General features: G+C 73.4%; 161 protein-coding genes and 2 riboswitches (1 of these 163 only partly in view). Of the genes, 72 read left to right on the forward strand and 89 right to left on the reverse strand.

Annotation, left to right across the window (positions count from 1 at the left end):
- Positions 1-673: the 5' portion of a threonine ammonia-lyase gene (gene ilvA / locus CHF15_RS15160; RefSeq protein ID WP_245938858.1), read on the reverse strand. It extends 488 nt beyond the left edge of the window; 673 of the gene's 1,161 nt are visible here — the first part of the coding sequence; it begins with the start codon at positions 671-673; its stop codon lies off the left edge, out of view.
- 232 nt (positions 674-905) lie between these two features.
- On the opposite strand from ilvA, the gene CHF15_RS15165 reads away from it, so the two are divergent.
- Genes CHF15_RS15165 through CHF15_RS45700 form a run of 3 tightly spaced genes read left to right on the forward strand, consistent with a single transcriptional unit; the run spans position 906 to position 2,136 of the window.
- A complete protein-coding gene (locus CHF15_RS15165; RefSeq protein ID WP_089224297.1) occupies positions 906-1,400 on the forward strand; it encodes a MarR family winged helix-turn-helix transcriptional regulator in 495 nt (164 codons plus the stop codon).
- A 32-nt stretch (positions 1,401-1,432) separates the two neighbouring features.
- On the forward strand, positions 1,433-1,897 hold the full coding sequence (locus CHF15_RS45695) for a sigma factor-like helix-turn-helix DNA-binding protein (RefSeq protein WP_245938833.1): 465 nt from the start codon (positions 1,433-1,435) through the stop codon (positions 1,895-1,897).
- On the forward strand, positions 1,894-2,136 hold the full coding sequence (locus CHF15_RS45700) for a hypothetical protein (RefSeq protein ID WP_245938834.1): 243 nt from the start codon (positions 1,894-1,896) through the stop codon (positions 2,134-2,136). Before CHF15_RS45695 ends, CHF15_RS45700 begins: the two co-directional genes overlap by 4 nt.
- A 1,075-nt stretch (positions 2,137-3,211) precedes the next feature.
- Here CHF15_RS45700 and CHF15_RS15175 read toward each other — a convergent pair.
- On the reverse strand, positions 3,212-4,366 hold the full coding sequence (locus CHF15_RS15175) for a cystathionine gamma-synthase (protein ID WP_089224298.1): 1,155 nt from the start codon (positions 4,364-4,366) through the stop codon (positions 3,212-3,214).
- Between the two features lie 66 nt (positions 4,367-4,432).
- Between CHF15_RS15175 and CHF15_RS15180 the strand changes: the two genes are divergently transcribed.
- From CHF15_RS15180 to CHF15_RS15190, 3 genes are all read left to right on the forward strand, one after another.
- Complete coding sequence (locus CHF15_RS15180) at positions 4,433-5,473, forward strand: hypothetical protein (protein WP_089224299.1); 1,041 nt, start codon at positions 4,433-4,435, stop codon at positions 5,471-5,473.
- Positions 5,470-6,114 carry a peptide-methionine (S)-S-oxide reductase MsrA gene (gene msrA, locus CHF15_RS15185; protein WP_179279798.1) on the forward strand — a complete coding sequence of 215 codons (645 nt, stop codon included), beginning with the start codon at positions 5,470-5,472 and terminating at the stop codon, positions 6,112-6,114. Before CHF15_RS15180 ends, msrA begins: the two co-directional genes overlap by 4 nt.
- A 370-nt stretch (positions 6,115-6,484) precedes the next feature.
- A complete protein-coding gene (locus CHF15_RS15190; protein ID WP_089224301.1) occupies positions 6,485-7,600 on the forward strand; it encodes a serine hydrolase domain-containing protein in 1,116 nt (371 codons plus the stop codon).
- A gap of 7 nt (positions 7,601-7,607) precedes the next feature.
- Here CHF15_RS15190 and CHF15_RS15195 read toward each other — a convergent pair whose 3' ends face one another.
- Entirely contained in the window at positions 7,608-8,618 is a 1,011-nt protein-coding gene (locus CHF15_RS15195) for a LacI family DNA-binding transcriptional regulator (protein WP_089224453.1), read from the reverse strand.
- Between the two features lie 160 nt (positions 8,619-8,778).
- Between CHF15_RS15195 and CHF15_RS15200 the strand changes: the two genes are divergently transcribed.
- Positions 8,779-9,291: a hypothetical protein gene (locus CHF15_RS15200; protein WP_089224302.1), complete on the forward strand. Its 513-nt coding sequence runs from the start codon at positions 8,779-8,781 to the stop codon at positions 9,289-9,291.
- 58 nt (positions 9,292-9,349) lie between these two features.
- Here the strand turns inward: CHF15_RS15200 and CHF15_RS15205 are convergent, their stop codons facing one another.
- Complete coding sequence (locus CHF15_RS15205; protein ID WP_089224303.1) at positions 9,350-10,036, reverse strand: ABC transporter ATP-binding protein; 687 nt, start codon at positions 10,034-10,036, stop codon at positions 9,350-9,352.
- 106 nt (positions 10,037-10,142) lie between these two features.
- Complete coding sequence (locus tag CHF15_RS15210; protein WP_089224304.1) at positions 10,143-11,591, reverse strand: ABC transporter permease; 1,449 nt, start codon at positions 11,589-11,591, stop codon at positions 10,143-10,145.
- 325 nt (positions 11,592-11,916) lie between these two features.
- Here CHF15_RS15210 and CHF15_RS15215 point away from each other — a divergent pair, with 325 nt between their 5' ends.
- Together CHF15_RS15215 and CHF15_RS15220 are read left to right on the forward strand one after the other, a co-directional pair.
- Positions 11,917-13,257 (forward strand): hypothetical protein, encoded by a 1,341-nt coding sequence (locus tag CHF15_RS15215; protein ID WP_089224305.1) that lies wholly within the window; start codon positions 11,917-11,919, stop codon positions 13,255-13,257.
- A 315-nt stretch (positions 13,258-13,572) separates the two neighbouring features.
- Entirely contained in the window at positions 13,573-14,445 is an 873-nt protein-coding gene (locus CHF15_RS15220; protein WP_089224306.1) for a hypothetical protein, read from the forward strand.
- A 113-nt stretch (positions 14,446-14,558) separates the two neighbouring features.
- Here the strand turns inward: CHF15_RS15220 and CHF15_RS15225 are convergent, their stop codons facing one another.
- Positions 14,559-15,056 (reverse strand): GNAT family N-acetyltransferase, encoded by a 498-nt coding sequence (locus CHF15_RS15225; protein WP_089224307.1) that lies wholly within the window; start codon positions 15,054-15,056, stop codon positions 14,559-14,561.
- 53 nt (positions 15,057-15,109) lie between these two features.
- Entirely contained in the window at positions 15,110-16,279 is a 1,170-nt protein-coding gene (gene xylA / locus CHF15_RS15230; RefSeq protein WP_089224308.1) for a xylose isomerase, read from the reverse strand.
- A 73-nt stretch (positions 16,280-16,352) separates the two neighbouring features.
- Between xylA and xylB the strand changes: the two genes are divergently transcribed.
- The 3 genes from xylB to CHF15_RS15245 all read left to right on the forward strand — a co-directional run bounded on the left by xylB (position 16,353) and on the right by CHF15_RS15245 (position 20,121).
- Positions 16,353-17,765, forward strand: coding sequence for a xylulokinase (xylB, locus tag CHF15_RS15235; protein ID WP_089224309.1), 1,413 nt, complete (start codon positions 16,353-16,355; stop codon positions 17,763-17,765).
- Between the two features lie 169 nt (positions 17,766-17,934).
- Complete coding sequence (locus CHF15_RS15240) at positions 17,935-19,086, forward strand: ROK family transcriptional regulator (protein ID WP_179279813.1); 1,152 nt, start codon at positions 17,935-17,937, stop codon at positions 19,084-19,086.
- 147 nt (positions 19,087-19,233) lie between these two features.
- Positions 19,234-20,121 carry a prohibitin family protein gene (locus CHF15_RS15245; RefSeq protein ID WP_089224311.1) on the forward strand — a complete coding sequence of 296 codons (888 nt, stop codon included), beginning with the start codon at positions 19,234-19,236 and terminating at the stop codon, positions 20,119-20,121.
- A 100-nt stretch (positions 20,122-20,221) separates the two neighbouring features.
- Here CHF15_RS15245 and CHF15_RS15250 read toward each other — a convergent pair whose 3' ends face one another.
- A complete protein-coding gene (locus tag CHF15_RS15250; RefSeq protein ID WP_089224312.1) occupies positions 20,222-21,511 on the reverse strand; it encodes a L,D-transpeptidase in 1,290 nt (429 codons plus the stop codon).
- 249 nt (positions 21,512-21,760) lie between these two features.
- Entirely contained in the window at positions 21,761-22,159 is a 399-nt protein-coding gene (locus CHF15_RS15255; RefSeq protein WP_089224313.1) for a hypothetical protein, read from the reverse strand.
- 189 nt (positions 22,160-22,348) lie between these two features.
- On the opposite strand from CHF15_RS15255, the gene CHF15_RS15260 reads away from it, so the two are divergent.
- Positions 22,349-22,639, forward strand: coding sequence for a hypothetical protein (locus tag CHF15_RS15260; protein WP_245938835.1), 291 nt, complete (start codon positions 22,349-22,351; stop codon positions 22,637-22,639).
- A 42-nt stretch (positions 22,640-22,681) separates the two neighbouring features.
- Here the strand turns inward: CHF15_RS15260 and hutH are convergent, their stop codons facing one another.
- The 5 genes from hutH to CHF15_RS15285 all read right to left on the reverse strand — a co-directional run bounded on the left by hutH (position 22,682) and on the right by CHF15_RS15285 (position 28,585).
- Positions 22,682-24,244 carry a histidine ammonia-lyase gene (hutH, locus tag CHF15_RS15265; RefSeq protein WP_089224314.1) on the reverse strand — a complete coding sequence of 521 codons (1,563 nt, stop codon included), beginning with the start codon at positions 24,242-24,244 and terminating at the stop codon, positions 22,682-22,684.
- A 135-nt stretch (positions 24,245-24,379) separates the two neighbouring features.
- A complete protein-coding gene (locus CHF15_RS15270; protein ID WP_089224315.1) occupies positions 24,380-25,531 on the reverse strand; it encodes a sensor domain-containing diguanylate cyclase in 1,152 nt (383 codons plus the stop codon).
- A 97-nt stretch (positions 25,532-25,628) separates the two neighbouring features.
- Positions 25,629-26,432, reverse strand: a complete 804-nt coding sequence (locus CHF15_RS15275; RefSeq protein ID WP_089224316.1) for an enoyl-CoA hydratase/isomerase family protein — start codon at positions 26,430-26,432, stop codon at positions 25,629-25,631.
- Between the two features lie 70 nt (positions 26,433-26,502).
- A complete protein-coding gene (locus CHF15_RS15280) occupies positions 26,503-27,651 on the reverse strand; it encodes an adenylate/guanylate cyclase domain-containing protein (RefSeq protein ID WP_089224317.1) in 1,149 nt (382 codons plus the stop codon).
- A gap of 91 nt (positions 27,652-27,742) precedes the next feature.
- Positions 27,743-28,585 (reverse strand): biotin--[acetyl-CoA-carboxylase] ligase, encoded by an 843-nt coding sequence (locus CHF15_RS15285; RefSeq protein WP_089224318.1) that lies wholly within the window; start codon positions 28,583-28,585, stop codon positions 27,743-27,745.
- A 217-nt stretch (positions 28,586-28,802) separates the two neighbouring features.
- Between CHF15_RS15285 and CHF15_RS15290 the strand changes: the two genes are divergently transcribed.
- From CHF15_RS15290 to CHF15_RS15300, 4 genes are all read left to right on the forward strand, one after another.
- On the forward strand, positions 28,803-30,392 hold the full coding sequence (locus CHF15_RS15290; RefSeq protein WP_089224319.1) for an acyl-CoA carboxylase subunit beta: 1,590 nt from the start codon (positions 28,803-28,805) through the stop codon (positions 30,390-30,392).
- A gap of 14 nt (positions 30,393-30,406) precedes the next feature.
- Positions 30,407-30,613 carry an acyl-CoA carboxylase subunit epsilon gene (locus CHF15_RS15295; RefSeq protein ID WP_179279799.1) on the forward strand — a complete coding sequence of 69 codons (207 nt, stop codon included), beginning with the start codon at positions 30,407-30,409 and terminating at the stop codon, positions 30,611-30,613.
- 90 nt (positions 30,614-30,703) lie between these two features.
- Positions 30,704-30,835 carry a morphogenic membrane protein MmpB gene (gene mmpB / locus CHF15_RS46395; protein WP_018561319.1) on the forward strand — a complete coding sequence of 44 codons (132 nt, stop codon included), beginning with the start codon at positions 30,704-30,706 and terminating at the stop codon, positions 30,833-30,835.
- Positions 30,836-30,849: 14 nt separating this feature from the next.
- Entirely contained in the window at positions 30,850-31,461 is a 612-nt protein-coding gene (locus tag CHF15_RS15300; protein ID WP_089224456.1) for a nucleoside triphosphate pyrophosphatase, read from the forward strand.
- A 22-nt stretch (positions 31,462-31,483) separates the two neighbouring features.
- Here the strand turns inward: CHF15_RS15300 and CHF15_RS15305 are convergent, their stop codons facing one another.
- Positions 31,484-31,945 (reverse strand): hypothetical protein, encoded by a 462-nt coding sequence (locus CHF15_RS15305; RefSeq protein WP_245938836.1) that lies wholly within the window; start codon positions 31,943-31,945, stop codon positions 31,484-31,486.
- 376 nt (positions 31,946-32,321) lie between these two features.
- Here CHF15_RS15305 and CHF15_RS15310 point away from each other — a divergent pair, with 376 nt between their 5' ends.
- The gene (locus CHF15_RS15310) at positions 32,322-34,094 is read left to right on the forward strand and encodes an acetyl/propionyl/methylcrotonyl-CoA carboxylase subunit alpha (RefSeq protein WP_089224321.1); all 1,773 of its coding nucleotides are present in this window, start codon (positions 32,322-32,324) and stop codon (positions 34,092-34,094) included.
- 83 nt (positions 34,095-34,177) lie between these two features.
- On the opposite strand, the gene CHF15_RS15315 is transcribed toward CHF15_RS15310, so the two are convergent.
- Both CHF15_RS15315 and CHF15_RS15320 read right to left on the reverse strand, forming a co-directional pair.
- The gene (locus CHF15_RS15315) at positions 34,178-35,167 is read right to left on the reverse strand and encodes a DeoR/GlpR family DNA-binding transcription regulator (protein WP_245938859.1); all 990 of its coding nucleotides are present in this window, start codon (positions 35,165-35,167) and stop codon (positions 34,178-34,180) included.
- A 180-nt stretch (positions 35,168-35,347) separates the two neighbouring features.
- A complete protein-coding gene (locus tag CHF15_RS15320; RefSeq protein ID WP_089224323.1) occupies positions 35,348-36,796 on the reverse strand; it encodes an NAD(P)H-quinone dehydrogenase in 1,449 nt (482 codons plus the stop codon).
- Positions 36,797-36,859: 63 nt separating this feature from the next.
- On the opposite strand from CHF15_RS15320, the gene CHF15_RS15325 reads away from it, so the two are divergent.
- The 3 genes from CHF15_RS15325 (at position 36,860) to CHF15_RS15335 (ending at position 40,277) form a co-directional block, all read left to right on the forward strand.
- Positions 36,860-37,297: a gamma-glutamylcyclotransferase gene (locus tag CHF15_RS15325; RefSeq protein WP_089224457.1), complete on the forward strand. Its 438-nt coding sequence runs from the start codon at positions 36,860-36,862 to the stop codon at positions 37,295-37,297.
- 134 nt (positions 37,298-37,431) lie between these two features.
- Positions 37,432-38,265 carry a purine-nucleoside phosphorylase gene (locus CHF15_RS15330; RefSeq protein ID WP_018561312.1) on the forward strand — a complete coding sequence of 278 codons (834 nt, stop codon included), beginning with the start codon at positions 37,432-37,434 and terminating at the stop codon, positions 38,263-38,265.
- A 281-nt stretch (positions 38,266-38,546) separates the two neighbouring features.
- Positions 38,547-40,277 carry a phospho-sugar mutase gene (locus CHF15_RS15335; protein ID WP_089224324.1) on the forward strand — a complete coding sequence of 577 codons (1,731 nt, stop codon included), beginning with the start codon at positions 38,547-38,549 and terminating at the stop codon, positions 40,275-40,277.
- Positions 40,278-40,370: 93 nt separating this feature from the next.
- Here CHF15_RS15335 and CHF15_RS15340 read toward each other — a convergent pair whose 3' ends face one another.
- The 3 genes from CHF15_RS15340 to CHF15_RS15350 all read right to left on the reverse strand — a co-directional run bounded on the left by CHF15_RS15340 (position 40,371) and on the right by CHF15_RS15350 (position 42,665).
- Entirely contained in the window at positions 40,371-41,024 is a 654-nt protein-coding gene (locus tag CHF15_RS15340; RefSeq protein ID WP_089224325.1) for a PH domain-containing protein, read from the reverse strand.
- 88 nt (positions 41,025-41,112) lie between these two features.
- Positions 41,113-42,087: a hypothetical protein gene (locus tag CHF15_RS15345; protein ID WP_089224326.1), complete on the reverse strand. Its 975-nt coding sequence runs from the start codon at positions 42,085-42,087 to the stop codon at positions 41,113-41,115.
- On the reverse strand, positions 42,084-42,665 hold the full coding sequence (locus tag CHF15_RS15350; RefSeq protein WP_089224327.1) for a SigE family RNA polymerase sigma factor: 582 nt from the start codon (positions 42,663-42,665) through the stop codon (positions 42,084-42,086). Before CHF15_RS15350 ends, CHF15_RS15345 begins: the two co-directional genes overlap by 4 nt.
- A gap of 130 nt (positions 42,666-42,795) precedes the next feature.
- On the opposite strand from CHF15_RS15350, the gene deoC reads away from it, so the two are divergent.
- Genes deoC through CHF15_RS15365 form a run of 3 tightly spaced genes read left to right on the forward strand, consistent with a single transcriptional unit; the run spans position 42,796 to position 46,194 of the window.
- Entirely contained in the window at positions 42,796-43,791 is a 996-nt protein-coding gene (deoC, locus tag CHF15_RS15355; RefSeq protein WP_179279814.1) for a deoxyribose-phosphate aldolase, read from the forward strand.
- Between the two features lie 8 nt (positions 43,792-43,799).
- Entirely contained in the window at positions 43,800-45,287 is a 1,488-nt protein-coding gene (locus tag CHF15_RS15360) for an aldehyde dehydrogenase family protein (protein ID WP_089224328.1), read from the forward strand.
- Positions 45,280-46,194 carry an aldehyde dehydrogenase family protein gene (locus CHF15_RS15365; RefSeq protein WP_089224329.1) on the forward strand — a complete coding sequence of 305 codons (915 nt, stop codon included), beginning with the start codon at positions 45,280-45,282 and terminating at the stop codon, positions 46,192-46,194. The genes CHF15_RS15360 and CHF15_RS15365 overlap by 8 nt, the downstream gene beginning before the upstream one ends.
- A 122-nt stretch (positions 46,195-46,316) precedes the next feature.
- On the opposite strand, the gene CHF15_RS15370 is transcribed toward CHF15_RS15365, so the two are convergent.
- Positions 46,317-46,667: a hypothetical protein gene (locus CHF15_RS15370; RefSeq protein ID WP_089224330.1), complete on the reverse strand. Its 351-nt coding sequence runs from the start codon at positions 46,665-46,667 to the stop codon at positions 46,317-46,319.
- A gap of 173 nt (positions 46,668-46,840) precedes the next feature.
- On the opposite strand from CHF15_RS15370, the gene CHF15_RS15375 reads away from it, so the two are divergent.
- Positions 46,841-47,464, forward strand: a complete 624-nt coding sequence (locus CHF15_RS15375) for a uridine kinase family protein (protein WP_245938837.1) — start codon at positions 46,841-46,843, stop codon at positions 47,462-47,464.
- Positions 47,465-47,613: 149 nt separating this feature from the next.
- Here the strand turns inward: CHF15_RS15375 and CHF15_RS15380 are convergent, their stop codons facing one another.
- Positions 47,614-48,390, reverse strand: a complete 777-nt coding sequence (locus CHF15_RS15380) for a SigE family RNA polymerase sigma factor (RefSeq protein ID WP_089224332.1) — start codon at positions 48,388-48,390, stop codon at positions 47,614-47,616.
- Positions 48,391-48,577: 187 nt separating this feature from the next.
- Here CHF15_RS15380 and CHF15_RS15385 point away from each other — a divergent pair, with 187 nt between their 5' ends.
- The 5 genes from CHF15_RS15385 (at position 48,578) to CHF15_RS15405 (ending at position 52,288) form a co-directional block, all read left to right on the forward strand.
- On the forward strand, positions 48,578-49,255 hold the full coding sequence (locus CHF15_RS15385) for a response regulator transcription factor (RefSeq protein WP_179279800.1): 678 nt from the start codon (positions 48,578-48,580) through the stop codon (positions 49,253-49,255).
- Complete coding sequence (locus CHF15_RS15390; RefSeq protein ID WP_375822085.1) at positions 49,252-50,805, forward strand: sensor histidine kinase; 1,554 nt, start codon at positions 49,252-49,254, stop codon at positions 50,803-50,805. Before CHF15_RS15385 ends, CHF15_RS15390 begins: the two co-directional genes overlap by 4 nt.
- The gene (locus CHF15_RS15395; protein ID WP_179279801.1) at positions 50,802-51,461 is read left to right on the forward strand and encodes a hypothetical protein; all 660 of its coding nucleotides are present in this window, start codon (positions 50,802-50,804) and stop codon (positions 51,459-51,461) included. The genes CHF15_RS15390 and CHF15_RS15395 overlap by 4 nt, the downstream gene beginning before the upstream one ends.
- Before the next feature lie 53 nt (positions 51,462-51,514).
- Entirely contained in the window at positions 51,515-52,003 is a 489-nt protein-coding gene (locus tag CHF15_RS15400) for a VanZ family protein (protein ID WP_089224334.1), read from the forward strand.
- Between the two features lie 84 nt (positions 52,004-52,087).
- Positions 52,088-52,288: a PspC domain-containing protein gene (locus CHF15_RS15405; RefSeq protein ID WP_089224335.1), complete on the forward strand. Its 201-nt coding sequence runs from the start codon at positions 52,088-52,090 to the stop codon at positions 52,286-52,288.
- Positions 52,289-52,366: 78 nt separating this feature from the next.
- On the opposite strand, the gene CHF15_RS15410 is transcribed toward CHF15_RS15405, so the two are convergent.
- Together CHF15_RS15410 and CHF15_RS15415 are read right to left on the reverse strand one after the other, a co-directional pair.
- Positions 52,367-52,696, reverse strand: coding sequence for a hypothetical protein (locus CHF15_RS15410; protein ID WP_089224336.1), 330 nt, complete (start codon positions 52,694-52,696; stop codon positions 52,367-52,369).
- Between the two features lie 165 nt (positions 52,697-52,861).
- On the reverse strand, positions 52,862-54,055 hold the full coding sequence (locus tag CHF15_RS15415; protein ID WP_089224337.1) for an adenosine deaminase: 1,194 nt from the start codon (positions 54,053-54,055) through the stop codon (positions 52,862-52,864).
- A gap of 101 nt (positions 54,056-54,156) precedes the next feature.
- Between CHF15_RS15415 and CHF15_RS15420 the strand changes: the two genes are divergently transcribed.
- Positions 54,157-54,942 (forward strand): alpha/beta hydrolase, encoded by a 786-nt coding sequence (locus CHF15_RS15420; protein ID WP_089224338.1) that lies wholly within the window; start codon positions 54,157-54,159, stop codon positions 54,940-54,942.
- A 20-nt stretch (positions 54,943-54,962) separates the two neighbouring features.
- Here CHF15_RS15420 and CHF15_RS15425 read toward each other — a convergent pair whose 3' ends face one another.
- Positions 54,963-55,799, reverse strand: a complete 837-nt coding sequence (locus CHF15_RS15425) for an aminoglycoside phosphotransferase (protein ID WP_181449810.1) — start codon at positions 55,797-55,799, stop codon at positions 54,963-54,965.
- Between the two features lie 71 nt (positions 55,800-55,870).
- Positions 55,871-56,851: a LysR family transcriptional regulator gene (locus CHF15_RS15430; protein ID WP_378357161.1), complete on the reverse strand. Its 981-nt coding sequence runs from the start codon at positions 56,849-56,851 to the stop codon at positions 55,871-55,873.
- Between the two features lie 63 nt (positions 56,852-56,914).
- Here CHF15_RS15430 and CHF15_RS15435 point away from each other — a divergent pair, with 63 nt between their 5' ends.
- Positions 56,915-58,201, forward strand: coding sequence for an MFS transporter (locus CHF15_RS15435; RefSeq protein ID WP_089224340.1), 1,287 nt, complete (start codon positions 56,915-56,917; stop codon positions 58,199-58,201).
- Positions 58,202-58,281: 80 nt separating this feature from the next.
- Here CHF15_RS15435 and CHF15_RS15440 read toward each other — a convergent pair whose 3' ends face one another.
- From CHF15_RS15440 to CHF15_RS15475, 8 genes are all read right to left on the reverse strand, one after another.
- Positions 58,282-59,559, reverse strand: coding sequence for a thymidine phosphorylase (locus CHF15_RS15440; protein ID WP_089224341.1), 1,278 nt, complete (start codon positions 59,557-59,559; stop codon positions 58,282-58,284).
- A gap of 15 nt (positions 59,560-59,574) precedes the next feature.
- On the reverse strand, positions 59,575-59,997 hold the full coding sequence (locus CHF15_RS15445) for a cytidine deaminase (protein WP_089224342.1): 423 nt from the start codon (positions 59,995-59,997) through the stop codon (positions 59,575-59,577).
- On the reverse strand, positions 59,994-61,283 hold the full coding sequence (locus CHF15_RS15450; RefSeq protein ID WP_179279802.1) for an ABC transporter permease: 1,290 nt from the start codon (positions 61,281-61,283) through the stop codon (positions 59,994-59,996). Before CHF15_RS15450 ends, CHF15_RS15445 begins: the two co-directional genes overlap by 4 nt.
- Positions 61,280-62,395, reverse strand: coding sequence for an ABC transporter permease (locus CHF15_RS15455; protein ID WP_089224343.1), 1,116 nt, complete (start codon positions 62,393-62,395; stop codon positions 61,280-61,282). Before CHF15_RS15455 ends, CHF15_RS15450 begins: the two co-directional genes overlap by 4 nt.
- Positions 62,392-63,942 (reverse strand): ABC transporter ATP-binding protein, encoded by a 1,551-nt coding sequence (locus tag CHF15_RS15460; protein ID WP_179279803.1) that lies wholly within the window; start codon positions 63,940-63,942, stop codon positions 62,392-62,394. Before CHF15_RS15460 ends, CHF15_RS15455 begins: the two co-directional genes overlap by 4 nt.
- 257 nt (positions 63,943-64,199) lie before the next feature.
- Complete coding sequence (locus tag CHF15_RS15465; RefSeq protein ID WP_089224345.1) at positions 64,200-65,255, reverse strand: BMP family lipoprotein; 1,056 nt, start codon at positions 65,253-65,255, stop codon at positions 64,200-64,202.
- A 154-nt stretch (positions 65,256-65,409) separates the two neighbouring features.
- A complete protein-coding gene (locus CHF15_RS15470; RefSeq protein WP_089224346.1) occupies positions 65,410-66,612 on the reverse strand; it encodes a M20 family metallopeptidase in 1,203 nt (400 codons plus the stop codon).
- Positions 66,613-66,901: 289 nt separating this feature from the next.
- Positions 66,902-68,464: a glycosyltransferase gene (locus tag CHF15_RS15475; protein WP_089224347.1), complete on the reverse strand. Its 1,563-nt coding sequence runs from the start codon at positions 68,462-68,464 to the stop codon at positions 66,902-66,904.
- A 206-nt stretch (positions 68,465-68,670) separates the two neighbouring features.
- On the opposite strand from CHF15_RS15475, the gene CHF15_RS15480 reads away from it, so the two are divergent.
- The 3 genes from CHF15_RS15480 to CHF15_RS15490 are packed head-to-tail and all read left to right on the forward strand — an operon-like array spanning position 68,671 to position 71,814.
- On the forward strand, positions 68,671-70,521 hold the full coding sequence (locus CHF15_RS15480) for a hypothetical protein (protein ID WP_089224348.1): 1,851 nt from the start codon (positions 68,671-68,673) through the stop codon (positions 70,519-70,521).
- Positions 70,521-70,907, forward strand: a complete 387-nt coding sequence (locus CHF15_RS15485) for a hypothetical protein (RefSeq protein ID WP_089224349.1) — start codon at positions 70,521-70,523, stop codon at positions 70,905-70,907. The genes CHF15_RS15480 and CHF15_RS15485 overlap by 1 nt, the downstream gene beginning before the upstream one ends.
- Complete coding sequence (locus CHF15_RS15490) at positions 70,900-71,814, forward strand: SecDF P1 head subdomain-containing protein (protein ID WP_089224350.1); 915 nt, start codon at positions 70,900-70,902, stop codon at positions 71,812-71,814. Before CHF15_RS15485 ends, CHF15_RS15490 begins: the two co-directional genes overlap by 8 nt.
- A gap of 30 nt (positions 71,815-71,844) precedes the next feature.
- Here CHF15_RS15490 and CHF15_RS15495 read toward each other — a convergent pair whose 3' ends face one another.
- Genes CHF15_RS15495 through CHF15_RS15510 form a run of 4 tightly spaced genes read right to left on the reverse strand, consistent with a single transcriptional unit; the run spans position 71,845 to position 76,540 of the window.
- Positions 71,845-72,960 (reverse strand): hypothetical protein, encoded by a 1,116-nt coding sequence (locus CHF15_RS15495; protein WP_089224351.1) that lies wholly within the window; start codon positions 72,958-72,960, stop codon positions 71,845-71,847.
- 3 nt (positions 72,961-72,963) lie between these two features.
- Positions 72,964-73,920: an N-acetylneuraminate synthase family protein gene (locus tag CHF15_RS15500; RefSeq protein WP_089224352.1), complete on the reverse strand. Its 957-nt coding sequence runs from the start codon at positions 73,918-73,920 to the stop codon at positions 72,964-72,966.
- The gene (locus CHF15_RS15505; RefSeq protein WP_089224353.1) at positions 73,917-75,203 is read right to left on the reverse strand and encodes an acylneuraminate cytidylyltransferase; all 1,287 of its coding nucleotides are present in this window, start codon (positions 75,201-75,203) and stop codon (positions 73,917-73,919) included. The genes CHF15_RS15500 and CHF15_RS15505 overlap by 4 nt, the downstream gene beginning before the upstream one ends.
- Positions 75,204-75,232: 29 nt before the next feature.
- Positions 75,233-76,540 (reverse strand): DUF6716 putative glycosyltransferase, encoded by a 1,308-nt coding sequence (locus CHF15_RS15510; RefSeq protein ID WP_089224354.1) that lies wholly within the window; start codon positions 76,538-76,540, stop codon positions 75,233-75,235.
- Positions 76,541-76,727: 187 nt separating this feature from the next.
- Here CHF15_RS15510 and CHF15_RS15515 point away from each other — a divergent pair, with 187 nt between their 5' ends.
- Positions 76,728-77,708 (forward strand): glycosyltransferase family 2 protein, encoded by a 981-nt coding sequence (locus CHF15_RS15515; protein ID WP_089224462.1) that lies wholly within the window; start codon positions 76,728-76,730, stop codon positions 77,706-77,708.
- Positions 77,708-79,051, forward strand: coding sequence for a polysialyltransferase family glycosyltransferase (locus tag CHF15_RS15520; protein WP_089224355.1), 1,344 nt, complete (start codon positions 77,708-77,710; stop codon positions 79,049-79,051). Before CHF15_RS15515 ends, CHF15_RS15520 begins: the two co-directional genes overlap by 1 nt.
- A gap of 94 nt (positions 79,052-79,145) precedes the next feature.
- On the opposite strand, the gene CHF15_RS15525 is transcribed toward CHF15_RS15520, so the two are convergent.
- Entirely contained in the window at positions 79,146-79,805 is a 660-nt protein-coding gene (locus CHF15_RS15525; protein WP_089224356.1) for a TetR/AcrR family transcriptional regulator C-terminal domain-containing protein, read from the reverse strand.
- Between the two features lie 66 nt (positions 79,806-79,871).
- On the opposite strand from CHF15_RS15525, the gene CHF15_RS15530 reads away from it, so the two are divergent.
- Positions 79,872-81,332: an FAD-dependent monooxygenase gene (locus CHF15_RS15530; RefSeq protein ID WP_089224357.1), complete on the forward strand. Its 1,461-nt coding sequence runs from the start codon at positions 79,872-79,874 to the stop codon at positions 81,330-81,332.
- A gap of 1 nt (position 81,333) precedes the next feature.
- Here CHF15_RS15530 and CHF15_RS15535 read toward each other — a convergent pair whose 3' ends face one another.
- Positions 81,334-82,914 carry an acyl-CoA mutase large subunit family protein gene (locus tag CHF15_RS15535; RefSeq protein WP_089224358.1) on the reverse strand — a complete coding sequence of 527 codons (1,581 nt, stop codon included), beginning with the start codon at positions 82,912-82,914 and terminating at the stop codon, positions 81,334-81,336.
- Between the two features lie 123 nt (positions 82,915-83,037).
- Between CHF15_RS15535 and CHF15_RS15540 the strand changes: the two genes are divergently transcribed.
- On the forward strand, positions 83,038-83,931 hold the full coding sequence (locus tag CHF15_RS15540) for a L,D-transpeptidase family protein (RefSeq protein WP_089224359.1): 894 nt from the start codon (positions 83,038-83,040) through the stop codon (positions 83,929-83,931).
- On the opposite strand, the gene CHF15_RS15545 is transcribed toward CHF15_RS15540, so the two are convergent.
- The 5 genes from CHF15_RS15545 to CHF15_RS15565 form a co-directional block, all read right to left on the reverse strand.
- The gene (locus CHF15_RS15545) at positions 83,922-84,347 is read right to left on the reverse strand and encodes an SRPBCC family protein (protein WP_089224463.1); all 426 of its coding nucleotides are present in this window, start codon (positions 84,345-84,347) and stop codon (positions 83,922-83,924) included. The genes CHF15_RS15540 and CHF15_RS15545 overlap by 10 nt on opposite strands.
- Positions 84,348-84,544: 197 nt before the next feature.
- On the reverse strand, positions 84,545-85,654 hold the full coding sequence (locus CHF15_RS15550; protein ID WP_089224360.1) for a hypothetical protein: 1,110 nt from the start codon (positions 85,652-85,654) through the stop codon (positions 84,545-84,547).
- The gene (locus tag CHF15_RS15555; protein WP_245938838.1) at positions 85,651-86,283 is read right to left on the reverse strand and encodes an RNA polymerase sigma factor; all 633 of its coding nucleotides are present in this window, start codon (positions 86,281-86,283) and stop codon (positions 85,651-85,653) included. Before CHF15_RS15555 ends, CHF15_RS15550 begins: the two co-directional genes overlap by 4 nt.
- Positions 86,284-86,334: 51 nt before the next feature.
- Positions 86,335-86,862 (reverse strand): RNA polymerase sigma factor, encoded by a 528-nt coding sequence (locus CHF15_RS15560; RefSeq protein WP_089224464.1) that lies wholly within the window; start codon positions 86,860-86,862, stop codon positions 86,335-86,337.
- 239 nt (positions 86,863-87,101) lie between these two features.
- Positions 87,102-88,655 (reverse strand): family 20 glycosylhydrolase, encoded by a 1,554-nt coding sequence (locus tag CHF15_RS15565; protein WP_089224465.1) that lies wholly within the window; start codon positions 88,653-88,655, stop codon positions 87,102-87,104.
- A gap of 310 nt (positions 88,656-88,965) precedes the next feature.
- Between CHF15_RS15565 and CHF15_RS15570 the strand changes: the two genes are divergently transcribed.
- The 5 genes from CHF15_RS15570 to CHF15_RS15590 all read left to right on the forward strand — a co-directional run bounded on the left by CHF15_RS15570 (position 88,966) and on the right by CHF15_RS15590 (position 93,044).
- Positions 88,966-89,517 carry a 2-oxo-4-hydroxy-4-carboxy-5-ureidoimidazoline decarboxylase gene (locus tag CHF15_RS15570; RefSeq protein WP_245938839.1) on the forward strand — a complete coding sequence of 184 codons (552 nt, stop codon included), beginning with the start codon at positions 88,966-88,968 and terminating at the stop codon, positions 89,515-89,517.
- 126 nt (positions 89,518-89,643) lie between these two features.
- Complete coding sequence (sdhC, locus tag CHF15_RS15575) at positions 89,644-90,024, forward strand: succinate dehydrogenase, cytochrome b556 subunit (protein WP_089224363.1); 381 nt, start codon at positions 89,644-89,646, stop codon at positions 90,022-90,024.
- 8 nt (positions 90,025-90,032) lie between these two features.
- Complete coding sequence (locus CHF15_RS15580; protein WP_089224364.1) at positions 90,033-90,503, forward strand: succinate dehydrogenase hydrophobic membrane anchor subunit; 471 nt, start codon at positions 90,033-90,035, stop codon at positions 90,501-90,503.
- Positions 90,504-90,531: 28 nt separating this feature from the next.
- Positions 90,532-92,286 (forward strand): succinate dehydrogenase flavoprotein subunit, encoded by a 1,755-nt coding sequence (sdhA, locus tag CHF15_RS15585; protein ID WP_089224365.1) that lies wholly within the window; start codon positions 90,532-90,534, stop codon positions 92,284-92,286.
- On the forward strand, positions 92,286-93,044 hold the full coding sequence (locus CHF15_RS15590; RefSeq protein ID WP_018561261.1) for a succinate dehydrogenase iron-sulfur subunit: 759 nt from the start codon (positions 92,286-92,288) through the stop codon (positions 93,042-93,044). The genes sdhA and CHF15_RS15590 overlap by 1 nt, the downstream gene beginning before the upstream one ends.
- Before the next feature lie 68 nt (positions 93,045-93,112).
- On the opposite strand, the gene CHF15_RS15595 is transcribed toward CHF15_RS15590, so the two are convergent.
- Positions 93,113-94,108: a hypothetical protein gene (locus tag CHF15_RS15595; RefSeq protein ID WP_143681572.1), complete on the reverse strand. Its 996-nt coding sequence runs from the start codon at positions 94,106-94,108 to the stop codon at positions 93,113-93,115.
- On the reverse strand, positions 94,105-95,451 hold the full coding sequence (locus CHF15_RS46400; RefSeq protein WP_265737397.1) for a DUF4132 domain-containing protein: 1,347 nt from the start codon (positions 95,449-95,451) through the stop codon (positions 94,105-94,107). The genes CHF15_RS15595 and CHF15_RS46400 overlap by 4 nt, the downstream gene beginning before the upstream one ends.
- 179 nt (positions 95,452-95,630) lie before the next feature.
- On the opposite strand from CHF15_RS46400, the gene CHF15_RS15605 reads away from it, so the two are divergent.
- Together CHF15_RS15605 and CHF15_RS15610 are read left to right on the forward strand one after the other, a co-directional pair.
- Positions 95,631-96,806 (forward strand): D-alanyl-D-alanine carboxypeptidase family protein, encoded by a 1,176-nt coding sequence (locus tag CHF15_RS15605; protein ID WP_245938841.1) that lies wholly within the window; start codon positions 95,631-95,633, stop codon positions 96,804-96,806.
- Positions 96,807-97,067: 261 nt separating this feature from the next.
- Positions 97,068-97,484 (forward strand): DUF3592 domain-containing protein, encoded by a 417-nt coding sequence (locus CHF15_RS15610; RefSeq protein WP_143681573.1) that lies wholly within the window; start codon positions 97,068-97,070, stop codon positions 97,482-97,484.
- 57 nt (positions 97,485-97,541) lie between these two features.
- Here the strand turns inward: CHF15_RS15610 and CHF15_RS15615 are convergent, their stop codons facing one another.
- Positions 97,542-97,985, reverse strand: a complete 444-nt coding sequence (locus CHF15_RS15615; RefSeq protein WP_089224369.1) for a DUF4234 domain-containing protein — start codon at positions 97,983-97,985, stop codon at positions 97,542-97,544.
- 143 nt (positions 97,986-98,128) lie between these two features.
- Positions 98,129-98,656 carry a MarR family winged helix-turn-helix transcriptional regulator gene (locus CHF15_RS15620; protein WP_089224370.1) on the reverse strand — a complete coding sequence of 176 codons (528 nt, stop codon included), beginning with the start codon at positions 98,654-98,656 and terminating at the stop codon, positions 98,129-98,131.
- A gap of 68 nt (positions 98,657-98,724) precedes the next feature.
- Here CHF15_RS15620 and CHF15_RS15625 point away from each other — a divergent pair, with 68 nt between their 5' ends.
- The 4 genes from CHF15_RS15625 (at position 98,725) to CHF15_RS15640 (ending at position 101,799) form a co-directional block, all read left to right on the forward strand.
- Entirely contained in the window at positions 98,725-99,975 is a 1,251-nt protein-coding gene (locus tag CHF15_RS15625) for an MFS transporter (RefSeq protein ID WP_089224371.1), read from the forward strand.
- A gap of 129 nt (positions 99,976-100,104) precedes the next feature.
- Positions 100,105-100,515 carry a hypothetical protein gene (locus tag CHF15_RS15630; RefSeq protein ID WP_089224372.1) on the forward strand — a complete coding sequence of 137 codons (411 nt, stop codon included), beginning with the start codon at positions 100,105-100,107 and terminating at the stop codon, positions 100,513-100,515.
- A gap of 5 nt (positions 100,516-100,520) precedes the next feature.
- A complete protein-coding gene (locus CHF15_RS15635) occupies positions 100,521-101,069 on the forward strand; it encodes a thiol-disulfide oxidoreductase DCC family protein (protein ID WP_089224373.1) in 549 nt (182 codons plus the stop codon).
- A gap of 10 nt (positions 101,070-101,079) precedes the next feature.
- Positions 101,080-101,799 carry a TetR/AcrR family transcriptional regulator gene (locus CHF15_RS15640; protein WP_245938842.1) on the forward strand — a complete coding sequence of 240 codons (720 nt, stop codon included), beginning with the start codon at positions 101,080-101,082 and terminating at the stop codon, positions 101,797-101,799.
- Between the two features lie 43 nt (positions 101,800-101,842).
- Here the strand turns inward: CHF15_RS15640 and CHF15_RS15645 are convergent, their stop codons facing one another.
- The 3 genes from CHF15_RS15645 to CHF15_RS45455 form a co-directional block, all read right to left on the reverse strand.
- Positions 101,843-102,247 (reverse strand): ATP-binding protein, encoded by a 405-nt coding sequence (locus CHF15_RS15645; protein ID WP_089224374.1) that lies wholly within the window; start codon positions 102,245-102,247, stop codon positions 101,843-101,845.
- 133 nt (positions 102,248-102,380) lie between these two features.
- The gene (locus CHF15_RS15650; RefSeq protein ID WP_089224375.1) at positions 102,381-103,676 is read right to left on the reverse strand and encodes a metallophosphoesterase; all 1,296 of its coding nucleotides are present in this window, start codon (positions 103,674-103,676) and stop codon (positions 102,381-102,383) included.
- Complete coding sequence (locus CHF15_RS45455) at positions 103,673-103,921, reverse strand: SCO4848 family membrane protein (RefSeq protein ID WP_089224376.1); 249 nt, start codon at positions 103,919-103,921, stop codon at positions 103,673-103,675. The genes CHF15_RS15650 and CHF15_RS45455 overlap by 4 nt, the downstream gene beginning before the upstream one ends.
- Before the next feature lie 224 nt (positions 103,922-104,145).
- On the opposite strand from CHF15_RS45455, the gene CHF15_RS15660 reads away from it, so the two are divergent.
- The 4 genes from CHF15_RS15660 to CHF15_RS15670 all read left to right on the forward strand — a co-directional run bounded on the left by CHF15_RS15660 (position 104,146) and on the right by CHF15_RS15670 (position 107,261).
- Positions 104,146-105,564 carry a D-alanyl-D-alanine carboxypeptidase family protein gene (locus tag CHF15_RS15660; RefSeq protein ID WP_245938861.1) on the forward strand — a complete coding sequence of 473 codons (1,419 nt, stop codon included), beginning with the start codon at positions 104,146-104,148 and terminating at the stop codon, positions 105,562-105,564.
- A gap of 257 nt (positions 105,565-105,821) precedes the next feature.
- A complete protein-coding gene (locus tag CHF15_RS15665) occupies positions 105,822-106,040 on the forward strand; it encodes a hypothetical protein (protein ID WP_089224378.1) in 219 nt (72 codons plus the stop codon).
- A 100-nt stretch (positions 106,041-106,140) separates the two neighbouring features.
- Positions 106,141-106,713, forward strand: a complete 573-nt coding sequence (locus CHF15_RS44395; protein WP_143681574.1) for a hypothetical protein — start codon at positions 106,141-106,143, stop codon at positions 106,711-106,713.
- Complete coding sequence (locus CHF15_RS15670) at positions 106,689-107,261, forward strand: 3'-5' exonuclease (protein WP_089224379.1); 573 nt, start codon at positions 106,689-106,691, stop codon at positions 107,259-107,261. Before CHF15_RS44395 ends, CHF15_RS15670 begins: the two co-directional genes overlap by 25 nt.
- A gap of 24 nt (positions 107,262-107,285) precedes the next feature.
- Here CHF15_RS15670 and CHF15_RS15675 read toward each other — a convergent pair whose 3' ends face one another.
- From CHF15_RS15675 to trpS, 4 genes are all read right to left on the reverse strand, one after another.
- Positions 107,286-108,233: a YihY/virulence factor BrkB family protein gene (locus CHF15_RS15675; RefSeq protein WP_245938843.1), complete on the reverse strand. Its 948-nt coding sequence runs from the start codon at positions 108,231-108,233 to the stop codon at positions 107,286-107,288.
- Positions 108,234-108,266: 33 nt separating this feature from the next.
- Positions 108,267-109,673, reverse strand: coding sequence for a pyridoxal phosphate-dependent decarboxylase family protein (locus tag CHF15_RS15680; protein ID WP_089224468.1), 1,407 nt, complete (start codon positions 109,671-109,673; stop codon positions 108,267-108,269).
- 46 nt (positions 109,674-109,719) lie between these two features.
- Positions 109,720-110,322, reverse strand: coding sequence for a 2'-5' RNA ligase family protein (locus tag CHF15_RS15685; RefSeq protein ID WP_245938844.1), 603 nt, complete (start codon positions 110,320-110,322; stop codon positions 109,720-109,722).
- A gap of 170 nt (positions 110,323-110,492) precedes the next feature.
- On the reverse strand, positions 110,493-111,506 hold the full coding sequence (trpS, locus tag CHF15_RS15690; RefSeq protein ID WP_089224382.1) for a tryptophan--tRNA ligase: 1,014 nt from the start codon (positions 111,504-111,506) through the stop codon (positions 110,493-110,495).
- A gap of 145 nt (positions 111,507-111,651) precedes the next feature.
- On the opposite strand from trpS, the gene CHF15_RS15695 reads away from it, so the two are divergent.
- From CHF15_RS15695 to CHF15_RS15705, 3 genes are all read left to right on the forward strand, one after another.
- Positions 111,652-112,212 carry an RNA polymerase sigma factor gene (locus tag CHF15_RS15695; protein ID WP_089224383.1) on the forward strand — a complete coding sequence of 187 codons (561 nt, stop codon included), beginning with the start codon at positions 111,652-111,654 and terminating at the stop codon, positions 112,210-112,212.
- Positions 112,209-112,949, forward strand: coding sequence for a hypothetical protein (locus CHF15_RS15700; RefSeq protein ID WP_089224384.1), 741 nt, complete (start codon positions 112,209-112,211; stop codon positions 112,947-112,949). Before CHF15_RS15695 ends, CHF15_RS15700 begins: the two co-directional genes overlap by 4 nt.
- 97 nt (positions 112,950-113,046) lie before the next feature.
- Positions 113,047-113,769 (forward strand): hypothetical protein, encoded by a 723-nt coding sequence (locus CHF15_RS15705; RefSeq protein WP_089224385.1) that lies wholly within the window; start codon positions 113,047-113,049, stop codon positions 113,767-113,769.
- A gap of 50 nt (positions 113,770-113,819) precedes the next feature.
- Here CHF15_RS15705 and CHF15_RS15710 read toward each other — a convergent pair whose 3' ends face one another.
- Positions 113,820-115,262 carry a glycine hydroxymethyltransferase gene (locus CHF15_RS15710; RefSeq protein WP_089224386.1) on the reverse strand — a complete coding sequence of 481 codons (1,443 nt, stop codon included), beginning with the start codon at positions 115,260-115,262 and terminating at the stop codon, positions 113,820-113,822.
- 30 nt (positions 115,263-115,292) lie between these two features.
- A riboswitch (ZMP/ZTP riboswitch) is annotated at positions 115,293-115,379 on the reverse strand.
- A gap of 131 nt (positions 115,380-115,510) precedes the next feature.
- On the opposite strand from CHF15_RS15710, the gene rocD reads away from it, so the two are divergent.
- Complete coding sequence (gene rocD / locus CHF15_RS15715; protein WP_089224387.1) at positions 115,511-116,716, forward strand: ornithine--oxo-acid transaminase; 1,206 nt, start codon at positions 115,511-115,513, stop codon at positions 116,714-116,716.
- Between the two features lie 66 nt (positions 116,717-116,782).
- On the opposite strand, the gene CHF15_RS15720 is transcribed toward rocD, so the two are convergent.
- Positions 116,783-117,331 (reverse strand): carboxymuconolactone decarboxylase family protein, encoded by a 549-nt coding sequence (locus tag CHF15_RS15720; RefSeq protein WP_410169639.1) that lies wholly within the window; start codon positions 117,329-117,331, stop codon positions 116,783-116,785.
- A 49-nt stretch (positions 117,332-117,380) separates the two neighbouring features.
- Here CHF15_RS15720 and pdxR point away from each other — a divergent pair, with 49 nt between their 5' ends.
- A complete protein-coding gene (gene pdxR / locus CHF15_RS15725; protein ID WP_089224388.1) occupies positions 117,381-118,856 on the forward strand; it encodes a MocR-like pyridoxine biosynthesis transcription factor PdxR in 1,476 nt (491 codons plus the stop codon).
- Between the two features lie 78 nt (positions 118,857-118,934).
- Here pdxR and CHF15_RS15730 read toward each other — a convergent pair whose 3' ends face one another.
- The 8 genes from CHF15_RS15730 to CHF15_RS15765 form a co-directional block, all read right to left on the reverse strand.
- Complete coding sequence (locus CHF15_RS15730; RefSeq protein WP_089224389.1) at positions 118,935-119,924, reverse strand: malate dehydrogenase; 990 nt, start codon at positions 119,922-119,924, stop codon at positions 118,935-118,937.
- Positions 119,925-120,111: 187 nt separating this feature from the next.
- Complete coding sequence (locus tag CHF15_RS15735; protein ID WP_089224390.1) at positions 120,112-120,999, reverse strand: helix-turn-helix domain-containing protein; 888 nt, start codon at positions 120,997-120,999, stop codon at positions 120,112-120,114.
- Positions 121,000-121,084: 85 nt separating this feature from the next.
- Positions 121,085-121,942 carry a helix-turn-helix domain-containing protein gene (locus CHF15_RS15740; RefSeq protein ID WP_179279804.1) on the reverse strand — a complete coding sequence of 286 codons (858 nt, stop codon included), beginning with the start codon at positions 121,940-121,942 and terminating at the stop codon, positions 121,085-121,087.
- Positions 121,943-122,036: 94 nt separating this feature from the next.
- Positions 122,037-122,735, reverse strand: coding sequence for a response regulator (locus tag CHF15_RS15745; protein WP_089224392.1), 699 nt, complete (start codon positions 122,733-122,735; stop codon positions 122,037-122,039).
- Complete coding sequence (locus CHF15_RS15750) at positions 122,732-123,967, reverse strand: sensor histidine kinase (RefSeq protein ID WP_322975682.1); 1,236 nt, start codon at positions 123,965-123,967, stop codon at positions 122,732-122,734. Before CHF15_RS15750 ends, CHF15_RS15745 begins: the two co-directional genes overlap by 4 nt.
- A 240-nt stretch (positions 123,968-124,207) precedes the next feature.
- Positions 124,208-125,425, reverse strand: coding sequence for an NADP-dependent isocitrate dehydrogenase (locus tag CHF15_RS15755; protein ID WP_089224393.1), 1,218 nt, complete (start codon positions 125,423-125,425; stop codon positions 124,208-124,210).
- Positions 125,426-125,509: 84 nt separating this feature from the next.
- The gene (locus CHF15_RS15760) at positions 125,510-125,953 is read right to left on the reverse strand and encodes a DUF3017 domain-containing protein (RefSeq protein WP_089224394.1); all 444 of its coding nucleotides are present in this window, start codon (positions 125,951-125,953) and stop codon (positions 125,510-125,512) included.
- Positions 125,950-126,804: a bifunctional methylenetetrahydrofolate dehydrogenase/methenyltetrahydrofolate cyclohydrolase gene (locus tag CHF15_RS15765; protein ID WP_089224395.1), complete on the reverse strand. Its 855-nt coding sequence runs from the start codon at positions 126,802-126,804 to the stop codon at positions 125,950-125,952. The genes CHF15_RS15760 and CHF15_RS15765 overlap by 4 nt, the downstream gene beginning before the upstream one ends.
- A gap of 101 nt (positions 126,805-126,905) precedes the next feature.
- Between CHF15_RS15765 and CHF15_RS15770 the strand changes: the two genes are divergently transcribed.
- Together CHF15_RS15770 and CHF15_RS15775 are read left to right on the forward strand one after the other, a co-directional pair.
- Positions 126,906-127,592, forward strand: coding sequence for an RDD family protein (locus CHF15_RS15770; protein WP_089224396.1), 687 nt, complete (start codon positions 126,906-126,908; stop codon positions 127,590-127,592).
- Between the two features lie 57 nt (positions 127,593-127,649).
- Positions 127,650-128,246, forward strand: a complete 597-nt coding sequence (locus CHF15_RS15775; protein WP_089224397.1) for a hypothetical protein — start codon at positions 127,650-127,652, stop codon at positions 128,244-128,246.
- Positions 128,247-128,315: 69 nt separating this feature from the next.
- Here CHF15_RS15775 and purH read toward each other — a convergent pair whose 3' ends face one another.
- The gene (purH, locus tag CHF15_RS15780; RefSeq protein WP_089224398.1) at positions 128,316-129,869 is read right to left on the reverse strand and encodes a bifunctional phosphoribosylaminoimidazolecarboxamide formyltransferase/IMP cyclohydrolase; all 1,554 of its coding nucleotides are present in this window, start codon (positions 129,867-129,869) and stop codon (positions 128,316-128,318) included.
- Complete coding sequence (gene purN / locus CHF15_RS15785; RefSeq protein WP_089224399.1) at positions 129,866-130,480, reverse strand: phosphoribosylglycinamide formyltransferase; 615 nt, start codon at positions 130,478-130,480, stop codon at positions 129,866-129,868. Before purN ends, purH begins: the two co-directional genes overlap by 4 nt.
- A gap of 229 nt (positions 130,481-130,709) precedes the next feature.
- Between purN and CHF15_RS15790 the strand changes: the two genes are divergently transcribed.
- Complete coding sequence (locus CHF15_RS15790; RefSeq protein WP_143681575.1) at positions 130,710-131,414, forward strand: hypothetical protein; 705 nt, start codon at positions 130,710-130,712, stop codon at positions 131,412-131,414.
- Between the two features lie 30 nt (positions 131,415-131,444).
- Here the strand turns inward: CHF15_RS15790 and CHF15_RS15795 are convergent, their stop codons facing one another.
- A complete protein-coding gene (locus tag CHF15_RS15795) occupies positions 131,445-132,833 on the reverse strand; it encodes a cell division protein PerM (protein WP_143681576.1) in 1,389 nt (462 codons plus the stop codon).
- Positions 132,834-132,945: 112 nt separating this feature from the next.
- On the opposite strand from CHF15_RS15795, the gene CHF15_RS15800 reads away from it, so the two are divergent.
- Positions 132,946-133,860, forward strand: a complete 915-nt coding sequence (locus tag CHF15_RS15800; RefSeq protein ID WP_143681577.1) for an RNA polymerase sigma factor — start codon at positions 132,946-132,948, stop codon at positions 133,858-133,860.
- Positions 133,861-133,978: 118 nt separating this feature from the next.
- Here the strand turns inward: CHF15_RS15800 and sucD are convergent, their stop codons facing one another.
- The 5 genes from sucD to CHF15_RS15825 all read right to left on the reverse strand — a co-directional run bounded on the left by sucD (position 133,979) and on the right by CHF15_RS15825 (position 141,030).
- The gene (gene sucD, locus CHF15_RS15805; RefSeq protein WP_089224403.1) at positions 133,979-134,863 is read right to left on the reverse strand and encodes a succinate--CoA ligase subunit alpha; all 885 of its coding nucleotides are present in this window, start codon (positions 134,861-134,863) and stop codon (positions 133,979-133,981) included.
- An 18-nt stretch (positions 134,864-134,881) separates the two neighbouring features.
- Complete coding sequence (gene sucC, locus CHF15_RS15810; RefSeq protein WP_089224404.1) at positions 134,882-136,057, reverse strand: ADP-forming succinate--CoA ligase subunit beta; 1,176 nt, start codon at positions 136,055-136,057, stop codon at positions 134,882-134,884.
- Between the two features lie 343 nt (positions 136,058-136,400).
- Positions 136,401-137,522, reverse strand: a complete 1,122-nt coding sequence (locus CHF15_RS15815; protein WP_089224471.1) for a VWA domain-containing protein — start codon at positions 137,520-137,522, stop codon at positions 136,401-136,403.
- 80 nt (positions 137,523-137,602) lie between these two features.
- Entirely contained in the window at positions 137,603-139,945 is a 2,343-nt protein-coding gene (locus tag CHF15_RS15820; RefSeq protein ID WP_089224405.1) for a DUF5682 family protein, read from the reverse strand.
- Positions 139,942-141,030 carry an ATP-binding protein gene (locus CHF15_RS15825; RefSeq protein ID WP_179279805.1) on the reverse strand — a complete coding sequence of 363 codons (1,089 nt, stop codon included), beginning with the start codon at positions 141,028-141,030 and terminating at the stop codon, positions 139,942-139,944. The genes CHF15_RS15820 and CHF15_RS15825 overlap by 4 nt, the downstream gene beginning before the upstream one ends.
- Before the next feature lie 164 nt (positions 141,031-141,194).
- Between CHF15_RS15825 and CHF15_RS15830 the strand changes: the two genes are divergently transcribed.
- The gene (locus CHF15_RS15830; protein ID WP_410169640.1) at positions 141,195-142,562 is read left to right on the forward strand and encodes an SWIM zinc finger family protein; all 1,368 of its coding nucleotides are present in this window, start codon (positions 141,195-141,197) and stop codon (positions 142,560-142,562) included.
- A 55-nt stretch (positions 142,563-142,617) separates the two neighbouring features.
- Positions 142,618-144,159 carry a DUF5691 domain-containing protein gene (locus tag CHF15_RS15835; protein WP_089224408.1) on the forward strand — a complete coding sequence of 514 codons (1,542 nt, stop codon included), beginning with the start codon at positions 142,618-142,620 and terminating at the stop codon, positions 144,157-144,159.
- 89 nt (positions 144,160-144,248) lie between these two features.
- Here the strand turns inward: CHF15_RS15835 and CHF15_RS15840 are convergent, their stop codons facing one another.
- Entirely contained in the window at positions 144,249-144,662 is a 414-nt protein-coding gene (locus CHF15_RS15840; protein ID WP_018561210.1) for a cobalamin B12-binding domain-containing protein, read from the reverse strand.
- A gap of 241 nt (positions 144,663-144,903) precedes the next feature.
- Here CHF15_RS15840 and CHF15_RS15845 point away from each other — a divergent pair, with 241 nt between their 5' ends.
- A complete protein-coding gene (locus CHF15_RS15845) occupies positions 144,904-145,722 on the forward strand; it encodes an esterase/lipase family protein (protein ID WP_089224409.1) in 819 nt (272 codons plus the stop codon).
- A gap of 141 nt (positions 145,723-145,863) precedes the next feature.
- Positions 145,864-147,207, forward strand: a complete 1,344-nt coding sequence (locus CHF15_RS15850; RefSeq protein ID WP_089224410.1) for a M23 family metallopeptidase — start codon at positions 145,864-145,866, stop codon at positions 147,205-147,207.
- A 63-nt stretch (positions 147,208-147,270) separates the two neighbouring features.
- Here CHF15_RS15850 and pcrA read toward each other — a convergent pair whose 3' ends face one another.
- On the reverse strand, positions 147,271-149,709 hold the full coding sequence (gene pcrA / locus CHF15_RS15855) for a DNA helicase PcrA (protein WP_089224411.1): 2,439 nt from the start codon (positions 149,707-149,709) through the stop codon (positions 147,271-147,273).
- 227 nt (positions 149,710-149,936) lie between these two features.
- A riboswitch (cyclic di-AMP (ydaO/yuaA leader) is annotated at positions 149,937-150,094 on the forward strand.
- Between the two features lie 8 nt (positions 150,095-150,102).
- Between pcrA and CHF15_RS15860 the strand changes: the two genes are divergently transcribed.
- Positions 150,103-151,239 (forward strand): C40 family peptidase, encoded by a 1,137-nt coding sequence (locus tag CHF15_RS15860; protein WP_089224412.1) that lies wholly within the window; start codon positions 150,103-150,105, stop codon positions 151,237-151,239.
- 52 nt (positions 151,240-151,291) lie between these two features.
- Here the strand turns inward: CHF15_RS15860 and CHF15_RS15865 are convergent, their stop codons facing one another.
- Entirely contained in the window at positions 151,292-151,645 is a 354-nt protein-coding gene (locus tag CHF15_RS15865; protein ID WP_089224413.1) for a hypothetical protein, read from the reverse strand.
- A 339-nt stretch (positions 151,646-151,984) separates the two neighbouring features.
- Between CHF15_RS15865 and CHF15_RS15870 the strand changes: the two genes are divergently transcribed.
- Entirely contained in the window at positions 151,985-153,052 is a 1,068-nt protein-coding gene (locus CHF15_RS15870) for a C40 family peptidase (protein ID WP_089224414.1), read from the forward strand.
- Between the two features lie 18 nt (positions 153,053-153,070).
- Here CHF15_RS15870 and CHF15_RS15875 read toward each other — a convergent pair whose 3' ends face one another.
- Together CHF15_RS15875 and CHF15_RS15880 are read right to left on the reverse strand one after the other, a co-directional pair.
- The gene (locus tag CHF15_RS15875) at positions 153,071-153,742 is read right to left on the reverse strand and encodes a LuxR C-terminal-related transcriptional regulator (protein WP_089224415.1); all 672 of its coding nucleotides are present in this window, start codon (positions 153,740-153,742) and stop codon (positions 153,071-153,073) included.
- Positions 153,739-155,040, reverse strand: coding sequence for an ATP-binding protein (locus CHF15_RS15880; RefSeq protein WP_089224416.1), 1,302 nt, complete (start codon positions 155,038-155,040; stop codon positions 153,739-153,741). Before CHF15_RS15880 ends, CHF15_RS15875 begins: the two co-directional genes overlap by 4 nt.
- 109 nt (positions 155,041-155,149) lie before the next feature.
- On the opposite strand from CHF15_RS15880, the gene CHF15_RS15885 reads away from it, so the two are divergent.
- A complete protein-coding gene (locus CHF15_RS15885; protein WP_089224417.1) occupies positions 155,150-156,403 on the forward strand; it encodes a PspC domain-containing protein in 1,254 nt (417 codons plus the stop codon).
- Positions 156,400-156,663, forward strand: coding sequence for a hypothetical protein (locus CHF15_RS15890; protein ID WP_089224418.1), 264 nt, complete (start codon positions 156,400-156,402; stop codon positions 156,661-156,663). Before CHF15_RS15885 ends, CHF15_RS15890 begins: the two co-directional genes overlap by 4 nt.
- Here CHF15_RS15890 and CHF15_RS15895 read toward each other — a convergent pair.
- The 3 genes from CHF15_RS15895 to guaA all read right to left on the reverse strand — a co-directional run bounded on the left by CHF15_RS15895 (position 156,601) and on the right by guaA (position 159,703).
- The gene (locus CHF15_RS15895; RefSeq protein WP_089224419.1) at positions 156,601-157,119 is read right to left on the reverse strand and encodes a DoxX family protein; all 519 of its coding nucleotides are present in this window, start codon (positions 157,117-157,119) and stop codon (positions 156,601-156,603) included. The genes CHF15_RS15890 and CHF15_RS15895 overlap by 63 nt on opposite strands.
- 119 nt (positions 157,120-157,238) lie before the next feature.
- The gene (locus CHF15_RS15900) at positions 157,239-158,030 is read right to left on the reverse strand and encodes a class II aldolase/adducin family protein (RefSeq protein WP_089224420.1); all 792 of its coding nucleotides are present in this window, start codon (positions 158,028-158,030) and stop codon (positions 157,239-157,241) included.
- 89 nt (positions 158,031-158,119) lie between these two features.
- Positions 158,120-159,703 carry a glutamine-hydrolyzing GMP synthase gene (gene guaA / locus CHF15_RS15905; RefSeq protein ID WP_089224421.1) on the reverse strand — a complete coding sequence of 528 codons (1,584 nt, stop codon included), beginning with the start codon at positions 159,701-159,703 and terminating at the stop codon, positions 158,120-158,122.
- A gap of 278 nt (positions 159,704-159,981) precedes the next feature.
- Between guaA and CHF15_RS15910 the strand changes: the two genes are divergently transcribed.
- Complete coding sequence (locus CHF15_RS15910) at positions 159,982-160,260, forward strand: chorismate mutase (RefSeq protein ID WP_089224422.1); 279 nt, start codon at positions 159,982-159,984, stop codon at positions 160,258-160,260.
- A gap of 523 nt (positions 160,261-160,783) precedes the next feature.
- On the opposite strand, the gene CHF15_RS15915 is transcribed toward CHF15_RS15910, so the two are convergent.
- The 7 genes from CHF15_RS15915 to CHF15_RS45715 all read right to left on the reverse strand — a co-directional run.
- Complete coding sequence (locus tag CHF15_RS15915) at positions 160,784-162,568, reverse strand: GMC family oxidoreductase N-terminal domain-containing protein (RefSeq protein ID WP_089224423.1); 1,785 nt, start codon at positions 162,566-162,568, stop codon at positions 160,784-160,786.
- Complete coding sequence (locus tag CHF15_RS15920) at positions 162,568-164,169, reverse strand: succinic semialdehyde dehydrogenase (protein ID WP_089224424.1); 1,602 nt, start codon at positions 164,167-164,169, stop codon at positions 162,568-162,570. Before CHF15_RS15920 ends, CHF15_RS15915 begins: the two co-directional genes overlap by 1 nt.
- Before the next feature lie 122 nt (positions 164,170-164,291).
- Entirely contained in the window at positions 164,292-165,806 is a 1,515-nt protein-coding gene (locus CHF15_RS15925) for a serine/threonine-protein kinase (RefSeq protein ID WP_089224425.1), read from the reverse strand.
- A 24-nt stretch (positions 165,807-165,830) separates the two neighbouring features.
- Positions 165,831-166,325, reverse strand: a complete 495-nt coding sequence (locus tag CHF15_RS15930; RefSeq protein WP_089224426.1) for a hypothetical protein — start codon at positions 166,323-166,325, stop codon at positions 165,831-165,833.
- A 67-nt stretch (positions 166,326-166,392) separates the two neighbouring features.
- Positions 166,393-168,288 carry a serine/threonine protein kinase gene (locus tag CHF15_RS15935; RefSeq protein ID WP_089224427.1) on the reverse strand — a complete coding sequence of 632 codons (1,896 nt, stop codon included), beginning with the start codon at positions 168,286-168,288 and terminating at the stop codon, positions 166,393-166,395.
- Between the two features lie 81 nt (positions 168,289-168,369).
- Positions 168,370-170,232: a serine/threonine-protein kinase gene (locus CHF15_RS15940; RefSeq protein WP_089224428.1), complete on the reverse strand. Its 1,863-nt coding sequence runs from the start codon at positions 170,230-170,232 to the stop codon at positions 168,370-168,372.
- Between the two features lie 121 nt (positions 170,233-170,353).
- Positions 170,354-171,617, reverse strand: a 1,264-nt coding sequence (locus tag CHF15_RS45715) for a protein kinase domain-containing protein (RefSeq protein ID WP_089224472.1), incomplete at its 5' end; no start/stop codon positions are given.

Raw genomic sequence — 171,617 nt, forward strand, 5'->3', positions numbered from 1 at the left:
CCGGGCAGCCCACCTTGATCCCGTCCGCCATGGTCGCCACCGAGCCCAGCGCCACCGGCCGCCCCGCCGCCAGCGACGGCGGGTACGCGGCCGCGCCCGCCGCCTGCACCCCGACGACCCGCACCTCCGGACGCACCGACTTCACCGCCACCGCCACACCGGCCGCGAGCCCGCCGCCGCCCATCCCCACGACGATCGTGCGCACCTCCGGGCACTGGTCCAGGATCTCCAGACCCACCGTGCCCTGCCCGGCGACGATGTCCGCGTGGTCGAAGGGGTGGATGAAGACCGCGCCCGTCTCCCGGGCGTACTCCTCGGCGGCGCGCAGCGTCTCGTCGAAGACGTGCCCGTGCAACCGCACCTCGGCCCCGTAGTCGCGGGTCGCCGCGACCTTCGGCAGCGGGGCGCCGGACGGCATGAAGACGGTGGAGCGCACCCCGAGCAGCGAGGCGGCCAGCGCCACGCCCTGCGCGTGGTTGCCGGCACTCGCCGCGACCACGCCCGCCGCGCGCTCCTCCTGCCGCAGACCGGCGATCCGCACATAGGCGCCGCGCACCTTGAACGAGCCCGTGCGCTGCAGGTTCTCGCACTTCAGGTGCACCGGCGTGGCCACCAGACGGGACAGCTGCCGGCTGCCCTCCATGGGCGTCACACGGGCCACGCCGGACAGCATCTTGTGCGCGCCGCGCACATCGTCGATGGTGACCGGACACGGCCGCGCGGCCACCGCCGCGCGGGTCGTGCGACGGGCCTGACTTGCGGGGCTTTCCATGGTCCCCAGTCTTGCAGCAGCGGCAGGCGCCCGGACCGACCGAGGAGTTTTCCGCGGCGGGGTCCCGGGATGACGCTCTCCGCGTACTCTTCTCCCAACCTTCGCAGGACCGACAGAACGCGAGCTTCCGGCCATGCCCATTCCCCCCTCGGAGATCACGACCGACCTCCTGGAGCGCCTGCAGCACGAGGTGGCGCTCTTCGCCCGCCGCGCGGAACAGACGCGCCTCGGTGGCGTCGGCAAGGCCCGCAACTCCATGGACCGGGCCGCGTACCTGCTGCTCCACCGCCTGGACAACGAGGGCCCGATGGGCGTGAAGGCGCTCGCGGAGGGCATGGGCATCGACTCCTCCACCGTCACACGCCAGGTCGCCCCGCTCGTCGACAGCGGACTCGTCAAGCGCACCTCCCACCCCGAGGACGGGCGGGCGGTCGTGCTCGCACTCTCCCCGCGCGGTCGTTCGCGCCTGGAGGAGGTCCGCAGCTCGCGGCAGCGACTCATGGAGGTCGTGACCGAGGACTGGACACCCGAGGAGCGCGAGTCCTTCACCGACCTCCTCGGCCGGTTCAACTCCGCGCTGGCGCAGTACCACTCGTCCGTCACACAGGGAGACGAGCAGAACTCTTGACCTGAGGTCGCCGTCTGCCGTCCCATGGCGCTGTGGGAGAGCGCCGGGAGGCAGCGGAGCGCCTGCGCGAAGCCGAGTTCGAGGCCTTCGCGGCAGGCGCGGCAGGGCGGTTGCTGCACGTCGCCGCCCTGCTCACGGGGGACAGGACCGAGGGCACCGAGCTGCTCTGCGCCGCCCTGTCGCGCACCTACGCCGACTGGTTCCGGATGCGCGGCGAGGACCCGTACGCCTTCACCCGCGCCGAGATCGTCCGCCGCTTCGCCCAGCGGCCCTGGTGGCGGCGCCCCCGCGGCGGGGTGCTCGGGACGCTCAACGTGCGCGAGCGGCTGGTGATCGTGCTGCGGCTGTACGAGGGCATCGCCGAGGAACAGGCCGCCGCGCAGCTCGGCATGCCCTCGGAACGCGTACGGACGATCACCCTGCGGGCCACCGCGGTCCTGCGCAGCCGGCCCGCGCGCAGCGGGACGGCGGCCCGGGTGCGGGAGGCCGCGTCGTGAGCCCGTACGACCGCAAGGAGGACGAGGTCCGCCGGCTGCTCGACGGGCCGCACCCCGGCGTCCCCGTGGACCTCGCCCCGCGCGCCGCGGAACGCGGCCGCCGCGTCCTGGCCCGGCGCCGCGTGCTGCACGCCGTGCTGTGGACGCTGCTCGTCGTGGGGGTCGTCGTCGCGCTCGTCCTCGCGGTGGTGTGGTGGCCGGGGGCGGAACCGCTCGACACGACCCCTGGCGGGTGGTGACCGGGTCCGGGGTACGTCGTGGTTGCGGTCCGTTGTCGTGTACGGGTGCGGGCGGCTGCGCCGGGCCGCCCGGTGGGTGTGTGCGGGTGCGTTGCGCCTGCGGCGGGGTGCCCCGGGCTGCCCGGTTGTTGGGTGCGGGTTGTTTGCGCCTGCGATCCGGGTGCCCCAGGCCGCCCGGTTGTCGTGTGCGGGTTGTTTGCGCCTGCGGCGGGCTGTCTCCCGCCCTCCCGCCCGTTTGCCCGGCGCGGTCAGTGCGGGCCTGCGCTCAGTTGTGTTGGGGTCGGGGCCGCGCCGGCGCACGTCCTCAACGCTCGCGGTTTACCCCAACATCATTCCGCGCCGGGTCCGCCGCTCGTCGTTTCCGGGCGCACCCCGCCACACCCCCTCCGGTCGTATGGGCGCATGACGGCCGGAGAGGGGTGAGAAGGCGGTCCGGGGTTGCCGCACGTGCCTTGCTGAACCTCTACCGGCTGTCAGGTGCCTCGTGGGGGAACCTGCCAGCTGATCACGGAGGCGGGCCCGAGCGCCCCGAAAGCCCCCGGTCCGATCCCTGAGCGGGTGCCGGGAGTCCTCTCAGCGGTCCGTTGCTGCGGGAGTCGTACTTGTCGGTGCGGGGGGACTGAACCTCGTTGCAGGGTCGGCCTCGGCGCTCGTCGCGACGCAGGCAAGCCCAGCAGGCCACCAACTGCCCGCAGGAGGTGCCCCCGGCCACCGGTGCGTGCACCCTTGCTCGGCCTGCGGCCGGGGGACCCCCCGCTGGGGCAGTTCCCAGCGGTGCGGGGAGGGGCGCCCCCCATCACCCCCCTCCGGCCGTCATGCGCTCACACGACGGGAGGGGGTGTGGCGGGGTGCGCCCGGAAGCGACGAGCGGTGATACCGGTACCGAACGATGTCCGGGTAAACCGCGAGCGCTGAGGACGTGCGCCGGCGCGGCCCCGACCCCAACCCAACGTGCGGGACCCGCACTGACCGCGCCGGGCAATCGGGCGGGAGGGCGGGGACAGCCCGCCGCAGGCGCAAACAACCCGCACACAACATCCGGGCCGCAACCACGACGCACACGGGGAACCGGGCGCTACGCGCCAAGCGCCTGGCGGAGGTCCTCCAAAAGGTCGTCGACGGACTCAATGCCCACCGACAGCCGCACCAGATCGGCCGGCACCTCGAGCGCGGAGCCCGCGACCGAGGCATGCGTCATGCGGCCCGGGTGCTCGATGAGGGACTCGACGCCGCCCAGGGACTCGCCCAGCGTGAACAGCCGCGCCCGGTTGCAGACCTCGACGGCCGCCTCCTCGCCGCCCGCGACGCGGAAGGAGACCATGCCGCCGAACCGCTTCATCTGCTTGGCCGCGATGTCGTGCCCCGCGTGCTCGGGCAGCCCCGGGTAGAAGACCTGGGTGACCTTCGGGTGCAGCGACAGCAATTCCGCGACCCGGGCCGCGTTGTCGCTGTGCCGGTCCATGCGGACCGCGAGCGTCTTGATGCCCCGCATCACCAGCCACGCGTCGAAGGGGCCGGCGACGGCGCCCATCGCGTTCTGGTGGTACGCCAGTTCCTCGCCGAGGCCCGCTTCGGCAGCGACCAGCGCGCCGCCGACGACGTCCGAGTGCCCGCCCATGTACTTGGTGGTGGAGTGCACGACGACGTCGGCGCCCAGCGCCAGCGGCTGCTGCAGGTAGGGGCTGGCGAAGGTGTTGTCCACGACGAGCCGCGCGTCCGCGCCGCGCGCGATGTCCGCGAGGGCCGCGATGTCGGTGATCCCGAGCAGCGGGTTGCTGGGCGTCTCGACCCAGATCATCCGGGTCTCGGGCCGCAGCGCGGCCCGGACGGCCGCCGGGTCGGAGGTGTCGGCGACCGACCACCGCACGCCCCAGCGCTCGACGACCTTCGCGAAGAGCCGGAAGGTGCCGCCGTAGGCGTCGTTGGGGATGACGACGTGGTCGCCGGGCTTCAGGACCGTGCGCAGCAGGCAGTCCTCGGCGGCCAGGCCGGACGCGAACGCCAGGCCGCGGCGGCCGCCCTCGAGCGCCGCGAGGTTCTCCTCCAGCGCGGTGCGGGTCGGGTTGGCGGAGCGGCTGTACTCGTAGCCGCCGCGCAGGCCGCCGACCCCGTCCTGCTTGTACGTGGAAACCTGGTAGATCGGCGTGACCACGGCCCCGGTCTGGGCGTCGGCCGGCTGACCCGCGTGGATCGCGAGGGTCTCGAAGTTCTGGTGCTGCTGCTCGCTCATACCGCCGAGCGTAGTGCGCGCCGCGGGCCGGGACGTGCCTGCCGGGCCCGCGTAGGCTTGTCCATCATGGAATTCCTGTGGGTGCTGTACGGCGTTCTGCTGATCTCCGCGATCGTGCTGGTGCCCCGCATGCTGCGCGGTCGCGGCGTGCGGGCCGTCGCCGCGGTCGATCCCGCCCGGTACGGCTTCGTGCCCCGGGAGGAGATCGACATCCGGCTGCCGGGGCCCGACGAGGAGCTGACGCAGGCGCTGACCGTGACCCAGCGCACGCAGGACTGGCGCGCGGTCGCCGCCCTCCTCAAGGGCACCCCGGCCGAGGGCGAGCTCCGCTGGCAGCGGGTGCAGACCCTGGCGGGCGCCGCGGCGGTCGAGCTGGCCCAGTCCCCCGGCACGGGCGGCGCGTGGCTGCGCACCTGGCGGGTCGAGGACGCCAAGGACGCCGGCGGGGCGGCCGTCCACGCGGCGTTCCTGGTGCAGCGGGCCCGGCGCGAGCCGGCCGGCTCCCCGGACGTGCGGATGATCCTGGAGGAGGCCCGCACGGTCGCCGACGAGGCCGCGCTGCTCGCGCCGGGCGACCCCGTGCCGTACATCGTGGCGCTCGCCGCCGACGGGGACTTCGCCGCCGCCTGGGAGAAGATCACCGCCCGCGCCCCGCACCACATGGGCGCCCACCTGACGGCCCTCGCCCGGCTCCCGGAGGACGCCGCACGCGACTTCGCCGAGCGGGCGGCCTCCTCCGCACCCGAGGGAAGCCTGCTGCCGGCGCTGCCGCTCTTCGAGGTCTTCGCGCATCTGCCGGACGTCATCCTGGTGCGCAGCTTCTACGAGAGCGAGGTCGTCTCCCGCGCCATCGGCGGCGCCCTCTACGCCACCGAGCACGCCTCCCCCTCCGACTCGGTGCTGCCCGTGGTGCGGCACCTGCTGGCGGCGTTCCTGCTGCGCGCGGAGCGCTTCACGGAGGCGGTCGAGCAGTTCCGCGCCGTCGACGGCTACGCGGGCGCGGCCCCGTGGGCGTACGACGCCGACCCCGCCGCCTCGTACACCGCACACCGGGCGCAGGCGCTCGCGGGGCTGGAGTGGGACTCCGTGCGGGGGCGCGCCCGTTGACGCCGCGCCTGCCCTCCCGTGAGGAGGCGATACCGGGCCGGCCCGCACCCCTGTACTCGGTGCCCGTCCGGCACACCGTGCTCGGCCGGCCCCTCACCGGCCCCTACCCGGCCGACCTGGAGGTCGCCGACTTCGCACTGGGCTGCTTCTGGGGCGCCGAGCGGGTCTTCTGGCGGACGCCGGGCGTGTGGACGACGCTGGTCGGCTACGAGGGCGGGTACACGGAGAACCCGACGTACGAGGAGGTCTGCAGCGGCCTCACCGGCCACGCCGAGGCCGTGCGCGTCGTCTTCGACCCGGCGCTGATCACGTACGCGGAACTGCTGAAGGTGTTCTGGGAGGCCCACGACCCCACCCAGGGCCACCGCCAGGGCAACGACATCGGCACGCAGTACCGCTCCGCGGTCTACACCCACTCCCCCGAGCAGCACGCCACCGCCCTCGCCTCCCGCGAGGCCTACCAGTCCGCCCTGCGCGCCACCGGCCACGGCACCATCACCACGGCGGTCGTCCCCGCGGGCCCCTTCCACCCCGCCGAGGCGTACCACCAGCAGTACCTGGACAAGAACCCCGGCGGCTACTGCGGCATCGAGGGCACGGGCGTCTCCTGCCCGGTCGGCATCCCGAAGCCCGATGCCTGACCCCCTCCCGCAGGCCGCGACGGCGACGCTGAACGCGCTGCTCGCCGGTCCCGATCCGGTGCGCAGCGCCCTGCGCGCCCAGATACCCCACGCTCGAGTGACGGGCCGGTGCGGTGGAACCCGGCTGCAGACGCCTGGTACGCCGTACCGGACGATGCCGGGGTGACGGCGTTCACCGACGGTGGCCATCTCTCACGTCTGGAGATCCACTCGGCATCCGAGCCGGTCACCGCGTGGCCGGAGCCTCACTTCCTGAAGCGCTGACGCGGCACGGCTGTTCAACGCTCCGCTCCCTTGCCGCATGGGATCCGTGCGGGGGGCCGGGAAAATTCGATTGCCTCCGGCAGGCCGATACGCGCTAATACGGCGCATGGCCGATATCCAGGGGACGTACGACGAGCTGTTCTCCGCGGTGCCGAACGCGCTGGCGGGGCTGCTGGACGAGGGGGACGCGGGCGGTTCCGTCGCGGTCTTCGTGGACGGCGAGCCGGTGGTGGACGTCTGGGGCGGGTTCGCCGACGCGGGCCGGACGGTGCCGTGGGAGCGGGACACGATCACCGGGGTCTGGTCCGTCACCAAGACGATGACCGCGCTGTGCGCGCTGGTCCTGGCCGACCGCGGCGATCTCGATCCGGACGCGCCGGTCGCCCGCTACTGGCCGGAGTTCGCCGCGTCGGGCAAGGAGAAGGTGCTGGTGCGGCACCTGCTCTCGCACACCGCGGGCCTGCCCGACTGGGACGGGCCGATCGACGAGCTCTACGACTGGCAGGCCGCCACGGCGCGTCTGGCCGCGCCGGCCCCGCAGTGGGAACCGGGGAGTGCGGCCGGGTACCACTCGCTCACCCAGGGGTATCTCGTGGGCGAGGTCGTACGGCGCATCACCGGGCGGAGCGTGGGCGAGTTCTTCGCCGGGGAGGTGGCCGGGCCGCTGGGCGCCGACTTCCACATCGGGCTGCCGGCCGAGCACGACCACCGCGTGGCGCTCGCCGTCCCCCCGCCGTCCCGGGACGAGGACTACGCCGCGAGCGCGCCCGGGGCCGACGCGTCCTCCACGTCCGGCACCGCCGTGCGGCTACGGGACGGGAACAGCGTGGCCTGGCGTCGCGCGCAGATCCCCGCGGCGAGCGGCTTCGGCAACGCGCGCTCGGTCGCCCTCGTGCAGTCCGCGGTGGCCTGCGGCGGAACGGTGCGCGGGGTGCGGCTGCTGTCGCGGGCGGGCTGCGACCGGGCGCGCGAGGAGCAGTTCAGCGGTGAGGACCGCCGCCTGGGCATGCCGGTCCGCTGGGGGCTGGGCTACGGGCTGTTCGGCGACTCCCTCGGGTGGGGCGGTTGGGGCGGCTCGCTCGTCATGGCCGACCCCGAGGCCCGCATGGCGGTGGCGTACGTGACCAACCAGATGCGCGAGCCCGCGGAGGACACCCGGGGCCTGGAACTCGTGATGGCCGCCTACGACGGGCTCCCGGGACTGCGGGCGGTCGAGGGCTGACAGGCCGTCAGGCGGACGGCGCCGGGCCGCTGCTCGCGCGCACCGTGAGTTCGGGGCCGAGGAGGCGGACCTCCTCCGTCGGGCTGCCGCCCAGCTTGGCGATGACGAGTTCGACCGCGTGCCGGCCCATCTGCTGCGCGGGTATGGCGACCGAGGTGAGCTGGGGGGTGGCCTGGGTGGCCACCTGGTCGGGGCAGACGGCGACGACGGAGACGTCCTCGGGCACCGCGCGCCCCTGCTGGCGCAGGAGCGCGAGCAGGGGGACGATGGCCGACTCGTTCTGGACGACGAGCGCGGTGGTGTCCGGCCGTTCCTCGAAGATGCGGGCGAGGGTGCCCGCGGTGGACTCGTAACCGCCCTCGCAGGGGCGGTGGATGAGCCGGAGGCCGCGGGCGGCGGCGCGGGAGCGCAGACCCTGGAGGGTGCGTTCGGCGAAGCCGGTGTGGCGCTGGTAGACCGCGGCGGCCTCGCCGACGACGGCGACGGAGCGGTGGCCGAGGTCGGCGAGGTGGTCGGCGCAGAGCGCGCCGGTGGCGGCGAAGTCGAGGTCGACGCAGGTGAGTCCGGCGGTGTCGGCGGGCAGTCCGACGAGCACGGCGGGCCGGTCCCCGGCGCGCAGCAGCGGGATGCGCTCGTCCTCCAGCTCGACGTCCATGAGGATCATCGCGTCGGCGAGCCCGCTGGCCGCGACCCGGCGGACCGCGGTGGGGCCCTCCTCGCCGGTGAGCAGGAGTACGTCGTGGCCGTGCTGACGGGCCGTCGTGGCGACGGCCATCGCGATCTCCATCATGACGGGCACGTACATGTCTGTACGGAGCGGCACCATGAGGGCGATGATGTTCGAGCGGCTGCTCGCCAGCGCCCGCGCACCGGCGTGCGGGTGGTAGCCGAGTTCCTGGATGCTCCGTTCGACCCGCCGGCGCGTGCCCTCGGAGATCGACCGCTTGCCGCTCAGGACGTACGAGACGGTGCTGGCGGAGACCCCGGCGTGGCGGGCTACCTCGGCGAGTGTGGCCATCCGGATCTCGTCTCCCCCGAAAGTGTCGAAGCGCTTCGACACTGAAGCTACCGGGACCTCGATATCCCTGTCCAGACATGTGTCGAAGCGCTTCGACAAACACCGCCCGGGGACCGTCCGTCTCTTGCGCCGTCCCGCCGGGCGGGATAGGAAGCGGACCATGAATGCCACGCTCGGCGCGATGATCACCGCCGTCGTCGGTGTGCTCGGCACCCTGTTCGCGCCCGTGCTCGCCCAGCGCGGCGACGACCGGCGGCGCCTGGCGGAGGCCGCCGAGGCGGACCGGCTGCGCCGGTTCGGGGAACGGCGGACGGCGTACACGGCGATGAACCGGGCCTCGCGGCAGTTCCACACGCTGCTCAAGGACGCCCTGCACCGGATCAGGGACGGGGTCTACACCGCCGAGGAGCGGGACCTGGTCGAGGAGTCCCGCCGCGACTACCGGGACCGGTACGCCGAGGCGCAGATGATCGTCCCGGAACGCGTCCTGGCCGCCTCGCGGGACGTCAACCGGGTCCTGGCGGCGGCGGACGCCGCGGCCAAGCGCCTCGACCGCGGCCTCGCCGCGGACGGCGAGAGCGCGCGGACCGCGCTGGAGGCCCTGAGGGACGCCGAGCCGCTGCTGCGGACGATGCAGCGCCTGATGCGCGAGGACCTGGGCGTCACGGACTGAACGCCGGGCGGCCCCCGGCGACATGCGCCGGGGGCCGCGATCCGCGGGCGCAGCGCTCTCAGGCCGCGGGGGTCCGCTCGGTGACGGTGACCCGGCCCTTCTTGATGGTGGCGACCCGGGTCGCACGCCGGGCGATGGCCGAGTCGTGGGTGACCATGACGAAGGTCAGCCCGTACTCCTTCCACAGCCCGTCCAGCAGGGCGAGGATCTCGTCGCGGGTGCCCTCGTCGAGGGCTCCGGTGGGCTCGTCCGCGAGCAGCACCTTGGGGCGCTTCACCAGTGCCCGGGCGATCGCCACGCGCTGCTGCTGACCGCCCGACAACTCACCCGGCAGGTGGTGCAGTCGGTCGCCGAGGCCGACGGAGGCGAGGGCCTCGGCGGCGCGGGTACGGCGTTCGGAGGCCCTGACGCCCAGCGGGACGAGGGCGGTCTCGACGTTCTCCTGGGCGGTCAGGGTCGGGATCAGGTTGAAGCTCTGGAAGATGATGCCGATGTTCTGCGATCTGACCTTGGTCAGCCGTGCCTCGCTCAGCCGGGCCAGGTCGGTGCCGTCCAGCTCCACCGAGCCCTCGGTCGGGCGGTCCAGGCCCCCGAGCATCTGCAGCAGCGTCGACTTGCCGCCGCCGGTCGGGCCCTGGATGACGAGCTGGTCGCCGTCCTCGATCACGAGGTCGACGCCGCGCAGCGCGTCCACGGTGTCCTTGCCGCGCGAGTAGCGCTTGGTCACGCCGCTCAGCTTGTACATGAGGTGACTCCTGAAGTCCTGAAGGGAAGGGCGGGGGCCGCGCCACGCCGGGGGAAGGTGCGGAACGCGGCGGAACGCGGCCCCGGTCTCTGGGGGCGGGTGCGGGCTACTCGACGCGGCGCAGCGCGTCCGCGGGACGCAGCCGCGAGGCCCGCCAGCCGCCGAAGGTCCCGGCGACCAGGCCGCCGGCGACCGCCAGGACCACCGCCAGGACGATGGTGTTGACGCTGACCGGCGCCTGGAGGGCGATCTCGACGGCGTCACCGGCCGCGCGCCGGGCGGGACCGCCGAAGCCACCGGGGCCGCCGAGGCCGCCCGCCCCGCCGCCACCGCTCCCGCCGCCACCGACGGTGGCGTCCAGCGTGGGGCTGATCGTCGTGATGAGGTAGGCGCAGCCGAGGCCCAGGGCGATGCCCAGGGCACCGCCGATCAGACCGTTGACGACCGCCTCGCCCATGACCTGGCGGGTCACCCGGCCGCTCTTCCAGCCCAGCGCCTTGAGGGTGCCGAACTCACGCACCCGGCGGGAGACCGCGGAGGAGGTCAGCAACCCCGCGACGAGGAAGGCGGCGATCAGGACGGCGATGGACAGCCACTTGCCGACGTTGGTCGCCAGGTTCGAGGCCGTGGACAGCGAACCGGAGACGGTCGAGGCCAGGTCGGAGGAGGTGGTGACCGTCGTGCCGGAGACGTTCTTCTGGATAGCGGACTTGACGGAGCCGATCTTCTGGGAGTCGCTCGCCTGGACGTAGATCGTGGTGACCTTGTCCTTGGCGTCCGCGAGCGTCTGCGCCCGCTGGAGCGGGATGTAGACGTTGGCGGAGGAGGAGCCGCTGTCGGCGGTCGCGATGCCGATGATCTCGAACTTGGTGCCGGAGATCGTGAGCGTCTTGCCGACGGTCAGCTTCTTCTGCTTCGCGTACGCGCTGTCGAGCACGGCGACCTTGGCGTTGTCCTGCGCGCTGGTGAAGGTCTTCCCCGAGGTGATCTTCGACGAGGTCAGCGGGCCGAGGCCGGGGTGCGCGACGTCCGTGCCGAAGACGGTGAAGTTGTTGATGTCGAAGTTGGCACCGCCGCCCCGCACCGAGCCCTGCGGCTGGCCGCCGCCGCGCTGCCGGTTGCCGCCGCCCGGCGCCTGCTGGAACTCGCCGCGCTGGAACTGGCCGTTGACCTTGATGACGACCAGGCTGAGCCCGCCGACCGCGTCCTTGACCCCGCTCTGCTCGGAGACCTGGTCGACGACCGAGGACTTCAGCGACTGGAAGCCCTGCACCATGACGCGGTCGCTGCTCTGCTCCTTCTCGTCTCCGCGCGCGTCGAACTGGAAGCGCGGCCGGTCCGCGGAGGACGAGTCGGGGTCGGCGGCCTTGGTGACGGTCATGTCGGTGCCCAGGCCGTACAGCGACTCCAGCACCTTGCCCTGGGCCTGCGTCATGCCGGCCGACACCGAGTTGACGGTGATCACCAGGGCGATGCCCAGTGCGAGGCCCATCGCGATGACGAGCGCCGCTTTTCTGCGGCGTCGGAGTTCGCGCCGGAGGTATGTGAAGAACATGCGATTCCTCGCCGAGTAAGGAAAACGGGAAGCGGGAGGGAGGCGGTGCCTGTCTCTCCACTGCGGCGACCGTAGGAACGAGCCGTGATGGGAGCCTGAGCGGCCGATGAGAGCCGCATGAGAAACCCCTCCGCCGGGACCCCGCGGCCGCTGCAGTACCTTGCCCTGGACCGGCCGTACGCCCGACGGGCCGGGCCTGCCGAGGATGTGCGGAAGGCCGGGGCGGGGCCGCGGGCCGGATCAGAGGGTCGGCGCCTGACGCGGAACGTCCTGACGGGGACATCGGCGGGGCACGAGTGGCCGCACGAGGTGGGGAGACGCGCATATGACGGACGGAACGCCGTGGGGCGGCGGCGGTTGGGGCCCCGGTCACGGAACCGGCGGCGGCACGGGGGGCGGCGGCTTCGGACCTCCGCCCCCGCCGGCGCCGCCGTACCCCCCGCAGCCTCAGGCCCACCAGGGAGCGCCCTGGTACCCGCCGCACCACGGCTACCCCACTCCGCCGCCCCGCCGGCGCGGCCCGCTGCTGGCCGTGGCCGGGCTCGCCACCGCGGCCCTGGTCGCCGGCCTCCTCATATGGGCGCCCTGGGGCGGTGACGGCTCCGGCGACGGCGACGGCCCCTCGGCGACCGCGCCCAAGGACCCGGCCGCGGAGGCCGAGCGCATGCTGCGAGAGGCCGCGGAGACCATGAGCGACACCCAGGTCGTCGCCTACCGGGGCGACTTCGCCCTCGACAGCGGGGCGAGCACGCCCTTCGACCTGCAGACCACGCCCGGCGGCTGGGGCCGCGGCTCGCTGCAGGACCAGGGCGCCACGGTGCGGCTGCTCACCACCGACGACCACCGTCTGACCAAGGCCGGCAAGGCGTACTGGAAGGACCGCGGCTACGCGGGCGACCTCCTCGACCGGATCGACGGCCGCTGGATGGACTCCTCCGCCGACCTGCCCGAGATCGACGACCTGACGACCCCTCTGGACCCGGCCAACGTCTCCGACCTGCTGCGGGACGCCGCCGACCGCGGCCGCCCGGACGCCATCACGTCCTCCACCGTCTCCGGACGGCCCGTCAAGGTGCTGACCACGGCCAACGGCCGCTTCTGGATCAGCGACTCCGTCCCCCGCACCCTGCTGCGCCTCGCCGCCGACGACTCCCCCGCCGCCTCGGGCCCGCTGCCCCTTCCCGACGGCCTGGACACCACGGTCGGCGCGCTCACCGGCGCCGACCGCGAGACCTTCACGACCGCCTACGACCGCGACCTCTCCGCCCTGAAGTCCGCCGTCGACCCGGCGGTCAACTTCAGCACCACGGGCAAGGCCCGTTTCTCCCCCTGCGGCAACAGCAGTTGCACGGCCCGGTTCACCCTCCAGAACTCGGTCTACGAAGGCCTGGGCGACGTGGAGGCCTCCGACGAGCCCGTCTACGCGGAGATCAGCATCGCCATCACCCTCGACGGCCGCAAGGTGAAGACCTGCACCTTCCAGCGGAAGATGGAGCCCTCCGGCACCGTGTCGCTCACCTGCACGGCCACCTACAGTGCCGCGACCACCAAGAACCACACCGTCCGCGGGCTTCCCGACGCCTGGGCGCGCGCGGTACCGGACCCCGAACTGGCCCGGCTGCGGGCGGACTTCGCCAAGGGCGTCGTGGACGGTCAGGCGGCCTGAGCGACGCGGCGGGGCACCTCCCCCGCCGCGCGGCCGGGGCGGACCGCACCGGACGCCGGAGCACCGGGGGCCGGTGGTCCGGTACGGGACGGCGGCGGCCGGGGGCCGGTGGCGCAGCGGACCCCTCAAGGACCGTCTTGAGAAGGACTGGGACTTCCCCCCTGCCCCAACCCATCACCTGATCAGGTGATTTGGGACGAGGACGCGGGGAGGGGGCGGTATGGTCGCCGCAGACGACACCGCATACACGACGGCCCCGGCGGGGACGGCAATCCCGGCCGGGGCCTGACCAGTTAAGGAAGACGCAACTTCCCCATGGCTGACACGCAGTCTAGTGCGCCCTCACGCGCCCGCGCCGGGACTCCGGCGGCCGGCGTGGTCCACGTACGCCGCCGCCTCACGGCGAACTTCACGATCCTCTCCAACCGCCTCGCCCAGCGCCCCGGCAGCGCGGTCACGGTCGGCGTCGGCGCCTATCTCCTCTCCGTCCCGGACGGCGTGCCCGTCAGCATCGACGCGCTGCGCGCGCACTTCACCGAGAGCAGGGAGCGACTCGCCCGGGCGCTGAACGAGCTGGAGGCCGAGGGGTTCCTGGAGCGGGTCGTGGTCCGCGAGGAGAACGGGCGGATCCGTACCCGTACCTATGTCCACGACGTGCCGCGGGCGGACACACCGCCGGCGCCGGACGGCCCCGCACCCGCACCCGGACCCGGACCCGGACCCGCCCCGGCCGAAGCCTGCGAGGAAGCCCCGGACGCCGCGTCCGGCGCAGCCCACGAGGCGGTGCCGTACGCGGCTCCCGGCGCGCACGCCCCCGGTGAGGAAGCCCTCGGCGAGGAAGCCGTCGGCAAAGCCGCCGAGGCCGTCCTCGCATCCCTCCGCGTACGCGACCCCCGCCTGCTGCTCTCCCGGCGCGACATCGCCCGTCTGTCCCCCGGTGTCGCCGCGTGGCTCCGCCTCGGAGCCGAGCCCCGGCGCATCGCCGAGGCCCTCGCCGCGGACCTGCCCTCCGCCCTGACCCACCGTCCGGCCGGCCTGCTCGCCTACCGTCTGCGCGCATGGGACCCGCCCGCCGCCGCGCCGCCGCCCCGAGCGGCCGTCCCCTGGCAGGCCTGCGACTCCTGCGAGCGCCCCTTCCGCGGGCACGCCCCGGCCACCTGCCGGGAGTGCCTGGCCGAAGCGGCATGACGCCGTCACGTCCGAACCCCGGGACTTCGCCGGGGAACGCCCTTGCCGTGAGCCGCATCGTCCTGGGGGGCGGGCCTCGGCGAGATCATCCCCGGACCGGACCCCGCGGGACGCTACGCCGCCGCGAGCCGCTTCGTCATGACGCGCTCCGGCCGGCCGTCCGGCATGACCCCGCCGGGCCCCCCGTCGTCCGCGAAGCCGTTGCGCACATAGAGCGCGGTCGCCACCGCGTTGCCCTCCGCGACGGCGAGGTGGAGCAGGGCGGCGCCCGCCGTGGTCGCGGCCCACTCCTCGACGGCCCGGATCAGCACGTCGGCGACGCCGCGGCCGCGGGCGTCGCCCGCCACCCACATGGAGATCAGCTCGGCGCTGTCCGGCAGTTCGCCGGGGACACCGCTGGCCATGCCGCCGGGCCTGCCGTCGACGAGGGCGACCAGGTTGTACGAGCCGGGCAGGGCGAGCCGGTCGCGCCAGCGTTCCTCGCGGTCGCCGTCGCCCTGCCAGTCGGCGAGCCGGGCGCCGAAGGCGTGCGGCGCGTCGGCGAGCGCGGCGAGCCGCAGCTCGCGCCAGAGCGGCCAGTCGTCGGGGGTGAGCACCCGCAGTTCGATCACCCCCGCAGGGTGCCGCCGGGACGGGCCCGGCGGCAACCCTGTTTTCCCCGGTCTCAGCGGGTGCCGAGCAGGTGGTCCATGGCGAGCTGGTCCAGCTGCTCGAAGGCGGACCCGCGGGTCGCGACGGCGTCGGCGTCGAACTCCTCGTAGGCGCCGCGGTCGGCGAGCAGGCCGGCCAGGGTCTCGCCCTCGCCGAGGGTCGGCTGCGCCAGCTCGTCCAGGCGGGAGGCCTTCAGCGCCTCCTGCACGGCCGGGTCGGCGCGGAACGCGGCGGCGCGCTCCTTGAGGATGAGGTAGTTGCGCATGCCGCCGGCGGCGGACGCCCACACGCCGTCCATGTCCTCGGTCCGCGGGGGCTTGAAGTCGAAGTGGCGCGGGCCCTCGTAGCCGGCCGTCTCCAGCAGGTCGACCAGCCAGAACGCGGAGCGCAGGTCGCCGGCGCCGAAGCGCAGGTCCTGGTCGTACTTGATGCCGGTCTGGCCGTTGAGGTCGATGTGGAAGAGCTTGCCGTGCCACAGCGCCTGGGCGATGCCGTGCGGGAAGTTCAGCCCGGCCATCTGCTCGTGGCCGACCTCGGGGTTGAGGCCGACGAGCTCGGGGTGGGCCAGCTCGTTGATGAACGCCAGCGCGTGGCCGATGGTCGGCAGCAGGATGTCGCCGCGCGGCTCGTTCGGCTTGGGCTCGATGGCGAAGCGGATGTCGTAGCCCTGCTCGATCACGTACTCGCCGAGGAGGTCGAAGGCCTCCTTGAAGCGGTCGAGGGCGACCCGCACGTCCTTGGCGGCGCCGGACTCGGCACCCTCGCGGCCGCCCCAGGCGACGTAGACCTTGGCGCCCAGCTCGGCGGCGAGGTCGATGTTGCGGATGGTCTTGCGGAGTGCGAAGCGCCGCACCTCGCGGTCGTTGGCGGTGAAGCCGCCGTCCTTGAAGACCGGGTGCGTGAAGAGGTTGGTGGTGGCCATCGGCACCTTCAGGCCGGTGGCGTCCAGGGCCTGGCGGAACCGCTTGATGTGGCCCTCGCGCGCGGTGTCGTCCGAGCCGAAGGGGATCAGGTCGTCGTCGTGGAAGGTGACGCCGTACGCACCGAGCTCGGCCAGCCGGTTGACGCTCTCGACGGGGTCGAGGGCGGGGCGGGTCGCCTCGCCGAAGGGGTCGCGGCCCTGCCAGCCGACGGTCCAGAGACCGAAGGTGAACTTGTCCTCGGGGGTGGGGGTGAAACTCATCGCGGCGGCTCCTATTCGTAAGACCACTGAACAAATTAATATGCCATCGCCGCTTTGTGAAGGGAGCCGCAGGATGGGTAACGGACCGATCGCGCTGGGTGTGGACAGCTCCACCCAGTCGACCAAGGTGCTCGCAGTCGACGTGGAGACGGGCGAGGTACTGGCCAGAGGACAAGCCCGGCACACGGTCAGCGAGGGCGCGGGCCGCGAGACCGACCCCGAGGTGTGGTGGCGCGCGCTCGGCACCGCCCTCGCCCAGATCGGGCCGTACGCGGAGCGGGCCGACGCCATCTCCGTGGGCGGCCAGCAGCACGGCCTGGTCGTCCTCGACCCGGTCGGCCGGCCCCTGCGGCCGGCCCTGCTCTGGAACGACGTGCGGTCCGCCCCGCAGGCCGACGCCCTGGTGGAGCGGCACGGTGCCGCGCACTGGGCGCGGCGCTTCGGCAGCGTGCCCGGCACGAGCTTCACCGTGACCAAGTGGGCCTGGCTCACCGAGCACGAGCCCGAGACGGCCAAGGCCGCCGCGGCCGTCCGCCTCCCGCACGACTTCCTCACCGAGCGGCTCGGCGGCGCCGGCGTCACCGACCGGGGCGACGCCTCCGGCACCGGCTGGTGGGCCACGGACACCGAGACGTACGACGAGGCGCTGCTCGCGGAGATCGGCCTCGACCCGGCGCTGCTGCCCCGGGTCCTGGGCCCCGGCGAGGCCGCCGGCGTCACCCTGCCCGGGCTGCCGCTGCGCGAGGGCGTCCTGGTCGGCGCGGGCACCGGCGACAACGCCGCCGCCGCCCTGGGCCTGGGGCTCGTCCCCGGCCAGCCCGCGCTCAGCCTCGGCACCTCCGGCACCGTCTACACCCCGGCCACCACCCGGCCCACCGACCCCACCGGCATCGTGGCCGGCTTCGCGGGCGGCCACGGCGACTGGCTGCCGCTGGCCTGCACCCTCAACTGCACGCTGGCCGTCGACAAGATCGCGGGCCTGCTCTCCCTGGACCGCGAGGCGGTCGAGGCGGGCGGCAGCACGGTGCTGCTCCCGTTCCTCGACGGCGAGCGCACCCCGAACCTGCCGTACGCCTCCGGCCTGCTCACCGGGCTGCGGCACGACACCACCCCGGGGCAGATCCTCCAGGCCGCCTACGACGGCGCGGCGTACGCCCTGCTCACCGCGCTCGACCAGGTGCTCGCGGTCGACGGCACGGGCTCGGACGAGCCGCTGCTGCTGATCGGCGGCGGCGCCCGCGGCACCGCGTGGCGCGAGACCGTGCGACGCCTGTCGGGGCGGGCCGTGCGGATCCCCGTCGCGGAGGAGCTGGTCGCGCTGGGCGCGGCCGCGCAGGCCGCCGGGCTGCTCACCGGGGAGACCCCGCAGGCCGTCGCCCGCCGCTGGGACACCACGGCCGGTCCCTCGTTCGACCCCGTCCCGCGCGACGACGCCGCGCTCGACCGCCTCGCGACGGCGCTGGCCGACGCCTTCGACGTGCGGTGAGCCGCTCGCCCCGCCCGGGGCCCGTGGCCCGTCCGGCGGGCGGGGCGTGCGAGGGTGGGGGCAGGACGTTGACCAGGACGGATGACGGACGAGAGCGGAAGGGGACCGGAGCGTGGCGGAACGGCCGGGGTCGCAGGCGGGGTTGCGGCGGCGGAATCTGGCGCTGGTGATGCGAGCCGTGGCGGACCACGGCGAGGTCTCGCGCGCGGCCGTCGCCGCCGAAGTCGGCCTGACCCGGGCCACCGTGTCGACCCTCGTCGACGAGCTGCTGGCGACCGGCCTGCTCGTGGAGCTGGGCACCCAGCGCCCCGGCACGGTCGGCCGCCCCGGCACCGCCCTGGCGCTGAACGACACCGGTCCCGCCGGCCTCGGCGCGGAGGTCGGGGTGGACCACCTCGCCGCCGTCGCGGTCGACCTGCGCGGCACCGTGCGCGCCCGGGCCCGCGTCGAGGCGGACAACCGCGGCCGCCCGGCACCGGAGGTGCTGCGCGAACTCGCGGCGCTCGTCGCCGAGGTGCGGCAGGAGGCCCGGGCCGCCGGCCTGGGCCCGGCCGGGCTGACGCTCGCCGTACCGGGCCTGGTCGGCCGGGACCGGCAGGTCGTGATGCGGGCGCCGAACCTCGGCTGGGAGGACGTCGACGCCGCGGGCTGGTTCGAGCGGTCCGGGGGCGGCGGCCTCGCCGCCTCCCCCGTCCCGGTCACCGTCGAGAACGAGGCCAACCTCGGTGCCCTGGCCGAACTCTGGCTGGGCGGCCACGAGGGCGTCACCGACTTCGTGCACGTCTCGGCGGAGATCGGCATCGGCGCGGCGCTGGTCGTCGACGGCCGGCTGTTCCGCGGGGCGCGCGGCTTCGCCGGGGAGCTCGGCCATGTGCCCGTGCACCCGACGGGCCCGCGCTGCTCCTGCGGGGCGCGCGGCTGCCTGGAGCAGTACGCGGGCGAGGAGGCCGTACTGCGCGCCGCGGGCATCGCCCCGGAGCGGCCGGACGCGCTCAAGGCCCTCCAGGCCGCCGCCGCGCAGGAGGACCCGGCGGCGCTGAAGGCGCTGGCGGCCGCCGGAGCGGCCTTCGGGATCGCGCTGAGCGGCGCGGTGAACCTGCTGGACCCGCAGGCCGTCGTGCTGGGCGGCACGCTGGCCGCACTGGCGCCGTGGCTGCGCTCGGCCGTCGAGCGCGAGCTGGGCCGTCGCGTGACGGACCGTCAATGGCGGGCGGACGCCGTACGGGTGTCCCGGCTGGGCCGCGAGGGCGTGCTGCTCGGCGCCGCGTACAGCGTGGTGCGCGCCGTCCTGGACGACCCCCAGGCGCTGCGCCCGCGGTAACCCCCCGGACAGCCCGGCGACACCCTCGCAACAGCCTCGCAACAGCTCGTCACGCAGCGCACGGAGCCGTCACCCCCGGCGGTTACGATGCGCTGCGCGGCGCGGCCGGGGGGCGGCGCCCGGTCCGTGTTCCGAGGGGGGATCCCTGTGTTCGTGCTGTCCATCCTGCTGCTCGTGGCGGCGGTCGTGCTGTTCTTCGTCGCCCGGGGCCAGAGCTCCGGCGGCTGGAAGCTGGGAGCGGCGCTCAGCGCCCTGGCGGGCGTGCTGGCGGGCGTCTTCGCCTGCGTCCACGTCGTCAGCGCCTACGAGGTCGGCGTCCCGGTGACCTTCGGCAAGGTCGGCTCGCCGCTGACCTCCGGCATCCACTTCAGATCGCCGTTCACCGACGTCACGTCGTTCTCCACGCGCCCGGTCGACCTCGACCTGCACGACAAGGACGTGGTCGAGGTCCGCTCCTCGCAGGGCGGCGTGCTCTACGCCGACGTCACCATCAAGTGGGCCGTGGTGCCCGCCAACGCCGTCGAGCTCTACCGGCTGGCGGGCAACGAGGAGGCCATCCAGTCGCGGCTGGTGATGCCGGACAGCCGCGAGATCATCCGCAACGTCTTCGCCAAGCACACCAGCGAGGAGGGGTACGCCTCCGCCCGTGAGCGGATCGGCTCGGAGATCGACTCCCTGATCAAGCAGCGCCTCGCCCCGCGCGGCATCGACGTCGCCGCGGTGAACCTGCGCAACGTGCGGCCCTCCGAGCAGTTGCAGGAGCAGATCGACAAGAAGATCCAGCAGCAGCAGGCCACCGAGCGGGCCGTCGAGGCGGCCAGGACGGCCAAGGCGGAGGCGGAGCGCAAGCGGATCGAGGCGGAGGGCATCGCGAGCGCCAACCGGATCATCGCCAAGTCGCTGAGCGACAAGGTGCTCTACAACCAGTGCCTGGACGCCTACCGCGAGGCCGCGAAGTCCCACCCCGTGTACGCGGTGCCCTGCGGTACGAACGCGAACGGCTCCCCGGTCATCGTGGACGGCACGAAGAACTGACGGCCCGCCCGTACAGGGCGCCCAAGGCGCCGGGAACGCCGCAGGGGCCCGGAACCGTGAGGTTCCGGGCCCCTGCCGCCGTTCGGGGCGGGAGAGCGGCTCAGACCGCGCTGCCGGCCTTCCAGGCGCTCCAGCCCATGTTCCAGCCGTTGAGGCCGTTCGCCGGGTCGACGGTCTTGTCCTTGGAGTTCTTCACGATCACGACGTCGCCGACGATCGAGTTGGTGTAGAACCAGTAGGCGTCGGTGGAGGTGTCCTTGGCGCCCTTGGTGTCGTTCAGGCCGACACAGCCGTGGCTGGTGTTGACGCTGCCGAACACCGAGTCGGCACCCCAGTAGTTGCCGTGGATGAAGGTGCCGGACGTGGTCAGGCGGATGGCGTGCGGCACGTCCTTGATGTCGTACTCGCCCTTGCCGTCGTCGTCGGTGAAGCCGACGGTGGCGCCGTTCATCCGGGTCTCGGTGAACTTCTCCGACATCACCATCTGGCCGTTGTAGGTGGTGTTCTCGTCGGAGCCGGCGGAGATCGGGATGTCACGGACGACCTTGCCGTCGCGGACGACCTTCATCCGGTGGGTCGAGGCGTCGACCGTGGAGACCTGGCTGCGGCCGATCTTGAAGCTGACGGTCTTCTCCTGGACGCCGTAGACGCCGGCGGCGCCCTCGACACCGTCCAGGTTCAGCTTCAGGGTGACGGTGGAGCCGGCCTGCCAGTAGGCCTCGGGGCGGAAGTCGAGCCGGGTGGAGTTGAACCAGTGGCCGACGACCTCCTGGCCGCTGCTGGAGCTCACCGAGATCGCCGACTGCACGGCCTTCTTGTCCTCGATCGCCTTGGTGAAGTTGATCGAGACCGGCATGCCCACGCCGACGGTCTGGCCGTTCTCGGGCGTGTAGTAGCCGATGAAGCTGTGCTCGGGGCTGACGGTGGTGAAGGTGGAGTTCTCGGCGGCCTTGCGGCCCTTGCCGTCCTCCGCCTTGGCGGCGATCTTGTACTTCGTGGCCCGCTCGAGCGGGGCGTCGGGGGCCCAGCTGGAGCCGTCCTCGGAGATCGTGCCCTCGACGTCGGAGCCGTCGGCGACCGAGGTCATGGTGACGCTGGTCAGCTCGCCTTCGGCGACCTGCACCTTGGCGCCGCTGTTGATGCTGACGTTGTCGGCACCGGTCTTGGGGGTGATCGATATTCGGGCGTCCGACGCGTCCTTGGCCGCCTGCTCGTCGACCGAGGCCTGCGACTTTGCATTGTTGTCGGAACCGGCAGTGCCCGCCTTGTCGCCCCCGCAGGCGGTCAGAGTGATCGCCCCGACGGCGAGCAGCGCCAGAGCTGCCAGCCCGGCTCGCCGCTTGCGAGAGGGCTTCGTGTCGGTGGCTGTGCCGGTCTCGGCGCGCTTCACACAGATCTCCAATGTCGTCCGGTACGCGTTTCCCCCGGCCCGCTTGCGTCGCGGGCCACGGCCCTCGATCGAGCCTCACTCGTACGTCCAGGAACTGCCAGGGTCTTTGGTCCGTTCCCCCACATCGGGAAGTGTGGGGAAAAACACGTGCGTGACGCACGTGACATGGGCGCGGTCTCGCGGCCCGTGCGAAACCCCGGACCCGTGAGGGGCCCGGGGCAGGTGAGTCACGCATGGGCGAAGACGCGTTCAGCGCCCCCGCGGTTCCTCCTCGTCGATGTCGGCTTCCTCGTCGGCTTCCTCGTCCGCCTCGTCATCGGCCTCGTCGTCGTAGAGGTCCCACTCGTCGGAGTCGGGGTCGTACTCGGTGTGGGCGCAGGACCAGGACGCCTGCACCAGCTCGATCCCCGGCACGCTGGTGACCAGGTCGAAGGGATCGACCAGGTACGCCAGCGCCTCCGACTCGTCCTGCCGCACCGACGCCTCGGCGTGCTGCCGCTCGTCGTCCGGCATGTACTCGTCGCCGCCGATCTGGTCCAGCGCGGCGTCGGTCAGCTCGCCGGACCCGGTGATCTCCAGGACCAGCTCCACCTGGAGCCGCACGTAGCGCGGCCCGCTCTCCCCGGTGGGGATGTCAGTAGTGCTCATGTGACGGAGCGTATGCGGGGGAACGGCCCCCGTTGCGCAGGCAGTCCGCTTCCGGCGCCGAAGGATACCCGCGGCGGCCCTCCGGGAACCCGTGGAAGCTCCGGTTCCGGGGTCGAACTTCCCTCCGCGGCGGTTGTCTCACTACCATCTGCTTTCACGGTCAAGTCGCCGCAACCGCTGGGGGATCCGTTGACCTCGCACCGTCCGCCCGCCTTCGTCGCCATCACGGCGGCCGCCGTCCTCGGCGCCCTGTACTTCGTGCCCAACGCGTCCGCCAGTGCCGAGCACACGGCGAACACGGGCACGCAGTCGTCCGTTTCCACCGCCACCACCACCGGGTCGGGCACCGGTGGGGGGCAGCACCTCGCCGACACGGGAAGCGTGGACACCACGCCGTACCTGGTCGGCGGAACCGCCTTCCTCGGCCTGGGCGCGGCACTCGTGATCAACGCGAGCCGCCGCACCCGCGACGTGTACTAGGCCCCACCCCGTCCCGGCCCGAGGGCCGGGACGGGGTGGGGATCAGGCGAGCGGGCCGGTCACCGACTCGGCCGCCGCCACCAGACCGCCGCCGCGCACGAAGTCGTACGCCGCCGCCAGGTCCGGGGACAGGAAGCGGTCAGGACCGGGGCCGCCCACACCCGCCTCGCGCGCGGCCTTCAGCACCGCCTGGCTCGCCGGGGCGGCCACCAGCACCTCGCTGCCCTGCACGCGCAGCTCCACGGCGCGCGACGCCGCCATCAGCTCGACCGCGATGATCCGGGCCAGGTTGTCCACCGACTGCCGCAGCTTGCGGGCGGCCGACCAGCCCATCGAGACGTGGTCCTCCTGCATCGCCGAGGACGGGATGGAGTCCACCGACGCGGGCACCGCGAGCCGCTTGTTCTCGCTGACCAGCGCGGCCTGCGTGTACTGGGCGATCATCAGGCCGGAGTCCACGCCCGGGTCGTCGGCCAGGAAGGCCGGCAGGCCGTGCGAACGGCTCTTGTCCAGCAGCCGGTCGGTGCGCCGCTCCGCTATCGAGCCGAGGTCGGCCGCGGCGATGGCCAGGAAGTCCAGCACGTAGGCGACGGGCGCGCCGTGGAAGTTGCCGTTGGACTCGACCCTGCCTCCCCCGGAGCCCTCGGCGAAGACGACCGGGTTGTCGACGGCGGAGACCAGCTCGCGGTCGGCCACCGTCATGGCGTGCGTCACGGTGTCCCGGCCGGCGCCGGCCACCTGCGGGGCGCAGCGGATCGAGTACGCGTCCTGCACCCGCGGCGCGTCGTCCTGGTGGTGCCCGGTGAGCCCGGAGCCGGCGAGCACACGGCGCATGTTCTCGGCGCTGGCCGCCTGGCCGGGGTGCGGGCGGATCGCGTGCAGCTCGGGCGCGAGCACCTTGTCGGTGCCCAGCAGCGCCTCCATCGAGAGCGCGGCGGTGACGTCGGCGGCGGTGAACAGCCGGCGCAGGTCGTCGATGGCCATGACGAGCATGCCGAGCATGCCGTCGGTGCCGTTGATGAGGGCAAGGCCCTCCTTCTCGCGCAGCTCGACGGGCTCGATGCCGTGCTCGGCCAGCAGCTCCGGGACGGGGCGCACGACGCCGTCGGGGCCCTCGGCCTCGCCCTCGCCCATCAGGACCAGCGCGCAGTGCGACAGCGGCGCCAGGTCGCCCGAGCAGCCCAGGGAGCCGTACTCGTGGACGACGGGCGTGATGCCGGCGTTGAGCAGCGCGGCCATCGTCTCGGCGACGACCGGGCGGACCCCGGTACGGCCGGAGGCCAGCGTCTTCAGCCGCAGGAACATCAGTGCGCGCACCACCTCGCGCTCCACCCGCGGGCCCATGCCGGCGGCGTGCGAGCGCACCAGGCTGCGCTGGAGCTGCGCGCGCAGCTCGGGGCTGATGTGCCGCACCGCGAGCGCGCCGAAGCCCGTCGACACGCCGTACACCGGCTCCGGCTTCGCCGCCAGGGCCTCCACGACCTCGCGCGCCGCGGCGATCCCGGCCAGCGCCTCCGCAGACAGTTCGACCCGGGCACCGCCGCGGGCCACCGCCAGCACGTCCTCCGCCGCGGCCCCGTGGGCCCCGATCACCACGTTATGCATACTCATATTCACGAACCCTACGGACTGAATCGCTACCTGTCACGTGCCGGACGGGCCTCTTCCGCGCGGCCGCTCCGCACCCGCCGGGCCCGGTCCCGCGGCCCGCTCCCCGGCCGCCCGCCGCCCGGCCGGCGCTCAGTCCCGCCCCCGGAAGCGGCGGCGCTCCACGTCGTGGCCCGCGGGCTGGTCGGCGAGCCGGACCACCGGGTCCTCGGGCGCCCCGCGCCCGGCGACCACCGGCTCCACCGAGTGCAGGGCCTTCGCCCGGTACTGGGCCGCGTCCGCCAGCCGGAACAGCCGGCGCCCCGAGGTCACCACGCCGATCTCGGCGTCCGTGGACGCCACCCCGACCGCGACCCCGTCGCCCAACCCCAGCCACTTGGTGCGCACGCACAGCTCCTCGGCGACCGCCACGACCTCCTCCGCCCGGTGCCCGACCGACAGCAGGCAGAACTCGTCGCCGCCCAGCCGCGCCACCAGGCTGCCCTCCAGGGCGGCCCCGCACAGCGACAGCACGGAGCCGAAGCCGACCAGCAGCCGGTCGCCGACCGCGTGCCCGAGCTGGTCGTTGACCCGCTTGAGCCCGTTGAGGTCGCAGACCACCAGGCTCACCGGGGTCCCGTCGGCCCGGTGCCGCTCCACCGCCTCCTCCAGCCGCTGGTCGACGGCCCGCCGGTTGGCCAGCCCGGTCAGCGGGTCGCTGAAGGCCAGCCGGCGCACCTCGGCCAGCCGCTCGGTCTGGGCGATCCCGGCCGCGGTGAGCGTCGCGAGCACGGTCGCGAACTCGGCGTCGTCCCGGTCGAAGACCGGCCGCCCCGCCCCCCGGGCCACGTACAGCTCGCCCCAGGCGAGCCCGTGCAGCAGGATCGGGGCGACGACGCAGGAGGTGCGGCCGCGCCGCCGCAGCGTGGCCACCCGCTGGTGGCAGTAGGCGCCGCCGCGCGCCTGCGCGGGGCCCTCGGCGGTCTCGATCCAGGCGTGCGGCTCGCCGCCCTCGGTCCACTTGGCGTGCAGGAACTCCACGATCTCCGGGAAGTCGGCGACCGAGTACACCTCCTCGGCCGGCTGCGGCTCCTCGCCGGGCGCCAGGTCCCCGTCGTTGACCAGGACCCGCAGCCGTCCCCGGTCGCGCTCCCAGCGGGAGATCGCCGACATGGAACCGCCGAGCGCGACCCGCGCCGAGGACGCGGCGGCGACGGCCGCCTCCATGGGCGACTTCGCCGCCGCCACCGCCCGCGCGAGTTCGGCGACGGCGCGCAGTCGAGCGTCCCCGCCGGTGCCGTTCATGCGCCCGTCTCCTGTCGCAGCAGAACTTTTACCAGTTTGCGACGTTCGCACGGCCCCGCACGTTACACACCGGCGGCACGGTCGTTTTCCCCCTCAATCACTCACCCGGCCACACCGGGTCGCGCTTCTCGTTGAACGCCGCGACGCCCTCGGCGCGGTCCCCAGAGAAGGCGACCGTGCGCCAGGCGGCGTCCTCGACGTCCAGCCCGGTCCGCAGGTCGGTGCCCTGGCCCAGCCGCATCGCCCGCTTGGCCGCCCGCAGGCCCACCGGCGAGTTCGCGGCGATCCGCGCGGCCAGCGCGAGCGCCTCCATGCGGTCCTGGCCCTCCTCCGCGAGCACGTCCACCAGCCCCAGCGCCAGCGCCTCGGCGGCGGGCACCCGGCGCCCGGTGAAGATCAGCTGCGCCGCCCGAGCCGCGCCCACCCGGCGCGGCAGCAGCTGCGTACCGCCACCGCCGGGGATCACGCCCACCGTGACCTCCGGCAGCCCCACGACCGCCGTCGGGTCCGCGACGATCACGTCGCACGCCAGCGCCAGTTCGTAGCCGCCGCCGAGGGCGAAGCCGTGCACCGAGGCCACCGACGGCATCGCCAGCTCCAGCACGGCCGTGTAGGCGGCCCGTGTGTACGGACGCTGCCTTCCGAGGTCGGCGTCGGTGAAGGAGTTGCGCTCCTTGAGGTCGGCGCCCACGCAGAACGCCCGCTCGTGCGTCGAGGTGAGCACGACGCAGCTCACCGACCGGTCGCCGGACAGCGCCTCGCACGCCTCGGTGACCGCCCGGGCCATGTCCGTCGAGATGGCGTTCATCGCCTTGGGCCGGTCCAGCACGAGTTCCGCCACCCGCCCGGCGTCACCGTGCCTGCGTACCGCCACCCACTCGCCAAACCGCTGCTCGGCCATCGCGCCGCCACCTCCGGGTCGCCGTTAACGATCGTGAACCGTCGACGGCCAGCGTAGTGGGCGCGTCCGCTCAGCCGCCCCGGCGGCTCAGCAGCCAGGGCTCGACCACGCCGAGACCGCGCACCGGCCGCCGCCACATGGGCTGCAGCCCGAAGCGGTACTTCTCCTCCGACCCGGGCGCGATCTCCGCCTCCGACTCGGGTGCCTCGCCCGCCGCGACGAGCGCCTGCGCCAGCTCGCCGTCGACGAGCACCGCGTCCCGGGGCGCTATCGAGGTCAGCCGGCTCGCCAGGTTCACCGTGGTGCCGAAGACGTCGCCCATGCGGGTCGTGACGGTGCCGAAGGCCATGCCGACGCGCAGCGCCGGCATCGTCTCGTCGCCGTTCATCGTCTCGATGAGCCGTATGCCGATCTCGGCGGCCGTGCCGGCGTCGTCCGCGACGAACAGCACTTCGTCGCCGAGGGTCTTGATGAGCCGTCCGCCGTGCGCGGCCACCTGGTCGGCGGCCGTGGTCTCGAACGCCTCGACCAGCTCGCCGAGTTCCTCCTCCTCCAGCCGGCGGGTGAGCCGGGTGAAGCCGACGAGGTCCGCGAAGCCGACCGCGAGCCGGCGGTCCACGGCCTCCTCGTCGTCGGAGCGGACGACCCGGCTGGTGGCCGCGGCGAGCTGCCGGCGCCACACGTACGTCAGGAACTCCTCCAGCTCCGGCAGCAGCAGCTCGACCAGCGGATAGGCCACCTCGCCCCGGGTCATGCCGGGTTCGGGCGGCTCGGTGAGCTCCTCCAGGAAGGAGTCGGTCTGCCACTCGGCCAGCCGGGCCGTGGTCTGACCGGTGGACCGGGCGACCTGGATCGCCGTGCTCTCGCTGATCAGCCCGGCCTCGACCATGCCGGCCAGGCGCCGCAGCGCCAGGACGTCGGCTTCGGTCAGCGCGCGTGCCTGGCCGATGTCGGCGAAGCCCATCGCGCGCCAGAACCGGGCGGCGAGGTCCATGGAGACGCCGGCGCTGCGGGCCGCCTGAAAGGGCGTGTAGTGCCGTCCGGAGCCGAGGATCAAGTGCTCCAGGCGGAGCGCGATCGGGTCTTCCTCGACGGCGTGCGCGCGGGCGGATCCGCCCCGTTCCTCGGGCTCTTCGCGCTCCTCGGGTTCCGGCTGCCCGCCGTGCCGGCCGCCCGGCTCCTCGTGCGGCGGGAGGTCGCTCGCGTCGTCCACGGTCACCGCCCGCCCCCTCCTGAGTCCCTGCGCACCGGCCCTTCCGATCACCGCGTCGGAGGCTGCCGCCTCAACAATACGGCAGGTGTGTCCTGGCTCACTCTCCCGCCGGGCGTACATGGACGACGTCTCCGGCGCCGACCGCCCGCTCGCCCCCGGCGGTCGCGACGACCAGCCGCCCGTCGTCGTCGACGGCCACCGCGCGCCCGCTGACCTCGCCCCCGCCCGGGAGTTCGGCGCGCACGGTACGGCCGAGCGTCACGCAGCCGGCGGCGTATGCCTGCTGCAGCCGGGAGGCGGCCGGGTCGCCGTCGGCGCGCAGCCACTCGCCGTACCAGTCGGCGAGCGAACGCAGCACCGCGCGCAGAAGCGGATCGCGGTCGGTGCCCTTGGCCCCGGCGAGCGCGAGCGAGCCCGCGGCGGGGACCGGCAGCTCCTCCTCGCGGAGCGTGACGTTGAGGCCGATGCCGATCACCACGGCGTCGTCGCCGACGCGCTCGGCGAGGATGCCGCCGGTCTTGCGCTCCTCGCCATCGACGGTGACGAGCACGTCGTTGGGCCACTTCAGCCCGGTGTCGACGCCCGCCGTCCGCGCCACGGCGGTGGCGGTCGCCACGCCGGCCAGCAGCGGCAGCCAGCCCCAGCGCCGGGGCGGGACGGCGGTCGGCCGCAGCAGCACGGAGAAGAAGAGCCCGGAGCGGGCGGGGGCCTGCCACTGGCGGTCCAGGCGGCCGCGCCCCGCGGACTGCTCCTCGGCGACCAGGACCGCGCCCTCGGCGGCGCCCTCCCGGGCCCGGGCGCCCAGGTCGCTGTTGGTGGAGCCGGTGGAGCCGACCACGTCCAGGTCGGTCCACAGGCTGTCGGGGGTGACGATCGCGCGGCGCAGGGCGGCCGCGTTGAGCGGCGGTCGCTCCAGGTCGGACCAGCGGTTCGAGGTCATGTTCCCAGCCTAGGGTCTGCCCTCCGGATCGCCGTGGACGCGGCCCCTCCGGGTCCGGGACGACGCGGCGGCCGGGAAGGCGGACCCTGGGAGTGGAGTGTGGCCAACGCCGCACTGACCGGGCAGCATCCGCGCGGTTACGCTACGAAAACAGTATTACTCGCCAGTCACGTCACACCCTCAGCAGGACCCGACGAGAGCAGGAGAGCCGCCTCCCATGGCCGAGCCGGAGATCGACATCCACACCACCGCGGGCAAGCTGGCGGACCTGCGCCGCCGTATCGACGAGGCGACCCACGCCGGCTCGGCGCGTGCGGTGGAGAAACAGCACGCCAAGGGCAAGCTGACCGCGCGTGAGCGCATCGAACTGCTGCTGGACGAGGGCTCCTTCGTCGAACTGGACGAGCTGGCCCGGCACCGCTCGACCAATTTCGGCCTGGAGCGGAACCGCCCCTACGGCGACGGCGTCGTCACCGGCCACGGCACCGTGGACGGCCGCCCGGTGGCCGTGTTCTCGCAGGACTTCACCGTGTTCGGCGGCGCACTCGGCGAGGTCTTCGGCGAGAAGATCGTCAAGGTCATGGACTGGGCGCTGAAGACCGGCTGCCCGGTCATCGGCATCAACGACTCCGGCGGCGCGCGCATCCAGGAGGGCGTCACCTCGCTCGGCCTGTACGGGGAGATCTTCCGGCGCAACACCCACGCCTCCGGCGTCATCCCGCAGATCTCCCTCGTCCTCGGCCCCTGCGCGGGCGGCGCGGTCTACTCCCCCGCCATCACCGACTTCGTGGTGATGGTCGACCAGACCTCGCACATGTTCATCACCGGCCCGGACGTCATCAAGACCGTCACCGGTGAGGACGTCGGCTTCGAGGAACTGGGCGGCGCCCGCTCGCACAACACCGTCTCCGGCAACGCGCACCACATGGCCGGCGACGAGAAGGACGCCATCGAGTACGTCAAGGCGCTGCTGTCCTACCTGCCGTCCAACAACCTCCAGGAGGCCCCCTCCTTCCCGCAGGAGGCGGAGTCCGAGGTGTCCGCGGAGGACCTCGAGCTCGACACCCTGATCCCGGACTCGGCGAACCAGCCGTACGACATGCACCAGGTCATCGAGCACGTCCTGGACGACGGCGAGTTCCTGGAGACCCAGGCGCTGTTCGCGCCCAACATCCTCACCGGCTTCGGCCGGATCGAGGGCCACCCGGTCGGCGTCGTCGCCAACCAGCCGATGCAGTTCGCCGGCTGCCTGGACATCGACGCCAGCGAGAAGGCGGCGCGCTTCGTCCGCACCTGCGACAGCTTCAACGTCCCGGTCGTCACCTTCGTCGACGTGCCCGGCTTCCTGCCCGGCACCGACCAGGAGTGGAACGGCATCATCCGGCGCGGCGCCAAGCTGATCTACGCGTACGCCGAGGCCACCGTCCCGCTGATCACCGTCATCACGCGCAAGGCCTTCGGCGGCGCCTACGACGTCATGGGCTCCAAGCACCTCGGCGCGGACCTCAACCTGGCCTGGCCGACCGCCCAGATCGCCGTCATGGGCGCCCAGGGGGCCGTCAACATCCTGCACCGCCGCACCCTGGCCGAGGCCGGCTCCCCCGAGGAGGCGGAGGCGCTGCGCGCCCAGCTGATGCGGGAGTACGAGGACACCCTGCTCAACCCCTACGTCGCCGCGGAGCGCGGCTACGTCGACGCGGTCGTCCTGCCGTCGGAGACCCGCATGCACCTGGTGAAGGCGCTGCGGACGCTGCGCAACAAGCGCGAGAGCCTGCCCCCCAAGAAGCACGGCAACATCCCCCTGTAAGGAGCCGCCCACCCATGGTGATCAAGGTCGAACGGGGCAACCCGACCCCCGAGGAGCTGGCGGCCGTCGTGGCTCTCGTCCAGGCCCGGGCCGCGGCGGCCGCGGGGCCCGCCGACGGCCCGCGCGCGGCCGACGAGTGGGCCTCCCCCGCGCGCAACGTCCCCGGCCGGATACCGCGCCCGGCGCCGGCGTCCTGGCGCAGCACCTACTGGCCGCACTGACCCGGGCTGACGGAAATGGTCCGCTTGCCCGCCCGCGCCTGAGTACCCGTACTCAGGCGCGGGCGTTCTCCACGGCGCAACCTGGACGGCATGCTGTGGTCAGACCCGTCCGACGAACCCCCCGAGGAGATGCGGCAGGCGCAGGCGATGCTGCGCCGCGCGATGCTCGTGATCGCGGTCGCCGTCCCCCTGATCACCGCCCTGGTGGCCTGGCGCTGCTGACTACGATGACGGTCATGACCGACAGCAGCCGCAGCCCCCGCCCGCTCGTCCTCGCCTCCGCCTCCCCCGCGCGCCTGGGACTGCTGAAGCAGGCCGGGCTCGACCCGCGGGTCGTCGTCAGCGGTGTCGACGAGGACGCGATCAGCGCCGGCAGCCCCGCCGAGCTGGCCCGGGTGCTGGCCGAGGCCAAGGCCTCCGCGGTCGCCGCGGGGCTCTCCGACGGCGAGGTCGTCGTCGGCTGCGACTCCGTCCTGGACCTGGACGGCGTGGCGCTGGGCAAGCCGGCCGACGCCGAGGACGCCACGGCCCGCTGGAAGTCCATGCGCGGCCGCTCCGGTGTGCTGCGGACCGGGCACTGCGTCATCGACCTCGCCACCGGCCGCCGCGTCTCGGCGACCGCCTCCACCACGGTGCGGTTCGGCACCCCGGACGACGCCGAGATCGCCGCCTACGTCGCCTCGGGCGAGCCGATGCACGTGGCCGGCGCGTTCACCCTCGACGGCCGCTCGGCGCCGTTCGTCGAGGGCATCGAGGGCGACCACGGCAACGTCATCGGCATCTCGCTGCCGCTGCTGCGCCGGCTCTTCGCCGAGCTGGACCTGCGCATCACCGACTTCTGGGTCTGACCGGCCGGCGGGTTCTGGCCCGTCAGACGGCGGCGGGGGCGACGGGCGGCGGGGGCGTGCTCCCGCCGGGCTCGCCGTCCGGGCCGGAGGCCGGCGCCTCTCCCGCGTAGAGCACCAGGGTGAGCACCACGAACCCCAGGATCACCATCATCCCCACGAACGCGGCCCAGCCCACCGGGGCGGCCAGCCCCGCGCCCAGGACCCCGTGGGTCACCGCGCACACGATGAGCAGGATCCGGCCGAAGCGGCCCGGGGACCGGTCGCGCTGCGCCATACGGACGAGGACGACCGCGCAGCCGATGAGGAAGAGCGCCATCAGCACGCCCGCCGCCCACGCGCCCACCGCCATCGCGCCCGGATCGAGCCCGGCCAGGGACATCTGCTGATGCCGTACGACGATACCCATGATCCAGTTGACGAAGGCGAAGCCGAACGCCTCCAGGATCAGCAATACGGCCGCCGCCACGGCGACACTTCTGCGCACTGCGCGCCCCCTGTCCCAGACCCCTATTACCGGCGGTATTTCGTTGGCCGAACGCTACTAACGGGTAGGAGTTGCGGCAAGAGTCCGCGCGGCACCACCCGTATGGGGCGCCGGTCCGGCAAAGATTTACCCGGGCCTTCGTGGAGTTCCCACAAAAAAAGCGCCACGTCGGTCACGGTGGAGGACGGTGACCCGGCCCACACCCCAGGGCCACAAGCACCGGGATAAATGGGGCTTTACCGTAGGAAGCCTAGGCATCCGGGTCCTGATTGGGGGCCCGTATCACCCTCCGTGTGGGCAAGCTCACCCCCAGGGGTGCCTCGGCACGAAGTGTCGCCAGTACCTAAACTCTGCTTGTTTCAAGGAGGGAGCCATCGTGCGCAAGGTGCTCATCGCCAACCGCGGTGAAATCGCAGTCCGCGTCGCCCGTGCCTGCCGGGATGCCGGGATCGCCAGCGTGGCCGTCTACGCGGAGCCGGACCGGGACGCGCTGCACGTGCGCGTGGCCGACGAGGCATACGCGCTGGGCGGTGACACCCCGGCCACCAGTTACCTGGACATCTCCAAGGTGCTGGCGGCCGCAGCCGAGTCCGGGGCCGACGCCGTCCACCCCGGCTACGGCTTCCTGTCGGAGAACGCCGACTTCGCCCAGGCCGTCCTGGACGCCGGGCTCACCTGGATCGGCCCCCCGCCGCAGGCGATCCGCGACCTCGGCGACAAGGTCGCCGCGCGGCACATCGCCCAGCGCGCCGGAGCCCCCCTCGTCGCGGGCACCCCGGACCCCGTCTCGGGCGCCGACGAGGTCGTCGCCTTCGCGCGGGAGAACGGCCTGCCGATCGCGATCAAGGCCGCCTTCGGCGGCGGCGGCCGCGGCCTGAAGGTCGCCCGCAGCCTGGACGAGGTCCCCGAGCTGTACGAGTCGGCCGTCCGCGAGGCCGTCGCCGCCTTCGGCCGCGGCGAGTGCTTCGTCGAGCGCTACCTCGACAAGCCGCGGCACGTGGAGACCCAGTGCCTGGCGGACACCCACGGCAACGTCGTGGTCGTCTCCACCCGTGACTGCTCCCTGCAGCGCCGCCACCAGAAGCTGGTGGAGGAGGCCCCCGCGCCGTTCCTGACCCCGGAGCAGAACGCCCAGCTCTACGCGGCGTCCAAGGCCATCCTCAAGGAGGCCGGCTACGTCGGTGCCGGCACCTGCGAGTTCCTGGTCGGCACGGACGGCACCATCTCCTTCCTGGAGGTGAACACCCGTCTGCAGGTCGAGCACCCGGTCACCGAAGAGGTCACCGGTATCGACCTGGTCCGCGAGATGTTCCGCATCGCCGACGGCGAGGAACTGGGCTACGACGACCCGCCGCTGCGCGGCCACTCCTTCGAGTTCCGCATCAACGGCGAGGACCCGGGCCGGGGCTTCCTGCCCGCCCCGGGCACCGTCACCCGCTTCGACCCGCCGACCGGCCCCGGTGTCCGCCTGGACGCGGGCGTCGAGTCCGGCAGCGTCATCGGCCCGGCGTGGGACTCCCTGCTCGCCAAGCTCGTCGTCACCGGCGCCACCCGGCAGCAGGCCCTGCAGCGCGCGGCGCGCGCCCTGGCCGAGTTCCAGGTCGAGGGCATGGCCACCGCCGTCCCGTTCCACCGCGCGGTCGTCACCGACCCGGCGTTCGCCCCCGAGGTCAACGGCAAGACCGGTCCGTTCACCGTCCACACCCGGTGGATCGAGACCGAGTTCGTCAACGACATCAAGCCCTTCGCCGCCCCAGCCGACGCCGAGGAGGACACCGAGCCCGGCCGCGAGACCGTGGTGGTCGAGGTCGGTGGCAAGCGGCTGGAGGTCTCCCTGCCCGCCTCACTGGGCATGACCCTGGCCCGCACCGCCGCCGCCGGCGGTGCCCGCCCCAAGCGCCGCGCCACCAAGAAGGCCGGCTCCGCGGCCTCCGGCGACTCCCTGACCTCCCCCATGCAGGGCACGATCGTCAAGATCGCCGTCGAGGAGGGCCAGCACGTCGAAGAGGGCGACCTCGTGGTGGTGCTGGAGGCGATGAAGATGGAACAGCCCATCAACGCCCACCGCGCCGGCACCATCAAGGGCCTCACCGCCGACGTCGGTTCCTCCGTCTCCTCGGGCGCCCTCCTCTGCGAGATCAAGGACTGACGCCCCGTCGCGTACGGCAGCACGAACGCCGCGGGCCCCGGCCGATCACTCGGCCGGGGCCCGCGGCGTTCCGCCGTCACCGTCTAGCGCCGGCGCGGCGCCAGATCGGCGATCCGGGCGGCCTGCTGTTCTCCGGCCAGTTGGGCGGTGCGCAGCGGGGACATCCCCGACACGCCGCCGGCCGACTGGCCGGCGGCCCTGGCGCGCGGCTCGCCGGGAGCCGAACCGCCCGGGTAGTTGCCGGAGGGGTGCTGGTGGCGGCGGGGTCCCGGCACGGGCGGCATCTCCCGTCGCTGCCGCCCGTGGGACATCCCGCTGTCCGCCCCGTCCGTCGACGCGACGGCCACCTGCACACCGCGGTCGGCCAGCGCCTGGAGCTCCGTGGCGGCGCGGTCGTCGCCCGCCGGTGGCTCGTCCGTGACCAGATGGGTGATCAGGTCCGTGGGCACGGTCTGGAACATGGTGTCCGTGCCCAGCTTGGTGTGGTCGGCCAGGACCACGACCTCCGCCGCCGCCTGGACCAGGGCCCGGTCGACGCTGGCGGAGAGCATGTTGGACGTGGACAGCCCGCGTTCGGCGCTCAGCCCCGCCCCGGACAGGAAGGCCCGCGACACCCGCAGCCCCTGCAGGGACTGTTCGGCGCCGCTGCCCACCAGCGCGTAGTTGGAGCCGCGGAGCGTGCCACCGGTCATGACCACCTCGACCCGGTTCGCATGCGCCAGGGCCTGCGCCACCAGCAGGGAGTTGGTGACGACGGTCAGCCCCGGCACCCGGGCGAGCCGGCGTGCCAGCTCCTGGGTGGTCGTGCCGGCGCCGACGACGATGGCCTCGCCCTCCTCGACGAGACCGGCGGCGAGATCGGCGATCGCCGTCTTCTCCGCGGTCGATAGATGGGATTTCTGCGGGAAGCCGGACTCCCTGGTGAAGCCCCCCGGCAGCACCGCACCGCCGTGCCGGCGGTCGAGCAGTCCTTCTGCCTCCAGCGCCCGCACGTCACGCCGTACGGTCACTTCCGAGGTCTGGACGACACGGGCGAGCTCACGGAGCGAAACCGCTCCGTTGGCACGCACCATTTCGAGGATCAGTTGGCGACGTTCTGCTGCGAACACGAAACTGACAGTAACGCCAATGACCTTCCGCTATCAGCAGTTTGCACCGATTAACAGAAGTTGTTCGCGGGGTCGGACGCCCCGTGCTATATAGGCGAAGGCTTCCGCTCGGGTGACGACCCGGAGCCGGCGCCGAAGGTGCTGCTAGAGCTCTCCGGCCGCCTTGCGGGTCGCCAACTGCCGTGCCGCTTCGGCGATCGAACCCGACAGCGACGGGTAGACCGTGTACGTGTTCGCCATCTGTTCGACGGTCAGGTTGTTGTCGACCGCGATCGAGATGGGATGGATGAGTTCGCTGGCGCGCGGCGAGACGACCACTCCGCCGACCACGATGCCGGTGCCCGGACGGCAGAACAGCTTCACGAAGCCGTCCCTGATGCCCTGCATCTTGGCGCGCGGGTTGCGCAGCAGCGGGAGTTTGACGACCCGTGCGTCCATCAGGCCCGAGTCGACGTCCGCCTGGGTGTAGCCGACGGTCGCGATCTCGGGGTCGGTGAAGACGTTCGAGGAGACCGTCTTGAGGTTGAGCGGGCCGACCGTCTCGCCCAGGAAGTGGTACATCGCGATCCGGCCCTGCATGGCCGCGACCGAGGCGAGCGCGAAGACGCCCGTGACGTCACCGGCCGCGTAGACGCCGGGGGCCGAGGTGCGCGAGACCTTGTCGGTCCAGATGTGCCCGGACTCCTTGAGCTTGACGCCCGCGCCCTCCAGGCCCATGGCGGAGGTGTTCGGTATCGCGCCGACCGCCATGAGGCAGTGGCTGCCGGTGATGACCCGGCCGTCGGAGAGGGTGACCTCGACGCGGTCGCCGACCCGCTTGACGGCCTCGGCGCGGGAGCGGGCCATGACGTTCATGCCGCGGCGGCGGAAGACGTCCTCCAGGACGGCGGCGGCGTCCGGGTCCTCGCCGGGCAGGACGCGGTCGCGGGAGGAGACCAGGGTCACCTTCGAGCCGAGCGCCTGGTACGCGCCGGCGAACTCGGCGCCGGTCACGCCGGAGCCGACCACGATGAGCTCCTCGGGGAGCTCGTCCAGGTCGTACACCTGCGTCCAGTTGAGGATCCGCTCGCCGTCCGGCTTCGCGTCGGGCAGCTCGCGGGGGCGGCCGCCGGTGGCGATCAGGACGGCGTCGGCGGTGAGGGTCTCGGATGTGCCGTCGGCCGCCTCGACGATGACGGTGCGGGAGCCGTCGATCGCCTGCATGCCCTCCAGCCGTCCGCGGCCGCGCATCACCCGTGCGCCCGCACGGGTGACGGAGGCGGTGATGTCGTGGGACTGGGCGAGCGCCAGGCGCTTCACCCGCCGGTTGACCTTGCCGAGGTCGACGCCGACGACCCGGGCGGCCTGCTCGATGTGCGGTGTGTCGTCCGCCACGATGATGCCCAGTTCCTCGTACGACGAGTCGAAGGTGGTCATCACCTCGGCCGTCGCGATCAGGGTCTTCGACGGCACGCAGTCGGTGAGAACCGAAGCCCCGCCCAGGCCGTCGCAGTCGACGACGGTCACTTCCGCGCCCAGCTGGCTGGCCACCAGGGCCGCTTCGTATCCGCCGGGTCCGCCACCAATGATCACGATCCGATTCACGTACCCCATTGTCCCGCACGCGCCAAGTGATCACTTACGGGGGCGGTGTCCCGCTGTCGTACTCTCATGACCATGTCGCTCTACGCCGCCTACGCCGGCAACCTCGACGCCCGGCTGATGACGCGCCGCGCTCCGCACTCGCCCCTGCGCGGCACCGGCTGGCTCAGCGGCTGGCGCCTGACCTTCGGCGGCGAGCAGATGGGCTGGGAGGGCGCGCTCGCCACCCTCGTGGAGGACCCGCTGCACCAGGTCTTCGTCGGGCTGTACGACATCGCCCCGGTCGACGAGGAGCCGATGGACCGCTGGGAGGGCGTCCCGCTGGGCATCTACCGGCGCCACATGGTGCGGGTGCACACCCTCGACGGCGACCTGCCCGCGTGGATCTACGTCCTCAACGACTACGAGGGCGGTCTGCCGTCCGCGCGCTACCTCGGCGAGATCGCGGACGCGGCGGAGTCGGCGGGCGCTCCGCACGACTACGTAATGGAACTGCGCAAGCGCCCCTGCTGACCCGGCGGCAGGCCGGGCGCGGCGGCCTCCCCACGGCCCCGCGGGCCCCGTCAATCGGCGGATCCTCCGAAATTCCGCAGACCGTGACCTGGGACGTCTACGCGCGTAGGAGATAACCGGCTACTCTCATCGGCGTGAACTCTTCCGCAACTCCCCACGCCGCCCGCACCCCGCTCGGCGACCCGTACGCCGCCGCCACGGCCGCCGCCGCCCGCCTGCGCGAGCTGACCGGCGGCGAGACCCACGACGTCGCCCTGGTCATGGGCTCCGGCTGGGTGCCTGCCGCCGACGCCCTCGGCGAGGCCGATCACGAGTTCGCGGTGACAGAGCTGCCGGGCTTCCCGCCGCCCGCCGTGGCCGGGCACTCCGGCAAGGTGCGCTCCGTGCGGATCGGCGACAAGCGGGCGCTGGTCTTCCTGGGCCGCAACCACTTCTACGAGGGCCACGGCGTCGCCACCGTCGCGCACGGCGTGCGCACCGCCGTCGCCGCCGGCTGCAAGACCGTCGTCCTGACCAACGGCTGCGGCGGGCTGCGCCCCACCTACCGCCCCGGCCAGGCGGTGCTGATCGGCGACCACATCAACATGACGGCCGCCTCGCCGATCGTCGGCGCCAACTTCGTCGACCTCACCGACCTGTACTCGCCGCGGCTGCGCGCCCTGTGCAAGGAGGTCGACCCCTCCCTGGAGGAGGGCGTCTACGTCCAGCTCCCCGGCCCGCACTACGAGACCCCGGCCGAGATCAACATGGTCCGGGTCATCGGCGGCGACCTCGTGGGCATGTCCACCGCGCTGGAGGCCATCGCGGCCCGCGAGGCGGGCGCCGAGGTGCTCGGCATCTCCCTGGTGACCAACCTCGCCGCCGGCATGACGGGCGAGCCGCTGAACCACGAGGAGGTCCTGGAGGCCGGCCGCGACTCCGCCGCGCGGATGGGCAGCCTGCTCGCCCAGGTGCTCGAGCGCATCTGACCGCCCCACGCCCCCGGGTGGGACGGACCGGCGCCCCCGCGCCGGCACACCGCGCGCGATCCCAGGGGTGCCCGCACCCTGGTTAGGGAAGGCGACCTACGGGGAGGTAACCGGGCGGCGCTCGTCGCGGCGGCCCGCTCCGCCGCCGCCCGGCCGGACGGGATCCCGCCGCACGGCCTCCCGCCGTGGCACCGGTCGCGGGCATGACGGGCCGAAGGCCCCAGGCCGACCCGCGCGCGGCACGGGCGGCACCGAAGACCGAGACATCGCAGGAGCATCACGTGGCAAGCGCAAGCGAGAACGCGGAGCTGATCCCCCAGGCGCGCACCTGGCTGGCAGAGGACCCGGACCCCGACACCCGTGCCGAGCTCGAGGCCCTGCTCGCGGCCGTCGAGTCCGGTGACACGGCGGCTGCCGGCGACCTCACGGACCGGTTCGCCGGCACCCTGCAGTTCGGGACGGCGGGGCTGCGCGGGGAGGTCGGCGCGGGCCCGATGCGCATGAACCGCTCCGTGGTCATCCGGGCCGCCGCCGGTCTCGCCGCGTACCTCAGGGCGCAGGGCAAGGGCGACGGGCTGGTCGTCGTGGGTCACGACGCCCGCCACAAGTCGCTGGACTTCGCCCGCGACACCGCCGCCGTCATGGTCGGCGCCGGCCTGCGGGCGGCCGTGCTGCCCGGACCGCTGCCGACGCCGGTGCTGGCCTTCGCGATCCGCCACCTCGGCGCCGTCGCGGGCATCGCGGTGACCGCGAGCCACAACCCCCCGCGGGACAACGGCTACAAGGTCTACCTGGGCGACGGCTCGCAGATCGTCCCGCCCGCCGACGCCGGGATCGCCGACGAGATCGCCGCGATCGGCCCGCTGGCCGACGTGCCGCTGGCGGACGGCGGCTGGCAGGTCCTCGGCGAGGAGGTCGTCGAGGCCTACCTGGACCGCGCCGCCTCGGTCGTGGACCGGCACACCCCGCGCGACCTCTCGGTCGTCTACACCCCGCTGCACGGGGTCGGCCGCGACGTGCTGACCGCCGCCTTCGAGCGCGCCGGGTTCGCCGCGCCGCACGTCGTCGCCGAACAGGGCGAGCCGGACCCGGACTTCCCGACCGTCGCCTTCCCCAACCCGGAGGAGCCGGGGGCGATGGACCTGGCCTTCGCCGCGGCCCGGGCGCTCGGCCCCGACGTCGACATCGTCGTCGCCAACGACCCCGACGCCGACCGCTGCGCCGTGGCCGTGCCGGACCGCGCCGCCGCGGGCGGCTGGCGGATGCTGCGCGGCGACGAGGTCGGCGCGCTGCTCGCCACCCACCTGGTGCACCGGCGGGCCGGCGGCACCTTCGCGGCGAGCATCGTCTCCTCCTCCCTGCTCTCCCGCATCGCGGCCCGCGCCGGGCTGCCCTACGCCGACACCCTGACCGGCTTCAAGTGGATCTCCCGGGTGGAGGGCCTGCGCTACGGCTACGAGGAGGCGCTGGGCTACTGCGTCGACCCCGCGGGCGTGCGCGACAAGGACGGCGTCACCGCCGCCCTGGCCGTGGCGGAACTGACCGCCGAGCTGAAGGCCAAGGGCCGTACGCTCGCCGACCTGCTGGACGACATCGCCCTCGAGTACGGGCTGCACGCCACCGACCAGCTCTCGGTGCGGGTCGCCGACCTGTCGGTCATCGACGACGCGATGAGCCGGCTGCGGGAGCGGCCGCCCAGCTCGCTGGCCGGTCTCGCCGTCGTCACCGCCGAGGACCTCTCCAAGGGCAGCGCCGAGCTGCCGCCCACCGACGGCCTGCGCTACCGGCTGGCCGGTTCCCCGGGCGCCGGTGTGGAGTCGGCCCGGGTGATCGTGCGCCCGAGCGGCACCGAGCCCAAGCTGAAGTGCTACCTGGAGGCCGTCCTGCCCGTACCGGGCGCCGACCGGCTGGCAGCCGTCCGCGCCCAGGCCGCCGAGGTGCTGGCGGCCGTCAAGGCCGACCTCGCGACCGCCGCCGGACTCCCCCGGGACGAGGCCGCGGCCCAGGCCTGACGCCGCGCTGACGACGCCGCCCCGGCCGTGCCCACCCGGGCCCGACCGGGGCGGCGTCGTTGGCGCCCCGGTCGTCGGCGCCCCGCCTCCGGCTCAGCCGATGGCGAGCAGGACGATCATCACGACCGCTCCCGCCACCGCCGGGGCGATCACCTCGTACGCCCAGCGGACCGTGACCTCGCTCCGCGCGCCCTCCCGGCCGCCGTGCCGCTCCGCGAGCTCGCGCAACTCGTCCACCACGCGGTCGGACCAGGCCCGGGTCGTCTCCGGCGCACCGGGGCGGGACGCCAGCGTCGCACCCGGGTCGCCCGCCGCGGCGGCGCGCGTCTTGGCCCGCGCGGCCCGCTTGCGGGCGCGCATCGACACCGGGACGGCCCACACCTGGTACTTCTTGCCCTCCACGAACAGCTCGGTCGAGTAGCCGGAGCGCAGCCCCTCCACGGCGGCCCAGGACGCGGTGACGGTGCGGAAGGGATTGCGGACCAGCAGACGGTCGTCCCCGGCCCGGACGACCGGACGCAGGGTGAACGCGACAACCAGCGGCACGATCAGCAGCATCAGCGCGAGGGCCAGCCAGGGGGTGTTCCCCGTGCCGCGGACGATCGCGTCGACGCCGAGCCACAGCGTGATGGCGAGCATGATCACGCCGCCGGCGACACCGGCCGACGAGCGGTAGGAACGCTCGGCGTACTTCGGCTGCCCGGGGTCGGGCTGCGGTTCGGGGGCGGGGTTCTCTGAGCTCGTCATGAGATCAGATTGTGCCCGACCCCGGACCCGCGCCCGGCGGGGCGGAGGTTGCGTTAGTGCATCGGCGTCAGCGCCGGCCGGTCGCCGCCTACTCGTACGCCTTGTCCTGCGTGGAGTCGTAGACCAGCTTGCCCGCCGCGTCGTAGCCCTTGATGTGCGGCAGGGAATCCTCCGCCGCGGCGAGGACCCCGGTCGCGGCGAAGTAGCCGTGGTCGAGAGCGGCCTGCTGCGTGACGCCGCCCCAGGAGACGGTGACCTTGGCGACCCCGGGCTCGACCGTGCCGACGCTGCCCCAGCGGAAGGGGAACCGGTACGGCAGCCCCGGACCGGTGGCGGTGTCCTGCTTGTAGAGCCGGTAGGCGTTGTCGTCCGGCACGACGGGCCCGCGGCCCGGGGCGCCGTCCGCTCCGACGCTGCTGTTGATGCCGCCCGCCTTCCCGTCCTTGTCCGTGCAGATCAGGCGGGCGGGGGCGCCGTCCACGGTGCCGACCGCCACGACACGGATGCCGTCACCCGGGGAGTTCTCGTCACCGGTGGCGTTGAGCGCGAGGATCACCCGGTAGTCCTCGGCCTTCCCGTATTCGCTTGCGAAGGCGGACGCCTTTGGCTGGTGTTGCCCGCTGTACGCCAGGCACCTCTCCAGCACCTCACCCGCCCGCTCCATCGTGATCCCGTCCGCCAGTTGCCCCGGTGTCACCGGACCCGCCGGCCCGCTCGGCGACGCGCTCGTGCGCACCGGAGCGGAGGGTTGCACCTGGGTGGCGCTCGCCGTCACGGACGGGCGGGCGTCGTGCGCCGGCAGGGCGGCCTGGCCGCCGACGCCCGGCTGGTAGTGCATCGCGACGGCCGTGCCGGGCACCGCGACCAGCGCCGCCAGCCCGGCCCCCGCGGCGAACACCCGGCGCCTTCGGCTTGTTCTGCCCTGACGCAGGATCGTGGCGTAGGGCGCCTCGCTCGTGCGCAGCCCGTCCGTCTGCTCCTCGAGGAGCTCGCGCAGCCGCGCCTCGAACTCCGTGTCGCCGTCGGCGGGGCCGTACCCCGTCGTGTCTCCGCTGTCCCTCATCGGGCCCCTCCTTCTGTCTTCGTGTGCTTCGCCGTGCCCCACGGCCCTGTCCGCGTCCCCGCACCGGCCCCGACGGGCTCGGCGGCCATCACGGCGGTGCCCAGCCGGGCCCGCAACTTCGCCAGGCCGCGGGCCGCCTGGCTCTTGACCGTCCCCGCCGAGCAGCCCAGCGCGTGGGCGACCTCGGTCTCCGACAGGTCGTCCCAGTACCGCAGCACGACCACGGCCCGCTGCCGCGCGGGCAGCTCGCCGAGCGCCGCCAGCAGCTCCTCGCGCTGCGCCACCCGCGCCGTGGGATCGGCGCCGGCGCCCTCGGGCGGTACGTCCGTGAGCCGTTCGGCCACGCGTTTCTTGCGGAACCGGTCCTTGTTGCAGGTGATCAGGATCCGCCGCACATACGCGTCCGGGTTGTCGCTGCGCTGCACCCGCCGCCAGGACCGGTAGGCCTTGGCCAGCGCGGTCTGCGCGAGGTCCTCGGCGTGATGCCCGTCACCTGTGAGCAGATAGGCGGTCCTGACCAGATGGGTCCATCTGGCACGGACGTAGCCTTGGAACTCCGCCTCGTCGTCTGGATTCATCGATGACCCCCTTCACCCACCAGACCACCGGTTCCGCCGATTCGGTTGCCGGGCCACCCGTAAGGGGACGGACGGATCCGCCCCTACCGGTGACATTCGCTACGCGCGTAGATATGCTGGGCTGGTGACCATGCCCACCACTGTTCCCGCTCACGGCCCCGACGCCGCGGCCCGGCTGGCGTCCATGGCCGACGTCACGGCCTCCGACGCCGCGCTGCGCCGCTTCCTGCACGGGCTGCCCGGCGTCGACGCGGTCGGCCTCGAAGCCCGCGCCGCAAGCCTCGGCACCCGTTCGATCAAGACCACGGCGAAGGCCTACGCCATCGACCTGGCGATCTCGATGATCGACCTCACCACGCTCGAAGGCGCGGACACCCCGGGCAAGGTCCGGGCGCTGTCCGCCAAGGGCGTCAACCCGGACCCGACCGACCGCACGACCCCCAGGGTCGCCGCGATCTGCGTATACCCGGACATGGTCGCGACCGCCAAGGAGGCCCTGGGCGACTCCGGCGTGCACGTCGCGTCCGTCGCCACCGCCTTCCCGGCCGGCCGCGCCGCACTGCCGGTGAAGCTCGCCGACACCGCCGACGCGGTGGCCGCGGGCGCCGACGAAGTGGACATGGTCATCGACCGCGGCGCCTTCCTGGCCGGCCGCTACCTGAAGGTCTTCGAGGAGATCAAGGCGGTCAGGGAGGCCTGCCGCCGCCCCGACGGCAGCTCCGCCCACCTCAAGGTCATCTTCGAGAACGGCGAACTGGCGACGTACGACAACATCCGCCGCGCCTCCTGGCTCGGCATGCTCGCCGGCGCCGACTTCATCAAGACCTCCACCGGCAAGGTGGCGGTCAACGCCACCCCCGCCAACACCCTGCTGATGCTCGAGGCCGTGCGCGACTTCCGCGCCGCCACGGGCGTCCAGGTCGGCGTGAAGCCCGCCGGCGGCATCCGCACCTCCAAGGACGCCATCAAGTTCCTGGTCCTCGTCAACGAGACCGTGGGCGACGAGTGGCTGAGCAACGAGTGGTTCCGTTTCGGCGCGTCCAGCCTGCTGAACGATCTGCTCATGCAGCGCCAGAAGCTGAGCACCGGCCGCTACTCCGGTCCCGACTACGTGACGGTGGACTGAGAACTCCGATGACACAGACCAAGAAGAACCAGCAGCCCCAGCCGGCCGCGCAGCCGAAGCCGGGCTCCGCCTTCGCGTACGCCCCGGCGCCGGAGTCCCGCTCCGTCGTCGACATCGCCCCCTCCTACGGCCTGTTCATCGACGGCGAGTTCAGCGACGCCGCCGACGGCCGGGTCTTCAAGACCGTGAGCCCCTCCTCCGAGGAGGTCCTCTCCGAGGTCGCCCAGGCCGGCGAGGCGGACGTGGACCGGGCCGTCAGGGCCGCCCGCAAGGCCTTCGCGTCGTGGTCGGCGCTGCCCGGCTCCGAGCGGGCCAAGTACCTCTTCCGCATCGCCCGGATCGTCCAGGAGCGCTCGCGCGAACTGGCCGTCCTTGAGTCGCTGGACAACGGCAAGCCGATCCGGGAGACCCGCGACGCCGACCTCCCGCTGGTCGCCGCGCACTTCTTCTACTACGCCGGCTGGGCCGACAAGCTCGCGCACGCCGGTTTCGGCCCGGCCCCCCGCCCGCTGGGCGTGGCCGGCCAGGTCATCCCGTGGAACTTCCCGCTGCTGATGCTGGCGTGGAAGATCGCCCCGGCGCTGGCCACCGGCAACACGGTCGTCCTCAAGCCGGCCGAGACCACCCCGCTGTCGGCGCTGTTCTTCGCCGACATCTGCCGCCAGGCGGGCCTGCCCAAGGGCGTCGTCAACATCCTCCCCGGCTACGGGGACGCCGGCGCCGCGCTGGTCGCCCACGAGGGCGTCGACAAGGTCGCCTTCACCGGCTCCACCGCCGTCGGCAAGCAGATCGCCCGCACCGTCGCCGGCGGCAGCAAGAAGCTCACCCTGGAGCTGGGCGGCAAGGGCGCCAACATCGTCTTCGACGACGCGCCGATCGACCAGGCCGTCGAGGGCATCGTCAACGGCATCTTCTTCAACCAGGGCCAGGTGTGCTGCGCGGGCTCCCGCCTGCTGGTCCAGGAGTCCGTCGCGGACGAGGTGCTGGACGCGCTCAAGCGCCGGCTGTCGACGCTGCGCGTCGGCGACCCGCTGGACAAGAACACCGACATCGGCGCCATCAACTCCGCCGAGCAGCTGGCCCGGATCACCGCGCTCGCCGAGGCCGGCGAGGCCGAGGGCGCCGAGCGCTGGTCGCCGGCGTGCGAACTGCCCTCCGCGGGCTACTGGTTCGCGCCGACGCTCTTCACCGGGGTCACCCAGGCGCACCGCGTCGCCCGCGAGGAGATCTTCGGCCCGGTGCTCTCGGTGCTGACCTTCCGCACCCCGGCAGAGGCCGTGGAGAAGGCCAACAACACCCCGTACGGCCTGTCGGCGGGGATCTGGACGGAGAAGGGCTCGCGCATCCTGTCGGTCGCGAACCAGCTCCGGGCCGGTGTGGTGTGGGCCAACACGTTCAACAAGTTCGACCCGACCTCGCCCTTCGGCGGCTACAAGGAGTCGGGCTTCGGTCGCGAGGGCGGCCGCCACGGTCTGGAGGCGTACCTCGATGTCTGATAAGTCCGAGAAGGCCGAGGCAGTGCGGCTGTCCGTCTTCAAGACCTACAAGCTGTTCGTCGGGGGCAAGTTCCCCCGCAGCGAGAGCGGGCGGGTGTACGAGGTGACCGACGCCAAGGGCAAGTGGCTCGCCAACGCCCCGCAGTCCTCCCGCAAGGACGCCCGTGACGCGGTGTCCGCCGCCCGCAAGGCCTTCGCGGGCTGGTCGGGCGCGACCGCGTACAACCGGGGGCAGATCCTCTACCGCGTCGCGGAGATGCTGGAGGGCCGCCGGGAGCAGTTCGTCCGCGAGGTCGGCGAGGCCGAGGGGCTGTCGAAGTCCAAGGCGGCGGCCGTGGTGGACGCCGCGATCGACCGCTGGGTCTGGTACGCGGGCTGGACCGACAAGATCGCCCAGGTCGTGGGCGGCGCCAACCCGGTGGCCGGGCCGTACTTCAACCTGTCGAGCCCGGAGCCGACCGGGGTCGTCGCGGTCGTCGCACCGCAGGAGTCGTCCTTCCTGGGCCTGGTCTCGGTGGTCGCCCCGGTGATCGCCACCGGCAACACCGCGGTCGTGGTGACGAGCGAGCGGGCCCCGCTGCCCGCGCTGTCGCTGGGCGAGGTGCTGGCCACCTCCGACCTGCCGGGCGGGGTCGTCAACATCCTGTCCGGCCGCACCTCCGAGGTCGCGCCGACGCTCGCCGCGCACATGGACGTCAACGCCCTGGACCTGGCGGGCACGGTGGACGACGCCGCGCTCGCCAAGGAGCTGGAGATCGCGGCCGCGGACAACCTCAAGCGCGTGCTCCGTCCACAGGCTGTGGACTGGGCCGCCGAGCCCGGCACGGACCGCATGACGGCCTTCCTGGAGACCAAGACCGTCTGGCACCCCGCGGGGGCCGGCGCGGCCTCCGGCTCCGCGTACTGATCCCGTCTCCCGGCGGCCCGTCCCGCCGCCGGGGGACGGCACTGCCCGCACGACCGGCGGCGGGCCCCCGCGACCGATGTGTCGCCGCGGGGGCCCGCCGCCGTACGCGTTCCGGCACCGCGTCAGCCGCCCTGCAGGGTCCTGACGGTGTCGCCGATCAGCGGCAGGTCGGAGACCGTGCGGCTGTCGGCGACCGGCTTGGTGACGTCCGCGGTGGAGACCGGCTTGAAGTCGGCGACCTGCGAACCCACCGCGTTGTCCAGCGGGTTGACGCTGGTCTGGGCGAACGGGTTCACCGGCAGGTGGTTCACCGTGCCGATCAGGGCCGACGTCGCCGCCCGGCCGGCCTTGGCGGCCGTGGCCGCCCCTTCGCTCTGGGCGTCCGCGTGCGCCGCCCCCGCCGAGGCGACGGCCGCGGCGGACGACACCGCGAGGACGGCGGCGCGGAGAAGAGTGCGGGAGAACTGCGGCATGAGGATCCACCTGCCTGGTCGCCGGCCCGCTCACGGACCGGTCCCGGAACGGCGTTGACGACCGTCCCCGTACGCGACAATGACGTCACTCACGGTAGTTGGTTGAACATCACGTATCCAAAGCATGTCCCGGCGGGTCACTCCAAAGACGGAATGCCTCACACTGGTGTCCCGTGAGCTCTCGCCCTCCCGCCGCCCGCGTGATCCTGCTGACCGGCCCCTCCGGGTCCGGCAAGTCCTCCCTCGCCGCCCGCACCGGCCTCCCGGTCCTGCGACTGGACGACTTCTACAAGGAGGGTGACGACCCGTCCCTCCCGATGCTGCCGAGCGGCATCGGCGCCGACTGGGACTCCCCGCTGTCCTGGAACACCGACGCGGCGGTCGCCGCCGTCGCTGAGCTGTGCGCCACGGGCCGGACCGCCGTCCCGGTGTACGAGCTGTCCACCAGCTCCGTGACCGGACGGGCGGAGGTGGACATCGACGGGGCGCCGCTCTTCATCGCCGAGGGCATCTTCGCCGCCGACATCGTCGCGCGCTGCGCCGAACTCGGCCTGCTCGCCGACGCGCTGTGCCTGAGCCGCGGCGCGGTCACCACCGCTCGCCGCCGCTTCGTCCGCGACCTGCGCGAGGGGCGGAAGTCGCTGCCCTTCCTGCTGCGCCGCGGCTGGAACCTGATGCGCGCCGAGCGGGGCATCGTCGCCCGGCACGCGGAGCTCGGGGCGCATGTGTGCGACCGGGACGAGGCACTGGAACGGATCGGTCGTGCATCTTTTCCATCGATCGCCGTCCGGGTTTGAACGAAACGGCGCGCGGGTCCGTAAGGACATGCGTGAGGGAGCGGTGCGCGCAGACCCCCCGCTGGGCGCGACCGCTCCCTCTTGCCTCCCCCGGTTCCCCCGTTCCCCCCGTGGGTCCCCCGTTTCCCCGTTCCCCGTTCCCCCCGGCGTCAGGCCACCAGCTCGCCGAACGCCGCCTCCTCGTCGACGCCCGCGCTGAGCGTCTGGTCCTCGCGCAGCCGGCGCAGGGAGCGCCAGATGCTGCTCTTCACCGTGCCGACGCTGATGCCGAGGATCTCGGCGATCTCCGGGTCGGTGCGGCCCTCGTAGTAGCGGAGCACCAGCATCGTGCGCTGCGGCTCCGGGAGCTTGGCCAGCGCCTGCCACAGCACGGCCCGCAGTTCGGTGCCGCGCATCGCGTCCGTCTCGCCCGCCGTCTCCGGCAGCTCCTCGGTCGGGTACTCGTTGAGCTTGCGGCGCCGCCAGGCGCTGATGTGCAGGTTGGTCATGGTCCGGCGCAGGTAGCCGCCGACCGCGGCCTTGTCGCTGATCCGGTCCCAGGCGCGGTAGGTGGAGAACAGCGCGCTCTGCAGCAGGTCCTCCGCCTCGTAACGGTCGCCCGTCAGGTGGTAGGCGGTCGCGTACAGGGAGGCCCGGCGCTCCTGGACGTAGGCGGTGAAGTCCGCGTCCGCCGTGAAGCACCGCTCCCCCGGGATCTCCCGGGCCCCCGTGGCCTCCCCGTAGGCGACACCCCCGTGCCCCCCGTCTCCCCCGTGACCCCCTTCGATCGCCGTGATGTACGGCGGCCGGTTGCGGACCACCTGACGCCCGGTGCCACGAGCGCACCCCCGCCCGCCCGTGGCACCGGACTTCTCGACGCCCCGGCCCGCGGTGTGCAGGCGCGGCTGAAGGACTGCGGTGGTCGTCGTGCTGTGCAGTGCGTTCATTTCGCGCCCCCCGTGGGTGGAGCCGGTCTGGTCTTCATACCTGTCCGGCGAGGGCCGCCCGGTGGCGTCCCCGTCGATGGGCAATAGCCTGCCGCGTCAGTTTCATGGCGCTGTCCGCCGAGTGTCACAGCCCCGTCACAGACCACGGCGGTACCTTCCACGGGTCCTCTTGGGAGAGAATGCGAGCGTGCCTTTCCTGTTGCTGATCGAGGACGACGACGCCATCCGAGCGAGCCTCGAACTCGCCCTGTCGCGCCAGGGCCACCGTGTGGTGGCCGCGGCGACGGGCGAGGACGGGCTGAACCTGCTGCGCGAGCAGCGGCCGGACCTGATCGTGCTGGACGTGATGCTCCCGGGTATCGACGGCTTCGAGGTGTGCCGGCGCATCCGGCGCACCGACCAGCTGCCGATCATCCTGCTGACCGCGCGCAGCGACGACATCGACGTCGTCGTGGGCCTGGAGTCCGGGGCGGACGACTACGTCGTCAAGCCCATCCAGCCGCGTGTACTGGACGCCCGCATCCGCGCCGTGCTGCGCCGCGGCGAGCGGGACAGCACCGACGCGGCCGCCTTCGGCAGCATCGTCATCGACCGCTCGGCGATGACCGTCACGAAGAACGGCGAGGACCTGCAGCTCACGCCGACCGAGCTGCGGCTGCTGCTGGAGCTGAGCCGCCGCCCCGGTCAGGCCCTGTCCCGGCAGCAGTTGCTGCGCCTGGTGTGGGAGCACGACTACCTCGGCGACTCGCGTCTGGTGGACGCCTGTGTGCAGCGGCTGCGCGCCAAGATCGAGGACGTGCCCTCGTCGCCGACCCTGATCCGTACCGTCCGGGGTGTCGGGTACCGCCTGGACGCGCCGGCGTGAATCCACCGCACGACGAGTACCCGGCCGCCGACGACGGGACGGACCGGCGGCTGAGCGGCTGGAGGTCACGGCTGCTGCGGCTCACCAGCCTCCGGCTGCGCCTGGTCGCCGTCTTCGCCGCCGTGGCGCTGGCGGCCGCCGTCTCCGCCTCCGGCATCGCGTACTGGCTCAACCGCGACGCGGTGCTGACGCGCGCCCAGAACGCCGCCCTCAACGACTTCCGCGCCTCGATGACCCGCAACGCGGGCTCCCTGCCGCGGTATCCGTCCTGCGACAAACTGGCCGACGCCGCGCGCAGCATCGGCGCCAGCACCCAGACCTACCAGGTGCTGCTGATCGGCACCGGCCCGGACGGCGAGCGCTGCGCGACCAAGTCGCTGAGCGACGGCTTCTCGCTGGACGCCGTCCCCTCGACGCTGCGCAAGGCCGTCAGCAAGCGCAACCCCAAGACGGGCGACCCCGCCGAGTACCACCTGTACTGGCAGCGGGTCACCCGCAACGGCCAGCCGTATCTGGTGGGCGGGGCCAAGGTGATCGGCGGCGGGCCGACCGGCTACATGTTCAAGTCGCTGGAGGCCGAGCGCAAGGACCTCAACTCGCTGGCCTGGTCGCTCGGCATCGCCACCGCCCTCGCCCTGATCGGCGCGGCCCTGCTCGCCCAGGCCGCGGCCTCCACCGTGCTGCGGCCCGTGGCTCGCCTCGGGGACGCCGCCAGGAGGCTCGGCGAGGGCAAGCTCGACACCCGGCTGCGGGTCACCGGCACCGACGAACTCGCCGAGTTGTCACGGACGTTCAACCGCACCGCGGAGCGGCTGGAGATGCGGGTCGACGAGCTCAGCCAGCGCGAGGCGGCCAGCCGCCGCTTCGTCGCCGACATGTCGCACGAGCTGCGCACCCCGCTGACCGCGATCACCGCCGTCACCGAGGTACTGGAGGACGAGGCGGACTCCCTCGACCCGATGATCGCCCCGGCGGTACGGCTGGTGGTGAGCGAGACCAAGCGGCTGGGCGAGCTGGTGGAGAACCTGATGGAGGTCACCCGCTTCGACGCGGGCACCGCGCGCCTGGTCATGGACGACGTCGACGTCTCCGACCTGGTCACCGCCTGCATCGACGCCCGCGCCTGGCTCGACGCGGTGGAACTGGACGCGCCGCGCGGCATCATCGCGCTGCTCGACCCGCGCCGCATGGACGTGATCCTCGCCAACCTGATCGGCAACGCCCTCAAGCACGGCGGCTCGCCGGTCCGGGTCAAGGTCAGGCAGGACGGGGACGAGCTCGTCGTCGAGGTCGCCGACAACGGCCCCGGCATCCCGGAGGACGTGCTGCCGCACGTCTTCGACCGGTTCTTCAAGGCGGACGCCTCCCGCGCCCGTTCCGAGGGGAGCGGCCTGGGCCTGTCCATCGCCCTGGAGAACGCGCACATCCACGGCGGAGAGATCGCCGCGGCCAACGACCCCGCCGGCGGGGCGGTGTTCACGCTGCGGCTGCCGATGCGCACCGGGGCGGGCCAGGCGGCGGAGACCGAGGAAGGAAACGAGGGCACGTGACGCAGCCGTCCCGGGGCACCGCCCCGGACGCCCAGGGTCTGCCGTCCGCGGGCGCCGCCCGTCGCCGGCGCGCCCCGCTCCTCGCCCTGCTCGGCGTGGTCCTGCTGGCCGGCTGCGGCATCCGCACCACCTCGGTGCCGGTGGACGCCGGACCTGCGCCCTCCCGCGTCTCCTGCGCGGTGCCGGACGAGGAGGCGAGCGCCACGGCGACGGCCTCCGCGTCGCCCCGCGGGCTGACCGCCCGGGTGTACCTGGTGTGCAGCGCCCAGGTGGCCGGGGTGAACCGCTCCGTGCGGACCGAGGGCCTGGACCAGCTGGGCGTGGCCGTGCTGCTCCTGCGCGAGCTGCAGCGCAAGCCGCGCGGCGGCGAGTCGTCGGCCGGCTTCACCACGGCCGTGCAGGGCGACCTGGCGGTGGAGGGACCGCGCCGCGGCGACCCCCGCGGATCGCTCCGGCTCAGCGCCCCGCTGGGCGACCTGCCGCCGTTCGCGCTCGCGCAGCTGGTGTGCACCTTCGCCGGTACGGGCGCGGGCGCCGGCAGCGGCGGGGTGCTCCTGGGCGGCTCCGACGACACCCCGGTGCGCCGCTTCACCTGCACCGGCGACCTGCGCACCGACCCCGAGGCGGCGGAAACCGCTGGAACCGCCGTGAAGTGACAGACGTCCTTCCAGGCGTGCGGCGCGACGGCTCTCTCCCGAAAGTGCGCGCGGTGGGCCTGGTACTCGCCGCGGTGCATCTGGCTCTGGTCGGGTGGCTGATGCTGCGTCCGCAGTACGTGCCCTGGGTGGACGCCCCCAATCTCCGTCCGTTCGCCACCATCCGCTCCGACCTCGCCATGGGGCCCGCGGAGGCGGCCGGCCGGATCGCCTCGGGGATGGCGCTGCTGGCCCCGCTGGGCGTGCTGCTGCCGATGGCCGGCGGCCGGGTGCGGGTGTCGGCGACGGGGTCGTTCGCACGCACGGTCTTCGCGGGGCTGATGTTCTCGCTCGCCCTGGAGTTCGTGCAGACCGGGGTGCCGGGGCAGATCTTCGACGTGGACGCCCTGCTGCTCAACACGGCCGGGGTCGCGCTGGCGCATCTCGCCGTGGTGCCCGCGGCGCGCGCCTGGGCGCACCGGCGCAGCGTCCGCCGGCAGGACCGGCTGACCGGGACTCAGGGGCGGACCCCGAGGATTCCCAGGGTTGGGATCGCACCGTAGAGCGATGATTCGCGGTGTTATGCGCTCGTACGGTGATGTCATCGGCCGGAGAGACCGGCCTGGACTCCCGAAGGAGCACCCGCCATGTCCGCACTGGTCCGCCCCCGTCACGGCCGGATGATCGCCGGGGTCTGCGCCGGGCTCGCAGACCGGTTCGGCACCTCCGCCACCACGATGCGCGTGATCTTCCTGCTGTCGTGCCTGCTGCCCGGGCCGCAGTTCCTGCTCTACCTCGCGCTGTGGCTGCTGCTGCCGAACGAGGGGAGCGCGAAGGCCGCGGTGTGACGCCACCGGCCCCGGAGAAGCACCGGCGGGCCGCACCCCGAGGGGGCGCGGCCCGTCCGCCGTGCGTCCGGGTGGCGCTCAGCCGCCGATCGGCAGGCCCTGCAGCGGGAGCTGACCCAGCGGCAGCTGGCCGCCGACCGGGAGGCCGCCGAGCAGCGTGCTCACGCCCTGGGGGGCGTTCTGCACACCGGGGACGAGGTTGGTCGACTTCGGCAGGCCGCTGGTGACGGCGCCGACCGGGACCGCCTTCGCGACATTGGCGACCGGCACGGAGGCCGGCAGGGCCGAGGCGTCCGGCAGGCCCAGGTTGGTGTCCGTGGGAGCTGCGGAGGCGACGCCCGCGGCGGCCCCGACGAAGGCCACGCCCAGCGCGGCGGCACCGAGAGTCTTGACGGTTCCGGTCTTCATGGTTGCGATCCTCGTGATGGGGGATGGTGCGTCCGCCGCGGCACACACGGATGGTGTTCGCGGGATTTCGGAACGTAGCGACGGAACGCGGGGCGGTGCAAGCACCGCGAACGGCCGCCCCGGGCCCGGGCCGGCCCGCCGCCGCACGGCGGGACGGCCCGGGCCTCACCCCTCTTCCGGCGAGGAATCGCTGGCCACGGCGGTGGCGGCGGCCGTCTGGCGGAACAGCCACTCGGCCTTCAGCTCCGAGTATCCGGGCTTGATCACGTCATTGATCATCGCGAGACGTTCATCGAAAGGGATGAAGGCGGACTTCATCGCGTTGACCGTGAACCACTGCATGTCGTCGAGCGTGTAGCCGAACGCGGCCACCAGCTCGGCGAACTCGCGGCTCATGCTCGTACCGCTCATCAGGCGGTTGTCGGTGTTCACCGTGACCCGGAAGTGCAGCCGGCGCAGCAGTCCGATGGGGTGCTCCGCGTACGAGGCGGCCGCGCCGGTCTGCAGGTTGGAGGTGGGGCACATCTCCAGGGGGATGCGCTTGTCGCGCACGTAGTTGGCCAGCCGCCCGAGGGAGACCGTGCCGTCCTCCGCGACCTCGATGTCGTCGATGATGCGCACGCCGTGGCCCAGCCGGTCGGCGCCGCACCACTGCAGGGCCTGCCAGATGGAGGGCAGGCCGAAGGCCTCGCCAGCGTGGATGGTGAAGTGGAAGTTCTCCCGCTGGAGGTACTCGAAGGCGTCGAGGTGGCGGGTGGGCGGGAAGCCGGCCTCGGCGCCCGCGATGTCGAAGCCGACGACGCCCCGGTCGCGGTACCGGATGGCGAGTTCGGCGATCTCCTGCGAGCGGGCGGCGTGCCGCATCGCGGTGAGCAGGGCGCCCACCCGGATCCGGCCGCCCGCCTCTCGGGCCCGCCGTTCGCCCTCGCGGAAGCCCTCGTTGACGGCCTCCACGACCTCGTCGAGGGAGAGCCCGCGTTCGACGTGGAGTTCGGGGGCGTAGCGCACCTCGGCGTAGACGACGCCGTCCGCGGCGAGGTCCTCGGCGCACTCGGCGGCGACCCGGGTGAGCGCCTCGCGGGTCTGCATGACGCCGACCGTGTGCGAGAAGGTCTCCAGGTAGCGCTCCAGCGAGCCGGAGTCGGCGGCCTCGCGGAACCAGGTGCCGAGTTTGTCCGGGTCGGTCTCCGGCAGGCCGTCGTATCCCGACGCGCGGGCCAGGTCGACGACGGTCCCGGGGCGGACGCCGCCGTCGAGGTGGTCGTGGAGCAGCACCTTGGGTGCGCGGCGGATCTGCTCGGGCGTGGGGGTGGCCCCCGCAGCGCCCGCGGGGAAGGGGAGCGTGCTTGAGCTCGTCATTTCCGAAACATACCCCCTACGCGCGTAGAACTCTTGGATGATGCCGAATATTGACCTCCTGGCCAGGTCATGCACACCTTCCCGTCTGCCATGGTTACGCCATGGCTTCGCAAGCTTTACCGGTGCGTGGTGCGCGGTTGGGAAAGAGAGTGACACCGGGTCTGAACCCGGCGGCCCGGCGGGATACGGACGACGAGGCGGTCCGTGCCGCCGTGCTGCTGCTGCCCGGCGGCAGTGCGCTGAGCACCCGTCGGCGCTCCCCCGTGGCCGCCGCGGCGATGGTGCCGCTGGCACGTCGGCTGGTGCGGACGGCGGGGCGTGGCGAGGGCCTGGCCGTGCACGTCGTGCACTACCGGTTCCGCGGCTGGAACGGCGGTCACGCCCACCCCGCCGAGGACGCGCAGTGGGCGGTCGACGAGGTCGTCCGCCGCTACGGCGACGTACCGGTGTCGCTGGTCGGCATGGACATGGGCGGCCGCGCCGCGCTGCGGGCGGCGGGCCACCCGGCCGTCAACTCCGCCGTCGCCATAGCCCCGTGGCTGCCGGACACGCCCGAGCCCGATCCGGTGAAGCAGCTGATAGGCCGCCACGTCCTGATCGTGCACGGCACGAACGACGGCTCCACCCACCCCGACCTCTCCTACCGGCTGGCCGAGCGGGTGAAGAAGGTCAACCGGGACGTGTGCCGGTTCGAGGTGCACACCGACGGCCACCTGCTCCACGACCACCGGGCCGAAGTCGCCTCGCTGACGTCTGACTTCGTCCTCGGCACCCTGCTGGGGCGGTCCTTCGCCCGCCCGGTCGCCGACGCGCTGGCCGCCCCTCCCCCGCTCGGCCTGCGCATGCCCCTGGCCTCCGGTTTCGGCCGCTCCCCCCAACTGCGCTGAGCCGTCCGGCGGCCCCGGGCTCACCGCCGGCCGCCCACCCTCCGTTCGACGAGGTCGGCGACCCGGGTGAACCCGGCCGCCTCGTCCTCGGGCAGGGCGGCGCCGGGACCGGCCAGGAGGACCGACGCGGCCAGGCGGAACATCAGGGCGCGCAGGAGCAACTGCGCGCCCTCGGCGCCGGGGACGGCCGAGTCCACCAGGTCGTGCGGGGCGCCGTGGTGGAGGAGGCCGTCGACCGCCACGATCGCGTCGGCGTACGCGACGGGTCGCCAGTACGGGGAGAAGTCGATGACCGCGGGGTCCCGGCCGGCCGCGAAAAGGACGTTCCCCGTCAGGTCGCCATGGATGAGCCGGGCCGGTGCGTCGACCGGTGCGCGGAGCCGCTCCAGCCGGGCGAGCGGCCTCCGGACGTCCGCCGGCATCCGCGCCGTCGCCTCTCCCCAGGCGAGGCGATCGGCCACCGCCCACGGATGCCGCCGCGTGTCCAGGTGAGCGGGACGCGGCACATCGCGCAGGGCCTCGTGGAAGGCCCTTCCCGCGGCCAGCAGGGCAGCCCATCTTCCGGCGGGGCCGGGCTCCCCCGGCAGGAACTCGGTCGCCGCCCAGCCTTCGACGACGTGGCCGCCGTCCGCGGAGCGCAGGAACCGCGGCACCCGGAAGCCCCGGCGCCCCCGCAGACGTTCCATCAGCCCCGCGGCCCATTCGGTCTCCGCCGCGTCGGCGCCCGGCTTCAGCACCGCGCCGGCCACCCGGACGCTGTGCCCTTGGCCTCCTGCGAGCGGCTCGGGCCGTCCGGACAGCCCGAAGGCCTTGAGGACACGCGGGGGCGGCGGGACCGCGTCGGTGGCACGGGGCATGCCCCGTATCCTCCGGGACCGGCGGCACCCGGCGCATCCGGGTTCCTGGCCGGCCGGCGCGGGCGGTGCCGTCAGTCGGGGAGGAGCTGCCCGCGCCTGCCGAGCAGGAACTTCTTGAACGCGGCGACGGGGGCCGTGTCGGCGTGACCGCCGAGCCAGGCCACTCCGATCTCCCGGACCGCGCGCGGGGCGGTGACGGTCAGCTCCACGACACCGGGGCGCGGCACGAGCGGGGGCGGCAGCAGGGCCACCCCCAGCCCGGCGGCGACCAGACCGCGCAGGGTCTCGGCCTCCTCGCCCTCGAAGCCCACCCGGGGGGTGAAGCCCGCCTCCGCGCACAGGGCGTCGGTGATGCGCCGCAGCCCGTATCCCGCCTCCAGGCTGACGAACAGCTCCCCGGACGCCTCCGCCAGGCGCACCCGGCGGCGGGAGGCGAGCCGGTGGTCGGCGGGGACGACCAGCCGCAGCCGCTGCTCGTCCAGGCGCCGGACGACCAGGTCGGGCGCGTCCGGCACCGGTGAGGTCAGGCAGAGGTCCAGCTCGCCCGCGCGCAGCCCGGCGAGCATCGCCTCGCCGTAGTTCTGCACGAGCTGGAAGCGGATCCGCGGGTGGTCGGCGCGGAAGGCCCGCAGCAGGGCCGGTACGGTCTCCGGGCCGAGCGTGTGGAGGAAGCCGAAGGCGACCCGTCCCGACTGCGGGTCGGCGTCGGCGCGCACGGACTCGGCCGAGCGCTCCACCTCGCCCAGCGCCCGCTCCACGGAGGCGAGGAAGCCGTGGCCCGCGGGGGTGAGCGAGACCGTACGGCCCTGACGGGCGAAGAGCGTGACGCCCAGGTCGAGTTCGAGCCGGACCATGGCCCGGCTGAGCGTGGACTGGGGCACCCCCAGCTCGCGCGCCGCGCGGGTGACGTGCTCGTGCCGCGCCACGGCGGCGAACTGGGCGAGCCGGGGTGCCAGCACCGCCGCCCAGGACGCGCTGTCCAGCTCCGCGCGCATGTCTGCTGCGTCACGGGGCGGCGACGGCGATCGGGCTGACCTCGCTTCATGCACCATGGGAACGATTATGGCCACTGTGTGCATTGGACGCATGAAACGGGCCCCGCCTAGCGTGAAGGCATGTCTCCCGCCGATACAGGGGCGTCCACCGTGACACGGCCGGGCGCCGCCGCCTCCGCCTCCTCAGCCGCCACGCTCCGGCCGGGTGAGCCCGGCTACCGCCGCGCCATCCTGGCCCTGTTCGCCGCGGGTCTCGCCACCTTCGCCCTGCTCTACTCGACGCAGGCGCTGCTGCCGGTGCTGTCCACGGGGCTGTCCCTCAGCCCGGCCCAGGCGAGCCTCACCGTCTCGGCCACCACCGCCGCGCTGGCGCTGTCCCTGCTGCCGGTGAGCGCGCTCAGCGAGAAGTACGGGCGCACGGCCGTGATGACGGCGTCGGTCTTCAGTGCCTCGGCGCTGGCCCTGGTCATCCCGTTCGCGCCGGACCTGACCACCCTGGTCGTGCTGCGCGCCGCGCAGGGCGTGGCCCTCGCCGGGCTCCCGGCGACCGCGATGGCGTACCTCGGCGAGGAGATCCACCCCAAGGCGGTCGCCTCCGCGATCGGCCTCTATGTCGCGGGCAACAGCATCGGCGGCATGAGTTCCCGGGTCCTGACCGGCGCCGTCGCGCAGGCCTTCGGCTGGCGCGCCTCGCTGTTCGCCGCCGGCGTGATGGCCGTGCTGTGCGCCGTCGCCTTCCGCCTGCTGATCCCCACCGCCCGCAACTTCCGTCCCGGCCCGGTCAGTCCCGTCGCCCTGTGGCGCACGGTCACCGGTCACCTGGGCACCCCGCTGCTGCGCCGGCTCTACCTGATCGGGCTGCTGTTCATGGCGGTCTTCGGCGCCGTCTACAACGTGCTGGGCTACCGGCTCGCCGCCGGGCCCTTCGGCCTGTCGCAGACCGCGATCGGCCTCGTCTTCCTGGTCTACCTGGTCGGCACCGGCGCCTCCGCGGCCTCCGGCGTCCTGCACGGCCGGCTCGGGCGGCGCGGTGCCCTGTACGTCGCCGTGGTGCTGGCCGCCGGCGGGCTGCTGCTCACCCTCGCGGACTCCCTGGCCGCCGTGCTGACCGGCCTGGTCCTGATCACGGCCGGCTTCTTCACCGGCCACTCCATCGCCTCCGGGGCGGTCAGCCGGACCGCCACCACCGGCCGCGCCCAGGCCTCCGCGCTGTATCTGACCGCGTACTACATCGGCAACAGCGTCGGCGGCACCCTCGGCGCCTCCGCCTTCCACTCCGCCGGCTGGGACGGCACGGTCGCCCTGTGCCTGGCCGCCGTCCTGGGCGTCGCGGGGATCACCCTGCACGCGACCCGGCGCGCGGTCGCGGACCGGCGGCTCACCGTTCCGGCGGGACGGACGGCCTGACGGACGGCCTGACGGAGCGGAACGCGAACGGGACCGGTGGAAGTCCACCGGTCCCGTTCCGTGTCGCGGGGCGGCCCCGCTCAGGCGATGCGGTCCAGCACGATCGGGTCCGCCGTGAACGCCGTGCCCGCCGGGGAGATCTCGACGCCCCCGGTGAGGGCCTCCAGCGCCCAGCCGAACTTCTCCGGGGTGTCGGTGTGCAGGGTGAGCAGCGGCTGGCCCTGGGCGACCGCGGCACCCGGCTTGGCGTGCAGCTCGACGCCCGCGCCGGCCTGCACCGGGTCCTCCTTGCGCGCCCGGCCGGCGCCGAGGCGCCAGGCGGCGACACCGACGGCGTAGGCGTCCAGACCGGTCAGCACACCGGAACGCTCGGCCGTGACGACGTGGCGCTCGCGCGCGACGGGCAGCTCCGCGTCCGGGTCACCGCCCTGGGCGGAGATCATGCGGCGCCACACGTCCATGGCGGAGCCGTCGGCGAGCGCCTTGGCCGGGTCGGCGTCCTTCAGGCCCGCCGCGTCGAGCATCTCGCGCGCCAGGGCGAGGGTCAGCTCGACCACGTCGGCCGGGCCGCCGCCCGCCAGCACCTCGACGGACTCCCGGACCTCCAGCGCGTTGCCCGCGGTCAGGCCCAGCGGGGTGGACATGCCGGTGAGCAGCGCCACCGTCCGCACACCGTGGTCGGTGCCCAGGCCCACCATCGTGGAGGCCAGTTCCCGCGCCTGCTCCAGGTTCTTCATGAAGGCGCCGGAGCCGACCTTGACGTCCAGGACGAGCGAGCCCGTTCCCTCGGCGATCTTCTTGGACATGATCGAGGAGGCGATCAGCGGGATCGCCTCGACGGTGCCGGTGACGTCGCGCAGCGCGTAGAGCTTCTTGTCGGCGGGGGCGAGGCCGTCGCCCGCGGCGCAGATGACGGCGCCGCTGTCACCCAGGACCCGCAGCATCTCCTCGTTCGACAGCAGCGCCCGCCAGCCCGGGATGGACTCCAGCTTGTCCAGGGTGCCGCCGGTGTGGCCGAGGCCGCGGCCGGACAGCTGGGGGACGGCCGCGCCGCAGGCCGCGACCAGGGGCGCGAGCGGCAGCGTGATCTTGTCCCCGACGCCACCGGTGGAGTGCTTGTCGGCGGTCGGGCGGGGCAGCGAGGAGAAGTCCATGCGCTCGCCGCTGGCGATCATCGCGGCCGTCCAGCGCGCGATCTCGGCCCGGTCCATGCCGTTGAGCAGGATCGCCATCGCGAGCGCGGACATCTGCTCGTCGGCGACCTCGCCCTTGGTGTAGGCGTCGATCACCCAGTCGATCTGGTCGTCGCCGAGGCGGCCGCCGTCGCGCTTGGTGCGGATGACGGAAATCGCGTCCATGATTCACGTACCTTCTTAGCGATTGATCAGGTCGTCCGGGCCGAACGCGTCGGGGAGGACCTCGCGCATCGTGCGGATGCCGTCGGACATCTCCACCAGCAGTTCGGGGCCGCCGTGCTCCCACAGCAGCTGACGGCAGCGGCCGCACGGCATCAGCTGGTCGCCCTTGCGGTCGACGCAGGTGAAGGCGACGAGCCGGCCGCCTCCGGTGGCGTGCAGGGTCGACACCAGGCCGCACTCGGCGCACAGGCCGAGGCCGTAGCTGGCGTTCTCCACGTTGCACGCCGAGATGACGCGCCCGTCGTCCACCAGCGCGGCGGCGCCGACGGGGAAGTGGGAGTACGGGACGTAGGCCCGGGACATGGCGTCCCGGGCCTGCGCCCGCAGGCCTTCCCAGTCGACGTCGTCGACGCCGACCCGGCCCGCGGTGTCGCTCACTTGCCCTGGCCCTTCCGGTACCTCATACCGTCAGCCTTGGGCATCCGCAGACGTTGTGCCGACAGGGAGAGCACCAGCAGGGTGACGACGTACGGGGTCGCGCCCACGAACTCGCCGGGCACCTCGTCGGTGAGCAGGTACCAGGCCAGCACCAGCGCGCCGACGGCGAGGCTGACGCCGCCCTGCCAGAAGCTCCGCTTCCACAGCTTCCAGGCCGCCAGCAGCACCAGCAGGACCACCAGGAGCAGCAGCAGCGCGTGCACCGTCGGGCCGCCGTTGCGCAGCTGGAGCGCGTCGGAGTAGCCGAAGAGGCCGGCGCCGGTGGCGAGGCCGCCGACGCGCCAGTTGCCGAAGATCATCGCGGCGAGGCCGATGTAGCCGCGGCCGCCGGTCTGGCCCTCGAGGTAGATGTGCGTGGGCACCATCGCCAGGAAGGCGCCGCCGAGGCCGGCGAGACCGCCGGAGGCGATCACGGCGATGTACTTGTACAGGTACACGTTGACGCCGAGCGACTCGGCCGCGACCGGGTTCTCGCCGCAGGAGCGCAGCCGAAGGCCGAACGGGCTGCGCCACAGCAGGAAGAAGCTGCCGACGAAGAGCACCACCGCGACGAGCGTCAGCGCGGACACGTCGGTGACCAGGCCGCCGAGGATGCCGGCGAGGTCGGAGACGAAGAACCAGCCGTGCTTCTCGATGCTCGACAGCCCGTCGGACAGCCCGGGGATGTCGAACGACGGAAGGGAGTCGACCGGCGGGGACTGCTTGGGGTTGCCGCCCTTGGTGGCCGCGTCGCCGGTGGAGAACCACAGCTTGGCGAGGTACTGGGTGGCACCGAGCGCCAGGATGTTGATGGCCACACCGGAGATGATGTGGTCGACACCGAAGGTGACGGTGGCGACGGCGTGGATCAGGCCGCCGAGCGCACCGCCGACGACACCGGCGAGCACGCCGATCCACGGGTTGGTCTGCCAGCCGGCCCAGGCGCCGAAGAAGGTGCCGAGGATCATCATGCCCTCGAGGCCGATGTTGACCACGCCGGACCGCTCGGACCACAGGCCGGCCAGACCGGCCAGGCCGATCGGCACGGCGAGGCCGAGCGCGGCGGTGATCTGGCCCTGGGCGGTGAGCTGGTCCTGGCCGGTGATGATCCGCACCACCGACACCAGCGCGATCGCGGCGGCGATGATCAGCAGGATCACCGGGAAGGAGAGGCGGCCCTTGCGGCCCTTGGCCCCTGCGGCCTTGGGAGCCGCGGGCGGCGGGGTCTGGGTCATCGTGGCGGTCACGCCGTCACCTCCTTCTTGGTGCGGGCCTGGGCGGCGAGCTCCTCGCCGACCTTCTGCTGCTGGCGCTTGAGGCCGTAGCGCCGGACCACCTCGTAGGCGATGACGACGCTCAGGACGATGACGCCCTGCATCACGCCGACGATCTCCTTGTCGTAGCCCTCGAACTCCAGGCGGCCCGAGCCGCGCTCCAGGAAGCCCCACAGCAGCGCGGCCAGCGCGACGCCGACCGGGTTGTTGCGGCCGAGCAGGGCCACCGAGATGCCGGTGAAGCCGATGCCGGCCGGGAAGAGGTCGGCGCCGTAGGCGTGGGTGTCGTTCAGCAGCAGCGGCAGGCCGGTGAGGCCGGCCAGGCCGCCGGAGATCAGCATGCTGGTGACGACCATGCGCTTGACGCTGACGCCGCTGGCGGTGGCGGCGCTCTCGGACAGGCCGACGCTGCGCAGGTCGAAGCCGAAGCGGGTGCGGCCCAGCACGAACCAGTAGCCGACGCCGATGATCACGGCGAGCACGACGAAGCCGTAGATCTGGCCGACGTCCTCGCCCATGTCGAAGTTGAACAGGTGACCGGAGGAGGGCAGCGGCGTGGTCGACACCGAGGTGCCCGCCTCGTCGAGGTGCCCGAGCCGGCCGTCCTTGAGCAGGTAGCCGACGATGGACAGGGCGATGGCGTTCAGCATGATCGTCGCGATGACCTCGCTGACCCCGCGCGAGGTCTTCAGCACACCCGCGATACCGGCCCACATGGCGCCGACGGTCATGGCGACCACGATGATCAGCGGGATCTGCAGGAAGCCCGGCAGCGACACCGCGCCGCCGACGGCCGCGGCGAAGAAGGCGCCCAGGCGGTACTGGCCCTCGACACCGATGTTGAACAGGTTCATGCGGAAGCCGACGGCGACCGCGATGCCCGCGATGTAGTACGTGGTCGCCTTGTTGATGATCTCGACCTGGCTGTCGCTCTTGAAGCCGTAGTCGAACATCGTCCCGAAGGCGCCGAACGGCTCCTTGCCCGTGGCGAGCAGCACCAGCGCCGTGATCACGAACGCGGCCACGAGCGCCAGCACGGGGGCGGCGATGGCGAGGAGCACCCGCTCCTTGTCGATCTTCTTCATCGGTCCTCTCCCCCGTGGCCGGTGTCGCCGTCCTCGTGCTCGAGATGGCCGGCGGCCGCGCCGGTCATCGCGGAGCCCAGCTCCTCCGGGGTGATGGTGGCGGGGTCGGCGTCGGCGACCAGGCGGCCGCGGTACATGACGCGCAGGGTGTCGGACAGGCCGATCAGCTCGTCCAGGTCGGCGGAGATCAGCAGCACGGCCAGGCCCTCGCGCCGGGCCTCGCGGATCTGGTCCCAGATCTGGGCCTGGGCGCCGACGTCCACGCCCCGGGTGGGGTGCGCGGCGATCAGCAACTTGGGCCGGTGGCTCATCTCACGGCCGACGATCAGCTTCTGCTGGTTGCCGCCGGACAGGGACGCGGCGGTCACCTCGATGCCGGGGGTGCGGACGTCGTACTCGCGCACGATCCGCTCGGTGTCGCGGCGGGCCGCGGCCGGGTCGAGGAAGCCGCCCTTGCTGTTGGGGCGCTCGGTGACGTGGCCCAGGATGCGGTTCTCCCAGAGCGGGGCCTCCAGCAGCAGGCCGTGCCGGTGCCGGTCCTCGGGGATGTAGCCGATGCCGCCCTCGCGGCGCCTGCGCGTCGGGAGCTGGGTGATCTCGTCGCCGTCCAGGCCGATCCGGCCCGCGTCGGGCGGCAGGATGCCCATGATCGCCTCGACGAGTTCCGCCTGGCCGTTGCCCTCGACACCCGCGATGCCGAGGACCTCGCCCTTGTGGATGGTGAAGGAGATCCGGTCCAGGACGACGCGCTCGATGCCCTCCAGGTCGGTCTCCGACAGGTGCAGACCGTCGACGGTCAGCATCGGGACGTCGGTGACCGTGGACTCGCGGGTCTCGGGGGACGGCAGCTCGCTGCCGACCATCAGCTCCGCGAGCTGCTTGGGGGTCGTGGTCGCCGGGTCGGCGGATCCGACCGTGGTGCCCCGGCGGATGACGGTGATCTCGTCGGCGACGGAGAGCACCTCGCCCAGCTTGTGGGAGATGAAGATGACCGTCAGGCCCTCGGCCTTGAGCTCGCGCAGGTTGTCGAAGAGCGCGTCGACCTCCTGCGGGACGAGGACCGCGGTCGGCTCGTCGAGGATCAGCGTACGGGCGCCGCGGAAGAGGACCTTCAGGATCTCGACGCGCTGACGGTCGGCGACACCGAGGTCCTCCACCAGGACGTCCGGGCGCACCCCGAGGCCGTAGGCGTCCGAGATCTCGTTGATCTTCGCCCTGGCCCTGCCGCCGATGCCGTACAGCTTCTCGCTGCCGAGGACGACGTTCTCGAGGACGGTGAGGTTGTCGGCGAGCATGAAGTGCTGGTGCACCATGCCGATGCCGCGGGCGATGGCGTCGCCCGGGTCGTGGAAGGCGACCTGCTCGCCGTCGATGGTGATGGTGCCCTCGTCCGGCTTCTGCATGCCGTAGAGGATCTTCATCAGCGTCGACTTGCCGGCGCCGTTCTCGCCCACGAGGGCGTGCACCGTGCCACGGCGAACCGTGATGTCGATGTCGTGGTTGGCCACGACGCCTGGGAATCGCTTGGTGATGCCGCGGAGCTCCACGGCATTCTGGCTGGGGGGGCTGGACGCGTCGATGGCGCACTCTCCTCGCGGAAAAGAGCGGGGTGGGCGGGGTGTGGCGAACGTATCGCGAGGAGGGTCTTCTACACGCGTAGCGTTGCCAGATCCATAAGGGGATGAGTCACAACGGATACCGCGTGCGCGACACCCGGCTGAACGCAGGCGCGAGGCCCGGGAAGGGGGGAGCCTGGGCTGTCCCCTCCCGAGCCTCGCGCCCGGCGCTCATGAGAGACCGGACGTCACTTGACGGTCGTCTTGACCTTGATGTCGCCGCTCACGATCTTGCTCTTGGCCTCGTCCAGCTGGGACTTGATGTCGTCGATGAAGCCACCGCTGGTGGACAGGCCGACACCGTCCTTGGCCAGGTCGTAGGCGTGGGTGCCGGTCAGCGGGGCACCGTCCTTGACCGACTTGACCGCGTCGTAGACCGCGACGTTCACGTTCTTCAGCGCGGAGGTCAGGATCGAGTCCTTGTACTTGGCCAGACCCGGCTGCTCGTGCTGGTCGGAGTCGACACCGATCGCCCAGGCGCCGGACTTGCCGGCGACGGCCTCGATGGCGCCGTTGCCGGAGGAGCCGGCGGCCGAGTAGATCACGTCGATGCCGTTGTCCAGCATGCCCTGCGCGGCGGCCTTGCCCTTGGCGGGGTCGGAGAAGCCGGAGAGGTCCGAGCCGGGGGTCAGGTACTGGGTGGTGACCTTGATCTTCGGGTTGGTCTCCGCCACGCCCTGGCGGAAACCGGCCTCGAACTTGTTGATCAGCGGGATGTCCACGCCACCGATGAAGCCGACCTTGTTGTCCTTGGTCTTCAGCGCGGCGGCGACACCGGCGAGGTAGGAGCTCTGCTCCTCGGTGAAGACGATGCTGTCGACGTTCTTGGCGTCGACGACCGAGTCGACGATCGCGAAGGTCGTCTTGGGGTACTTCTTGGCCGCGGCCGTGATGGACTCGGCGTACGCGAAGCCGACACCGATGACCGGGTTGTAACCCGCGTCGGCCAGGTCCTCCAGGCGCTGCTCGCGGTCGGCCTCGGTGTCCGAGGTCTTGGCGGTCAGCTCCTTCACCTCGACGCCGAAGTCGGCCTTCGCCTTGTCCAGGCCCGCGGCGGCGGAGTCGTTGAACGAGTGGTCACCACGGCCACCCACGTCGTAGGCGACGCCGACCTTCAGCTTGCTGCTGTCGCTGCTGCCGCTGGTGGTGTCACTGTCCTTGGAGCTGCTGCCGCAAGCGGTCGCAGTGAGCGCGAGAGCCGCGGAGGCTATACCCGCGGCGGCGATCTTGGTTACCCGGCGCAAGAGGGTACCCCTTCAACTCTGAGCGCCCCGTCCGGCGCTGGCTTAACCGGAGCTTAACGCGCGTAGATGTCAGGTAAAGGGGGGTTGGCCGCCCGTTATCGGATCGTCGCATTTCGGCCAGGTGACCCGGCCGTGTCGGCCGGGTCACCCACCGTCATGCCAGCAGCGCAGCGGAGGTGAAGAGCTCCACGCCGACCTTGATCGCGCCCTCGTCGACGTCGAAGTCACCTTGATGCAGATCACGCTTTGACGTGTCCCCAACGGGCCGTACGCCCAACCTCGCCAGCGCGCCCGGAACCTGCTCCAGGTACCAGGAGAAGTCCTCGCCGCCGAGACTCTGCTCCGTGTCCTCGACCGTGTGCGCGCCGTAACGGGCCGTCATGGCGTCGCGCAGCAGCTCGGTCGAATCCGCCTCGTTCACCACCGGGGGCACCCCGCGGTGGTAGGTCAGCTCCCACTTCGCCCGGTACATCGCGGCCACCTGGTCGATCACCTCGTGGACCAGGTCGGGGGCCTCGTGCCAGGCGTTCAGGTCCAGGCAGCGGACCGTGCCCTCCAACTCGGCGTGCTGCGGGATGACGTTGGCGGCGTGGCCGGCCTCGATACGGCCCCACACGATGCTCATCCCGGCCCGGGGGTCGATCCGGCGGGCCAGCACGGCCGGCAGCTCGGTGGCCATCTTGGCGGCGGCCGTCACCAGGTCGGTGGTGAGGTGGGGGCGGGCCGTGTGACCGCCCGCGCCGTCCAGGGAGAGCTCCAGCCGGTCCACGGCGGAGGTGATCGGCCCCTGCCGCAGCCCGATCCGCCCGACCTCGACCTTCGGGTCGCAGTGCAGGGCCAGGATCCGGCCCACGCCGTCCAGCGCCTTCGCCTTGATGGCGTCCAGCGCGCCACCCGGCATGACCTCCTCGGCCGGCTGGAACACCAGCCGTACCGGACGCCTCAGCTTGCCCTCGCGCTCCAGCTCCGCCAGTACCAGGCCGGCTCCGAGCACCACCGTGGTGTGCACGTCGTGGCCGCAGGCGTGCGCCCGGCCGGGCACGGTCGAACGGTACTCCACGCGCTTGGTGTCCGGGATCGGGAGCGCGTCCAGATCCGCGCGCAGCGCCAGCCGCGGACGCTCGGGGTCGGTGGCGCCGATGTCGCACAGCAGCCCGGTGCCGCCGGGCATCACACGGGGCTTGAGACCGGCCTGCTCCAGGCGCGCCTTGACCGCGGCGGTGGTACGGAACTCCTGCCGGCCCAGCTCGGGGTTCATGTGCAGGTCCCGCCGGAACGCCACGAGTTCGGCCCGCAGCCGCTCGGGCACCACCCCCAGCAGCGCACCTTCGGGTGCGGCGGGAACCGTGGGCGCCACTGGCACGGGATTTTCGGAGGGTTCGGAGGCTGAGTCGTTCACCTCCGACAGGCTAGACCGCATCTGTACTCCCGATCGCTAGATCGCCGTAAATTCATGCCGCGCGAGGAAGAAAAACTCCCCCGTTCGGCGCGTACCCCGCCCCGTACAGGGGTAAGAACCTGGTTTATCCCTCGCCACTCCATAGTGGCCCAACGATCGCCCGGCCGCGAGGCAACGCTCTGTGAGCGGCCCGGAACGGCCCAGGCGGGAAGCGGTGGGGGCGGCGGACGTCCCCGGCCGGGGCGGTTCAGGCCAGGGCGACGGGGGCGTCGGAGGCGGACAGCTCCGGGGAGGGGCGGCGCGGTCCCAGCAGGCGCGCGTAGAGGTCGATGAGCGGCTCGGCCTGCTGCTGCCAGGACCACTCGCGCAGGACGTCCCCGCGTTCGTACGCCTTGCGGTAGCGGCGCGGGTTGGTCAGCACGGCGCCGACGGCCCGGACGAAGTCGGCGGTGTCCCCGCAGCGGAAGACCTCGCCGTTGCCGATCTCCAGGGTCGGGCGGGCCAGCACGCGGACGTCGCTGACCACCACGGGCAGCCGGGCGTGCGCGTACTCGAAGTAGCGGGCCGGGAGCGCGACCTGCCGGTCGGGGAGCCGGTGCACGGGGAGCACGCCGATGTCCGCCGAGGACAGGAAGCGCGGGATCTCGGCGGGCGGCACATACGGCAGCACGTGCAGCCGGCGGGCCACGCCGAGCTCGGCGGCCCGGCCGGCGAGAGTGCGGATCCAGGGGTCCTCGGGGTCGGGGACGATCAGCGCGGCGTGCAGGTCGTACAGCTTGGGCAGCGCGTCGACGACCGTGAGCAGGCCGCGGGCGGGGCCGGCGGCGCCGCTGTGGACCAGCAGCGGGACCTCGGGGGCGAGGTGGCAGCGGTCGCGGACCCCGGGTGGCGGCGGGGAGGGCAGCGGCTCGTACGGCGGGGTGTTGCGGGCCACCGCGGGGCGTGCGGGCAGCCCGTGGCGCTCGCGGAGGCGGTCGGCGTAGGTGTCGGCGACGGTGACGACGCCGTCGGTGAGCGGTGCGTAACTGCGCTCGTGGGCGTCGCGGGCGACGGCGGCGCGGCGGGAGGCCTCGCCCTCGGCGGTGGTGTCCCAGACCACCTCCACCCGGTGGCCGGTTCCCTCGGCGCGCATCGCGGCCCGCACGGCGGTGCCCAGGGTGCGGTGGCCCAGGGCGTGCACGAGGTGCGGGCGCAGTTCGTCGAGGACCGGGCCGTAGGCGATCTCGAGGTCGAGCAGGAGCGGGTCGAGCCGGCGCCAGCAGCGCTTGCCGAGCAGCAGCCGGGTCGCGGTGGCGGCGGCGCTCTCGAGGGCTCGCCCGGGGGTGGCGCGGCGGCGGACCGCGGCGCGGTACTGCGCCGAGCGCAGCGCCGTCCAGGCCCGGCGCAGCATGTGCCGGAACCGGCTGCCCGCGTGGACCAGCCGGGCACCGGCCTTCAGCGGTAAAGGGCGGTGGATCACGTCCAGCTCGGCCCCGCGGGAGGCCAGCAGGGCCGCGTGGGCGGTGAGCAGTGCGTTGCGGAAGGCGTGCGAATCGGCGCTGCGGTAGGCGAGGACGTGCCGCAGGCCCGGACGGGGGCGCTGGAGCCGCCTGCGGTGGAGCGTCTCGGCGACGGTGACGCGGAGCAGCCGCACGCCCGCGGGCGCGGTGCCGGTCGCGCCGGCCGGCCCTTCGGCGGCGCGGCCGATGAGCGTGACCTCGTACCCCGCGGCGACCGCCGCCGCCGCCACGCGGTGCGCCCGGGAGTCACCGTCGAGCGCGCTGTCCGCGAGGACCGCGACGCGCGGCGCGGACCTCGCTGCCGTTGCCATGGATCAAGACAACCGGGTTCGGGTGACCGCTCGGTGAAGTGGATCTTGCGGAGAGAGGAACGACACCGGCCGCCGGTCCGCGCGCTCTTGCGCGCCCCCGCACTTCAACGCGCCCCGGCGCGGCCGGTTTTCCCCCTTGCCACGCCTTTCGGGAGTTCGTCACCGGCCTCCAGACTGGTGTGACGAGGGGAAATGGGGTGGGGCGTGTGACATCGCGATACCCGGGCGCCGGGAGCACGGGGGCCACCGGGGACACGGAGGCGTACGGCGCCGACGACGGGGGTGCGGCCGCGGTGCCGCCGCCCCGCCCCGCGCACACGCCCGGCGGCGCGCGGACGCCGCGGGGGGTGTCCGCGGTGCCGTACGGGGCCGAGGAGGACTGGAGCGCGTCGACCCGGTACATGTGCGCGGGGGCGCGCCTGGACGAGGGGTTCGCGCGGCGGGTGGTGCACGAGCTGGGGCACGAGCGCTACCGGGCCTGCGCCCCTTCCTACGGCGTCGACCTCGACCGGGTCGGCGCCCACGCCGAGCAGACCCTGCGCGACCTCCGCAAGCGGGATCTGGCCGTCGGGGCCGCCTTCGTCCTGTCGCTGCTGGTCTCCCCGGTGGCCACGCTCGCCTACTGGTTCGCCACCTCCTTCCTCCCCGGGGGCGGGGCGCAGACGGGCTCGGTGGCGCCGAGGCGGCGCCGGCTCCGGGAGGGACAGCGCGATCCGGCCGTCATGGCGGTGCTGCGGGCCCTGGCGGTGCAGCTCGCCGTCCTGCTGGCGGCCTCCTGGCTGAGTGCGCTGGTGCCGTTCTGGCCGAGCGCCGGACCGGTGGTGACCTTCCTGCTGACGCTGGTGCTGCTGGTCGGCTGGCCGTGGCTGCTCACCTGGGAGCAGCGCAACGCGGCGTGGAAGGCCATCCGCGAGCAGCTGACCCGTGAGGCCTTCGGCTCCTCCGCGCAGGAGCCGCCCCGCGACCCCGGGGCGGCGGGGCTGCCGCAGTCCTCCGTGGGCGGTGACGCGAACCTGGTCGTCTACAGCGGCTACCGGCCCTTCGTGGGGGCGGGTGACGAGGTCACCTCGTGGTCCTTCGCGATGCGGCTCACCCCCGAGGGCCACGAACCGGGCTCCGGGCAGGAGCCTGATGCGGTGCCCTTCGACACGGCCGGGCTGGTCCGGCGGCTGGCCGACGACCTGGACGCCCTGCGCGCGGCCGCGGCCTCCCCGGTGGACCGGATCCCCGGTCTGGAGGTCACGGAGAAGGTCTTCGTCCACGGCACGGAACTGCGGCAGAACGCCCTCTTCGGGGAGGCCGTGTTCTGGCCTGGCGCCGCGGGCCGGTGGCCGCCCGAGGGCAGGCCGGCCGACCAGCTCTCCTCGGAGCGCATCGCGGCGGCCCGCGGCGTCGTCGACGGCCCCGTGCGGCACTGCCTGGCCGCGCAGGTGCGCAGCTGGGGGACGGACCTGGTGCTGTCGGTCTTCGTCCAGACCGCGGTGAGCGGGGCGACGCTGTATCTGCAGGCCAACACCCTGGTGCTGACCCCGGTCCGGGAGGCTTACCGGGTCGCCGACTCCGTCTCCCGTCCCGAGGAGGCCGAGGAGGCCGCCCCCGGCCTCGCCGACGCGCTGCTGCACAGCCGCTCGGTGCTGATGTCCGCGCTCCCCAACGCCTACGCCGAACTGCGCACCGCCTCCCGGCGCGAACGGGCCCTTCAGACGCAGCGGACGGCCATCACGGACGACCGCCGCTATGACTTCGGCGCCCGGATCAGCCTGCGGGAGCTGGCCTCCTCGCACGCCTACCGCGACTTCTTCCAGAAGGTGGACGTCACGCGCGTCGGCAAGCAGATCGAGCTGCAGATCCTCGGCACGCTCGCCGAGTTCCTGGCCGAACACGGCCTGGAACGGGGGGATCTGACGCAACACCGCAACGTCATCCTGAACCAGGGGATCATGATGACCGGCGGCTCCATGAGCGGCAGCATCGCGGCGGGCTCCGGCGCCGCGGCGATCTCCACCGGCGGCCGGCCGGCCCCGGCCGGGCCGGGTACCGAGGGGAGCGCGAAGTGATGCCGCGGGATCCGGGTCCGCGGATCAACCACGGCATCGTGATCGGGGGCGACGCCCGGGTCGGCGACTCGGCCCTGGCCGCCGGGCGCGGGGCGTACGCGCGCAAGGACGGCGCGGACGGCACGGCCGCCGAGTCGCTGCGTACGGCGCTCGCCGCGATCGCCGAACTGCGCCGCCGCCTGGACGCGTCGGAGGGCACGCAGGCCGCCCGGGAGGAGGCCGACGCCCTCGCGGACGACCTCCTGGCGGGGGAGGCGGAGCGGGTGGACGGGCGGCGGGTGGGCGAGCGGCTGACCCGGCTGCGGGCCCTCGTGGGCGACGCCACCGCGCTGACCGGGCTGGTCACGGCGGTCCACGAGAGCGTACGGGCGATCACCGGTGGGTGAGCGCCCACGCCGCGGGCGGCGGACGGCGGCGCTGGCGGTCTGCTGCGCGGCGCTGGCAGCGGGGTGCTCGCTGCCGGGGGAGGGCGAGGGCTCGGGCGCGTCCGCCGAAGGTTCCCGCACGACGGCGGTGTTCACCCCGCGCGAGCCCGTGGACGCGGCGCGGCTGCGGCAGATCGCCGACCTCATGGGCCGGCGTGCCGAGGGCTTCGGCTACGAGGACGTCACCGTGAAGGCGGACGGCGGGCGGGTCACCCTCTCCCTGCGCGGAGGGAGCGAGCAGGCCATCGCCTCGCTGGGGAAGCCCGCGGTCCTGGTCTTCCGGCCGGTGGTGCTGCTGGAGGCCTCCGGCGGCGGCACGTCCGCGCCACCGTCCGGGCCCGGCGGCGGTTCCGGCGGCGGTTCCGGCGGCGGTTCCGGCGACGGCTCGGTGCCCGGCAGCGCGGAGTACACCGCCCTGGACTGCTCGGTGCCCGCCCAGCGGGTCGACCACCAGCAGGGCGACACACGGTGGGCCGTGGCCTGCGCCGAGCGGGCCGAGAGCGGCGCCTGGGCGAAGTATCTGCTCGGCCCGGCCGCCCTGAGCGGCACCGAGATCAGCCACGCGGAGGCCGTGCTGGATACCCAGAACACCACCGGCTGGCAGATCCGGCTGACCTTCGGCAGCGGCGGCGCGCGGAAGTTCGCCGACCTCACCGGGCGCCTCGCGGCGCAGCTGAGCCCGGCGAACCAGTGCGCGATGGTGCTGGACGGCACGGTGCTCTCGGCGCCGCTGGTCAACTCGGCCATCACCGGCGGCACCGCCGTGATCACCGGCAACTGGACCCGCAGCTCCGCCGGCCGGCTGGCCGCCCAGTTGAGCAGCGGCAGCCTGCCGACGGAGATGGAGGTCACCTCCGTGACGCGCTGACCCCGGGTGGGTCCGGCCGGCGGGCCGGCCTCAGTTGCCCGGGGCCGTGCCCGAGGCCACCGAGGCCAGACCGTGCAGGTCGCGGGCGCTGCCGGTGATCCCGGACAGGAAGCTCTGGGCCCGCGGCGAGGCCTGGTCGGTCAGCCACTCGGGGTCGACGTCGCAGACCGTGATCTTGACGCCGGTGCCCTCCAGGGCGAGCGGCAGGGTGTGCACGACCGTGGAGGGGAAGCTCAGCACCGTGTGGCCGATCGGGCCGCGGCGGGCGATCAGTTCCAGCGGCAGGTCGGGCCGGACGATCTGCAGTCCGGTCTCCGCCGTCAGCCGGTGCAGCTTGTCGGCGCTCTCCCGGCGGTGCGCGAAGTAGCGGGTGGCACCGTGCGCCCGGGTCAGGGCGGCGACGGCGGTCAGATAGCGCTCGGGGTCGACCACCCCGGTCTCCACCAGGGAGGTGCCGACGATGTCGGTGCCGGCGCTGACGGTGGGCGGGCCGAACCGCGCCCGGGTCCAGGCGAAGCGGTTGGCCCGCAGCGCCATCCCGGGGGGAGGCGAGGCGGGCATCGAGCTGAACAGCTCGACACGCCGCCCGGCGCCTGGGGTGAGGCGGCGCCGGGCGGCCGAGGCGAAGACGCCGAAGGCCGCGTCCGCCGGCGACAGCCGGCGGCCGCTGCGGTGCCACCGGACGAGCCGGGCACCCTTGGCGAGGAGTTCGGTGAACTCCATGGTCGCCGTGCCGTCGTCCACGACGGTGATCTCCTTCGCCCGGCTCAGCGGCAGGAGCACCTGCACCAGCCGGGAGAAGGGGTCACCGAGGACGATCCGTCCCGCGGCCCGCAGGGCCGGGGTCAGTTCGGCGGCGGTGCGCAGCAGCGAGCCCCGGGAGGAGCGGGCCTCGCACCAGCGCACGGTGATGCCCTCGTCCATCGCCAGTTCCGTCATGCGACGGAGCTGACCTCGCGTCATGGGGTCACGCGGGGCGAGGGCGACGATGGTGAGCGGCCGCCCGGGCGCCACCGGGCCCGGGACGGCCTTCGCCGTCCCGGGCCGCGGTGTGGGCACCGCGGGCGGGTGAACATGCGCCCACTCCAGCACGTTGAGCAGCTGAACGGGGCTCTCTACGAGTGCCAGAGTGCCGCTGTCGCTCATGGATCAGGCCGACACCGTCTCGGGCTCGGCGGCGGCCGCGGCCTGCGCCGCCTCCTGCTCGGCGATGATGCCGGGCACGCGCCGCAGCTTCTTCATCGGGCCGAGCTCGCCCTCGTAGACCTTCTTGACACCGTCGCCGAGCGCCTGCTCGATGATGCGGATGTCGCGGACCAGGCGGTCCAGACCCTGCGGCTCGACGGAAGCGGCCTGGTCCGAGCCCCAGTTGGCGCGGTCGAGGGTGATGTGACGCTCGACGAAGACGGCGCCCAGGGCGACGGCCGCGAGGGTGGTCTGCAGGCCGATCTCGTGACCGGAGTAGCCGACCGGCACGTTCGGGAACTCGCTCTGCAGGGTGTTGATCATCCGCAGGTTGAGCTCCTCGTGCTTCGCCGGGTAGGTCGACGTGGCGTGGCACAGGATGATGTTCTCGCTGCCGAGCACCTCCACCGCGTGGCGGATCTGCTTCGGGGTCGACATGCCGGTCGAGAGGATGACCGTCTTGCCGGTGGCGCGCAGGGCGCGCAGCAGCTCGTCGTCCGTGAGCGAGGCCGAGGCGACCTTGTGGACCCGGACGTTCTCGAACTTCTCCAGGAACTCGACCGAGGGGACGTCCCACGGGGAGGCGAACCAGTCGATGCCCTTCTTGGTGCAGTACTCGTCGATCGCGCGGTACTCGTCCTCACCGAACTCCACCTTGTGGCGGTAGTCGATGTAGGTCATCCGGCCCCACGGGGTGTCCCGCTCGATGTCCCACTGGTCGCGCGGAGTGCAGATCTCCGGGGTGCGCTTCTGGAACTTCACACCGTCGGCGCCGGCCTCGACGGCCGCGTCGATCAGGGCGAAGGCGTCCTCGAGGGAGCCGTTGTGGTTGATGCCGATCTCGCCGGTGACGTAGACGGGCTGGCCGGGGCCGACCAGGCGGTCGCCGATCGGACGAAGGCGGGCGTTGGTGGTGGTCACTGGGAGAGTTCCCTTCGGGAAAGAGAGGGGCCGAGGATCCACGAGGCGATCTCGCGGATGGCTCCGCGTCCTCCGGGCGTTGCGGTGACGGAGCGGGCGGCGTCCTTGACGATGTCGTGCGCGTTGGCGACGGCCGTGGGCCAGCCGACGAGCGCGAAGCAGCCGAGGTCGTTGACGTCGTTGCCGACGTACAGGACCCGCTCGGGGGCGATTCCTTGCTCCTCGCACCACTGCTTGAGTGCGAGGTCCTTGCGGTCGATGCCGTGGAGCACGGGGACCTTGAGCTTGCGGGCCCGCGCGGCGACGACCGGGTTGGTCTCCGTGGACAGGATCAGGACGGGCAGGCCGTTGTCGCGCAGGGCGGCGATCCCGAGCCCGTCACCGCGGTGCACGGTGACGGCCTCGCGTCCTTCGGAGTCGACCAGCACCGTGTCGTCGGTCTGGGTGCCGTCGAAGTCGAGTACGACCGCGTCGACGTCGTCGCGGGTCGGGTGCGCCGGCGCCTCGGTGGCGGTCTCCGTCGCGGGGTCGAGCAGCGGGGCCAGGGCGCGGGCGCGGGCCAGGTCGTCCGGCTCGTCGACCTCCAGGACCTTGGCGGGGTCGGTGCGCACCAGCGCGGTGTGGCCGAAGAAGCGGTGCTTCGCCTCGCGGAAGCCCGGGACGCGCATCGCGTAGGCGGCGCCGGTCTCCAGCAGGTCCTGCGGCCGGTCCTGGCGGCGCGGGCGGTGGGCCTTGTCGTGGTTGACGCCGTAGCCGCCGGTCGCGGCGGCCACCGTCGTACGGGACCGGCCGCCCTCGGCGGCCTCGTCGGCGGCCGCGGCGGCGGCACCGATCTGGTCGGCGGCGTCGCGCCAGATGAAGCCGTGGAAGGGGGCCACGGTCACGGCCGTGTCCGCCCCGTCCTCGACGACCGCGGCGGCCACGCCGTTGACGTCCTCGGTGGTGATGAACGGGCTGGTGCACTGGACGAGCAGCACCACGTCCGCGCCGCGCCCGGTCATCGCCTCGTGCGCGTCCATCGCGTGCAGGACCGCGGCCTCGCTGGTCGCGGTGTCCCCGGCGATGGCGGCCGGGCGCAGGACGACCTCGGCGCCGGCGGTGCGGGCCGCGTCGGCGATGGCGGGGTCGTCGGTGGAGACCACGACGTCGGTGACGAGCGCGGCCTCACGGCAGGCCTGCACGGCGCGGGCGACCAGCGGCACTCCGCCGACCGTGGCGAGGTTCTTGCCGGGTACGCCCTTCGAGCCGCCGCGGGCGGGAATGACGGCCAACACCGTTGGCATGGTGGCTCCTTGCGACTTGGGGGGCGGGTTCACAGCTGACCCCACCTGCGGATCACGGGCGCGACGCGCTGCACGCCCTGGCGGTACGCGGCGCGCGCGGAGTTGCGCGCGATGTCGCGCACGGTCCGGCGCAGGGCGCTGGACTCGGCGGGCTCGGTCGCGGCGCCGGGCAGGGGCTCGCCCTTCGGGTCGAGGCCGTGGCGGGCGAGCACTCCGGGCAGATAGCCGGGCGCGGTGACGGTCGTGTAGTACGGCGCCAGCGGCGGGAGCCCGGGGGCGGCGGCCAGTTCGGTGACGCGCTCGCGCACGGTCCGGAAGGGGTCGCCGCCGGAGGCGATGCCCTGGGCGCGGGCCCACTCGGGGTGCACCCTCGGCACCTCGCCGGAGTCGATCTGGTCCCAGGAGGCGTAGGCCCCGGAACCGAGGAAGTGGTGGTTGCCCAGCGCCTCGCGGATCCCGAGGTCGGTGAGGACGGCCGTGGGGATGCCGCGGTGCATGGACTCCAGCGCCGCCGTCGAACTCACCGTGACCAGCAGGTCGGTGCGGTCCAGGACCTCGCCCATGTGCCCGTAGACGAGCTTGAGGTTCTTCGGCGGGTCCAGCTTGGACACCAGCTTCTGGTACGGCTGTTCCTCGATGTGCGTGGTGTGCTCACCGGGCTTGCTGCGCAGCTTGACCAGGACCTCGCGCTCCGGGTGGAAGCGCGCGTGGTCCACCGCGCGGCGCAGCAGGTACGTACGGTCCTTGCGGCTGTCCGGCACGGAGGGCTGGACGGCGAAGACCACGGTGAACGGCCGCTCCCCTGAGGGCTCGTAGGGCTTGCCCTCCAGGAAGGGCAGGGCGGTCTCGACGACCGTCCCGGCGTCGGCGCCGACTCCCCCGTAGACCTCGCGGAAGCGCTGCGCGTCGTGTGCGCTGTTGGCCAGCACCGCGTCGGCGCCGGCCCGCAGCAGGAGCCCGTCCGCGAGCTTCTCGTAGACGACCCCGACGTAGCCGGTGACGACGACCGGACGGCGGGGGGCGCCCTGCCAGGCGCGGGCGAGACCGTGCAGCATGGCCTGGACGGTGCCGCCGACGCAGGAGAGCACGACGACGTCCGCGGTGTCGCGGGAGATCCCGGCCAGGAACTGTGCCGCGGTGACCTCGCGCATCGAGTCCGCGGGAATGCCGACCTCGGCGAGCTGGCGCTCGGTCGGTGTCGCCCGGCCACGGAGCAGGCGGGCGTCGAGCCGCGCCTCCGGGGCGATGCGGCGCGCCGTCAGCGCACCCCATTTCCATCGGGTGTCCGAGTCGGCGAGGACGGTGACCCTGATCGGGTCGGCGGTACTTGCTGGCACGCCGCAGACGCTAGGAATCCATTCCGAGCGGGTATCCAACGCAACGCCAACGGACGGTTAACAACATGCCGCCGAATGAAGAATCGGCCGCCCGGGGCGACGGATTCACTAATCCGCCATCTTGCGTTCACCTCGGGGTGGGGGAGGCGTCAGGGCAGGGGACGAGCCGGCCCATAGGGTGCGCGACGTGGTTAAGCTCTCCGTCATCGTCCCGTTCTACAACGTGCAGGCATTCGCTCCTGACATGTTGCGGAGCCTCCGCGCGAATGCACGCGCGGATTTCGAGTTCATTCTCGTGAACGACTGCGCTACGGATGACACCCCGGGAATCCTCGAGCGCGCGCTGCCCGACCTGCCCGGGGCGATACTCGTCTCCCACGAGAGGAACGGCGGACTCGCCACCGCCCGCAACACCGGTATCGACGCCGCCCGGGGCGAGTACCTGACCTTCCTCGACGGCGACGACTGGCTGGCCGAGGGCTACCTGCCCCGCCTGCTGGAGGCGATCGAGACCCTCGGCACCGACTTCGTGCGCACCGACCACGTCGTCTCGCACGGGCGCAGGCGCACGGTCGCCCGGGTGCCGCACGGCCGCCGCGGGGTCGCCCTCGACCCACGCGAGGCGATCCTCCCCGCCGACCGCACGACCTCGGTGGACTACCCCTACGCCTGGGCCGGCATCTACCACCGGCGGCTGGTCGACGCGGGGCTGCTGCACTTCCCCGACGGACTGCGCACGGCCGAGGACCGGCCGTGGATCTGGCGGCTGCACCGCGAGGCGAAGTCCTTCGCGGTGGTGGGCCTGCTGGGCGTCTTCTACCGGCGCGGGGTGGCCACCTCGCTCACGCAGATCGGCGACGTCCGGCAGCTGGACTTCGTCCGCTCCTTCGACCAGGTCCTCGCCGAGACCGCGGCGGACCCCGACGCGGACCGCTTCCTTCCCAAGGCCGTGCGCACCTACTGCGCGGTGATCGCCCACCACCTGGGCGCCATGGGCCGCTACGAGCCCCAGGTCGCGCGCAGACTGAAGGCGATGAGCGCGGCCGCCCTGAAGCAGATGCCGCAGGAGATCCTGAACGAGGTGCTGGACTCGATGGACATGAAGCGCAGCGTGCTGCTGCGCCGGACGCGCAGGCGTCTTCGCGTCGCCGGGGCGGTGGCCGCCTGATGCCCCGCACCCAGGTGTTCCTGGCGTCGACGCTGTTCGGCGCCGCCACGGTGGCGGCCGCGCTGGACGCCGGGCTGTTCGCCCCGGCCGACCGCAGGCTGCTGCTGGTCAGCAACAACGCCCCCGTACCCGAGATCTCGCCGGCGCTGGACGCGGCACCGGGCTTCGGCGCCCTGCGCGGCCGCTTCGACCGGGTGCTCTCCTGGAACGACACGATCGCCCCGCTGCACCCGTCGGGCTGGTCGCCCCGCCCCGAGGACGTACCGCTGTGGGAGCGCCATCTGCGGCGTCTGTGGGGCCTGGGCGAGGACGAGGTCGAGCTGGTCGTCGAGTCGCTGCACGTCGAGCCGGCCCTGGCGCTGGTGAACGTCTTCCCCGGCGCGCCCGTCGAGGTGTACGCCGACGGGCTCATGGTCTACGGCCCGACCCGGGACCGGCTGGATTCGCTGGTCACGACCCGGGTCGACCGGGTGCTGCACCTGGACCTGGTCCCCGGGCTGCGGCCGCTGCTGCTGTCGGAGCACGACGTACCGGCCGGGCTCGTCCCCGCGGACGCCTTCACCGCGGTCCTCGCGGAGATCGCGGAGTACGACACGGCCCCGGCTCCGCTCCCCGAGGGCGGCGCACTGCTGCTCGGCCAGTACCTGTCGGCGCTGGACATCCTCACCGCCGCCGAGGAGGAGGAACTGCACGTCGGCATGGTGCGCGGCGCGGTCGCGGCGGGCCACCGGACGGTGGTCTTCAAGCCGCATCCGACGGCGCCCGCGCACTGGTCGCGGCGGCTGGAGCGGGAGGCGGAGGCGCTGGGCGCCGAGCTGACCGTGGCCGGGGCGTCGGAGCCGGCCGAGGTGCTCTTCCTGCGGGTCCGCCCGCGGCTGGTCGCCGGCTGCTTCTCCACCGCGCTGTTCACCGCGTCCGCCCTGTACGGGCTGCCGGTCGCGCGCGTCGGCACGGGACTGGTGCTGGAGCGGCTGTCGCCGTACCCGAACAGCAACCGCGTGCCCGTCACGATCGCCGACCGCCTCCTGCCGGACCTGGAGGACCTGCAGGCGACGCGGACCTGGCGGCCGCCGACGGCGGAGCAGGTCGCGCGCGACCTGACGCCGCTGCTGCGCGCCGTGGGCTACTGCATGCAGCCCCAGACGTACGCGCCCCTGCGGGACGACGCGGTCCGCTACCTGACGGACAACCTGGACGCCGGCACCTGGCGCTACTTCAGCCGGCGCCGGCTGGCGTCGCTGGCACTGCCCGGAGCGGTGCCCTCGCAACTGGCCTTCCTGCCGGACAACCCGGCCGTGCGCAGGGTCGCGCGGCGCATCAAGCGCGTCGCGTCCCGCCGCTGACCGCGGCGGTCGGGGACGGGCCGCCAGGGCCGGCGCTGAATGCCGCGCCGGCCCTCGGCGTGCCGACGACCGGAAATGACGAGCGTGTGGGCGACTACCGCGCGCCGTCCGGGGCGAGGGTCCCCTCGATGCCCGCGACGAGGATCCGCAGCCCGGTCTCGAAGCGCGCGTCGTAGTGGTCGAACATCTCCCGGCCGGCCTCGCCCACCAGCGGGAACTCCCCGCCGAGACGGGCCCGCCGCTCGTCGGTGTCGTAGCGCGGGTCGCGCCGGCCGGGCAGCTGCTGCACGGCCTGCTCCTCGATCACGAAGCCGATGGTGAAGGTGTACGCGGTGAACCACGCGTCGACGGCGTCCTCGACGCGGAACCCCTGCTCGACGAAGGCGCCCAGGTAGCGCTCCAGGGCGCCCGCGTGGCTGTCGTCGGTGAGGTGCGTACCGCTGAACACCTTGGCGCCGTCCCGGTAGGCCAGCAGGGCCCGACGGGTGCCGCGGCAGGCGGTGGCGATCCAGTCACGCCAGTCGGAGCCGGGGACCTCCTGGCCCATGCCGCCCTCCAGCATCTGCCGCAGCATACGGGTGGCCATGGCGTCGAGCAGGGCCTGCTTGTTGGCGAAGTGCCAGTACAGCGCCGGTGCCTGCACCTGGAGCTCCTTGGCGAGCCGGCGCAGGGTCAGCCCCTCGAGCCCCTCCTCGTTCAGCAGGCCGAGGGCGGTCTCCACCACCTTGTCGCGGTCCAGTCGCGTCGCTGCCACGTGCCCATCCTGTCGGTCAGCCGGTACCCCTTGACAATTTAACACCGTTAAGGGAACGCTCGAGGCATGGAACTTAACAGCGTTAAGGAAACGGGCGTCCTCATCGCCGGGGCCGGCCCCACCGGACTCGCCCTCGGCATCGACCTCGCCCGCCGCGGGGTGCCCGCGCTCGTCGTGGAGCGCTCCGACCGGTTGTTCCCCGGCTCGCGGGGCAAGGGGCTGCAACCCCGCTCGCTGGAGGTGCTGGACGACCTCGGCGTGATCGGGTCCGTCCTCGCGTCGGGCGGCCCCTACCCGCAGGGCCGCGTCTGGCAGGACGGCCGCCCGGTCCACGAGTGGGAGATGTTCGAGCGGGTGCCCGCCACCCCCGCCGCCCCCTACGGCGCGACGTGGATGGTCCCCCAGTGGCGCACCCAGGAGATCCTGTACGCGCGGCTGCGCGAACTGGGCGGCTCGGTCCGCTTCGGCGCCGGACTCACCGGTCTCACCCAGGACGCGGAGGACGTGACCGCGGAACTGGGCGACGGCACGACCGTGCGGGCGGCGTACCTGGTCGCCGCCGACGGCGGGCGCAGCGCCGTGCGCAGGGCCCTGGGCATCGCCATGCACGGCGAGACCGTCGACCCCGCCCCGATGCTCGTCGCCGACGTGCGGCTGACCGCCCTGGACCGCGAGCACACCCACGTGTGGCGGGGCCCGGACGACACCGGCGCCGTCGCCTTCCCGATGGGCGGCACGGAGCGGGACTTCCAGTTCGTCGCGACGTACCCGGCCGGCGCGGAGCGCCCTGACACCTCACCGGACGGCGTGCGCAAGGCCGTCGAGCGGCGTACCCACCTGTCGGCCGACGACGTGCTCGAAGTCATGTGGAGCTCCGACTTCCGGCCGCGTGCCGCCCTGGCCGAGCGCTTCCGGGAGGGCCGGGTCCTGCTCGCCGGGGACGCCGCCCACATCCACTCCCCCGCGGGCGGCCAGGGCCTCAACACCGGTATCCAGGACGCCTACAACCTCGGCTGGAAGCTCGGCCAGGTGCTGCGGCACGGCGCCGCGGCCGGGCTGCTGGACAGCTACGAGCAGGAGCGGCTGCCGGTCGCCGCCGACGTCCTCGGCATGAGCACCCACCTGCACCGCAGCACCATCAGCGCAGGCCGGCCGATGAGCCAGCGGAGCGCCGAGGTCCACCAGCTCGGTCTCGGCTACCGCGACGGCCCGCTCACCGCCGAGACCCGCGAGGGCCTCGCCGAGGACGCCCTGCGGGCCGGGGACCGCGCGCCCGACGCACCCCTCACCGGCGGCGGGCGGCTCTTCGACGTCCTGCGCGGCCCCCACTTCACGGTGCTGGCCGCCGGCGCCGAACCGCCCGCGGCGCTGCCCGGCTTCGCCCGCGCGCACCGCGCCGGGCCCGGGAGCGCGGTCCACCGCACCTGCGGCGAGGGCCTGTTCGTGATCCGCCCGGACGGCTACGTCGGCCTCGCCACGCACGACCCGGAGCGCGTCACCGCCTGGCTCGCCGGCTTCACCGGGTGACTCAGAACGCGTCCGAGGGGACGTACGTCCCCCAGACCTCGCGGAGCGCGCCGCAGACCTCGCCCACCGTCGCGCGGGCACGGAGGGCGTCCCTCATCGGGTACAGGACGTCCTCCGTGCCCTCGGCGGCCTTCCGCAGCGCGGACAACGCCGCTTCCACGGCGCGTCCGTCGCGCCCGGCCCGCAGCGCGGCCAGCCGCTCCACCTGCGCCGCCTCGATCGCCGGGTCGACGCGCAGCGGCTCGTAGCGCTCTTCGGCCTCCAGCCGGAAGCGGTTGACGCCGACGACCACCCGCTCCCCGGAGTCGGTCTCCCGGGCGATCCGGTACGCGTTGCGCTCGATCTCGCCTTTCTGGAAGCCGCTCTCGATCGCGCCCACCGCCCCGCCGTGCTCCTCCACCTTCGCCATCAGCTCCAGGGCGGCCGTCTCGAGCTCGTCGGTCATCGACTCCACGACGTAGGAGCCGGCGAAGGGGTCCACGGTCGCCGTCACGTCGGTCTCGTACGCCAGGACCTGCTGGGTGCGCAGCGCGAGCCGGGCGGACTTCTCGGTGGGGAGCGCGATCGCCTCGTCGAAGGAGTTGGTGTGCAGCGACTGCGTGCCGCCCAGCACCGCCGCCAGCCCCTGGACGGCGACCCGCACCAGGTTCACCTCCGGCTGCTGCGCGGTGAGCTGGACGCCCGCGGTCTGGGTGTGGAAGCGCAGCATCTGCGACCTGGGGTTCCGCGCCCCGAACTCCTCGCGCATCACACGGGCCCAGATGCGGCGGGCGGCACGGAACTTGGCGACCTCCTCCAGGAGGGTCGTGCGCGAGACGAAGAAGAAGGACAGCCGCGGCGCGAAGTCGTCGACGTCCATGCCCGCGGCGAGGGCGGTGCGGACGTACTCGATGCCGTCGGCGAGGGTGAAGGCGATCTCCTGCGCGGGCGAGGCGCCGGCCTCGGCCATGTGGTAGCCGGAGATGGAGATGGTGTTCCACCGCGGGATCTCCGCACGGCAGTAGCGGAAGAGGTCCGCGACGAGCCGCAGCGAGGGCTTGGGCGGGAAGATGTAGGTACCGCGGGCGATGTACTCCTTGAGCACGTCGTTCTGGATCGTGCCGGTGAGCCGGTCCGCGGGCACCCCCTGCTCCTCGCCGACCAGCTGGTACATCAGCAGCAGCAGGGCGGCGGGCGCGTTGATCGTCATCGAGGTGGAGACCCGGTCCAGCGGGATGCCGTCGAACAGCACCCGCATGTCCTCGACCGAGTCGACGGCCACGCCGACCTTGCCGACCTCGCCGTGGGCGAGGGGGGCGTCGCTGTCGTGGCCCATCTGGGTCGGCAGGTCGAAGGCGACGGACAGCCCGGTGGTGCCGTGGGCGATCAGCTGCCGGTAGCGGGCGTTGGACTCGGCGGCGGTGCCGAAGCCCGCGTACTGGCGCATCGTCCAGGGCCGGGTGGTGTACATCGTCGGGTGCACACCGCGGGTGTACGGGTAGCCGCCCGGCTCACCGAGCCGTGCGCCCGGGTCCCAGCCGTCCAGGGCGTCGGGGCCGTAGACGGGCTCGATCGGCAGACCGGATTCGGACTCGCGTGCCATGCGTCATGCCTCCAGCGGCTCGGCCCCCTTTCCTCAGTGTGCGGCGAACCGTGACCTGGCCCGTGCAACTACATGCCGGGGAAATCAGTCAAAGGGTGTACCGACTCACTCCAGGGGGACGCAGTGGCACTCATATCCGTCACAAGATCACGCGCGGCGGTCGCGGCCGCCGCGCTTCTCACCGGGGCCCTCCTCGCCGGCTGTACGGCCCAGGCGAGCGAGCCCACGGCCAGGGCCTCCGCGGCACAGGACACCTCCGGCTCCACGGCGAGCCCCTCCGCGAGCCCGAGCCCGACTCCGAGCGCGGCGCCGAGCAGCGGCTCCCCCTCGCCGACGGCCTCGCCGTCCGCCACCAAGAAGCCGAAGGCCGACCGCACCCCCCGGGCGGTCGTCGTCATCGCCCGGGGCAGCAACAGCGCCCGGGTGCGCGAGCTGCAGGCCCGGCTGAAGCAGCTCGGCCTCTTCGGCCAGAATCCCACCGGCTACTACGGCGACGTCACCGCCTCCGCGGTGCGCGCCTTCCAGACCCGCAACAAGCTGCCCGCCTCGGGCACCGTCACCGACAAGACCTGGGCGAAGCTGCGCTCGGTCACCCGGCAGCCCACGCACGACGCCATGTACCCGCCGACCGCCAACACGGTCGCGAAGCTCGACCCGCGCTGCATGACCGGCCGCGTGCTGTGCGTCAGCAAGACCAGCCGCACCCTGGCCTGGGTCGTGAACGGCAAGGTCGTCTCGGCGATGGACGTCCGGTTCGGCTCCCAGTACACGCCCACCCGCGAGGGCACCTTCAGCGTCTTCGCCAAGAGCCGGAACCACGTGTCGACGATCTACCACACGCCCATGCCGTACGCGATGTTCTTCAGCGGCGGCCAGGCGGTGCACTACTCCTCCGACTTCGCCGCCCGCGGCTACGCGGGGGCCTCGCACGGCTGCGTCAACGTGCGCGACCTCGGCAGGATCTCGGCGCTCTTCGACCAGGTGCGGGTCGGCGACAAGGTCGTCGTCTACTGGTGAGCCCGGGCCAGGAGCCCGTCCAGCGCCCGCCCGAAGAGCAACCGGCCGGCCCACGCGGTGGGCCGGTCGAACGCCCCCGGCAGCGGGCGCACCCGCAGGTCCTCGCGCCACACCACACGGGAGCCCCCGTCCTGCCGCGGCCACACCTCGATCTCGGCCCAGCCGAGCACGGTCCGGCCGCGCTTCTCCAGCCGGCACCGCCCGGGGCGGCCCGCGTCCGGCGGCTCCCAGCGCACGATCTCCATGGGGTCGTCGACGATCGCCCGCCCGAGGCCGGTGCGCGCCGTGAACGACCGCTCCCCCGTGACGACGGCGGTGGTGAACGGGACCAGCGCGGCGTGGCGTTCCCAGTCGGTGACCCGGCGCCAGGCCTCGGCGGCGGGGAGCGGGGAGTGCCGCTCGATCCGGAAGATCACGTCGTCGACCCTACGCCGCCGGTCCTGCGGCACCACGTGAGGACGCGGGCGGAGCGGGGGGAAAGCGCTCCGCCCACGTCCCTCGTTGGGGGCCCGATACGGGGGGACCGGGCGACCCCTCGACCGATGACCAGTCGGTCTACTGGTTAAAGCGCACGGGAGGCCGAAAGTGTCACACCCGCGGCGGCCGGGAGGTGTCAGTCGCCTCCGTGGCCGGGACGCGGTCCGGGCCGGCCCTCGGTCGGGACGACGGCACGGGGCGACGGGGCGGTACGGGAGGTCGGGACGGCACGCGGCGACGGGACGGCACGGGAGGTCGGGGCGGACGGGCCCGCCCGGAAGGCCGGTGCGCTCCCGGCGCTGCCGCGCGGGCCGTGGTCCCCGTGGCGGTGGTGTCCGCCGGAACGATTCTTCAGACGGCCGCGGCCGTCCTGGGCGTCGTCGCCCCGCTCGTTCCCCTTGCCGGCCTCGCCGGCCTCGCCCGCCTTGCCGGTCGTCCCCACGCGCCCGGGAGGAAGGCCGAGCACCCCGGCGCAGTAGCGGCGGACCTGGTGCCGTCCGCCGCCCGCCGCTTGCCGCAGCTGCTTGTAGGCCTGTTCGTCGGCGTTCTTGCGGTGCCGTCCCGCCGCGGCGTACGCACGGCACAGCACCTTGTGGTCCACGGCCGGCGGGGAGGGCGGCGTCCCGGCGGGCCCACCGGGGAGAACGGGCAGGACGGTGCCGTGGGTGGCGCCCGCACCGCCCGCCGGACGGTCGCGGCCCGGACCGGAGCCGGGACCGGGAGTGGTCGAGGCCGACGGGGCCGTACGGCCGGGGGACGGCGAACCGCTGTCCGAGGCCGCCGTGGCCGCGCCCTGGGTGTGGACCGGTGCCGGATCCGGCACGCCGTGGCCGAGCAGGGCGGGCAGCGCGCCGGCGGCGGCCGCCACACCCACCCCCGCCACCGCGGCGGTCGCGATCAACGTCCCCGTCAGCGATCCGGAGTGACGGGCCGTCCGGCTCCGTCCGCGCCGGGACACCGCGCCCGCGCCCGCACCGGGCGACCAGTCGTCGGCCGTGCCGGCGCGGACGTCCGCGGAGCCCGCGGCGAGCGCGTCGTCGCGCGCGGCGCGAAACGCGGCGACGGCCGCCTCCTCGCGTTCCGGGTCGACGGGCGCGGGAGCCGCGGCGGCGGCCAGCAGCCCCGCCAGGGCGGCGGCCCGCTCGTCGCGCCAGGTCCGCTCCGCGGGACCGTCACCGTGGGCACCCCGCAGCAACCGCTCGGCGGTGGCGTCGTCCAGCCAGTCGTGTCCTCGGTTATCGCTCATCTCATGTCCTCAAGCGTTCGGGGCGCCGAAAACGTCACACTCGACGACCCGCCGTCGGAATCCAGCAGTTCGGCGAGACGGCGCAGGCCTCGACTGGTGGCCATGCGCATCGCACCGGGCCTCTTGCCGACGACCTCGGCCGCCGACCGGGAGTCCAGGCCCATCACCACGCGCAGCAGCACGGCCTCGGCCTGGTCCTGGGGAAGGGCGGCGATGGCGGCCAGCGCGGCACCGGTGCCCACCGCGGCGACGGCCTCCTCGGCGGTGTCCGAGACGGCGGGCCGGTCGAGCAGTTCCTCCACCCCGGCGGCGGCGAGCGGCCGGCGGCCGACCGCCCGCAGGTGGTCCAGCGCCCGGTTGCGTGCGACACGGGCCGTCCAGCCGCGCACCGCGTCGCCGTCACCGCTGAAACCCGGCAGATCACGCGCTATCTGCAACCACGCCTCCGACGCCACGTCCTCGGCGTCCGCCGCGCCGACCAGTGAGCGTACGTACTGCAGCAGTTGCGGCTGCACCGCTCGGTACACGAACCGGAAGCCGTCCTCGTCCCCCTCTTGCGCCGCGCGTACCGCGGTCGCCAAATCCACGTTCGAGCCTCCCCCACGGAATCGCGCACCATACTGCCCCATCGTGGTCGCCCGCAGGGCCCCCGGGGGCGGCTACCGGCCGGTCACCAAGGGTCAGGACAGCAGCCGGGCGAGCCGCTTGAGGCCGCGGTACGCCGCCGTGCGGACCGCTCCCGCCCGCTTGCCCAGCACCCGGGCGGCGGACGCCGCGTCGAGCCCGACGACGACGCGCAGCAGGACCGCCTCCGCCTGGTCGGGCGGCAGCGAGGCGATCAGGGAGAGCGCGCGTTCGGTGGCGAGCGCCTCCAGCGCGCGGTCGGCGGTGTCCCCGGCCGCGGGGAGGTCCAGCAGTTCGGCGTCCAGCGGGTGGGCGCGCGGCCTGGCGTCCTGGCGCCGCAGGTGGTCCAGGGCGCGGTGCCGGGCTATGGTCGCCGCCCAGCCCCGGAACCCCGCCCCGTCGCCGCGGAACCGGCCGAGGTCGCGGGCGATTTCGAGCCAGGCCTCGGAGGTGACGTCCTCCGCGTCGTCGCCGACGAGGCCGCGCACATAACCGAACAGCAGCGGCTGGAGAAGCCGGTACACCACCGCGAAGGCGTCCTCGTCCCCGCCCTGGGCGCGCCCCACCGCGGCCCCGAGCTCCATGTCGCGGTCGGTCCGCGGATCGTGGCGCCCCCCGTTGCTGGCCACACCGTCCTCTCGACTCGCCGGCGTCCTGCACAGCGTGGATTCGCACTGAATCGTCACACCTGTCGGGCCGCCCTGGCGATGGGTGTGACATTTTCGGCCTCGTAGACGCTTTAACAATCAGAAGCGGCCGGAGACGCTCCTGTGGGGGGAGGCGGACTTCGGCCGCTTCACCTGAGTGCGCCCCATGCGGCCGCTCAGCCCGCCCTGTCGGCGAGGGCGGTGAAGTCCTGCCAGCTCAGGACCGGCTGCCCGGGGTCCCAGAGCTTCTGGGTCAGCGCGCGCAGCGGCATCCGGATACCGGCCGCGACCTCGTCCTCGGTCTGGGCGTCCGCCCGGTCGCACCAGACGGCCAGCCGCGCGCCGAGGATGCGGTCGGGTCCCGCGAACTCCGCCGGCACGGCGTCGTCCCGGTAGACGACGGCCGGGGTCCACTCCTCGTAGATGCGCCGTCCGCTGGGGTAGGGGAAGTTCTCCGGGGCGCCGAGGACGTAGTAGAGGTACCAGGAGTTGAGGTTGACCAGCTGCCGGCCCTCGCGCAGGTACTCCTCGGGCAGCCGTCCGCGCAGTTTGTTGCTGGACCAGTAGGCCACCACCCGGTCCGGGTCCGCGGCGACCCGGGCGCCGCCGGAGAAGCCGTCGTTCCAGGCCTCGACCCGTTTGCCGAGCGACCGCAGCGTGGCGGCGCGGTCGTTGAGCCAGCCGGCCGCCGCGTCGGCCACGCCCGCGTCCGGGCCGTACCGCTCGCGCGCGTACGCGGTGATCTGCGGGAAGGACGCCTCCGGGTCGCCCGCCACGAGCGGTCCGTACTCGTCCCCGCCGATGTGCCAGTAGGTACCGGGGAAGAGCGGCGCGTACTCCTCGATCAGGTCGTCGACGACGTCCGCCGCGCCGGGCCGGGAGATGTCGAGCGCCCCGCGCACCGGCGTGCCGTCCGCGGAACGCAGCTGGAGGTCCGGGTGGGCGTCGAGCACCGCGCCCATGTGGCCGGGGCTGTCGATCTCGGGGACGACGGTGATGTGCCGCTGCGCGGCGAGGTCGACCACGGCGCGGATGTCCTCCTTGGACAGGTGCCGGGCCGAGACGATCTCGGGGTGGCTGTCGCTCTGCACGCGGAAGCCCTGGTCGTCGCTGAGGTGGAGGTGGAGCTGGTTGTACTTCAGGTCACCCAGCTCGCGGACCCTGGCCTCCAGCCACTCACGGGTGAAGTACTTGCGGCCGATGTCGATCATCAGCCCGCGCTCCCCGCGGTCCGGGCGGTCCTCGACGGTGCCGGCCGGCACCCGTCCGGTCGAACGGACCGCCTGCAGGAGGGTGCGGGTGCCGTAGAAGATCCCGGTGTCGGTGCCGGCGCGTACTGTCACCCCGTCGGCCGACGTTGTCATCTCGTACGACTCCGGTCCCGAATTACTCCGTTCGAGTGAAAGTGAGATGTCCCCCGGCCTGGCCGGCCCACTGGCGTACGGCCGTCGGAGCTCCTCCGCGAGCAGCCGCGCCTCGTCCTCCACGGCGCTCCCGGCGGGCGCCACCACCCGCGAGCCGGGTCCCGGCACGAAGGCCGGCGCACCGGTGGCGGGGACGAAGGAACGGACGGCGGGGATCGACGGGAACCCGGCGGACGTGCCCGCATCCCCTGCCTGCGGGGCGCGGGCGGCGGTCGTCGCCGCCGGTGCGGCGAGCGCCGGACCGGCCCCGAGCACAGCGGTCAGTACGGCCGTCGCCGCGTACGCCGACGCACGTTTCGCCCGCATCTGCCACATGATCCGAATTTATGCCCGCTATGCGAATCTCGCCGCGCGGACCAGGAGAAGACGTGCACTTTCGTTCCCGTACGAGTGAAATTCGTGCATCCGTCGGACAGGGCCGAACATAGGCCGATACGGTGGTCGTCACTCGTCGTCCCACTGTGGTTCACGCCGCGCAGCCGCCCAGCGGTTCCCCCCACCGCCACCGTTCCCTCCCAGGAGCCCACCGCTGTCCAGCGACACTCCCGCCGTCCCGCCGCGGGCACCGGCTCACCTCCCCGCGCAGTCGCGCGGCCGGGTGCCCCGGCCTGCCCCGGTGGCCCGCCCCGGCCTCCCCCACGGCCTGCGGCGGCTCAACGAGGCCTCGCCCGGGGCGGCCGAGTCCGTCCTGCTGACCTGCTGCGGCAGCCTGCGCTGGGCCCGCCGGGTCGCCGCGCACCGCCCCTACCCCGACCTGGACGCGCTGCTGGCCGCCGCCGACGAGGCCGCCTACGACCTCGCACCCGCCGACCTCGCCGAGGCCCTCGCCGCCGAGGCGTCGGGCGCCCCGCCGGACGCCGCCCCCACCCGCGGCAGCCTCGCCGCGCACACGGCGCTGCGCGCCGCGCAGGCCGCGTACGAGGCGCGCTTCGGCCATGTCTTCGTGCTGTCCCTCACCGGGGTGCACCCCGGTGAGTCCCTCGACCGGATGCTGGCGTCACTCCGTCAGCGGCTCGGCAACGAACCGGACGAGGAGCGGGTCACGGCCGCCGAGGAACTGCGCCGGGTGACCCGGTCCCGCCTGACGCGGCTGGCCCTCGGGGACGCACTCGGCGGCACGGGGGTTCCCGGCCCGTACACCCACACGTGCGGGATCGATCACACCTGAAGGACCCGGCAGGACGTAGCCGACAAGCCGTCGCTACGATGGCCAGGGCCGGTGGACCGTACCCGGCCGGGCCGACCGACCAACGAAGCCGGCAGGCCCCACATCCGCTCCCGGAGGGTTTTTTCCGTGCCGGCTGGAACGTTGTACCGCGGCCGGGAAGGCATGTGGTCATGGGTGGCTCATCGAGTCTCCGGTGTCCTCATCTTCTTCTTCCTGTTCGTCCATGTCCTCGACACCGCACTGGTGCGTGTCTCCCCCGAGGACTACGACAAGGTCGTCAACACCTACAAGCACCCCATCGTCAGCCTGCTCGAGTACGGGCTGGTCGCGGCGGTGCTCTTCCACGCTCTGAACGGCCTGCGCGTCATCGCCGTCGACTTCTGGTCCAAGGGCCCCAAGTACCAGAAGCAGATGCTGTGGACCGTCGTCGGGATCTGGGTCGTGCTGATGATCGGGGCCATCTACCCCGTCCTCGGCCACGCCGCACGAGTGCTGTTCGGGAGCTGAGCGAAGTCATGTCCGCAACCGACCACGTGGAGCTCAGCTCCTCCAGCGCCGCCTACGGCCCCGACAACCCGGCCCCGGTCATCGAGCCGCCGCGCGCCCGGACCAAGCGCACCCCGCGCAGCACCCGGACCAACTTCGAGATGTACGGCTGGCTCTTCATGCGCCTGTCCGGCATCGTCCTGGTCGTCCTGGTCATCGGTCACCTGCTGATCCAGCTCGTCCTCGACGGGGGCGTGACCAAGGTCGGCTTCGCCTTCGTCGCCGGCCGCTGGGCCTCGCCGTTCTGGCAGACCTGGGACCTGATCATGCTGTGGCTGGCCATGCTGCACGGCGGCAACGGCCTGCGCACCGTGATCAACGACTACGCGGAGCGGGACAACACCCGGTTCTGGCTGAAGATGGTGCTCTACACCGCGACCGCGTTCACCATCATCCTCGGCACGCTGGTGATCTTCACCTTCGACCCGAACATCCGCTAGCCAGGGCTGGACAGGGAAGCGACCCCTCATGCAGATCCACAAGTACGACACCGTCATCGTCGGCGCGGGCGGCGCCGGCATGCGCGCCGCCATCGAGGCGACGAAGCGCAGCCGCACCGCCGTGCTGACGAAGCTCTACCCCACCCGCTCCCACACCGGCGCCGCCCAGGGCGGCATGGCCGCGGCCCTCGCGAACGTCGAGGACGACAACTGGGAGTGGCACACCTTCGACACGATCAAGGGCGGTGACTACCTGGTCGACCAGGACGCCGCCGAGATCCTGGCGAAGGAGGCCATCGACGCGGTCCTCGACCTCGAGAAGATGGGCCTGCCCTTCAACCGCACCCCCGAGGGCCGGATCGACCAGCGCCGCTTCGGCGGCCACTCCCGCAACCACGGCGAGGCCCCGGTCCGCCGCGCCTGCTACGCGGCCGACCGCACCGGCCACATGATCCTCCAGACGCTGTACCAGAACTGCGTCAAGGAGGGTGTGGAGTTCTTCAACGAGTTCTACGTCCTCGACCAGATCCTCGTCGAGGAGGACGGCGTCAAGAAGTCCGCCGGCGTGGTCGCGTACGAACTGGCCACCGGCGAGATCCACGTCTTCCAGGCGAAGGCCGTGGTGTACGCCTCCGGCGGCACCGGCAAGTTCTTCAAGGTCACCTCCAACGCGCACACCCTCACCGGTGACGGCCAGGCCGCCGTCTACCGCCGCGGTCTGCCGCTGGAGGACATGGAGTTCTTCCAGTTCCACCCGACCGGCATCTGGCGCATGGGCATCCTGCTGACGGAGGGCGCCCGCGGTGAGGGCGGCATCCTCCGCAACAAGGACGGCGAGCGCTTCATGGAGAAGTACGCGCCGGTCATGAAGGACCTCGCCTCGCGTGACGTCGTCTCCCGGGCGATCTACACCGAGATCCGCGAGGGCCGCGGCTGCGGGCCCGAGGGCGACCACGTCTACCTCGACCTGACCCACCTGCCGCCGGAGCAGCTCGACGCCAAGCTCCCGGACATCACCGAGTTCGCGCGGACCTACCTCGGCATCGAGCCCTACACGGACCCGATCCCGATCCAGCCGACCGCGCACTACGCCATGGGCGGCATCCCCACCAACGTCGAGGGTGAGGTCCTGTCGGACAACACCACCGTCGTCCCGGGCCTGTACGCCGCCGGCGAGGTCGCCTGCGTCTCCGTGCACGGCGCCAACCGCCTCGGCACCAACTCGCTGCTGGACATCAACGTCTTCGGCCGCCGGGCCGGCATCGCCGCCGCCGAGTACTCGGCGGACCACGACTACGCCGAGCTCCCCGAGGCCCCGGCCCAGTTCGTGGTCGACCAGGTCGAGCGGCTCCGCGCCTCCACCGGCAACGAGCGGGTCGCGCAGCTGCGCAAGGAGCTGCAGGAGACCATGGACGCCAACGTCATGGTGTTCCGCACCGAGCAGACCATCAAGACCGCCGTCGAGAAGATCGGCGAGCTGCGCGCCCGGTACCGGAACGTGTCGGTCCAGGACAAGGGCAAGCGGTTCAACACCGACCTGCTCGAGGCCATCGAGCTCGGCAACCTGCTCGACCTCGCCGAGGTCATGGCGGTCTCGGCCCTGGCCCGCAAGGAGTCCCGCGGCGGCCACTACCGCGAGGACTACCCGAACCGCGACGACGTCAACTTCATGCGGCACACGATGGCGTACCGCGAAGTGGGTGCCGACGGCGCCGAGTCGATCCGACTCGACTACAAGCCGGTCGTGCAGACCCGCTACCAGCCGATGGAGCGTAAGTACTGATGAGCACCGCGACCCTCGACAAGGTCGAGGCCGAGGCCCAGGCCTCGCCCTACATCACGGTCACCTTCCGGATCCGCCGGTTCAACCCGGAGATCTCGGACGAGGCCACCTGGCAGGACTTCGAGCTGGAGATCGACCCCAAGGAGCGGGTCCTCGACGGTCTCCACAAGATCAAGTGGGACATGGACGGAACGCTGACGTTCCGTCGCTCCTGCGCCCACGGCATCTGCGGCTCCGACGCCATGCGCATCAACGGCCGCAACCGGCTGGCCTGCAAGACCCTGATCAAGGACATCAACCCGGACAAGCCCATCACCGTCGAGCCCATCAAGGGCCTGACGGTGCTGAAGGACCTGGTCGTCGACATGGACCCGTTCTTCCAGGCCTACCGGGACGTGATGCCCTTCCTGATCACCAAGGGCAACGAGCCGACGCGTGAGCGCCTGCAGTCCGCCGAGGACCGCGCGCGCTTCGACGACACCACCAAGTGCATCCTGTGCGCCGCGTGCACGTCGTCCTGCCCGGTCTTCTGGAACGACGGCCAGTACTTCGGCCCGGCGGCCATCGTCAACGCGCACCGCTTCATCTTCGACTCGCGTGACGAGGGTGGCGAGCAGCGGCTCGAGGTGCTCAACGACAAGGACGGCGTGTGGCGCTGCCGCACCACGTTCAACTGCACCGACGCCTGCCCGCGTGGCATCGAGGTCACCAAGGCCATCCAGGAGGTGAAGCGCGCGCTCATCACGCGTCGCTTCTGATCCCCTCCGCCGAGGCTCTCCCGAGGGCCCCGCACCCGGTCTCCACCGGGCGCGGGGCCCTCGGGCGTTCACGGGGTCAGGGCACGGTGGATCTGCCTGCGGGTGACCGTGTGGTCGACGCGCCCCGCGAGCCTGCGCAGCTCGTCCCGGCCGGCGCCGCCGTCCAGCCGGGCCAGGGCCCGTATGCCGGCTCCGGCGACGACGGTCTTGACCGGGGGGCGTTCGACGAGGGCACCCAGGACGCGGACCGTCTCCGGGTGGGAAGGCGCGGCGGGGGACGACAGCAGCCAGGCCAGGCCCCGGACGGCCGGGAGGTTCCAGGGGTCGTGGGCGCCCGCCTCGGCGCCGCCGCCGTGGGTGGCGAGGGCGAGCCAGGAGGTGGCGGTGCGGCGTACGGTCTCGGAGCCGACGCCGTCGAGCACCGCGGCGGCCGCCCGGTCCCAGCGGGCGCCGGGGCTCGGCCCCGCGGCGCGCAGATGCGGGATCAGCCGCCGCCAGGGGTCGCCGAGTTCCGGCAGCTCGGCCAGGACGCGGTCGGACCAGGGCTCACCGGGGTTGAGGGGCGGCTCGGGGAGGCGGTCCAGCAGGAGTCCCGCCCAGCCGAGGCCGTGGTGCGCGCACCGGCGGATCATCCCCACGGCCTCCGCCGACAGAGGACGTCCCGCGTCGAGCAGCGCCTCGGCGACGACGGGCATTTCGTCGCCGTAGTTGAACCAGTACGACCGGCGGGCGATGCCCTCCAGCATGTCGTGCCAGCCGCCGCACCACGCGTCGTGCACGAAGCCCCGGGACACCGCGGCCAGCAGCACCATGACCCGCTCGTACCGGTCGTGCGTGGAGCCGGGCGCGTCGGCACGCTCGACGAGCAGCCTCGCGAGGGCCACACGTCGTTCGCGGGGCATCGCCCTCAGCCGGGACACCGCTGCGTGGCCCTCACACTCGGCCGCCGACAGCAGGTGCCCCGCCAGCTCGGTCACGTCCCCCTTCGCCGCGAGCCGGGCGATGAGGTCGATGCGGCCCGGGTCCTCCCAGGGCGAGCAATCCGGGGTCCGCACACGTCTCACAGCCGGCTCACGATCGTCGGGTCGGTGATCTCCGTGTCGCGGGCGAGGAGCAGCGCCTTGGCGAGGATCACCGGCAGCATGGGGTCGCCCTCGAAGGGCAGGGGGCCCGGGACCGCGCCGGCGGTCGCGGGCGGGACGACGCACAGATGGCGGTCGTCCGGGGACATCAGGACGTCGCCGGAGCCCAGATGGATCCGGTAGGTGTGCCGGTCGCCGCGGACGCGCAGGAAGCGGCCCTCCACGGCGCAGCGGCCGGCGATGGCCAGACGCGGCACGAGGCGGGACACCACCTCGCGGCGGGTCTCGGCGCAGGGGGTCAGTTCGCCGGAGACGCAGGACGCCCAGTAGGCGCGGAAGCGGCCGTCGGGGCCGCCGTCCTGCCAGGTGGGGTCGTTGCCGATGCCGGCGGCGCCGACGAAGAGGTCGGCGTCGCGCAGCACTTCGCTGAGGACGAGCGGCGGGACGTCGGCGAGCGGGAGCGGGTCGGCCCGCCTGCCGGAGGCGGGGGCGTCCAGCGGGAGGAAGCGCACCTGGTCCGTGCCGATGAGCGCGGGGCCACCGGGGCAGTCCCCGGCCAAGTCCCCGTCCCCCTCCACGCCCTGGATCGGCAGCTCCGCGAGCAGCCCCCACCGCGGGAGTTCGCGCGTGGCGTGCGGGAAGGTGTCCTCGCCGGGCAGGCGCGGGCGGTACCGCCAGCCGCGGGCGGCGGCCAGTGCGGCGAACGGGTGCTGCCGCAGGACGTGGGGGGTGGCGAAAAGGCGTGCGGCGTCGGCGGGGCCGTACACCTCGCGGTGGGCCTGCCGGAAGGGCTGTGTGACACCGTGCCGTTCCAGCCACTCCCGCCAGGCCGTGATCTCCGCGCGCTCGCGCCCCAGCGGGTGCCACAGCGCGACGGACCGGCCGCCGCCGACCGGGACCGGCTCGCCGTCGAGGGCGCGCAGGCCGCCTTCGGCCCAGCCGCAGGCGACCCCGTCGACCGTCCACAGCAGGCGCCGCGCGAGGGTGCCGAGCAGCGGGTGGTCCGCGAGTCCCCGCCGCCAGACGGCGTACGGCAGGGCGCGCCGCTCCGGGAACTGCCGGTCCAGCCGGCCGGCCTGCGCCGCCAGTGTCCGGTCGATGTCCCTGACGGCCGTCCTGAGCCGCGTCAACTCCCCCGCGTGGTCGCGCCGCACGACGGCCGGGGCGCCCTTCAGGGCCTTGCCCGTCGCGTTCCGCCACCCCAGCACGGCCCGCCCGTCCCGGATCCCCAGCTCCGCGGTGACCCCGCCCAGCCGCTGCGCCACCCCGAGCCCGTACCCGGGCACGGCCGGCCCCTCGACGTCCCCCCACGCGATCACGCTCACCGTCCACCCCCATGCGGCGACCCCACGTCCCCCATCTCCGCCGAGCGTAGGACCGCCCTCTGACAACGCACCGCGCTTCCCCCGTTCGGCGCAGGCACCCCGGGTGCGCTGGGCCGACCGGCGTCCACGACGGCGGCCCCGGTTCGGTTGCGGGGGGTCGCAGCTTGTACCGTCCCCCCATGGCCGCGACACCCCCCACACCGCCGCGACGTGCCGTCCTCGGGCTCGGCGTGGCTGCCGCGCTGCTTCCCGCCGGGAAGGCGGTCGCGGCCGGCAGATCCGTGGTCGGGGGCGCGCGGCTGGGACGGCACGGCGTGCAGGTGGCCGTGGGCGCGCCGAGGCTGCCGGAGACGAACTCCCTGTCGTGGATCGTGGCGGACGCCGACTCCGGTGAGGTGCTGGCGTCGTACAACGCGCACCGGCGGCTGCCGCCGGCGAGCACGCTCAAGATGCTGTTCGCGGACACGCTGCTGCCCCGCTTCGAGCGGCGGGCGCGGCACCAGGTGACGCACGCGGACCTGGCGGACATAGGAGCCGGGAGCAGTCTGGTCGGGATCGAGGCCGGCATCACCTACACGGTCGAGCAGCTCTGGCTCGGGGTGTTCCTGCGGTCGGGGAACGACGCGGTGCACGTGCTGTGCTCGATGAACGGCGGCATGGAGAAGACCGTCCGGGACATGCGGGCGCGGGCGCGCGAGCTGCAGGCGAACGACACGCACGTCGTGAGCCCGGACGGCTACGACACGCCCGGTCAGCTGTCCTCGGCGTACGACCTGACGCTCTTCGCCCGGGCGGGGCTGCGCAACCCGGACTTCCGCCACTACTGCCGCACGCAGGTCGCGCGCTTCCCCGGGGAGAAGGGCGAGACCTTCGAGATCCAGAACACCAACCGGCTGCTCGGCGACTACGACGGCATGATCGGGGTGAAGAACGGCTACACCACCAACGCCGGGAACACCTTCACCGGCGCGGCGGAGCGCGACGGGCGGACGCTGCTGGTGACCGTGATGCACCCGGAGTCGGGGTACGACGAGGTGTACCAGGAGGCAGCCGACCTGCTGGACTGGGGCTTCGACGCGGTGGGCCGCGTCGAGCCGGTCGGGGAGCTGGTGCCGACGCTGAGCCAGGAGCGCGCGATGGCCGGCGGCCCGCCCGGCGACAGCCCCGGTCCACAGCCGGCGGCGGCCGACGGGTCCAAGGGGTCCTCGTGGATCGGCCCGGCCGTGGAGACCGTCCTGGTGGCGGCCGTCGCGGCGTTCGTCCTGGCGATCAGGCGCCGCCCGCTGCCGCAGCGCGCGGCGGCGGCCCGTGGGGACGCACGGCGGCGCGGGCGCGGCTCGAGCCGCGCCCGCTGAGTTCGCCGCCCCACGGCCGGGGCACGCGGCTCACCGGGCGGGAGTCCCGTAGGCGGCGACGGCCGGTGCCGGCAACCGAGCGAGCGCCGCGGCGGCGGCGTCTGCGGGAACGCTCCGGCGCCTCATGGCGGTCCTCGTGCTCCCCCGGCACCTTTTCGCTCCGGTCGGCGCGTGGGAGGAGCGGTGCGGAATCACGCTGTGGCCCGAGACCCGGGACTACGCCTACGCTATCGCGCCGGACTTCCTGACTCTGGAGAAGATATGCACGCATTAACCTTGCTCATGGCAGCCTGCATATTCGTGTTCGGATCGATCCTCGTCCGCTTGACGGCGATGGAGGTACTCAGGAGGAGAGCCGTCTCCCGCAACGGGGTCGCGGTCGAAGGCGAGTGCGTGGACCGTACGTGGAGCCAACATGGCGGGCCTCACTACGTCTTGACCTACACGACACTCGAAGGAAGGACCTTTCGCGCGACCTTTTCGAGCATTGCGCTCCCTCCCGGCTTCACCAGCGAGTCGACCGCGACCATAATCTACGACCCGGCGGATCCCGGTACGTCAATGACGGCCTTCGCCCTGCACAAAGCGATCTGGAGAAGTCCGGGCGACGTGTACGCCGCTCTGGGTGGCGCGGCCCTGTGCTGCATCGCCGCATGGATGGCCATGGAGAGCATCTGACCCGGCCGGACCCCACGCCGGGAACCCGGGTGCGCGGCCGCGCGGCGGCACGGGCCGTCAGTTGCGGGCGACCCAGACCTGGTTGAGCTGCTCCTGGTAGTAGAACGAGGTCAGCCCGAACGCGGGCGCCAGCAGCAGTCCCTTGAGGCCGGAGACCGTGTCGTGGAGGCCCGCGCGGCGCTGGGCGCGGGCGATGCGGCAGCCGGTGTTGTAGAGGGAGACGACGGCGGGCACGAGCAGCAGCGCGCCGAGGCTGACGGCGAGCACGGCGAGGGCGGGGCGGACCTTGATGCCGGGGTCGAACTCCCGCAGTTCCTTGTTGGCCCGGTAGTACCAGACGAGCCAGTACACGCCGAAGGTCAGCGGCCCCAGCAGCCAGACGGCCTCGGGGCGGCGCATGTCGCCGGACGGCGTGGCGAGCCCCACGCCCCCGGAGACGGGGAAACCCGGGAAGGGCCCCCGCGGGTGGGGCAGGGTCCGGTAGCGGTCCTCGTTGAACATGCTGCCCCCAGGTCGTGCCTTCGGCAGTGACGGAGCGGTTGCGTGCCGAAGAGAAGGTAAAGCTACTCGGCGGTTCGGCAGCCTGTCAGCGGGGAACGCTCACAAATTTCGCACAGGATGTCGGATCTTCCCGGATCCTGTGTTCAGTCGCCCTCGGCCACCACCATGACGCGTCGCAGCAGGTCGGCGAGGTACCGGCGTTCGTCGGCGTCGAGGGCGCCGAGCAACCGGTACTCCTCGTGGCCCAGCACGTCCATGGCGCCGAGCCAGGTGGCGCGGCCGGCGTCGGTGAGCTCGACGTCGATGCGCCGGCGGTCGGCGGTGGAGTGGGTGCGCCGGACGTGGCCGCGGGCCTCCAGCGCGTCGAGGCGCCCGGTGACGGAGGCGGGGGCCAGGTCGAGGTCGGCGGCGAGTTCGGACGGGGCGGCGCGGCCGCCGCGCCCGGCGAGGGCGTGCAGGGTGTCGAACTCGTGGCGCTGCAGGCCGAAGTCGACCAGCGACTGCTCGCGGACCTTGCGCAGATGGCTGGTGACGAGCTTCATGCGGGTGACAGCGCCCTCGACGTCCGGGTCGAGGTCCGGCAGCACGGGCAGCCAGCGTTCCACGTGTCCGTCGGTCCAGTCCCGTTCCACCGCGGTGTCCTCGGTGTCGGCGTCGGCATCGGCTTCCATGGCCCGAATCCTATGGCGGAATATATTTCGGTGGCGAATGGTTCGGCACCGAAATACATTGCGGTGCCATGACGCCCACACACCCCCTCCGGCTCCGCGGCTTCCGGCTGCTGTTCGCCGGGCGCACGCTGTCCCTGCTCGGCGACGGGGTCGTACCCGCCGCACTGGTCATCGCCGTCACCCGGGCGACCGGCGACGTCTCGGCCCTCGCCCTCGTCCTGGCCTGCGCGATGGTGCCGAAGCTGCTGCTGCTCCCGCTCGGCGGGGTGGTGGCCGACCGCTTCGACGCCCGGCGCGTGGCGGTCGCCGCGGATCTCGTACGCTGCGCCGCCCAGCTCTTCGTCGGGCTCGAACTGCTCGGCGGCGACCCGTCGCTGGCCCCCATCGCGCTCGCCGAGGCGGTGGGCGGCACCGCCTCCGCCTTCGCGATGCCGACCCAGTCGCCGCTGGTCGCCGGCACCGTCACCGACGGGGCGGCGAGGCAGCGGGCCAACTCCCTGATGGGGGTCGCGAACAGCGCGACCCGGCTGTGCGGCCCGGCCCTCGCCGCCGCGCTGATCTGGGCCGCCGGCCCCGGCCTCGCCTTCGTGCTGGACGCCGCTTCCTTCGCGGTGAGCGCCGCCCTGCTGGCGGTGCTGCGGGTCGAGCGGACTCCGCTGCCGCGCGCGTCAATGCTCGCCGACCTCAAGGAGGGCTGGACCGAGGTCCGTTCGCGCGACTGGTACTGGACGAGTCTGGTCGCGCACGCCGCCTGGAACGGTGCCGCAGCGGTCCTGACCACCCTCGGCCCGGCCGTGGCGATCCACCGGCTCGGCGGCGAGGGCGTGTGGTTCTGGGTGCTGGAGGCCGGGGCGATCGGTCTCGTCCTCGGCTCCCTGCTGGCCGCACGGGCCCGGCCGCGCCGCCCCGTACTGGTCGCCAACCTGGGCCTGGCGACGTACGCGCTGCCGCTGGCACTGCTGGCCCTGGCCGCCCCGGCCCCGCTGCTCATCGTGGCGTACGGGCTGGCGCTGGCGGCGCTCGGCTACCTCACCCCGGTCTGGGAGACGGTCGTCCAGCAGCAGGTGCCGCCGCAGGCGCTGGCCCGGGTCACCTCGTACGACTGGCTGCTGTCGCTCGCCGCGATGCCCGCGGGCTACGCGCTGGCCCCGCTCGCCACCGGCCTGTGGGGCCCGGGGCTCCCGTTGGCGGTGTCGGCGGCGCTGGTGGCGGTCGCCTGCCTGGCGACCGCGGCGGTACCGGGGGTGCGGGCGATCGGCGTGGTCCGCACGGAGCCCGCCGTGCCGGTCCCGGCCGGCGGCGGGGCCGCGAAGGGCTGACGACGGCGCGACGGCGCACCGGTCTCCACGGCCCCCGCGAGGGACCGCACTTCTCGCTTGAACATGTTCAAAAACAGGTCTACAGTCATCGTCAACGGGTTTTGAACACGTTCGAAAAGGGTGGGACCCATGGACCTCACGGTCGTCGCATACGTCATCTACCTGCTCGTCAGCGTCGCGCTGACGGTGTGGGTGGCCCGGACCCTCAGCCGGGCCGGCAAGGTCTTCCTCGAAGACGTGCTCCACGGCAACGAGAAGCTGGCCGACGCCGTCAACCACCTCCTGGTGGTCGGCTTCTACCTCGTGAACCTCGGCTTCGTGGCGCTGTACCTGAAGAACGCGGACCGGGTCGGGAACGCCCGCGAGCTCTTCGAGGCGCTGTCGGTCAAGCTCGGTGTCGTCCTGCTCGTCCTCGGGGTGCTGCACCTGTGCAACGTCTACGTCCTCAACAAGATCCGCCGCCGGGGCGTCATGGACCGCGAGCAGGTCCCGCCCGTCCGCCCGCAGGGCTGGACCGCCCCCGCGCGGCCCGGGGCGTGACGGCGATGGACCGCACCCCAGCGACCGGGGCCGCTCCGGCGGCCCCGGTGCCGGTCCGCCTGCTGACCGTCCTGTACGACCCCGACTGCTCGCTCTGCTCCTCCGTCCGCCGCTGGCTGGAGCGTCAGCGGCAGATCGTGCCGCTGGACCTCGTCCCGGTCGGCTCCGAGGAGGCCCGGCGCCGCTTCCCGGAGCTGGACCACACCGCGACGCTGCGCGAGATCACCGTCGTCGGGGACTCGGGGCAGGTCTACCGGGACGACGCCGCCTGGCTGGTCTGCCTGTGGGCCCTGGCCGAGTACCGGCCCATGGCGCACCGCCTCGGCACCCGCGCCGGAGCGCCCGTCGCCCGGGCCGCCGTGCTCGCCGCCGCCCGCTACCGCGAGGCGCAGTGGGGCCGCGGGGCCGCCGCGACCGGCTGGGGCGGCCGGATGTACACGAGCGGCGAGGGCTGGTCGTACGACCCCAAGGAGGGCTGGACGCACACCGCCCCGCACGCCACCCCGGACACCGCCCCCGACGCCTGCGCGGACGGCTGCGCCCCGCCCGGTTAGGCTCACGGACGTGGAAGAAGCACCCCCCGGCACGGCCCCCGGCGCGATCCCCGGGACACCCCGGCCCCCCAAGAGCGAGCAGACGCGCGCCCTGATCCTCGAGACGGCCATGCGGCTGTTCGAGGAACGGGGCTACGACAAGACGACGATGCGCGCCATCGCCAAGGAGGCCGGGGTCTCGGTCGGCAACGCCTACTACTACTTCGACGGGAAGGAACACCTCGTCCAGGGCTTCTACGACCGCCTCGCCGCCGAGCACGAGGCCGCGGTCCGGGGAATCCTGGACGGCGGTGGGGACCGGGACCTGGCGGCGCGGCTGCTCACCGTGATGACCGCCTGGATCGACGTGGCCCGCCCCTACCACCAGTTCGCCGCGCAGTTCTTCAAGAACGCCGCCGATCCGGCGAGCCCGCTCAGCCCCTTCTCCCCCGAGTCGCACCCGGCCCTCGACGCGGCCATCTCCATCCACGAACGGGTGCTCTCCGGCTCCGACATCAAGGTCGACGCGGAACTCGCCGAGGTGCTGCCCGAACTGATGTGGATGTACCAGATGGGCATCGTCGTCTACTGGGTCTTCGACCACTCCCCCGACACCGAGCGCACCCGCCGGCTCGTCGCGCGCACCGCGCCGCTCGGCGCGCGGATCCTCAGGCTCTCCCGCTACCGGCTGCTGCGGCCGATCGTGCGCGAGATCCGCGAACTGCTCTCGGAGTTCCTCTTCCGGCGCTGAGCCGGCCCGCCGCCCGCGCGCCCGCCGGGGGCCACCGCCCCGGTCAGCCCACGGCGGGCTCGGCGAGCACCGCCCAGACCGTCTTGCCGTACCGGCCGCGCTCCCGGACGCCCCAGGTGTCCGAGAGCGCCTGCACCAGCCGCAGGCCGCGCCCCGACTCGTCGCCGTCGCCCGCGTCGCGCGGCACGGGGCGGGACTGGGCACCGCCGTCGGAGACCTCGACGACGCACGAGCCGTCGGAGTGCACGGTCACCGCCACCTCGAACTCCCGCTCCAGGAGCGGGCTGTACCGTACGGCGTTGGTCGCCAGCTCCGACACGACCAGGACGACGGACTCGACGGTCTCGCCCTCCTGCTCCCATCCCTCGAGGTGGTCACGTACCCTGTGCCGGGCCAGCCCGACCGACGTCGGATGCCGGGGCAGCCGGAACGCACTGCGCCTCAACAGGTCACTCTCCCCATGAGCGAACGCCCCCCTTCCGTTGCGCCATCCCTTACCAGTTTCGACGCGGGGAATGCGCTCCGTGCCAGATTGTTCGCACTCGGTGAGAGGTTTCCGGCCAAATTCAGACGCGCGGCCTTCAGGCCCGGGGCGAGGCGAGGGTCACGATCGTGATGTCCGAGGGCGCGCCCACGCGGACCGGCGGGCCCCACGCCCCCGCACCACGGGTCACGTACAACTGGGTGTCGCCATACGTTTCCAGGCCGGCCACCGTGGGGTTGGCCAGTTCCGCGATGTAGTTGCCGGGCCACAGCTGCCCGCCGTGGGTGTGCCCGGACAGCTGCAGGTCGACGTGGTGCCGGACCGACTCGTGGACCATCACCGGCTGGTGGGCGAGGAGCACCACCGCGCGCGAGGTGTCCCGGTCGCCGAGCGCCGCCGTGTAGTCGGGGGCGTGGTCGTGGTCCGCGCCGCTGATGTCGTTGACCCCGGCCAGGTCGAAGCCGGCGAGTTCGGTGCGGGCGTTCTCCAGCGGGTGGACGCCCAGGTCGCGCACGAAGTCGATCCAGGGCGCGGCCCCGGAGAAGTACTCGTGGTTGCCGGTGACGAAATAGCTCCCGTCCCGCGCCCGGAGCCGGGCCAGCGGCTCGGCCGCGGCGCCCAGTTCCCGCACCGAGCCGTCGACCAGGTCGCCGACGATCGTGACGAGGTCCGGGCGGGCCCCGTTGATCGTGTCCACGATCCGCCGGGTGTGCGCCCTGCCGAGGATCGGGCCGAGGTGGATGTCGCTCACCACGGCGATCCGGTAACCGTCCGCGGCCGCGGGGAGCTTGGCGAGCGGGACGGTGACGTACTTCAGGCGCGGGCCGCGCAGCACGCCGTAGGTGCCCTGGCCGACTGTCACCCCCGCGGCGACGGCCGCCGCGGCGCCGACCGTACGCGCGACGAACAGCCGCCTCGTCGGCCCGGCGGAAGCGGGCTCGGGCCGCGGCTCGGACGCGGGCTCGGACTCGGGCTCGGGCCGCGGCTCCGGCGACGCCTCGGCCGCCTTTCCGGAGGGCTCGGCCGGCTCCACGGTTCGGGCGGGCTCGGCGGCCCGCACGCCCCGGGACCGCTCCCTGCGCTCCAGCGCGCCCCGCAGCAGCGGCCGTACGGCCTCGCCGGCCAGCACCGCCAGCGTCAGGTAGAGCAGCACCGCCAGCCACAGGTAGCCCGGCCAGGCCAGCCACCGTTCGGCCGCCAGCGGCAGCGCCCGCCCGCCGGTCAGCGCACCCACGCTCAGCAGCGGAAGGACGACCGCCAGGACCGTCCCCGTCCGCCGCCACCAGCCGCCCGGCGCGGACACGTCGCGGACCAGCCTGCGCCACAGGTAGTAGTGCACCCCGCCGAGGAGGGCCAGGACGGCCGCGACGACGGCGACCACCACGAGGATCACCGGGCAGCCCGCAGCGCTCTCAGACCGCGGACGCCGAGGACGCCGATCGCGGTGCCGAGCACGAGCGAGGTCACCGCCAGCGTCAGGTGCACCCAGAAGTAGCTGGTGGGCGAGCCGTGGTCACCGCCCTCGAAGGCGAGCCCGCTGGCGTCCTTCCACAGGTTCTTGACGAACGTCGTCCATACGATCCAGCTCCACACCCCGAAGGCGGTCAGGAACCAGGACACGGGGCGGCTGAGCTTCATGCGACCAGTATGCGGGCCGCCGCGCGGCCCCCTCCCCCGGGGTCGCCCCGCCGCCCGTGGCGCGGGCCGCCGCCCAAGACGCCCGCGGGCACCGCCCGGTTGCACATCCGGCACGTGGGATCGGTCACGGCCCGAACGGCCCCCCACGCCTGCCGGATGTCCCGGACGGACTGTAACTTCACATCGTGCCGAACTCCTCCCCCCGCGCCGCGCGCCGTTCCGCCATGGTGCTGTCCGCCCTCGCACTCGTCGGCGGTACGGCCCTGACCGCCGCGCCCGTCGCGCACGCGAAGCCCCCCTCCCCGTCCGCCACACCGACGCCGCCCGCGCAGATGTCGACGGTCGGCGGGGATCGGCTGGGACAGCCAGGCACCCAGGTCAGCCCGCTGACCGGCGCTCCCGCCCTGCCCGGGAAGCTCACCTCGCGGTCGTGGATCGTCTCCGACGCCGAGACCGGGCAGGTGCTCGCCGCCCACAACGCGCACTGGGAGCTGCCGCCCGCCAGCACGCTCAAGATGCTGTTCGCGGACACGGTGCTGCCCAAGATGGACAAGGCGCAGACCCACAAGGTGCTCCCCTCCGACCTCGACGGCGTCGGCGCGGGCAGCAGCCTCGTGGGCATCAAGGAGAACCTCACCTACACCGTCCACGACCTGTGGCTCGGGGTCTTCCTCCGCTCCGGGAACGACGCCGTGCACGTCCTGTCCTCCATGAACGGCGGCGTGGACGCGACCGTCCTGGAGATGCAGCGCAAGGCCGAGGACCTGCAGGCGGACGACACCACGGTGATCTCCCCCGACGGCTACGACATGCCCGGCCAGGTCTCCTCCGCCTACGACCTGACGCTCTTCGCCCGCTCCGGCCTGCAGAACGCGGACTTCCGCGAGTACTGCTCCACCGTGCGCGCCCAGTTCCCCGGCGAGTGGAAGAAGACCAAGGGGAAGAAGGGCAAGAAGGCCACCAAGAAGCGCTCGACCTTCGAGATCCAGAACACCAACCGGTTGCTCTCCGGTGACTACGACATCCCGACCTACCAGGGCATCGCGGGTGTGAAGAACGGTTACACCACCAAGGCGGGCAACACCTTCACCGGTGTCGCCCAGCGCGGCGACCGCACGCTCCTGGTGACCGTCATGCACCCCGGCGAGGGCCACAACATGGCCTACAAGGAGGCGGCGAAGCTGCTCGACTGGGGCTTCAAGGCGGACGGCATGGTCACCCCCGTCGGCATGCTGGTGCCGCCGAAGTCCGCCATCGCGTCGGCCTCCCCCTCGCCCTCCGCATCCCCCAGCGAGAAGCCCCGGCAGCAGGTCGCCGCGCCCGCCTCCTCCGGTGGCGGCGGCGGGGCGTGGACGGCCCTCGCGATCACCGGCGGCTCCGTCCTGGTCGTCGCCGCCCTGGCCTACCTCGTACGGCGCCGCTGGCCCCTGCCGCAGCGGACGGCGAAGGCCGCCATCCCCGCCCCGACCAAGCCCGGCGACGACACGGCCGCGAAGCCCGCGGAGGCGGACGCGGTGAAGGCCGGCGCCCCGGAGGCGGACGCGGAGGACGACGCCGCGGCGACGGACGAAGCCACGCCGAAGGAGGACACGGCTGAGGAAGGCACCGGGAAGACCGGGGCCACCGCGGACCGCCCGGTCTGACTCCCCGACGGCGTGGCCTGATCCGCCATGCCGGCCGTAAGACCGTTCCCGTCGCTCCTGCGGTCCGACTGCGGCCGGTGGCAACCGCCACCGGCCGCAGTCGTCTCGTGCCAGGCGCACATGCCCCCGGCCAGGGGGGCGCTCGACGGCGCACGTGCGGCTCGTGCGCCCGCCCCGCTGCGACCGCCCCCTGCCGCGCGGACGGCCCGGCCAGTACCCAGGAACCAGGGAAATCCGGTACGGGAAGGGAGCACGCCATGGGCATGTTGTCGGTCATCGGGCTCGTCCTGGGGCTCGTCGCGGTCGCCTACTGCCTCCGCTCGGCCTTCCGGGCCAAGACCCCCGCGGGACGTGCCGGCTGGATCATCGCCGCCCCGGCGGCCGTGCTCGCCGGGGTCTACCTGGTGGGCTACATCCTGATCACCGTGCTGGTGCTGGCCGCCGCATGGTTCACCGCCGCGCATTTCCTGCGCTGAACCGACGGGTTCCGGGCGGCCCCACCGGCGATGCCCGCCACCACCGTCCCGCCCCAAGGCCGGCGGGAGCTTCGACGCCAGCGGGTACGGCGGTTGGCTCATGCACCTCCTCGGCGTGCTCGAACTCACCGGTGCCGGCGGCCTGGTCGTCCCGCGGCCGGCCGCGGCCGGCCGGTCGCTCGCGCGTGACGTCGGCGGCTTCGCGCCAACTCGCGTCGATACTCCCGGCCGTTCGCCGCGGCCTGCACTTTTGAGCCATGAACGAGACAACTCCCCCTGTCGCGTGGTGGTTTTCGCGCCACCCGCGCGGCGTCGGACGGGCGCGGACCAGGCCGCGGGAACAGGCCCTCGTGTGGGGCCTCGCCGTTGGAACGACGACACCGCGATCCTGCTGCTCAGCGAGCCGATGGGCAACGCCGTCCACCGCGCGCGGGTCCCGCCGGACCGGCGGATCGCCGTCCGGGCCGCCCCGGCCCCGGGGGGCGCTGCGCGCCGCGGGCCGGCGCTGGTGGAGATGCTCGCCGACCGCTGGAACGTTCAACCTCGGCCCTACGGCATCGACGAGGCGGTCCGGTTCGAACTCAGAGTGACAAAAGCATGCGTAAACAGTAGTGACCAGTGGCCTGATCTCGACGTAGGGTTCGCGCCATGGACAGTGACCTGGGACTCCTGAACGTCATCGACGTCGAGGCGACGTGCTGGGACGGCGAGCCGCCGCAGGGCTCGGTGAGCGAGATCATCGAGATCGGGCTGACCGTCGTGGACCTCGCCGCGGGCGAGCGCGTCGCCCGCCACCGCGTTCTCGTGCGGCCCGCGCGCTCCGCCGTGAGTCCCTTCTGCAGCCAACTGACCGGTCTGACGCAGGCCGAGGTGGACTCGGGGCTGGACTTCGCGGACGCCTGCAAGCTACTCGCCGTCGAGCACCGGGCGGCGACGCGTCCGTGGGCGAGCTGGGGCGACTACGACCGCCACCAGTTCAACCGCCAGTGCCGGGCCATCGACACGACGTACCCCTTCGGCAGCCGGCACACCAACGTCAAGACGCTCTTCACCCAGGCCCACCGCCTGACCAAGCGTCCCGGCATGGCGGAGGCGCTCCGGCTCGTCGGACTGCCCCTGGAAGGCCGCCACCACCGCGGCGAGGACGACGCGTGGAACGTCGCCGCACTCGTCGTCGACCTGTCGCAGCGGGGCGCCTGGCCGGCGACGCCGGCCTTCTGACCCCGCCGGGGCGGCCTCCCGGAGTCAGGCGGTCTCGGGCCGCTCGGGCCGCTCGGGCCGACCGCGCGCGGGCTCGCCCGGCGGGTCCTTCCGGTCCTTCTGCGCTGCGTCGGCGGCCAGTTCCGCACTGTGCGGGGTGGCCGTCCACGCCGCGCAGTACAGCAGGAGCTTCGCCGTGAAGTTGATCCAGAGCAGCAGCGCGATGGGCACGCCGAAGGCGCCGTACATGCTCTTGGTGGCCACGCTCTGCAGGTAGCCGCTGATGAGCAGCTTCAGCAGCTCGAAGCCGATCGCGCCGATGAGGCTCGCCACGACGACGTCGCGGCGGTTCGGGGTGACGCCCGGCAGAAGGGTGAGCAGATAGGCGAGGATCAGCAGGTCCACCAGGACGGCGATGCAGAAGCCCGCCACCGACAACAGGGCGCGCCCCGGTCCGTGTTCGTCGAGGCCGATGGCGTCGCCGAGACGGCCGACGGCCGTCCCGGCGAGCGCCGAGCAGGCGACGGAGACCAGCGCGACGGCTCCGAGGCCGACCAGGACGCCGAAGTCCTTGAGCTTCTGCAGGAACGGGTTCTCGGGCTCGTCGTCCTTGTGCCAGACCGCCCTGAGGCAGTCGCGCAGGGCGCCGACCCAGCTGACACCGGTGAGGACCAGCAGGACGGCGGCGATGGCGCCCACCGTGCCCGCGTTGTCGACGAGCCCGCCGATGTTGAGCTGGTCGGCGATGCCCGGCACCTGCTCCGCCAGCTTGCCCTCGAGTTCCTTCAGCTGACCGGGGGACAGCAACGCCGCGCCGACGGCGGCGCCGACGGTCAGCAGCGGGAAGAGCGCGACGAAGCTGACGAAGGTGATGGCGGCGGCGAGCCGCGTCCAGTGCACGCCCTCCAGATGCTCGTACGTGCGCCAGGCGTGGGTGCGCATGAGCCGCGCGAGCCACGGTCCGATCACTGGGAGCCGAGTCAGCCATTCCATACCGCGCGCCTACCCTCCGTCACGACGTGCACTCTAGGTGGCGGTCGTCGTCGCGGCGGTGATCGCGTCCAGGACGCGGTCCGTGTCGGCCTCCGATGTACGCCAGTTGCTGAAGGCGGCCCGCACCGCGGGGACGCCGTGGAGGACCGTCGGGGTGAGGAAGGCCTCACCGGAGGCGGCGACGGCGCGGACGAACGAGGCGACGCGCTCGGCCGTGGGGTCGTCGGCCAGGGTGAAGCAGACGACGTTGAGCCGCACGGGTGCCAGGAGCCGCAGGCGGGGATCGGCCTCGATGCGCTCGCCGAGGCGCCGGGCGCAGGCGGCGTTGCGTTCGACGACCTCGCGGTGGCCCTCGCTGCCGTAGGCGGCCAGGGAGAACCATGCGGCGAGGGCGCGCAGCCGACGGGAGTTCTCGGGGGTGAGGTGGAGGAAGTCGGGGTCGGGGAGCGCGGGCAGGCCCAGATAGGGCGAGGCGTTGTGGAAGACCCGGACCTGGAGGTCCTGACGGCGGGTGAACTGGACGGCGGCGTCGTAGGGCACGTTCAGCCATTTGTGGAGGTCGACGCAAACGGAGTCGGCGGCGTCGATGCCTTCGGTGAGGTGCGCGTACGCGGGCGACAGCGCGGCGAAGCCGCCGAACGCGGCGTCGACGTGGAGCCAGAAGTCGTGGCGCTCCTTCAGGGCGGCGATCGCGCGCAGGTCGTCGAAGTCGACGGTGTTGACGGTGCCGGCGTTCGCGACCACTACGGCCGGGCGGCCCTCGCCCTCCAGCGCCGTCAGCGCCGCGTCGAGGCGGTCGACGTCCACCGCCTCCCGGCCGCCGGGCAGCACCGGCACGGAGGTCAGGGACGACCGGCCGAGCCCGAGCACGGACAGGGCCTTGTCGATACTGGAGTGCGGGGTGCCGGACAGCACCGTCACCGGGCCGAGCGCGGCCAGCCCGTCACGGGAGACGGACAGCCCCCGCCGTTCGCCGAGCCACTCGCGCGCCACGGCCAGGCCCACGGTGTTGGAGACGGTCGCGCCGGTGACGAAGGCGCCGCTGTGCTCCTCGCCGAGGCCGAACATCGCGCGGAGCCAGCCGACGGTCTCGCGTTCCAGGGCGGCGGCGGAGGAGTCGCCGCCCGCCGAGACGTTCTGGTCGTAGGTACTGGTGAGCCAGTCCCCCGCGACGGCGGCGGGGGTCGCTCCCCCGGTGACGAAGCCCAGGTAGCGCGGTCCGGCGCTGCCGGAGAAACCGGGTGCCCAGCGCCGTTCGAAGAGCGCGAGCGCGCCGTCGGCACCGGTCCCGGTGACGGGGAGGAGCTGCGGCGCGGGCGCGGGCCCGGGGCGGGCGGCCGGGCGTTCGTCGACGGATGCCAGCTCACGGGCGGCCAGGTCCCTTACGGCCTGGAGGAGTTCGGGGAGGTGTGCGCGGTCCGCGGCAAGTGTGGGGTGCATGGCGGCAGCGTAGGCGGGCCGTCGTGCACGGCCCCGCCCGGCGTGCTCACCCGTGCGGCGGGCCACCCGCGGGAGCCGGGCTGAGCGGCTCGCACGCACCCGTCTGGTGCGGTACGAGGGCATGCCCGGCGGCTCCGCCGAAGGGGTAGTCCCGCACACTGCGCCAGACGCCCTCGTCGTCCTGCTCGTACAGCGAGAAGCAGTTGACCGTCCAGGCGGCGGCGAAGTCGGCGAGCTCCGACTCGGCGCGGTCCAGCGCCTCGTCGGGGATGCCGTGGCCGATGGTGACGTGCGGGTGGTACGGGAACTGGAGCTCGCGCCGGACCGGACCGGAGCGGACCCGCTCCTGCAGTTCGGCGCAGTGCAGGGCGCCCTGGACGAGATCGACGAAGACGACCGGGGTGACCGGCCGGAAGCTGGCCGTGCCCTCCAGCCGCATGGGGAAGGCGCGGCCGGTGGCGGCGACCTCGGCGAGGTGCTCCCGGAAGGCCGGCAGCAGCGCCGTGTCCACCTCGGTGGGCGGGAGCAGCGTGACGTGGGTGGGGATGCAGTACGCCAGCGGGTCTCCATAGCCGGCACGGCGCTGCTGCAGCAGGCTGCCGTAAGGCTCGGGGACCGCGATCGACACGCCGATCATGCGGTTTCCCACGCGTTCACCCCTTCCCCGGGTCGGTTCGCGGCATCGTACGCACGCCGTACGACACAACTCCGTCAGTGCCAGTGTGACGCGCGCGCGGCCTCCCGCGCGAGCGTCGTCCGTCACACCTGCGCGGGACCTAAGGCCCCTTTTCCCGGGCGTCCCGGGAGCGGAAGGGGCCGTCAGTGCTTGGCGGGCAGGAAGCCGATCCTCTCGTACGCCTTCGCCAGGGTCTCCGCGGCGACGGACCGGGCCTTCTCGGCGCCCTTGGCGAGGACGGAGTCCAGCGTCTCCGGGTCGCCCAGGTACTCCTGGGTGCGCTCGCGGAACGGCGTGACCCATTCCACGAAGACCTCCGCGAGGTCGGTCTTGAGCGCACCGTAGCCCTTGCCCTCGTACTTCTGCTCGAGTTCCGGGATTCCGGTGCCGGTGAGGGTGGAGTAGATGGTCAGCAGGTTGCTGACGCCCGGCTTCTCCTGCTCGTCGTAGCGGATCACGGTGTCGGTGTCGGTGACCGCGCTCTTGATCTTCTTCGCGGAGGCCTTGGGCTCGTCCAGGAGGTTGATCAGGCCCTTCGGGGACGCCGCCGACTTGCTCATCTTCGACAGCGGTTCCTGCAGGTCGTAGATCTTCGCCGTCTCCTTGACGATGTAGGCGTCCGGGACGGTGAAAGTGTCGCCGAAGCGGCCGTTGAAGCGCTCCGCGAGGTCACGGGTGAGCTCGATGTGCTGGCGCTGGTCCTCGCCGACGGGGACGGCGTTCGCCTGGTACAGCAGGATGTCCGCGACCTGCAGGATCGGGTACGTGAACAGGCCGACGGTGGCCCGGTCGGCGCCCTGCTTGGCGGACTTGTCCTTGAACTGCGTCATGCGGGACGCCTCGCCGAAGCCGGTGAGGCAGTTGAACACCCAGCCGAGCTGCGCGTGTTCGGGGACGTGGCTCTGGACGAAGAGGGTGCAGCGCTCCGGGTCGAGCCCCGCGGCGAGGAGCTGGGCGGCCGCGAGCCGGGTGTTGGCGCGCAGCTCGGCCGGGTCCTGCGGCACGGTGATCGCGTGGAGGTCGACGACCATGTAGAAGGCGTCGTGCGACTCCTGCAGCGCCACCCACTGGCGGACCGCGCCCAGGTAGTTGCCCAGGTGGAACGAACCTGCGGTGGGCTGGATACCGGAGAGCACACGGGGACGATCGAGAGCCATGGCACTCATTCTCTCAGGTCCGCGCGGATTCCATGGCCGCGGTGGGAACCCGGGGGCGGCCGGCGGTGTAGAAGGGGTGACGGGAGCCGCACGGGGGCGGCGCCGGGCGACGGGAGGGGGGTCCGCCACGGAGGGGGAGGCGTCGGTGATCGCGCGCGTACGCGCCGGTGAGCGGGAGGCGTATGCGGAGCTGGTGCGCCTGCACGCGGACGTCGCGCACCGCACCGCCGTGCTGCTCGGCGCGGGCGCCGACGCCGAGGACGTGGTGCAGGTCTCGTTCGTCAAGGCGTACCGCGCGCTCGCCACCTTCCGGGACGGGGCGGCCTTCCGGCCGTGGCTGCTGCGGATCGTCGCCAACGAGGCGCGGAACGCCGGGCGGGCGGCGCGCCGTCTGCGGTCGGCGGTGGAGCGCAACGCCGCGCTGGAGGCCCTGCCCCCCGCGGCGGACGACCCGGAGTCGCTGGCGGTGTCGCGGGAACGCCGGGCGGAGCTGCTGGCCGCGGTGCAGACGCTGAGCGAACCGCACCGGCTGGTGGTGACCTGCCGCTATCTGCTGGACCTGGACGAGGAGGAGACGGCGACGGTGCTCGGCTGGCCGCGTGGCACGGTGAAGTCCCGGCTGCACCGGGCCCTGGCCCGGTTGCGGGCGGGGCTCGGCGAGCCCGTGCCGGCCGGCCGGTGCGACGACGGGGGGCGGCGGCCATGACGGACCGGCTCCCGGAGGAGCTGCGCGAGACGGGCCGCTGGCTGGAGATCCCGGCGCCGTCGCCCGACTCCGTCGCCGAGCAGGTGCTGGCCCGGCTGCTGGCCGAGGCGGTGCCGGCCCCGGCCGGCCCCGCGCCGGGCCGCCGCACCCGGGCGCGGGCGTGGGCCGCGGCACGGTGGCGGGCCCTGACGGCGGTGCTGTGCGGGCTGCTGGTGGTGCTCGTGCTGACGCCGCCGGTGCGGGCCGCGGTCGCGGACTGGTTCGGCTTCGGCGGCGTCGTCGTGCACCGGGACCCCTCCGCCCGCCCCGGCGCGGGCGCCCCTCCGCCCGTGCGGGGGGACGCGCGGCTGGACGGGGCCTACGTGCCGCAGGAGCTGGGCGAGCCGGACGGGGTGGCGGTCGTCGACGGGGGGCGCGTGCTGTCGATGAGCTGGCGGGTGGACGGGCGCACGATACGGCTCGACCAGTTCCGGGCCACGATCGACATGGTCTTCCTCAAAAGGGTCGGCGACGCGGCCGAATGGGTCGAGGTGGGCACCGGGAACGACTACGGGGTGTGGTTCGCGAAGCCGCACTACGTGCAGTTGGTCGGCCCCGACGGCCGTACCCGCCGCGAGGAGCCCCGGGCCGCCGGCCCCACCCTGGTCTGGCAGCGCGGGCGGACGACGCTCCGCCTGGAGGGCGTGCCGGACCTGGCGCGCGCGCTCGCCGTCGCGACGTCCGCCCGGCAGCGCTGAGCCCTCTCCTTCTTCCTTCTCGAACTCTTCCCGCGGCCGGGAACCCGGCGGGCTCGGGCGGTGTAACAGGGGCAGGACCGAGCGAGAGGGGGACAGGATGCGGATCAGAAGGTTCGTCACCTGGGCCGGAGTCACCGTGACGGCGCTCGCCGCCGTGGTCGGCGGATCGGGACCGGCCGCCGCGGGCGGGCCGACCAGCGTGATGCTGGTCGCTCCGGCCAGCGGCAAGGCCGCGGGCATCTACGCCAGTTCACCCGACTACCGGGAACTGGAGCAGTCCATCGGCAACGGGTCGAAGGAGGAGCCGCCGGACTCGCTCTCGGACGTGATGGACGACCACCACCGTCAGGTCACCCTCACCTGGCTGATCCACGACGTGTCGGTCTGGAAGGTGGACTACGTGTACCCGGACGGGCCCGGCGGCGCCTGGGTCCACAGCCGCTCGGTGATGGAGACGGGTCTGCCGGAGCAGGGCGTGTGGCGCAAGGCGGAACGGCCGGAGGACCTCCGCCGCCTCCTCGGCCGGCTGGGCCTCATGGGCGCCGACAAGGGCCTCGGCGTGAGCGCCCCCGACTACCTGCCCGGCCCGGACGACGCCGCGGCCGTGGAGGAGACCCCGGCGGCCGCACCCGAGGGCTCGACCGCCGCCCCGCAGGCCGCGGCGGCCGGCGACGGCGGTGGCGCGGACGGCTGGTGGCTGTCCCTGCCCGGGCTCGGCGCCGGGCTGCTCGTCGGCGGCGCCGGCACCTTCCTCGTCCTGCGCCGGATATCCGGGCACACGCCCGAGGAGGGGCCCCGCCAGGAGCTCGTCGACGACTGAACGCGGCGGGGTGCGCGCCGCTCCGGCACGCACCCCGTGCGGGCGGCGGATCAGCCGAGGTCGATCCCGGGGTAGAGCGGGAAACCGGCCAGCAGGTCCGTCGCGCGCTGCGCGATCTCGTCGGAGACCTTCGCGTCCAGCACGTGCTGCGCCTTGGACGGCTTGCCGGCCGAGGTGACGCCCGCCGTCGTGGCCGTGAGCACGCGGTCGATCAGTCCGGCGATCTCGTCCATCTCGCCCGTGCCGAGGCCGCGCGTGGTCAGCGCCGGGGTGCCGATGCGGATGCCGGAGGTGTACCAGGCGCCGTTGGGGTCCTGGGGGATGGAGTTGCGGTTGGTGACGACGCCCGAGTCCAGGAGCGCCGCCTCGGCCTGCCGGCCGGTGAGCCCGTAGGAGGACTCGACGTCGATCAGGACGAGGTGGTTGTCCGTACCACCGGTCACCAGCGTGGCGCCGCGCCGCAGCAGCCCCTCGGCCAGGGCCCGCGAGTTGTCGACGATGCGCTGCGCGTAGCTGTGGAAGTCCGGGCGGCGGGCCTCCGCCAGGGCCACCGCCTTGGCGGCCATGACATGCGGCAGCGGGCCGCCGAGCACCATGGGGCAGCCGCGGTCGACCTGCTCGGCGAGCGAGGAGTCGCACAGCACCATGCCGCCGCGCGGGCCGCGCAGCGACTTGTGCGTGGTGGTGGTGACGATCTGCGCGTGCGGCACCGGGTCGAAGTCGCCGGTGAGGACCTTGCCGGCGACCAGGCCCGCGAAGTGGGCCATGTCGACCATCAGCGTGGCGCCGACCTCGTCGGCGATCTCCCGCATGATCCGGAAGTTCACCAGCCGCGGGTAGGCCGAGTAGCCCGCCACGATGACCAGCGGCCGGAACTCGCGGGCGGTCTTGCGCAGGGCCTCGTAGTCCAGCAGACCCGTGGCGGGGTCGGTGCCGTAGCTGCGCTGATCGAACATCTTGCCGGAGATGTTGGGCCGGAAGCCGTGGGTGAGGTGCCCGCCCGCGTCCAGGGACATGCCGAGCATCCGCTGGTCGCCGAGCTCGTGGCGCAGCCGCGCCCAGTCCTCCTCGCTCAGGTCGTTGACCTGGCGGGCCCCGGCCCGCTCCAGCGCGGGCGCCTCGACCCGCGCGGCGAGCACGGCCCAGAAGGCGACGAGGTTGGCGTCGATGCCGGAGTGCGGCTGCGCGTAGGCATGCTGGGCGCCGAAGACCTCGCGCGCGTGCTCGGCCGCGAGCGCCTCGACGGTGTCGACGTTGCGGCAGCCGGCGTAGAACCGGCGGCCGACGGTGCCCTCGGCGTACTTGTCGCTGAACCAGTTGCCCATGGCCAGCAGCACGGCCGGGGAGGCGTAGTTCTCGCTGGCGATCAGCTTGAGCGAGTCACGCTGGTCCTCGAGCTCCTGGCCGATGGCGTCGGCCACGCGCGGCTCGACACCCCTGATGACCTCGATGGCACTGCGGAAGGCGGTGGATTCGGTGGAACCACTCGGCATGTCAGACCTCCTGCTGCACGGCACGGCATACGGGACGGCCCAGGCGCACGGCACACAGTTCACGGGCCGCTCCCCGATGGTCAATCCCATCCCAGCGCGCCAGTCACGACCCGTGGCCAGCCTAGCAACGCCGGTCGGGGCGCCGCCCGGCACGAGGTTTCTTCGCATCCGGGACGAGCGACGATAGAAAGGGGCCCCACCGGGCCCCAGCGCCACAACTCCCGACGTACCACGAACGGAGCACTCACGTGTCGACCGCCGCCGAGCACATCGCCGCCACCGAGGCGCACAGCGCCCACAACTACCACCCCCTCCCGGTCGTCGTCGCCTCCGCCGAAGGCGCCTGGGTGACGGACGTCGAGGGCCGCCGGTACCTCGACATGCTCGCCGGCTACTCGGCACTGAACTTCGGGCACCGCAACGCCCGTCTCATCGAGGCCGCCAAGGCCCAGCTCGACCGCGTGACGCTCACCTCGCGGGCGTTCCACCACGACCGCTTCGCGCGCTTCTGCACGGAGCTGGCCGAGCTGTGCGGCATGGAGATGGTGCTGCCGATGAACACCGGCGCGGAGGCCGTCGAGACGGCGGTGAAGACGGCCCGCAAGTGGGGCTACCGGGTCAAGGGCGTGCCGGACGGCCAGGCGAAGATCGTCGTCGCCGCGGACAACTTCCACGGCCGGACGACGACCATCATCAGCTTCTCCACCGACCCGGAGGCCCGCGCGGACTTCGGCCCGTACACCCCCGGCTTCGAGGTCGTCCCGTACGGCGACCTGGCGGCGCTGGAGGCGGCCCTGGACGACCGCACCGTGGCCGTGCTGATGGAGCCCATCCAGGGCGAGGCGGGGGTGCTCGTGCCGCCGGCCGGCTACTGGGCGGGCGTGCGCCGGCTGACCGAGGAGCGCGGCATCCTCTTCATCGCGGACGAGATCCAGTCGGGGCTGGGCCGCACGGGCCGGACCTTCGCGTCGGAGCACGAGGGCGTCGTCCCGGACATGTATGTGCTGGGCAAGGCGCTCGGCGGGGGCGTCGTCCCGGTCTCGGCGGTCGTGTCCTCGGCGGAGGTGCTCGGGGTCTACCGGCCCGGTGAGCACGGCTCGACCTTCGGCGGCAACCCGCTGGCCTGCGCGGTGGCGCTGGAGGTCCTCGCGATGCTGCGCTCCGGCGAGTACCAGCAGCGGGCCACCGAACTCGGCGACCACCTGCACCACGAGCTGGCGCTGCTGACCGGCAGCGGGGCCGTCACGCAGGTCCGCGGCCGCGGTCTGTGGGCGGGCGTGGACATCGCCCCGGAGCACGGCACCGGCCGGCAGATCTCCGAACGGCTCCTGGAGCGGGGTGTCCTGGTCAAGGACACCCACGGCTCCACGATCCGGCTCGCGCCGCCGCTGGTCATCTCCAAGGAGGATCTGGACTGGGGCCTGGACCAGCTGCGGGCCGTGCTGTCGGCCTGAGCCCCGGGATCCGGATCCGGAACCGGGGCCTGGGCCTGGGCCTGGTGGCGGGATGCGCCCCGGCGGTCAGACGCCGTCGGGGCGGGCCGCCGGGGACAGCCGCGTCGTCACGCCGATGCGGTTCCAGGCGTTGATGGTGACGCACATGGCGATCAGCCGGGCCAGCTCCTCCTCGTCGAAGACCCGGGCGGCCTCGTCGTAGACGTCATCCGGCACGCCACGCTCCCCGAGCCGGGTCACCGCCTCGGTCAGCGCCAGCGCGGCACGCTCCCGCACGGTGTAGAACGGGGTCTCCCACCACACGGTGAGCCCGTTCAACTTCTGCTCCGTCAGCCCGAGCTTGCGGGCGTCGGCCAGGTGCAGATCCACGCAGAAGGCGCAGCCGTTGAGCTGCGAGGCGCGGGCCTTGACCAGCTCGTTGATCACGGGGTCGAGGCCGGCGGACGCCGCGGCGTCCAGGGCGATCATGGCCTTGTAGAAGTCGGGGGCGGCCTTGCCGAGCACCATTCGCGGCGCGTGGGCGGGCACCAGGTCGTGATGGCCCAGGTCGTCATGGCCCAGGTCGTCATGGTCCGGGCCGGAAGGCATGCCGGTGGAGGTCGTGATCATCGTCATGGAAACAACCTAGGGACGGGGTGGCCTCGGCCCGTGGTCCACTTGGAGGGTGAACGAGTGGGCCATTGCAGGAGTCGACCTCCATCTGGACCTCGCCGGCGGCACCGGTGCGCGTGCCGGGCTGGAGGACGCGCTGCGCGGGGCCGTACGCGACGGCAGGCTCGCCCCCGGCACCCGGCTGCCGTCCTCCAGGACGCTCGCCAAGGACCTGGGCGTCGCCCGCAACACCGTCGCCGACGCCTACGGGCAACTGGTGGCCGAGGGCTGGCTGACCGCCCGCCAGGGCTCCGGCACGCGGGTCGGAGACGGCTGGCGCCCGACCGGGCCGCCCGCCGCCCCGCCCCGCGGCGGCCGCGCCCGCGCCGCCGCGCCGCACCCGAACGGCACCGCGGACCCCGCCCGCGCCCCGGAGCAGCCGGCCGGGCCGCCGTGGCACCGGGAGCACGTCCCGTACGACCTGCGGCCCGGCTCGCCCGATCTCGGCTCGTTCCCCCGCGCCGCGTGGTCCGCCGCCGCGCGCCGCGCCCTGGCGGCCGCGCCCAACGACGCCCTCGGCTACACCGACCCGCGCGGCCGCCCCGAACTGCGCGAGGCGCTGGCGGCGTACCTGGGCCGGGTGCGCGGGGTGCGCACCGCCCCGGAACTCGTCGTGGTGTGCACCGGCTTCGTCCAGGCCGCCGGGCTGATCGGCCGCGCCCTGCAGACCACGGGGTCGCACCGCGTCGCCGTCGAGGCGCTCGGATACCCGCACACCCTGCGCATCCTGCGGAAGGCCGGGCTCACCACCGTCCCGCTGACCGTCGACGACGACGGCGCGCAGGTCCGCGACCTCGACACCCGCGTCGACGCCGTGCTGCTCACGCCCGCGCACCAGTTCCCGCACGGCGCCCCGCTCTCCCCCGCGCGTCGCACGGCGGCCGTGGCCTGGGCCCGCGACACCGGCGGCCTGGTCGTCGAGGACGACTACGACGGGGAGTTCCGCTACGACCGGCAGCCGGTCGGCGCCCTGCAGGGCCTGGCGCCCGAGCACGTCGTCTACGCCGGAACCGCCAGCAAGAGCCTCGCCCCGGGGCTGCGGCTGGCCTGGCTCGCCCTGCCGCCCGCACTCGTGGAGCCCGTGCTCACCGAGAAGCTCCTCGCCGACCACCAGTCCCCCGTGCTCGACCAGCTGACCCTCGCCGAACTGATCGTCTCCGGCAACTACGACCGCCATGTGCGCCGGATGCGGCTGCACTACCGCCGCCGCCGCGACCGCCTCGTCACCGCGCTCGCCGCCCGCGCCCCCGCCGTGCGGGTGTCGGGCATCGCCGCCGGCCTCCACGCCGTGCTGCGGCTGCCGCCCGGCACGTCGGCCGGCGCGCTGGTCGCACGGGCGCGGGAGCACGGCCTCGCCCTGCAGAGCGTCGCCGACTTCGGCGGTACGGGCGACGACGCGATCGTCGTCGGCTACGGCGCCCCGCCCGAGCACGCCTTCGCCGGCTCCCTGGACGTGCTCTGCGCGCTGCTCGCCGCGCACACGGCCTGAGGAGCACGCGAAGCGGCCCTCCGCCGCGCCCGTGCGGGGCGCGGCGAAGGGCCGCTCGTGGGACTCGGTGTCCCGGGATCAGATGAGGCCGAGGCCGCGGACCGCCTCGCGCTCCTCCTCGAGCTCCGCGACCGACGCGTCGATGCGCGCACGGGAGAACTCGTTGACGTCCAGGCCCTGGACGATCTCGAACCGGCCGTCCTTCGCGGTCACCGGGAAGGAGGAGATGAGGCCCTCCGGCACGCCGTAGGAGCCGTCGGAGACGACACCGGCGGAGGTCCAGTCGCCCTCGGCGGTGCCGTTGGTCCAGGTGAAGACGTGGTCGATCGCGGCGTTGGCCGCCGACGCGGCGGAGGAGGCGCCACGGGCCGCGATGATCGCGGCACCGCGCTTGGCGACGGTCGGGATGAACTCCTCGGCCAGCCACTTCTCGTCGTTGACGGTCTCGGCGGCGTTCTTGCCGGCGACCTCGGCGTGGAAGATGTCCGGGTACTGGGTGGCGGAGTGGTTGCCCCAGATGGTGAGGCGGCGGATCTCGCTCACCGGCACGCCGGTCTTCTTCGACAGCTGCGAGATGGCGCGGTTGTGGTCCAGGCGGGTCATCGCGGTGAAGCGGTCGGCCGGTACGTCCGGGGCCGAGGACTGCGCGATGAGCGCGTTGGTGTTGGCCGGGTTGCCGACGACGAGGACGCGGATGTCGTCCGCGGCGTGGTCGTTGATGGCCTTGCCCTGCGGGCCGAAGATGCCGCCGTTGGCCTCCAGCAGGTCGCCGCGCTCCATGCCGGCGGTGCGGGGACGGGCGCCGACGAGCAGGCCCACGTTGGCGCCGTCGAAGGCGACGTTCGGGTCGTCGCTGATGTCGATGCCCTTGAGCAGCGGGAACGCGCAGTCGTCCAGCTCCATCGCGGTGCCCTCGGCTGCCTTCAGCGCCGGGGTGATCTCCAGCAGCCGCAGCTTCACCGGGACATCGGGGCCGAGCAGGTGGCCGGAGGCGATGCGGAAGAGCAGCGCGTAGCCGATCTGGCCGGCGGCTCCGGTTACGGTGACGTTGACGGGAGTGCGAGTCATTGCCTTCTCCTGGCCTTCTCCTGCTGGATCCCTTGCCGCCCGGGCAGCGTCCCATGCCCCGGAACGGGGATCTCTCGGCGTCAAGAGACCCACGCCAGGCTATACCCGTGCCGTCGCGGCGGAAGCCACACTCGGTGTGGCCCCGGTCACCGCCTTCGCCCGGTGCGGCCGGCGTGCGCGGCGGTCGTCAGCCGGACGGGGGCGCGGCGCAGCCGTGGGGGCCGGTGGTGAGGGTGGCGCAGGCGCGGGCGGCGCCGGGCGTGCGGACGGCGAGCATCGAGGTGTACGCCGCGGGGTCCCGGCCGATACGGCTGCGCTGGGAGCGGCCGTCCCCGCCCGCCTCCGTGACGCTCACCGTGTCGCCCGGGGCTCCGGCGGAGATGCGGGCCCAGACGGCCGCGCAGACCCGGCTGTAACGCATCTCGACGTACGCGCCGCCCACCCAGGCCGCCGCGGCCGTACGGGCGTTGCCGCCTCCGCAGCCCATGCCTTCGGGGTCCTTGCCGGTGCACTCCTGGCCGGTGCACTTCACACCGGCGGGCAGAGCGGCCGCCCGCGCGCTGCGGGACGGCCCGGGCCGCGCGCGGTCGTCGCCGTCGCCGCCGGTCAGTGCGGTGGCGCCGGCCGCCGCCAGCACGACGGCCACGACGCCCACCACGAAGAGCACGACCGGACGGCGCCGTACGCCCCGGGCGGCGGCGGGGACCGGGGAGGGCGCCGCGGCCGGGGCCGGGCCGAACTCCCCGAGCGCGGCGCGGGCCTCGGCGATCCGCAGTGCCTCCATCGTGACGTCGTGGCGGCCCTCGGCGCGGCTCCAGACCCGCTCCGTGACCTCCCACATCGTGGTGAAGTGCGCCGGGTCGGCACCCGTCGCCTCGGCGAGCGCGACCACCGCGTAACGGGGCGGCAGCAGCCGCCCGTCGAGATACCGCTCCCACGAACTCCTGCTGTACCCGGTCGCCTCGGCGAGCGCCGCGACGCTCAGGCCGCCGCGGTCGACCTGGCGCCGCAGCTGCTCGGTGAACTCCCGTACCCGCGGGTCCAGGTCCTCGGCCAGTGGCCGCCAGCGGGCCATCTCCCGTTCCCCCTCTTGCTGTTGCCGTTCCGTCCCGGAAGGCTACCGATGAGGATGCTTCGGGTGGCCCGTCCGGTTGCGCCCGTCATCCGATGCAGATGCCCAGGATGATCAGGCCCAGGCAGAGCCCCTTGCCGGGGCTGCGGCTCGGGGACGCGGAGGGCGCCGGCGCCGCCGGGGCGCTCGTCGCGGGCGGCGGTGCCTTGGTGGTGGGTGCGCCGCCTCCGGGCGCCGCCGTCGTCGTCCCGCCCGTGCCGGGTGCCGCCGTGTGCGGGCCGCGTCCCGGCGCGGAGGACACCGCGCCGGTCTGGGCCACCTGCGCCGCGGGCGTGCCGCCGTCCGGGGACATGGCGCCCGCGGTACGGGAGGCCGTCACGCCCGTCGCGTCCTTCGCCTCCGCCGCAGGGGCCGACCCGGGCCAGGAGGTGACGGCGGAGCCCGCCGAGCCGGACGCGGAGGGCGCCGGGCCGGCCGGCACGGTGGCCGTGGGGCGGGCCGCCGGCGGTGCCTGGGCGCGCCCGGCCCCGTCCGTGGCCACCCCGGTCGCCACGAGCAGCGCGAACACCCCGCCGAGCACCAGCCCGCCCGCAACCACCAGCAGGGCCTTGCGGCGCCGCCTGAGGGCGTGCCGGGGCATCCCCTCGACGGGGGCGAGCGGGTCGAGCGGATCGGCGTACGGGAAGCCCTTCATGGTGTCGGCGACCCCGCGGTCGGCCAGCTCCCACAGGGCCATCAGCCGGTCGTAGTCGGCACCGCTGAGCTGCCCCAGCACCTCGACGGCGTCACGCGGCGGGATCCTCACACCGTTGAGGTACTGCTCCCAGGCGCCCGCGCTGCTCGCCGTGCGCGCGGCCAGCGCCGGGACGCTCAGCCCGCTGCGGTCCTTCATCCGGCGCAGATGCACGGCGAGACGGCGCGCGGCACCGTCCAATGTCTCGGGCAATGGCTCCCAACGTGCCACCACGCACCCCCCGGCTCCGTCGATCAACCCACGGTAGCGACGCACATACGCTCGATGCATGGAATCCGGAGAATCCTCATGCGCCGCGCGGGGTGACGAGTCCGGTCTCGTAGGCGAGGACGACGGCCTGTGCGCGGCTGCCGAGGTCGAGCTTGGCCATGGTGCGGTTCAGGTGGGTCTTGACGGTGGCCTCGCTGATGAAGAGCAGGTCGGCGATCTCCGGGTTCGACAGGCCGCGCGCGATCAGCCGCAGCACCTCCACCTCCCGCGCGGTCAGCGCCGCGAGTTCCGCGGGCGGGGCGCGGTCCGCTCCGGCGGGCGGGAGGCCGGGACGCGGGACCCCGGGGCGCGGCGGCGCGTAGGCCTCGATCAGCCGCCGGGTGACGCTCGGCGCGAAGAGGGTGTCCCCTCCTGCGACGGCGTGGACGGCGGCGATCAGCCGGTCGGGGCCGGCGTCCTTGAGCAGGAAGCCGGAGGCCCCGGCGCGCAGCGCGGTGTAGACGTACTCGTCCAGGTCGAAGGTGGTGAGGACGAGGATCCGGGGCGGCGGGTCCGCCGCGGCGGCCAGGATCCGCTCGGTGGCGACGACCCCGCTGATCCCCGGCATCCGGATGTCCATGAGGATCACGTCGGGCGCGGTCAGCGCCGCCCGCTCCACGGCCTCCTCGCCGTCCCCGGCCTCCCCGACCACCTCGATGCCGGGGGCCGCGTGCAGCAGCGCGACGAGGCCGGCCCGGATCAGGAACTGGTCGTCGACGACGAGCACCCTGGTCATGCGTCCGATGCGTCCCCTCGCCGCTCTGTCCCGCGCGCGGACGTGGGAAGCACGAGCCGTACCTCGAAACCCTCGCCGAGCGGGCCGATGTCCACCGTCCCGCCGTAGAGCCTGGCGCGCTCCCGCATGCCGATCAAGCCGTGGCCCGTTCCCCGGCCGATTGTGGCCGGATCGGATCGGCCCGGTGGCGCCACGGCGCCGCCGACCGTGCCGGTGGTGCCCGTGGCGCCCAGGCCGTCGTCGGTGACGGTCACCGTCAGGTGGTGCGGCTCGTAGACGACCAGGACCCGGGCCCGGGCGAGGGGCGCGTGCTTGAGCACGTTGGTCAGCGCCTCCTGCACGACCCGGTACGCGCACAGGCCGACGCCGGGGGCGACGGGCCGGGGCTCGCCCTCGGTCCGCAGCTCGACGGCGAGCCCCGCGGCCCGCACCCGCTCGATCATCTCGCCCAGCCGGGTCACCGACGGCATGGGGTCGTACGAGGCCCAGCCCTCCTGCGGCTCCCCCGGCCCGGCGCGGAGCACCTTGAGCATGCGGCGCATCTCCTGGAGCGCCTCGCGGGTGGTGTCGGAGATGGTGTCGAGCGCGCCGCGGGCGGTCTGCGGGGAGGTGTGGAAGACGTACGCGGCCATGCCGGCCTGCACCGAGATCACCGACATGTGGTGGGCGACGACGTCGTGCAGCTCGCGGGCGATCCGCGCCTGCTCCTCCGCCACCGCCTCCCGGGCCCGGTCCTGCTGCTCGGTCCGCAGTTCCTCGGTGAGCCGGGCCAGCCGCTCCTCGCGCTTGGCCGACACCCGGGCGGAGCGCCCGAAGCGGCACATCACCAGCGGGAACACCACGGCCTGGGCGGCCACCGTGGCCATCGAGCCCTGCGCCGCGGTCAGCCCGGCGTACACCCAGACCGCGCCCAGCAGCGCCGCACAGGCCAGCGCGGTGCGCACCGGGCGCAGGGCTGCGACGGTGTACAGCGCGAGCAGCGGCGCCATCGAGTTGACGACCGGCCAGTACCCGGCGGCGACGTAGAGGGCCCAGGCGGCGCAGACGAAGACGCAGACGCCGACCGGCGCCCAGCGGCGCACCACGATGGGCAGGTTGACCAGGGCGGTCAGCGCGTAGCCGAACAGGTCGAGGCGTATCCAGTCGTCGGGCGGCCGTTCGTGCCCCAGCAGCATGCTGGCGGCGGTGAAGCCCACCGCCAGCAGGACGTCGACCAGCCCCTTTTTCCCCACGGGCGCAGCGTAGGCCCCGGCCGCGCGGGCGGGCGTCAGTCCCCCGCCGTACCGCGGAAGTTGTACGTCCTCTTCCGAAAGGTCAAACCGGTACGGGACGACCTCCCGGGCCCGCCGGCCGTAGCGTCGTGGCCGGGGGCCAGAGGGGGGCTCCCCAACGCGACGGTGCCCCGTCCTCCGACGGGGGGAGGACGGGGCACCGGGTCGTGGAGGGTACCGTGCGGCGGCGGACGTCCGCCCTCAGCCGGACATGCGCTTGCGCAGGTTCTCGTCGACGGCGGCCAGGAACTGCTCGGTCGTCAGCCACGGCTGCTCCGGGCTGACCAGCACCGCCAGGTCCTGGGTCAGCTGGCCGGCCTCGACGACCTCCAGGCAGGCGCTCTCCAGCGTCCCGGCGAACCGGGCGAGTTCGGGGGTGTCGTCCAGCCGGGCGCGGTGGGCCAGGCCGCGGCTCCACGCGAAGACCATGGCGATGGGGTTGGTCGAGGTCGGCCGGCCCGCCTGGTGCCTGCGGTAGTGGCGGGTGACCGTGCCGTGCGCCGCCTCCGACACGACGGTCCTGCCGTCGGAGGTCATCAGGAGCGAGGTCATCAGCCCCGCCGAGCCGACGCCGCGGGCGAGGACCCCGGACAGGATGTCGCCGTCGTAGTTCTTGCACGCCCAGACGTAGCCGCCGGCGCCCTTGAGGGCCGAAGCCGCCATGTCGTCGACCTGGCGGTGCTCGTGGCCCAGGCCCGACGCCTCGAACTCGCGCCGGAACTCGGTGTCGAAGACCTCCTGGAAGAGGTCCTTGAAGCGGCCGTCGTACTTTCTGAGCACCGTGTTCTTCGTGGACAGGTGGACGGGGAGCCCGCGCGCCAGCCCGTAGCGGAAGGCGGCGCGCGCGAACTCGCGGATCGACTCGTCGAGGTTGACCATGCCGAGCGCCACTCCGGGGCCCGGGAAGTGGTGGACCTCCAGGTCGACCGGGTCGGAGCCGTCGGCCGGGGTGAAGCTCAGGGCGAGGGTGCCCGCCCGCGGGATCCGCAGCTCGGTGGCCCGGTACTGGTCGCCGAAGGCGTGCCGCGCGATCACCACGGGCCGGGTCCCCCCGGGCACGGCCCGCGGCACGTTCCGCAGGACGACGGGTTCGCGGAAGATCCCGCCGCCGAGGCGGTCGCGGATGGTGGCGTTCGGGGAGCGGTACATCCCCTTGAGGCCGAACTCCGCGACCCGCGCCTCGTCGGGCGTGACCGTGGCGCACTTCACGCCGACGCCGTGCCGCGCGACCGCTTCCGCCGCCTCGGCCGTCACACGGTCGTGGGTGGCGTCCCGGTGCTCGATGCCCAGGTCGAAGCGGACCAGTCCGATGTCGAGGTACGGCAGGACGAGCTCGTCCCTGATGAACCGCCAGATGATCCGCGCCATCTCGTCGCCGTCGAGCTCGACGACCGGGTTCCTTGCCTTGATCTTGGTCATGGGAGTCGCTCTCCCTCTCACGCCGTGACGTGTGCCCGGGGTACACGTCGTACGTCAGGACACTCGCCACACAGCGTAACCGGATCAACGCACAGAGAAACGGACGACATCCTCCAGGAAGGGGATCTCCAGCACCGGGTGCGGCTGCGCCATCAGCGCCAGCAGCACGATCAGCACGCCCAGCACACCGTAGGTGATCATGTCGGTGAAGCGGCTGCGGACGGCCAGCATGCCCACCGAGGGCAGCAGCCTGCGCATCACCGCGCCCAGGATCAGCGCCGAGCCGACCAGCACCAGGCCGGCCCGGGTGACGTCCGCCGCCACCAGCACCAGGCCGAGCAGCACCGCTCCGCAGACCACGAGGATCGGCCACTGGCGGGCCGGGGCGGGGGCGTGGGCGCCCATGGCCCGGCCGCCGCCCTCGGGGCGCGCGGTACCGCGGGTCAGCACCTGGAAGCGGCGGCTGCGGCCGGCGTCGCCGGTCTCCTCCGGCGGCGCCGCTTCCGTACGGGGGCCGGTGCCGGTCATGCGTACCGGCCCTCCGCGGCCTCCACGACGTTCGCCAGCAGCATGGCCCGGGTCATCGGGCCGACGCCGCCGGGGTTCGGCGAGATCCAGCCGGCGACCTCGGACACGCCCGGGTGCACGTCGCCGACGATCTTGCCGTTCTCGTCGCGGCTGACACCGACGTCCAGCACGGCGGCGCCCGGCCGCACGTCCTCCGGCTTCACCAGGTGCGGCACGCCCGCGGCGGCCACGATGATGTCGGCCTGGCGCAACTGGGCGGACAGGTCACGGGTGCCGGTGTGGCAGAGGGTGACGGTGGCGTTCTCCGACTTGCGGGTCAGCAGCAGCCCGATCGAGCGGCCGACGGTGACCCCGCGGCCGACCACGGCGACGTGCGCGCCGTTGATCTCGACGCCGTGCCGCCGCAGCAGCTCCACGATGCCGTTGGGGGTGCAGGGCAGCGGGCCGCGCTCGCCCAGCACCAGCCGTCCGAGGTTCGTCGGGTGCAGTCCGTCGGCGTCCTTGGCCGGGTCCATCAGCTCCAGGACGCGGTTGGTGTCGATCCCCTTGGGAAGCGGGAGCTGGACGATGTAGCCGGTGCACTCGGGGTTGTCGTTCAGTTCGCGGACGACCGCCTCGATCTCCTCCTGGGTGGCGGTCTCCGGCAGCTCGCGCTGGATGGATGCGATGCCGACCTCCGCGCAGTCGCGGTGCTTGCCCGCGACGTACCAGCGGCTGCCCGGGTCGTCACCGACCAGCAGCGTGCCCAGCCCCGGGGTGACACCCCGCTCCTTGAGCGCCTGGACGCGGGTCGACAGTTCGGACTTGATCGCGGCGGCAGTGGCCTTGCCATCGAGAATCTGGGCGGTCATACCTCCATCTTCTCAGGTCCGCACACCAACGCTGGACAGCGGATGACGCCGCCCACGACGATGTGGCCGTCCCCAGTCCCATCCGCGCGAAAGAAGCCACAGTGAGCTACCCGCCCGGTCCCGGCAATCCCTACGGCCAGCAGCCCCTGCAGCAGCCCTACGGCTACCCCCAGCAGCAACCCCCGGCCCAGCCCGGCTACGGCTACCCGACGCAGCCCCAACCGCCCTACGGCGCCGTTCCGCCGCAGGCCCAGGGCCCGTACGGGTACGGCTACCCGGGAGGTCCCGCCAGCCCCGTCCCCGGCATGCCGCCGTTCGCGAGCTGGGGCGCGCGCGTGGGCGCGACGCTGATCGACTTCCTGGTCGCCGGTCTCGTGCCGATGATCCTCGTCGGCATCGGCTACGGGCAGTTCATCGCCGTGGTGGTCGACGCGGCCCGCGACTGCGACACGAGCGGCACGTACGACACCTGCCCCGCGCCCGCGATGCCGGGCGGCGCCCTCGCCCTGATCGGCCTCGGCCTCCTGCTGTCCCTGCTCGGCGGCCTGTTCCTCTGCTACCGCGAGGGCAAGACCGGTCAGACGCCGGGCAAGAAGGCCCTCGGCATCAGCGTGCTGCGGGAGTTGGACGGCCGTCCGCTCGGCTTCGGCATGGCCTTCGTCCGCCGGCTGTGCCACGGCCTTGACGGCGCCGCCTGCTACATCGGCTACCTGTGGCCGCTGTGGGACGACAAGAAGCAGACCTTCGCCGACAAGATCCTCAACACGGTCGTCGTCAAGACCCAGTAGGCCCCGGGCGAGAATGAGCCCACGTCCCCGGTCCCGTCCGCGCGAAGGAAGTCAGAAGTGAGCTATCCGCCCGGTCCCGGCGATCCCTACGGCCGGCAGCCACCGCAGCAGCCCTACGGATACCCGCAACAGCCCCCGGCCCAGCCCGGTTACGGCTACCCGGCGCAGCCCCGGCCACAGGGGCAGCCGCCGTACGGATATCCGCAGCAGCCGCAGCCGGGGACGCCGTTCGCCGCGTACCCGGGCGGGCCGGAGGTCATGCCGTCGTCGGCGCGGGCGGCCCGGGCGATGCTCTTCGTGCTCGGCGGGATGCAGATCCTGGGCGGTCTGCTGCTCCTGCTCGGGGCCGCGGCGCTCAAGAGCATCGACGACACCGACGAACTGGCCATGCCCATCGGCCTGGTCTACGTCATGGGGGTGCTCTTCCTCGCCTTCGCCGTCCTGTCGATCGGCATGGGCGCCAAGTACAGGACCGGCGGCAACGGCACCCGGATCGGGTCCATCGTGATCGGCGTGCTGGTCGCGCTGAGCAGCGTCGCCACCATGTTCAGCGGCGCCTTCGTGCTGCTCGCGCCGCTCGCGCTCAGCGTGCTGCTGATCGTCTTCGCCGCCAAGGCCGAGACGGCGGCCTGGTTCAAGCGCCCGCAGTACTGAGCGGGTCCGCCCGCAGGCCGAAGGCCCCCGCGCGAGCGGGGGCCTTCGGCGTTCCGGCGCTCGGGCCGGTCAGTGGAAGAAGTGCCGCGTACCGGTGAGGTACATGGTCACGCCGGCCTTGCGCGCGGCCTCGACCACGGCCTCGTCGCGCACCGAACCACCGGGCTGCACCACGGCCTTGACGCCCGCGGCGGTGAGCACCTCCAGCCCGTCGGGGAAGGGGAAGAAGGCGTCGGAGGCGGCGTAGGAGCCCGTCGCGCGCTCCTCGCCGGCCCGCTGGACGGCGAGCTTGGCGGAGTCGACCCGGTTCACCTGGCCCATGCCGACGCCGACCGTGGCACCGCCCTTGGCCAGCAGGATGGCGTTGGACTTCACGGCCCGGCAGGCCCGCCAGGCGAACGCCAGGTCGGCCAGCTCGTCGGCGGTCAGCGGCTCGCCGGTGGCCAGCGTCCAGGTGGCCGGGTCGTCGCCGGCGGCCTGGAGGCGGTCCTTCTCCTGCAGCAGCAGCCCGCCCTCGACGGGACGGAACTCCGTCTGCGCCTCGGGCGCCTCGGGGCAGCGCAGCACGCGGATGTTCTTCTTGCGGGCGAGGACCTCGACCGCGCCCTCCTCGAAGTCCGGCGCCACGATGACCTCGGTGAAGATCTCGGCGACCTGCTCGGCCATGGCCACGGTCACCGGACGGTTGACGGCGATCACGCCGCCGAAGGCCGACAGCGGGTCGCAGGCGTGCGCCTTGCGGTGCGCCTCGGCGACGTCGTCGCCCACCGCGATGCCGCACGGGTTGGCGTGCTTGATGATCGCGACGCAGGGCTCTGCGTGGTCGTACGCCGCCCGGCGCGCGGCCTCGGTGTCCACGTAGTTGTTGTAGGACATCTCCTTGCCGTGCAGCTGCTCGGCGTTCGCCAGGCCCGTCCCGCCGTCGGTGTACAGCGCGGCGGCCTGGTGCGGGTTCTCGCCGTAGCGCAGCACGTTCTTGCGCTCGTAGGTGGCGCCCATGAAGTCCGGGAAGGGGCTGTCGTCGGCGGGGGCGTACGAGCTCGCGAACCAGCTCGCGACCGCGACGTCGTACGCCGCGGTGTGCTGGAACGCCTCGGCCGCCAGGCGCTTGCGCGTGCCGAGGTCGAAGCCGCCCTCACGGACGGCGGCGAGCACGTCCGCGTACCGCTGGGGGCTGGTCACGACCGCCACCGACGGGTGGTTCTTGGCGGCGGCGCGGACCATCGAGGGACCGCCGATGTCGATCTGCTCGACGCACTCGTCCTCCGAGGCGCCGGAGGCGACCGTCTCGCGGAAGGGGTAGAGGTTGACCACGACCAGGTCGAAGGGCTCGACGCCCAGCTCCTCCAGCTGTGTGCGGTGGTCCTCCAGCCGCAGGTCGGCGAGGATGCCGGCGTGCACCTTGGGGTGCAGGGTCTTGACCCGGCCGTCCAGGCACTCGGGGAACCCGGTCAGCTCCTCCACCTTGGTGACCGGCACCCCGGCGGCGGCGATCCGCCCGGCCGTCGAGCCGGTGGAGACCAGCTGGACGCCCGCCTCGTGCAGGCCGCGGGCCAGCTCCTCCAGACCGGTCTTGTCGTAGACGCTGACCAGTGCGCGACGGATCTCCCGCTTGGTACTCACGGCAACAGAACCTTTCGTCCCTCAATGCGATAGCCGTCGCGGGACAACCGCCCCACGACGTCGACGAGCAGCGTGCGCTCGACTTCCTTGATGCGCTCGTGGAGCGCTTCCTCCGTGTCGTCCTGCCGGACCTCGACCGCGCCCTGGGCGATGATCGGGCCGGTGTCGACGCCGTCGTCGACGAAGTGGACGGTGCAGCCGGTGACCTTCACGCCGTAGGCGAGGGCGTCGCGCACCCCGTGGGCGCCCGGGAAGGCGGGCAGCAGCGCCGGGTGCGTGTTGACGAAGCGGCCGCCGAACCGGGCGAGGAACTCCTTGCCCACGATCTTCATGAACCCCGCGGAGACGACCAGGTCCGGCTCGTACTCGGCCACCGCCCCGGTCAGCGCGGCGTCCCACGCCTCGCGGTCGCCGTGGTCGCCGACCCGGCGGACGAACGTCGGCACACCGGCGCGTTCGGCGCGCTCCAGCCCGGCGATGCCGGACCGGTCGGCGCCGACGGCGACGACGTGCAGTCCCGCGTCGAGCAGCGCCTGCAGGTTCGTACCCGAACCGGAGACGAGCACGACGAGTCGGGCGGGGCGGGAAAGGGGCGGAAAGACTGTGGCCACTGCGGGTCATCTCTCGGGGATCCGGCGCTTTGGAGGATCGTACGACTCGAAGATCGCCGGAATTCCGGGGAACTCTACGAGGCCGTCGACCGTCAGCAACGATACCGGCACACCCACCCGCCCCCACGGGACGGGGGAGCGCGCGGGCGGTAGCGTCTGGGGTGAGAACGGCGAAGTCACGCGTCCGACAACACGAGGAGTCGACGGCAAGGGGATGACCCAGGCAAACATGAGCGGTGGCCGAGGCCACGAGCAGGACAACCCGTTCGCCCCGCCGCCGGAGAACGCGCCCGAGCAGCCCTGGCAGCCGCGCCGGCCGGAGCAGCCCTCCGGCTCCGGGGACGAGCCGCCCACGCCCACTCCGCCTCCGCCGCCCCCGGCGTGGGGCGGCCAGTGGAGCGACCGGCAGCCGGGCCGGCAGGACGGCGGCTACGGCGACCGCCCCGGTGGCGGCTACGGCGGGCGGCGCCCGGACGGGCCCCGCTTCGACCCCACCGACCCCGCCCAGCGGCGTGCCCGCTACGCCATGATCTGCGGCATGTGGGGGTTCTTCTTCGCCCTCTTCCTCGGGTGGACGTACGTCGGGCTGCTGCTCGGCGCCCTCGCGCTGTACTGGAGCGTCAACGCGCTGCGGATGAAGCCCGAGGAGCGGGCCAAGGCCCGCGCCGAGGCGGCCGCGCTGCTGGCCGAGGGCGGGGCCGCCCCGACGCCGCCGCGGCCCACCGACCCGCGCAGCAAGCCGCAGCGCCCGGCCGCCCTCGGCGGTCTGATCATGGGCGGGCTCGCCCTCTGCGTCGTGGCGGTGACCTTCACGACCCAGGTGGTCTACAGGGACTACTACGCCTGCACACGCGACGCGCTCACCTCCTCGTCGCGCGACGCGTGCGAGAAGCTGCTGCCGACCCCGCTCCGCGACATCCTGAACACGCCCTGACGCGTCGCCGCGCCGCCCCCGGGCGGAGGCTCAGGCCTCCGACGGGGCGGCGTCGGCCGCCGCCCGGCCCTCCGGCTCCGGAGCTTCCGTCCTCGGGGTCTGCGCCTCGGGGGTCTCCGCTTCCGGAGCCTCCACCTCCGGAGCCGCCACCTGCTCGCGCTCCGTCCCGGCGGACGCGCGGCGGACCCGCACCCAGCGCACCAGCAGGGCCGTCGGCGTGCCGACGGTCGCCGTCCATCCGGCCGCCATGCCCCCGATGAGCCACCACGACGGCCCGAACTCCTCCAGCGCCCCGGTGCCCAGCGGTCCCGCCGCGAACCCGGTGAGCAGTGCCATGGCGATCCCGCACACCAGCCCGCCCAGGGCCGCGTGCGCCGCGGTGCGCCCGAGGCCGCACGGCTCCCGGCGATCGACGGCGAGCACCCCCACAGCGAGCCCGGCGAGCCCCGGCACGGCCAGTGCCGCCCAGGTCAGCGACGTCCCGGGACCGGCCTGGGGCAGCGCCGCGAGCAGCGGGAAGTCCGGCAGCACCGGCTCCCCCACCACCCCGGCCGGACGTACCAGGGCCTGGGTGCCGAGCGCGAAACCGGGACCCAGCGCGTAGGCCGCTCCCCACACGGCGGCGTTCGGGATCAGCGCGACCGCCACCGCCAGCACCGCCAGTCGCCCGGACAGCGCCTCGCTGAGCCGCGTGAAGGACGCCCCCGCGGCGCCGGGATGCAGCACCAGGGTCACCGCCGTGAGCGCCGCACCGCCCGCGAGGAGGACGCAGACGCCCGCCGCCGCCGAACGCAGCACGGCCACGGCCTCCCGCAGCGGCACCGTCACCGTCGCGGTCACCCGGGACAGCCGGGCGGGCAGCGGGATCCGCGGCCGCCCCCGCTCCGCCCAGGCCCCGGCGCCCGCAGCGAGGGCGGCGACGACGGGCAGGTGCAGCGCGGCGGCGAGGGGGTCGCTGCGCACCGGTCCGTACGAGGTGTAGACGACCACCCCGGCGCCCACCGCGAGGTAGCCGCCGATCAGCCATGCGACGGCGGACCGCGCGACCCTGCCGTCCGAGGCGGGTGCGGCGGCGTCCGCCCCGGCCCGGTACAGCAGCCAGACCGGGAACGCCGTCAGCAGCAGCGGCGTGACGCCGATGGGGGCGGCGAGCCCGGAGAGGGTCTCGGTGCGCACGAGGTCGCCCCCGTGGGCGAGGAGCCAGCAGTCCGCGGCAACGTGCAGGGCGCCGTCCAGTCCGCTGTCCGGGAACGGGGAGACGACCCACAGGAAGAGCACGAGCATGGCGAAGCCGCCCAGGCCCAGGCCCGCCGCGACCACGCCGCCGGTGAAGGCGGGGGCCGATTCGGAGGTGCGCAGGCTCGCGTGGGCGGCCCGGATCCGGCGCACGGCGTGACTCAGGGCGCTTGCGGCACTCACGGATCTCATGCTGCCAAGAAGACCCCCTTTCGACGTGGCAGCATGCGAATGCCCGTCGTGTCGCGGAATATGGCGTTATGCGTTTCTTCATTCGATCCGAGTGGTCGATCGCATGAGCCGCACATCCACCACGAAGGCCGCGAAGGCCGTCAAGAAGCGAAGGCGTCACCAGTCGGCGAAGGCCGGGGACGCCGCGCAGGACCCGCAGGCCGCACGGGCGGCCGGTCCGGGGAGGTCAGCCGCGCCCGCGGAGCAGCCGGAGCGCATCGGGGCGGGCACCCCCCGCGAATCCGGCTCCGGTACCCGCCCGACCGACCCGGCGTCCGCCCTCCCGGAACCGCGGGCGCAGGACGCGGCAGCCGAGGCCGTACGGATCGCCGAGGCCGCCCAGGCCGCCTTCGACGGGCTGTACACCCGCAACGCCCCCGCCCTGCTCCGCCAGGTCGAACTGCTCACCGGCAGCATGCCGCTGGCCCGGCACGCCGTGCACCGCGCCTTCGACCTGGCCTGGCAGCGGTGGCCCGAGGTCGCCGTCGACCCCGACCCGGCCGGGTGGATCCGTGCGGAGGCGCACCACCACGCCCTCGCGCCCTGGCAGCAGCTGCTGCCCTGGTTCCGCACACCGCCACGGGAGCGCAGCCCGTTCCAGCGGCTGCCGCGCGGCACCCGGCACGCCGTGCTGCTCCACGACGGCCTGGGGCTGAGCCTGCGGCGCACCGCGGCGGAGAGCCTGGCCACCACCTCCATGACCAGGCGGCGCATCGTCCGCGGGCGCGAGGCCCTGGGCGAGGGGGCCGCGGTCCGGCTCGGCGACCTGCTGGACGAGCAGCCGCAGCCCGAGTACCCGGCGGCCATGGTGCGCGAGCTGAGCGAGCAGTGGCTGCGCATCCGCACGGTGGGCGCCGTGGGGGCGACGGTGCTGATCGCGCTGGTGACCGCGGTCGGGCTGGTCTTCGGGCCGCTGTCCGACCGCGTCGCGGCCGACCGCGACCCGGTCGGGCAGCGCACCTCCGCCCCCGCGCCCTGAGGGTGCCGCGCTTCGTCCGCGCGCGTGACCGCCCTTGCCGCCCGTACCCGCGCACGCACGCGGGCCCGCCCCCCGAAGGGGGCGGGCCCGCGTGCGTGCCTCCGTACGGAGGCGGGGATCAGCCCTGGAGGATGGCGCGCGCGAGGCGGGCCGTCTCCGACGGGGTCTTGCCCACCTTGACGCCGGCGGCCTCGAGGGCCTCCTTCTTCGCCTGGGCGGTGCCGGAGGAGCCGGAGACGATGGCGCCGGCGTGGCCCATGGTCTTGCCCTCGGGCGCGGTGAAGCCCGCGACGTAGCCGACGACCGGCTTGGTGACGTGCTCGGCGATGAAGGCCGCGGCACGCTCCTCGGCGTCGCCGCCGATCTCGCCGATCATGACGATCAGGTCGGTGTCGGGGTCGTCCTGGAACGCCTTCAGCGCGTCGATGTGGGTGGTGCCGATGATCGGGTCACCACCGATGCCGACCGCGGAGGAGAAGCCGATGTCGCTGAGCTCGTACATCATCTGGTAGGTCAGCGTGCCGGACTTCGACACCAGGCCGATGCGGCCGGAGGTGGTGATGTCGGCCGGGATGATGCCCGCGTTGGACTGGCCGGGGGTGATCAGACCGGGGCAGTTGGGACCGATGATCCGGGTCTTGTTGCCCTTGCTGCCCGCGTACGCCCAGAAGGCGGCGGTGTCGTGGACGGCGATGCCCTCGGTGATCACGACCGCGAGGCCGATGCCGGCGTCGATGGCCTCGATGACCGCGCCCTTGGCGAACTTCGGCGGGACGAAGATGACGGTGACGTCGGCACCGGTCTTCTCCATCGCCTCGGCGACCGAGCCGAACACCGGCACCTCGGTGCCGTCGAAGTCCACGCTGGTGCCGGCCTTGCGCGGGTTCACGCCACCGACGATGTTGGTGCCCGAGGCGAGCATGCGCCGGGTGTGCTTGGTGCCCTCGGAGCCGGTCATCCCCTGGACGATGACCTTGCTCTCCTTGGTCAGGAAGATAGCCATGATGTGGTGACCTGTCCCTTACTTCGCAGCCAGCTCGGCGGCGCGCTCGGCGGCGCCGTCCATGGTGTCGACCTGCTCCACCAGCGGGTGGTCGGCGTCGGTGAGGATCTGCCGGCCCAGCTCGGCGTTGTTGCCGTCCAGGCGGACGACGAGCGGCTTGGTGACCTCTTCGCCCTTGGACTTCAGCAGCTCCAGGGCCTGGACGATGCCGTTGGCGACCGCGTCGCAGGCGGTGATGCCGCCGAAGACGTTGACGAAGACGGACTTGACGTCCGGGTCGCCCAGGATGATCTCGAGGCCGTTGGCCATGACCTCGGCGGAGGCGCCGCCGCCGATGTCGAGGAAGTTGGCGGGCTTGACGTTGCCGTGGCCCTCACCGGCGTAGGCGACGACGTCCAGGGTGCTCATGACGAGACCCGCGCCGTTGCCGATGATGCCGACCTCGCCGTCGAGCTTGACGTAGTTGAGGCCCTTGGCCTTGGCCGCGGCCTCCAGCGGGTTCGCGGCGGCGTGGTCGACCAGCGCCTCGTGCTCCGGCTGGCGGAAGTCGGCGTTCTCGTCCAGGGACACCTTGCCGTCGAGCGCGATGACGCGGCCGTCGGCGACCTTGGCGAGCGGGTTGACCTCGACGAGGAGCGCGTCCTCGGAGAGGAAGGTCTTCCACAGGGTCTGCAGGATCTCGGTGACCTGGTCGGCGACGTCGGCCGGGAAGGCGGCCGCCTCGACGATCTCGCGGGCCTTGGCCGGGGTCACGCCCTCGATGGCGTCCACCGGGATCTTGGCGACGGCCGCGGGGTTGGTGGCCGCGACCTCCTCGATCTCCATGCCGCCCTCGACGGACGCGATCGCCAGGAAGGTCCGGTTGGCGCGGTCGAGGAGGAAGGAGACGTAGTACTCGGAGGCGATCTCCGGGGCCAGCTCGGCCAGCATCACCTTGTGGACCGTGTGGCCCTTGATGTCCATGCCGAGGATCTGGCCGGCCTTGGCGACCGCGTCCTCGGGGTCCGACGCCACCTTCACGCCGCCGGCCTTGCCGCGGCCGCCGGTCTTCACCTGGGCCTTGACGACAGCCTTGCCACCGAGTCGCTCCGCGACCTCGCGCGCCGCCTCAGGCGTGTCGATGACTTCACCGGCCAGCACCGGTACACCGTGCTTGGCGAAGAGGTCCCTCGCCTGGTACTCGAACAGGTCCACGCGCGTCCGTCCTTGGTAATCGCGGTTCGTTGTCTGCGTGCGTGCCGGGGGCGGTCGTCGCTGACGTCTTCGTAACGAACCCTACGAACGGTCGTACGGGGGGCGCACACGTCGGCCGAGCACGCGGCATGTCCGTCTCGCAGGTTATCGCCGCACGGGCGGCACGAGTAAATCGGAGATGGTGCGGGAGCGGTGAGAACGGTCACAGACCAGCCGATCGGGGGGTTTCCCTTGACAGCGCAAGCGCCGCCGGCGCACCGCGGACGGCGCTCCCGGCGGCGTCCGGCCGGAGCGGGCCCGGTCACCGGGAGTGACGGGTCGCTGCCGCCCGGCCGGCCCGGTGTCACCCGCCGGGCTCGGGCACGGGCGGCGGCCGCTTCTCGATGGCGGCCGCCATGACCTCGGGGAAGAGGTCCGGGGTGCAGGCGAACGCGGGTGCCCCCAGCGCCGCGAGCGCCGCCGCGTGCTCGCGGTCGTAGGAGGGCGCGCCTTCGTCCGACAGCGCCAGCAGCGCCACGAACTGCACGCCGGACGCCTTCATCGCGGCGACCCGCTTGAGCATCTCGTCGCGGATGCCGCCCTCGTACAGGTCGCTGACGAGGACGACGACGGTCTCGGCGGGCCGGTTGACGAGCGACTGGCAGTAGGCCAGCGCCCGGTTGATGTCGGTGCCGCCGCCGAGCTGCGTGCCGAACAGGACGTCGACGGGGTCGTCCAGATGTTCCGTCAGGTCGGCGACCGCCGTGTCGAAGACGACGAGCCGGGTGTCGAGGCCGCGCACGGAGGCGAGCACGGCGCCGAAGACGGACGCGTAGACCACGGACGCCGCCATCGAGCCCGACTGGTCGACGCAGAGCACGACGTCCTTCCGCACCGCCCGCGAGGCGCGGCCGTGGCCGATCAGCCGCTCGGGCACGACCGTGCCGTGCTCGGGCAGGTAGTGCCGGAGGTTGGCACGGATCGTGCGGTCCCAGTCGATGTCCCGGTGCCGGGGGCGGTCCACCCGGGCCGAACGGTCCAGCGCGCCGGTGAGGGCGGCCCGGGTCCGGGTCGCCAGGCGCCGCTCCAGGTCCTCCACCACCTTGCGGACGACGGCACGCGCCGTCTCCTTCGTCGTCGCGGGCATCGCCTTGTTCAGCGAGAGCAGCGTGCCGACCAGGTGGACGTCGGGCTCGACGGCCTCCAGCATCTCCGGTTCCAGCAGCAGCGCGGACAGCTCGAGCCGGTCGACGGCGTCGCGCTGCATCACCTGCACGACGCTGCTGGGGAAGTACCTGCGGATGTCGCCCAGCCACCGCGCGACCTGGGGCGCCGAGCCGCCCAGCCCGCCGCTCCGCGGGGGAGGTGCCCCGGCGTCGCCGCGCGGCGCGGTGCCGTACAGCGCCTCCAGCGCCTGGTCCATCGCGGCGTCCCGGCCGGTGAGGCGCCGCCCCGTGCCGTCGGCGGGCCCGCCGCCGAGCACCATCCGCCAGCGGCGCAGCCGCTCGTCGGCGTCCGCACCCGTGTCCGGGCGCTCGCCCGCGACCGGGTCCTCGTCCGTGTCCTTCACGCGTCCCCACCCCCGTCCGCTCCGCCGGGCCCCAGCAGCAGCCGCACGGTGGACAGCGCCGCCTCCGCCCGCTCCTCGTCGAGCCGCGGGGCGAAGCCCGGCAGGCCCTCCCCCGCGGCGCCACCCGCTCCCCCGCCTCCCGGGCCGCGCCGCACCAGCTCCCCCACCGTGCGCCGCGCCCCCGCGTCGAAGCCGCCGAAGGTGCGCCGCAGCAGCGGCAGCACGTCGTCGAAGGCCGCCGCCGGCACCGCGGACAGCCAGCCGTCGACCAGCGCGAGCAGCCGCTCGTCGTGGACCAGCAGCATCCCGCCCCCGGCGAGGAAGCCCTCGACCCAGGCGGCGGCCTCCTGGGGCGGCGTGCCGTGCGACAGGGCGAGTCCCATCAGCCGGGCGACCTCGCCGGGCTCCAGGCGGGCATCGTCGAGGAGCAGCCGTGCGGCGCTGCCGCGCAGCAGCCCCGGTATGCCGCGGTCGCGCACGGCCAGCTTCCGCAGCACGCCGGCCCAGCGGTCGCGCAGCGCGTCGTCACCGAGCAGGACCAGTGCCTGCTGCACCTGCGCGACATGACCGCGCATCTCGGCGGCGCCGTCCGCGTCGAGCCCCGCGCAGGCGGGCGGGAGCCCGACGCAGACGCGCTCCGCGAGTCCCTCGGCGACCTCGCGCAGCGCCCCCGCGTCCGTGCCCCGCACGTCGCCGTAGCGCAGCGAGCGCACGAGCGCCGGCAGTGCCTGCGCGAGGTGCGCGACGTCCGGGTCGAGCGCCGCCCGGTCGGCGAGCACCCGCATCACCGTCGGCAGGGCGTCCGGCAGCCCGGCGAGCAGGCACTGTTCGGCGAGGCCCGTCACCTCGGCGAGCGCCCGCGCGTGCACCGCCGCGTCCTCGGCCCGGGCGCCCGCCGCGGACTCCACCGTGGTGCCCCACACCCCGGCCTCCGCGACCGCCACGGCGAGTTCCGGCTCCCAGCGCAGCCGCCAGCTCTCCCGGAAGGTGCCGGTGGTGGCCGTGCGGGACCGGCCCGGCCGCCCCCAGCCGATCCCGAGCATCCGCAGCCGGTGCAGCAACCGGCTGCGTGCGGCGTCGGTGTCCTTGCGCAGGTCCAGGTCCATCTCCCTCTCCGGTGCCTCCGGCTTCATCCGCAGCCTGCGCTGCTCGCGTGCCAGGTCACGGGCGAGAGGCACCGCGGGCGCGCCCTCCGGGACCTCGCCCAGCACGTCCCCCACCACCAGCCGGTCCCGGATCAGCGCCAGCGGGACGTCCGATCCGTCGCACATCACCGCCCGTACCGCGTCCGTGGTCTCGCCGAGCCCGGGCAGCGGGCGGCCGCGCAGCCCCGCGAGGGTGTCGGCGAGCCGCACCGCCTCGATGACGTGCGCGGAGGAGACCGGGAGGTCTTCTTCGCGCAGCAGGCCGGCGACCTTGGTCATCCACCGGGCGACGGGTCGGTCGGGCGAGGTGAACAGATGGCGGTACCAGCCGGGCGAGTCGATGCCGGCCCCGTAGCCGCCGGCCCGGGAGAGCCTGCGGTGCGTCCAGGGCACCCAGGTGACCTCCACCTTCGCCTTGGGCAGGCCCTTGAGCAGGGCCCGGTCGGCGGTGACCCCGCCCGTCCGGGCGAGGGCGGGCACGTGCCAGGCCCCGCACACCACGGCCACCCGTTCGTGCGCGCGGCGCGCCTCCCGTATCCGCAGCCGCATGTGGGCCTCGCGCACCGCGTCCCCCCGGTGTCCCCCGTCGCCGTAGGTCTCGCGCAGCACGCCCATGGCCTCGGCGAGCGCCCCGAACGCCGCCAGCGGGTCAGCCTCCCCCTCGCCGTCCCGGCCGCGGTGCTCGACGGCGTCCTCCCACCAGCGCTCCGGATCGTCGTGGCCGGCCGTCCGCGCCAGCACGGCGAGCGGGTCGATGCGCGCGTCCGCGGCCCCGGCTTCCTCTTCTGCCCCGTCCCCTTCTTCTCCCTCTCCCTCTCCTTCACGCCGTACCTGTGGTCCCCGCGGCGCGTCCCTCTCGTCGCGCAGCAGGAGCGAGTGCGCGGCGGGCAGGTCGATGAACCGCACCGCCACCCCGTGTCCGGCCGCCCAGCGGATCGCCGCCCATTCGGGGGAGAACTCGGCGAAGGGCCAGAAGCCGGCCCGGGACGGCTCGTCCACCACATGGGCGAGCAGCGCGACGGGCGGCCGCATCCCGGGATCGGCGGCGAGCCCCAGCACCGCGTCGGCCTCCGGCGGGCCCTCGACGAGCACGATCCGCGGCTCCAGCCGGTCGAGCGCGGCCCGCACGGCGCGGGCCGACCCCGGGCCGTGGTGCCGCACCCCCAGCAGCGCCACCCCTTCCGCGGCGGTCACGGCGCCACCTCACGGCAGGCGCGGTAGAAGTCCTTCCACCCCTCCCGCTCGCGGACCACGGTCTCCAGGTACTCCTGCCAGACCACGCGGTCGGCGGCCGGGTCGCGGACCACCGCCCCGAGGATCCCCGCGGCGATGTCCCCGGCGCGCAGCACACCGTCGCCGAAGTGCGCGGCCAGGGCGAGTCCGTTGGTCACCACGGAGATCGCCTCGGCCGTGGAGAGCGTGCCGGAGGGGGACTTCACCTTCGTGCGCCCGTCGGCGGTGACCCCGCCGCGCAGTTCGCGGAAGACGGTGACCACCCGCCGAATCTCGTCCGCGCCCTCCGGGGCGGCGGGCAGTTCCAGCGAGCGTCCGAGCTGGCGGACGCGGCGGCTGACGATGTCGACCTCCTCCTCCACGGTCGCGGGCAGCGGCAGCACGACGGTGTTGAAGCGCCGGCGCAGCGCGCTGGACAGCTCGTTGACTCCGCGGTCGCGGTCGTTGGCCGTCGCGATCACGTTGAACCCGCGCACCGCCTGGGTCTCGGTGCCCAGCTCCGGTATCGGCAGCGTCTTCTCGGAGAGGATCGTGATCAGCCCGTCCTGGACGTCCGCGGGGATGCGGGTCAGCTCCTCCACCCGGGCGATGCGCCCCTCGGCCATCGCCCGCATGACCGGGCTCGGGACCAGGGCCTCCCGGCTCGGGCCGCCGGTGAGCAGCCGGGCGTAGTTCCACCCGTAGCGGACGGCCTCCTCCGGGGTCCCCGCGGTGCCCTGCACGAGCAGCGTGGAGTCACCGCTGACGGCGGCGGCGAGGTGTTCGGAGACCCAGGTCTTGGCGGTGCCCGGGACACCGAGCAGCAGCAGCGCCCGGTCGGTCGCGAGCGTGCTGACCACGACCTCCACGATCCGCCGCGGACCCACGTACTTGGGGGTGACGACCGTGCCGTCGGGCAGCTCGCCGCCGAGCAGGTACGTGGCGACCGCCCACGGCGACAGGTTCCACCGGGCCGGACGCGGCCGGTCGTCGGCCGCCGCGAGAGCCTTGAGCTCATGGGCGAACGCGTCTTCGGCGTGCGGCCGGAGTGCGGTGTCCACGGACATGGTTCTCCCCTGTTCTCCCATGGAGCCGATGGCGCGGACGCCCCGTCAGCCCCCGCGGGGCGTCCGCGTTCCCACCATCGCGCACCCCACTGACAATCACGTCCCCCCGTCAGGAACCCGCAGCTCAGGCCGGTTTGTCAGTGCCTGCCCGTAGCGTCGTTGCCATGGACGGGATGGACGGACAGCGGACGGAGCGGTGGACCGCCGACCAGGTCCTGGCACTCGCGCCCGACACCTCGTCACGCGAGGCCGGGGCGGGCCTGGCGGCGGCTGCCCACTGGTCCGGGACGGGGAGCTCGGGCACCGCGGTGTGGGGGTCGTGTGCGGGCAGCGGCGGCACCCCGTACCAGGCGGTGGCCGACACGGCGGGGCCGGCCTTCGGGTGCAGCTGCCCCAGCCGCAAGGTCCCGTGCAAGCACGCTCTCGCGCTGCTCCTGCTGTGGGCCGGGGGCGAGGTGGGGCCGGCCGCACACGGGGGCGGCCGGCCCGACTGGGTCACCGAATGGCTGGACGCGCGCCGCGCGCGCGAGGAGGGGACGGAGCGGGGCGAGCGCGGGACGTCCGGCGGTGACCGGGAGGCGGCGCGCAGGCGGGCCGAGCGCCGGGCGGGACGGGTCGCCGCCGGGGCGACGGAGCTGGAGCGGCGGCTGGCGGACCTGCTGCGGGGAGGCCTGGCGGGCGCGGACCGCGAGGGGTACGGGTGGTGGGAGGAGACGGCGGCCCGCATGGTCGACGCCCAGGCCCCCGGTCTCGCCTCGCGGGTACGTGAGCTGGGCGCGCTCGCGGGGTCCGGGGGCGACTGGCCGTCGCGGCTGCTGGAGGAGACGGCGCTGCTGCACCTGCTGGCCAGGGGCTGCCTGCGGCAGGAGGCTCTTCCCGGGCCACTGGCGGCCACCGTCCGGTCCCGGGTCGGCTTCACGGTGGACTCGGCGGAACTCCTGGCCGGGCCGACGGTGCGCGACCGCTGGCTGGTCCTGGCGCGGCACGACACCGCCGAGGACCGTCTCACCACCCGCAGGACCTGGCTGTACGGGGAGGCCGGCGGCCGTACCGCACTGCTGCTGTCCTTCGGGGCGGCGGGCAGGGCGCCGGAGCCCGCGCTGCAGGTCGGCCTCGGCCTCGACGCGGAGCTGGCCTTCCACCCGGCGGCCCGTCCGCTGCGGGCGGTTCTCGGGCCTGGGCACAGCGCGCCCCTGCCGGGCCGCGTGCCACCGGGCGTACCGGTGGCGGCGGCGCTCGACAGGTACGCGCGGGCCGTGGCCGGCGATCCGTGGCTGGACGCCTGGCCGGTCGTGCTCGCCAGTGTCGTGCCGATACCCGGAGGGGCGGGCTGGCAGGTGGCGGACGCGGACGGGAGCGACGCCGTCCCGGTCGTGGCGGGCGGCGCCGGTGCCGGAGCGGGGCTGTGGCGCCTCGCGGCGGTCTCCGGCGGCCACCCGGTGACGGTGTTCGGCGAGCTGGGCCACCAGGGCTTCCGCCCGTTCACGGCCTGGGCCGGTACGGACACGGAACCGGTACCGCTGACGGTGTGATCCCGCCCGGGATCCCCGCGGGCGGCCGCGTGGAGACGACGACGATGGGGGACCGATGACGACGACCTGGGCCGAGCTGGTCGGCACCGCGCTCCTCGGCACCGGCCGCAGGGGCGGAACGCCCGAGGAGCTGCTGGACGCCGCCGCGCTCGCCGTCGCACGGCGCCGCGCCGGGGTGCGGACGGCCGCGGCAGGGGCACGGCCGGCCACGGCACCCCACGATCCGCGGCCACCGCTGCCCGAGGCGGCGCGACGGCGTCTGTCCCTGCTGCTGGCGGACCGCTCGGCCGGGGGCGGCGGGGGCAGCCGGCGCGGCGCCGCCCCCAACCTCGCCGAGCTGCTGCCCCAGTGGCTCGCCGAGGCCGACGCCCGCGGCTGGGCCGCCCCGCCGGAACTGCTGCCCGCACTGCTGGACGCCGCCCGCGCGCGCACCGACCTGCGGCCCGACGCCCTGGCCCTGGCGGGGCCGCGCGGGCTGTGGCTGGCGGAGCTGAACGCGGACTGGCGGTTCGCGCTGCGCGCCGGGGCGCCCGGCGTCGTCCCGGACACCGGCGACCCGGGCGCCGTGCGGACGCTGTGGGAGGAGGGGCTCTTCGCCGAACGGGTGGCGCTGCTGGCCCGGCTGCGGGCCCGCGACCCGGTCCAGGCCCTGGAGCTGCTGCGCTCGGGATGGGCCGCCGAGCGCGCCGAGGACCGGCTGATGTTCCTGGACTCGCTCCGCGAGGGCCTGTCGCTGCAGGACGAGCCGTTCCTGGAACAGGCCCTCGCCGACCGCAGCCGCAATGTGCGGGCCACCGCCGCCGAGCTGTTGTCGGCCCTCCCCGGCTCCGCCCTCGCCGCCCGGATGGCCGCACGGGCCAGGACGTGCGTCGCGTGGGACCCCACGGCCGGCCGGATCGGCGTGGAGGCGCCCTACGAGTGCGACGCGGCCATGGAACGCGACGGCGTGGTGGCGATACCGCCGGCCGGACGCGGGGAGCGGTCGTGGTGGTTCGGCCAAGTGGTGGACGCGGCGCCGCTCGCCACCTGGCGGGAGCGTTTCGGCGGCCGGACACCGGAGGAGGTCATCGCGCTGCCCGTCGCCGACGACTGGCAGGCGGATCTGCACGCGGCGTGGTGCCGGGCGGCGGTGCGCCAGGGGGACGCCTCCTGGGCACGCGCCCTGCTGGGCCCGGCCCCGGCTCCCTCGACGGCGGTCAGCCCGGTCGGGGACCCGGCGAAGCTGCTGTCGATCCTCCCGGCCCCGGAGCGGGCGGAGTGGGTGGCCCGTTTCATCGCGGCGCACGGCCTGTCGGAGGCGTTCCAGATGCTGGCGGTCTGTGCCGTGCCCTGGGCCGAGCCGCTGGGGGCGGCCGTGGTGGACGCCCTGGACATCGCGCGCGACGCGGGCAGCTACCCGTGGAGCTTCAGCGGGGTGATGGGCCTGGCCGAGCGCTGCATGGACCCCGCGGAGGCCGACCGCGCGGCCCCGCTGGCCGCCGTACCCGCGGAGTCCGCCGACACCTCGCCGGGCGCCGGGGCGTACTGGGCGGAGGCCTTCCAGCGACTGGTCGGAACCCTGCGGCTGCGGGCCACGATGCTCGCGGAGCTGGCCTGATCAGGCGGCCGTCGCCCGCCGTGGCCGCAGTCCGCCGCCGTGGCTGCCGTCCGGTGGCGGTGCGGGGCACGCCCGCACCGCCGCGACGATCAGGCTTCGGCCGGATGGCGGATGTTGTCGTTCACCCAGGTGATGACGTCGGTGGTCGGCGTACCCGGGGTGAAGATCGCGGCCACGCCCAGTTCCCGCAGCGGGGCGATGTCGTCCTCCGGGATGATCCCGCCGCCGAAGACCTTGATGTCCTCGGCCTCACGGTCGCGGAGCAGCTCGATCACCTTGGCGAAGAGCGTCATGTGGGCCCCGGAGAGGATCGACAGGCCGATGGCGTCGGCGTCCTCCTGGATCGCGGTGTCCACGATCTGCTCGGGCGTCTGGTGGAGACCGGTGTAGATGACCTCCATGCCGGCGTCCCGCAGCGCACGGGCGATGACCTTGGCCCCGCGGTCGTGACCGTCCAGCCCCGGCTTGGCGACCACCACACGGATCGGTCCGGACACTCCCATCACTGCCTCCATACACGTTTGCTGCGCTCAGCGGGCACATGTGTGAACGAACGTTATCGCCAGCATCCCCCGTGCGGACAGTTTCACGAAGGGCCCCGAGGGGGAAATCACACATGGGACACGTTCACGTTAGAAACGCGTTCGGCCCGTGGTCGTCCTTCGTTCAGCAGGCGACACGGGCCGTCGCGTTCTCGGCGCACGGGGGACAGGGCCGTCTCCGTGTGCCCACGGGAGGTAGGCCATGGGCGTCCTGTCTTTCGGTGTCGGAGACCGCTTGGTACGCCAGGCGGCCTACGTACGAGCCGCGGCGATCGAGATCGCCATCCTGACCGGTCATGTCTTTCTCTACCCGACCGGAATCTTCCAGGAACGCGGGCCGCAGCCGGCGGCCGGTGACTCCGAGGACCCGCCCCGGCTCCCCACCGCGGGCCGGAGCCACCCCCCGGTGCTGCTGCTGCACGGCTTCGTGGACAACCGTTCGGTGTTCGCGATGCTCCGCCGGTCGCTGCGCCGGCACGGCTGGCCGCATGTGCAGGCGCTCAACTACTCGCCGCTGACCTGCGACATCCGTACGGCGGCGGCTCTCCTCGGACGCCACGTCGAACAGATCTGCGAGCAGACGGGGCACCGCCGGGTGGACATCGTGGGCCACAGCCTCGGCGGGCTCATCGCGCGCTACTACGCCCAGCGCCTGGGCGGCGACACGCGGGTGCGCACCGTGGTCACCCTGGGCACCCCGCACGCCGGGACCCGGGCCGCGCCGCTGCTGAACCCGCATCCGATCGTCCGCCAGATGCGCCCCAACTCCGACCTCATCGAGGAGCTCGCCAAGCCCGCGCCCGGCTGCCGCACCCGCTTCGTGGCGTTCTGGAGCGATCTGGACGAACTGATGAGCCCGGTCGAGGCCGCCCGGCTCGACCACCCCGACCTCATCGCCCGCAACGTCCACGTCGCGGGGGTCGGGCATCTGACCATGCCCGTCCACGCCGCCATCGCCGCCGGCATCCGGCAGGCGCTGCTGGGTGAGGAACTGGCGTCGGGAGCCGCGGACGCCGCCTGACGGCCTTGCCCCCATAAGCATCGAAAGGCCGTCGAACACAAGGCATCGGGGATCCCTGAATCCCGCCGAAGATTGTGGGCGTCGCCCGCTGGGGGATACAGTCGCCGCTAATTCTCCTGCTGCCGAGGCGAAAGAGAAGCGGTGAACGACCGTCATCCGGCGGGGTACGCCCCCGAGTACAGCGGCTATGGGTACGAGGGTCACTCCGACGCCTCGTACGCGCCCACGGGCGCCGCTTACGCGAATGACGATCCCCTCTTCGGCTCCTGCCAGGGTTACCCGGCCTACGACACGGGCTCCTACGCCACCGTCTCGTACGACACCACCGTCGGCACCACGGCGACCGGCCACTGGCCCTCGGGGCAGACCGCCGGCTACGGCGACGCCACGGCCGCGGCCACGGGCACCTGGTACCTGGACCCCTCGCAGTCGCAGCCGACGGCGGCCTACGACTACACGCAGTACGAGCACACGGCCGTCCACGCCGCCTACGGGGAGCCCGAGGTCACCCACGGCCACGCGCCCGAGCCCGCCGCCTACGAGCAGCCGGAGCAGTACGGGCCCGAGGCCTACGCCCCGGAGCACCACGGGGCCGAGCACTACGAGGCGGAGTCCTACGAGGCCGAGCACTACGAGCCCGAGGCCTACGACGACGCCTACGACGGCACCGAGGACGACACCGAGCCGGAACCGGAGCACGCCTCCGAGGAAGACACCCCCGCGGCCGCCCTGCCCCGCCCGCGCGGCGGAAGCGGCGGCGGGAACCGCAGGCGCCGCCCGGCCCGGCGCTCGGCCCTGCTCACCGTCGCCGTCCCCTCCGTGGCGGTGATGGGCGTCGCCTGCGCGGCCGCCGTCACCGTCAACACCGAGGACGCCGCCGACAGCAGCCGCACCCAGGCCGACGGCGTCCCGGAGGCGGCCAATGCCCCGACCACGAAGCTCGACCAGCAGATCGCCCGGGTCAACCGGGACGTCGACGACTTCACCGACCGCGCCAGCCGCAGCCAGGAGCGCATCGACCTCAAGGAGCGCCAGGCGCAGGAGCGCGCGAAGAAGGCCGCGGAGGCGGCCCTCAAGGAGCAGCTGCGCCCCAAGTTCATGCTCCCGGTGAAGAACCACGGCCTGAGCGCCTACTTCGGCCAGGCGGGCGTGAACTGGATGTCGGTCCACACCGGCATCGACTTCCCGGTGGACTACGGCACGCCGGTGATGGCCGCGACCGACGGCGTCGTGCGCACCCAGTGGAACAGCGCCTACGGCAACATGGCCATAGTGACCTCCCCCGACGGCACCGAGACCTGGTACTGCCACCTGAGCAGCACCAAGATCCGCTCGGGCTCGGTCAAGGCCGGCGACGTCATCGCCTACTCCGGCAATTCGGGCAACTCCACCGGTCCGCACCTCCACTTCGAGGTACGTCCCGCCGGCGGCTCCGCCGTCGACCCGCTGCAGTGGCTGCTGAACCACGGGGTCGACCCGCGCTGAACCCCGGATCCCCGGACCAGGGCCGGGGTCCGGACCCGGACCCGGACCCGGACCCGGACCCGGCTAGAGCTTCTCCACCGGCGCGTACCGCAGCAGCAGCACCTTCGGCCGCTCGTCGCCGAAGTCGATGACGGCCTTGGCCTTGTCCCCGCTGCCGTCGACCCCGACGACCGTGCCCAGCCCGAACGTGTCGTGCGTGACCCGGTCTCCCACGGCCAGAGAGATGACCGGGCGGTCCTGGGTGCGCCGCGTCGCGAAACCGGAGGGGCCGCTCTTCGAGGAGGAACGCGACAGCATCGAGGCCGCCGCCGACACCGAGGCGGAGGGTGCCGCGGAGGCGCCCGTGCGCTTCCACTCGATGAGCGGCTCCGGGATCTCCTCCAGGAAGCGCGAGGCCGGGTTGTACGAGGGCTGGCCCCAGGCGCTGCGCATGGTGGACCGCGTCACGTACAGCCGCTGCCGCGCCCGCGTGATGCCGACGTAGGCGAGCCGCCGCTCCTCCTCCAGTTCCTTGGTCTGGCCGAGCGCGCGCATGTGCGGGAAGACCCCGTCCTCCATGCCGGTCAGGAAGACCACCGGGAACTCCAGGCCCTTGGCGGTGTGCAGGGTCATCAGCGTTATGACGCCGCCGCCCTCGTCGTCGTCCGGGATCTGGTCGGAGTCGGCGACCAGTGCGACCCGCTCCAGGAACTCGGCGAGCGTGCCGGGCTCCTCCTCGGTGCGCTCCTGCTCGAACTCCAGGGCGACCGCCGCGAGTTCCTGGAGGTTCTCGATGCGGGTCTCGTCCTGCGGGTCGGTGGAGGCCTGGAGCTCGGCCAGGTAGCCCGTACGCTCCAGCACCGCCTCCAGGACGGTGGCGGGTCCGGCGCCGGAGTCGACGACGGTGCGCAGCTCCTCCAGCAGTTCGTTGAAGCGCTTGACGGCGTTGAGCGAGCGGGCGGCCATGCCGAAGGCCTCGTCGACCCGGCGCAGCGCGGCGGCGAAGGAGATCCGCTCGCGCGAGGCCAGGGCGTCGACCATCGCCTCGGCGCGCTCCCCGATGCCGCGCTTGGGCACGTTCAGGATGCGGCGCAGCGGGACGGTGTCCTCGGGGTTGGCGAGCACGCGCAGGTAGGCCAGGACGTCCCGGACCTCCTTGCGCTCGTAGAAGCGGACCCCGCCGACGACCTTGTAGGGCAGGCCGACGCGGATGAAGACCTCTTCGAAGACACGGGACTGCGCGTTGGTCCGGTAGAAGACCGCCACGTCACCGGGGCGGGCGTCCCCGGCGTCGGTGAGCCGGTCGATCTCGTCGGCGATGAACTGCGCCTCGTCGTGCTCCTGGTCGGCGACGTAGCCGGTGATGACCGGGCCCTGCCCGGCCTCCGTCCACAGGTTCTTCGGCCGGCGCGAGGCGTTGCGCTCGATGACGGCGTTGGCGGCGGTCAGGATGTTCTGGGTGGAGCGGTAGTTCTGCTCCAGCAGGATGGTGCGGGCCTGCGGGTAGTCCTCCTCGAACTGGAGGATGTTGCGGATCGTCGCGCCGCGGAAGGCGTAGATGCTCTGGTCGGCGTCACCGACCACGCACAGCTCGGCGGGCTCCTCGCCCTCGGCCTCGTCCCCGGTCGCCGTGCCGACCAGCTCGCGCACCAGGGTGTACTGGGCGTGGTTGGTGTCCTGGTACTCGTCGACCAGGACGTGCCGGAAGCGGCGCCGGTAGTGCTCGGCCACGTCCGGGAAGGCCTGGAGCAGGTTGACCGTGGTCATGATGATGTCGTCGAAGTCGAGCGCGTTGGCCTCGCGCAGCCGCGACTGGTACATCGCGTAGGCCTCGGCGAGCTTCTTCTCGAAGGGGTTCTCGGCCTGGTCGGCGAAGGTCTCCTCGTCGATGAGCTCGTTCTTGAGGTTGGAGACCTTGGCGCTGAAGGACTTCGGCGGGAACTGCTTGGGGTCCAGGTCCAGGTCACGGCAGACCAGGGCCATCAGGCGCTTGGAGTCGGCCGCGTCGTAGATCGAGAAACTGGAGGTGAAGCCGAGCCTCTTGGACTCCCGGCGCAGGATGCGGACGCACGCGCTGTGGAAGGTGGAGACCCACATCACATTGGCGCGCGGGCCGACCAGCTGCTCGACGCGCTCCTTCATCTCCCCGGCGGCCTTGTTGGTGAAGGTGATCGCCAGGATCTGGCCGGGGTGCACCTTGCGGGCGCCCAGCAGGTACGCGATGCGGTGGGTGAGCACCCGGGTCTTGCCGGAGCCGGCGCCGGCGACGATGAGCAGCGGGGAGCCGGAGTGCTCGACGGCGGCGCGCTGCTCGTCGTTCAGGCCCTCGAGCAGCGCGGCCGGGTCCACGGCCGGGCGGGGGGCGCCGTCGCGGTAGTACGCGTCCCGGTCCACGGGCGCGTCGAAGCGCCCCTCGAAGAGGTCGTCGGGAACCGTCTCGGGCCCGTCCTCGGGGGGCGGCGGGGGCTCCTCCTCCCTCGGTTCGAGGCCGGCCAGGAAGCTGTCGTCAAAGAGGCTGCTCATCGCCTCCCGAGTCTAGGCCGTGGGACGGACAACGTTGCGCCGCTTGCCCGAGCCCGTACCCACCGGACGCCCCGGGCGCCGTCCCGGCCGCCCGTCGCGGCCCCGAATGGTGAAGGTCACGAAATGATTGCGGACAATTCGAACACCAGGGTTCCCACGGACCCCCGCAGTTGACTACCGTGCCGGATCAGGCGGTCCGCTCCACGCGGCGGCGACCGTGCCGTCACGGGCCGCCTCCGCTGAGTCCGGCGACCGCCGGAGCCGGGGACCCACGACCTTGGGGTGAATCGGTCCGTACGAGCGCGACGCGCCCGCACGGACCGTAGGGCGGCCTTCCGAAGCCCGAACCCGACAGCTAACCCGGTAGGCGGTCCACGGAAGGAGCCGCCTGACTTGGCGACGCACCGCAAGCCGCGCCCCCGCGCGCTGACCGTCCCCGGCCCCCGGGCCGCGGTGGGACTCACGACCGCCGCACTGGCGACCGTCACCCTCTTCGGCGAGAGCGCGAGCGCGGCGCCCGCCTCACCCGACAAGCCCTCCATCACCGAGGTCAAGGCCCAGGTCGACAAGCTCTTCCACCAGGCGGAGGCCGCCACCGAGCGCTACAACGGCGCCAAGGAGCAGACCGAGCAGCAGCGCACGCGCGCCGACGCGCTGCTCGACCAGGTGGCCCGCAAGACCGAGACGCTCAACACCGCGCGCCGCACGATCGGCGAGTACGCCGCGGCGCAGTACCGCGGCGGCGGCCTGGACGGGACGACGACCTTCCTGCTCACCTCCGACCCGCAGCAGTTCCTGGACCAGGCGCACCTGATGGACCGCCTGTCCGACCGCCAGGAGCACGCGCTGGAGACCTTCCGCTCCGAGCAGGCCGAGACGACGGCCAAGCGCTCCGAGGCCGTGGAGAGCCTGCAGAAGCTGACCGAGGCCCAGCAGCGGCTGAGCGCGGAGAAGACCGCGGTCAAGCAGAAGCTCGCCGCGGCGCAGAAGTTGCTGAACAGCCTCACCGCCCAGGAGAAGGCGCGGCTGGCGGCGCTGGAGAAGAAGCGCCAGGAGGAGGCCGCCGAGAAGGCGGCGGAGATCGCCGCGAAGGAGAAGGCCGCTCAGGAGGCGGCGGCGAAGGAGTCGGGCTCGTCCACCGGCTCCTCGGGCTCGACGGCCCCGGCGTCGGGGACCTACGCCGCCAAGGCGGCCAAGGCGATCGAGTTCGCGCGGGCCCAGCTGGGCAAGCCGTACGTGTACGGCGCCACCGGCCCGAACTCCTACGACTGCTCGGGCCTGACCCAGGCCGCCTGGGGCGCCGCGGGCGTCTCGATCCCCCGTGTCACCTACGACCAGGTCGACTTCGGCAGCCGCGTCAGCGCGGACCAGCTGCAACCCGGCGACCTGGTCTTCTTCTACTCGGACATCACCCACGTCGGCCTCTACATCGGCGGCGGCCAGATGATCCACGCCCCGCACACCGGGAGCGTGGTGAAGATCGCCCCGATCACGGAGATGCCGATCTACGGCTACGCCCGGATGGCCTGAGCCCGAGCCTGGGCCTGGGCCTGGGCCCCCGCCCGGCCGTCCGCGGCCGGGCTCAGGTCCACAGCACCGCGATGAAGATGTTGGCGGTGGTCAGCGCACCCACGGTGCCGAAGGCCGCCGCCGGCACCTTCTCCTCGTCCCGCTTGACGTAGACCAGGCCGAGGATCACCACCAGGACCGCGAGCTTCACGCCGATCTTGATGTTGTTCACCGGCTGGTCGTCGGCCTGGTTGAGGCCGACCAGCAGCACGCCGGTGACCAGCATGGTCAGCGCGCCGTGCAGCATGCCCGGCACGAAGCGGGCCTCGCCGCGGCCCATGGCCTTCACCTGGGTGAGGAACCCGCCCAGCAGCGCGGCGATGCCGATGATGTGCAGGCCGACGATCAGGTTGATGAGTACGTCCATGGCTCAGGACCCTAACCAGGCCCATACCAGCGCCCGGCACCGAGGTCGCACTCTTCCGTCACATCGATCACAGCCGGACCGAAAGTGACCAGGTCACCCGTCGAACAGCGGTCATCCGTGGGCAGTCCGCGGCCGAATCGGACCAGTCCCGCACAGTGCGGAGCCCCCTCGCGGCGTCCAGGTTTAGCGTCCTGCCCCAGGTGGCCGATCCCCACTGCCGCGCGGACCCCGTCCCCGGCACGGCCGCCCCCGCCGAAGGTCCGGCGGTGGACGGCTCCCCGTCCGCCCGCCGCCGGACCGCCGGGGGACGTACGGACAGCCCGGAAGGAGTGGCGTCGCGTGGCGTCGCACAGAAGGCCCAAGGAACGCGGTCGGGCAGGCACGACCGCGCGCACCGCCGCCGGTCTCGCCCTGGCGGGCGCGGCTTCGGTGACGCTGTTCGGGGAGGCCGGGCACGCGGAACCCCGGCTGACCGCGGACGAGGCCAGGGCCAGGGTGGACCGGCTGTACGAGGAGGCCGAGCAGGCCACCGAGCGGTACAACGGCGCGAAGGAGAAGGCGGACACGGCCACCGGGCGCATCGAGCGCCTCCAGGACGAACTCGCCCGCAGGACCGAGCGCCTCAACGGCACCCGGGACGGCCTCGGCTCCCTCGCCACCGCCCAGTACCGCAGCGGCGGCATCGACCCCGCCGTCCAGCTGGCCCTCGCCTCCTCCCCCGGCGACTACCTGGAGCGCGCCGGGATGCTGGACCGGATGAGCAGCCGCCAGAACGCCGCGCTGCGCGCCCTGTCGGCCCAGCGGCGGGACATCGAGCAGCTGCGCACCGAGACCGAGGGCGAGCTGGCGGAACTGCGCGGCACCCGGGCCGAACTCGCCCGCCACAAGCGCACCGTGGAGCAGCGCCTGGCCTCCGCGCGGCAGCTGCTCGGCCGTCTCACCGCCGGCCAGCGCGCCGAGGTGCTGTCCTCCGGGGGCCACGGTTCCGCCGACCCGGCCCGTGCCGGCCGCGCCGCCACCGGCTCCCGTACCGGCCTGGCGCCCGCCGCCGCCCCCAACGCGCGGGCCGCCCGCGCCGTCTCCTTCGCCTACGACTCCCTCGGCCTGCCCTACGTCTGGGGCGCCACCGGGCCCTCGGCGTACGACTGCTCGGGCTTCACGCAGGCCGCGTGGCGGTCGGGCGGGGTGTCCCTGCCGCGCACGACGTACACCCAGATCAACGCGGGCACCCGGGTCTCCCGCTCCCAACTGGAGCCCGGCGACCTGGTGTTCTTCTACTCGGGGATCAGCCACGTCGGCCTGTACGTGGGCAACGGCATGATGATCCACGCCCCCCGCACCGGTGACGTCGTCAAACTCGCCCCGGTCGACCAGATGCCCTTCGCGGGCGCCACGCGGCCGGCGTGACGCCCGCGCCGCGGGGCCTCAGACCAGCCGGCGGGCGGTCGCCCAGCGGGTGAGTTCGTGCCGGTTGCTGAGCTGCAGCTTGCGCAGCACCGCCGAGACGTGCGACTCGACCGTCTTCACCGAGATGTAGAGCTGCTTGGCGACTTCCTTGTACGCGTAGCCGCGTGCGATCAGCCGCAGCACCTCGCGCTCGCGCTGGGTCAGCCGGTCCAGGTCCTCGTCGACCGGCGGGGCGTCGGTGGAGGCGAAGGCGTCGAGGACGAAGCCGGCCAGCCGGGGCGAGAAGACGGCGTCGCCGTCGGCGACCCGGAACACCGAACTGACCAGGTCAGGGCCGGTGATGGTCTTGGTCACATAGCCGCGGGCGCCGCCGCGGATCACCCCGATGACGTCCTCGGCGGCGTCGGAGACCGACAACGCCAGGAACCGCACGGGGTGTTCGGCGTCGGCCATGAGCCCGGCGCAGCGCTTGAGCACCTCCACCCCGCCGCCGCCCGGCAGATGGACGTCGAGCAGGACGACGCCGGGCCGCGTCGCGGAGATGACGGAGACCGCCTGGTCCACGTCGGCGGCCTCGCCGACCACGTCGACCCCGGTCCGCTCGGTCTCGCCGATCTCGGCCTGCACCCCGGTGCGGAACATCCGGTGGTCGTCGACGAGGACGACCCTCACGCGTCGTTCCGTGCTCATGACGACCTCCCTGGTCCCTGGGCCCTGTCCATCTCCAGCTCCACTTCCGTCCCCCCGCCCGGTGCGGAGCGCAGCCGCGCCTCGCCACCGTTGCGCCGCATCCGGCCGATGATCGACTCCCGGACGCCCATCCTGTCCGACGGTACGTCCTCGAGGTCGAAACCGGGGCCGCGGTCGCGGACCGATACGAAGGCCCTGCTCTCCTCGACCTCCGCGTACACCTGAACGGGTTCGTCCCCACCGTACTTGGCGGCGTTGACCATGGCCTCGCGGGCGGCCTGCATCTGCGCCACCAGGCGCTCGTCGAGCGGGCAGTCGCCGACGCACACCACCTCGACGGGCACCCCGTGCGCGTCCTCCACCTCGGCCGCCGCCCGGCGCACCGCCTCGGCGAGGGTGGCCGGCTCGTCGTCCCTGCCGTTGCCCTCGGGCCGGTAGAGCCAGGCCCGCAGCTCCCGTTCCTGCGCGCGGGCCAGCCGCGCGACCTCGCGCGGTTCCTCGGCGTGCCGCTGGATGAGGGTCAGGGTGTGCAGCACGGAGTCGTGGACGTGTGCGGCGACTTCGGCCCGCTCCTGCGCCCGGATGCGGGCCAGCCGCTCCGCGGACAGGTCCTGGGTCATGCGCACGAGGTACGGTCCGGCGATCAGCGCCGCGCCGACCAGGACGGCGAGCGCGGCCTGCAGGATGGTGCCCAGGTGGCTGACCGAACCCTGCACGACGAGGAAGCCGGTCACACCCACGCCGACGAGGATCACCCCGGCGGCGCCGCGCGCGAAGGGCAGCAGCCTCTTGCGGCGGCTCAGCTCGGCCCAGCGGGCCCGGCGGGCGTTGTCGGCCTGCCGCCACACCAGGGCGACGCCGAGCCCGATCAGCAGCAGCGGCCACACATAGGCGTTGGCCCTGCCGAGGTTGAGGTTGTCCAGCAGGATGCCGAGGCCGATGGCGAGCGCGATGAGCGCGACGATCTGGCCCCGGTCGGGCCTTCGTCCGGCGAGCCAGGAACGGGCGTCGCGCGGCTCCTTGGCCTCGACGACCCCGCCGACGCCGAGCGGCACCACGAACCAGAAGACCGCGTACAGCAGGACGCCGAGGCCCTGGATGGTGGCCAGGACGACGAAGACCACCCGCACCCATGCCACGGGCAGTCCGAGGTGTCCGGCCAGCCCGCGGGCGACACCGCCGATCATCCGGCCCTCGGAGCTGCGGTAGAGCTTGCGGACCGGGGATCCGGCCGTGTCCGGCGGCGCGAAGTACGACGCCCCGTTGGGCGGGCTGGTCGGTGGTCCGGCGGCTGGCATGTCCCGATCGTCACATGTTTCGCGCACGGTGGGTATCAGGGTTGGCCCCCATGCGGGGTCAGGGTCGTTCCGGATACCGGCACACGTCCCGGACCGCCACCATGGAGCCATGACGGAGCAGTACACGGAGACGGAGGCGGCCGGGTCACCGCCGGGCCGGCGGCTGGCGCGCTGCCGCGAGCGGAAGGTGATCGCCGGCGTCTGCGAGGGCGCGGGACGGTACTTCGACATCGACCCGGTGGTCTTCCGGATCGTGCTCGGCGTGCTGGCGCTCACCGGCGGCCTCGGGCTGGTGGCCTACGGCCTGGCGTGGCTGCTCGTCCCGCTGGAGGGGGAGACCGAGAGCGAGGCGCACCGGCTGCTGTCGGGCCGGGTCGAGGGGACGGCGCTGACGGCGGTGCTGGTCGCGCTGGTCGGCTGCGGGCTGTTCCTGTCGATGCTGGGCAGCGGCGGGAACCTGGCCTTCTCGCTGGGGCTGCTGGCGGCCTTCGCCGGCGCGGTGTACTGGTCGGTGCACCGCCGGCAGGCGAGCGAGGCACCCGCGCAGCCGGTCGCGCCGCCGCCGACGCAGCCGCCGCCGCAGCCCGCCACGGCGGCGTGGTGGAAGGAGACCGCGGTCGAGGACGCGCCCCCGGTTCCCGGGCCGGGCGGCTACCTGTGGGGCCCGGACGACGGTCCCTCGGACGTGGAACGCGACCGCCGCGAGTGGCGGGACCGGCGCCGGGCGGTACGGCGCGAGGGCGCCTGGCTCGGTGTGCTGGTGTTCTTCCTGGCGGCGGCCGCGGCCGCGGGCGGCCTCGCCGCGTCCTGGTCGTCCCAGCCACTGGCCACCAGCGTGCAGATCGGCCTCGGCTCCGCACTGGCCGTCTTCGGTCTGGGCTTCCTGGTGAGCACCTGGTGGGGGCGGCTCGGGGGCGGCACCGTCTTCGTGGTGCTGCTGACCGCCGCGCTGCTGGTGGGCTCCACGACACTGCCCCGGTCGGTCGGCACCGACTGGAAGCAGCGCACCTGGACGCCCGCCACGCTCTCGGCGGTGCAGGACTCGTACGAGCTGGGCACCGGCCGGGCGACGCTCGACCTGTCGAAGCTCCAGCCGGGCGGCCGCACCGTCTCGACGCGGGCCCAGATCGGCGCGGGGCAGCTGGTGGTCAGGATCCCGGAGGACCTCACGCTGCGGATGCACGTCCAGGTGGGCGTGGGCGATGTGCAGTTGCCGGGTGAGAAGGAGAAGGACATCGACGTCCAGCCCGGGCTGGACCGGAAGGTGACCCTGGGCCCGGTGGACGGAAGGAAGTCCGAGGGCACGGTGGAGCTGGACGTGGAAGTGGGCGTCGGACAGGTGAAGGTGGTGCAGTTCCCGTGAGACGGCATCCGTTCGCGCCCTCGGCGCTGTTGACCGGGCTGGTCCTGCTGGGGCTGGCCGCGGTGTTCCTGCTCGACGCCGCGGGCGAGATCTCGCTGGCCCCGGCCGCCGCGGCGCCCCTGACCTGTGCGGGTCTGGGGCTCGCGGCACTCGGCTCGGTCGCCTCCCGGATGCTGCGGGGACGGGCCGCCCGGCGCTCAGGCCAGACCGCGCCGTCCCCGGCCGCGCCGTCCGGCGATCATCGCGTCGATGGAGAGTAGCGGGGCGCCGGCGAGGACCAGCGGCAGCCAGGCCATCAGGTAGGCGAGGTCGTTGCCGTAGTAGTACGGCTGCGTGGACCAGCTGATCGTCAGCCACAGGCTCAGCGAGATCAGCGCCCCGCCCAGGGCGGCGATCCGGCTGAGGAGGCCGACGAGGGTGCCGATGCCGACGGCGATCTCACCGATGGCGATGGCGTAGCCGAAGCCGTGCGGGTTCTCCATGGCCAGGTCGATCATGCCCGGGATCGCGGCGGAGCCGCGCACCGCGTTGAGGGTGGCGACGAGCGAGCCGGGCGCGCTGTCGTTGAAGAAGGTGTCGGACATCAGCTTGTCGAACCCGGCGTAGACGAAGGTCACGCCGAGGAAGATGCGCAGTGGCAGCAGCGCGTAGCGCCGGGCCGTGTCCCGCCAGGGCCCCTGGCTGGGGTACCGCTCCGTGTCCCTCGTTCCGCTCATGCCCGTTATACCCGTCACGCTCATGACGTCCGCCCTCTCGCACGCACCCGTCGTGGACCCCCTCCCGGACCGATTCTCCAGGAGCGCCCTAGGAGATACGTAGGCGAAGCGGTCGTCGTTCAATCAAAAAGCTCTGAATTATCGCGAGCTATCCGCTCGTATGTGGGCTGGTAGTTGATCCAGGCGACCAGATCGTGTCCCAGTTGCTCACGGGTGGCGAGCGCGTCCTCGTGCGTGATCCACACCGGCTTGCCCGCCGCCTTCGCGCTCAGCTGCACCTGGCAGGACTTCTCCATCGTCATGAACCACCAGGCCGCCGCGTCCACGGTCTCGCCGACCGTCAGGAGTCCGTGGTTGCGCAGTACCACCGCCTTGTACGCCCCCAGGACCACCGCGATGCGCCGCGCCTGCGCCTCGTCCACCACGACCCCGGTGTAGGCGTCGAAGAGGGCGTGGTCCTCGTAGAAGGCGCAGGCGTCCTGGGTGATCGGTTCCAGCCGCTCCCCCAGCGCGGCCAGCGCCCGGCCGTAGGTCGAGTGGCTGTGCACGACCGCGGTCACGTCGGGCCGCGCGGTGTGCACATGGGCGTGGATGGTGAAGGCCGCCTGGTTGACGTGGTGCCGGCCCTCGACGACGGCGCCGTGCTGGTTGGCCAGGATCAGCTCGCCCACGGTGAGGTGCCGGAACGGCACCCCGAAGGGGTTCACCCAGAAATGGTCCGGCAGCTCCGGATCGCGCACGGTGATGTGACCCGACACCCCGTCCTCGAACCCCAGCTCCGCGAACGCCCGCAGCGCCACCACCAGCCGCTCCTTGCGGTGGCGGCGTTCCTCCGCGGGGTCCTCGAAGGTGGGCGGGAGGGCGAAATGGAGCCGATCGGGCGGTACGGGCTGCGGCGCGGTGTCGGTCATGGCGCGGAAGTTACCCCGAGGTACCGCAGATGAACAGGGGCGATACCAGGTTTCCCCGGTATCGCCCCACGCCTGCCCCACTCAGGGGGCTACTCCCACTCGATGGTCCCCGGGGGCTTGCTGGTGACGTCCAGCACGACGCGGTTGACGTCGGCGACCTCGTTGGTGATCCGGGTCGAGATCCGGGCCAGCACCTCGTACGGCAGCCGCGACCAGTCCGCGGTCATGGCGTCCTCGCTGGAGACCGGTCGCAGCACGATGGGGTGGCCGTAGGTGCGGCCGTCACCCTGCACGCCCACCGAGCGGACGTCGGCGAGCAGCACCACCGGGCACTGCCAGATGTCGCGGTCGAGACCGGCGGCGGTCAGCTCCTCGCGGGCGATGGCGTCGGCCTCGCGCAGCAGGTCCAGACGCTCCTTGGTGACCTCGCCGACGATGCGGATGCCCAGGCCCGGGCCCGGGAAGGGCTGGCGCTGGACGATCTCCTCGGGCAGGCCGAGCTCCTGGCCGACCATGCGGACCTCGTCCTTGAACAGCTTGCGCAGCGGCTCGACGAGCTGGAACTGCAGGTCCTCGGGGAGGCCGCCCACGTTGTGGTGGGACTTGATGTTGGCGGTGCCGGTGCCGCCGCCGGACTCCACGACGTCCGGGTAGAGGGTGCCCTGCACCAGGAACTCGACCGACTCTCCGTGGGCGCCGGCCTCGGCGACGATCTCGCTCGCGGCCTGCTCGAAGACCCGGATGAACTCCCGGCCGATGATCTTGCGCTTCTCCTCGGGGTCGGACACCCCGGCGAGCGCGGTCAGGAAGCGCTCCTGCGCGTCGACGACCTTCAGCTGCACGCCGGTGGCCGCCACGAAGTCCTTCTCGACCTGCTCGGACTCGCCCTTGCGCATCAGGCCGTGGTCCACGTAGACGCAGGTCAGCTTCTCACCGATGGCCTTGTTGACCAGGGCCGCGGCGACCGCGGAGTCCACCCCGCCGGACAGGCCGCAGATGGCGCGCTTGTCGCCGACCTGGGCGCGGATCGCGGCGACCTGCTCCTCGACCACGTTGTGCGTGGTCCAGTCGGGGGCGATGCCGGCGCCGCGGTAGAGGAAGTGCTCGAGCACCTGCTGGCCGTGGTCGGAGTGCAGGACCTCGGGGTGGTACTGGACGCCGTAGAGCTTCTTCTCGTCGTTCTCGAACGCGGCCACCGGCACCAGGTCGGTGGCCGCGGAGACGGAGAAGCCCTCCGGGGCGGCGGTGCAGGTGTCGCCGTGCGACATCCACACCGACTGCTCGGCCGGGGTGCCCTCGAAGAGGGTGGAGCCGGTCTTGCCGACGTGCAGCGGGGTGCGGCCGTACTCACGCGCCCCGGTGTTGTCGACGGTGCCGCCGAGGGTGATCGCCATCAACTGGAAGCCGTAGCACATGCCGAAGACCGGGACGCCCGCCTCGAAGAGGGCGCGGTCCAGCCGCGGGGCGTGCTCGGCGTACACGGACGAGGGGCCGCCGGACAGGATGATCGCCGCGGGCCGCTTGGCCAGCATCTCCTCGACCGGCATCGTGCTCGGCACGATCTCGCTGTAGACCCGGGCCTCCCGGACGCGGCGGGCGATGAGCTGGGCGTACTGCGCCCCGAAGTCAACGACGAGGACGGTGTCGGGGGCGGCTGGGGTCGCTGATGCCACGGTGGGCCTTCCGGCGGTGTCGAACGTGGGGTCCCTGCCGATTCTACCGGGGCCCGCGGCTTTACTTCCCCGCCCCGAGGGCGCACACTGTGCCGCATGCTCCACGGCACGCGCTTCGCGTTTACCTATGGCACCGGCTGGTCCGGCTGCCATGGTCGTGCTGTCTGAGCGAGGAAACGCATCCAGACGTCACCAGGCGCCCCGGGCCACACGGCCCGGGGCGCCTGGCGTTTCCCGTCCCGGGCGGCCCGGGGGCCCGGCCCCCGAGGAGGAACCCCATGAGCAGCACCCCCGCGGCACCGCGGACCACCGACCCCGGCGCCGTCGTCGCGGACGCCCGCGAGCGCATCGACGACCTCGACGCGAGGATCATCGCGCTGGTGCGGGAACGGATGGCCGTCTCGGCGGGCATCCAGCGCGCCCGCATCGAGTCCGGCGGCCGCCGCGTGCACCTCTCCCGCGAGATGGACATCCTCCGCCGCTACAGCGAGCAGTTGGGCAGGCCCGGCACGGCACTCGCCATGACCCTGCTGGAGCTGTGCCGCGGCCGGGTCTGAGACCCCCGTGGCACCGGCCGTATGACCCGTTCGGGGGGCATCACCCGTACGGCACGTGACCGCCTACGGACGCCTTCGTTGAATCCGGTGTCCGTGCCAGCCAGGCGCGGTGACCCTGGGCCAGGGAAGCAAGGACGTCGAAGACCACGCGTGGACACCGCTCAGACGCAGCTGGGCGGGGTGCCACCGGAGCGATGAGGCGCGCCCGCGCGAGTGGAAGCAATGCGGTCGCGCCGTGGGACCTCGCTCCGGTGATAGTGACCGGACGGCAGGGGACAGCAGCCCGGTCACGACTCAAAGTGGCGGTCGGTTCCGGGGACGCCCGGGACCGGCCGCTCTGCGAGGAACACACTACTCATTTCGCGGCACTTGAGCAGGTATCCGACCCTCGATCGAGTGAGTCGGGCCGCACATGGCGCTCTCCGCGCGGTCCGGTGCCCGGTCGGAACACGCCCGGAACACGGCCGGGAGGGCCGCGTCCCGAGCGGGTGCGGCCCCCACGGCGTCCGGGCGTCCGGCGGCGTCAGCTCTTGGGCGGCACCGGCGGGACGGGGAGCACCGGCAGCCGCAGCGCGCCGAAGGCGTCCCCGGGGACGACCGGGCTCCGGGGCTCGACCGCGGCGACGCGCCGGTAGGCCTCGCCCTGGGCCGGGCGCGGGTCGGCGTCGCCCTTGTTGGGCCACAGCGACATGGCGCGTTCGGCCTGCGCGGTGATGGTGAGCGACGGGTTGACCCCCAGGTTGGCGGAGACCGCGGCGCCGTCCACCACATGGATGCCCGGGTGTCCGAAGAGCCGGTGGTACGGGTCGATCACGCCGTGCTCGGCGTCCTCGCCGATCGCGCAGCCGCCCAGGAAGTGCGCGGTGAGCGGGGTGCCCATCAACTCGCCCACGTTGCTGCCTGCGAAGCCGTTGATCTCCTCCGCGAGCAGGCGCGCGGCCTCGGCGCCCTCCGGGATGAAGGAGGGGTTGGGCGCGCCGTGCCCCTGCCGGGCCGTGAGCAGTCCCTTCCCCAAACCCTTGGGCTTGCGGTAGGTGGTGAGCGAGTTGTCCAGGGACTGCATGACCAGGCCGATGATGGTGCGCTCGGACCAGCGGCGGTTGGACAGCGACCGCATCAGCAGCACCGGGTGGCGCGCGCAGTGCGCCAGGTAGGCGAGCCCGCGCGGCAGCCGGGTGCCGTGCGGGACCTGGAGGATGGACAGGCCGCCCATCGAGTTGGAGCCCTTGCCGTAACGGACCGGCTCGATGTGGGTGTTCGCGTCGGGGTGGATCGAGGACGTGATGGCCACCCCGCGCGTGAAGTCCACCCGCGGCTCGCCGGTGCGCCTGCGGTAGCGGCGGCTGTCGGTCTGCGCGCCCACCAGCGCCTCGGAGTTGGTGCGGGTCAGCTCGCCGAGCCGGGCGGACAGGCCCGGCAGCCGGCCCGCGTCGCGCATGCGGTGCAGCAGCGTCTGGGTGCCGTACGTCCCGGCGGCGACGACCACGTGCCCGGCGCGCAGCACGCGCGGCTTCGCCTTGCGGCGGCCGTCGGTGGGGACGACGGTGACGTCGTAGCCGCCCTCGGGGTTCTCCGACAGGGCGGTGACGGTGGTCATCGCGTGGATCTCGGCGCCCGCCTTCTCGGCGAGGTGGAGGTAGTTCTCGTTGAGGGTGTTCTTGGCGCCGTGGCGGCAGCCGGTCATGCACTCCCCGCACTCCGTGCAGGCCCGCCGGGACGGGCCGGTGCCGCCGAAGTACGGGTCGGGGACCTCGCCGCCCGGAGCGGCCTTAGCGTCGCCCGCGGCGTCCCGGCCGTCGCCGAAGAAGACGCCGACCGGGGCCATGTGGAAGGAGTCGCCGACGCCCATCCGCTCGGCGGTCGCCTTGAGGTGGACGTCCGAGGGGGTCATGGTCGGGTTGAGGCGGACGCCGAGCATGCGCTTGGCCTGGTCGTAGTAGGGGGCCAACTCCTCCTGCCAGTCGGTGATGTGGCCCCACTGGCGGTCCTCGAAGAAGGCCTTCGGCGGCACGTACAGGGTGTTGGCGTAGTTCAGCGAACCGCCGCCGACCCCCGCGCCGGCCAGGATCATGACGTTGTCGAGCAGGTGGATGCGCTGGATCCCGTACAGGCCGAGCGCCGGGGCCCACAGGTAGTCCCTGATGTGCCAGGAGTTCTTCGGCAGCGACTCGCGGGTCCAGCGGCGGCCCGCCTCCAGGACGCCGACCGTGTAGCCCTTCTCGGTCAGGCGCAGTGCGGAGACGGAGCCGCCGAAGCCGGACCCGATCACGATCACGTCGTAGTCGTAGGACATCCGCTCCCCCTGCATCAACGCAGCCTCAGCGCCTTCATCACGCGGAGGCTGCGGCTCATGAGGGCCGCGTACGCCGAGTCGTCCATGCCCAGCGACGGGGCCATCGGCAGCAGCCGCTGCGTCGCCACGGTCTGCGCCTCGGTGTACTTGAGGATGCCCTCCGAGCCGTGCCTGCGCCCGAGCCCCGAGTCCTTCATGCCGCCCATCGGGGACTGCACGCTGCCGTACGCCGGCGCGTAGCCCTCGTTGACGTTGACGGTGCCGCTGCGCAGGCGCGCGGCGACGCGGGCGCCGCGACGGGTGTCCTTGGTCCAGACGCTGGAATTGAGGCCGTACGGCGTCGCGTTGGCGCGTTCGACCGCCTCGTCCTCGTCGGTGAAGCGGTACACGGACACCACCGGGCCGAAGGTCTCCTCCGCGCACACGGCCATCGGCGGCTCGACGCCGTCCAGGACGGTCGGCTCGAAGAAGTACGGGCCGACGTCGGGCCGGGCCCGGCCGCCGGTGAGGACGGTGGCGCCCTTGGCGACGGCCTCCTCCACGTGCCGGGTCACGGTCTCCAGTTGGCGCTCGCCGGCCAGCGAGCCCATCCCGGCGCCGTAGGCGAGGCCGGTGCCCAGCTTGAGGGCCCGGGTGCGCGCGGTGAAGCGCTCCAGGAAGGCGTCGGCGACCGAGGCGTGGACGAAGAGCCGCTCGATGGAGATGCACAGCTGGCCCGCCGAGGAGAAGCACGCGCGGACCGCGCCCTCGGCGGCCTTGTCGAGGTCGGCGTCCTCCAGCACCAGCAGGGCGTTCTTGCCGCCGAGTTCGAGGGAGGCGCCGATCAGGCGGGCCGCGGCCCGGGTCGCCACGTCCCGGCCGGTACGGGTGGACCCGGTGAAGGAGACGTAGTCGGCGTGCTCCACGACGGCCGGCCCGACGACCGGGCCCTCACCGATGACGACCTGCCAGACATCGGCGGGCAGCCCGGCCTCGATCAGCTGCTCGCGCGCCCACAGGGCGGTCAGCGCGGTCTCGGTGTCCGGCTTCATCACCACGGCGTTGCCGGCGACGAAGGCGGGCAGCGCGTCGCCGACGGAGAGTTCGAGGGGGTAGTTCCACGGCGCGATCTGGCCGACGACGCCCCGCGGGTGCCGCAGCTCCCGCACCTTGGTGAGGGTCGGGATGGCGCCGGTGTGCCGCTTGGGCCTCAGGTACGACGGGGCCTTGACGCCGTAGTGCCGGGCGGCGACGGCGACCGCCAGCACCTCCTCGTGCGCGTGCAGCCGCGCCTTGCCGGTCTCCAGCTGGATCAGGTCCAGCACCTCGGACTGACGGGCCAGCACGAGGTCGTGGAAGCGGAGCAGCACCGCGGCGCGACTGCGCACCGGCGTGGCCGCCCAGGCCTTCTGCGCCTCCCGCGCCCTCTCGTAGGCCGCCGCCACGTCTTCCGGGGTCGACTCCGGGAGCTCCGCCAGCTTCTCGCCGGTCAGCGGCGTGTGGTTCACGGTCCGGCCGCTGCCGGCGACACCCCGCGTGAGCCGCGCCACGAGGTCCGGGGTCACCACGTCCGCCGCGGTCCTGGTGCCGGAGGGGGCGACCGGATTGCCGTTACCGGCAGTAGGAGAGTCCGTCATGGCGGGAGCGTACGACGGGGTGGCACCGCGTGCATACCCGTCAGTAGCCGGTTTTCACAATTACGCCAGCAAAAGCTGGCAGGAACGCCGCGACCCGTGCCCCGCCCGCCCCGCGCGGGCGCTCACCCGGCGCGGAAGGCGGCGCGGGCGGTGTCGAAGTAGTCACGGCCCCGCTCGGCCTGCTGGAGCGGCGAGGAGACCCACAGGTCGTACTGGCGGCCGCCCTCCTCCCAGCACAGGTCGAAGGTGCGGCGCGGCACGCCGGGCGTGAAGCCGTCCCAGGTGAACTGCCACAGCGCGGCCGGGTGCCCGTTCTGCGTGGTCGGGGTGACGAAGCCGTCCCGGTAACCCTGGTAGGCGTCCGCGCCGGCGGCGTCCTGGGCCCGCATGACCGCCTCGGGCCCGCGGGGGTCGGGGCGCTGGGCGCGGATGCCGACGCGGAACTCCTTGCCGGCGGAGTAGTAGAAGATGCGCGGCGGTTCGAGGGAGCGCCGGAAGCCCTCCGGCAGGGCGAGCGAGAAGCCCGCGGGGTCGTCGACGGTGCGGAAGCCCGCGGGGAGCGCCGGGGTGGCCGACGCGGGGTCCGCCGGAGCGGACGCGGCGGACGGGGAGGTCCGCGCGGGTGCGCCGCTCGTGACGGTGGTCCGGTCCGGTGCGGCGCCGCCCGTCGAACCCCCGTCCGGCAGCAGGGAGGCCGCCGCGACGCCGGCCCCCGCCAGCACCGCCACGGCCAGCACGGCCGCCAGCGGGCCCCGCCTGCGCCGGGCCCGGGGAAGCGGCGCGTCCTGGCGCTCCGTCTCCGTGCCGGGCACGGGCGCGGGCACCGCGGTGGGCGGCACGCCCGTCTCCGCGTACGCGGCGAGCAGTTCCTCCGTCTCCCGCGCGGTCGGCCGCCGCTCGGGCTCGCGCCGCAACAGGGCCTCGACGACCGGCAGCAGCGGCCCGGTCCGCTCCGGCGGCCGGATCTCCTCGAACACGACGGCGTGCAGCACCTCCCCCAGGGAGTCCCGGCGGAACGGGGACCGCCCGACGACCGCCGCGCACAGCAGCACGCCCACCGACCACAGGTCGGAGGCGGGCCCCGCGGCCTGCCCGGACATGCGCTCGGGGGCGGTGTACTCGGGCGAGCCCACGAAGTCCCCGGCCTCGGTCAGCGTGGTCGCGCCGGTCACCCGCGCGATGCCGAAGTCGGTCAGCACGATCCGCCCGGTGCCGTGCTCGACGAGGACGTTGCCGGGCTTGATGTCCCGGTGCAGCACGCCGCGTTCGTGCGCGGCCCGCAACGCACCGGTGACGGCGGCGCCGATCCGGGCGGCCTCGCGCGGGGGCAGCGGGCCGTCCTGGGCGAGGACGTCGGCGAGCGAGCGGCCGTCGACGAGCTCCATGACGATCCAGGGGGAGCCGTCCTGCTCGACCACGTCGAAGAGGACGATCACATGGGGGTGGCGTATCCGGGCGACCGTGCGCGCCTCCCGCAGGGCGCGGTCCTCGTCGCCCTCGGCGTGCAGCTCCTTGACCGCCACCCGGCGGCCGAGCAGTTCGTCGTCGGCCCGCCACACCGTGCCCATGCCGCCGCGCCCGAGCCGCCCCGTGATCCGGTACCGCCCGGCGACCAGCCGCCCCCCGTCGCCCCTCATGGGGCCATGATGCCTCACCGCCGGTCACCCGGCCGGTTCCGGCCGCCAGGTCTGCAGGGCCACCTGGAACCGGGCGGAGGAGGCCGCCCAGTCGCCGGCCGGCGCGCCCATGCAGAGGACGTACTCACGGCCGTCGGCCGTCCCGTATGCCTGGTCGACGGCACGGCGCGGGTCCGGGTGCTCCTTGGAGTCGGTCCAGGTGAACTCCCACAGGCATCCGTCGCCGCCCCGGAAGGTGTTCTGGTGCAGCCGCACCCGGGTGTAGTCGGGGAGCGCTCGCACGCTCTTCTCCAGCTGGAGCAGGTGCATGTGCGGGTTGACGCCAGGCGCGGCGCGGCCGACGCCGACACGCAGCCGGTGGGCGCCGCCGTCGGGCGTGTAGTCGATCTGGTTGCCGTCCAGTTGGCGTTGCCGGCCGCGCGGCACGGCGAGGCTGAAGCCCGCCGGGTCGTGGACGCGCACGTAGCCGGCCGGGACCCCGGTGCCGTCGCCGGTGCTGTTGCCGCGCCCTTCGACCACCGCGAGGACGCCTCAGGTGCCGCCAGCAGCGCCCCGGGACCGTGCGGTTCCGGTCCGGGCGCCGTGCTCAGGTGGTGCGGTAGGTCTCCGCGGCCTTCTCGAAGTACCGCTTGACGTCGGCGCGCCTGCCGTCCGGCCCGACGACCAGGACGACGTGGTACCTGCCGTCGCGGATCATCACCAGGTTGCGCGCGAACAGCTGCCGCCCTGAGGCGTCGCTCCAGCTGAACTCGCCTTCCGCGGCGGAGATCCCGCCCATGTCGAGGCGCCGCAGCCCGGAGGCCGAGGACCAGCCGGAGGCGCGGAAGCCCGCCAGCTCCGGCTCGTCGTTCTGGTAGACGATCGGGTCGCTGCCCTTGTCGGCGACGGTGTCGCGGCCGGGCACGACCAGCAGCTGGTAGTCGCCGCCGGTGTAGCGGACCTGCCCGTCGGCGTTCCTGCCCGTGCGCTGCCAGCCGTTGGGGACGGCGAGGCGGAAGCCCTCCGGATCGGTGCGCAACCGGAAGTCGCCGCCGAGGCCGGTGGCGGCGCCGTCGTCCGCGGGGGTGGACCGCGTGGGCGGCGGGGCGCTCGTGGCGGGGGCCGAACTCCGCGGGGCCTTGGTGGCCGGCGACCCGGTGTTCCGCGGCTTCGTCGACTGCGGCCGGTCGTCACCGCCGGGCACTTGCGCGGGCAGGGTCCGCGTGGCGCCCGCCGCGCCCTCGTCGTCCCCCGTCCCGCCGCGCGGCATGAAGAGCACCGCGTAGAGCACGGCGGCGACCATCAGCAGCAGCACCAGCCCGACCAGGGTGACCCCGAGGCTGCGCGGCCCGCGCGCGGACCGCTGCGTGCGCTCCTTGGTGCGCTTGTGCCGCCCGTGCGCGGAAGGGGCGGGCACGGGGTCGGCGGCAGCGGCCTTGCGGCGGCGCACCAGTTCGCCCCGGCGCCGTACGACGGGGAGCTTGTGCGGGTCGTCGGCGGGCACGGGCACCGTGCTCAGCCCCAGGTCCGGCTCCGGCGCGGACCGGACGAGCGAGCGCAGCCAGCCGCGCAGTTCCTCCGCGTCGGGCCGCTCCTCGGGGTCCTGGCGGAGCAGGGACTCCACGACGGGCCGCAGCGGGCCGCACTCCTCGGCGTACGCGGGCGGTTCGGCTATGACCAGCTGGACCAGTTCCGCGGTGTTCTCCTCCGGGAACGGCGGATGCCCCTGGACGCTGCGGAAGAGCAGCGAGCCCAGCGCCCACAGGTCGGCGGCCGGACCGACGGGCGGGGCGAGCTGCCAGTTCTCGTGGACCGCGGTGGCCTGCTCCGGGGCCCACCGCTCGGTGACCGGGCCGATCACGGTGAGCCGGGCCTGCCGGGCGCGTTCCAGCTCCAGCGCGGAGTGCGGGCCCTCCCAGCCGCCGCCGGGCGCCTCGCCGCCCCCCGCCATGGCGGGCACCGGCACCGGGTTGTACCCGCACAGCGCCTCCTGGGCGGCGCCCACGGCCAGGCCGGAGAGCATCGCCCGGCCGTCGTCGCAGACCAGTACGGTGCCCCCGGTGACGTTGCGGTGGACCCAGCCGTGCGCGTGCAGCACGCGCAGCGCGGTCAGCACGTCGGAGGCCACCTCGGCGGCGCGGTACGGGCTGAGCCGCTTGTCGGCGAGGACCGCGGCCAGCGGGCGGGCGGCGACCAGTTCGCTCACTATCCACACGCTGCCGTCCTCGACGAAGATGTCGAAGACCTGCACCAGCCGGGGGTGGTCGGGTATCGCGGCCGCGGCCCGCGCCGCCTCGAGGGCCCGGTGGGCGGTGTCCCCGCCGTCCCCTTGGTGCGGCCCGGGCTCGGCGCTGACGACCTCGGGCAGCAGTACCTGGCGTATCAGCACCTCCTGGTTGCTGAACGTGTCCCAGGCCCGGGTCTCCACCAGTTCGAACTCGTCGGCGGGCGGCCGCGGCAGGCGGTAGCGGTCGGCCAGTACGCGTCCCGCGTAGTCGTCCACGACGCCTCCCCAAAGCGTCAGATCCGATCCGTTGTGGATGCGGACAGTCCGCAATGACTCACGATACGTCCCCGAGCGGCGTCACTTGGCCGGTTTGAAGGTGTTGAAGAGCGCATCGCGCATCTCCGTGGTCTTCTTGCTGTTCCACTCGGCGTCCGGCGCGAAGAAGAGGATGGCGTAGCCGTGCCCGTCGTCCACGACGAAGCCCCGGTTGACGGCGCGCATCTTGGTGCCGCCGGACATGTAGGTGAACGTCCAGTCCGCGGCGGTGCGGTAGCCGCGGTAGTCCACGTCCTTTATGTCCACCTTCTGGTAACCGGGGAACCTGCCCGCCGCGCCGGCCTCGTTCTGGCGCCAGGCGTCCGCCGCGCTCTTGCCGGGGGTGTGGGTCCAGTCGACCTGTACCCGGGGGCTGCGGCGGGCGTTGAAGACCCAGCCGTTGCCGGCCCGCTCCTTGTTCGCCGCCCAGCCGCTCGGCAGCGCTATCGAGAAGCCCTCGGAGTCGGTGTAGGTCGTCCAGCCGGCCGGGACGGCGGTGGAGCCGTCCTTCCCGCCGCCGGAGCCGCCGCCGGAGGATCCGGAGGAGGAACTGCCCGACCCCTTGCCGGAGTCGTCGTCCTTCCCCTTGCCGGAGTCGTCGCCGCCCTTGTCGTCGCCGCCCTCGCTGCCCTTGCCCTTGTCGTCGCCGCCCTTGCCGTCCTGGACGCCGTCGTCACCGGACTTGGCGCTCGCCGGGGCGGACGGACTGGCGGGCTGGCGCGCGCCCGGGTCGTCGTCGCCCTGGCCGGCCCAGATGCCGATGCCGGTCCCGAGCAGCACGAGGACGACCACGATCGCCGCGAAGAGCACCGCGCGGCGGCGTCGCTCGTCCATCGACGCCAGGAGCGGCAGCCGGGGCGCGGTGGCCGGGGCGGCGGCGGGCACCGGTACCGGCGCGACCGGTGCGGACGCGGTCGCCGGGGTGGCCTCGGGCTCCGGCTTCGCCTTGGCGGCCCGCAGCGCCGCCTGGTCGGCCGCGGCGGCCCGGGTGGCCGGGGGCGCGTCGGTGGGCGTCGGCTGCGGGTCGGAGGGCGGCAGCGGCATGGTCCGCGTGGCCTCCGCGACCGGGACGTCCGGCGCGTGGGCGACACCCTTGAGCAGCGGGCGCACGCCCGCGTCGTCGAGCCGCAGCTCCGGGTCCTTGTTGAGCAGCCCGTGGATCGCGTCGGCGAGCGGGCCCGCGTTGCGCGGGGTCTGCAGCGACTCGGTCATGACCGCGGTGAGCGTGGCGATGGCCGAGCCCTTGTCGTACGGCGGCCGGCCCTCGACCGAGGCGTACAGCAGCGCGCCCAGCGACCACAGGTCGGCCGGCGGGCCCGGCTTCTGGCCGCGCGCCCGCTCCGGCGAGATGTACGAGGGAGCGCCGACCAGCATGCCGGTGGAGGTGACGGACGGGTCGCCGTCGATCTGGGCGATGCCGAAGTCGCTGAGCACGACGCGGCCGTCGTCGGCGATCAGGACGTTGGACGGCTTCACGTCACGGTGGAGGATGCCCTCCTTGTGGGCGGCCCGCAGGACGTCCAGCACGGTCAGCCCCACCTCGGCGGCGCGCTTGGGCGTGAGCGGCCCGTCCTCGCGGATCGCGTCCGACAGCGAGCGGCCCTCGACCAGCTCCATCACGATCCAGGGCCGGTCGTCCTCCTCGACGACGTCGAAGACGGTCACCGCGCCGGTGTTGCGGATCCGGGCGGTCGCCTTGGCCTCGCGCAGGGTGCGGGTGATCAGGCGGCGCTTCTCGTCCTCGTCGATGTTGTGCGGGAAGCGCAGCTCCTTCACGGCGACCGTACGGCCGAGCGTCTCGTCGACGGCCCGCCAGACGGTGCCCATGCCGCCCTTGCCGAGGACGGCGCCGAGTCGGTACCGGTCGGCGATGAGACGCTGGTCGGTGTCGTGCGCCTGGCCCATGAATTCCCTCTGCAGTCGCTGAAGATGAAGCTCCCTCATCGCCTGCATGCGGCGACCGCGGGATGGAGACCTCCATCATCCCTGACTCGGGGCCGTGGTCCCACCCCGGCCCCGCCGTGTGCTAGTCGTGAACGACGAGTCCGGCCACCGCGTTGTCGAAGACCGGCCGGAAATCGCCCCATTGGGCTGTCGGCGCGGAGAGGTAGACGGCGAACTCGCGTCCACCGGGCTCCCCGAAGCCGAGGTCGATGGCCCGGAATTCGCGGGCCTTGCCCTGGAAGGCGAACTCCCATATGGCGGCCGGGCGATCACGCCAGCGGGTGCTCTGCATCCGCAGCCGCTCGTACCCGTCCAGCTTGGGGATGGTCTGCTGCTCCTCCTCCTCGAAGTGCTCCAGGGGGTCGCTCGCCGCGTAGTCCAGCGTGCCGATCCGCAGGCCGGCCAGTTCACTCGGATCGACGTAGATGACCTGATCGCCCTGCACCTGACGGGTCCACCCGTCGGGCACCGGGACGGAGAAGCCGTACTCGGGCTCCTCGGCCAGGTGGTAGCCGGCCGGCACGGGCGAGGGGCCCGGAGCCGACGGGGACGGTGAGGGCGACGGGGAGGACGGGGAGGACGGCGGCGAGGACGTCGCCGAGTGGCTCGGCCCGGCCCCGTCGCCCTGGGTGCCGGTGGAGCCGCCGAAGTGCTGGGCGGCGTAGAACCCGCCGCCGGCGAGGGCGACGGCCAGCGCCACGGCGACCACCGCACGTACGCCGGTGCGACGCCGGCGCCCGGGGGCCGCCGGCGGGGCCGCGATCCCCGACGGGACCGTGGGCGCGTGCGGCGGCTCGGGCTGCGGGGCGGGTGTCCGGGGCCGGACGACGGCGGTCGGCGCGGTGTGCGACACGGTGAGGCTGTCGCGGGGGACGCTCTCGGTCGCGGTCTCGGCGACACCGGCCCGCAGCAACCGCTCTGCCTCCTCCGCCGACAGACGCCCCTCCGGCTCCCGCACCAGCAACCCCGCGATCACCGGCCCCAACGCCCCCGCACGACCCGCCACCGGCACCTCGTCCGTCGCGATCGCATACGCCGTCTCGATCGCCGTGTCCCGACGAAACGGCGAACGCCCCTCCACCGCCTGGAACAACGTCGCCCCCAACGCCCACAGATCCGCCCCCGGCCCCGGCACACCACCGGTCAACCGCTCCGGAGCCAGAAAGTCGATCGACCCGATCAACTCACCCGTCCGCGTCAACGTCGACGTCCCCGAAGCCTGCGCGATCCCGAAATCCGTCAGCACCACCCGACCCGACTCCGACAACAGCACATTGCCCGGCTTCACATCCCGGTGCAGCACCCCCGCCGCGTGCGCCGCCCGCAACGCCGCCACCATCGCCCGC

Origin of the sequence: Actinacidiphila glaucinigra (assembly GCF_900188405.1) — a bacterium.
GTDB lineage: Bacteria > Actinomycetota > Actinomycetes > Streptomycetales > Streptomycetaceae > Actinacidiphila > Actinacidiphila glaucinigra.

What these genes read in the sequence shown, in the direction of transcription:
- CHF15_RS15790 (WP_143681575.1), top strand. Translation starts at nt 130,710, where the DNA reads ATGAGCGGTGGCCGAGGCCACGAGCAGGACAACCCGTTCGCCCCGCCG.
- xylA (WP_089224308.1), bottom strand. Translation starts at nt 16,279, where the DNA reads ATGAGTTTCACCCCCACCCCCGAGGACAAGTTCACCTTCGGTCTCTGG.
- CHF15_RS15710 (WP_089224386.1), bottom strand. Translation starts at nt 115,262, where the DNA reads ATGCCGAGTGGTTCCACCGAATCCACCGCCTTCCGCAGTGCCATCGAG.
- CHF15_RS15670 (WP_089224379.1), top strand. Translation starts at nt 106,689, where the DNA reads ATGGACAGTGACCTGGGACTCCTGAACGTCATCGACGTCGAGGCGACG.
- CHF15_RS44395 (WP_143681574.1), top strand. Translation starts at nt 106,141, where the DNA reads ATGCACCTCCTCGGCGTGCTCGAACTCACCGGTGCCGGCGGCCTGGTC.
- CHF15_RS15720 (WP_410169639.1), bottom strand. Translation starts at nt 117,331, where the DNA reads ATGACGATGATCACGACCTCCACCGGCATGCCTTCCGGCCCGGACCAT.
- CHF15_RS15800 (WP_143681577.1), top strand. Translation starts at nt 132,946, where the DNA reads ATGAGCCGCACATCCACCACGAAGGCCGCGAAGGCCGTCAAGAAGCGA.
- CHF15_RS15620 (WP_089224370.1), bottom strand. Translation starts at nt 98,656, where the DNA reads ATGGAAGCCGATGCCGACGCCGACACCGAGGACACCGCGGTGGAACGG.
- CHF15_RS15910 (WP_089224422.1), top strand. Translation starts at nt 159,982, where the DNA reads ATGAGCAGCACCCCCGCGGCACCGCGGACCACCGACCCCGGCGCCGTC.
- sdhA (WP_089224365.1), top strand. Translation starts at nt 90,532, where the DNA reads ATGCAGATCCACAAGTACGACACCGTCATCGTCGGCGCGGGCGGCGCC.
- hutH (WP_089224314.1), bottom strand. Translation starts at nt 24,244, where the DNA reads ATGCATAACGTGGTGATCGGGGCCCACGGGGCCGCGGCGGAGGACGTG.
- CHF15_RS15285 (WP_089224318.1), bottom strand. Translation starts at nt 28,585, where the DNA reads ATGACCTCGAACCGCTGGTCCGACCTGGAGCGACCGCCGCTCAACGCG.
- CHF15_RS15365 (WP_089224329.1), top strand. Translation starts at nt 45,280, where the DNA reads ATGTCTGATAAGTCCGAGAAGGCCGAGGCAGTGCGGCTGTCCGTCTTC.
- CHF15_RS15865 (WP_089224413.1), bottom strand. Translation starts at nt 151,645, where the DNA reads ATGGACGTACTCATCAACCTGATCGTCGGCCTGCACATCATCGGCATC.
- CHF15_RS15815 (WP_089224471.1), bottom strand. Translation starts at nt 137,522, where the DNA reads ATGGTGCTCGGCGGCGGGCCCGCCGACGGCACGGGGCGGCGCCTCACC.
- CHF15_RS15530 (WP_089224357.1), top strand. Translation starts at nt 79,872, where the DNA reads ATGGAACTTAACAGCGTTAAGGAAACGGGCGTCCTCATCGCCGGGGCC.
- CHF15_RS15895 (WP_089224419.1), bottom strand. Translation starts at nt 157,119, where the DNA reads ATGAGCGGAACGAGGGACACGGAGCGGTACCCCAGCCAGGGGCCCTGG.
- trpS (WP_089224382.1), bottom strand. Translation starts at nt 111,506, where the DNA reads ATGGCTCTCGATCGTCCCCGTGTGCTCTCCGGTATCCAGCCCACCGCA.
- CHF15_RS15165 (WP_089224297.1), top strand. Translation starts at nt 906, where the DNA reads ATGCCCATTCCCCCCTCGGAGATCACGACCGACCTCCTGGAGCGCCTG.
- CHF15_RS15560 (WP_089224464.1), bottom strand. Translation starts at nt 86,862, where the DNA reads ATGGAGCTCGGGGCCGCGGTGGGGCGCGCCCAGGGCGGGGACGAGGAC.
- CHF15_RS15380 (WP_089224332.1), bottom strand. Translation starts at nt 48,390, where the DNA reads ATGAACGCACTGCACAGCACGACGACCACCGCAGTCCTTCAGCCGCGC.
- CHF15_RS15440 (WP_089224341.1), bottom strand. Translation starts at nt 59,559, where the DNA reads ATGGACGCGATTTCCGTCATCCGCACCAAGCGCGACGGCGGCCGCCTC.
- CHF15_RS15615 (WP_089224369.1), bottom strand. Translation starts at nt 97,985, where the DNA reads ATGTTCAACGAGGACCGCTACCGGACCCTGCCCCACCCGCGGGGGCCC.
- CHF15_RS15940 (WP_089224428.1), bottom strand. Translation starts at nt 170,232, where the DNA reads ATGGGCCAGGCGCACGACACCGACCAGCGTCTCATCGCCGACCGGTAC.
- CHF15_RS15745 (WP_089224392.1), bottom strand. Translation starts at nt 122,735, where the DNA reads ATGACCAGGGTGCTCGTCGTCGACGACCAGTTCCTGATCCGGGCCGGC.
- CHF15_RS15410 (WP_089224336.1), bottom strand. Translation starts at nt 52,696, where the DNA reads ATGAAGACCGGAACCGTCAAGACTCTCGGTGCCGCCGCGCTGGGCGTG.
- CHF15_RS15605 (WP_245938841.1), top strand. Translation starts at nt 95,631, where the DNA reads ATGGCCGCGACACCCCCCACACCGCCGCGACGTGCCGTCCTCGGGCTC.
- mmpB (WP_018561319.1), top strand. Translation starts at nt 30,704, where the DNA reads ATGCTGTGGTCAGACCCGTCCGACGAACCCCCCGAGGAGATGCGGCAG.
- CHF15_RS15300 (WP_089224456.1), top strand. Translation starts at nt 30,850, where the DNA reads ATGACCGACAGCAGCCGCAGCCCCCGCCCGCTCGTCCTCGCCTCCGCC.
- CHF15_RS15340 (WP_089224325.1), bottom strand. Translation starts at nt 41,024, where the DNA reads ATGACGAGCTCAGAGAACCCCGCCCCCGAACCGCAGCCCGACCCCGGG.
- CHF15_RS15295 (WP_179279799.1), top strand. Translation starts at nt 30,407, where the DNA reads ATGGTGATCAAGGTCGAACGGGGCAACCCGACCCCCGAGGAGCTGGCG.
- CHF15_RS15900 (WP_089224420.1), bottom strand. Translation starts at nt 158,030, where the DNA reads ATGACCGACACCGCGCCGCAGCCCGTACCGCCCGATCGGCTCCATTTC.
- CHF15_RS15565 (WP_089224465.1), bottom strand. Translation starts at nt 88,655, where the DNA reads ATGCGGGCGAAACGTGCGTCGGCGTACGCGGCGACGGCCGTACTGACC.
- CHF15_RS15240 (WP_179279813.1), top strand. Translation starts at nt 17,935, where the DNA reads ATGCGAGCCGTGGCGGACCACGGCGAGGTCTCGCGCGCGGCCGTCGCC.
- CHF15_RS15430 (WP_378357161.1), bottom strand. Translation starts at nt 56,851, where the DNA reads ATGGTGCATGAAGCGAGGTCAGCCCGATCGCCGTCGCCGCCCCGTGAC.
- CHF15_RS15535 (WP_089224358.1), bottom strand. Translation starts at nt 82,914, where the DNA reads ATGGCACGCGAGTCCGAATCCGGTCTGCCGATCGAGCCCGTCTACGGC.
- CHF15_RS15200 (WP_089224302.1), top strand. Translation starts at nt 8,779, where the DNA reads ATGAATGCCACGCTCGGCGCGATGATCACCGCCGTCGTCGGTGTGCTC.
- CHF15_RS15520 (WP_089224355.1), top strand. Translation starts at nt 77,708, where the DNA reads ATGCCCCGCACCCAGGTGTTCCTGGCGTCGACGCTGTTCGGCGCCGCC.
- CHF15_RS15420 (WP_089224338.1), top strand. Translation starts at nt 54,157, where the DNA reads ATGGCTTCGCAAGCTTTACCGGTGCGTGGTGCGCGGTTGGGAAAGAGA.
- CHF15_RS15415 (WP_089224337.1), bottom strand. Translation starts at nt 54,055, where the DNA reads ATGACGAGCTCAAGCACGCTCCCCTTCCCCGCGGGCGCTGCGGGGGCC.
- CHF15_RS15315 (WP_245938859.1), bottom strand. Translation starts at nt 35,167, where the DNA reads ATGGTGCGTGCCAACGGAGCGGTTTCGCTCCGTGAGCTCGCCCGTGTC.
- CHF15_RS15360 (WP_089224328.1), top strand. Translation starts at nt 43,800, where the DNA reads ATGACACAGACCAAGAAGAACCAGCAGCCCCAGCCGGCCGCGCAGCCG.
- CHF15_RS15435 (WP_089224340.1), top strand. Translation starts at nt 56,915, where the DNA reads ATGTCTCCCGCCGATACAGGGGCGTCCACCGTGACACGGCCGGGCGCC.
- CHF15_RS15210 (WP_089224304.1), bottom strand. Translation starts at nt 11,591, where the DNA reads ATGTTCTTCACATACCTCCGGCGCGAACTCCGACGCCGCAGAAAAGCG.
- CHF15_RS15275 (WP_089224316.1), bottom strand. Translation starts at nt 26,432, where the DNA reads ATGGCCGAGCAGCGGTTTGGCGAGTGGGTGGCGGTACGCAGGCACGGT.
- CHF15_RS15495 (WP_089224351.1), bottom strand. Translation starts at nt 72,960, where the DNA reads ATGAGCGACAGCGGCACTCTGGCACTCGTAGAGAGCCCCGTTCAGCTG.
- CHF15_RS15830 (WP_410169640.1), top strand. Translation starts at nt 141,195, where the DNA reads ATGGACGGGATGGACGGACAGCGGACGGAGCGGTGGACCGCCGACCAG.
- CHF15_RS15475 (WP_089224347.1), bottom strand. Translation starts at nt 68,464, where the DNA reads ATGGCAACGGCAGCGAGGTCCGCGCCGCGCGTCGCGGTCCTCGCGGAC.
- pcrA (WP_089224411.1), bottom strand. Translation starts at nt 149,709, where the DNA reads ATGAGCAGCCTCTTTGACGACAGCTTCCTGGCCGGCCTCGAACCGAGG.
- CHF15_RS15455 (WP_089224343.1), bottom strand. Translation starts at nt 62,395, where the DNA reads ATGAAGAAGATCGACAAGGAGCGGGTGCTCCTCGCCATCGCCGCCCCC.
- xylB (WP_089224309.1), top strand. Translation starts at nt 16,353, where the DNA reads ATGGGTAACGGACCGATCGCGCTGGGTGTGGACAGCTCCACCCAGTCG.
- deoC (WP_179279814.1), top strand. Translation starts at nt 42,796, where the DNA reads ATGCCCACCACTGTTCCCGCTCACGGCCCCGACGCCGCGGCCCGGCTG.
- CHF15_RS15885 (WP_089224417.1), top strand. Translation starts at nt 155,150, where the DNA reads ATGACGGAGCAGTACACGGAGACGGAGGCGGCCGGGTCACCGCCGGGC.
- CHF15_RS15270 (WP_089224315.1), bottom strand. Translation starts at nt 25,531, where the DNA reads ATGAACGGCACCGGCGGGGACGCTCGACTGCGCGCCGTCGCCGAACTC.
- CHF15_RS15925 (WP_089224425.1), bottom strand. Translation starts at nt 165,806, where the DNA reads ATGAGGGGCGACGGGGGGCGGCTGGTCGCCGGGCGGTACCGGATCACG.
- CHF15_RS15180 (WP_089224299.1), top strand. Translation starts at nt 4,433, where the DNA reads ATGGAATTCCTGTGGGTGCTGTACGGCGTTCTGCTGATCTCCGCGATC.
- CHF15_RS15485 (WP_089224349.1), top strand. Translation starts at nt 70,521, where the DNA reads ATGCCGCGGGATCCGGGTCCGCGGATCAACCACGGCATCGTGATCGGG.
- CHF15_RS15760 (WP_089224394.1), bottom strand. Translation starts at nt 125,953, where the DNA reads ATGACCGGCACCGGCCCCCGTACGGAAGCGGCGCCGCCGGAGGAGACC.
- CHF15_RS15350 (WP_089224327.1), bottom strand. Translation starts at nt 42,665, where the DNA reads ATGAATCCAGACGACGAGGCGGAGTTCCAAGGCTACGTCCGTGCCAGA.
- CHF15_RS15175 (WP_089224298.1), bottom strand. Translation starts at nt 4,366, where the DNA reads ATGAGCGAGCAGCAGCACCAGAACTTCGAGACCCTCGCGATCCACGCG.
- CHF15_RS15345 (WP_089224326.1), bottom strand. Translation starts at nt 42,087, where the DNA reads ATGAGGGACAGCGGAGACACGACGGGGTACGGCCCCGCCGACGGCGAC.
- CHF15_RS15205 (WP_089224303.1), bottom strand. Translation starts at nt 10,036, where the DNA reads ATGTACAAGCTGAGCGGCGTGACCAAGCGCTACTCGCGCGGCAAGGAC.
- CHF15_RS15680 (WP_089224468.1), bottom strand. Translation starts at nt 109,673, where the DNA reads ATGCACCCCACACTTGCCGCGGACCGCGCACACCTCCCCGAACTCCTC.
- CHF15_RS15425 (WP_181449810.1), bottom strand. Translation starts at nt 55,799, where the DNA reads ATGCCCCGTGCCACCGACGCGGTCCCGCCGCCCCCGCGTGTCCTCAAG.
- CHF15_RS15215 (WP_089224305.1), top strand. Translation starts at nt 11,917, where the DNA reads ATGACGGACGGAACGCCGTGGGGCGGCGGCGGTTGGGGCCCCGGTCAC.
- CHF15_RS15505 (WP_089224353.1), bottom strand. Translation starts at nt 75,203, where the DNA reads ATGCCAACGGTGTTGGCCGTCATTCCCGCCCGCGGCGGCTCGAAGGGC.
- CHF15_RS15920 (WP_089224424.1), bottom strand. Translation starts at nt 164,169, where the DNA reads ATGACGGACTCTCCTACTGCCGGTAACGGCAATCCGGTCGCCCCCTCC.
- CHF15_RS15325 (WP_089224457.1), top strand. Translation starts at nt 36,860, where the DNA reads ATGTCGCTCTACGCCGCCTACGCCGGCAACCTCGACGCCCGGCTGATG.
- CHF15_RS15700 (WP_089224384.1), top strand. Translation starts at nt 112,209, where the DNA reads ATGACGGACCGGCTCCCGGAGGAGCTGCGCGAGACGGGCCGCTGGCTG.
- CHF15_RS15660 (WP_245938861.1), top strand. Translation starts at nt 104,146, where the DNA reads ATGGTGCTGTCCGCCCTCGCACTCGTCGGCGGTACGGCCCTGACCGCC.
- CHF15_RS15550 (WP_089224360.1), bottom strand. Translation starts at nt 85,654, where the DNA reads ATGAGCGATAACCGAGGACACGACTGGCTGGACGACGCCACCGCCGAG.
- CHF15_RS15220 (WP_089224306.1), top strand. Translation starts at nt 13,573, where the DNA reads ATGGCTGACACGCAGTCTAGTGCGCCCTCACGCGCCCGCGCCGGGACT.
- CHF15_RS15665 (WP_089224378.1), top strand. Translation starts at nt 105,822, where the DNA reads ATGGGCATGTTGTCGGTCATCGGGCTCGTCCTGGGGCTCGTCGCGGTC.
- CHF15_RS15915 (WP_089224423.1), bottom strand. Translation starts at nt 162,568, where the DNA reads ATGCAGGGGGAGCGGATGTCCTACGACTACGACGTGATCGTGATCGGG.
- CHF15_RS15190 (WP_089224301.1), top strand. Translation starts at nt 6,485, where the DNA reads ATGGCCGATATCCAGGGGACGTACGACGAGCTGTTCTCCGCGGTGCCG.
- CHF15_RS15755 (WP_089224393.1), bottom strand. Translation starts at nt 125,425, where the DNA reads ATGACCAAGATCAAGGCAAGGAACCCGGTCGTCGAGCTCGACGGCGAC.
- CHF15_RS15255 (WP_089224313.1), bottom strand. Translation starts at nt 22,159, where the DNA reads ATGAGCACTACTGACATCCCCACCGGGGAGAGCGGGCCGCGCTACGTG.
- CHF15_RS15195 (WP_089224453.1), bottom strand. Translation starts at nt 8,618, where the DNA reads ATGGCCACACTCGCCGAGGTAGCCCGCCACGCCGGGGTCTCCGCCAGC.
- CHF15_RS15625 (WP_089224371.1), top strand. Translation starts at nt 98,725, where the DNA reads ATGACGCCCACACACCCCCTCCGGCTCCGCGGCTTCCGGCTGCTGTTC.
- CHF15_RS15630 (WP_089224372.1), top strand. Translation starts at nt 100,105, where the DNA reads ATGGACCTCACGGTCGTCGCATACGTCATCTACCTGCTCGTCAGCGTC.
- CHF15_RS15825 (WP_179279805.1), bottom strand. Translation starts at nt 141,030, where the DNA reads ATGTCCGTGGACACCGCACTCCGGCCGCACGCCGAAGACGCGTTCGCC.
- sucD (WP_089224403.1), bottom strand. Translation starts at nt 134,863, where the DNA reads ATGGCTATCTTCCTGACCAAGGAGAGCAAGGTCATCGTCCAGGGGATG.
- CHF15_RS15835 (WP_089224408.1), top strand. Translation starts at nt 142,618, where the DNA reads ATGACGACGACCTGGGCCGAGCTGGTCGGCACCGCGCTCCTCGGCACC.
- CHF15_RS15675 (WP_245938843.1), bottom strand. Translation starts at nt 108,233, where the DNA reads ATGGAATGGCTGACTCGGCTCCCAGTGATCGGACCGTGGCTCGCGCGG.
- CHF15_RS15635 (WP_089224373.1), top strand. Translation starts at nt 100,521, where the DNA reads ATGGACCGCACCCCAGCGACCGGGGCCGCTCCGGCGGCCCCGGTGCCG.
- CHF15_RS15765 (WP_089224395.1), bottom strand. Translation starts at nt 126,804, where the DNA reads ATGACCGCCCAGATTCTCGATGGCAAGGCCACTGCCGCCGCGATCAAG.
- CHF15_RS15705 (WP_089224385.1), top strand. Translation starts at nt 113,047, where the DNA reads ATGCGGATCAGAAGGTTCGTCACCTGGGCCGGAGTCACCGTGACGGCG.
- CHF15_RS15290 (WP_089224319.1), top strand. Translation starts at nt 28,803, where the DNA reads ATGGCCGAGCCGGAGATCGACATCCACACCACCGCGGGCAAGCTGGCG.
- CHF15_RS45455 (WP_089224376.1), bottom strand. Translation starts at nt 103,921, where the DNA reads ATGAAGCTCAGCCGCCCCGTGTCCTGGTTCCTGACCGCCTTCGGGGTG.
- CHF15_RS15610 (WP_143681573.1), top strand. Translation starts at nt 97,068, where the DNA reads ATGCACGCATTAACCTTGCTCATGGCAGCCTGCATATTCGTGTTCGGA.
- CHF15_RS15320 (WP_089224323.1), bottom strand. Translation starts at nt 36,796, where the DNA reads ATGGGGTACGTGAATCGGATCGTGATCATTGGTGGCGGACCCGGCGGA.
- CHF15_RS15875 (WP_089224415.1), bottom strand. Translation starts at nt 153,742, where the DNA reads ATGAGCACGGAACGACGCGTGAGGGTCGTCCTCGTCGACGACCACCGG.
- CHF15_RS15370 (WP_089224330.1), bottom strand. Translation starts at nt 46,667, where the DNA reads ATGCCGCAGTTCTCCCGCACTCTTCTCCGCGCCGCCGTCCTCGCGGTG.
- CHF15_RS15580 (WP_089224364.1), top strand. Translation starts at nt 90,033, where the DNA reads ATGTCCGCAACCGACCACGTGGAGCTCAGCTCCTCCAGCGCCGCCTAC.
- CHF15_RS15735 (WP_089224390.1), bottom strand. Translation starts at nt 120,999, where the DNA reads ATGGCCCGCTGGCGGCCACTGGCCGAGGACCTGGACCCGCGGGTACGG.
- CHF15_RS15845 (WP_089224409.1), top strand. Translation starts at nt 144,904, where the DNA reads ATGGGCGTCCTGTCTTTCGGTGTCGGAGACCGCTTGGTACGCCAGGCG.
- CHF15_RS15590 (WP_018561261.1), top strand. Translation starts at nt 92,286, where the DNA reads ATGAGCACCGCGACCCTCGACAAGGTCGAGGCCGAGGCCCAGGCCTCG.
- CHF15_RS15730 (WP_089224389.1), bottom strand. Translation starts at nt 119,924, where the DNA reads ATGACTCGCACTCCCGTCAACGTCACCGTAACCGGAGCCGCCGGCCAG.
- CHF15_RS15880 (WP_089224416.1), bottom strand. Translation starts at nt 155,040, where the DNA reads ATGCCAGCCGCCGGACCACCGACCAGCCCGCCCAACGGGGCGTCGTAC.
- CHF15_RS15405 (WP_089224335.1), top strand. Translation starts at nt 52,088, where the DNA reads ATGTCCGCACTGGTCCGCCCCCGTCACGGCCGGATGATCGCCGGGGTC.
- CHF15_RS15555 (WP_245938838.1), bottom strand. Translation starts at nt 86,283, where the DNA reads ATGGGGCAGTATGGTGCGCGATTCCGTGGGGGAGGCTCGAACGTGGAT.
- CHF15_RS15840 (WP_018561210.1), bottom strand. Translation starts at nt 144,662, where the DNA reads ATGGGAGTGTCCGGACCGATCCGTGTGGTGGTCGCCAAGCCGGGGCTG.